At 65.2% G+C, this 227,354-nt stretch carries 209 protein-coding genes, 5 tRNA genes and 3 riboswitches (1 of these 217 running past the window's edge); of the genes, 109 read left to right on the plus strand and 105 right to left on the minus strand.

Translation table 11 applies throughout. The annotated features are described in order from the left end of the window. The 3 genes from ettA to ACXJ16_RS05985 form a co-directional block, all read left to right on the plus strand. Positions 1-361: the final stretch of an energy-dependent translational throttle protein EttA gene (ettA, locus tag ACXJ16_RS05975; protein ID WP_132468762.1), read on the plus strand. 1,319 nt of this gene lie to the left of the window's left edge; the window shows 361 of its 1,680 coding nt (coding positions 1,320-1,680); the start codon falls outside the window, past its left edge; it ends in the stop codon at positions 359-361. Between the two features lie 208 nt (positions 362-569). Further along, positions 570-1,583, plus strand: coding sequence for an RcnB family protein (locus ACXJ16_RS05980; RefSeq protein ID WP_463921595.1), 1,014 nt, complete (start codon positions 570-572; stop codon positions 1,581-1,583). Positions 1,584-1,706: 123 nt separating this feature from the next. Beyond that, the gene (locus ACXJ16_RS05985; RefSeq protein ID WP_324694881.1) at positions 1,707-2,372 is read left to right on the plus strand and encodes a 2OG-Fe(II) oxygenase; all 666 of its coding nucleotides are present in this window, start codon (positions 1,707-1,709) and stop codon (positions 2,370-2,372) included. A gap of 31 nt (positions 2,373-2,403) precedes the next feature. Here the strand turns inward: ACXJ16_RS05985 and ACXJ16_RS05990 are convergent, their stop codons facing one another. From ACXJ16_RS05990 to ACXJ16_RS06005, 4 genes are all read right to left on the minus strand, one after another. Continuing rightward, complete coding sequence (locus ACXJ16_RS05990) at positions 2,404-2,934, minus strand: DUF1003 domain-containing protein (RefSeq protein WP_324694879.1); 531 nt, start codon at positions 2,932-2,934, stop codon at positions 2,404-2,406. Between the two features lie 20 nt (positions 2,935-2,954). Beyond that, positions 2,955-4,559 (minus strand): lysine--tRNA ligase, encoded by a 1,605-nt coding sequence (locus tag ACXJ16_RS05995; RefSeq protein WP_324694877.1) that lies wholly within the window; start codon positions 4,557-4,559, stop codon positions 2,955-2,957. 177 nt (positions 4,560-4,736) lie between these two features. Continuing rightward, on the minus strand, positions 4,737-5,030 hold the full coding sequence (locus tag ACXJ16_RS06000) for a DUF2218 domain-containing protein (RefSeq protein ID WP_054441652.1): 294 nt from the start codon (positions 5,028-5,030) through the stop codon (positions 4,737-4,739). After that, positions 5,027-5,650 carry a PadR family transcriptional regulator gene (locus ACXJ16_RS06005; protein WP_082370566.1) on the minus strand — a complete coding sequence of 208 codons (624 nt, stop codon included), beginning with the start codon at positions 5,648-5,650 and terminating at the stop codon, positions 5,027-5,029. The genes ACXJ16_RS06000 and ACXJ16_RS06005 overlap by 4 nt, the downstream gene beginning before the upstream one ends. Before the next feature lie 326 nt (positions 5,651-5,976). Between ACXJ16_RS06005 and ACXJ16_RS06010 the strand changes: the two genes are divergently transcribed. After that, positions 5,977-8,697 carry an ATP-dependent DNA helicase gene (locus ACXJ16_RS06010; protein ID WP_324694873.1) on the plus strand — a complete coding sequence of 907 codons (2,721 nt, stop codon included), beginning with the start codon at positions 5,977-5,979 and terminating at the stop codon, positions 8,695-8,697. Positions 8,698-8,726: 29 nt separating this feature from the next. Further along, positions 8,727-9,272: a SixA phosphatase family protein gene (locus ACXJ16_RS06015; protein WP_454797098.1), complete on the plus strand. Its 546-nt coding sequence runs from the start codon at positions 8,727-8,729 to the stop codon at positions 9,270-9,272. 18 nt (positions 9,273-9,290) lie between these two features. Here ACXJ16_RS06015 and ACXJ16_RS06020 read toward each other — a convergent pair whose 3' ends face one another. The 5 genes from ACXJ16_RS06020 to rpmF all read right to left on the minus strand — a co-directional run bounded on the left by ACXJ16_RS06020 (position 9,291) and on the right by rpmF (position 12,403). Further along, positions 9,291-9,731, minus strand: coding sequence for a MerR family transcriptional regulator (locus ACXJ16_RS06020; RefSeq protein WP_185997505.1), 441 nt, complete (start codon positions 9,729-9,731; stop codon positions 9,291-9,293). 29 nt (positions 9,732-9,760) lie between these two features. Then, on the minus strand, positions 9,761-10,054 hold the full coding sequence (locus tag ACXJ16_RS06025; RefSeq protein ID WP_054441643.1) for an integration host factor subunit alpha: 294 nt from the start codon (positions 10,052-10,054) through the stop codon (positions 9,761-9,763). A 112-nt stretch (positions 10,055-10,166) separates the two neighbouring features. Beyond that, positions 10,167-11,135 carry a beta-ketoacyl-ACP synthase III gene (locus ACXJ16_RS06030; RefSeq protein WP_054441642.1) on the minus strand — a complete coding sequence of 323 codons (969 nt, stop codon included), beginning with the start codon at positions 11,133-11,135 and terminating at the stop codon, positions 10,167-10,169. Next, positions 11,135-12,196: a phosphate acyltransferase PlsX gene (gene plsX, locus ACXJ16_RS06035; protein ID WP_463921597.1), complete on the minus strand. Its 1,062-nt coding sequence runs from the start codon at positions 12,194-12,196 to the stop codon at positions 11,135-11,137. Before plsX ends, ACXJ16_RS06030 begins: the two co-directional genes overlap by 1 nt. 27 nt (positions 12,197-12,223) lie before the next feature. Continuing rightward, positions 12,224-12,403, minus strand: a complete 180-nt coding sequence (rpmF, locus tag ACXJ16_RS06040; RefSeq protein WP_082370565.1) for a 50S ribosomal protein L32 — start codon at positions 12,401-12,403, stop codon at positions 12,224-12,226. 161 nt (positions 12,404-12,564) lie between these two features. Here rpmF and ACXJ16_RS06045 point away from each other — a divergent pair, with 161 nt between their 5' ends. Continuing rightward, positions 12,565-12,957, plus strand: a complete 393-nt coding sequence (locus ACXJ16_RS06045) for an MAPEG family protein (RefSeq protein WP_185997507.1) — start codon at positions 12,565-12,567, stop codon at positions 12,955-12,957. 61 nt (positions 12,958-13,018) lie between these two features. On the opposite strand, the gene ACXJ16_RS06050 is transcribed toward ACXJ16_RS06045, so the two are convergent. Next, positions 13,019-13,699 carry an MBL fold metallo-hydrolase gene (locus tag ACXJ16_RS06050; protein ID WP_463921598.1) on the minus strand — a complete coding sequence of 227 codons (681 nt, stop codon included), beginning with the start codon at positions 13,697-13,699 and terminating at the stop codon, positions 13,019-13,021. 52 nt (positions 13,700-13,751) lie between these two features. Then, positions 13,752-14,414 (minus strand): LexA family transcriptional regulator, encoded by a 663-nt coding sequence (locus ACXJ16_RS06055; protein ID WP_324694860.1) that lies wholly within the window; start codon positions 14,412-14,414, stop codon positions 13,752-13,754. A gap of 84 nt (positions 14,415-14,498) precedes the next feature. Here ACXJ16_RS06055 and ACXJ16_RS06060 point away from each other — a divergent pair, with 84 nt between their 5' ends. Beyond that, positions 14,499-14,687: a hypothetical protein gene (locus ACXJ16_RS06060; protein ID WP_054441636.1), complete on the plus strand. Its 189-nt coding sequence runs from the start codon at positions 14,499-14,501 to the stop codon at positions 14,685-14,687. Next, entirely contained in the window at positions 14,677-15,069 is a 393-nt protein-coding gene (locus ACXJ16_RS06065) for a hypothetical protein (RefSeq protein WP_292636672.1), read from the plus strand. Before ACXJ16_RS06060 ends, ACXJ16_RS06065 begins: the two co-directional genes overlap by 11 nt. 58 nt (positions 15,070-15,127) lie before the next feature. Here ACXJ16_RS06065 and ACXJ16_RS06070 read toward each other — a convergent pair whose 3' ends face one another. The 6 genes from ACXJ16_RS06070 to ACXJ16_RS06095 all read right to left on the minus strand — a co-directional run bounded on the left by ACXJ16_RS06070 (position 15,128) and on the right by ACXJ16_RS06095 (position 22,900). Beyond that, positions 15,128-16,801 carry an acetolactate synthase large subunit gene (locus tag ACXJ16_RS06070; protein ID WP_324694858.1) on the minus strand — a complete coding sequence of 558 codons (1,674 nt, stop codon included), beginning with the start codon at positions 16,799-16,801 and terminating at the stop codon, positions 15,128-15,130. A 76-nt stretch (positions 16,802-16,877) separates the two neighbouring features. Beyond that, positions 16,878-17,816 carry a D-2-hydroxyacid dehydrogenase gene (locus ACXJ16_RS06075; RefSeq protein ID WP_463921599.1) on the minus strand — a complete coding sequence of 313 codons (939 nt, stop codon included), beginning with the start codon at positions 17,814-17,816 and terminating at the stop codon, positions 16,878-16,880. Between the two features lie 120 nt (positions 17,817-17,936). Beyond that, entirely contained in the window at positions 17,937-19,400 is a 1,464-nt protein-coding gene (gene cysS / locus ACXJ16_RS06080) for a cysteine--tRNA ligase (RefSeq protein ID WP_185997511.1), read from the minus strand. An 82-nt stretch (positions 19,401-19,482) separates the two neighbouring features. After that, positions 19,483-21,297, minus strand: coding sequence for a cobaltochelatase subunit CobT (gene cobT, locus ACXJ16_RS06085; protein WP_054441624.1), 1,815 nt, complete (start codon positions 21,295-21,297; stop codon positions 19,483-19,485). Between the two features lie 104 nt (positions 21,298-21,401). Next, a complete protein-coding gene (gene fsa / locus ACXJ16_RS06090) occupies positions 21,402-22,052 on the minus strand; it encodes a fructose-6-phosphate aldolase (protein WP_132468758.1) in 651 nt (216 codons plus the stop codon). Between the two features lie 119 nt (positions 22,053-22,171). Beyond that, the gene (locus ACXJ16_RS06095; RefSeq protein WP_463921764.1) at positions 22,172-22,900 is read right to left on the minus strand and encodes a DUF4197 family protein; all 729 of its coding nucleotides are present in this window, start codon (positions 22,898-22,900) and stop codon (positions 22,172-22,174) included. A 48-nt stretch (positions 22,901-22,948) separates the two neighbouring features. Here ACXJ16_RS06095 and ACXJ16_RS06100 point away from each other — a divergent pair, with 48 nt between their 5' ends. Further along, positions 22,949-25,114 (plus strand): primosomal protein N', encoded by a 2,166-nt coding sequence (locus ACXJ16_RS06100; RefSeq protein ID WP_054441623.1) that lies wholly within the window; start codon positions 22,949-22,951, stop codon positions 25,112-25,114. A 10-nt stretch (positions 25,115-25,124) separates the two neighbouring features. Here ACXJ16_RS06100 and ada read toward each other — a convergent pair whose 3' ends face one another. Further along, on the minus strand, positions 25,125-26,177 hold the full coding sequence (ada, locus tag ACXJ16_RS06105) for a bifunctional DNA-binding transcriptional regulator/O6-methylguanine-DNA methyltransferase Ada (protein WP_197283124.1): 1,053 nt from the start codon (positions 26,175-26,177) through the stop codon (positions 25,125-25,127). A 563-nt stretch (positions 26,178-26,740) separates the two neighbouring features. On the opposite strand from ada, the gene ACXJ16_RS06110 reads away from it, so the two are divergent. The 5 genes from ACXJ16_RS06110 to ACXJ16_RS06130 all read left to right on the plus strand — a co-directional run bounded on the left by ACXJ16_RS06110 (position 26,741) and on the right by ACXJ16_RS06130 (position 31,569). Then, a complete protein-coding gene (locus ACXJ16_RS06110) occupies positions 26,741-27,295 on the plus strand; it encodes a F0F1 ATP synthase subunit delta (protein WP_054441615.1) in 555 nt (184 codons plus the stop codon). Positions 27,296-27,308: 13 nt separating this feature from the next. Then, positions 27,309-28,838: a F0F1 ATP synthase subunit alpha gene (gene atpA, locus ACXJ16_RS06115; RefSeq protein ID WP_454797093.1), complete on the plus strand. Its 1,530-nt coding sequence runs from the start codon at positions 27,309-27,311 to the stop codon at positions 28,836-28,838. 103 nt (positions 28,839-28,941) lie between these two features. Beyond that, positions 28,942-29,823: a F0F1 ATP synthase subunit gamma gene (locus ACXJ16_RS06120; protein WP_185997515.1), complete on the plus strand. Its 882-nt coding sequence runs from the start codon at positions 28,942-28,944 to the stop codon at positions 29,821-29,823. 24 nt (positions 29,824-29,847) lie between these two features. Then, positions 29,848-31,305, plus strand: coding sequence for a F0F1 ATP synthase subunit beta (atpD, locus tag ACXJ16_RS06125; RefSeq protein ID WP_054441611.1), 1,458 nt, complete (start codon positions 29,848-29,850; stop codon positions 31,303-31,305). A gap of 6 nt (positions 31,306-31,311) precedes the next feature. Then, a complete protein-coding gene (locus ACXJ16_RS06130) occupies positions 31,312-31,569 on the plus strand; it encodes an ATP synthase F1 subunit epsilon (protein WP_054441608.1) in 258 nt (85 codons plus the stop codon). Positions 31,570-31,664: 95 nt separating this feature from the next. Here the strand turns inward: ACXJ16_RS06130 and ACXJ16_RS06135 are convergent, their stop codons facing one another. Then, entirely contained in the window at positions 31,665-32,975 is a 1,311-nt protein-coding gene (locus ACXJ16_RS06135; protein ID WP_463921600.1) for a sulfatase-like hydrolase/transferase, read from the minus strand. A gap of 73 nt (positions 32,976-33,048) precedes the next feature. After that, positions 33,049-33,342, minus strand: coding sequence for an HNH endonuclease (locus tag ACXJ16_RS06140; protein WP_463921601.1), 294 nt, complete (start codon positions 33,340-33,342; stop codon positions 33,049-33,051). A 141-nt stretch (positions 33,343-33,483) separates the two neighbouring features. Here ACXJ16_RS06140 and ACXJ16_RS06145 point away from each other — a divergent pair, with 141 nt between their 5' ends. Then, the gene (locus ACXJ16_RS06145) at positions 33,484-35,004 is read left to right on the plus strand and encodes a TadA family conjugal transfer-associated ATPase (protein WP_185997517.1); all 1,521 of its coding nucleotides are present in this window, start codon (positions 33,484-33,486) and stop codon (positions 35,002-35,004) included. A 397-nt stretch (positions 35,005-35,401) separates the two neighbouring features. Here the strand turns inward: ACXJ16_RS06145 and ACXJ16_RS06150 are convergent, their stop codons facing one another. Then, positions 35,402-35,608 carry a hypothetical protein gene (locus ACXJ16_RS06150; protein WP_054441604.1) on the minus strand — a complete coding sequence of 69 codons (207 nt, stop codon included), beginning with the start codon at positions 35,606-35,608 and terminating at the stop codon, positions 35,402-35,404. Positions 35,609-35,652: 44 nt separating this feature from the next. Here ACXJ16_RS06150 and ACXJ16_RS06155 point away from each other — a divergent pair, with 44 nt between their 5' ends. From ACXJ16_RS06155 to ACXJ16_RS06165, 3 genes are all read left to right on the plus strand, one after another. Continuing rightward, a complete protein-coding gene (locus ACXJ16_RS06155) occupies positions 35,653-36,606 on the plus strand; it encodes a DMT family transporter (protein ID WP_324694835.1) in 954 nt (317 codons plus the stop codon). 86 nt (positions 36,607-36,692) lie between these two features. Continuing rightward, the gene (locus ACXJ16_RS06160; RefSeq protein ID WP_054441740.1) at positions 36,693-36,827 is read left to right on the plus strand and encodes an entericidin A/B family lipoprotein; all 135 of its coding nucleotides are present in this window, start codon (positions 36,693-36,695) and stop codon (positions 36,825-36,827) included. Positions 36,828-36,926: 99 nt separating this feature from the next. Continuing rightward, positions 36,927-37,055: a hypothetical protein gene (locus ACXJ16_RS06165; protein ID WP_292636669.1), complete on the plus strand. Its 129-nt coding sequence runs from the start codon at positions 36,927-36,929 to the stop codon at positions 37,053-37,055. A 98-nt stretch (positions 37,056-37,153) separates the two neighbouring features. On the opposite strand, the gene ACXJ16_RS06170 is transcribed toward ACXJ16_RS06165, so the two are convergent. From ACXJ16_RS06170 to ACXJ16_RS06225, 12 genes are all read right to left on the minus strand, one after another. Further along, positions 37,154-37,642, minus strand: a complete 489-nt coding sequence (locus ACXJ16_RS06170) for a CcdC protein domain-containing protein (protein WP_463921604.1) — start codon at positions 37,640-37,642, stop codon at positions 37,154-37,156. Between the two features lie 31 nt (positions 37,643-37,673). Continuing rightward, a complete protein-coding gene (gcvPB, locus tag ACXJ16_RS06175) occupies positions 37,674-39,278 on the minus strand; it encodes an aminomethyl-transferring glycine dehydrogenase subunit GcvPB (protein ID WP_324694828.1) in 1,605 nt (534 codons plus the stop codon). Further along, positions 39,275-40,633 (minus strand): aminomethyl-transferring glycine dehydrogenase subunit GcvPA, encoded by a 1,359-nt coding sequence (gcvPA, locus tag ACXJ16_RS06180; protein ID WP_324694826.1) that lies wholly within the window; start codon positions 40,631-40,633, stop codon positions 39,275-39,277. The genes gcvPB and gcvPA overlap by 4 nt, the downstream gene beginning before the upstream one ends. A gap of 30 nt (positions 40,634-40,663) precedes the next feature. Beyond that, a complete protein-coding gene (gene gcvH / locus ACXJ16_RS06185; RefSeq protein ID WP_054441594.1) occupies positions 40,664-41,035 on the minus strand; it encodes a glycine cleavage system protein GcvH in 372 nt (123 codons plus the stop codon). A gap of 11 nt (positions 41,036-41,046) precedes the next feature. Beyond that, positions 41,047-42,180, minus strand: coding sequence for a glycine cleavage system aminomethyltransferase GcvT (gene gcvT / locus ACXJ16_RS06190; protein ID WP_292636667.1), 1,134 nt, complete (start codon positions 42,178-42,180; stop codon positions 41,047-41,049). Positions 42,181-42,214: 34 nt separating this feature from the next. Further along, positions 42,215-42,337: riboswitch (glycine riboswitch) on the minus strand. A gap of 1 nt (position 42,338) precedes the next feature. Then, positions 42,339-42,442, minus strand: a riboswitch (glycine riboswitch). A gap of 92 nt (positions 42,443-42,534) precedes the next feature. Beyond that, complete coding sequence (locus ACXJ16_RS06195; protein ID WP_324694822.1) at positions 42,535-43,227, minus strand: NAD(P)H-binding protein; 693 nt, start codon at positions 43,225-43,227, stop codon at positions 42,535-42,537. Beyond that, positions 43,220-44,380: a deoxyguanosinetriphosphate triphosphohydrolase gene (locus ACXJ16_RS06200; protein ID WP_324694820.1), complete on the minus strand. Its 1,161-nt coding sequence runs from the start codon at positions 44,378-44,380 to the stop codon at positions 43,220-43,222. The genes ACXJ16_RS06195 and ACXJ16_RS06200 overlap by 8 nt, the downstream gene beginning before the upstream one ends. Before the next feature lie 41 nt (positions 44,381-44,421). Further along, entirely contained in the window at positions 44,422-44,739 is a 318-nt protein-coding gene (locus ACXJ16_RS06205; RefSeq protein ID WP_324694818.1) for a hypothetical protein, read from the minus strand. Positions 44,740-44,763: 24 nt separating this feature from the next. Continuing rightward, positions 44,764-46,236, minus strand: coding sequence for an NAD(P)(+) transhydrogenase (Re/Si-specific) subunit beta (locus tag ACXJ16_RS06210; RefSeq protein ID WP_324694815.1), 1,473 nt, complete (start codon positions 46,234-46,236; stop codon positions 44,764-44,766). Further along, positions 46,236-46,553: an NAD(P) transhydrogenase subunit alpha part 2 gene (locus tag ACXJ16_RS06215; protein WP_054441587.1), complete on the minus strand. Its 318-nt coding sequence runs from the start codon at positions 46,551-46,553 to the stop codon at positions 46,236-46,238. The genes ACXJ16_RS06210 and ACXJ16_RS06215 overlap by 1 nt, the downstream gene beginning before the upstream one ends. A gap of 51 nt (positions 46,554-46,604) precedes the next feature. Next, a complete protein-coding gene (locus ACXJ16_RS06220; protein WP_132468754.1) occupies positions 46,605-47,738 on the minus strand; it encodes an NAD(P) transhydrogenase subunit alpha in 1,134 nt (377 codons plus the stop codon). Between the two features lie 2 nt (positions 47,739-47,740). Further along, complete coding sequence (locus tag ACXJ16_RS06225) at positions 47,741-47,866, minus strand: aa3-type cytochrome c oxidase subunit IV (RefSeq protein WP_082370561.1); 126 nt, start codon at positions 47,864-47,866, stop codon at positions 47,741-47,743. 247 nt (positions 47,867-48,113) lie between these two features. On the opposite strand from ACXJ16_RS06225, the gene ACXJ16_RS06230 reads away from it, so the two are divergent. Continuing rightward, on the plus strand, positions 48,114-49,538 hold the full coding sequence (locus ACXJ16_RS06230; protein ID WP_132468753.1) for a sigma-54-dependent transcriptional regulator: 1,425 nt from the start codon (positions 48,114-48,116) through the stop codon (positions 49,536-49,538). Positions 49,539-49,634: 96 nt separating this feature from the next. Here the strand turns inward: ACXJ16_RS06230 and ACXJ16_RS06235 are convergent, their stop codons facing one another. Continuing rightward, positions 49,635-50,006 (minus strand): hypothetical protein, encoded by a 372-nt coding sequence (locus tag ACXJ16_RS06235; protein ID WP_185997527.1) that lies wholly within the window; start codon positions 50,004-50,006, stop codon positions 49,635-49,637. Positions 50,007-50,339: 333 nt separating this feature from the next. Here ACXJ16_RS06235 and ACXJ16_RS06240 point away from each other — a divergent pair, with 333 nt between their 5' ends. Next, positions 50,340-51,083 (plus strand): SDR family NAD(P)-dependent oxidoreductase, encoded by a 744-nt coding sequence (locus tag ACXJ16_RS06240; protein WP_324694807.1) that lies wholly within the window; start codon positions 50,340-50,342, stop codon positions 51,081-51,083. A gap of 8 nt (positions 51,084-51,091) precedes the next feature. Here the strand turns inward: ACXJ16_RS06240 and folP are convergent, their stop codons facing one another. From folP to rnhB, 4 genes are all read right to left on the minus strand, one after another. After that, positions 51,092-52,216, minus strand: a complete 1,125-nt coding sequence (gene folP, locus ACXJ16_RS06245) for a dihydropteroate synthase (protein ID WP_324694805.1) — start codon at positions 52,214-52,216, stop codon at positions 51,092-51,094. A gap of 175 nt (positions 52,217-52,391) precedes the next feature. Further along, the gene (locus tag ACXJ16_RS06250) at positions 52,392-53,525 is read right to left on the minus strand and encodes a site-specific DNA-methyltransferase (protein WP_132468752.1); all 1,134 of its coding nucleotides are present in this window, start codon (positions 53,523-53,525) and stop codon (positions 52,392-52,394) included. Between the two features lie 351 nt (positions 53,526-53,876). Next, the gene (locus ACXJ16_RS06255) at positions 53,877-54,791 is read right to left on the minus strand and encodes an oxidoreductase (protein WP_463921609.1); all 915 of its coding nucleotides are present in this window, start codon (positions 54,789-54,791) and stop codon (positions 53,877-53,879) included. 13 nt (positions 54,792-54,804) lie between these two features. Then, positions 54,805-55,437, minus strand: coding sequence for a ribonuclease HII (gene rnhB / locus ACXJ16_RS06260; protein WP_054441577.1), 633 nt, complete (start codon positions 55,435-55,437; stop codon positions 54,805-54,807). On the opposite strand from rnhB, the gene ACXJ16_RS06265 reads away from it, so the two are divergent. The 7 genes from ACXJ16_RS06265 to ACXJ16_RS06295 all read left to right on the plus strand — a co-directional run bounded on the left by ACXJ16_RS06265 (position 55,436) and on the right by ACXJ16_RS06295 (position 60,915). Continuing rightward, the gene (locus ACXJ16_RS06265; protein ID WP_463921610.1) at positions 55,436-56,617 is read left to right on the plus strand and encodes a PQQ-dependent sugar dehydrogenase; all 1,182 of its coding nucleotides are present in this window, start codon (positions 55,436-55,438) and stop codon (positions 56,615-56,617) included. The two genes, rnhB and ACXJ16_RS06265, sit on opposite strands and share 2 nt — an antisense overlap. A 65-nt stretch (positions 56,618-56,682) precedes the next feature. Then, positions 56,683-57,201 carry a GNAT family N-acetyltransferase gene (locus tag ACXJ16_RS06270; protein WP_463921611.1) on the plus strand — a complete coding sequence of 173 codons (519 nt, stop codon included), beginning with the start codon at positions 56,683-56,685 and terminating at the stop codon, positions 57,199-57,201. Positions 57,202-57,276: 75 nt separating this feature from the next. After that, a complete protein-coding gene (locus tag ACXJ16_RS06275) occupies positions 57,277-57,822 on the plus strand; it encodes a DUF1285 domain-containing protein (RefSeq protein WP_463921612.1) in 546 nt (181 codons plus the stop codon). Beyond that, positions 57,819-58,412: a CoA pyrophosphatase gene (locus tag ACXJ16_RS06280; protein ID WP_054441571.1), complete on the plus strand. Its 594-nt coding sequence runs from the start codon at positions 57,819-57,821 to the stop codon at positions 58,410-58,412. The genes ACXJ16_RS06275 and ACXJ16_RS06280 overlap by 4 nt, the downstream gene beginning before the upstream one ends. Then, on the plus strand, positions 58,405-59,577 hold the full coding sequence (locus ACXJ16_RS06285) for a CCA tRNA nucleotidyltransferase (RefSeq protein WP_463921614.1): 1,173 nt from the start codon (positions 58,405-58,407) through the stop codon (positions 59,575-59,577). Before ACXJ16_RS06280 ends, ACXJ16_RS06285 begins: the two co-directional genes overlap by 8 nt. After that, on the plus strand, positions 59,574-60,215 hold the full coding sequence (locus ACXJ16_RS06290) for a retropepsin-like aspartic protease family protein (RefSeq protein WP_463921615.1): 642 nt from the start codon (positions 59,574-59,576) through the stop codon (positions 60,213-60,215). Before ACXJ16_RS06285 ends, ACXJ16_RS06290 begins: the two co-directional genes overlap by 4 nt. A gap of 43 nt (positions 60,216-60,258) precedes the next feature. Continuing rightward, the gene (locus ACXJ16_RS06295; RefSeq protein ID WP_324694794.1) at positions 60,259-60,915 is read left to right on the plus strand and encodes a retropepsin-like aspartic protease family protein; all 657 of its coding nucleotides are present in this window, start codon (positions 60,259-60,261) and stop codon (positions 60,913-60,915) included. A 54-nt stretch (positions 60,916-60,969) separates the two neighbouring features. Here the strand turns inward: ACXJ16_RS06295 and parC are convergent, their stop codons facing one another. Then, positions 60,970-63,264 carry a DNA topoisomerase IV subunit A gene (gene parC / locus ACXJ16_RS06300; protein ID WP_324694792.1) on the minus strand — a complete coding sequence of 765 codons (2,295 nt, stop codon included), beginning with the start codon at positions 63,262-63,264 and terminating at the stop codon, positions 60,970-60,972. A 118-nt stretch (positions 63,265-63,382) separates the two neighbouring features. On the opposite strand from parC, the gene ACXJ16_RS06305 reads away from it, so the two are divergent. Continuing rightward, positions 63,383-64,231, plus strand: coding sequence for a DUF4349 domain-containing protein (locus tag ACXJ16_RS06305; protein ID WP_324694790.1), 849 nt, complete (start codon positions 63,383-63,385; stop codon positions 64,229-64,231). A 41-nt stretch (positions 64,232-64,272) separates the two neighbouring features. On the opposite strand, the gene ACXJ16_RS06310 is transcribed toward ACXJ16_RS06305, so the two are convergent. The 3 genes from ACXJ16_RS06310 to ACXJ16_RS06320 are packed head-to-tail and all read right to left on the minus strand — an operon-like array spanning position 64,273 to position 66,726. Beyond that, positions 64,273-64,602 (minus strand): 2Fe-2S iron-sulfur cluster-binding protein, encoded by a 330-nt coding sequence (locus tag ACXJ16_RS06310; protein ID WP_369818345.1) that lies wholly within the window; start codon positions 64,600-64,602, stop codon positions 64,273-64,275. A gap of 4 nt (positions 64,603-64,606) precedes the next feature. Further along, positions 64,607-65,686, minus strand: coding sequence for a cysteine desulfurase family protein (locus ACXJ16_RS06315; protein ID WP_324694786.1), 1,080 nt, complete (start codon positions 65,684-65,686; stop codon positions 64,607-64,609). Further along, entirely contained in the window at positions 65,683-66,726 is a 1,044-nt protein-coding gene (locus tag ACXJ16_RS06320; RefSeq protein WP_324694784.1) for a cysteine desulfurase family protein, read from the minus strand. Before ACXJ16_RS06320 ends, ACXJ16_RS06315 begins: the two co-directional genes overlap by 4 nt. 128 nt (positions 66,727-66,854) lie before the next feature. Between ACXJ16_RS06320 and ACXJ16_RS06325 the strand changes: the two genes are divergently transcribed. Then, positions 66,855-67,511 (plus strand): alpha/beta hydrolase, encoded by a 657-nt coding sequence (locus ACXJ16_RS06325; RefSeq protein WP_054441549.1) that lies wholly within the window; start codon positions 66,855-66,857, stop codon positions 67,509-67,511. 51 nt (positions 67,512-67,562) lie between these two features. Here the strand turns inward: ACXJ16_RS06325 and ACXJ16_RS06330 are convergent, their stop codons facing one another. Beyond that, complete coding sequence (locus tag ACXJ16_RS06330) at positions 67,563-67,775, minus strand: hypothetical protein (RefSeq protein ID WP_324694781.1); 213 nt, start codon at positions 67,773-67,775, stop codon at positions 67,563-67,565. A gap of 77 nt (positions 67,776-67,852) precedes the next feature. On the opposite strand from ACXJ16_RS06330, the gene ACXJ16_RS06335 reads away from it, so the two are divergent. Continuing rightward, entirely contained in the window at positions 67,853-69,718 is a 1,866-nt protein-coding gene (locus ACXJ16_RS06335) for a DUF885 domain-containing protein (protein ID WP_324694779.1), read from the plus strand. A gap of 51 nt (positions 69,719-69,769) precedes the next feature. Here the strand turns inward: ACXJ16_RS06335 and ACXJ16_RS06340 are convergent, their stop codons facing one another. Further along, complete coding sequence (locus ACXJ16_RS06340) at positions 69,770-70,123, minus strand: hypothetical protein (RefSeq protein WP_185997543.1); 354 nt, start codon at positions 70,121-70,123, stop codon at positions 69,770-69,772. A gap of 132 nt (positions 70,124-70,255) precedes the next feature. After that, the gene (locus ACXJ16_RS06345) at positions 70,256-71,857 is read right to left on the minus strand and encodes a phosphoenolpyruvate carboxykinase (RefSeq protein ID WP_132468751.1); all 1,602 of its coding nucleotides are present in this window, start codon (positions 71,855-71,857) and stop codon (positions 70,256-70,258) included. A 257-nt stretch (positions 71,858-72,114) separates the two neighbouring features. On the opposite strand from ACXJ16_RS06345, the gene ACXJ16_RS06350 reads away from it, so the two are divergent. The 8 genes from ACXJ16_RS06350 to ACXJ16_RS06385 are packed head-to-tail and all read left to right on the plus strand — an operon-like array spanning position 72,115 to position 77,966. Next, a complete protein-coding gene (locus tag ACXJ16_RS06350) occupies positions 72,115-72,909 on the plus strand; it encodes a response regulator transcription factor (RefSeq protein ID WP_324694775.1) in 795 nt (264 codons plus the stop codon). After that, entirely contained in the window at positions 72,902-74,479 is a 1,578-nt protein-coding gene (locus ACXJ16_RS06355) for a sensor histidine kinase (RefSeq protein ID WP_324694773.1), read from the plus strand. Before ACXJ16_RS06350 ends, ACXJ16_RS06355 begins: the two co-directional genes overlap by 8 nt. A 2-nt stretch (positions 74,480-74,481) precedes the next feature. Next, the gene (locus ACXJ16_RS06360) at positions 74,482-74,916 is read left to right on the plus strand and encodes an HPr kinase/phosphorylase (protein WP_324694771.1); all 435 of its coding nucleotides are present in this window, start codon (positions 74,482-74,484) and stop codon (positions 74,914-74,916) included. Between the two features lie 56 nt (positions 74,917-74,972). Continuing rightward, positions 74,973-75,920, plus strand: coding sequence for an RNase adapter RapZ (gene rapZ, locus ACXJ16_RS06365; RefSeq protein WP_054441540.1), 948 nt, complete (start codon positions 74,973-74,975; stop codon positions 75,918-75,920). A gap of 55 nt (positions 75,921-75,975) precedes the next feature. Then, the gene (locus ACXJ16_RS06370; RefSeq protein WP_132263101.1) at positions 75,976-76,383 is read left to right on the plus strand and encodes a PTS sugar transporter subunit IIA; all 408 of its coding nucleotides are present in this window, start codon (positions 75,976-75,978) and stop codon (positions 76,381-76,383) included. Next, positions 76,380-76,658 (plus strand): HPr family phosphocarrier protein, encoded by a 279-nt coding sequence (locus tag ACXJ16_RS06375; RefSeq protein ID WP_324694768.1) that lies wholly within the window; start codon positions 76,380-76,382, stop codon positions 76,656-76,658. Before ACXJ16_RS06370 ends, ACXJ16_RS06375 begins: the two co-directional genes overlap by 4 nt. After that, a complete protein-coding gene (locus ACXJ16_RS06380; RefSeq protein ID WP_463921619.1) occupies positions 76,655-77,485 on the plus strand; it encodes a TrmH family RNA methyltransferase in 831 nt (276 codons plus the stop codon). The genes ACXJ16_RS06375 and ACXJ16_RS06380 overlap by 4 nt, the downstream gene beginning before the upstream one ends. A gap of 49 nt (positions 77,486-77,534) precedes the next feature. Continuing rightward, positions 77,535-77,966 (plus strand): META domain-containing protein, encoded by a 432-nt coding sequence (locus ACXJ16_RS06385; RefSeq protein WP_454797062.1) that lies wholly within the window; start codon positions 77,535-77,537, stop codon positions 77,964-77,966. Positions 77,967-77,969: 3 nt separating this feature from the next. On the opposite strand, the gene ACXJ16_RS06390 is transcribed toward ACXJ16_RS06385, so the two are convergent. The 3 genes from ACXJ16_RS06390 to recR all read right to left on the minus strand — a co-directional run bounded on the left by ACXJ16_RS06390 (position 77,970) and on the right by recR (position 80,860). Next, entirely contained in the window at positions 77,970-79,562 is a 1,593-nt protein-coding gene (locus tag ACXJ16_RS06390; RefSeq protein ID WP_454797061.1) for a DNA recombination protein RmuC, read from the minus strand. Positions 79,563-79,631: 69 nt separating this feature from the next. Then, positions 79,632-80,201 carry a peptide deformylase gene (gene def / locus ACXJ16_RS06395; protein ID WP_185997548.1) on the minus strand — a complete coding sequence of 190 codons (570 nt, stop codon included), beginning with the start codon at positions 80,199-80,201 and terminating at the stop codon, positions 79,632-79,634. A 62-nt stretch (positions 80,202-80,263) separates the two neighbouring features. After that, entirely contained in the window at positions 80,264-80,860 is a 597-nt protein-coding gene (gene recR / locus ACXJ16_RS06400) for a recombination mediator RecR (protein WP_185997549.1), read from the minus strand. Positions 80,861-80,962: 102 nt separating this feature from the next. Here recR and fmt point away from each other — a divergent pair, with 102 nt between their 5' ends. Continuing rightward, the gene (gene fmt, locus ACXJ16_RS06405) at positions 80,963-81,871 is read left to right on the plus strand and encodes a methionyl-tRNA formyltransferase (RefSeq protein WP_463921622.1); all 909 of its coding nucleotides are present in this window, start codon (positions 80,963-80,965) and stop codon (positions 81,869-81,871) included. A 27-nt stretch (positions 81,872-81,898) separates the two neighbouring features. Here fmt and ACXJ16_RS06410 read toward each other — a convergent pair whose 3' ends face one another. Then, positions 81,899-82,411, minus strand: a complete 513-nt coding sequence (locus ACXJ16_RS06410) for a cupin domain-containing protein (protein WP_463921623.1) — start codon at positions 82,409-82,411, stop codon at positions 81,899-81,901. A gap of 96 nt (positions 82,412-82,507) precedes the next feature. On the opposite strand from ACXJ16_RS06410, the gene truA reads away from it, so the two are divergent. Next, positions 82,508-83,254: a tRNA pseudouridine(38-40) synthase TruA gene (gene truA / locus ACXJ16_RS06415; protein ID WP_324694753.1), complete on the plus strand. Its 747-nt coding sequence runs from the start codon at positions 82,508-82,510 to the stop codon at positions 83,252-83,254. Positions 83,255-83,362: 108 nt separating this feature from the next. Here truA and cobS read toward each other — a convergent pair whose 3' ends face one another. Together cobS and ACXJ16_RS06425 are read right to left on the minus strand one after the other, a co-directional pair. After that, positions 83,363-84,367, minus strand: a complete 1,005-nt coding sequence (gene cobS, locus ACXJ16_RS06420; RefSeq protein WP_054441731.1) for a cobaltochelatase subunit CobS — start codon at positions 84,365-84,367, stop codon at positions 83,363-83,365. A 110-nt stretch (positions 84,368-84,477) separates the two neighbouring features. Beyond that, positions 84,478-85,206 carry a winged helix-turn-helix transcriptional regulator gene (locus ACXJ16_RS06425; protein ID WP_463921625.1) on the minus strand — a complete coding sequence of 243 codons (729 nt, stop codon included), beginning with the start codon at positions 85,204-85,206 and terminating at the stop codon, positions 84,478-84,480. 133 nt (positions 85,207-85,339) lie between these two features. Between ACXJ16_RS06425 and ACXJ16_RS06430 the strand changes: the two genes are divergently transcribed. The 7 genes from ACXJ16_RS06430 to ACXJ16_RS06460 all read left to right on the plus strand — a co-directional run bounded on the left by ACXJ16_RS06430 (position 85,340) and on the right by ACXJ16_RS06460 (position 89,546). Further along, entirely contained in the window at positions 85,340-86,014 is a 675-nt protein-coding gene (locus ACXJ16_RS06430) for a glutathione S-transferase family protein (protein WP_463921627.1), read from the plus strand. A gap of 2 nt (positions 86,015-86,016) precedes the next feature. Then, a complete protein-coding gene (locus tag ACXJ16_RS06435) occupies positions 86,017-86,403 on the plus strand; it encodes a DUF1428 domain-containing protein (protein ID WP_463921629.1) in 387 nt (128 codons plus the stop codon). Between the two features lie 2 nt (positions 86,404-86,405). Beyond that, positions 86,406-87,206, plus strand: a complete 801-nt coding sequence (locus tag ACXJ16_RS06440; RefSeq protein WP_463921630.1) for a VOC family protein — start codon at positions 86,406-86,408, stop codon at positions 87,204-87,206. An 85-nt stretch (positions 87,207-87,291) separates the two neighbouring features. After that, the gene (locus tag ACXJ16_RS06445) at positions 87,292-87,918 is read left to right on the plus strand and encodes a glutathione S-transferase family protein (RefSeq protein WP_324694740.1); all 627 of its coding nucleotides are present in this window, start codon (positions 87,292-87,294) and stop codon (positions 87,916-87,918) included. Next, complete coding sequence (locus ACXJ16_RS06450; RefSeq protein WP_324694738.1) at positions 87,915-88,415, plus strand: VOC family protein; 501 nt, start codon at positions 87,915-87,917, stop codon at positions 88,413-88,415. Before ACXJ16_RS06445 ends, ACXJ16_RS06450 begins: the two co-directional genes overlap by 4 nt. Beyond that, positions 88,412-89,077, plus strand: a complete 666-nt coding sequence (locus tag ACXJ16_RS06455; protein WP_463921632.1) for a glutathione S-transferase family protein — start codon at positions 88,412-88,414, stop codon at positions 89,075-89,077. The genes ACXJ16_RS06450 and ACXJ16_RS06455 overlap by 4 nt, the downstream gene beginning before the upstream one ends. Positions 89,078-89,087: 10 nt before the next feature. Then, on the plus strand, positions 89,088-89,546 hold the full coding sequence (locus ACXJ16_RS06460) for an SRPBCC family protein (RefSeq protein ID WP_324694735.1): 459 nt from the start codon (positions 89,088-89,090) through the stop codon (positions 89,544-89,546). Between the two features lie 44 nt (positions 89,547-89,590). Here ACXJ16_RS06460 and ACXJ16_RS06465 read toward each other — a convergent pair whose 3' ends face one another. After that, positions 89,591-90,184 (minus strand): DnaJ domain-containing protein, encoded by a 594-nt coding sequence (locus ACXJ16_RS06465; RefSeq protein WP_443477812.1) that lies wholly within the window; start codon positions 90,182-90,184, stop codon positions 89,591-89,593. 39 nt (positions 90,185-90,223) lie between these two features. On the opposite strand from ACXJ16_RS06465, the gene ACXJ16_RS06470 reads away from it, so the two are divergent. The 8 genes from ACXJ16_RS06470 to ACXJ16_RS06505 all read left to right on the plus strand — a co-directional run bounded on the left by ACXJ16_RS06470 (position 90,224) and on the right by ACXJ16_RS06505 (position 98,458). Further along, positions 90,224-90,496, plus strand: coding sequence for a BolA family protein (locus ACXJ16_RS06470; protein WP_185998801.1), 273 nt, complete (start codon positions 90,224-90,226; stop codon positions 90,494-90,496). A gap of 103 nt (positions 90,497-90,599) precedes the next feature. Then, positions 90,600-91,256, plus strand: a complete 657-nt coding sequence (hisG, locus tag ACXJ16_RS06475) for an ATP phosphoribosyltransferase (RefSeq protein ID WP_054441505.1) — start codon at positions 90,600-90,602, stop codon at positions 91,254-91,256. After that, positions 91,256-92,545 (plus strand): histidinol dehydrogenase, encoded by a 1,290-nt coding sequence (hisD, locus tag ACXJ16_RS06480; RefSeq protein WP_324694729.1) that lies wholly within the window; start codon positions 91,256-91,258, stop codon positions 92,543-92,545. Before hisG ends, hisD begins: the two co-directional genes overlap by 1 nt. Next, on the plus strand, positions 92,542-93,000 hold the full coding sequence (gene nusB, locus ACXJ16_RS06485; protein WP_054441504.1) for a transcription antitermination factor NusB: 459 nt from the start codon (positions 92,542-92,544) through the stop codon (positions 92,998-93,000). Before hisD ends, nusB begins: the two co-directional genes overlap by 4 nt. Before the next feature lie 82 nt (positions 93,001-93,082). Then, positions 93,083-94,042, plus strand: a complete 960-nt coding sequence (gene thiL, locus ACXJ16_RS06490) for a thiamine-phosphate kinase (protein WP_324694726.1) — start codon at positions 93,083-93,085, stop codon at positions 94,040-94,042. 145 nt (positions 94,043-94,187) lie between these two features. Then, positions 94,188-96,281, plus strand: coding sequence for a sodium-translocating pyrophosphatase (locus ACXJ16_RS06495; RefSeq protein ID WP_324694724.1), 2,094 nt, complete (start codon positions 94,188-94,190; stop codon positions 96,279-96,281). A gap of 210 nt (positions 96,282-96,491) precedes the next feature. After that, the gene (locus ACXJ16_RS06500) at positions 96,492-97,601 is read left to right on the plus strand and encodes a GNAT family N-acetyltransferase (protein ID WP_420719880.1); all 1,110 of its coding nucleotides are present in this window, start codon (positions 96,492-96,494) and stop codon (positions 97,599-97,601) included. Next, positions 97,598-98,458 (plus strand): JmjC domain-containing protein, encoded by an 861-nt coding sequence (locus tag ACXJ16_RS06505; protein ID WP_324694720.1) that lies wholly within the window; start codon positions 97,598-97,600, stop codon positions 98,456-98,458. The genes ACXJ16_RS06500 and ACXJ16_RS06505 overlap by 4 nt, the downstream gene beginning before the upstream one ends. Positions 98,459-98,495: 37 nt before the next feature. Here ACXJ16_RS06505 and ACXJ16_RS06510 read toward each other — a convergent pair whose 3' ends face one another. The 3 genes from ACXJ16_RS06510 to ACXJ16_RS06520 all read right to left on the minus strand — a co-directional run bounded on the left by ACXJ16_RS06510 (position 98,496) and on the right by ACXJ16_RS06520 (position 105,853). Further along, positions 98,496-101,297 (minus strand): M1 family metallopeptidase, encoded by a 2,802-nt coding sequence (locus ACXJ16_RS06510; protein WP_463921634.1) that lies wholly within the window; start codon positions 101,295-101,297, stop codon positions 98,496-98,498. A 40-nt stretch (positions 101,298-101,337) separates the two neighbouring features. Further along, complete coding sequence (gene uvrC / locus ACXJ16_RS06515; protein WP_054441501.1) at positions 101,338-103,281, minus strand: excinuclease ABC subunit UvrC; 1,944 nt, start codon at positions 103,279-103,281, stop codon at positions 101,338-101,340. A gap of 82 nt (positions 103,282-103,363) precedes the next feature. Then, complete coding sequence (locus ACXJ16_RS06520) at positions 103,364-105,853, minus strand: TonB-dependent receptor (RefSeq protein ID WP_463921636.1); 2,490 nt, start codon at positions 105,851-105,853, stop codon at positions 103,364-103,366. A 302-nt stretch (positions 105,854-106,155) separates the two neighbouring features. On the opposite strand from ACXJ16_RS06520, the gene infA reads away from it, so the two are divergent. From infA to ACXJ16_RS06590, 14 genes are all read left to right on the plus strand, one after another. After that, on the plus strand, positions 106,156-106,401 hold the full coding sequence (gene infA, locus ACXJ16_RS06525) for a translation initiation factor IF-1 (protein WP_054441495.1): 246 nt from the start codon (positions 106,156-106,158) through the stop codon (positions 106,399-106,401). A 25-nt stretch (positions 106,402-106,426) separates the two neighbouring features. After that, positions 106,427-107,029, plus strand: coding sequence for a Maf family protein (locus ACXJ16_RS06530; RefSeq protein WP_185998804.1), 603 nt, complete (start codon positions 106,427-106,429; stop codon positions 107,027-107,029). 20 nt (positions 107,030-107,049) lie between these two features. Beyond that, a complete protein-coding gene (locus ACXJ16_RS06535; protein ID WP_454797046.1) occupies positions 107,050-108,024 on the plus strand; it encodes a ribonuclease E/G in 975 nt (324 codons plus the stop codon). After that, positions 108,021-108,188 carry a DNA gyrase inhibitor YacG gene (locus ACXJ16_RS06540; RefSeq protein WP_082370555.1) on the plus strand — a complete coding sequence of 56 codons (168 nt, stop codon included), beginning with the start codon at positions 108,021-108,023 and terminating at the stop codon, positions 108,186-108,188. Before ACXJ16_RS06535 ends, ACXJ16_RS06540 begins: the two co-directional genes overlap by 4 nt. Positions 108,189-108,288: 100 nt before the next feature. Then, positions 108,289-108,364 (plus strand) — tRNA-Phe (locus tag ACXJ16_RS06545). Between the two features lie 257 nt (positions 108,365-108,621). After that, positions 108,622-108,966: a hypothetical protein gene (locus tag ACXJ16_RS06550; protein WP_054441491.1), complete on the plus strand. Its 345-nt coding sequence runs from the start codon at positions 108,622-108,624 to the stop codon at positions 108,964-108,966. After that, positions 108,966-109,700, plus strand: a complete 735-nt coding sequence (locus tag ACXJ16_RS06555; protein ID WP_054441489.1) for a cellulose synthase operon protein YhjQ/BcsQ — start codon at positions 108,966-108,968, stop codon at positions 109,698-109,700. Before ACXJ16_RS06550 ends, ACXJ16_RS06555 begins: the two co-directional genes overlap by 1 nt. Continuing rightward, complete coding sequence (gene bcsA / locus ACXJ16_RS06560) at positions 109,697-114,154, plus strand: UDP-forming cellulose synthase catalytic subunit (RefSeq protein ID WP_463921638.1); 4,458 nt, start codon at positions 109,697-109,699, stop codon at positions 114,152-114,154. Before ACXJ16_RS06555 ends, bcsA begins: the two co-directional genes overlap by 4 nt. After that, positions 114,151-117,621: a cellulose biosynthesis protein BcsC gene (locus tag ACXJ16_RS06565; RefSeq protein ID WP_463921640.1), complete on the plus strand. Its 3,471-nt coding sequence runs from the start codon at positions 114,151-114,153 to the stop codon at positions 117,619-117,621. The genes bcsA and ACXJ16_RS06565 overlap by 4 nt, the downstream gene beginning before the upstream one ends. Then, on the plus strand, positions 117,618-118,079 hold the full coding sequence (bcsD, locus tag ACXJ16_RS06570) for a cellulose biosynthesis protein BcsD (protein ID WP_463921642.1): 462 nt from the start codon (positions 117,618-117,620) through the stop codon (positions 118,077-118,079). The genes ACXJ16_RS06565 and bcsD overlap by 4 nt, the downstream gene beginning before the upstream one ends. Before the next feature lie 20 nt (positions 118,080-118,099). Next, on the plus strand, positions 118,100-119,122 hold the full coding sequence (locus tag ACXJ16_RS06575) for a family 8 glycosyl hydrolase (RefSeq protein ID WP_463921643.1): 1,023 nt from the start codon (positions 118,100-118,102) through the stop codon (positions 119,120-119,122). 144 nt (positions 119,123-119,266) lie between these two features. Continuing rightward, on the plus strand, positions 119,267-120,505 hold the full coding sequence (locus ACXJ16_RS06580; RefSeq protein WP_082370554.1) for an efflux RND transporter periplasmic adaptor subunit: 1,239 nt from the start codon (positions 119,267-119,269) through the stop codon (positions 120,503-120,505). 7 nt (positions 120,506-120,512) lie between these two features. Next, complete coding sequence (locus ACXJ16_RS06585; RefSeq protein WP_324694698.1) at positions 120,513-123,710, plus strand: efflux RND transporter permease subunit; 3,198 nt, start codon at positions 120,513-120,515, stop codon at positions 123,708-123,710. Then, a complete protein-coding gene (locus ACXJ16_RS06590) occupies positions 123,707-125,125 on the plus strand; it encodes an efflux transporter outer membrane subunit (protein ID WP_324694695.1) in 1,419 nt (472 codons plus the stop codon). The genes ACXJ16_RS06585 and ACXJ16_RS06590 overlap by 4 nt, the downstream gene beginning before the upstream one ends. 39 nt (positions 125,126-125,164) lie before the next feature. Here ACXJ16_RS06590 and ACXJ16_RS06595 read toward each other — a convergent pair whose 3' ends face one another. After that, positions 125,165-126,235 carry an NAD(P)H-dependent amine dehydrogenase family protein gene (locus tag ACXJ16_RS06595; protein WP_185997571.1) on the minus strand — a complete coding sequence of 357 codons (1,071 nt, stop codon included), beginning with the start codon at positions 126,233-126,235 and terminating at the stop codon, positions 125,165-125,167. A gap of 88 nt (positions 126,236-126,323) precedes the next feature. Further along, entirely contained in the window at positions 126,324-127,979 is a 1,656-nt protein-coding gene (locus ACXJ16_RS06600; protein WP_132468738.1) for an MFS transporter, read from the minus strand. 242 nt (positions 127,980-128,221) lie between these two features. Between ACXJ16_RS06600 and ACXJ16_RS06605 the strand changes: the two genes are divergently transcribed. Next, a complete protein-coding gene (locus ACXJ16_RS06605) occupies positions 128,222-129,475 on the plus strand; it encodes an acetyl-CoA C-acetyltransferase (protein ID WP_185997573.1) in 1,254 nt (417 codons plus the stop codon). 23 nt (positions 129,476-129,498) lie between these two features. After that, positions 129,499-129,987, plus strand: coding sequence for a MarR family winged helix-turn-helix transcriptional regulator (locus ACXJ16_RS06610; protein ID WP_054441481.1), 489 nt, complete (start codon positions 129,499-129,501; stop codon positions 129,985-129,987). 113 nt (positions 129,988-130,100) lie between these two features. Here ACXJ16_RS06610 and ACXJ16_RS06615 read toward each other — a convergent pair whose 3' ends face one another. Beyond that, positions 130,101-130,418, minus strand: coding sequence for a hypothetical protein (locus tag ACXJ16_RS06615; RefSeq protein WP_054441479.1), 318 nt, complete (start codon positions 130,416-130,418; stop codon positions 130,101-130,103). A gap of 356 nt (positions 130,419-130,774) precedes the next feature. Here ACXJ16_RS06615 and ACXJ16_RS06620 point away from each other — a divergent pair, with 356 nt between their 5' ends. Genes ACXJ16_RS06620 through ACXJ16_RS06640 form a run of 5 tightly spaced genes read left to right on the plus strand, consistent with a single transcriptional unit; the run spans position 130,775 to position 136,515 of the window. Next, positions 130,775-132,004, plus strand: a complete 1,230-nt coding sequence (locus ACXJ16_RS06620) for a CaiB/BaiF CoA transferase family protein (RefSeq protein ID WP_443477808.1) — start codon at positions 130,775-130,777, stop codon at positions 132,002-132,004. A gap of 48 nt (positions 132,005-132,052) precedes the next feature. Beyond that, on the plus strand, positions 132,053-132,343 hold the full coding sequence (locus ACXJ16_RS06625; RefSeq protein WP_054441477.1) for a hypothetical protein: 291 nt from the start codon (positions 132,053-132,055) through the stop codon (positions 132,341-132,343). 44 nt (positions 132,344-132,387) lie between these two features. Then, entirely contained in the window at positions 132,388-133,902 is a 1,515-nt protein-coding gene (locus tag ACXJ16_RS06630) for a class I adenylate-forming enzyme family protein (protein WP_324694683.1), read from the plus strand. Beyond that, positions 133,892-135,091 (plus strand): CoA transferase, encoded by a 1,200-nt coding sequence (locus tag ACXJ16_RS06635; protein WP_324694681.1) that lies wholly within the window; start codon positions 133,892-133,894, stop codon positions 135,089-135,091. Before ACXJ16_RS06630 ends, ACXJ16_RS06635 begins: the two co-directional genes overlap by 11 nt. After that, a complete protein-coding gene (locus ACXJ16_RS06640) occupies positions 135,085-136,515 on the plus strand; it encodes an amidohydrolase family protein (RefSeq protein WP_324694679.1) in 1,431 nt (476 codons plus the stop codon). The genes ACXJ16_RS06635 and ACXJ16_RS06640 overlap by 7 nt, the downstream gene beginning before the upstream one ends. Here the strand turns inward: ACXJ16_RS06640 and ACXJ16_RS06645 are convergent. Further along, the gene (locus ACXJ16_RS06645) at positions 136,438-137,208 is read right to left on the minus strand and encodes an enoyl-CoA hydratase/isomerase family protein (RefSeq protein ID WP_324694677.1); all 771 of its coding nucleotides are present in this window, start codon (positions 137,206-137,208) and stop codon (positions 136,438-136,440) included. The two genes, ACXJ16_RS06640 and ACXJ16_RS06645, sit on opposite strands and share 78 nt — an antisense overlap. Before the next feature lie 495 nt (positions 137,209-137,703). On the opposite strand from ACXJ16_RS06645, the gene ACXJ16_RS06650 reads away from it, so the two are divergent. Then, on the plus strand, positions 137,704-138,507 hold the full coding sequence (locus tag ACXJ16_RS06650; RefSeq protein WP_054441468.1) for a helix-turn-helix domain-containing protein: 804 nt from the start codon (positions 137,704-137,706) through the stop codon (positions 138,505-138,507). 99 nt (positions 138,508-138,606) lie between these two features. On the opposite strand, the gene ACXJ16_RS06655 is transcribed toward ACXJ16_RS06650, so the two are convergent. Next, entirely contained in the window at positions 138,607-139,941 is a 1,335-nt protein-coding gene (locus ACXJ16_RS06655) for an amidohydrolase family protein (RefSeq protein ID WP_324694674.1), read from the minus strand. Between the two features lie 239 nt (positions 139,942-140,180). Between ACXJ16_RS06655 and ACXJ16_RS06660 the strand changes: the two genes are divergently transcribed. Together ACXJ16_RS06660 and ACXJ16_RS06665 are read left to right on the plus strand one after the other, a co-directional pair. Next, complete coding sequence (locus ACXJ16_RS06660; RefSeq protein ID WP_324694672.1) at positions 140,181-142,391, plus strand: acyl-CoA dehydrogenase family protein; 2,211 nt, start codon at positions 140,181-140,183, stop codon at positions 142,389-142,391. A gap of 23 nt (positions 142,392-142,414) precedes the next feature. Then, positions 142,415-143,251 (plus strand): enoyl-CoA hydratase/isomerase family protein, encoded by an 837-nt coding sequence (locus ACXJ16_RS06665; RefSeq protein WP_324694670.1) that lies wholly within the window; start codon positions 142,415-142,417, stop codon positions 143,249-143,251. A gap of 96 nt (positions 143,252-143,347) precedes the next feature. Here ACXJ16_RS06665 and ACXJ16_RS06670 read toward each other — a convergent pair whose 3' ends face one another. The 11 genes from ACXJ16_RS06670 to cysD all read right to left on the minus strand — a co-directional run bounded on the left by ACXJ16_RS06670 (position 143,348) and on the right by cysD (position 154,859). Continuing rightward, complete coding sequence (locus ACXJ16_RS06670; RefSeq protein WP_231636192.1) at positions 143,348-144,088, minus strand: TetR/AcrR family transcriptional regulator; 741 nt, start codon at positions 144,086-144,088, stop codon at positions 143,348-143,350. Positions 144,089-144,161: 73 nt separating this feature from the next. Then, positions 144,162-145,646 (minus strand): aldehyde dehydrogenase family protein, encoded by a 1,485-nt coding sequence (locus ACXJ16_RS06675; RefSeq protein ID WP_463921647.1) that lies wholly within the window; start codon positions 145,644-145,646, stop codon positions 144,162-144,164. 47 nt (positions 145,647-145,693) lie between these two features. Then, a complete protein-coding gene (locus ACXJ16_RS06680) occupies positions 145,694-146,431 on the minus strand; it encodes an SDR family oxidoreductase (RefSeq protein WP_185997583.1) in 738 nt (245 codons plus the stop codon). A gap of 141 nt (positions 146,432-146,572) precedes the next feature. Continuing rightward, positions 146,573-147,019, minus strand: coding sequence for a MarR family winged helix-turn-helix transcriptional regulator (locus ACXJ16_RS06685; protein WP_054441723.1), 447 nt, complete (start codon positions 147,017-147,019; stop codon positions 146,573-146,575). Positions 147,020-147,105: 86 nt separating this feature from the next. Beyond that, entirely contained in the window at positions 147,106-147,534 is a 429-nt protein-coding gene (locus ACXJ16_RS06690) for a nuclear transport factor 2 family protein (protein WP_463921649.1), read from the minus strand. 16 nt (positions 147,535-147,550) lie between these two features. After that, a complete protein-coding gene (locus ACXJ16_RS06695; RefSeq protein WP_324694664.1) occupies positions 147,551-149,284 on the minus strand; it encodes a class I adenylate-forming enzyme family protein in 1,734 nt (577 codons plus the stop codon). A 75-nt stretch (positions 149,285-149,359) separates the two neighbouring features. After that, positions 149,360-150,343 (minus strand): acrylyl-CoA reductase (NADPH), encoded by a 984-nt coding sequence (acuI, locus tag ACXJ16_RS06700; RefSeq protein ID WP_054441459.1) that lies wholly within the window; start codon positions 150,341-150,343, stop codon positions 149,360-149,362. A gap of 151 nt (positions 150,344-150,494) precedes the next feature. After that, positions 150,495-151,160, minus strand: a complete 666-nt coding sequence (locus ACXJ16_RS06705; protein WP_054441457.1) for a TetR/AcrR family transcriptional regulator — start codon at positions 151,158-151,160, stop codon at positions 150,495-150,497. 74 nt (positions 151,161-151,234) lie between these two features. Beyond that, positions 151,235-151,975, minus strand: coding sequence for a 3'(2'),5'-bisphosphate nucleotidase CysQ (locus ACXJ16_RS06710; protein ID WP_132468733.1), 741 nt, complete (start codon positions 151,973-151,975; stop codon positions 151,235-151,237). After that, a complete protein-coding gene (gene cysN / locus ACXJ16_RS06715) occupies positions 151,975-153,933 on the minus strand; it encodes a sulfate adenylyltransferase subunit CysN (protein ID WP_054441454.1) in 1,959 nt (652 codons plus the stop codon). The genes ACXJ16_RS06710 and cysN overlap by 1 nt, the downstream gene beginning before the upstream one ends. Then, positions 153,933-154,859, minus strand: coding sequence for a sulfate adenylyltransferase subunit CysD (gene cysD, locus ACXJ16_RS06720; RefSeq protein ID WP_082370553.1), 927 nt, complete (start codon positions 154,857-154,859; stop codon positions 153,933-153,935). Before cysD ends, cysN begins: the two co-directional genes overlap by 1 nt. Positions 154,860-154,941: 82 nt before the next feature. On the opposite strand from cysD, the gene ACXJ16_RS06725 reads away from it, so the two are divergent. Beyond that, positions 154,942-156,039: a helix-turn-helix transcriptional regulator gene (locus tag ACXJ16_RS06725; RefSeq protein WP_463921650.1), complete on the plus strand. Its 1,098-nt coding sequence runs from the start codon at positions 154,942-154,944 to the stop codon at positions 156,037-156,039. Positions 156,040-156,170: 131 nt separating this feature from the next. On the opposite strand, the gene ACXJ16_RS06730 is transcribed toward ACXJ16_RS06725, so the two are convergent. From ACXJ16_RS06730 to ACXJ16_RS06740, 3 genes are read right to left on the minus strand one after another with little or no spacing between them, the layout of a single operon-like run. After that, positions 156,171-157,430, minus strand: coding sequence for an MBL fold metallo-hydrolase (locus ACXJ16_RS06730; protein WP_324694658.1), 1,260 nt, complete (start codon positions 157,428-157,430; stop codon positions 156,171-156,173). Position 157,431: 1 nt separating this feature from the next. Continuing rightward, positions 157,432-158,439, minus strand: coding sequence for a zinc-dependent alcohol dehydrogenase (locus tag ACXJ16_RS06735; protein WP_185997589.1), 1,008 nt, complete (start codon positions 158,437-158,439; stop codon positions 157,432-157,434). Positions 158,440-158,462: 23 nt separating this feature from the next. Next, the gene (locus ACXJ16_RS06740) at positions 158,463-159,254 is read right to left on the minus strand and encodes an SDR family NAD(P)-dependent oxidoreductase (RefSeq protein ID WP_443477805.1); all 792 of its coding nucleotides are present in this window, start codon (positions 159,252-159,254) and stop codon (positions 158,463-158,465) included. Positions 159,255-159,445: 191 nt separating this feature from the next. Here ACXJ16_RS06740 and ACXJ16_RS06745 point away from each other — a divergent pair, with 191 nt between their 5' ends. The 3 genes from ACXJ16_RS06745 (at position 159,446) to ACXJ16_RS06755 (ending at position 162,270) form a co-directional block, all read left to right on the plus strand. Beyond that, positions 159,446-160,342 carry a helix-turn-helix transcriptional regulator gene (locus ACXJ16_RS06745; RefSeq protein ID WP_185997590.1) on the plus strand — a complete coding sequence of 299 codons (897 nt, stop codon included), beginning with the start codon at positions 159,446-159,448 and terminating at the stop codon, positions 160,340-160,342. Between the two features lie 158 nt (positions 160,343-160,500). After that, the gene (locus tag ACXJ16_RS06750; RefSeq protein WP_463921651.1) at positions 160,501-161,682 is read left to right on the plus strand and encodes a sulfotransferase family protein; all 1,182 of its coding nucleotides are present in this window, start codon (positions 160,501-160,503) and stop codon (positions 161,680-161,682) included. Positions 161,683-161,796: 114 nt separating this feature from the next. Continuing rightward, positions 161,797-162,270, plus strand: coding sequence for a VOC family protein (locus tag ACXJ16_RS06755; protein WP_054441447.1), 474 nt, complete (start codon positions 161,797-161,799; stop codon positions 162,268-162,270). Between the two features lie 47 nt (positions 162,271-162,317). Here ACXJ16_RS06755 and cofH read toward each other — a convergent pair whose 3' ends face one another. From cofH to cofE, 3 genes are read right to left on the minus strand one after another with little or no spacing between them, the layout of a single operon-like run. Continuing rightward, positions 162,318-164,651 (minus strand): 5-amino-6-(D-ribitylamino)uracil--L-tyrosine 4-hydroxyphenyl transferase CofH, encoded by a 2,334-nt coding sequence (gene cofH, locus ACXJ16_RS06760; protein WP_463921652.1) that lies wholly within the window; start codon positions 164,649-164,651, stop codon positions 162,318-162,320. An 11-nt stretch (positions 164,652-164,662) separates the two neighbouring features. Then, the gene (gene cofD, locus ACXJ16_RS06765) at positions 164,663-165,607 is read right to left on the minus strand and encodes a 2-phospho-L-lactate transferase (RefSeq protein WP_463921654.1); all 945 of its coding nucleotides are present in this window, start codon (positions 165,605-165,607) and stop codon (positions 164,663-164,665) included. Beyond that, the gene (gene cofE, locus ACXJ16_RS06770) at positions 165,604-166,386 is read right to left on the minus strand and encodes a coenzyme F420-0:L-glutamate ligase (protein WP_463921656.1); all 783 of its coding nucleotides are present in this window, start codon (positions 166,384-166,386) and stop codon (positions 165,604-165,606) included. Before cofE ends, cofD begins: the two co-directional genes overlap by 4 nt. Before the next feature lie 82 nt (positions 166,387-166,468). Between cofE and npdG the strand changes: the two genes are divergently transcribed. Genes npdG through ACXJ16_RS06790 form a run of 4 tightly spaced genes read left to right on the plus strand, consistent with a single transcriptional unit; the run spans position 166,469 to position 169,599 of the window. Then, on the plus strand, positions 166,469-167,119 hold the full coding sequence (npdG, locus tag ACXJ16_RS06775) for an NADPH-dependent F420 reductase (protein ID WP_054441438.1): 651 nt from the start codon (positions 166,469-166,471) through the stop codon (positions 167,117-167,119). Then, positions 167,116-167,751 carry a 2-phospho-L-lactate guanylyltransferase gene (gene cofC / locus ACXJ16_RS06780; RefSeq protein WP_324694646.1) on the plus strand — a complete coding sequence of 212 codons (636 nt, stop codon included), beginning with the start codon at positions 167,116-167,118 and terminating at the stop codon, positions 167,749-167,751. The genes npdG and cofC overlap by 4 nt, the downstream gene beginning before the upstream one ends. A gap of 14 nt (positions 167,752-167,765) precedes the next feature. Beyond that, positions 167,766-168,623 (plus strand): SDR family NAD(P)-dependent oxidoreductase, encoded by an 858-nt coding sequence (locus tag ACXJ16_RS06785; RefSeq protein ID WP_324694644.1) that lies wholly within the window; start codon positions 167,766-167,768, stop codon positions 168,621-168,623. Between the two features lie 55 nt (positions 168,624-168,678). Beyond that, positions 168,679-169,599, plus strand: a complete 921-nt coding sequence (locus tag ACXJ16_RS06790) for a TIGR03619 family F420-dependent LLM class oxidoreductase (protein WP_324694642.1) — start codon at positions 168,679-168,681, stop codon at positions 169,597-169,599. A 68-nt stretch (positions 169,600-169,667) separates the two neighbouring features. Here ACXJ16_RS06790 and thiE read toward each other — a convergent pair whose 3' ends face one another. Together thiE and ACXJ16_RS06800 are read right to left on the minus strand one after the other, a co-directional pair. Next, positions 169,668-170,315, minus strand: coding sequence for a thiamine phosphate synthase (gene thiE / locus ACXJ16_RS06795; protein ID WP_324694640.1), 648 nt, complete (start codon positions 170,313-170,315; stop codon positions 169,668-169,670). Positions 170,316-170,333: 18 nt separating this feature from the next. Next, positions 170,334-170,882: a hypothetical protein gene (locus ACXJ16_RS06800; RefSeq protein WP_324694638.1), complete on the minus strand. Its 549-nt coding sequence runs from the start codon at positions 170,880-170,882 to the stop codon at positions 170,334-170,336. A gap of 144 nt (positions 170,883-171,026) precedes the next feature. Here ACXJ16_RS06800 and ACXJ16_RS06805 point away from each other — a divergent pair, with 144 nt between their 5' ends. After that, complete coding sequence (locus tag ACXJ16_RS06805) at positions 171,027-171,608, plus strand: hypothetical protein (RefSeq protein WP_324694636.1); 582 nt, start codon at positions 171,027-171,029, stop codon at positions 171,606-171,608. A 75-nt stretch (positions 171,609-171,683) separates the two neighbouring features. Here the strand turns inward: ACXJ16_RS06805 and ACXJ16_RS06810 are convergent, their stop codons facing one another. The 5 genes from ACXJ16_RS06810 to tkt form a co-directional block, all read right to left on the minus strand. Next, positions 171,684-172,595, minus strand: a complete 912-nt coding sequence (locus ACXJ16_RS06810; RefSeq protein WP_054441424.1) for a fructose bisphosphate aldolase — start codon at positions 172,593-172,595, stop codon at positions 171,684-171,686. 79 nt (positions 172,596-172,674) lie between these two features. Then, positions 172,675-173,781 carry an acyltransferase family protein gene (locus ACXJ16_RS06815; RefSeq protein ID WP_054441422.1) on the minus strand — a complete coding sequence of 369 codons (1,107 nt, stop codon included), beginning with the start codon at positions 173,779-173,781 and terminating at the stop codon, positions 172,675-172,677. Between the two features lie 32 nt (positions 173,782-173,813). Further along, positions 173,814-175,013, minus strand: a complete 1,200-nt coding sequence (locus tag ACXJ16_RS06820; RefSeq protein WP_324694633.1) for a phosphoglycerate kinase — start codon at positions 175,011-175,013, stop codon at positions 173,814-173,816. Positions 175,014-175,302: 289 nt separating this feature from the next. Further along, positions 175,303-176,310: a type I glyceraldehyde-3-phosphate dehydrogenase gene (gene gap, locus ACXJ16_RS06825; protein ID WP_324694631.1), complete on the minus strand. Its 1,008-nt coding sequence runs from the start codon at positions 176,308-176,310 to the stop codon at positions 175,303-175,305. 15 nt (positions 176,311-176,325) lie between these two features. Further along, the gene (tkt, locus tag ACXJ16_RS06830; RefSeq protein WP_054441415.1) at positions 176,326-178,314 is read right to left on the minus strand and encodes a transketolase; all 1,989 of its coding nucleotides are present in this window, start codon (positions 178,312-178,314) and stop codon (positions 176,326-176,328) included. Between the two features lie 232 nt (positions 178,315-178,546). On the opposite strand from tkt, the gene ACXJ16_RS06835 reads away from it, so the two are divergent. The 5 genes from ACXJ16_RS06835 (at position 178,547) to ACXJ16_RS06855 (ending at position 180,380) form a co-directional block, all read left to right on the plus strand. Beyond that, on the plus strand, positions 178,547-178,744 hold the full coding sequence (locus ACXJ16_RS06835) for a hypothetical protein (protein WP_324694628.1): 198 nt from the start codon (positions 178,547-178,549) through the stop codon (positions 178,742-178,744). A gap of 8 nt (positions 178,745-178,752) precedes the next feature. Next, entirely contained in the window at positions 178,753-179,091 is a 339-nt protein-coding gene (locus tag ACXJ16_RS06840) for a cell division protein ZapA (RefSeq protein ID WP_324694626.1), read from the plus strand. Positions 179,092-179,431: 340 nt separating this feature from the next. Further along, positions 179,432-180,046: a 5-formyltetrahydrofolate cyclo-ligase gene (locus ACXJ16_RS06845; protein WP_054435919.1), complete on the plus strand. Its 615-nt coding sequence runs from the start codon at positions 179,432-179,434 to the stop codon at positions 180,044-180,046. After that, entirely contained in the window at positions 179,947-180,264 is a 318-nt protein-coding gene (locus ACXJ16_RS06850) for a DUF2842 domain-containing protein (protein WP_463921657.1), read from the plus strand. The genes ACXJ16_RS06845 and ACXJ16_RS06850 overlap by 100 nt, the downstream gene beginning before the upstream one ends. Continuing rightward, on the plus strand, positions 180,207-180,380 hold the full coding sequence (locus ACXJ16_RS06855; protein WP_463921809.1) for a hypothetical protein: 174 nt from the start codon (positions 180,207-180,209) through the stop codon (positions 180,378-180,380). Before ACXJ16_RS06850 ends, ACXJ16_RS06855 begins: the two co-directional genes overlap by 58 nt. Here ACXJ16_RS06855 and ACXJ16_RS06860 read toward each other — a convergent pair. The 7 genes from ACXJ16_RS06860 to thyA all read right to left on the minus strand — a co-directional run bounded on the left by ACXJ16_RS06860 (position 180,369) and on the right by thyA (position 186,314). After that, positions 180,369-180,445 (minus strand) — tRNA-Asp (locus tag ACXJ16_RS06860). The genes ACXJ16_RS06855 and ACXJ16_RS06860 overlap by 12 nt on opposite strands. An 89-nt stretch (positions 180,446-180,534) precedes the next feature. Next, a tRNA-Asp gene (locus ACXJ16_RS06865) sits at positions 180,535-180,611 on the minus strand. Positions 180,612-180,877: 266 nt separating this feature from the next. Next, positions 180,878-181,474: a YdeI/OmpD-associated family protein gene (locus ACXJ16_RS06870; RefSeq protein WP_324694535.1), complete on the minus strand. Its 597-nt coding sequence runs from the start codon at positions 181,472-181,474 to the stop codon at positions 180,878-180,880. A 13-nt stretch (positions 181,475-181,487) separates the two neighbouring features. Then, a complete protein-coding gene (locus ACXJ16_RS06875; protein ID WP_443477802.1) occupies positions 181,488-182,834 on the minus strand; it encodes a dihydrolipoamide acetyltransferase family protein in 1,347 nt (448 codons plus the stop codon). Between the two features lie 4 nt (positions 182,835-182,838). Continuing rightward, a complete protein-coding gene (locus tag ACXJ16_RS06880; protein ID WP_185997610.1) occupies positions 182,839-183,891 on the minus strand; it encodes an alpha-ketoacid dehydrogenase subunit beta in 1,053 nt (350 codons plus the stop codon). Positions 183,892-183,896: 5 nt separating this feature from the next. Beyond that, on the minus strand, positions 183,897-185,195 hold the full coding sequence (locus tag ACXJ16_RS06885) for a thiamine pyrophosphate-dependent enzyme (protein WP_054435922.1): 1,299 nt from the start codon (positions 185,193-185,195) through the stop codon (positions 183,897-183,899). A gap of 153 nt (positions 185,196-185,348) precedes the next feature. Beyond that, a complete protein-coding gene (gene thyA / locus ACXJ16_RS06890) occupies positions 185,349-186,314 on the minus strand; it encodes a thymidylate synthase (RefSeq protein ID WP_454797020.1) in 966 nt (321 codons plus the stop codon). A gap of 144 nt (positions 186,315-186,458) precedes the next feature. Between thyA and ACXJ16_RS06895 the strand changes: the two genes are divergently transcribed. Further along, the gene (locus ACXJ16_RS06895) at positions 186,459-186,581 is read left to right on the plus strand and encodes a hypothetical protein (RefSeq protein ID WP_255351613.1); all 123 of its coding nucleotides are present in this window, start codon (positions 186,459-186,461) and stop codon (positions 186,579-186,581) included. 112 nt (positions 186,582-186,693) lie between these two features. Here the strand turns inward: ACXJ16_RS06895 and ACXJ16_RS06900 are convergent. Further along, positions 186,694-186,770, minus strand: a tRNA-Pro gene (locus ACXJ16_RS06900). 363 nt (positions 186,771-187,133) lie between these two features. Between ACXJ16_RS06900 and ACXJ16_RS06905 the strand changes: the two genes are divergently transcribed. Next, positions 187,134-187,751, plus strand: a complete 618-nt coding sequence (locus tag ACXJ16_RS06905) for a hypothetical protein (RefSeq protein ID WP_324698991.1) — start codon at positions 187,134-187,136, stop codon at positions 187,749-187,751. A gap of 185 nt (positions 187,752-187,936) precedes the next feature. Here ACXJ16_RS06905 and ACXJ16_RS06910 read toward each other — a convergent pair whose 3' ends face one another. Both ACXJ16_RS06910 and recG read right to left on the minus strand, forming a co-directional pair. Next, a complete protein-coding gene (locus ACXJ16_RS06910) occupies positions 187,937-188,677 on the minus strand; it encodes a DUF2059 domain-containing protein (protein WP_324698990.1) in 741 nt (246 codons plus the stop codon). A gap of 263 nt (positions 188,678-188,940) precedes the next feature. Further along, on the minus strand, positions 188,941-190,998 hold the full coding sequence (gene recG, locus ACXJ16_RS06915; RefSeq protein WP_324698989.1) for an ATP-dependent DNA helicase RecG: 2,058 nt from the start codon (positions 190,996-190,998) through the stop codon (positions 188,941-188,943). Positions 190,999-191,106: 108 nt separating this feature from the next. Here recG and ACXJ16_RS06920 point away from each other — a divergent pair, with 108 nt between their 5' ends. The 6 genes from ACXJ16_RS06920 (at position 191,107) to ACXJ16_RS06945 (ending at position 201,251) form a co-directional block, all read left to right on the plus strand. Beyond that, positions 191,107-191,529 (plus strand): host attachment protein, encoded by a 423-nt coding sequence (locus ACXJ16_RS06920; protein ID WP_185997616.1) that lies wholly within the window; start codon positions 191,107-191,109, stop codon positions 191,527-191,529. Positions 191,530-191,576: 47 nt separating this feature from the next. Continuing rightward, a complete protein-coding gene (locus tag ACXJ16_RS06925) occupies positions 191,577-191,858 on the plus strand; it encodes an FAD assembly factor SdhE (protein WP_054435866.1) in 282 nt (93 codons plus the stop codon). Positions 191,859-191,961: 103 nt separating this feature from the next. Then, a complete protein-coding gene (gene mfd / locus ACXJ16_RS06930; protein WP_463921659.1) occupies positions 191,962-195,462 on the plus strand; it encodes a transcription-repair coupling factor in 3,501 nt (1,166 codons plus the stop codon). Positions 195,463-195,585: 123 nt separating this feature from the next. Beyond that, complete coding sequence (locus ACXJ16_RS06935; RefSeq protein ID WP_054435845.1) at positions 195,586-197,151, plus strand: S10 family peptidase; 1,566 nt, start codon at positions 195,586-195,588, stop codon at positions 197,149-197,151. Positions 197,152-197,304: 153 nt separating this feature from the next. After that, a riboswitch (cobalamin riboswitch) is annotated at positions 197,305-197,549 on the plus strand. Positions 197,550-197,732: 183 nt separating this feature from the next. Next, positions 197,733-199,751: a TonB-dependent receptor plug domain-containing protein gene (locus ACXJ16_RS06940; RefSeq protein WP_463921660.1), complete on the plus strand. Its 2,019-nt coding sequence runs from the start codon at positions 197,733-197,735 to the stop codon at positions 199,749-199,751. Between the two features lie 3 nt (positions 199,752-199,754). Beyond that, entirely contained in the window at positions 199,755-201,251 is a 1,497-nt protein-coding gene (locus ACXJ16_RS06945; RefSeq protein ID WP_463921661.1) for a PepSY domain-containing protein, read from the plus strand. On the opposite strand, the gene ACXJ16_RS06950 is transcribed toward ACXJ16_RS06945, so the two are convergent. Further along, complete coding sequence (locus ACXJ16_RS06950; RefSeq protein ID WP_463921663.1) at positions 201,248-202,576, minus strand: EAL domain-containing protein; 1,329 nt, start codon at positions 202,574-202,576, stop codon at positions 201,248-201,250. The genes ACXJ16_RS06945 and ACXJ16_RS06950 overlap by 4 nt on opposite strands. A gap of 143 nt (positions 202,577-202,719) precedes the next feature. On the opposite strand from ACXJ16_RS06950, the gene ACXJ16_RS06955 reads away from it, so the two are divergent. The 3 genes from ACXJ16_RS06955 (at position 202,720) to ACXJ16_RS06965 (ending at position 205,174) form a co-directional block, all read left to right on the plus strand. After that, positions 202,720-203,499: an NAD kinase gene (locus ACXJ16_RS06955; protein ID WP_054435868.1), complete on the plus strand. Its 780-nt coding sequence runs from the start codon at positions 202,720-202,722 to the stop codon at positions 203,497-203,499. Positions 203,500-203,631: 132 nt separating this feature from the next. Beyond that, positions 203,632-203,706 (plus strand) — tRNA-Asn (locus ACXJ16_RS06960). A 217-nt stretch (positions 203,707-203,923) separates the two neighbouring features. Further along, positions 203,924-205,174: an ATP-binding protein gene (locus tag ACXJ16_RS06965; RefSeq protein ID WP_292636639.1), complete on the plus strand. Its 1,251-nt coding sequence runs from the start codon at positions 203,924-203,926 to the stop codon at positions 205,172-205,174. A gap of 141 nt (positions 205,175-205,315) precedes the next feature. Here the strand turns inward: ACXJ16_RS06965 and secA are convergent, their stop codons facing one another. Both secA and ACXJ16_RS06975 read right to left on the minus strand, forming a co-directional pair. Continuing rightward, positions 205,316-208,060: a preprotein translocase subunit SecA gene (secA, locus tag ACXJ16_RS06970; RefSeq protein ID WP_054435848.1), complete on the minus strand. Its 2,745-nt coding sequence runs from the start codon at positions 208,058-208,060 to the stop codon at positions 205,316-205,318. A gap of 104 nt (positions 208,061-208,164) precedes the next feature. Then, positions 208,165-208,443, minus strand: a complete 279-nt coding sequence (locus tag ACXJ16_RS06975) for a hypothetical protein (RefSeq protein WP_054435849.1) — start codon at positions 208,441-208,443, stop codon at positions 208,165-208,167. 151 nt (positions 208,444-208,594) lie between these two features. Here ACXJ16_RS06975 and ACXJ16_RS06980 point away from each other — a divergent pair, with 151 nt between their 5' ends. The 5 genes from ACXJ16_RS06980 to ACXJ16_RS07000 all read left to right on the plus strand — a co-directional run bounded on the left by ACXJ16_RS06980 (position 208,595) and on the right by ACXJ16_RS07000 (position 213,983). After that, positions 208,595-209,620, plus strand: coding sequence for an acyltransferase family protein (locus ACXJ16_RS06980; RefSeq protein ID WP_463921665.1), 1,026 nt, complete (start codon positions 208,595-208,597; stop codon positions 209,618-209,620). Between the two features lie 159 nt (positions 209,621-209,779). Then, complete coding sequence (argJ, locus tag ACXJ16_RS06985; RefSeq protein ID WP_324698983.1) at positions 209,780-211,006, plus strand: bifunctional glutamate N-acetyltransferase/amino-acid acetyltransferase ArgJ; 1,227 nt, start codon at positions 209,780-209,782, stop codon at positions 211,004-211,006. A gap of 2 nt (positions 211,007-211,008) precedes the next feature. Next, a complete protein-coding gene (locus ACXJ16_RS06990; RefSeq protein ID WP_054435852.1) occupies positions 211,009-211,632 on the plus strand; it encodes a glutathione S-transferase family protein in 624 nt (207 codons plus the stop codon). Positions 211,633-211,655: 23 nt separating this feature from the next. Further along, positions 211,656-212,468, plus strand: coding sequence for an inositol monophosphatase family protein (locus ACXJ16_RS06995; RefSeq protein WP_463921667.1), 813 nt, complete (start codon positions 211,656-211,658; stop codon positions 212,466-212,468). 636 nt (positions 212,469-213,104) lie between these two features. Continuing rightward, positions 213,105-213,983, plus strand: coding sequence for an OmpA family protein (locus ACXJ16_RS07000; RefSeq protein ID WP_054435854.1), 879 nt, complete (start codon positions 213,105-213,107; stop codon positions 213,981-213,983). A 176-nt stretch (positions 213,984-214,159) separates the two neighbouring features. On the opposite strand, the gene trxA is transcribed toward ACXJ16_RS07000, so the two are convergent. From trxA to ahcY, 8 genes are all read right to left on the minus strand, one after another. Further along, positions 214,160-214,480 carry a thioredoxin gene (gene trxA, locus ACXJ16_RS07005; protein ID WP_054435855.1) on the minus strand — a complete coding sequence of 107 codons (321 nt, stop codon included), beginning with the start codon at positions 214,478-214,480 and terminating at the stop codon, positions 214,160-214,162. Positions 214,481-214,561: 81 nt separating this feature from the next. Further along, positions 214,562-218,074: a double-strand break repair helicase AddA gene (gene addA, locus ACXJ16_RS07010; protein ID WP_463921668.1), complete on the minus strand. Its 3,513-nt coding sequence runs from the start codon at positions 218,072-218,074 to the stop codon at positions 214,562-214,564. Further along, positions 218,071-221,082 (minus strand): double-strand break repair protein AddB, encoded by a 3,012-nt coding sequence (gene addB / locus ACXJ16_RS07015; RefSeq protein WP_324698980.1) that lies wholly within the window; start codon positions 221,080-221,082, stop codon positions 218,071-218,073. The genes addA and addB overlap by 4 nt, the downstream gene beginning before the upstream one ends. Then, entirely contained in the window at positions 221,075-221,800 is a 726-nt protein-coding gene (locus ACXJ16_RS07020; RefSeq protein ID WP_324698979.1) for a nucleotidyltransferase family protein, read from the minus strand. Before ACXJ16_RS07020 ends, addB begins: the two co-directional genes overlap by 8 nt. Then, positions 221,797-222,795: an aminoglycoside phosphotransferase family protein gene (locus ACXJ16_RS07025; RefSeq protein ID WP_054435858.1), complete on the minus strand. Its 999-nt coding sequence runs from the start codon at positions 222,793-222,795 to the stop codon at positions 221,797-221,799. The genes ACXJ16_RS07020 and ACXJ16_RS07025 overlap by 4 nt, the downstream gene beginning before the upstream one ends. After that, positions 222,792-223,253, minus strand: a complete 462-nt coding sequence (gene tsaE / locus ACXJ16_RS07030) for a tRNA (adenosine(37)-N6)-threonylcarbamoyltransferase complex ATPase subunit type 1 TsaE (RefSeq protein ID WP_324698978.1) — start codon at positions 223,251-223,253, stop codon at positions 222,792-222,794. The genes ACXJ16_RS07025 and tsaE overlap by 4 nt, the downstream gene beginning before the upstream one ends. Continuing rightward, positions 223,250-225,604, minus strand: coding sequence for a sensor histidine kinase (locus ACXJ16_RS07035; RefSeq protein WP_324698977.1), 2,355 nt, complete (start codon positions 225,602-225,604; stop codon positions 223,250-223,252). Before ACXJ16_RS07035 ends, tsaE begins: the two co-directional genes overlap by 4 nt. Before the next feature lie 207 nt (positions 225,605-225,811). Then, positions 225,812-227,233 carry an adenosylhomocysteinase gene (gene ahcY, locus ACXJ16_RS07040; RefSeq protein WP_132469889.1) on the minus strand — a complete coding sequence of 474 codons (1,422 nt, stop codon included), beginning with the start codon at positions 227,231-227,233 and terminating at the stop codon, positions 225,812-225,814. Between the last annotated feature and the right edge of the window lie 121 nt (positions 227,234-227,354).

Below are 227,354 nucleotides of genomic sequence, written 5' to 3' on the forward strand. Positions count from 1 at the left end.
CGACCAGCAGAAGAACGTCGGCAAGCTCTCGGGCGGTGAACGCAACCGCGTCCACATGGCCAAGATGCTGAAGCTGGGCGGCAACGTCCTCCTGCTCGACGAACCGACCAACGACCTCGACGTCGAAACGCTCGGTGCGCTCGAGGAAGCAATCGAGAACTTCGCCGGTTGCGCCGTGGTCATCAGCCACGACCGCTTCTTCCTTGACCGTCTCGCCACGCACATCCTCGCGTTCGAGGGCGACAGCCACGTCGAATGGTTCGAAGGCAACTTCGAGGCCTATGAAGAAGACAAGCGCCGCCGCCTTGGCGACGCCGCGGATCGCCCGACCCGCCTCGCCTACAAGAAGCTGACGCGCTGATTTCGGCACTTCGCTGAACAGCTTCGGCGGAAGAACACGAGCCGTCGCTCCGGAAACTCCGGGGCGGCGGCTTGTTCATTTCGGTAGCACTGAAGATGAACAGAAGGCATTACCACGGTTCACCTCTGCGACAGCGCATCTCATATAGGAATACACTCAGGATGAACCGCCATCGCCCGGCGGCAAATCCGGTTTGGAGACCGGAAAAATGAAAAAGGAACATACTCTGAAGGCGAGCAGGCTTCTCTCTGCGGGCGCGATCGGCGCAATGGCGATTGCTGTAGCAGGTCTGGCCCTTCCCGCAGCCGCAATGGCGGAGCCCCGCCAGGATCGTGCGCCCCGGCAGGAGCGCAGCGGTGGAGAACGCCCCAGCGGAAACGGCGGCGCGTCTCGCCCCGCACCGCGCCCCGAAGCCCCGCGCCCGCAGATGCAGCAGGCCCGGCCCGACATGGCACGCCCGCAGGCGCCCGAGCGCCCTCAGGCCCAGTCCGCATGGCGCGGAAACGATCAGCGCCAGCAGCAGGCCCGGCCCGTCCCCCAGCAGCAAGGGGATCGCTCCTGGTCGAACGCCCGCCCTCCGCAGCAGGGTCAGCAGCGCCCCGATCAGCAGCCGAATTGGAAATCCGGCAACCGCTGGCAAGGAAACGGCACCCCTAGCGCCTGGCAAAGAGCCAAGGGCAATATTGACCGCGGCGATGCCGACCGCCGCGACAACGATCGGCGCTGGAACGCTGGCAATGGCCGTGATCGCCCCGATGGGCGCCCGGATGGCCGTCCGGGCACCCGTCCGGGGAACGACCGGCCGGACGATCGGCCCGCCTGGAATGGCAAGGACAATCGTCCCGACCGCAACGCATGGGGCAAGGATCGCCGGGACAACGATCGTCGTTGGTCCAATGGCGACAACCACCGCTGGGATCGCGATAACTGGCGCCGCGACAACCGTTACGACTGGCAGCGCTACCGCGACCGCAATCGCTCGGCCTATCATATCGGCGGTTACTATGCGCCCTATCGAGGCTATTCGTACCGCCGCCTGAGCATCGGCTTTACCCTGGGCTCGATGTTCTATGGCAGCAACTACTGGCTGGACGATCCGTGGTCCTACCGTTTGCCGCCGGTCTACGGCCCTTATCGCTGGGTCCGGTATTACGACGACGTACTGCTGGTAGATACCTATTCCGGCGAAGTGGTCGACGTGATCTACGACTTCTTCTGGTAGAATCCCTGATGCCCCCGGATCGCATGATCCGGGGGCGTTTTTCTTGAGCCCAGCAATTCAGCCACAACTTTGTGAATAGCAGCAATTGATTGGCCCCGCCGCGCGCGTAGTCTGCCTGCCTTCATGCAGAAAACCATCCATCCGGACAGCGAAACCCTGACGAGGATAGGCAGCAGCGTGCGCGGGCGATTGTCCGAGAGCCCGGCGATAAGGCGCGTTCCGGTGGAAGGGGCGGAAATCTACACGGCCGAGCAATTCCTCTCGCCGGTGCACTGCTCCCATCTCATCGGCCTGATAGACGCTGTCGCCTGCCCATCCCGCCTGGCCGAAGAAAAGGATTGGGAAGGCTACCGCACGAGTTTTTCGGGCGACATCGATCCGAACGACCTTATCGTCCGCGCACTCGACACAAAACTGAGCGAACTCACCGGGATCGATAGCGCCTGCGGCGAATCCGCGCAGGGTCAGCGCTACAATCGAGGCGAGTTCTACCACGAGCATTGGGACTGGTTCGACACGAGCGCGCCCTACTGGCCGCGCGAAAAGCGTAATGGCGGACAGCGAAGCTGGACGGCGATGATCTATCTCAACACCGTGGACGAAGGCGGGATGACGGACTTCGTCCACCTCGGCCTCAAGGTTCAACCGATCGCGGGAACGCTCCTGATCTGGAACAATGCCCTGCCTGACGGTACTCCCAACCCCCTGACCATGCATGCCGCGCGGCCCGTGGTGCGCGGCGTAAAGTATGTCGTCACGAAGTGGTTCCGCGCGCGTTACTGGTCCTGAACGCGATGGCACCGGGTCATGAGTTAAAGACCTAACACTCCTCGCCGTCTTCGGCCGAGCGGCGAGCCTCCAGATACTCCATGAGATGATCGAAACGCCGGTGCAGCCGGATGATCTCAAGCTGCGTGCGCAGATTGACCTCATAGTCGTGCCGCGCGGTGATCCGATCCTTGTCGGCCTGCCGGTTCTGACTCATCATGATGACAGGCGCCTGGATGGCGGCCAGCATCGAAAGCATCAGGTTCAGGAAAATGTAGGGGTAGGCGTCGAAGGGCTTGATTCCGATCGCCTGAAGGATCGTGCTGTTCAGCAGCATCCAGCCGAACAGCACCACGCCGAAAGCGATGATGAAGCCCCAGCTTCCGCCGACCGCCGCCACCCGGTCGGCCAGCCGGTCCGCGCGGGTTGCATGAAGCGCGGCCAGCTCATCGGCATTGGGGCCAACGATACTGCCGGTCGCAATGCGGTTGAGGACCTCCCGGTCCTCCCTGTCGAGATCATCGAACCGACGCCCGAGCAGCTCTTCGGCGAGTTCCTCGGGCGTCTTGGGGTTCTTGTGCATTCAGGCCCCGATCTTTCCGTTCAGCCAGCGGCCGAAAGGGCCTCCGCGATCAGTTTGCGCGTTTCAGGCACGCCGTAAAGGGCAATGAAGCTGCCCATGCGCGGCCCCTGCGAAGAACCGAGCAGCGTTTCGTAAAGCGCCTTGAACCAGTCACGCAGCGTCTCGAACTGATAGGTCTCGTTCTTGCCGATCTCGTAGACCACGTTCTGAAGCGCTTCTGCGGTCGCTTCCGAGCCGGCCTTCTCCAGTTCGGCGTCCAGCACCTTCAGCGCTTCGGCCTCGTTCGCAGTCGGCGCACGGCGCTTCAGGGTAGGTGCAATGAAGTCACGATTGGTGGCGAGCGCGGCGCGGACCATCTCCCCCAGTTCCGGGTGCGCCTCGGGCGTGGCATCGGCGACATAGTTACCGAGATAGGACCAGACCTGCTCTGCAGTCGCCTCCGCGCCGAGAACCCCGACGAGGTTGAGCAGCAACGAGAACGTCACCGGCACAGTGTCGCCAGCACCTTCATCTTCGCCGTTCGCGCGCAGCAGGTGCCACACGGGATTGCCGAGTTGCTTGTCGAGCGCCTGACCGGCGAGATTGCCGCGGAACTGCCAATACTCGTCGACAGCCTTGGGGATCACCCCGACATGAAGTTGCTTGGCGCTCTTGGGCTCACGGAACAGGTAGAAGCCCAGCGACTCCTCCGTGCCATAAGTCAGCCACTGCTCGATGGTGAGACCGTTGCCCTTCGACTTCGAAATCTTCTCGCCATTCTCGTCGAGGAACAGCTCGTAGATCAGCCCTTCCGGCTTACGACCGCCCAGAATCTGCACAATCTTGCCGGACTGGGTCACCGAGTCGGTCAAGTCCTTGCCGCACATCTCGTAATCGACGCCGAGCGCATACCAACGCATGGCCCAGTCGACCTTCCACTGGAGCTTGGCCTTTCCTCCGAATACGGACTGCTCGACGACGGTGCCATCCTCGTCCGTAAAACGGATCAGGCCGGTGGCGGAATCGAGCACTTCGACCGGGACCTGGAGCACAACACCACTGGTGGGCGAAACCGGCAGCACCGGCGAATAAGTCTTGCGGCGCTCCTCGCGCAGCGTCGGCAGCATGACATCGAGGATCGCCTGGTTGCACTCGAGCACGCGCGTCAGCGCTGCGTCGAACTCGCCGGAATTGTAGCGATCGCTGGCCGAGACGAACTCGTAATCGAAGCCGAAGCGATCGAGGAAGTCGCGCAGCATCGCGTTGTTGTAATGCGCGAAGCTTTCGTGCGTGCCGAATGGATCGGGTATGCGGCTGAGCGGCTTGCCGAGGTTGGCGGCAAGCACTTCCCCGTTCGGGATATTGTCGGGGACCTTGCGAAGGCCGTCCATGTCGTCCGAAAAGGCGACAAGACGGGTCGGCGCTCCGCCCGTCAGCGCTTCGTAGGCACGGCGGACGAGCGTAGTACGCAGGACTTCCTGGAAAGTGCCGATATGCGGAAGGCCCGACGGACCGTAGCCGGTCTCGAACAGCATCGGCGCATCGCCGGGTTTGCCGTTCGGATAACGCTTGAGGAGCTTCTGGGCCTCCTGGAAGGGCCAGGCCTTGGACACGCGTGCGGCTTCAATCAGGGCGTTTTCAGTCATGGCAGCGCTCTTTGGCGAAAAGCGCGCATTTCGCAAGCAAGAAGGCATGCGCCTCGCCTTCGAAAGTGCCCTCATCCCGAACCTGATCGAAGGCCGCTCTCAAAGAGACTCATCGCTCGCAGCGAAGCATCTCCAATCGTCGGCAATGGAAGATCAGGTCCGGGATAACGGGATAACTCAGGCTTCCTGCCACTGCCAGTCGTAAGCGAGCGGGGCCTCACGGAAAGCAAAGCGATCGATGTGGCGCGCGACCACGTCGGTCAGGCCCTCTACATCCTCGCGCTTCTCACCGGTAATGGTGATCGCGATACCGCCCTCGTCCGCAGCCATGACGGCCACGGCGGAAGGAAAGGTCACGGTTCCGGTATCACCATCCACTTCGGTCTGGAGCTTGTGGCTCCAGTGCTTGCAAAGCTGACGGACGTATTTGCCACCGCTTTCGGTCGCGACACGGGTAGCGATGCTGTTCATCCCTCGATCCTTTCGATCTTGCGAGTGGCCTCGTCGAGTGCATCTGCGATCTGCAGGATGACATCCCGATTGGCGCCATCTTTCGAGAGCCGGTCGAACATCGCGATTTTCAGCGCATGCATCGCCCGGCGCACCGGAGCGGGATCAACCTTCTCGCGCGCTTCGGCAAGAGCCGAAAGCCGTGCCTTCAATGCAACCGCCTTATCGGCATCCGCTTCTGCCTGGGCCTTGCCCTGCTCGGTTGCTTCATAGGACTTGCGGGAGGTTTCACCGCTAGCCGGCGCGATCAGCCCGGATTCCTCCATGTAAGTGAGCGCAGGGTAAACGACGCCCGGACTGGGCGCATAATCTCCACCCGACAGCCCTTCGATCTCGCGGATCAGGTCATAGCCATGGCGCGGCGTCTCGGCGATCAAGGCTAGCAGCAGGATCTGGAGTTCGGCCTGATCGAACAACCGTTTGCGGCGTCCGCCACCCGGACCCCCTCCAAATCCGCCGCCGAAACCACCGCCAAATCCGCCAAAGCCTTCGCCACGGCCGCCACGCCCGCGTCCCCGTCCGCCGGGAAATCCGCCGCCGAAACCTTCGCCAAAGCTGTCGCCATCGGGCCCTCGGCCCATTCCGAACCCGCCGCGGCCACGCATGCCGCGCGGTGCAAACTCGTCCGAAGAATAGTGCTCGCGGTGATGCCCGCGACGGCCGCAACGGCCCTCACCACGCTCGATGCCATGGCCATGATCGCGGCCCCTGCCGCGCTTGTGAGAATGCATATCTCTCATTTCGATTTCTTTCCAATTCATGATGGCCTCAAAATATATCTTAAAGGGAAATTCGCAAGAGCCTAAAATGTATCTTGATGTATTTTTTGTTCCGACACTGCGGTTTTCGACGATAGCCGGCTTCGCAAGGTTTCCCTTTTGTCCGCAGCTTGCCTAAGACGAGCGGCATGGCCGCCCTGCCCCTTCCCGCACTCCATGCCAGCCACGGCGGCTCGTGGCTTCGCGACGGATCCGGCAACACCCGGCCTGTCTCGAAGGGCGAATCGGTGATGGCGGCGGCAGACACGCCGCTGCTGATCCTCAACGCTCCCCTGGTCGCCACGCGACTGGGCTATCCCGACCTGTCCGGCCTCGACCTGCTCGAACTCTACGCCTTCGTGCATCCTGCGCGTTTCGTCGTGCCGACGCCCAAGGGTCTCGGCCAGGCGCTCGATCTCGAAATCCCGAAAGACGATGCCGACGTCCCGCGCCTGCTTCAGGAAGCCGCCGGCGCCCTGCTCGCCATTTGCGAAAGCCCGACCTGGCCCGAACGGGAAGGGGCATGGACGTCGCTACAATCGCTCGTCCGCATGCGCTGGCCATGGTCGAATCTGCTGGAATCGCGCATCGCTCGTCCCGAACGCGCCGAACGCTGGCTGTTCACGCGCCTGCCCGAATGGGAAGAAAGCCCCGAACTTCCACAACCCCGGCAGATTACGCTGGAAAAAGATGAAGTACTTCAACGCCTTGCGCGGCTGACGGGCAGCGGCGCGGAGCAGCGCCCCACCCAGCAGGCCTATGCCGCAGAAGCCGCGGCTGCATTTGCCCCGCGCCAATCCTCCGGACGCCCGCACGTCCTGCTCGCGCAGGCAGGTACCGGAATCGGCAAGACGCTCGGCTATCTGGCCCCCTCTTCGCTATGGAGCGAATTGTCCGGCGGCACCACTTGGGTTTCCACGTACACCAAGGCACTGCAACGCCAGCTCCGCAAGGAGAGCCGCCGCGCATGGCCGGAACGGCGCGCGGACGGCAGCCAGCCCGTCGTCGTTCGCAAGGGCCGTGAGAACTATCTCTGCCTGCTCAATCTCGAGGATGCCCTGCAGGGCGGCTTCGCCGGGCGCGCGGCAATCATGGCGCAACTCGTCGCGCGCTGGGCCGCCTATACACAGGACGGCGACATGATCGGCGGAGACCTGCCGGGCTGGCTCGGTACCCTGTTCCGTCAACGCGGCATCACAGCCCTCACCGACCGGCGCGGCGAATGCGTCTATGCCGGCTGCCCGCACTACCGGAAGTGCTTCATCGAGCGTGCCGCACGGGCCAGCGCCGGGGCCGACCTCGTGATCGGCAATCATGCACTCGTCATGATCAACGCCGCGCGCGGCCGCGACCACGCTGCCCGGCCGACCCGGATCGTCTTCGACGAAGGCCATCATGTCTTCGACGCCGCCGATTCCACTTTCGCCGCCGCGCTCACCGGCGCCGAGGCGATCGAACTTCGCCGCTGGGTAATCGGGCCGGAAAAAGCCTCGCGGGGACGACGGCGCGGCCTCTCCGCCCGGCTCGCCGATGTCGCCAGCTATGACGAAGCTGGCGCAAAGGCGATCAACGCCGCCCGCGCCGCGGCCGAAGCGCTTCCCGGCGATGGCTGGATGCAGCGCCTCACCGAAGGCGCGCCCTCCGGCCCGATCGAAGAACTGCTCGCTGCCGTGCGCGCAACCGTCTACGCCCGCGACGAGAGCGGCGGACAGGAAGCCGGCTACGGACTCGAAACCGAGGCGGCCGGACTGGACGGCGCCTTCGTCGAGATCGCGGAAGCCGCGCGCGAGGCCCTGGGCGAACTGCGTCAACCTCTCGTCCGTCTCGGCCTCAGGCTGGAAGCGCTGATGGAAGATGGGCCCGACTGGCTTGATGGTCCCGGCCGAGCGCGCATCGAAGGAGCCCGGCAATCGCTCGGCTGGCGTGTGGATATCCTTCTGGCCTGGGAAGCGATGCTCGGCAGACTCGCCGGCCCCGCCGATCCCGAATTCGTGGACTGGCTGGCACTCGATCGTTCGGAAGCGCGCGAATACGATGTCGGCATCCACCGTCATTGGCTCGATCCGATGAAGCCTTTCGCCAGCGTCGTTCTCGAACCGGCACACGGCGTCGTGATGACCTCGGCAACCCTGCGTGACGGCGAGAACTGGGATAAGGCCATCGCGCGCTCGGGCGTCCGTCATATCGAAGTTGCCCCGAAGCTTTCGGAACATCTCAGCCCCTTCGACTATGCTGCACAGGCCGAAGTCCTCATCGTCAACGATGTGCCTCGCGGCGATATTCCCGCGCTCGCCGGCGCATACGCGCGGCTGATCGAAGCGGCAGGTGGAGGCGCGCTCGGCCTGTTCACGGCCATTCGCCGTTTACGCGCCGTCCATGGCCGCATTGCCGACCGGCTCGCCCGCGCGGGCCTGCCTCTCTATGCGCAACACGTCGACCCCATCGACACCGGCACGCTGGTGGATATCTTCCGCGACGATCCGGCCGCATCCCTGCTTGGCACCGATGCCTTGCGCGACGGCGTGGACGTGCCGGGCGAATCGCTGCGACTGGTGGTGATGGAGCAAGTGCCCTGGCCGCGCCCCACCATCCTGCACCGTGCCCGGCGCGTTGCCGGCGGCGGCTCCGCCTATGATGACAGTCTGATCCGCGCAAAACTGGCGCAGGCTTTTGGACGCCTGATCCGCAGTCGCGGCGATCGCGGGCATTTCGTCGTCCTCTCCTCTGCCTTCCCCTCGCGATTGCTGAGCGCTTTCCCTGAAGGAACGCCGGTGCTTCGAATTTCGCTGGAGGAAGCCTTGCATCGCGTCGCCTGGAATGTTTCAGGAGAAAGCGAAAAGCAGAGCGATGCGGCCCGACCTTCCGTTTGACCCCGAACTAGTGTGAACCGAACTACTCGATGAAAACTCTCGGAATCTTCAGACATGCCAAGTCCGACTGGCACGACGCCCGCCTGCGGGATTTCGATCGCCCGCTCAACAAGCGCGGGCGAAAGGGCGCTGCCTTGATGGGACTGCACATCCGGGATCATGCGATAGGCTGGAAGCGCGTCCTCGCATCGCCTGCCGTCCGCGTCACGCAGACGATCGAACTCGCAGGCGAAGCTGCAGGCGAGATGCCGCCCATCACCTGGGACCGCCGCATCTACCTTGCAAGTTCGGCAACGCTGATAGACTTGCTGCGCGAACAGACGGGTGACCCGCGTTCGATCATGCTCGTTGGCCACAACCCCGGACTGGAAGATCTGATCTTCGACCTCGTGCCGGATGACGGCAGCAGTCCGATGCGCGATGTGGTCGAAGAAAAGTTTCCCACCGCTGCATATGCGGTGTTGGAACTGGACATCGATTCCTGGGGCCAGATCCGCGAAGGAATCGGGCGCCTCGCCCATCTGACCCGTCCCCGGGATCTAGACCCCGAACTGGGACCGGACATTCAATTCTGAATAGCGGGCAAGCCCGCCTCACACCTCGACGAGGGCCTGGGCCAATCGCTCGCGAATTTGCTGCAGCGCGTTTTCGAAAGCGTCGATAGCTTCTACAGGCTTCGGATTCGTGGAAGGGTCGACCCCGACCGAAATCGAGGCCGTGGCCAAGCCTGTGGCCGGCTGCTCTTCAAGCGCCATCCGGGCGCCGCGCAAGGTATAACCCTCACGATTGACCAGCCGGTCGATCGCCGCGATCAGCACGACATCCTCGCGCCGATAATAGCGACGATTGCCGCTACGCTTGATGGGTTGAAGCGACGGAAACTGCTCTTCCCAGTAGCGCAGGACATGTTGCCGGATGCCCAACGCCTTGGTCACCTCGCCGATCGTGCGCAGCGCATCAGGCGCCTTGCCATCGTCAAAGCCAAAAGGGTCGAATCCGGAACCGGTTTCGCCGCCCGCTTCACTTGCTGCCATGGCTAAAATCTCCGCATTCCTGGCCGCAATCAGCCAGTAATGCGGTCCTTCAGCATCTGGCTTGCCCGGAAAGTCATGACCCGGCGCGGCGTGATAGGCACTTCGACCCCGGTTTTCGGATTACGTCCGATCCGCTCGCCCTTATCGCGCAAGAGGAACGTTCCGAACCCGGAAATCTTAACGTTTTCGCCCTCGGCGAGGGCCTCCGACATGTGTTGCAATATCGCTTCGACCATCGCAAGCGACTCGGACCTGGACAGTCCGAGCTTCCTGTGGATGGCTTCAGCGATCTCCGCCCTCGTCAGTGTGTCCGTGGAACGCATCAGTCCCGCATCCCCTCCGTGCGACAAACCCCCACGAAGATAATATGAAAAAATGCGGGAAAAGCAATGCCGCACGCAGCAATTGCGGGCACTCCCCCATACCGGAGCAAATTCACATCCGGATCAGGCTGGCGCCCCAGGTGAAACCGCCGCCCATCGCCTCCAGAACGACCAGGTCGCCCTGGACAATTCGTCCGTCGCGAACCGCCTGATCCAGCGCCAACGGCACCGAAGCTGCCGAGGTATTGGCATGCTGCCCCACCGTCATGACGACCTTCTCACGTGGAAGATCAAGCTTCCTGGCAGTGGCTTCCAGAATGCGCGCATTGGCCTGATGGGGCACGAGCCAATCGATATCGTTTGAAGAAAGACCAGCTTCTTCAAGGACTTCGTTAAGGACCTCAGCCAGATTGACCACGGCATGGCGAAAGACCTCGCGGCCTTTCATGCGCAGCTTGCCGACCGTCCCCGTGGTTGATGGACCGCCGTCGACATAAAGGAGCTGGTTATGCGCACCGTCAGCATGAAGACGCGTGGCAAGAACGCCGCGCGGCGCATCACCGTCCTGCTCCTGCGCTTCGAGGATGATTGCTCCCGCACCATCTCCGAACAGGACACAAGTGGTGCGATCTTCCCAATCGAGGATGCGGCTGAACGTTTCCGAACCGATTACCAGCGCACGCTTGGCCATGCCGGAGCGCAACATCGAATCGGCAACGCCCACGGCGTAAAGGAATCCAGAGCACACCGCTGCCACGTCAAAAGCGATTCCGCCCCGGCAGCCAAGGTTACTTTGAACGATGGTAGCCGTTGCCGGAAAAGTCTGGTCGGGCGTTGCCGTGGCAAGCACGATCAGGTCGATCGAGGAGGCATCGATCCCGGCAGCCTCAATCGCCTTGCGTGCGGCATCCGTTGCCAGGCTCGACGTGGTCTCGTCGGGCGCGGCGATGTGCCGGTTGGAAATGCCGGTACGCTCGACGATCCACTCGTCGCTCGTATCAACCTGTTCGGCAAGTTCCGCGTTGCTGACCGAGCGGCGCGGCAGGGCGGAACCCGTACCGACCAGAACCGAACGAATCATCAGGCACTCTCTTCCTGGACACGCGACTTGCGCAGGGACGCTCCGCCCACGCGGGCAAGGTCGGCGGATATCCGCTCAGTCACGTTTTCCTCCAGGAGCCGCGCGGTAACCGCCACGGCATTTGCGACGCCTGCGGCGTTTGCGCCGCCATGGCTCTTCACGACAATACCGTTGAGGCCCAGGAAGACCGCGCCATTATGGTTATTGGGATCGAGATGGTGCTTGAGCAGCTCGGTAGCAGGCTTCGAGATCAGGAAACCGATCTTGGAACGGAGCGAACTGGTAAATCCGCGCCGCAGCAGGTCCGCCACGAATCGCGCCGTACCCTCGACCGCCTTCAGGGCAATGTTGCCCGAGAATCCGTCGGTTACGACGACATCCATCGAACCGCTGCCGAGCTTGTCTGCCTCGGTGAACCCGTCGAAAGACATCGACAGGTCGCCAGCCGCTTTCTTGAGGGTCGCCGCCGCTTCGCGCAGCATGTCAGTGCCCTTGGTTTCTTCCGAACCGATGTTCAGAAGACGCACGCGCGGCTGCTCGCGCCCCGTGGCGACGCGGGCATAGGCAGCGCCCATGATCGCGAACTGCACGAGGTTGCGGGCATCGCACTCGGCATTGGCGCCGAGATCGAGCATGACAAGATCGTTGTCCCCAAGCGTCGGCAGCAGGGCTGCAAGCGCCGGGCGATCGATTCCGGGCATGGTCCGCAAGGTCAGCTTGGAAATCGCCATCAGCGCGCCGGTGTTGCCGGCGCTGACGGCGGCTCCGGCGTCACCCGCCTTCACCGCCTCGATCGCGCGTCCCATCGAGGTGCCCTTGGCCCGGCGCAAGGCCTGACTGGGCTTATCCTCACCGCTGATAACGCCTTCGGTATGCAGAATCTCGGAAGAAGCCCTGAGATTCGGATGATTTTCGAGCGCGACCTTGATCCGCGGCTCATCACCGACCAGCAGGAACTTGAAACGATCATGACGACGGCGCGCGAGCGCAGCGCCCTCAATCATGACGCGCACGCCCTCGTCGCCGCCCATCGCATCGATCGCGATACGCGGCAGACTCATGGGCACTCTCCGGGAATCGTCGTAATCTTAGACTTCGACCGCGACGATTTCACGACCATTGTAGTGGCCGCAAGCGTTGCAGAGGTTGTGCGGGCGCTTCAGCTCACCGCAGTTGGGGCATTCGTGGAACGCTTCAACCTGCAGAGCATCGTGGCTGCGGCGCATGCCCCGGCGAGACGGGGACGTTTTTCTTTTAGGGACAGCCATTTCGGCACCTGTTCCTGGAATTGAATGTCAAAAAGGCCGCCGGAAACCGTGTTCGCGGACCGGCGGCTTGCGAAGGCGCGCCTATAACCGATTTCACACGAGTTGCAACCCGTTCCGCCCCGCCGCATGAACGCGAAATCGACAAAGAGGAAATTGCACCAATGATTCTGCAGACCACACTGTGCCTTGCGGCCGCCGCCGGTGTCATCACCTTCTGGCATATAGTGCGGATCGGACAATTGCGCATGCGCGAAAAGGTGCTCTTCGGCGACGGCGGTCACGAACGCCTGGGCCGCCGCATGCGCGCGCAGCTGAATTTCGTGGAAAGCACTCCCTTCCTGCTGATCCTCGTCGCCGCGATCGAGATGACGGGCAAGGCCGGCCCCTGGCTGGCGATCGCCGGCTCGATCTTCATGCTGGGCCGTGTGGCACACGCTCTTGGAATGGACATCGGCAAGCCCAACCTGCTGCGGGCAGGCGGCGTTATCATTACAGTGCTGACGCTGCTCGGGCTGTCGGTCATGGCGCTGCTGATCGCGCTGGGACGGTTCTGAGAATCAAAAAGGGGCGGCGCATCGACGCCGCCCCTCTCAAGAGTACCAAAGCCCGGCCGCTTCAGCCCGGAAGCCCCCGCTCCAGCGCAACATCCCCGACATAGGGATTCGTCCGCCGCTCATCCCCGAACGTGCTGATCGGGCCGTGACCGGGAACGAACGTGACATCGTCACCCAGCGGCCAGAGCTTCCGGGTTATCGAATCGACGAGATCCTCCAGATTGCCCCGCGGGAAGTCCCAGCGGCCAATTCCGCCTTGGAACAGCACGTCCCCCACCATGGCGAACTTGCTGGGCTCATGATGGAAGACGACATGGCCCGGCGTATGCCCCGGGCAATGGACGACATCGAGCTCAAGGTCTCCCACCGTTACCTTATCGCCATCCTCGAGCCATCGATTCGGCTCGAAAGTCTGCGCCTCCATGTTCCAGCGAGGGCCATCATCATTGAGCTGGGCGATCCAGAATCGGTCTTCTTCGTGCGGCCCCTCGATCGGCACGCCCATCTCCCTGGCGAAGATGCCGGCCATGCCGCAATGGTCCAGATGACCATGAGTCACGAGGATCTTTTCCAGAGTAACCCCCGTTTTCTCCAACGCCTGCCGCAGCTTGGGCAGGTCACCGCCGGGATCCACGAATGCGCCGCGCATGGTCTTCGTGCACCAGATCAGCGAACAATTCTGCTGAAGCGGGGTAACGGGAATGATGCCGACGCGCATCGGCTGCTCCTGAATATCGGTCATGCCTGCGGAAATGGCCGTAAGCCCCGGCCAATGCAACCGTCACCGACAGCCGCTAGATGCGCCCGCCCTTCCACACGACGCGGCCGATCACCTGGATATCCTCAAGCCCACATTCGAGCGGGCGATAGGCGGAATTGTCGCTCAACAAGGTGATACGTCCGCCTCGCCCCGCAGCCAGGCGCTTCACCAATACGGAATCATCCAGACGAACGACGTGGATACCGTCACGCAGCGGCCGCCAGTCACGGTCCACGAGAATCTCGTCTCCGTCACGCAAGGTCGGCTCCATCGAATCGCCGCTGACCGCGATTGCGGAAAGCATGTCCGGGCGCAGCCCCATCGATCGCAACCATCGGGACGAAAACCGAATCGCCCCGAATACATCCTCGCCATCCGGCAAAGCGCCGGGCCCGGCGGAGGCGCCCACTGAAAGGCGCGGAACTTCCACCCAATCCCCACCGGAGACATTTCCCGCGACTTCGGCGTATTTTTCTTTCGCTTTACCCAGCTCAGCCTCGTCCACCCCGAAGTACCGCGCCAGCAGGCCACGGTCCTCCTCCTCCAGTTTGCGAGGGCTGCCCTTCTTGATAAATTGCTGAAGATAGCTCTGATTTTTGCCGATCATGCGTGAAAGACTGGACAAGCTAGCACCGCGAGCCTCGGCCAGTTCAAGCAGACGGGAGCGGACTTCAGGGCTTTCCATAATGTAATCCATAACAAGAGGAAATTTCCTAGACAAGTAGGAAATAGATGGAACATAAAGAGAACGCAAGCCCATCGAACGGAGCCTCTCATCCCGATGCTTATTCGCCAGATCGAACGCTTCCTGCGCCTGACAGACATGGCCTGGACCAGATTCGGACGGCTCGCCGCCCATGATCCGCGATTTGTCGGCGATCTCCGCAATGGCCGTACGCCCCGCGCCGGAACGGCGGCGCGGATCGAACTATTCATGACGAACTACCTGGAGAGCACCCATGCACGTTAATCTCGCCCATGACCGCTCGATGCTGGCCTCGGCGCACGCATCCGCTCGGGAAGCCATGGGCGGCGCCGCACGCGGTCCCTGGCTTCCGCTGCTATCGGCAGTGCTGAAGCTGGCAGGGCCGGAAGTGGAATTCCTGCGCCATGCCGAGCGCCCCTGGAGCAGTGCCACATTCTCAGGCTCGCGCCACACCATCGCTCTGGCCTTTACCGGCGATGCCGCCATCACCGCTGGCGAGAACCTTATCGAAGCCCTGCCCGAACACGAATTCACCATTCCTCGACAACTCGTCGCCGATGCAGCGCTCGGTGAAGTCGCGCACGAAGCCGGGCCGCCTGCACGCATGACGGTGGAACTGGAACTGCTGCTGCTTGAGGATTTCTGAGATCGCCGAAAGGCTGAAATGAAAAAGGCAGGGGTAAAACCCTGCCTTTTTCATATTATCAAAGCGCTGCCGAAAGGTCCTTGATCTCGATATTGAGGATCCGGTCGTTTTCCGAATAATCGACCGGGCAATCTATCAGGTGGACACCGGGCGTATCCCGGCAATGAGCCAGCAATTCCTTGAGATGCGCGGCGCTTTCAACTCGGTAGCCGTTCGCGCCATAGCTTTCGGCATACTTCACGAAGTCCGGGTTGCCATAGGTCAGACCAAAGTCGGCAAAGCCCATGTTGGCCTGCTTCCAGCGGATCATTCCGAAAGCGTTGTCGTTCAGGATCAGAACGGTGAGATTGAGACCAAGCCGCACCGCCGTCTCCATCTCCTGGCTATTCATCATGAAGCCGCCATCGCCGCAGACGGCGAAAATCTTCCGATTCGGATAGACCATCGCGCTTGCCATGGCCGAAGGCAGCCCTGCCCCCATCGATGCAAGCGCGTTGTCCAGCAACACGGTGTTCGGCTTGCAGGCGCAATAACCACGAGCGAACCAGAGCTTGTAGACCCCGTTGTCGAGACAGACGATCGCATCATCAGGCAGTGCTTCACGCACCTGCTGAACGAGATGAGGCGGGAAGATCGGAAAGCGTTCGTCAGCCGCCAGTCGGTCGGTATGCTCGACCTCGGCCTTGCGATAGCCGAGCATGGCTTCGAAATTCCATCTGGCAGAGGGCGTGATCGCTTCCTTGATCTGCCACATGGCGTTGGCAATATCGCCGATCACCTCGACATGCGGGAAGTAGACGGGGTCAACCTCGGCGGTCTTGGTCGAGATGTGAATAACCACGCGGTCATCCCGCGTACCGTCATTATGCATGAAGAACGGCGGCTTCTCGATCACGTCATGGCCGATGTTGACGATGCAGTCGGCATCCTCGATCGCACGGTGAACGAAGTCCCCCGACGACAGCGCCGCGCAACCGAGGAAACGGGGATGGCGCTCGTCGATCACGCCCTTGCCGAGTTGGGTGGTCAGGAAGGGAATGCCGGTCTTCTCGACGAACTCACCCAGCATCTTGCTGGTCATCTTGCGGTTGGCGCCCGCTCCGATCACCAGCACCGGCCGTTTGGCCTTCTCCAGCGCTGCCACCGCCTGTGCGATCGATTTCACATCGGCGGTTGGCCGGCGCACCGTCGAGCGCAGGATGGGGCGCGAATCGGTGTACTCGTCGGCAATGTCTTCCGGCAGTTCGACATGGGTCGCGCCGGGCTTTTCCTCCTCGGCGATGCGGAATGCCTCACGCACGCGGCTCGGAATATTGTCCGAACTTGCCATCTGGTGCGCATACTTGGTGATCGGCTGCATCATCGAGACGACATCGAGGATCTGGAACCGACCCTGCTTGGACTTCTTGATCGGCTTCTGGCCCGTAATCATCAGCATCGGCATCCCGCCCAGCGTCGCATAGGCGGCAGCGGTGACGAAATTCGTTGCCCCCGGGCCGAGGGTCGAAAGGCACACCCCCGCCTTGCCGGTATGGCGGCCGTACGTCGCCGCCATGAAGCCCGCGCCCTGCTCGTGACGCGTGAGGATCAGTTTGATCTTCCGCGACCGTGAGAGCGAATCGAGGAAATCGAGGTTCTCCTCGCCCGGAACGCCGAAGATATATTCGACGCCTTCCGCCTCAAGACATTCGATGAATAGATCGGACGCCTTGCGCTTGTCGCTCTCTGCCATGTGCACCTTCCCTCAAACCGTTTGCACATGTCTCGGGAAATGTGGCGCACAATTCAATGGCGCTCATGCCGGCGCTTCAATAGCCGCTCGACAGATCGACCAGGTGTTCGAGCGGCTCACCGCGAACGAAGTGTTGAAGATTGCCGAGAAAACGCGCCGATCCGCGCTCGAACAATGCATCCTGCGCGCGGCCGGAGAGATGCATCGATATATGGATATTTGCACGCGACCACAGCGCATGGTCTGCGGGAAGCGGTTCAGGCTCGGTAACGTCGAGGAACGCTCCGCCCAGATGGCCCGAGTCGATGGAAGCAAGCAAGGCATCCTGCTCGATCACCGTTCCGCGCGCGAAATTGAGGAAGACGGCCCCCGGCTTCATCGCCGCAAACTCGGCCTCGCCGAACATGCGCAAGGTTTCCGGTGTGGAAGGGACCACGGCAATCACCCAGTCGAACCGGCCAAGCTCGGCCCGCCACGCGTCGGAGCCCAGCTCGCCCGCCCCCGGCCGGCGCCGGACCCCGGTGACTTCCGCCCCGAATACACGTAGCATCTCGCCGATACGGCCGCCGATCTCTCCCGATCCGACCACCAGCACCTTCGAGCCAAGCAGTTCGCGCTTGCCGGGCGGTTCCATCAGCCATTCATGCCGGTCCTGCGCCCTCACCACTTCGCGCCAACCCTTCGCCACCGTGAGCATGCCCATAAGGGCATATTCGGCGACGGACTGGGCATGAATTCCCGAACCATTGGTAAGCCGGATGCCGCGCGCGCTCAGAACCCGGAGCGGGAGCCAGTCCACGCCCGAAGAAAGAGCCGTGTACCAGGCCAACCTTTCGGCAGCCTCGATGAATTCCGCCGCGACAGCAGGCGCGACCGGATCGAGCCACGCCACTTGCGCCTGCGACGCAAGCTCCAGAAGCTGACTGTCGCTTTCGAACCAGAGCGGCTGCACGCCATCAGGCAGGCGGCCCTCCAGAAGCGGGCGCGACTGGGCGTTGATCACGGCGACGGTCATGGCGAACTCCGATAAATGGCCGATTAGAGGCCCTTATCGTTTGATCGGGACAGCCGGATGGAATGGCAAGCCCCCCAATGCGCCGGTTAACGCAAGTGCAGTCCCGCCCCGCTCACGCGCTCAGCCGAGCTTCCATTCCCAGCCGAGCGGATCGCCGTCCATCACCTCGACACCCTTCGCCGACAGTTCGTCGCGAAGGGCATCGGAACTCGCAAAGTCCTTCTCCGCGCGCGCCTGTTTACGGCGAGCGAGCACATCTTCGATTTCGGCTTCGGTGATTTCCGCAGCCTTTGGACGGATCCGCAAGTCGGCACGGCCCGTCCCGAACAGATCGAGCCCCAGCACCGAATCCATCGCTTCTATCGCCGCCCGCTTGGCTGAGGGGTCCACCTTCTTGGCGGCGAGCACATCTTCCAGCGCCGTCAACGCGACGGCGGTGTTGAGATCCTCGCCGATCGCCTTTTCGAACGTTTCGAGCATGGGCGCGAGCTTCGGGTGATTGGCGTCCCCTGCCTCCACCTCACCGAGGCGTTCGGCCACGATGATCATGCGCTTGAGGCGCACCAACGCGGCGGCAAGGCCTTCCCACGAGAATTCGAGCTCCGACCGGTAATGCGCCTGAAGGCACATCATGCGGTAGCCCAGCGGGTGGTAGCCCTTGTCGATCAGCAGTTGCAGCCGCAGGAACTCGCCCGAAGACTTGCTCATCTTGCCTGAACGCTCAACGAGGAAATTGTTGTGCATCCACACCCTGGCGCCCGAATTTGCGGGAACGTCGAGGCCGCAAGTATCATCGGGCTTGCAGCAGAACGCCTGGTTCTGCGCGATCTCGTTGGGGTGATGGATCTCGCGGTGATCGATCCCGCCGGTATGGATATCGAACGGGAATCCCAGCAAGTCGCCGGACATCACCGAGCATTCGAGGTGCCAGCCCGGCGCGCCCTTGCCCCAGGGAGAATCCCATTCCATCTGCCGCTTCTCGCCCTCGGGCGTCTTGCGCCAGATCGCGAAGTCGGCGGCGTTTCGCTTGCCCTCGACGGCCTCGATACGGCCCTCCCCCTCGTCGGTCACGGCACGCGCGAGGCGGCCGTAATCCGAGACCGTGGAAACGTCGAAATAGAGGCCGCTCTCCAGTTCATAGCAGTGCCTTGGCGCGATCTTTTCGGCAAATTCGATCATCTGCGGAACGTAATCTGTCGCGATGGACCACTTGGCGGGCTGACGGATGTTCAGCGCCTCGATGTCGGCCCAGTAGGCCTGCGTATAATGCGCTGCGATATCCCAGATGGACTGGGCCTGGGTCCGCGCCATCTTCTCCATCTTGTCCTCGCCCGCGTCGGCGTCGTCGGTGAGATGGCCGACATCGGTGATGTTGATGACGTGAGTGAGCCTGTAGCCCTTGTGGCTCAGGGTACGGCCGAGAATGTCTGCAAAGACATAGGCACGCATGTTGCCGATGTGGGGGTAGTTGTAGACCGTCGGCCCGCACGTATAGACCCGCGCCTCGCCTTCGTGGACGGGCTGGAACGGCTCCAGCTGGCGGGTCAGGCTGTTGAACAGCGTCAGGCTTTGCGTCTCGGTCATGACGCAGGGCAATTAGGCAGGAGCCGGGCGCAGTCAAGCCATCAGCGATGCGCCCGGCGGTTCCTCGGGCTTCTGGGAACGATCACTCTTCCTCGAATAGTCCCGCGAGCTGCTCTATCATCGTGCCGCCGAGTTGCTCGGCGTCCATGATCGTCACCGCGCGCCGGTAGTATCGCGTCACGTCGTGGCCGATGCCGATGGCGACGAGCTGGACCGGGCTCTTGGCCTCGATCCATTCGATCACCCGGCGCAAATGCGCCTCCAAATAGCCTGCGGAGTTCACTGAAAGCGTCGAATCGTCCACCGGAGCGCCATCGGAGATCACCATCATGATCCGCCGATCCTCAGGGCGGGCAAGCATGCGGTTGTGCGCCCAGAGCAGCGCCTCGCCGTCGATGTTTTCCTTGAGCAGGCCCTCGCGCATCATCAGGCCGAGGTTCTTGCGCGCACGGCGCCACGGCTCATCCGCCTTCTTGTAAATGATATGGCGCAGGTCGTTGAGGCGGCCCGGGTGCTGGGGACGGCCACTCGCAAGCCAGGACTCGCGGCTCTGCCCGCCCTTCCAGGCGCGGGTGGTGAAGCCGAGAATCTCGACCTTCACGCCGCAGCGCTCCAGCGTGCGTGCCATTACATCGGCACTGATCGCCGCGATCGAGATAGGCCGGCCGCGCATCGAGCCGGAATTGTCGAGCAGCAGGGTGACGACGGTATCCTTGAACTCCACGTCGCGCTCGATCTTGTAGGAGAGCGACTGGCCGGGCGAGACGACCACGCGGGCAAGCCGCGCGGCATCGAGCATGCCCTCTTCCTGATCGAAGTCCCACGAGCGGTTCTGCTGCGCCATGAGGCGGCGCTGGAGGCGGTTCGCAAGACGCGTGACAACGCCCTGCAGGCCCTTGAGCTGCGCGTCGAGATAGGCGCGCAGGCGCGTCAGTTCCTCATCGTCGCAAAGCTCGGAGGCGACGACCACCTCGTCGTAGGCTTCGGTGAAGACCTGGTAGTCGAAGCTGTCCGGGATATCGGTCCAGGGCCGGTTCGGCCGGACGGGCAACATGCCCTCCTCGCCTTCCTGGCCTTCCTCGCCGTCGTCCATGTCTTCCGAGTTATCGCCCTCGGCCTCGCTCTCGCCTTCGTCCTGACCGCCGGAAGGCTCGGCGGCCATTTCCGCAGGCTGCTGTTCCTGCCCGCTTTCGTCGCCGGTCTCGTCTTCCTCAGTCTCCTCGTCGCCGTCCATGTCCTCGGACTCTTCGGGCGGCTGCTCGATCTGCTCGGCCTGGGTCATCTCCAGATGCATCAACATGTCGAGCGAGAGCTTCTGGAAAGCCTTCTGGTTCTCGATCGAGTCGGCCAGAGCCTCGAAATCGTCGCCGGCCTTCGATTCGATCCAGCGGCGCACCATGTCCACGCCAAGTTGCGCCGCTTCCGGCACCGACTGGCCGGTGAGCCGCTCGCGCAGCAGGAGCGCCAGCGCTGTCGGGATCGGAACGCCGTCCGGGCTATCCGCGCGCGAAATCGGATCGCTGGCTATCCGCGCCTCCAGCGAAGCGTCGAGATTGGCCCGCATCCCTTCGTAACTGTTGGCGCCGAGCGCTTCGTAACGCACGGCCTCCACCGCATCGTAACAGGCCCGGGCCGAAGGATCGGACGGGGCGTTGCGCATGTGCAGCCGGTCGTTGTGATGGCGCAGCCGAAGCGCGAAGCTGTCGGCATAACCGCGCGCCTGCATGGCGGCGCCGCGCGGAATCGAGCGACCCGGCATGGGCACGCGGAAGGTCTGGCCGGTGGAACTGGGAGCGTCGGCAGTCCAGTTGACCTCGACTTCGGCATCGTGCGCGATGGCGCGCGAGGCGCCGGTCAGGGCCAGCTTGAAGCGATCGACGGGAGTATCTTCGGACATGGCACGCTCAATGGCGGCTTAGTCCGCCCGGTGCAAGCCGGGATGAAAGGGCATCGCTCCGAGTTCGCCCCGGAATGATGCCCTTCCTGTTCAGATCGGCAGGATCAGAGCGACTGGCCGGTCTTCGCCCAGTCGGCCATGAAGCCTTCGATGCCCTTGTCGGTGAGCACGTGCTTCACGAGGTTCTTGATGACTGCCGGCGGCATCGTCGCCACGTCAGCGCCGATGCGGGCGCATTCGAGAACGTGGACAGGGTGGCGGATCGAAGCAGCGAGGATTTCGGTGTCGAAGGCGTAGTTGTCATAGATCAGGCGGATGTCGCGGATCAGGTCCATGCCGTCGAAGCCATTGTCGTCATGACGGCCGACGAAAGGCGAGACGAAGCTGGCGCCGGCCTTGGCCGCGAGCAGAGCCTGGTTGGCCGAGAAGCAGAGGGTGACGTTCACGAGCGTGCCGTCGCTGGTCAGCTTCTTGCAGGTCTTGAGGCCGTCGATCGTCAGCGGCACCTTGATGCAGACGTTGTCTGCGATCTTGCGGAGGATTTCGGCCTCGCGCATCATGCCTTCATGGTCGAGCGCGACGACTTCGGCACTGACCGGTCCGTCGACCAGGCCGCAGATTTCCTTGGTGACTTCCAGGAAGTCGCGGCCGGACTTGGCGATCAGCGATGGGTTGGTGGTGACGCCGTCGAGCAGGCCGGTGGCGGCCAGATCGGCGATGTCGTTGGTGTCGGCGGTGTCGACGAAGAACTTCATGGCGCGGTTCCTGTGGATGCGGGGCTGCGACGGGCGAGTCTAACGCGCCCGTCGATTCTGGCGCTCCCTATAGGGATGCGCGGCGTTCTGCGCCACCCTGGCCCCGCTGCTCCGGCGAATCAGCCCTGCTTCAGCGCGCCGATCAGCGCTGCGTCATTGGTTTCCCCCGGATTTTGCCGGATAGCCGCTTCGGCTGCGCCGACTTCGTACCAGATGCCGTTATCTGCATCGAGCGCGAGAGCATGGGCGGCATCCTGGATCGTCACGCCCTTGAGCGCGGCGATCGCCTGGTTCAGCGTCGGATCCTGGGCTTCGCGCATGGCACGCTCGATCTCGGGGATCATGGCGTTGACGAGAGCCGGGCCCATGTTCCGGCGAAGGAACGTCGTCGCCGCGGTATTGCCTCCGCTGAGGATTTCGGCGGGTTCGCGGACGGGAATATCCTGAACGGCCTTGAGCGCCACCGGTCCGGCAGCGCGGGCGCCCGGCGCCGCGAAAAGATTGAGCTGATATTGCAGCTTGTCACGGAAGGCCTTCGACTTCAGCACCCCGCTGTTGGTGCGGCCGGGACGGCTGAACAGAAGCGGAAGCGGCAGGCGCGCAACCGGGCTGGTCCAGAAACCTTCCGGCTGGCCGAGCCAGGTGAATGCGCGCTCCGACGAATAGCGCATGAGGCGGCGCACCGGATCTGCGCCGGCGGAGCTGCTTCCACCAAGCGTCGAGCAGCCAGGCAGCATCAGCACGCCGGTGGCGAGCATACCGACCAGCACGCCCCTGCGGCTCCAGTCGGCAAGGCGCGAATTCTCGCCCTCGGACAGTCCGTTTTCCCCTGTTCCCCAGTTCACCATCATCAACTCCTTCACGCCCCGTGCAACCAGTGCCTATATGCAACCCACATGAAACGCGTCCGAATCCTCGTCTTCAACGCCGCGCTGGGCGTCCTCGACTACCGCGTCCCCGAAGGCATGGCGATAGAATTCGGCGCCGTGGTGATCGCGCCCCTCGGGCCAAGGCAGGTCCTAGGGATCGTCTGGGAGCCGGAACGCCTGAGCACGCAGGAAGTGCCTGAATCCAAACTGCGTCCACTCCTCGAAGTGCTTCCCGTACCCCCGCTTCCCGAACGACTGCGCCGATTGATCGAATGGACGGCGGATTACTACTGTGCCTCGCTCTCCTCGGTCGCGCGCATGGCACTCGGCAGCATGGCAGCGCTGCGCGGCGGAGGCACGACCACCGAATACCGCCTGACGGGGCATGAACCCGCCCGCCTGACCCCCCAGCGCGCCGCCGCTCTCGATGCCCTGCAGGGCGAGCAGGGCTCGATCAAGGAACTTGCGGAACTGGCATCCGTCTCCGAAGGCGTGCTGCGCGGGATGGTCGGCGCGGGATTGCTGGAGCCCGTCGTGGTCGATCTGGACCGCCCCTATCCGCGGGCCCTGCCCGAGTTCGCCGAACCGAAACTGTCTGACGGCCAACAGGCTGCGGCCGACATATTCGTAGAAGCCGTGCGCACGCACAAGTTCGCCCCCTTCCTGCTCGACGGCGTCACCGGCTCGGGCAAGACGGAAACCTATTTCGAGGCGGTGGCCGAAGCCCTGCGTCTCGGGCGACAGGTCCTGGTGCTGCTTCCCGAGATCGCTCTCACCGAAAATTTCCTCCGCCGCTTCGAACATCGTTTCGGTGTCCCTCCGCTGCTTTGGCATTCCTCGCTCAAGTCCAGCGAACGGCGGCGGGCTTGGCGTTCCATCGTCCTTGGTGACGCTCAGGTGGTCGTAGGGGCACGTTCTGCCCTGTTTCTACCCTATGCCCGACTGGGCCTCATCGTGGTGGATGAAGCGCACGAAGTCTCGTTCAAGCAGGATGACGGCGTGCGCTACAACGCACGCGACGTGGCGGTGATGCGCTCCAAGTTCGAGGGTATTCCGGTGGTTCTCGCCAGCGCCACGCCCGCCCTCGAATCGATGCAGCTTGCGGAAGCGGGGGTCTATCGCAAGGTCGACCTGCCGGCCCGTTTCGGCGGCGCGCAACTGCCCGATATCCAGATCCTCGACCTCCGGCAGGAAGCGCCGGAGCGCGGCAAATGGCTTGCTCCCCGCCTCGTCGAGGAGATGAAGAAGCGGCTGGCGAAGGGCGAACAGTCGCTGCTGTTCCTCAACCGCCGGGGCTATGCGCCGCTGACGCTTTGCCGCCACTGCGGTTATCGATTCCAATGCCCGAACTGCACGGCCTGGCTGGTGGAACACCGCTTCTCCGGGCGCCTAGCCTGCCATCACTGCGGCCACGAAGTGCCGGTTCCCGACGCCTGCCCCGAATGCGGCACGGGCGACTGCCTCGTCGCCTGCGGTCCCGGCGTCGAACGCATTGCCGACGAGGTAGCGGAAATCCTGCCCGAGGCACGGGTGGCGCTGGTCACGTCGGACACGATGAATACGGCCGAGGCCGTCGGTGAATTCGTCGCCAAGGCAGAGGGCAAGGCGATCGACGTGATCGTCGGAACGCAGCTTGTCACCAAGGGCTATCACTTCCCCGACCTTACGCTGGTGGGCGTGGTCGATGCCGATCTCGGCCTTGAAGGTGGCGACTTGCGCGCTGCCGAGCGGACGTATCAGCAAGTCGCTCAGGTGGCCGGTCGCGCGGGACGCGGCGACAAGCCGGGCGAGGTGCTGATCCAGACCCGCCATCCAGAAGCCTCCGTTATAGCCGCCCTTGCCGCCGGAGACCGAGACGCGTTCTACGCCGCGGAAACAGACGCCCGCCGAGACGCCGGCGCCCCGCCGTTCGGCCGCTGGGCAGCGATCATCGTGTCTTCCGAAGACCAGTCCGAAGCGCAGGCAGCCGCTCGCGCCATCGGCGGTACCGCGCCCAACCATCCCGACATGCTGGTGCTCGGCCCGGCTCCCGCGCCGCTTTCACTGCTGCGCGGACGTCACCGTTTCCGCCTGCTCATCAACGCCCGGCGATCCGCCGAATTGCAGAAGATGCTGCGCGAGTGGCTGGAGCCGCTTCAGTTCCCACGCAGCGTCAGGGTGAACATCGACATCGATCCATACTCGTTCGTATGAGCCCAGCGGTTCAGCCCCGTTCCCGCTTCAACAGTTCTCGCTTGATCGCCTCGCCATAGGCATAACCACCGATAGAACCATCTGCCCTTATGACGCGGTGACACGGGATGAGCACTGCAACCTTGTTCGCGCCATTGGCCGAACCTGCTGCACGCACCGCGCCCGGCTTTCCCACCGCCGCCGCGATCTGCGCGTAACTCCGGGTCTCACCGGCAGGAATACGTTGCAACTCGCGCCACACCGCCTCCTGAAATGCGGTCCCCTGCACGTCCAATGGTATCGCGCGAGACTGGCCCGGCTGCTCCACTGCCGCGACGACCTTTTCCAGCAGGCTCTCGAATTCGCTACCCCCCTCGACGAGCTGCGCATGGGGGAACCGCCCGGCCAATTCCTCGCCTCCTTCATCGAACGAGAGACGGCACACGCCTTTTCCGGTCGCGGCAACAAGCATCCGCCCCAGACTGGTCTGAACCACGGCCCAATGAATCGTCACGCCTCGCCCACCGTTTCGCCAGGCCGATGGGGTCATGCCCAATCTGCCCTCGCTGGCTTGATAGAACCGCGAACTCGCGCCGAACCCCGCCTCGTAGATCGCCTCGGTCACACTGGCGCCTCCACTCATGGCATCACCGGCACGCTCAACTCGGCGTACGCGCAGATATTCCGAGGGAGAAAGGCCGACGGAGCGCTTGAACACGCGCTGGAAATGGGTGGCACTGTATCCCACCGCTTCGGCCAGTTCCGAAAGACGCGGTGAGACTTCATCCGCATCCAATATCCGCAGCGCATGCGCAACGGCCTCCTCATCGCGCGACACGTCGTTGGGGCGGCAGCGCAGACAAGCCCTCAAGCCTGAACACTCCGCTTCGCCAACCTGCGCGAAGAACCGAACGTTCTCTCGCCGGGGATGCCGGGCCGAACAGGACGGCCGGCAATAGATACCCGTCGAAAGCACACCCGTAACGAAGCGCCCGTCGAAGCTGCGATCCCGTTCGAGCACCGCCTGCCATGCCCGCTCGTCCGTAATGCCTGCCTCAGTCACGCCGATGTCCTCGAACTTCATTGTTGGCCTCCATGACCCTCGATCCGCGCAGAGAAACATCCGCGCAAACCACGCAGCCACCGCGAGCGGGCGACGAAGCGCTCACCTTCCGGCACGTCCTCCGGAATATATATCGTGCAAGCGGTACGATAGGGATTAGCGTCATCGTGCCTCCCGCAATCGAGCGGCACCGGGCTCTCGATCAACCCGGCGTCGTCCCTTCTGACGCGGCAGCGATGAGCCGGTTGTCCATCGGCAGTCATACGCTGCGCTTCGTGTCTGGCCAATTCCGCGGGGTCCATCCCGAATAAGGGCTGGAATTGCAGCACAGGCAATTCGATGATTCGACAGGTCATGGGAAACTCCGCAGGATCGTTTGTCCCGACCTTGCCGCACCCGCGATCCTGTTACTTCCCGCCCCTTGCTTTTAAAGCGCTTTCCCAAGCATTGTCTCAATCGCGCCTGCGGCAGCTTGCATCGTAACACTATCGTCGCTATGCGCGCCCCGTCTGCGGGCCGGGGGGCACGTCATTGTCGTGCGCCCCAAAGTGCCCCAGCCCACCCGATGTAAGGATAGGACACGCGTGGAGAATTCCGGCGGCATCAAGGCCAGCTTGCAAGGACGCTACGCTTCGGCGCTGTTTGATCTTGCCAGCGAGAACGGCACCGTAACGACGGTCGAATCCGACCTCGAGAAGATCGGCCTGGCGATCAGCGAAAGCCGCGATCTCGCCGAGTTGATTCGCAACCCCGAAGTCAGCCGCAAGGCTGCCGGCAAGGCTATCGAAGCCGTCGCCGACGTGCTCGGCCTCGCACCTCTGACCAAGAACTTCGTGGGCGTGCTCGCGGCCAATCGCCGCCTCTCCGCCCTGCCCGAAATCATCCGCGCCTTCGTAGCGATCGCCGCCGCCCAGCGCGGCGAGGCGACCGCCGAAGTCAGTTCTGCCCACGCCCTGAACGACCAGCAGGTCGAGCAGCTGCGCCAGAAGCTGGAACTGCGCGAAGGCCGCAAGGTCAAGGTCCGGACCAACGTCGACCCAGACCTGCTTGGCGGTCTTGTGGTCACCATCGGGTCCAAGCGCATCGACAGCTCGATCCGCACCCGTCTCAATTCGCTCGCCCAGGCCATGAAGGGCTAAGAAAGGCAGAACAATGGATATCCGCGCAGCAGAAATCTCGAAGGTCATCAAGGACCAGATCGCCAGCTTCGGCACCGAAGCCCAGGTTTCCGAAGTCGGCTCGGTTCTGTCGGTCGGTGACGGCATCGCCCGCATCCACGGCCTCGACAAGGTCCAGGCCGGCGAAATGGTCGAATTCGCCAACGGCGTTCAGGGCATGGCGCTCAACCTCGAAGCCGACAACGTCGGCGTCGTGATCTTCGGCTCGGACGCCGAAATCAAGGAAGGCGACAGCGTCAAGCGCACCAACACCATCGTCGACGTTCCCGTCGGCAAGGGCCTGCTCGGCCGCGTGGTGGACGCTCTCGGCAACCCGATCGACGGCAAGGGCCCGATCGTCGCTGACAAGCGCGCCCGCGTGGAAGCCAAGGCTCCGGGCATCATCCCGCGCAAGTCGGTGCACGAACCCGTGCAGACCGGCCTGAAGGCGATCGACGCCCTCGTCCCCGTCGGCCGCGGCCAGCGCGAGCTGATCATCGGTGACCGCCAGACCGGCAAGACCGCCGTCGCCATCGACACCTTCATCAACCAGAAGGAAGCGAACAAGGGCGACGACGAGTCCAAGAAGCTCTACTGCATCTACGTTGCCGTCGGCCAGAAGCGCTCGACCGTCGCGCAGATCGTTCGCCAGCTCGAAGAAAACGGCGCGATGGAATACTCCATCGTGATCGCCGCAACCGCTTCGGAACCGGCTCCGCTTCAGTACCTCGCGCCCTACACCGGCGCCGCCATGGGCGAGTTCTTCCGCGACAACGGCATGCACGCCGTGATCGTGTATGACGACCTTTCCAAGCAGGCCGTCGCCTATCGCCAGATGTCGCTGCTGCTGCGCCGCCCGCCGGGCCGCGAAGCCTATCCCGGCGACGTGTTCTATCTCCACAGCCGCCTGCTTGAGCGCGCTGCGAAGATGAACGAGGAAAACGGTGCAGGCTCGCTCACCGCGCTGCCGATCATCGAAACCCAGGCTGGCGACGTTTCGGCCTACATTCCGACCAACGTGATCTCGATCACCGACGGCCAGATCTTCCTTGAAACCGGCCTGTTCTACCAGGGCATCCGTCCGGCCATCAACGTGGGTCTGTCGGTGTCGCGCGTCGGCGGTGCAGCCCAGACCAAGGCGATGAAGAAGGTTGCCGGCTCGATCAAGCTGGAACTGGCGCAGTACCGTGAAATGGCGGCCTTCGCGCAGTTCGGCTCGGACCTCGACGCTTCGACCCAGAAGCTCCTCAACCGCGGTGCGCGCCTGACCGAACTGCTCAAGCAGAAGCAGTTCTCGCCGCTTGCGTTCGAAGAGCAGACCGTGTCGATCTTCGCCGGCACCAACGGCTATCTCGACAGCCTGCCGGTTTCGAAGGTCACCGAGTACGAAGCCGAAATGCTCGACTTCATGCACGAGCAGCATGCCGACGTCCTCGCGCTGATCCGCACGACCAAGGACTTCGGCGACGAAGCGAAGAGCAAGACCAAGGCTGCGCTCGACGCCTTCGCCAAGCAGTTCGCGTAAGTACAACCGCCATCCCGGCGAAAGCCGGGACTGCCGGCAGGGTCGCATGACGCTGCCAGCGGTCCCGACCCATGGTCCAGGATGACGAAACGAGGAACAACGAGTGGCTTCGCTCAAGGAACTCAAGGGCCGCATCAACTCGGTCAAATCGACCCAGAAGATCACCAAGGCCAAGCAGATGGTCGCCGCGGCCAAGCTGCGCAAGGCGCAGGCCGCCGCGGAGTCCGCGCGTCCCTACGCCGCGCGTCTGGCCGAGGTGATGGGCTCGCTCGCGAGCAAGATCACGGTCAGCGAGAACAGCCCCCGGCTGCTCGCCGGCACCGGTAGCGACAAGGTGCACCTGCTCGTCGTCGCGAACTCGGACAAGGGCCTTTGCGGCGCGTTCAACTCGAACATCGTCAAGGCCGCCCGCGTCAAGGCAAAGGAACTGGAAGCCCAGGGCAAGACCGTCCTGTTCTATCTGGTGGGTCGCAAAGGCCGTGCGCCGCTGCGCCGCGAATTCCCGAAGCAGATCGCACACCTGTTCGATACCACGGACGTACGCGATCCCGGTTTCGACGAAGCCGAGCGCATCGCCAACGAACTGGTCGCCCTCTATGAGGCCGGCAAGTTCGACGTGGCGCACCTGTTCTACTCGAAGTTCCGCTCGGCGCTCGTTCAGGAACCGACCGACCAGCAGATCATCCCCGTTCCCGCTCCCAAGGCCGTCGTTGCGACCGCCGGCGCGGATGCGGTGACCGAGTATGAGCCGGAGGAGGAAGAGATCCTCGCCGCGCTGCTGCCGCGCTACCTGCGCACGCAGCTCTTCGGCGCCCTGCTGGAAAACGCCGCGTCGGAACAGGGCGCGTCGATGACGGCCATGGACAACGCGACGCGCAATGCGGGCGACCTGATCAAGAAGCTGACCATCCAGTACAACCGCAGCCGTCAGGCCGCGATCACGACTGAACTCGTTGAAATTATCGCGGGCGCGGAAGCGCTCTAAGACATCGCAGGCAAGGAAACCAAAATGGCCACCGCCCCCGTGCTAAACCAAACCGCCACCGGCAAGATCAGCCAGATCATTGGCGCCGTCGTCGACGTCACCTTCGAAGGTGAGCTGCCGGCAATTCTCTCCGCGCTGGAAACCAGCAACAACGGCCAGAAGCTGGTCCTTGAAGTTGCCCAGCACCTTGGCGAGAATACCGTCCGCACCATCGCCATGGACGGCACCGACGGCCTGACCCGCGGTCAGGACGTGATCAGCACCGGCGCCCAGATCTCGGTGCCGGTCGGCCCGAAGACCCTCGGCCGCATCATGAACGTCGTCGGCGATCCGATCGACGAGCGTGGCCCCGTCGGTTCGGACATGTTCGCCCCGATCCACGCCGAAGCCCCGCCGTTCGTCGACCAGTCGACCGAAGCGGCGATCCTGGTCACCGGCATCAAGGTCATCGACCTTCTCGCGCCTTACGCCAAGGGCGGCAAGATCGGCCTGTTCGGCGGCGCCGGCGTGGGCAAGACGGTTCTCATTCAGGAACTGATCAACAACATCGCCAAGGGCCACGGCGGCGTCTCGGTCTTCGCGGGCGTCGGTGAACGTACCCGTGAAGGTAACGACCTTTACCACGAGTTCCTCGACGCCGGCGTTATCGCCAAGGACGCCGAAGGCAACGCCACCTCGGAAGGTTCCAAGGTTGCGCTCGTGTTCGGCCAGATGAACGAGCCCCCGGGCGCCCGTGCCCGCGTCGCCCTCTCGGGCCTGACCATGGCCGAGTACTTCCGCGACCAGGAAGGCCAGGACGTCCTGTTCTTCGTCGACAACATCTTCCGCTTCACCCAGGCAGGCGCGGAAGTGTCGGCTCTGCTCGGCCGTATTCCTTCGGCAGTGGGCTATCAGCCGACCCTCGCCACCGACATGGGCCAGCTGCAAGAACGCATCACCTCGACCACCAAGGGTTCGATCACCTCGGTCCAGGCGATCTACGTCCCTGCGGACGACCTTACCGACCCGGCTCCGGCTGCATCGTTCGCTCACCTTGACGCGACGACCACGCTGAACCGCGCCATCTCGGAACTGGGTATCTACCCGGCCGTCGACCCGCTCGACTCGACCTCGCGCGTTCTTGAGCCCCGCGTCGTCGGCGCCGAGCACTACGAGACCGCCCGCAAGGTTCAGGAAACCCTGCAGAAGTACAAGTCGCTTCAGGACATCATCGCGATCCTGGGCATGGACGAGCTTTCGGAAGAAGATAAGCTCACCGTCGCCCGCGCCCGCAAGATCCAGAAGTTCCTTTCGCAGCCGTTCCACGTCGCGGAAGTCTTCACCGGCATCTCGGGCAAGTTCGTCCAGCTCGAAGACACCGTGAAGTCGTTCAAGGCCGTCGTCGAAGGCGAATACGATCACCTTCCCGAAGCAGCCTTCTACATGGTCGGCGGCATCGAGGAAGCGGTCGCCAAGGCCAAGAAGCTGGCCGAAGAGGCGTAATCAGTCATGGCACTGCACTTCGAACTCGTCACGCCGGCCAAGCTCGTCCGCTCGGAAGACGTCCACATGGTGGTCGTCCCCGGCACCGAAGGCGAGTTCGGCGTGCTGGAGGGTCATGCACCCTTCATGTCGACGATCGCCGATGGCGCGCTCAAGGTCTACAAGACCGAGAACGCCGCACCGGAAGAGATCCGCATCACCGGCGGTTTCGCCGAAGTGGGCGACAAGGGCCTGACCGTGCTCGCGGAGCACGTCGGGGTCTGATCTACCGTCCGGTTGGACGATACTGAAAGCGCCGGACCGCACATCGCGGTTCGGCGCTTTCGTCGTTTTACGGCCCTGCTTCGCCCTTTCGATTGTCAGGCAGGCCGGTTGCGAAGGACGATCCAGGGAACATTGTAACCGTCGAAGTCGAGCCGCTCGTTGCGGCGCATGAACGGCGGCATGTGGTCTCCGACGATGAGAAAATCAGTAGGAGGCAGCGCCGGGTCCATCGCCAGCGCCGAAATGGCTTCCGCGATGTCGTGATGCGCCTGAAACAGGCGGCACTGAAGCAGCGACGCATGAGCGAGCGGTGCCGCACCATCCTCGCAGCCGGCCAGCCCCGGTGTCGCCCCTGCAAGCACGGGAATGTGGGAATTGAGGGTCACCCAATAGATGAACTGCGGCCGACTTGCCGACTTGAGCCGCTGGCCGATCTGCGCCGCGATATCCACGTCGCAGGCGCCGGGCCACATCCCGCCACATTTGCGGGCACCGCCGCGAACCAGGTCCGGCGCGAATTCGGTTCGGGCGAACCCTGCTTGCGGCCACCACGCCCTCCTGTCGAAGAAGCCGCCCTCGAAGGCATGGATCGCGAGAGTGTCGTATCCGGCTTTTGAATAGCGACGGGGCAGGCAATCCGCATGAGCGAAATCGAACCCGTCGAAATTCGCGAATGCGCCGCAAAGCTCCCTTATCTCCCCATTGGTAGTCGAGCCGAAGTAGGCAACCTTGCCGCTTGCCACTTCGTACCTGCCACGCCACGCTGGCCGATCCCAGTCTGCAGCGAACAGCCGCTTCCCTTCCTCGAACGTCGGAATGCCGAGCGCTTCCACGACGATCACCACGATATGCCGTCTGGCCGGGCCGGGTTGAGCCACGCCGCCACTCTCGACACCGGATGCGAAAGGCGTCCCTTCCGGCGGCAGTCCTTTGTAGGTATTACTGGTGGCGACGGTCGCGACGGCATCGATCTGCATCATGCCGAGGATGGCACAGATCGCAAAAATCCAGTTTGACGGCCTGGCGAAATGCTGGACCCGTCCCGCCCCGCGAACTGCCAGTGCAAGGGTTGCGCAAAGAATGACGAGACCGGCAAGATATTCCGCCGACGCCAGCGGCTTGGCATTCTTCAGGAACTCCGAGGCGGCATCGATGCGCATCGCTTCGAGGTTGAACGAGTTCACGATATATTCGAACGTGATCCCGAGCCCGAGCACGGCCACCGCCATCCGGCGAAGCAGGAGCGAGCGCATCTGCGAGAAAGCGAGCGCGAGCAGGCCGGCAACGAAGATCGGACGCCCCATCGGCGGCCCGCCGATCGGCCACATCACGATCACGATGATGTTCGGCAGCAGCAGCCAGTAAAGGCACCAGCGCCAAGGCCATTGATGGGCCGGAATTCTCATTGCAATCTCGCTTTTCCGCCCCGTGCTCTTCTGACAGACTACCTAGGTTTCAATCGGTGAAACTTTGCTTAATTCAAGGTTGACGCTTCCGGGTCGGTGCGTGGAAATCGGCGGGCTTCCCCGCTATCCATCGCAGGAAGCGCGCGATGGCCGGGTCTCGTGAGAGGGCTGCGGGATCGGCCGGCAGGCGTGCAAGTTCGGCATTGCTGAAGGTCGCATGGATCGTGCGGTGGCATATCGGGTGGAGCGGCACGGTTTCTCGCCCGCCTCGGCTTCGCGGGATCGGATGATGCCACTCCGTCCTGCGGCCCAGCGGCCGTTGGCACAGCCAGCAAACCGAACCCTGCACCACGCCCGCCTGAGACATTTTGCTCCTTTCTCCACCCTTTGCACCGATGCGGCAACCTGCCGCCATTAGGAAGTTATCAAAGTTTCAACCTTAATCCTTCGCTTATCGCGGGACATCGCGCCGGACGAGAGCCGGGGCGTTGAAAGGGTTGACGAGACAATGACGGCATTCGGGCGGCGTAACGGCATCGGCGGCATGGGTCAGGGCGCCCGGCCGGCATTCGGCGTGGCCAAGCCGCTGAAAGGGGGCGCCGAGAAATCGCCGATGCCCGGCAACGTGCCGATGCCTGGCGGCGAACCGTTCCCGCCGGTACCGGGGATAGACGCCCCCTCGCCCGCGAATTCCCGCGATGACGCCATGTCTCGCCTGGCCGACCGCGCCAATGCGGTTCACGACAACCAGTCCGACCAGAACGGTTTCGAAGCCTCCATCCACAAGATCAAGGAGCAGGTGCTTCCCCGCCTGCTCGAACGCGTCGACCCCGAGGCGGCCGCCACGCTGACCAAGGATGAGCTGTCCGAGGAATTTCGCCCGATCATCATCGAGGTGCTGGCCGAGCTCAAGATCACCTTCAACCGCCGCGAGCAATTCGCGCTGGAGAAAGTGCTGATTGACGAACTGCTTGGCTTCGGCCCGCTGGAAGAGCTGCTGAACGACCCCGACGTGTCGGACATCATGGTCAACGGCCCGAACCAGACCTACATCGAGAAAAAGGGCAAGCTCCAGCTCGCGTCGACCAAGTTCCGCGACGAACAGCACTTGTTCCAGATCGCCCAGCGCATCGTCAATCAGGTCGGCCGCCGCGTCGACCAGACCACCCCGCTGGCCGACGCCCGCCTCAAGGACGGCAGCCGCGTCAACGTGATCGTGCCGCCGCTCAGCTTGCGCGGCACCGCGATCTCGATCCGCAAGTTCTCCGAGAAGCCGATCACCATCGACATGCTCAAGGACTTCGGGTCGATGAGCGAGAAGATGGCCACCGCCCTCAAGATCGCCGGCGCCTGCCGCATGAACATCGTCATCTCCGGCGGTACGGGTTCGGGCAAGACGACGATGCTGAACGCCCTGTCCAAGATGATCGACCCGGGCGAGCGCGTGCTGACCATCGAGGACGCCGCCGAACTTCGCCTGCAACAGCCCCACTGGCTGCCGCTGGAAACCCGCCCGCCGAACCTCGAAGGCCAGGGCGCTATCACCATCGGCGACCTTGTGAAGAACGCCCTGCGTATGCGGCCTGACCGCATCATCCTCGGCGAAATCCGCGGCGCCGAATGCTTCGACCTGCTCGCCGCGATGAACACCGGCCACGACGGTTCGATGTGCACGCTCCACGCCAACTCCCCGCGCGAATGCCTTGGCCGTATGGAAAACATGATCCTGATGGGCGACATCAAGATCCCCAAGGAAGCCATCAGCCGCCAGATCGCCGAGTCGGTGGACATCATCGTTCAGGTGAAGCGCCTGCGCGACGGTTCGCGCCGCACCACCAACATCACCGAAGTGATCGGCATGGAAGGCGATGTCATCGTCACGCAGGAACTCTTCAAGTTCGAGTATCTCGACGAGACCGACGACGGCAAGATCATCGGCGAATTCCGCCCATCGGGCCTGCGTCCCTATACGCTCGAGAAGGCCCGCCAGTTCGGCTTTGACCAGGCCTACCTCGAAGCCTGCCTCTGACATCTGGTTGATACCGGACCGGGTACGAAACCCGCCGCGCCGGATCGCCTTCGCTGCGGCCCGGCGGGCTGGCGGCACATCCGGGCCGGGCCGCGGCCGCAGCCGATAGGCAGTCTCGCGCGTCATCCCCACGCGGCGCGCGCGCAGCGGATTTCCGGCGCGCCCCGAGAACGCCGCCTGCCGCGCGGGCGTCCAGCCATCGGCACGGGATCGCGGCCGGACAGGCACTAAGGCCGGTACACGGACATGGCAGGCGCGGCGGCGGCGAGAAGGGGTGTTCTTGATCCCCGAACATAGGACAGCTTTGCCTGCAGTGGGAAAGCGCTCCCTTCGATGGGCTAAACATCGCGATGATCGCTTGCCCCGCGCGGCTACACGAGAGCGGGGCGCTTCCGTTCTACCCGGCGAACCAGTCCCGTCCGGCCACGCCGAGCAGCAGGACGGCCAGCATCAGCGCGAAGAAGAACACCGTGGTCCACGGCATGAAGCCCACGCGGTCGAGATCGCGGCGCTTCATCCGGCGGCGGTCGCCGATCCAGGCGATGACCGCGAACAGCGCGGCGACACCGCCCACGGCGGCCATGATCTTGTCGGAATCGTTCATGGAGCGCCCTTGCCTACTTCCGCGAGGAAGTTAAAGCCCGGCCGGTGAACGCCGCCCCATCCCGTCAGGATCGCCCCCTTCTCGCACTTGGCTTGCGGCTGATGGCGATGGTCATGCTCTCGACGATGTTCATGCTCGTCAAGCTGGCCGGTCGCCACGGCGTATCTGCAGCCGAGATGGTGTTCTGGCGGCAGGCCATGTCAGTGCCGCTCATCGCCGGGTGGCTGCTGGCGACCGGCCGGATCGGCCAGTTGAAGACCCGCCGGGTCTCCTCCCATGCCTTCAGGGCGACCTCGGGCACGCTCGGCCTCGTCTGCAACGTCACCGCCGCCATGCTGCTGCCATTGCCGGTGGGCACGACACTCGGCTTCACGGCGCCGCTCTTCGCCGTGCTCATCACCGCGATCGTCCTGCGCGACAAAGTGGGGCCATGGCGATGGCTGGCGGTCGTGCTCGGTTTCGCGGGAGTTCTCGTCATCACCCGCCCCGGTGGGGAAACCGGGGCGCTTCCTCTCGCAGGGTTGGCCGCCGGGCTCGGCGCCGGAGTGATCGTCGCCGTGGTCAGCTTCCAGATCCGCGACCTCGCACGGACAGAGGCACCCATCGCCTGCGTGTTCTGGTTCGCCTTCTTCGGTTCGCTTTTCGCAGCCGTGCTTCTGCCGTTCTACGGTCAGTCCCACGAGCCCCGCGTCTGGCTGCTGCTTGTGGCGGTGGGGCTGGCGGGCACCCTTGCCCAGCTCCTTATCACCGCAGCACTTCGCCATGGAGCGGTGGCCACCGTCGTGGTCATGGACTATACCGCGCTGATCTGGGCGACGGCCTATGGCTACACCATCTTCGGCGACCTGCCGCCTGCCTCCACCTGGCTCGGCGCGCCGCTCATCATCGCCGCCGGGCTCATCATCACCTGGCGCGAACACTATCTTTCGAAGCGAATTTCGCCGACCTCGTCGCTGGACGAAAGCGCGATCGAGGAAACCGTGCCTACCGCAAGGTGATCGGCGGGAACCGCACGCACGGCCACGAGTTGCGTCCTTCGATCCCGGCAGAAAACGCCGGGACCTCCAGGAAAAGGAAACCGACAATGGTCAAGAAACTCGTTCTCGCGCTTGTCGCCGGAGGCATCGTCTTCTCCGCAGCAGCCTGCAACACCGTGAAGGGCGCTGGCCAGGACATCGAATCGGTCGGCAAGGCCGGGGATGACGCCATCAACCGCTGACAAGACTGACTGCAGACCCCTTCCCCTCGCAATCCCGATGGATTAGCGCCGAAAAGCGGCGACCATTTCGCTCGCCGCTACAGGAAGGATTACGCAGTCATGATCAGGAAAGCGGTTCTGGCGCTGGCGGTATCGGGCCTCGTGCTCGGCGCGGCGGCCTGCAATACCGTGCGCGGCGTCGGACAGGATCTCGAATCTGCCGCGAATTCGGTGGATCGCGCAACCTGAAACGGCTGCGGCGCGAAATGGATGGTCCATTTCGCGCCGCAGCCTTCGGTTCTCTCGCGCCGTGAAGCAGGAGCCCTTGTTCTTATGCCTGCCCGCCCTCAGCTATCGGTGATGTGATCCGCCACCATCGAGCGCGCACGCTGCCACAGGATCAGGCGGCTCACTACCACCATGCCCAGCACGAAACCCAGCATGGCACCGGTCATGAGCAGAGCGTTGGCGGCATGAGGATCACCCTGAACGCCCATTCCGCCCGGCAGGATCAGCCGCCGCACGGCGAACACCGCGAGCACGAGCACTAGCGCCAGCGGTGATTGGCGCATCATGACGCGGGCCTCGTCGCCCTCCCCCTCGACATGAAGGCGCATGAGGCGCGAGCGCTGCATGCCGATGCCGCCGCCGACCGCAAAGCCGGCAAGCAGCGCCAGCCAGCCCAGAATGCTCGGCGGCATGCCGTAGAGCGCGAGGGATACCGCCGCCGAAACGATCAGCGGCGCGACCCAAAGGAGGGGAAGACGGAGCGGCCTCGCCTTTTCGAGGCTGCGGAAACGCCAGGCCATTACCCCGACGAAAATCAGCAACGGCAACCAGGCCGCAAACCCGCTCCCCCCCATATCGTCAACTTCCCCCGATCTCGCTGAGCGAGGGCGTTGCCGGCACACCCGGCTGGCCCTGCCATACGAGCACAGGCTTGCGCGCCGCGAGCGTTTCGTCAAGCCGGCGGCGCGGTGCGAAGTGCGGTGCGCTGTGCAGGCTCTGGTCGCCGTCCTTGGCGCGCTGGGCAAGACTGCGCAGCGAACCGATGAAGCGGTCGAGCCCGGCCTTGCTCTCGGTCTCGGTCGGCTCGACCAGCATCGCGCCCTTCACCACCAGCGGGAAGTAGACCGTCATCGGGTGGAAGCCCTCGTCGATCAGGCCCTTGGCGATGTCCAGCGTGGAGAAGCCCTCTGCCAGACCGGCGTCGCTGAACAGCGCCTCGTGCATGCACGGGCCGCTCTTGGCGAAAGGTGCCGGCAGCAGGTCCTCGCACGAACGCAGGACGTAGTTGGCGTTGAGCACCGCATCCTCGGCAACCTGGCGCAGACCGTCCGCGCCGTGGCTGAGGATATAGGTCAGCGCGCGGGTGAACATGCCCATCTGGCCGTGGAAGGCGACCATGCGGCCGAACGCCTGCGCATGGCCCTCGCCCGCGTTCTCCTCCTCGACGAGGTGGACACGGCCATCATCACCGCGCGTGACAAACGGCAGCGGCGCGAAAGGCGCCAGCGCTTCGGACAGCACCACCGGCCCTGCACCAGGTCCGCCGCCGCCGTGCGGGGTGGAGAAGGTCTTGTGCAGGTTGATGTGCATGGCATCGACGCCGAGGTCGCCGGGGCGCACCTTGCCGACGATGGCGTTGAAGTTCGCACCGTCGCAATAGACGTAGCCGCCCGCCGCATGAACAGCATCGCCGATCGCCTTCATCTCCGGCTCGAACAGGCCGCAGGTGTTGGGATTGGTAATCATCACGCCCGCGACGTTCGGTCCCAGCTTCGCCTTGAGCGCATCGAGATCGACGCGGCCTTCGGGGGTCGCCGGGATCGACTGGACCTTGAAGCCGGCGAACGCAGCGGTCGCCGGGTTGGTGCCATGGGCGCTCTCCGGCACCAGCACGACGTCGCGCTTCTCGCCCCGCGCATCGAGCGCGGCGCGGATGCAGAGCAGCCCGCAAAGCTCGCCGTGGGCACCGGCCTTCGGGCTCATCGCCACCGAGGCCATGCCGGTCAGCGTGATGAGCCAGTCCGCCAGTTGCTCGATAACCTCAAGCGCACCTTCGACCGACTTCTGCGGCTGGAGCGGATGGACATCGGAGAAGCCCGGCAGGCGGGCCATCTTCTCGTTGAGCCGCGGGTTGTGCTTCATCGTGCACGAACCGAGCGGGAACGGCCCGAGGTCGATGGCGTAGTTCTGGCGCGAGAGGCGCGTGTAGTGGCGCACCGTCTCCGGCTCGGTCAGGCCCGGCAGGGCGGGCGCGGCCTTGCGCAGAAACCGGGAAAGCCCCGCTGCCGGTGCACGGGCGGGCGTGTCGAGATCGACCCCGCACTTGCCTTCGGCGCCGAGTTCGAAGCTCAGTGCCTCCTCCAGCATCAGGCCATAATCGCCTGACGACGTTACGAATTTCTCACCGGAATCGCCCGTCTCACCCATGGACGGACGCCAGCCCGCTGCGTTTACCGCGCTCATGCCAGCACTCCTTCCAGTTCCTTGGCGAAGGTCTCGATATCCTCGTCCGTGACGGTTTCCGTCGCGGTGACGAGCAGGCCGTTATGCAGTTCGCTCGCCTCGGGGAACAGGCGCCCGAGCGACACGCCGCCCAGCACCTTGCGGTCCGCCAGTTCACGCACGACTTCGCGCGCATCGCGCGGCAGGACCAGCGTGACTTCGTTGAAATAGGCATCATTCAGCAGCGTCACGCCGGGAACAGCCGTGAGCCGTTCGACGAGCGCCTGGGTGCGATCGTGATTGACCGCAGCGAGCCGGGCCAGTCCATCACCGCCCAGAAGCGTGAGATGAATACTGAAAGCCAGCGCACAAAGCCCTGAATTCGTGCAGATATTGCTCGTGGCCTTTTCGCGGCGGATATGCTGCTCGCGGGTAGAGAGCGTCAGCACGAAGCCGCGCTTGCCCTCAGCGTCCACGGTCTGCCCGCAAAGACGGCCCGGCATCTGGCGCACGAACTTCTCGCGGCAGCCGAACAGGCCGAGGTAAGGCCCGCCGAACTGGAGACCCACGCCCAGCGACTGGCCCTCGCCCACGACGATATCCGCACCCAGCACGCCGGGCGCCTCGATCATGCCGAGCGCAACCGGCTCGGTGACGACGGCCACCAGGAGCGCCCCCTTGGCATGGGCTGCCTCGGCGATCGCAGCGAGATCGGGGATGCGCCCGAGGATGTCAGGGTACTGGACGACGACGCAGGAGGTCTTGTCGTCGATCGCCGCGATCACCGCCGCGTCGTCCGCCTCTGCCACCAGTTCGGGCGAGAGGGAGACGATATCGTCCTCGGTGAATTTCGCCATGGTGCGCACCACTTCGCCGTAATGCGGGTGCAGGCCGCCCGAGAGCACGGCGCGATCCTTGCGGGTGACGCGCGCGGCCATCAGGATCGCCTCCCAGCACGCGGTCGAACCGTCGTACATCGAGGCATTGGCGATGTCGGTGCCGAACAGGCGCGCCACCTGGGTCTGGAACTCGAACAGCACCTGAAGCGTGCCCTGCGCGATTTCCGGCTGGTAAGGCGTGTAGGCGGTGAGGAACTCGCCGCGCTGGATCAGGTGATCGACCGAGGCCGGAACATGGTGGCGATAGGCACCGGCGCCGAGGAAGAACGGGGCCGAACCGGCCGAGAGGTTCTTCGCCGCAAGCGCGGACATGTGCCGTTCGACGGCCATTTCACTGGCGCGGAGCGGCAGCCCCGCGATGGGGCCGGAAAGCCGGGCCTCGGCGGGCACGTCGACGAACAGGTCGTCCACCGTGTCGGCACCGATGACGCCGAGCATCTCGGCGCGATCGGCGGGGGTCAGGGGCAGGTAGCGCAAGCGGCGATACTCCGTATTTCTATATTTGGATCAGAGGCTTTCGACGTACTTCTGATACGCGGCCTCATCCATGAGCGCGTCGAGTTCCGAAGCGTCCGAGAGGGTGATGCGGAACAGCCAGCCGCCCACTTCGGCGTCGGTGTTGACCAGTTCCGGCTCATCGGTCAGCGCGGCGTTAGCTTCGGCAATCGTGCCCGAAACCGGGGTGTAGACGTCCGAGGCGGCCTTTACCGAATCCACCACGGCAACGGAATCGCCCTTGCCGAACGCAGCGCCAGCTTCGGGCAGCTCCACGAAGGTGATGTCGCCAAGCTGGCCCTGTGCGTAATCGGTGATGCCGACAGTGCCGAGGTCGCCCTCGACTTCAAGCCACTCGTGTTCCTGCGAGAAATAACGGGTCATGGGTAGTTTCCTCAGCGGTGATAGCGATTGGGGACGAAGGGCATGGCTGCGACCGTTGCGTCGAGCTTCTTGCCCCGGATTTCGATCGAAAGGGCCGTGCCGTCAGCGGCCACTGCCGCATCGACATAGGCCATGGCGACGGGATGCTGGAGCGAAGGCGAGAAACCGCCCGAAGTTACCACTCCAACCTCCTGTTCTCCATGGAAAACCTTGGCGCCTTCACGCGCCGCCTGCCGGCCTTCGAGCTTGAGGCCGATGCGCTTCTGCGCGGTGCCTTGCGCAAAGTCGCGCTGGACGCGCTCGGCACCGGGGAAGCCGCCTTCGAGGCGGCGGCGCTTGTTGATGCCGAAAGCGAGGCCGGCTTCGACCGGGCCGCGTTCCGGGTCCATGTCATGGCCATAGAGCGGCAGGCCGGCTTCGAGGCGCAGCGAATCGCGCGCACCAAGGCCGATCGGCTTCACTTCCGGCTCTCCGCACAGCAGCTCGGCGATCATCGCGGCGGATTCGCCGGGGATCGCGATCTCGAACCCGTCTTCGCCGGTGTAGCCCGAGCGGCTGATCCAGGCATCGACGCCGCCCAGCTTGAACGCGCCGCCCTTCATGAAGGTCAATGCGGAAACCCCGGGCACCAGACGCTCAAGCGCTTCCGCGGCCTTGGGGCCCTGGAGCGCCAGCAGGGCGCTGTCATCAAGGTGATTGAGAGTGACGTCGTCCGGTAGCAGTTCGCGCAGCGTGCCGATATCGTCCCACTTGGTCGCGCCGTTCACGACGAGGTAGAACCCGGTTTCCCAGCGCGTGACCATGAGGTCATCGAGGATGCCGCCGTTCTCGTCGAGCAGCAGCGAATAGCGCACCGAACCGGTCTTCAGGGTCGACAGATCGATGGGAAGCGCCGTTTCGAGCGCCGCTTCCACGCCTTCGCCGGAGATGTAGAGCTGGCCCATGTGGCTGACGTCGAACAGCCCGGCGCTCTCGCGGGTCCAGAGATGCTCGGCCATGATGCCCTCGTACTGAACGGGCATGATGTAACCGGCGAATTCGACCATGCGGCCGCCACGCTCACGGTGCCAGCCGTCAAGCGGCAGCAGCAGCGGCGCCGGGGGTGCTTCTTCCTGATCGGAATCGGAAATCGGATATTCGCTCAAGACATGACTCCGCACAGTTCGGTACACCATTTCAGGTGCCCCCTCTGTCACGGAAACCTGAGAGCTTCCCTCGACCCGCCCCTGAGGACAAACCCGAAGTTACACCGTCGGCGGCCTCTGCCCGATGAGGGCAGCGACACTTTCCAGAGTCTCGCTATCGACGCTGCGCGGTCCTTTTGCCTGAGAGATTCCGGGGCGGTTGCTCCTTCGGCGCCTGCTTCTTCGCAAATGCGAATCGGCAGGTCTCTCCCGCGCTGTCAGCGATATTTGGTCACTTGGTTGAGCGCCGCGCGCAAGTCAACGCAATCGCGCTGCACTGCATCACAATTTCCACCAGTAGTCGGAATAACCGGCTCAGGACTGCTGCCGACTCAGGATATCGGCCATGGAATCGTGCTCGTGGACGAACGTTCCGGGCGCCTGCTCACCGCTGAGCGCGAGGATGACTTGCGCCAGCCGCACTGCCGCGATCGAGCGGAACCGGCGCAGTCTTGCATGAAACACCAGCAGGTCCGCGATCGGCGCAACCACCTGCCCGGCTTTCTCCAGCGGCCGATCCTCTTCGCGCCGACCGCGCAGCAGGCCCGGTTGGAGGATATCCAGCCGCGCGAAACCGAGCTTGCCGAGCGCGGCCTCGACCTCGCCCTTGGTACGCAGATAGAGGTTGGAACTTTCGGCATCCGCGCCCACCGAGGAAACTAGGATCATGCGGTGGATACCGGCCCCGCGGGCGGCGGCGGCGGCTTCCAGCACGAGATCGTGGTCTACCGCGCGAAAGGCTTCGTCGCTACCGGCCGCCTTGCGCGTGGTGCCCAGTGCGCAGACGAACACGTCCGCATGGGCTGCGGCGATCAGCACCGGCCAGTTGGCGGTTTCTCCCACGAGGATTTCCAGCCGCGCGCCATCCGGTAGCGGCACCTCACGCCGGGCGACACCGATGATACGCACCTCAGGCCGCCGGACGCTCTCCTCGATGACCGCCGAGCCCACCAGTCCGCTGGCGCCGACGAGGCAGATCCGCCGCGCCGCCGAAATCGCATCAGACATTGCGCAGCCCTTCCGGGGTGCTGCCGTAGATCTGGGCATGGCACGAGATGGCATAGCGGTCAGTCATGCCCGCGATATAATCGGCGATGTGGCGGCTGCGGGCAGGTTCGTGGCGCGGCAGGCCGTCGATCCAGCTCTCCTCCATCAGCACCGGCTCCTGCGAGTAGGCAGAATAGAGCTCCGCCAGCAGCGCACGGGCGCGACGGGCGGTTTCAAGCTGCTCGGGATGATAGTAGAGCTTCTCGTACATGAAGCGCTTGAACTCGCGCTCCCCCTCCTCGACCTCGCTCGAAAACGCGACGAGTTGGCGGCCCGCGGCGCGCACCTCGTCCACGCTCTCGATGCCGACTAGCCGCTGCTGCGTTTCGGCCAGCAGATCGTTGACCATGAAGCCGATCTGGCTGCGGATCAGCTCGGCGAGTTGGCGATCGCGCGGCACGCCCGGATAGCGGCGCTCCACCTCGTTCCAGCGCGGCACGATAAAGGGGTGGGCCAACAGTTCGTCGAGATCGAGGAAGCCTGCGCGCAGCCCGTCGTCGATATCGTGGTTGTCATAGGCGATATCGTCCGACAGGGCCGCGACTTGCGCTTCGAGCGATGCGTAAGTGCCCAGTTCGAGGCCGTAGGCGCCATCCAGCTCGGCCAGCGCCCAGTTCGGTTCGGTGACCGGCCCGTTGTGCTTGGCAAGGCCTTCGAGCGTTTCCCAGGTCAGGTTCAGCCCGTCATGCTCGCAATAGGGGCTTTCGATCCGCATCAGCGTGCGCAGGCAATTGGCGTTGTGGTCGAACCCGCCCGCCTTGTGGAGCGCCGCGTCGAGCGCTTCCTCACCGGCATGGCCGAAGGGGGGATGGCCGATATCGTGGGCCAGCGCGAGCGCTTCGGTCAGGTCCTCGTCGAGACCGAGGATACGGGCGATCACGCGGGCGACTTGCGCCACTTCGAGGCTATGCGTCAGGCGCACCCGGTAGTGATCGCCGTCTGGCGCGATGAAGACCTGGGTCTTGTAGCGCAGGCGGCGGAACGCAATCGAATGCACGATCCGGTCCCGGTCGCGCTGGTAGGGGCTGCGCTGACCGCGCGGCAGGCCCGTGTCCATGGGAAACTCTCGGCCACGCGAACGGGCCGGATCGGAAGCGTAAGGTGCAAGGGTCAAGCTGAAATCTTTCCCGGAGCAGGCTTGCTCGCCCGTCCCCCTTACCGAGCAAGCCCGGTCTTGCACAAGGCCGCCGACGAAGTGGTCACGAGGATGACCTTGCGGTCATCGACCAGCTTCACCGCGCGGATCCAGGCGCCAATGGTGGGCTTGTCACCCTGAAGGTTCTGAAGCCGGACGAGCTGCGGCAGGCTGAGCCGCTTGACCATACGCCGGGTCATGCAGCTTGCCACCCGGTCCGACAGGCCTGCTTCCACCAGAGCGCCATGCAAGCGCCAGCCGGCGTAGAGATGCACACCGCCCACGAGTACGACGACGAGACCGACGAGCAGCAGGATTCGCTTGAGGATGCGCAGCATGGCGGGCCGTATAGAGCCCCTCGATCAGTCCGCCAGCGCTTTCACGATATCCTCTACCATCTTCTTCGCATCGGCGAGGAGCATCATGGTCTGGTCCATGTAGAACACCTCGTTGTCGACCCCGGCATAGCCCTGCCCGCCCATCGAGCGCTTGATGAAGAAGATCGTCTTGGCCTTCTCCACGTCGAACACCGGCATCCCGTAGATCGGCGATGCCTTGTCGGTCTTCGCGGCGGGGTTCACCACGTCGTTGGCACCGATGATGAAGGCCACGTCGCACTGGGCGAATTCGCCGTTGATGTCCTCCAGCTCGAACACTTCGTCATAAGGCACGTTCGCCTCGGCCAGCAGCACGTTCATGTGCCCCGGCATCCGGCCAGCCACCGGGTGGATCGCGTATTTCACGCCAACGCCGTGGGACTTGAGCTGGTCCGCCATCTCGCGAACGACGTGCTGGGCCTGCGCCACCGCCATGCCGTAGCCGGGAATGATGATGACGTTCTCCGCCTCCTTCATCAGGAAGGCAGCATCCTCGGCGGAACCGCGCTTCCAGGGGCGATCCGTTGCCGCTACGCTGCCGCCCGTGCCTGCCTCCGCGCCGAAGCCTCCGGCGATCACCGAGATGAAGCTGCGGTTCATCGCCTTGCACATGATGTAGCTGAGGATCGCGCCTGAAGAACCCACGAGCGCGCCGGTCACGATCATCGCGGTGTTGTGGAGCGTGAAACCCATCGCCGCCGCCGCCCAGCCCGAGTAGGAGTTGAGCATCGATACGACGACCGGCATGTCCGCACCGCCGATCGGGATGATCAGCAGGAAGCCGATGGCGAAGCTGAGCAGGACGATCGCCCAGAACAGCGCCGGCGTGTCCCGGTGGAACAGGGCGACGAGAACGGCGATACCCACCAGCGCCGCAAGATTGATGACGTGGCGGCCGGGCAGCAGGATCGGCGCGCCACCCATGTTGCCGTTGAGCTTGGCGAAGGCGATCACCGAACCGGAGAACGTCACCGCGCCGATGGCGACGCCGAGCCCCATCTCGATCCGGCTGGCTGCCAGGATATCGAGCCCGCCGGGTGCGAGAATGCCGAACGCCGCCGGGTTGTAATAGGCGGCGATCCCTACGAGCACGGCGGCAAGCCCGACCAGCGAGTGGAATGCAGCGACGAGCTGCGGCATCGCCGTCATCTGGATCTTGCGGGCGGTGGTGAGCCCGATCACCGCGCCGATGGCGATGGCGACAAGGATTTCACCCATGGACGCCAGATCGATATAGGAAGTGTCGTAACGGGGAAGGCCGGGCCCGGTTGCAAGGTCGATCCGCGGGACATGCGTTGCCAGCGTCGTCACCACGGCGATCGCCATGCCGATCATGCCATAGCGGTTGCCCCTGCGGCTCGTGGCCGGGGAAGACAGTCCGCGCAGCGCCAGGATAAAGCAGATGCCGGCGATGAGGTAAGCCACCGCCACCCACGGATTCACGGCATGAGGCTCCATCACTTCGCCTCCTTCGATATCGGCCTGCCCGCCGCCGGCTTGTCCTTTTTCCGGTACATCGCCAGCATCCGCGCGGTGACCGCGAAGCCTCCGAAGATATTGATGCTTGCCAGCACCACCGCCCCCAGCCCCAGCCATTTCGCCAGCGGCGAGCCCTGCGCCGCGCTGGCCACCAATGCGCCCACGACGATAACCGAGGAAATGGCGTTGGTAACGGCCATCAGCGGCGTGTGCAGGGCCGGTGTCACGGACCAGACGACGTAATAGCCCACGAAGCAGGCCAGCACGAAGATCGACAGGATCGAGATGAAGTCCATGAGCACCCTAACCTTTTCGGCGCCCTGCGAGGCGCCTCGTTCCGCGCCTTTTCAGCCGAGCAGCCGTTCGTGAACCACTTTCCCGCCTTGCGTCAGGCGGATGGCATTGCCGATTTCCTCGTCGAGAACCGGCTTGCCCAGTTCCTTGTCCCAGAAGGCCGAAACGAAGTTGAGCAGATTCCGCGCGAAGAGGGCGGAAGCATCTGCCGGCAGTTGCGCGGGGGTATTGGCGTAACCCACGATCCTGACGCCGTGCCGCTCCACCACCTGATCGGCCACGCAGCCTTCGACATTGCCGCCCTGCGGCGCCGCGAGGTCGAAGATCACGCTGCCGGGTTTCATGGTGGCGATCTGCGCGTCGGAGATCAGGCGCGGCGCCGTCCTGCCGGGAATCAGCGCGGTGGTGATGACGATATCCTGCTTCGCAAGGTGCCCGGAGACCAGTTCCGCCTGCGCAAGCTGGTATTCCTCGGTCATTTCCGTTGCGTAGCCGCCCGACCCCTCCCCCTCGATACCGCGCACGTTTTCCACGAAGATCGGCTTGGCGCCCAGCGAGAGGATCTGCTCCCGCGTGGCCGAGCGAACGTCGGTTGCGGAAACCTGCGCGCCAAGGCGGCGGGCGGTGGCGATGGCCTGAAGCCCGGCAACGCCCACCCCCATGATGAAGGCCTTGGCGGCGCTGACCGTGCCGGCCGCCGTCATCATCATCGGGAAGGCCCGGCCATAGAGGTTCGCGGCGACCAGCACGGCCTTGTAGCCGGCGAGGTTGGACTGCGAGGACAGGATATCCATCGACTGCGCGCGCGTGATGCGCGGCATGAACTCCATCGCCAGCGCTTCCAGCCCGGCGGCGGCATAGGCATCGATCCGGGGGCGCTGCCCCGATGGATCAAGCGCGCCGACCACCCATGCCCCCGGCTTCACGCCCGCCAGCAGCGCGGGATCGGGCCCCTGAACGCCGAAGACGATGTCCGCACCGGCCGCAGCCTGCTCCGCCGGGCCGAGTTCGGCCCCTGCGGCGACATAGTCTGCATCGGCAATGCTGGCGGCGAGGCCGGCCCCGGCCTCGACCGCCACTTGGGCGCCCAGCGCGGTGAGCTTCCGTACCGTTTCGGGCGTTGCCGAAACGCGCGTTTCGCCGGACGCCCGTTCCCGAAGAACGGCGATCCGCGTGCCTGCCGCCACGCTCAGGCGGAAATCAGGCTGACGACGAATGCCACGATAAGGATGACGATGCCCGTGCTCCAGGTAGCGGCCTTGACGAAGCCGTTGTAGGTCGCGGTGGCGGCCTTCATGTCGTTGCCTGAAGCCATGAACTGGTATCCCCTGTGATTATTGCCGTTTGATCCATTATGTTTAGACGTCGCATCGGCCGGGCTCAAGCCCGAACCCCGCCAAATCGGCCCGGAACGGCGGCAAATGCTTCGGTTAACGGCAGGGCGAACCAGAAATGCCTTCACGGTTTCTCTGCGACGAACCGAATTGAGCCTTAATTTCGTCTTTACTGGTTTGCCCTAATTCGGGACTGAGATACCTAGGAGGCGACACGGCGGGCGGAAAATGGCGGAACAAGAACAGCGCCTCTTCATGCTGATCGACGACGAACCCGCGCAAAGCCGCCTGATTTCGGCACTGGCGGCGCGCGAGGGCTGGCGCACGGTCATCGCACGCGATTCGGAAACTGCGATCGCCACGCTCGGCACGCGCCAGGGCATGCAGCTTTCGGCCATCATCCTCGACCAGTGGGTGCCCGGTGACGATGCCTGCGCCCTGATCGCCGAACTCAAGTCCCGCCGCCCGGCCCTGCCGATCCTGATGCTCACCGCTTCCACCTCTCCGCTGCTGGCGGTCGAAGCGATGCGCGCGGGCGCGACCGACTATCTGGTGAAGCCCGTTGCACCGGACCGGCTGATGCATGCGCTGCGAACCGCGACCACGCGCGAGGCGCCGAGCGACGAACTCGCCCCGCTGACCGAGAAGATGCCCTCCAATCCCGACTTCGAGTCGATGATCGGTGCCGCTCCCAACTTCCGCAAGGCGCTCGCCGTAGCCGCCAAGGCCGCGCGCGGGCACGGCCCCGTGCTGATCGAGGGCGAGACTGGCTCCGGCAAGGAAATGCTGATCCGGGCGATGCACGCCGCCAGCCCCCGCTCGAAGGCGCCGCTGCGGATAGTCAATATCGGCGGACTTCCGGCCAATTCCATCGAATCCGCCCTGTTCGGCCACGAAAAGGGCGCCTTTCCCGGCGCGTTCGACCGGCAGGTGGGCGCGCTCCAGCATTGCGACGGCGCCACGCTTGCGCTGGACGAGATAGATCGGCTGCCGCTCAGCGTGCAGGAACGGCTGCTGGAATCGATCCGCAAGAGCGACGTGCGCCCGATCGGCGCGCGCCACTCCTTCCGCATCGACGTGCGCCTGATCGCGGCCAGCAACCTGCCGCTTCAGGACCTGGTGACCGAAGGCCATTTCCTGCCGGAACTGCTTGAGGCGCTGTCTCCCACCAAGGTGAGCCTGCCGCCGCTGCGCGAACGCACCGGCGACATTGCCGCCCTCGCCCGGTTCTTCCTCGCGCGGATCGGTGAACAGCCGGGGCTGCGTGCGCTGGGCATCACCGATGGCGCGCTCTCGCTGCTGGCTGCTTACGACTGGCCGGGCAATGTCCGCCAGCTTCAGGCAGTCCTGTTTCGTGCCGCCGTCTTCTGCGACGGAGATGCGCTGACCTCGCAGGACTTCCCACAGCTTACGAACATTCTGGGCACAGGTTTATCCACAAGCCCCAGTAGCCCCATGCACGAAAGCTCCGGGGTGATGCTCTACACGGCCGACGGCAACCTGCGCCCGCTTGACGAGATCGAGGCCGACGTCATCCGGCTCGCCATCGGCCTCTATCGCGGACGGATGACCGAAGTGGCGCGGCGGCTGGGGATCGGCAGGTCCACCCTCTATCGCAAGCTCGGCGAACTCGGCATCGACAACGCCGCCTGAACGCGGCCGTGCCGGCAAACCGCTGACGGCTGCCGGCACGGTATTGATCGGTGAACGCTCCGACCTTGCGGCCAAAGCCCGTGGCTCAAGCACGGATCACAGATTCTCGAAATAGACGTGCGGCACGCGGTAGCCGCGCTTGCTCATGTACTTCACGTACTTCCCGCGTTCGCTGTGCAGTTCGGTCGCGTATTCCTCCCAGGCATCGCGGCGATCCTCGATGTCGGTGGAGTGGCGCAAATCGCTGGCGAGCTCCTTCTGGCTCTCGTTCACGTTGATGCGATAATCGTACCACTTGCTGTTCTGGACGCCGCCGATGGGATTCTGGAAGATCAGGGCCTCTTCCTGGCGGGCGACGGATTCCTCGTACATGATCGGCTGAACGGCGAAAGCGGCTACAGGAATGGCGACGGCCGGAACCGCAACGAGCGCCACGAGGCGATTACGAAGGTTCTTGGTCTGGTTCATGGGACTTCTCCCTTTCGCTTGGACGCAGGCACTATTGCCCGCGTTTGAAAGGGAAACGAACGCCGACGCAATTATAGTCCCGCGTCCGGGACGAAACGGGCCGTAGATGGGACATTTCGGTGAAGTCCCCCGCCATGCGTGCGCTGGTCGACACAGCGCCTGGCCGTGTTCATCGGGCAGCAATCGCAGGTTCATCGCCCGTCCATGTTTGTCGCGGGATTTGAAGCGGATAAGGCGCGTTCCGCGCTACCGGAAATGCGGAAAAGTCATCGCCGATCACGCGAACCGGCGCCGGGGCGGCTGCGTTGAACGGTCATCAAGGAGATGATCGCAATGCAGGATTTCAAGGACAAGGCCGGTATCGTGACAGGCGCCGCTTCGGGCATCGGCGCAGCAGTGGCGCGCGAACTCGTCGCTCAGGGCGGCCGCGTGGTGATCGCCGATTTCGACGAGGACGCCGCCCGCGCCCTTTCCGACGAACTGGGCGCGCAAAGCACCGCCGTATTCAGGCTGGACGTGGCGGACCCTGCCGCCAACGAAGCGCTCGTCGCCTTTACCCTGGGCAGCTTCGACCGGCTTGATTTTGCCGTGAACAATGCGGGTATCGGCGCGCCCGCTGCCAAGCTTGCCGACATTCCGCTGGATTCCTGGTCGCGCGTGATCGACGTCGATCTCAACAGCGTATTCTATGCCATGAAGTACCAGATCCCGGCGATGACGGCGCGCGGCGGCGCGATCGTGAACATGGCCTCCATCCTTGGCGCGGTGGGCTGGGCCGGATCGACCGCTTACGTGACCGCCAAGCACGCCCTGCTCGGCATGACCAAGGTTGCCGCGCTCGACTATGCCGACGCCGGAGTGCGGATCAACGCGGTCGGGCCGGGCTTCGTCTCCACGCCCGCGCTCGAAAAGAACATGACCGAGCAGGCCATCGCCGAACTGGCGGGCAAGCACGCGCTGGGACGGCTGGCTCGGCCCGAGGAAATCGCGGCGGTGACGGCGTTCCTCCTGTCCGACCGCGCCTCCTTCGTGACAGGCACCTACTATCCGGTGGACGGAGGATATCTGGCGGTCTGACCGCGCTTTCAGGGAAGCTGCGCGAAGTCGGTCAGGGCCGCATCGCGCAGCCCCCGCCAGACCCGCGCGGCCTGAACCGTCTCCGCCACGTCGTGGACGCGGATGACATGCGAGCCCGCCTCCATCGCCTTCAGCGCCAGCGTGACGGAACCGCCGAGCCGCTGGTGCGCGGGCGCCTCGTTCGAAAGCGCGCCGATCATGCGCTTGCGGCTGGCACCGACGAACAGCGGCTGGCCCAGCGCGTGGAACAGCGCGAGCCCGTTCATCAGCGCAAGGTTTTCGGCCAGCGTCTTGCCGAAACCCACGCCCGGATCGAGCAGGATGTTCTCGGGGGCGACGCCCGCGGCCACGGCCCGGTCACGGCAGGCGGCCAGCCAGTCGAACACGTCGAGCACGACATCGGCGTAGTCGCCGTTGGAATGCAGGTCCTCGCCGTCGCCGGGCGCGTGCATCAGCACCACCGGCACGCCCGAGGCCGCCGCCAGTTCCAGGCTGCGCGGATCGTAGCGCAGGGCGGACACGTCGTTGATGATATGCGCGCCGGCCTTCAGCGAAGCCTCCATGACGGCGGGTCTGCGCGTATCGACGCTGATCGCCGCTCCCATCGCGGCGAGCCGCTCGACCATCGGCACCACGCGCCTGATCTCATCGCCTTCCCAAACCGCACCGGAACCGGGGCGGGTGGATTCGCCGCCGATGTCCACCATTGCCGCCCCCATTTCCAGCATAGCGGCGGCATGGGCGGATGCCACTTGCGCATCGTCGAGGAAGGCTCCTCCATCCGAGAAGCTGTCAGGCGTCATGTTGAGGATACCGGCGATCTGCGGCTGTTCGAGCCGGATCGTGCGCACTCCGCCGCCCTTGAGCGGAAGTTGAAGCGGCGCATGGACCTTGCGCAAGTTGGCCCACTGGAGCTCGGCGCTGGCGCCGAGTTCGGCGGGAAGCCCCGCCAGCGCCGCGACAGCCTGCTCAGCCCCGAAGCGCGTGCGTGAGCGAACCCTGCTGTTCTCGCGCACGATCAGGGCGAACCGGCTCGCCCAGGCCATCGAACCGCCAAGGCGGATGGCCTCTCCCTCCTCGCTCTGGGGGCTGTCGGCAAAGGCGATCGGGCGGATGTAAACGGTGCGGGTCATGGTCGCCTCTTAGCCTGGGCGCGGGCGGCGCAGAACAGGTTTTGAGGAAGCCCCCATCACCTCTCGCTAATCGTTTATCCAAAACAAGCGCCCATATGGAGGAGCGCGCCGGAGGGCCGCAACGGCGCAGGCCTCTCCGGATACCCTGCCTTGCCGCCTAAGCAGCCTTATGGCCTCAAGGCTCGGTGGCGAGAATGTAGAGCTGGCGGATCGCGTCGATCGGCTTGACCTGGCCTTCATGTTCCAGATGCCAGAAGGTCCAGCCATTGCACGAGGGCGCGCCCTGGAGTTCCTTGCCGAGGCCGTGGATCGAACCGTTCAGCTTGTCACAGGCCAGCGATCCGTCGGCACGAACGATGGCTTCGAAGCGGCCCTTCTTGTCGGTGAGCCGGGTGCCGGGCTTGATCCAGCCGGTCTCGATCAGGGTGCCGAAGGCAACCTTAGGCGCGCTGCGCTTGGACTGCATGGTCTTGAGCGAGCGTTCGTCGAGCGGCAGCGCCATCTCGATGCGTTCGAGAGCGGCCTCGCGGTAATCGCTCTCACGCTCGCAGCCGATCCACTCGCGGCCGAGGCGCTTGGCGACGGCGCCGGTGGTGCCGGTGCCGAAGAACGGGTCAAGCACGACATCGCCCTCGTTGGTGGTGGCCAGCATCACGCGGTAGAGCAGCGCTTCGGGCTTCTGCGTCGGGTGAACCTTGCGTCCGCCCTTCTTCAGGCGCTCGGCGCCGTTGCAGATCGGCAGGACCCAGTCCGAACGCATCTGCAGTTCGTCGTTGAGGGTCTTCATCGCGCGGTAGTTGAAGGTATACTTCGACTTTTCGCCCATCGACGCCCAGATCAGCGTTTCATGCGCATTGGTGAAGCGGGTCCCCTTGAAGTTCGGCATCGGGTTGGCCTTGCGCCAGATGATGTCGTTGAGGATCCAGAACCCCATGTCCTGCATGATCGCGCCGAGGCGGAAGACGTTATGGTACGAACCGATCACCCACAGCGAACCGTCGGGCTTGAGCACGCGGCGCGCCTCGGTCAGCCAGTCACGCGTGAACTGGTCGTAGACGGCGAAGCTGGAAAACTTGTCCCAGTCGTTGGTGACGGCATCGACGTGGCTGCCGTCGGGGCGCGAAAGGTCGCCGCCGAGCTGGAGATTGTACGGCGGGTCCGCGAAGACCATGTCAACGCTGGCGTCGGGGATCGTGCGCATCGCTTCGATGCAGTCGCCCGGGATGATCTGGCCAAGCGGCAGAAGTTCCTTCGGCGTAGGCGCCGGCGCGGCTGCGCGGATCTTCTGCTTGACGAGTATCTGGCCCATGTTTGCTCCGGGAATTTGAACTGTGGATTGACGCCCTAGTGAGTCTTTCGAGACTCGCCGTCAACCCGCGACTCGTGGGATTCCCTTGTGATTCAGGTGTTCAGCAAACAGAACAAAACGAATCCGACACAAGATGTCGAGTCATGATCGATCCGCCAGACTCTAGATGTGGGGGTTGTGACTCCCCGGACTCACCGCGAAAAATTTGTCCCGGCGCAGGTTTTCGGGCGTCGGCGCGCAGATGCGGAGGAACGCGCCGGAGGCGGCCTGCGAACGACTGAATCTTGTTCGGCAGGCACTGCCGCGGACAGGTTCAATTTACCCCGCACCCGCCATTTAAAGACCGGCGTCTCAAAAACCGGCAAGGCCGCAATCGATGCCCGTCATCTGCACGCTGACTTCCCAGAGCCGTCGCGCAGCGGCGCCGTCGCGTGCGGAGGCATTGCGCTTCGCTACGCCCGAAGGACCGGACATTCCTCCAAACCGCCGGGGCCCGAAGTATTGACCCGCCCCGGCATCCGGGTCCGTCGCCGCCTGGAGCGTTGGCCAGGCGCCTTCCTCCGCCGTGTTGAGCACGATGCCCGCCACCGGGAACAGCAGCCGGAAGCCCAGCGAATGGCGCCCCAGTTCGGTCTCGGCGATGCCGGGATGGCAGGCCATTGCGCGCACCGGAGAACCGGCGACGCGTAACCTGCGGTCCAGTTCCAGGAGATGGAGAAGGTTCGCCAGCTTGCTGTCGCCATAACGCTGCCGCGCCTTGTAGCTGCGGTGTGCGTCGAGGTCGTCCCAGTCGATCCGCCCCCGCATGTGCGCGAGGCTGGCGGTAATCACCACGCGCGCGCCGGGCGCTTCCGACAATTTGGGAAGCAGCAGCCCGGTCAGCGCGAAAGGAGCAAGGTGGTTCACCCCGAACTGCAGTTCGTGCCCCTGCACCGTGCGTTCGAGCGGCGGCACCATGACGCCGGCATTGTTCACCAGCACATCGAGGCGCGGCTCGTCGCGTGCGACTTGCTCGGCACACTCGCGCACGCTGAACAGGTCGGCCTGGTCCAGCGGCACGAAGGCGAGATTGGCGCCGGGCAGTTCCATGCGGATGCGTTCCATCGCGTCCCGCGCCCTCTCCTCGCTGCGGCAGGCGAGCAGCACCCGGGCGCCGCGCGCCGCCAGAACCCGGGTGGTCTCGAAGCCGAGGCCGGTGTTGGCGCCGGTGACGAGGAAGCATTTGCCGGCCTGCCCCGGAACGTCGGCAGCGGTGAAGCCCGTCACGTCATCGATCCCATCATAAAGCCATCTCCAACTGCGCGACCGGCGCAAAGCTGCGGCGGTGATGCGGGGTAGGCCCGTGGCGGCGCAATGCCTCCAGGTGCTGTGCCGTACCGTAACCGGCGTTGCGCTCCCAGCCATAGTGGGGGTGCGCCAGCGCCAGTTCGCGCATCAGCCGGTCGCGGTGCTCCTTGGCGATGATAGACGCCGCCGAGATGCACGGCTCGATCGCGTCCCCGCCCACGATGGCGCGGGCCTGCCAGCGCCAGTCTGCAGTGCGGCCCGCCGGTGTCAGATTGCCGTCGATCAGCACCTCGTGCGGCTCCTCGTCCAGCCCGGCGCAAAGCGCGGAAACGGCGCGGGTCATCGCCAGCATGGTGGCCCCGAAGATGTTGAGACGGTCGATCTCATCGACCTCCACGACGCCCACGGCCCAACGGCAGCGGCGCTTGATCGTCGTTTCCAGCACCGCGCGGCGCTTGCCGGTGAGCTTCTTGGAATCGTCCAGTCCGGAAGGCCGGGGCTTGCACAGCACCACCGCGCCCGCCACAACCGGACCGGCCAGCGGCCCCCGCCCCGCCTCGTCCACACCGATGACAAGACGGCCGGCACCGGAACGACCACTACCAGACAGGGATTCAAACGACATGACCAAGCGGGTGATCTCCAGACCCTTCGTTGCGGCGGTATCGCCCGTCGCGCTCGTGCTGGCAAGCTGCGGCGCGGCGGCCACCGGGGAGAAGGCTTCGGCGGAAACATCCGCAGAACCCCCGTTCAAGGTCGAACAGGTCGCCGGTTTCGACGAGCCTTGGGCCATGGCCATCGACAGGGCAACGGGCGCGATGATCGTGACCGAGAAGAAGGGCACGATCAGGCTGCGCCTGGCGGATGGCACGCCGGGCACCGTCTCGGGCGCGCCGAAAGTCGCTTACGGCGGCCAGGGCGGCCTTGGCGACGTAGCCTTCGCCCCGGGGCAGAGCGGCCCTACCCTGAACGGCCGGGTGATCTACCTGAGCTGGGCCGAAGCCGGCGCCGGAGACACGCGGGGCGCCGTGGTCGGCCGGGGCACCCTCTCCTGCCCCCAGCCGGCGAGTTGCGCGATCGAAGGCCTCTCGGTGATCTGGCGGCAGGTGCCCAAGGTGAAGGGACAGGGCCACTATTCGCACCGCATCGCCTTCTCGCCGGATGGCAAGTACCTGTTCGTCAGTTCCGGCGAACGGCAGAAATTTACGCCCTCACAGGATCTCGACACCAATCTCGGAAAGATCGTCCGCCTCCTGCCCGATGGCACTCCCGCACCCGGCAATCCTTATGCGGGCAAGGGCGCGCCGACCGACCAGATCTGGTCCTACGGCCACCGCAACGTGCTGGGCCTGGCCTTCGACGGCGAGGGGCGGCTCTGGGATCTGGAGCACGGCCCGGCGGGCGGCGACGAACTCAATCTCGTGAAGCCGGGACAGAACTACGGCTGGCCGCTGGTGTCGGACGGCGATCACTATGACGGCAAGCCGATCCCGCGCCATGCCACCCGCCCTGATCTTGCCGCGCCCGCGATAAGCTGGAACCCCGTTATCGCGCCGGGCGACTTCATCTTCTACACCGGCGCCCTGTTCCCCGAGTGGAAGGACCAGGTCCTGATCGCCTCCTTCACCGTACCGGGACTGGTGCGCGTGCGGATCGACGGGGAAAAAGTCACCGAGGAAGCGCGCTACCCGCTCGACAACCGCATCCGCGAGATCGAACAAGGCCTGGACGGCACGATCTGGCTGCTCGAGGACGGCCCCGCCGATGCTTCCGGGCACCTGCTGAAGCTGACCCCGAAGTCCTGACCGGACTTTCGCCGGATTCCGAATTGAATCGACAAAAGCGCGTGCCGACCCTATCGGCCCGCGCCATGTCCCAGACTGCCACCCTTATTCCGCTCGACAATGTCGACCCCGTTCTCGTCGAGGCACTCCTCGATAGCGCGTTCGAGCCAGAGCGACACCAGCGCACCGCCTACAAGGTTCGCGAAGGCGTGGAATGGCTGCCGGGCCTGAGCTTCGCGGCGCTCGACGCCAATGAAATGCTCGTCGGCACGATCCAGTGCTGGCCGGTCGCGCTCAACGATCCGGAGGGCCGCGCCCATCCGATGATCATGGTCGGCCCGGTCGCCGTCATGCCCGGGCATCAGGGACAGGGCTTCGGCCAGGCGCTGATGTCGGCGGCGATGGCCGGTATCGACTCGCGCGCGCCGCTGCCGCAGGTCATGGTCGGCGATCCCGAGTACTACGGCCGCTTCTGGGGCTATACCAACGAATGGACACAGGGCTGGAACATGCCCGGCCCGTTCGAGCGGCATCGCCTGCTGGTCCGCTGCGACAATCCCGCGGTTCTGCCGCGCGAAGGCATGCTGGGGCCCTGGCTGCGATAATTCGCTCCGGCGCCGGGATACGATCCCGGCGCTCTGGACCTTGGCGTATCAGGCCCTATCTGGCATCGCAGACCGATGCCCTATGAACCGCCGCCAGAACTGAACGCGCTTTCGCTTGCCCAGGTGGCCGACCTGCTGGCCGCCCGCAAGCTTCCTCCCGTGGCCGACTGGTCCCCCCGGATCACCGGCGACAGCGAGATGACGATCCGCGCCGATGGCCGCTGGTTCCACCAGGGCGGCGAAATCCGGCGCCATGCCATGGTCCGCGCCTTCGCGTCGCTGATCCTGCGCGAAGCCGATGGCCGGCACTGGCTGGTCACTCCGGTCGAGAAGCTGTCGATCGAGGTGGAGGATGCCGCCTTCATCGCCGTGGACGTGCGGCAGGACGAAGGTTCGCTCGTGTTCCGCCTCAACACCGATGATCTCGTGATTGCCGGGCGCGAACATCCCATCCGCGTCGAGGGCGACCCGGAAACTCCCGCGATCTATCTTGGCGTGCGCAACGGCGCCGAAGCCCGCCTGAACCGCAGCACTTACGGGCAGCTCGTGGAGATCGCGCTGGCCGGGGGCGAGCTTGCGGTTTCCAGCCAGGGCGAGACTTTCGGGCTGGTTCCCTCATGAGCGCGCTCTTCGCCGATGTTTCGCGACGGTTCGAAGCCGGGCACGATACCATGCCTGACGAACTCTGGATCGATCCGCGCATTCACCAGATCGAGACGTTCAAGCCCGCCGCCGTGCTGATCGCGCTGACGGAGCGCCCGCGCCCGGGCATGCTGCTGCTTCACCGCCCTTCCACCATGCGCGCGCATCCGGGGCAGATCGCCTTCCCCGGCGGCCGGCTCGATCCGGGCGAAACCGCTGTCGAGGCGGCCCTGCGCGAAGCGGAGGAAGAACTCGGCATCCATCCGCGCGATGTGCAGGTGATCGGCACCAGCGATCTCTACCGCACCGGCAGCGGATACGAGATCACGCCGGTGATCGGCGTGGTTCCGCCCGATCTCGAAATCCGGCCCAACCCGGCCGAAGTCGCGCAATGGTTCGAGGCACCTGTCGAATTCGTGCTCGATCCGGCAAACCAGAAGACCCGGTGGATCGACTGGGAAGGCGGCCGCCACGCCTTCGTCGAGATCACCTGGCACGACCACCGCATCTGGGGCGTCACCGGCGCCATCCTTCACAATCTTGCCCGCAGGCTGAACTGGAATGACTGAGACACTGACCGCCGACTGGATGGCCCGCGAAGACCTCGCCGCGCTCGTTGCCGCGCTGGGCCATGAAAATGCCCGCTACGTGGGTGGCGCCGTGCGCGACACCCTGCTCGGCCAGCCGGTGAAGGACATCGACATGGCCACCGTCCTTCCGCCCGAGGAAACGATGCGCCGCCTGCAGGAAGCGGGCATCCGCCATGTCCCCACCGGCATCGATCATGGCACCGTCACCGCCGTCCTCCCCGGCGGCCCGGTGGAGATCACCACCTTGCGCCACGACGTCTCGACCGACGGCCGCCGCGCTACCGTGGCTTTCGCCACCGACTGGCGCGAGGATGCGGCCCGCCGCGATTTCACGATGAACGCGCTCTATGCCGATCCGGTGGGCGGAGAGCTGTTCGACTGGTTCGGCGGGCTTGAGGACCTCTCCGCCCGGCGCGTGCGCTTCATCGGCGATGCCCGTCAGCGCATCCGCGAGGATCACTTGCGCATCCTGCGCTACTTCCGCTTCCAGGCCCGGTTCGGAACCACCCCGGCAGACGAGGAAGCCGAAAGCGCCTGCTCCGAACTCGCGCCCACGCTCAAGGGTCTCTCGCGCGAGCGTGTGGGCATGGAAATGATGAACCTGCTCGGCCTGCCCGACCCGGCGCCGACCGTGCAGCGCATGGCGGAACTGGGCGTGCTGGAAGTGATCCTGCCAGAGGCCGACACCGCGGCCCTCGCCGCGCTCATCGCCGCCGAACGGGCGCAGGCTGCCGGGCCCGATCCGGTCCGTCGCCTTGCCGCGCTGCTGCCCGCGCAAGTGCCGCTGGCCGAACAGGTCGCCTCGCGCTTCCGTCTTTCCGGCGCCCAGAAGAAGCGCCTCGCGGTCGCCGCCGCGCGAAACGGAGCCCCCGGCGAGCCGCGCGCCCTTGCCTATCGCCTCGGCTTGGACGGCGCGCTTGACCGGCTGTTGATCGCCGGCGCCGATTGCACCGCCTTGACGGGCTGGAACGTGCCGCAGTTTCCACTGAAAGGCGGCCAGATCGTCGCCCGCGGCGTGGGCGCCGGGCCCGAAGTCGCTCGCGTTCTGCGGCAGGTGGAAGAGCGCTGGGTGGCGGAAGGCTTCCCCGGCGAAGCGCGGATTTCAGAACTGCTCGACGCGGAACTCGCCGGGCAAGCTTCTTGAACCTGGATGAACTCGGCGGGCTGCTTTACCGGCAGCCGCTGCTGGCGCTGACGATCGGCGCCATCCTCGTGGCCGTGCTGGCCGGGATGCTGGCGGCCCGCCGTCCCCGGCTCGGCCATGCCTTGCGCAATCTCTCCCACTTCGGCCTGATCGCCGCGCTCCTGCTGACGGTGGTGCAAGTGGCCCTGCACAATACGCGCTCGGAAGCGGCGCTCTGGCTGGACGAGCCCCAGCCGCCCTCGATCGAAGGCAGCGAAACCATCGTGCCGCTTCGAGCGGACGGTCATTACTGGATACAGGCCCGGCTCCAGGGCGAGCCGGTGGATTTCCTGGTCGATACCGGGGCGACCTATACCGGCATCTCGAAATCGGTCGCCGCGCGCGCAGGGATCGAACCCGATGCCAGTGACCGGGGCGTGATGCTCGATACGGCCAATGGCACCATCGTCGCGCGTATGGCGACGGCCGGCTCACTGGATTTCGGGTCGATCTCCGCCCGCGACCTGCCCGTCGCCATCGGCCCCGACGACGAAGTGGAAACCAACGTCATCGGCATGAACCTGCTGTCCCGGCTGGCCAGTTGGCGGGTCGAGGGAGACCGGCTGATCCTCGTTCCCCGCAATGGGCGGGGAACGTGATTCCGTCAGCGTTCCGACAGCATGTTCATGGCATGATCGGGTAATGGATTTTCCCGGACTCCTGACTTTCCTTGCCGGCCAGCCCTTGCTGGCACTGGCGCTGGCGGCGATTTTCGTCTCGGTGCTGGGCGGTCTGCTGCGCGGCGCGTTGCCGCTGCTTGGCGGATTCCTTCGCGGCGTGGGCAACCTCGGCGTCGTGGCCGCCCTGCTGCTGACCGTGGCGCAGGCGACCCGGCTCACCAGCGGCACCGACTTTACGCTTCCCGGCATCGAACTGCCCGAGCTCGGCCTTTCGCGCCAGAGCGTGAGCGGCGGCGAAACGCGCGTGCCGATGGCGCGTGATGGTCACTTCTGGGTCAAGGCCACGATCAACGGCGTGAAGGGCGATTTTCTCGTCGATACCGGCGCCACGCTCACCGCGATCTCGCCTAGAGTGGCGAATAGTGCCGAAGTCCGCCCGCAGACCATGCGGCAGGACATCGCGATGCGCACCGCGAACGGCACGGTCGCGGCCCGGCTCGGCACGGTCGATGAGCTGCGCTTCGGCAGCGTCGTCGCGCGTCAGCTTGACGTGGTGGTCGCGCCGGGGCTGGAGGACCAGAACGTCATCGGCATGAACCTGCTTTCGCGGCTGGCGAGCTGGCGCGTCGAGGGGCGCACGCTGATCCTCGTGCCGCATCACCCGCAACCGGCAACCTGATTTTCGTACGGATCGGGGCGCCGTCCCGGAACGGAACCGGGACGGCGCGCGAACTCAGCCCTGGAACTTGTTGTCGCGCGGGAAGCCGACCGGCGGCAGCCGGCCCGCCGCGCCGCGCGCGACCTTCCACATCACCGTGTCCTTCTCGGTCCGCGTGCGGCCGCTTTCGCCGCCCATGGTCCAGGAAAGGCCGTCCTCCAGCTTCAGCGTGGTGATGTCCGACATGCCGCCGTCACGGTAACGCTGGAGCGTCACGCCCTGCCCCTTTGCCATGACCGGCAGTTCTTCGAGACTGAAGATCACCAGCTTGCGATTGTCGCCCACGACCGCGACGTGATCGTGCTCGGCCGGGATTTCCCGAACGACGACCAGCTGCACGCCCAGTTTGGTGGACATGACCGCACGGCCCTTGCGGGTTTCAGCCAGAAGTTCGTCGGTTTCCGCCGCGAAGCCGCGCCCGATATTGGAGGCCAGCAACAACTGCGCCTTGGGCCTGTATGGCAGGGCCGCAACGATATGCGCCTCGGTGTCGATGTCGATCATCGTGCGGATCGGCTCGCCAAAGCCGCGCGCGCCGGGCAGCTTGTCGGCACCGAGCGTGTAGAAGCGCCCGTTGTCCACCGCGAGCAGGATCTTGTCGGTCGTCTGCGCGTGGAAGGCATAGGCCGGGCCGTCGCCTTCCTTGAACTTGAAATCGCCGTCCAGGGCGACATGCCCCCTGGCGGCGCGTATCCAGCCCTTGGCCGAGAGGATCACCGTGACCGGCTCCTTCTCGATCATCGCGTCCATGCTGAACTCGACCGTTGGCGTGGCCTGCGCGATCGTGGTGCGGCGACGGCCAAGCTCGGTATTCTCGGCATAGTCCTTGCGCAAGTTGGCAAGGTCGCGCTTGAGCCGGGTCCGTTGGCGCGCCGGGCTTTCGAGCAGCTTGTTGAGCTCTTCCTGCTCCCGAAGCAGTTCCTCGTGCTCCTTGCGAAGCTCCATTTCCTCAAGCTTGCGCAAGGACCGCAGGCGCATGTTGAGGATGGCTTCGGCCTGACGGTCGGTCAGCTCGAACTCGGCCATCATCACCGGCTTGGGCTCGTCCTCGGTACGGATGATCTCGATAATCCGGTCAAGGTTGAGATAGGCGATGATGTAGCCGGCAACCAGTTCCAGCCGCGAGGCGATCTTTTCCAGCCGGTGCCGGGTACGGCGCAGCAGGATGTCGATCTGGCTGTAGACCCATTCCGACAGCAGCAGCTTGAGCCCCAGCACACCCGGCGTGCGGTGCGAATCCAGCACGTTGAGGTTGAGCGAGAATCGGCTTTCGAGGTCGGTCAGCCGGTAGAGGCTTTCCTTCAGCAGTTCCGGATCGACATTGCGGCTCTTGGGCACGAAGACGATGCGGATCTGCTCGTCGCTCTCGTCGCGAATGTCTTCGAGGATCGGCAGCTTGCGGTCGGCGATGAGCTGGGCGACCTGCTCGATCAGCTTGCCCTTGGCCAGCATGTAGGGGATTTCGGAAATGACGAGCTGCCACTGGCCGCTGCCCAGTTTCTCGACCCCGGTTTCCTCCCAGTTGCCCGCCTCGTCCTTTCCGCAGGAAAAGCGGCCGCGCACGCGGAAGGCGCCCTTGCCGGTGGCATAGGCGTGGCTGATCGCCTCCGGGCTGTCCACCACGAGGCCGCCGGTGGCAAAGTCCGGGCCGTGGAAGACCTGCATGAGCTGGTCATGCTCGGCATGGGGATTGTCGATCAGCATCAAGGTCGCGTCGATGATCTCCGCGACGTTGTGGCTGGGGATCGAGGTTGCCATGCCCACGGCGATGCCGGTGGCGCCGTTCGCCAGCAGGTTCGGGAACAGGCCGGGGAATATCTCCGGCTCGCTTTCCTCGCCGTTGTAGGTGGGAACGAAGTCGACAGTGCCTTCGTCCAGCCCGGCCATCAGGTGGATCGCCGTGCGCGTCAGGCGCGCTTCGGTGTAGCGGTAGGCCGCCGCGTTATCGCCGTCGATATTGCCGAAGTTGCCCTGCCCCTGCACCAGCGGATAGCGCAGCGAGAAGTCCTGCGCGAGGCGGACCATCGCGTCGTAGACCGAGGCATCGCCATGCGGGTGATACTTACCGATCACGTCGCCAACAACGCGCGCGGACTTCTTGTAGGCATTGCCCGGATCAAGCTTGAGCTGCCGCATCGCCCAGAGCAGACGGCGATGCACGGGCTTCAGTCCATCTCGCAAGTCCGGCAGCGAACGGGCCGTGATCGTGGACAGGGCATAGACAAGATAGCGCTCTGAGAGCGCAGCATCGAAAGGCGCATCGACGATGGCGTCGAAAGGATCTGAGTCTTCGTCGGTCGTGGTCACCATGGCACGGACCCTAGCAGCGCCCTTCCCAGTGCCAAAGTCGCTTTTCAGCGTTTTCCATAAGCTTGCCGCTCGGATAGCGCCTGCCTTCGAATCAGCGCGTCATCAAAAGGGGGAAACGATGCGCAAGACATTCATGGCCTTGGCTTTACTGGCGCTTGCCGGTTGCGGAGGCGAGTCTCCTCGCGACCTTCGAAAAGTCACCACTTCCGACAGCAAGGAAGAAGTCGCTGCAGGGAGCAGCGATCCCATTGCCGTGAGCGCACCGAATGCGCCGAAGATCGCCTATGTCTACGAATACGGCTACCGCCTGAGCGCTGCCGCCATCCCGCAAGTCCAGCGCAAACAGGCCGATCTCTGCGAAAAGCAAGGCCCGCAGGTCTGCCAGATCCTCGACATGAAGCAGAGCGGCGCCGAGGGCGACTATGCCTCGGGTTCCCTCTCGCTCGCCGTCGCGGCCCCTCGCGCCCGCTCATTCGGAACCGAACTCGGCAAAATCGCCGGCGCCGCGGAAGGCGAAGAGGTTTCAAGCGGGATTTCGGGTGAGGATCTCTCGAAGCAGATCGTCGATACCGAGGCCCGCCTGCGCGCCCGCACCGTGCTGCGTGACCGGCTGATGGAAGTGCTGGCCAGCCGCAAGGGCACCGTCGCCGAACTGGTCGAAGCGGAACGCGGAGTCGCCAAGGTCAATGAAGAGATCGACGAAGCGAAAAGCTGGCTCGCGGAAATGCAAGGCCGCGTCGATTACAGCCGGATAAACATATCCTACGAAGCCGGAACACCGTCGAGCGGCGGTTTCATGGGACCGATCCGAGGCGCTCTCGGCAATGTGGGGACCGTACTGGGCGCGGTCATCGGCTTCCTCATCCTCGCCGCAGCCGTCATCGTGCCGCTGGGTTTGGTCGGACTGGGCATCCGCTATGGAATGAGCCTGTATCGCCGCCGCACGCAACCGGGCGAGGAAGCCTGAACAGGCCGAAGTCGTCATCCCGGACTGTTCCGGGGTGACGATCAGCCGATCTGCATGTCCCGTGAAACGCCCGGAATCCTGACCTCCAAACCGTCCAGCGCCTGAGTCAGTTCGATCTGGCAGGACAGGCGGCTGGTCCGCGCAACTCCGGCGGCGAGGTCGAGCATGTCTTCCTCGTCCATCGAGGCCGGTTCCAGCCTGTCGAACCAGTCGGGCGCGACGATCACGTGGCAGGTCGAGCAGGCCATCTGCCCCTCGCACGTTCCTTCGAGCGGCATACCGGCAGCTTGCGCCACACGCAGCAGAACGTCTCCCGTCTCGGCCTCGGCCAGAACGAGTTTTCCTTCCGCGGTCAAAAACCTCACGTTCAGCAACTCAGACTCCCTGCGCCGCTGCTGCGGCTTCTATTCGTATGCAGGCATCCTTCAGCTCCCCAAGGTCACTATATCGCCCGAATCCCAGACGGATAGAGGCTTTGGCGCCGGAATCGGAAAGTCCGAGCGCCTTGAGCACGTGGCTGGGCCGTCCCGAGCCGCTGGCACAGGCGGAACCGGCGGAAAACGCCACGTTCCTGAGGTCGGACATCAGCCGCGCCACATCGAGCCCCGGCAAGCGCAAGTTGAGATTTCCGCGCCAGCGATCTGTGGACGAGCCGTTGAGGGTCCAGCGCGCCAGCACTGCGCGCGCGGCATCCCACAACGCCTCGACACGCGCGGCGTCCTCTTCCATCCGCGCTGCCGCGAGCGATGCGGCCACGCCGAACCCGGCGCAAAGCGCGGGACTGAGCGTGCCCGAACGCAGGCCCTGCTCCTGCCCGCCGCCGTGCATCATCGGCGCCAGCTCAAGCCCGTCACGCACCCAGAGCGCCCCGATCCCCTTCGGCCCATAGAGCTTGTGGGCCGAGATCGCGATCAGGTCCGCGCCGACAGGCGCCGCGATCTTGCCCGCCCCCTGGACGGCATCGCAAAGGAACAGCGCGCCTGCGGCATGGACGGCTCGGGCAAGAGCTTCGACCGGCTGGATCGTGCCGATCTCGTTGTTGACCTGCATGACGGCGACAAGGCCCGTCCCTTCCGCGATCTTCGTGGCCGGATCGACCAGCCCCTCCGCGTTCACCGGCAGGATGGAAACCGCCGGATCGAGCGCCCGCGCCGTGTCGAGCACGGCGGCATGTTCGATGGCGGAAACCGCAAGGCTCCGCGCCCTGCTCCCCGCCATGGCGAGATTGATCGCCTCGGTCGCACCGGAAGTGAAGATCACCCGCCCGCCCGGCGGCAGCAAGGCGGCAACCTGATCGCGTGCCACTTCAACGATGGCGGCAGCGGCCCGGCCCGGCCGGTGCGGGCTATGGGGGTTGGCGAAGCCCACCGCTTCCGGCCCGCCCAGCCATGGCAGCATGGCCTCGCGCGCTTCGGGAGCCAGCGGCGTCGTCGCCTGATAGTCGAGATAGATCATGCCGCGCGCCGGCTTCCGGCAATCGCGCGCCAGGCATCAAGGAAGCGCGCGATATCGGCCTCGCAAGTCTCGCGGCCGATCGACACCCGGATCACTTCCGTCGGATGCGGATAGTTCATCGCCTCCAGAACGTGACTGGTCCTGAGCGATCCAGAGGAACAGGCGCTTCCCGCAGAGACGGCGATGCCCATGGCGTCGAACCGGATGAGCTGCGCGGCGGAAGACAGCCCCGGCATCCGGTAACCGCCGATTGTCGGGCTTCGTTCGGCTTCGCCGCCGACCACTTCACCCCCGGCCGCCAGGATTTCCGTCTCGAGCAGGGCGCGAAGCCTGCGGGCCTCGACCATCCATTCGCTGCCGGCCTCCAGCGCGGCGACCATTGCCAGTGCGCCGGGGAGGTTCTCGGTTCCCGCACGGTAGCCGCGCTCCTGACCACCGCTCGGTTCGAGCAAGGCCCAGTCGCGCACCAGCAGCGCGCCGGTGCCGATGGGGCCGCCGAACTTGTGCGCCGCCAGGGCGATGAGGTCGGCGGGTGGCAACGAGAGCTTCCCCGCGCCTTGCGCACAGTCGGCAAGCAGCACGCCGCCGGCGGCTTTCACCGCCTCTGCGACTTCGGCCAGCGGCTGGATCACGCCCGTTTCGGAATTGACCTGCTGCACCGCGACCAGCCCCTCCAGCGCCGCACCCGCCGGATCGACTAGGCCCGAGGAGTCCACGGCAAGCCTTGCTGCCGCCGCGCCATGACGCAGCACCGCCTCATGCTCGATCGGAGAAACCGCAGAAAGCACGCGTTTCGACCCGCGAATGGCAATGGCGAGAGCCTCGCTCGCACCCGAAGTGAAAATCAGTTCACCCTGCCACCCGAGCAGCCCTTTCATCCGGGCGCGCGCGTCTTCGAGCGCGGCACGCGCTGCGCGGCCCTGCCGGTGAGGGCTCGAAGGATTGGCCCAGAAAGCCGCACCTTCCAGCCATGCATTGCGCGCCTGGGGCAGGAGCGGCGTGGTCGCCGCGTGGTCGAGATAGATCTGTTGAGCTGACATCGCTTGAAAAGTTGTTTTCGGAGCCAAGGTTTCTATATAGCGAACTTCCCTTTTTCCACTCCCGCGATGGCTGGCGAGAATTTCGCCGCCGTTTCGCGGGAGTTTCAACAGGTCAGGTTCGCAGACACATGCCCGCAGTCATCTTCCCCGGACCCGAAGGTCGCCTTGAAGGCCGTTTCCAGCCGGCACCGCGTCCGCGCGCGCCCGTGGCGATGATCCTCCACCCGCACCCCCAGGCCGGCGGGACGATGAACGACCGCATCACCCAGCACCTCTACAAGACGTTCGTGGCGCGCGGCTTCGCCACCCTGCGCTTCAATTTCCGCGGCGTCGGCCGCAGCCAGGGCAGCTTCGACAATGGCGTGGGCGAACTGTCCGACGCCGCCGCCGCGCTAGACTGGGTGCAGTCGATCCATCCCGAAGCCTCGACCACCTGGATCGCGGGCTACTCGTTCGGTGCGCTGATCGGCATGCAGCTGCTGATGCGCCGCCCGGAAATCCGCGGCTTCATCTCGGTAGCCCCGCCGGCGAACATGTACGACTTCTCGTTCCTGGCGCCCTGCCCCGCATCGGGCATCATCGTGCAGGGCGCGGCAGACACGGTGGTTACGCCGGGCGCCGTGCAGAAGCTGGTCGACAAGCTGCGCACGCAGAAGCACATCACCATCCATCACGACGAAATCCCGCGCGCCAACCACTTCTTCGAAAACGAAGTGCCGGATCTCATGCGCTCGGTAGACAACTACCTCGACATGCGCCTCGCGCCGGACTGCCCGATCAAGTAACGCCCCGAACCTGATCCAGGGCGTTTCGAACGGATGAGCGGCGCCGGAGATTTACTCCGGCGCCGTTTTCGCATCTCCCGCGCGCGCCAGCGTATCGCCGTTGGAATTGGGCAGGGTCCAGATCGCCACGTTGACGGTGAGCACGCCCGCCAGCACCAGCATCAATCCGGCCTGCTTGCGATTGCCGCCGCGTCGGTAGAGCGCCAGCGCGCCCAGCAGGAGCGCGATGATGGCCGGGATCATGAGTGAGAGTGCAATATCCATGGCTTTTTCTTAGCGCAGACGTTTGCCGCAATCGAGCGGGTTTGACTTGAAGACATCGCCTCGCCAGTTTCGCCGCCATGCAAGACACCCAGACCAAGGCCGCATCCCTCTCGCGGCGCACCACCCTCCAGTTCCTTGCCGCCGGCACCGCCAGCATCGCCCTGCCCGGCGTAGCACAGGCCGCGGCAGGCGCTGCTTCCGGAAACCCTGCCCAGCAGAAAGCCGCCGCACTGCTCGATTCGGCCGCGTGGAGACTGCTCGACCACAACCCCGAAGGGGCGACCGGACTGGGCATCGACGTGGGCGCCCATGCCGCCCTGCGTGCCAAGGCCGAAGACCGCTCGTTCGCGGGCAAGGCCGCGCTCGCCAGGACCCTGCGCGAAGATCTCGCCCGCGTGGAAGCGGTGCCGACCGCGGGCCTGGACCATGCCACGCAGACCAGCCTCGCCGTGGTGCGCAGCGCCTACCGCACCTCGCTGGACGGGTTTGCGCAGCCCTACGGCGATGTCGCGGTGGGCGGCTGGCGCAATACGCCCTACGTCGTGATCCAGAACGTCGGCGCCTATCTCGACACGCCCAAGTTCCTCGACGCCGACCATCCGGTGAAGAACGGCGCCGATGCCGAGGCCTATCTCGCCCGTCTTGCCAAGTTCGACGACCAGCTCGACGGCGAACTGGAACGCATCCGCAAGGCCACGGACCAGGGCCTCGTCCCGCCCGATTTCCTGCTCGACCGCGCGATCGCGCAGATGACCAGCACGATCGAGGACGCCCGCAACAACGGCGGCGGCCTCGTCGCTTCGCTCGTGGGCCGCACCGCCTCGATCCCCGGAGACTGGGACCGCCGCGCCAAGGCCATCGTGTCCGCCGAAGTCGTGCCCGCGCTCGAACGCCAGCTTGCCGAACTCAAGCGCCAGCGCGGTCTGGCCAAGAGCGATCCCGGAATGCGCGAACGCCCGCACGGCGCCGAGTTCTACGCCTGGGCCCTGCGCGCCAGCACGACCACGCCTGTCCCCGCCGAGGAAATCCACCAGCGCGGGATCGAGGAACTGGCCGCGCTCCATGGCCGCATGGACCCCATCCTCCAGAAGCTCGGCTATACCACCGGCACTGTTGGCGAACGGATGACCGCGCTCGGCACCGACAAGCGCTTCATGTTCGCCGAAGGCGACCCCGGCCGCACCGAGATCATGGCCTTCATCCGCCATCGGATCGACTGGATCCGCGCCCAGATGCCGCGCGCCTTCCGCGATCCGGTGAAGGGGAACGTCGAGGTTCGCCGCCTGCCGCTGGCCGAGGAGCCCGGCGCGCCGACCGCATATGGCGGCGCCGGATCGATCGACGGTTCGGTTCCGGGCAAGATGTGGATCAACTTGCGCACCACCGACCTGCACCGCAAGTACGACCTGCCGACCCTGGTCCACCATGAAGCGATCCCCGGTCACGTCTGGCAGGGCGAATATGCCAACCGCCTGCCGCTGATCCGCTCGATCCTGGCCTTCAACGCCTATTCCGAAGGCTGGGCGCTTTACGGCGAGCAGCTTGCGGACGAACTCGGCGCCTATGCCGACGATCCCGTCGGCCAGCTCGGCTACCTCCAGTCGATCGCTTTCCGGGCCTGCCGCATGGTCGTGGACACCGGCCTCCACGCCAAGGGCTGGAGCCGCGAACAGGCGGTGCGCTTCTTCATGGAGAAGAACGGCAACAAGCGCGAGGAAGTGGTCAACGAAGTGGACCGCTACTGCTCATGGCCGGGCCAGGCCTGCGGCTACAAGATGGGTCATTCCGAGATCAACCGCCAGCGCAGCCGCGCACAGGCGGCGCTTGGCGCACGCTACGACCTGCGAGACTTCGACCAGGCCGTGGTCGATGGCGGCAACGTCCCGCTCGACGTGCTGGCGAAGAACATCGACAGCTACATCGCCACCGGCAAGGCGAACTGACCGAAGCTGAAATGTCGTCCCGGGACAGTCCCGGGACGACGATAGACCGGCTTACTTCTTGCCGAAGAAGCCCTTCGCAAGGTCGGTCAGGTCATCCATGACGCTGCCGTCGCCGTCCTTGTCGAGAAAAGCGGTGAACTTCGCGGGATCGCTGCCCACCAGACTGGCGAACTGGCTGAGCGAGCCTTCGCCGCCGATCGCCGCGATCACCTGCTGGATCGTGCCGACACCAAGCCCGGTCTTTTCCGCCGCGAGTTGTGCGGTGTCGCCCTCCTGCTGATGCGCGAGGCCCAGCGCGGCGATCGCCTGCTCCGCCTGCGCGGGCTCAAGGCCGAGCTTGGAGGCGAGGTTAGCCACATCCGGATGGTCGCTGACTTGTCCAAGGATACCGTCGAAAAGTCCCATGGTCGTATCTCCTAGAGAGGGGGATGGCGAGGATGCACGGTCCTGATGACAAAACAAGGGCCCCGGAACCGAAGTTCCGAGGCCCTGTACTTAATTCGAGCCGAACAGCGCCTGTAAAGGCGCCATCGCCGCTCAGGCCGCGACCGGTGCCGCCTTGCGGACGCCTTCGTCGACATGCGCTTCGAACTGCGCGAAATTGTCGATGAACTGCTTCACCAGGGTCTGTGCGGTCTTGTCATACTCACTGCCGTCAACCCAGGCGCCGCGCGGGTCGAGCAGCTTGGTGTCGACGCCGGGAACCGCAACCGGAACCTCGAAGCCGAAGTTCGGATCTTCCTTGAACTCGGCATCGTTGAGGCTGCCGTCGAGCGCGGCGTTGAGCAGCGCGCGGGTCGCCTTGATCGGCATGCGCTTGATGCCTTCCATCGTGGCCTTGCCGCCCGACCAACCGGTGTTGACCAGCCAGCACTTCACGCCGCCCTTGGCGATACGCTCCTTGAGGAGGTTGCCGTAGACCGAGGGATGACGCGGCATGAACGGCGCGCCAAAGCAGGTCGAGAAAGTCGCTTCGGGTTCGGTCACGCCGATCTCGGTGCCCGCGACGCGCGCAGTGTAGCCCGAGAGGAAGTGATACATCGCCTGATCGGGTGTGAGACGCGCGATCGGAGGAAGCACGCCGTAAGCGTCGGCCGTGAGGAAGATGATGTTCTTCGGAACCGGGCCGAGGTTCTTTTCCGAGCAGTTCGGAATGAAGTCGATCGGGTAGGAACCGCGGCTGTTCTCGGCAAGCGAGTTGTCGTCGAGGTCGATCTGGCGGGTGTCGGGATCGATCACCACGTTTTCGAGCACGGTGCCGAAACGCTTCGTGGTCGCGAAGATTTCCGGTTCGGCCTCGGCCGAAAGGCGGATCATCTTGGCGTAGCAGCCGCCCTCGAAGTTGAACACGGCGGTGTCCGACCAGCCATGCTCGTCGTCACCGATGAGCGTGCGCGAGGCATCTGCCGAAAGCGTGGTCTTGCCGGTGCCGGAAAGGCCGAAGAACACGGCGGTGTCACCCTCGGGGCCGATGTTGGCCGAGCAGTGCATCGGCATCACACCCTTGACCGGCAGCAGGTAGTTGAGGATGCCGAAGACCGACTTCTTCATTTCGCCGGCATAGGCGGTGCCGCCGATCAGGATCAGCTTCTCGGTGAAGTTCACCGCGATCACCGTTTCCGAGCGCGAACCGTGCCGTTCGGGATCGGCGCGGAAACTCGGCAGGTCGATGATGGTATATTCGGGCTCGAAGCTTTCCAGTTCGGTTTCGGTCGGACGGACCAGAAGCGTGCGGATGAACAGGTTGTGCCAGGCGAACTCGTTGATGACGCGCACGTTGACGCGGTGTTCCGGCTGCGAACCGCCAAACAGGTCGGCAACGTAGAGCTGGTCCTTGTCGGCCACGGCAGCGAGGAAATCTTCTTTCAGCGCGGCGAAGTGTTCAGGCGTCATCGGCACGTTGGTCTTGCCCCACCAGACCGTATTTTCGGTCTCGGCGTCCTTGACGATGAACTTGTCCTTGGCCGAACGCCCGGTGTGCTTACCGGTCGCGACGACGAACGGCCCGTCGGCGGCGAGCACGCCCTCGCCGTTCTTGACCGCCTGCTCGACCAGTGGCGCGGTGCCCAGGTTCGCGAGCACATTGGCGCGTGTTTCTATGCCTTGACTGGCGAGCGAATACTTAAGGGTAGCGGTCAATGTCATCTCCTCCAATAAAGGCGCGACCGACCGAAACCGGACACGCCCCGACATTTGCGCAAGAATCGGGCTGCGAATAATCGCCACCCCCTTTTCCGTCAAATTTCCGCAAAGATAAACCAACCGAGGGGGGTAGAACGGCAACACTTCGACCATTCCGGGGCAATTTCGAGACGAGTCGCAAAGCCGTGGACGGAACGTGCCCCAATCGCTAGTCACGGCGTTCGATTGCAATGGAAGGAACACAGGGCAATCCCATGGTCGAACCGTCGGCAAACCCCCAGCATTCGCCCTGCCAATCCGCCGGCGCTCCTGACGAGACGCCGCCCCCAGCGCCCGTCCGCCAGCAGTCGATCGCCCTCGTGGACGACGATCGTAACATCCTCACCACCGTGTCGATCGGGCTCCAGGCCGAAGGCTTCGCCACCCGGCTCTATACCGACGGCGAAACCGCGCTGAAGGCCCTGCTGGACAATCCGCCGGACCTTGCGATCTTCGATATCAAGATGCCCCGAATGGACGGGCTTCATCTGCTCCAGGCGCTGCGCGAACAGTCGCGCCTGCCGGTCATCTTCCTGACCTCCAAGGACGAGGAACCGGACGAGGCACTGGGCCTTGCGATGGGGGCGGACGACTATATCACCAAGCCCTTCAGCCAGCGCCTGCTGGTGGCGCGCATCCGGGCGATCCTGCGGCGCAGCGAACTGGTTCGCGGCACGAGCGAGGAGACGGTGGCGGAGAACCTGCCCGAACCCGTCATCCGCGGCCGTCTGCGCCTCGATCCGGCGCGCCATCAGGTGACATGGGACGCAGAGCCCGTCTCCCTCACCGTTACAGAGTTCCTCATCCTCGAAGCGCTCGCCCTGCGGCCCGGCGTGGTCAAGAGCCGCAACCAGCTCATGGACGCCGCCTACAGCGAGGACGTCTACGTCGACGACCGCACGATCGACAGCCACATCAAGCGCCTGCGCCGCAAGTTCCGCGCGGTGGACCCGGAATTTTCGGCGATCGACACCCTCTATGGCGCGGGCTATTCCTTCGCCGATGGCTGAACGTACACCGGGACGGCGCAAGGGATCTCTGGCGGTCCGGCTCGGGATGCCGTGGCGCGTCTCGCTGACCGCGCGCATCCTTGCCGTGAATGTGATCGCGCTGGCCCTGCTCGCGGGGAGCCTGTTCTACATCGACAGCTATCGGCGCGAACTGCTGGACGAGCGCTTCCGCCTCGCCCGTTCGGAAGCGGAAGTCGTGGCCATCGCCCTTGCCGGTGAAAACGCCGGCCGCCGGCGCGACCTGATCACGCGGATCGGCTCGGGGCAGGCATTGCGGCTGAGGCTGTTCAGCAACGACGGCGCCCTCGAAGCCGACAGCTTCACCCTTGCCCGCCCCTCCTACACCCTGATCGATCCCGCCACCGAACCGTGGTTCCAGGATGCCGCCCGCGCGCTCGACCGGGGCATGGACTGGGTGCTCGGCTCGCCGCCCGTCGCCGACTATCACGACGCCCCGCGCGCCGGCGCCTCGGCCTGGCCGGAAGTGGCCGCCGCGCTCGCCAGCGGCGAAACCGAGGTCTCGCACAAGGCCGCGCCGGACCGCACCCCCGTCATCATCGCCGCAACCCCTGTGGGCAATCGCGGCGAGGCGCTGCTCGTCACCCGCAACGCGCGCGACATTACCGAGAACGTGCGCATGGCGCGCCAGACGCTTGCCATCATCGTCGGCGGCGCGCTTACCGTCTCGATCCTGCTCTCGCTGTTCCTTGCCCGCACCATCGTCGAGCCGCTGCGCAAGCTGGTTCGCGCTGCCGTGCGCGTTCGTCTCGGCCGCGATCGCAGCGTAGTCGTCCCCCGCCTGCCGGACCGGCGCGACGAGATCGGCCTGCTCGCCCGCGCCATCTCCGACATGAGCGGCGCCTTGCGCCAGCGCATCGACGCGGTGGAAAGCTTCGCCGCCGATGTCGCGCACGAACTCAAGAACCCGTTGACGAGCCTGCGCAGCGCCCTCGAAAGCCTCGACCGGGTCGACGAACCGGCCCTTCGCCGCCAGCTCATCGGCATCGCCAAGGACGACGTGCGCCGGATCGACTTCCTGGTCACCGAGATCGCCGATGCGAGCCGGATCGACGCGCAGCTCAGCCGCACGACCTTCGAACCCGTGGACATGCTGCGGCTGGTCCGCGCGCTCGTGGCCGAACGCGAGCAGCGCGGGGTCAACGGATCGAGCATAATCAAGGTCGTGCGCGAAGCTGACGGCGACCTGCTGGTGGCGGGCGATGCCTCGCGGCTGGAGCGAGTATTGCAGAACCTGCTCGACAATGCCGTCTCGTTCTCACCCGAGGGAACGCCGATCGAGATCGCCGTCGGCCGCACCGAAGGCCGCCTCACGATCGCCGTCACCGATCACGGCCCCGGCATCCCCGAGGCGGCGCGGGAACGGATATTCGAGCGGTTCCACTCGCTGCGCCCCTCCGGCGAGGAGTTTGGCAAGCACTCGGGGCTCGGACTGGCCATCGCCCGCACCATAGTCGAGGCCCACTACGGCAAACTGCGCGCGACCGACCGCACCGATGGCGCACAGGGCGCCCGGTTGCTCATCTCGCTTCCCGCCTGGCAGAGCGCCTGACCTTGGCCGACGCCGTCCGCATTGCCAGGCAGTCCACCTGCGTCGCCATCGGCGGGCGCGCGGTGCTGATCGAGGGGCCTTCCGGAACCGGAAAATCGAGCCTCGCCCTACGCCTGATAGACCGCGGCGGCGAACTGATCGGCGATGACAGCGTACTGCTCGAAGCGCGGAACGGCCGGCTCTTCGCACAGCCCCATCCGAACACGCGCGGCCTGATGGAAGTGCGCAATCTCGGCGTGCTTCCCTTCGCTTGCCGCGATGAAGCGCCCGTCGCGCTCTTCCTCTCGCTCGACCGCGAGGCACCGCGATTCGTCGATTCGCCCGGCCGGATCACACTCCTCGGCGTCGATCTGCCGTACTTGCGGCTCCGGCCGGATGGCGATTCGCTCCCCCTCAAGACCGAACTCGCGCTGTTGCATTATGGTCTCACAGAGTGACCGACCGGCACGTCTCCCCCTTCCCTTTCCCCGGTTCCGAGCGCAAACAGCCCCCGATGCAAGACGACTCCCCCCAGGCTCCCCCCGCGCGTCCCCACAAGCAGAAAGTCCTGCTCGTCACCGGCATGCTCGGTGCCGGCAAGACGACCGTGCTCCGCGTACTCGAGGACCTCGGGTGGGAAATCATCGACAATTTCCCGGTCCGCCTTCTCGAGCGCATGATCGAGGGCAAGCCTTCGGACGATCCCTCCCCGCTGGCCATCGGCTTTGACTGCCGCACCCGCGGCTTCAATCCTGACCGCGTGATCGCCCAGGTCAAGGCGCTGGGCGAGCGTCACGACCTCGAGGTCACCACCCTGTTCCTCGACTGTTCGAGCAAGGAACTGGAGCGCCGCTTCAACGAGACCCGCCGACGCCACGCGCTGGCGGCCGATGCCCCGGTGGACAGCGGCATTCGCGCCGAGCGCGAACTGCTCTCCCCGCTGCGACGCTGGGCCGACATCCTGGTGGAAACCACCGAGTTCACGTCTAACGACCTGCAACGCACGATTCGCGAACGCTTCGCCGCCGATGAGCCCGAGGATCTCACGATCACCGTGTCCAGTTTCGGGTTCTCGCGCGGGATGCCACCGCTTGCAGATTTCGTCTTCGATATGCGTTTCGTCGAAAATCCCCATTGGGATTCCGAGCTACGCCCGATGACCGGGCAGGATGCGCCGGTCGGAGACTATATACGCAAGGACCCGGCCTTCGATGAGGCATTTGCGCGGATTCGCGACCTGTTGCTGCTGCTGCTTCCCCGCTACCGCGCGCAGGGAAAGGCCTATGTTCACATAGCCTTTGGATGTACCGGAGGGCGACACCGCTCCGTTTTTACCGCCGAACAAATGGCTGCGGCCTTGCACGATGCGGGATTTTCGCCCACATTGTTGCATCGCAACCTGGGCTCGCGGGCTGCTGATCTTCTCGAGGGGGGTAATTCTCGAAGGGGGGCAGTGGCGTGAAAGAACATTATATAACCCGGTCGCATTCGCAGGAAATTCGGAGCCTAATCCCAGCATGATCGGTATGATCCTGGTCACTCACGGCAATCTCGCCGAGGAATTCGTACACGCGATGGAACACGTCGTCGGGGACCAGTCGGCGGTGGCAACCGTCTGCATCGGTCCGAACGACGACATGGAGCGCCGCCGCAGCGAGATTGCCGAGGCAATTACTGCAGTGGACAGCGGCGAAGGTGTCATCATCCTCACCGACCTGTTCGGCGGCACTCCGTCGAACCTCGCGATTTCGCTGATGCAGGCCGGCAAGGTCGAAGTGATCGCCGGGATCAACCTTCCCATGCTGATCCGCCTAGCCAAGGCCCGCGCCTGCATGTCCGTGCGCGATGCCGCCGCGGCCGCGCGCGACGCCGGACGCAACTACATCACCATCGCCAGCGAATATCTGGGACAAGACGCCGCATGATCGACTGCCGTGAAACGGTGCTGATCGTGAACAAGCGCGGTCTCCACGCCCGCGCCAGCGCCAAGTTCGTCAACCACGTCGCCGAGCTTCCGGAAACCGTGCTGGTCAAGGTCGGCAAGGACGGAACCGAGGCTGCGGGGAACTCCATCCTCGGCCTGATGATGCTGGGCGCCGCCAAGGGCGATTCGATCGAGATCGCCTGCTCCGGCGATGGCGCGCCCGAAGCGCTCGCGGTTCTCGCCACACTCGTTCGCGACGGTTTCGGCGAAGAATGACGCCGTCCGACCGCGTGGCCTTTCGCCGCACAATTACCGGCTTCTCGAACCCGCTGGTCAAGTTCCTGCGCTCCCTGCGCGAGAAGAAGCACCGCAAGCGGGAAGAGCGTTTCCTCGCCGAAGGTCTGCGCCTGCTGACCGACGCGCGCGAATGCGGCATAGTGCCGGAAATGCTGGTCATGGCCATCGGCCGCGATCCCCATCCCCTGCTTGACGCGCTGGAAAACGCCGTGGCCGCCGCCGGGGGTGAAATCGTCGAAATGGACGTCGAAATCCTCGCCAAGGTCACGGGCAAGGACAATCCCCAGGCCGTCGCCGGGGTCTTCGCCGAATTTGACACGCGCATCGCCAATCTCGACCGCGCCTCGGCGCCGATCTGGCTGGTTGCGCAGGCGCTGCGCGATCCCGGCAATCTCGGCACGATGCTCCGCACCGGAGACGCCGTGGGCGCCGGCGGGCTGATCCTGCTTGACGACTGCGCGGACCCTTTCTCCGTGGAAGCGGTGCGGGCCAGCATGGGCGCCATCTTCACGCAGAAGATCGCCATTGCACGCTGGGACGAATTCCAGGACTGGCTTCGCTCCGGCGAAGGTCAGCTCGTGGCGGCCTCGCTGCGCGATCCTACCGACTATCGCCAGGCCCCTTATTCGGCGCCCTGCTTCCTGATGGTCGGCAACGAATCGCAAGGCCTGCCGCAGGCCTACGAGGAAGCTTGCGACTTGCGCGTCACCATCCCGATGCGCGGCAGGGCAGACAGCCTGAACGCTGCCGTGGCTGGTGCCGTGCTGGCTTATGAGGCGCTGGCCCATCTTGAGGGCGGCAACTGATAGCTGCGTTCATCCGGGCATCATCCCGGATGTGTAGAGTGGCGCCATCATGCGTGCCGTTCTTCTTGCTTTCTGCCTTTTATCGCCGCTCACAGCTTGCTCGATCCAGGGCGAGGATTCCCCGCTCGCCCGCACGAGCTGGCGCTTCGCACTGATCGACGGACAGCGGCCCGAATCCAACGATGCGCGGCTGACCTTCGAAGGCAGCAAGGTGGGTGTGCTGGTAGGCTGCAACCGCATGGACGGGCCCTGGCGCATCGACGAGGAACGCCTGATCGCAGGCCCCCTCACCCTGACCGAGATGACCTGCACCATTCCGGCATGGGATCAGGAAAAGGCGGTCAACGCCCTCCTTGTCGCCACCCCTCGCTTCGCCATCGACGGCAATCACATGATCCTGCAATCGAGCGGCCACACCGCCGAACTCGTCCGAGAAGGCGGACCAGTCGAGCGCCCCGCCCGCAGCGCGAACGGACGCTGACGTCTACTGGGCCGCTTCCGGCAGGGACTTGGCCTCGGCGATCGCCTCGATCTCCTCCGCCACCGTTTCGGCACCGTAGCGCGGGGTCGATTCGATCTGCTGGACCTCATCGATCTCACGCTTGCCGATCTCGATATGCTTGTCGCGCAGGCGGCGGCCGGAACTGAGCACGTTACGCTCGAAGCTGCCGACGAACTTGTTGTAATTGTTGACTGCCGATTCCAGGCCGGCACCCACGCGCTTCATGTGATCCGCGGCCACGGCCAGGCGATCGTAAAGCTCCCCGCCCATCCGACCGATCTCGCGCGCCTCGCGCGCGAGGCCATCCTGACGCCAGACTTGCGCCACGGTGCGGGCGATCGCGACAAGATTCGTCGGCGTCGCCAGCAGCACCTTGTTGCGGAAAGCGAAGTCCCACAGTTCCGGGTCCTGTTCCAGCGCGGCGGCAACGAAATGCTCGCCCGGCACGAACATCACCACATAGTCCGGCGCATCCTCGAACTGGCTCTGGTAGCTCTTGGCGCCCAGCGTCTGGACATGGTTGCGCATCGAGGCGACATGCTGACGTAGAGCGGCGTCGCGAGCCACCTCGTCCTGGGCCTCGAAGGCTTCCTGATAGGCGTTGAGCGAAACCTTCGCGTCGATCACCAGCCGCTTCTGGCCGGGAATGTTGACGATCGCGTCCGGCCGCAGGCGGCCTTCGTCGGTATCGATGGAATGCTCGGTGACGAAATCGGTGTGTTCGGAAAGCCCGCACTGTTCCAGCACGTTGCGAAGCTGCTGTTCGCCCCAGCGCCCACGCGCCTTTGGTGCATTGCGCAACGAATTGCCGAGCCGCTGCGCTTCCTCGCGCACCTTTTCCTGCCCTTCGCGCATCGACTGGATCAGTCCGGTGAGCTGCCCGAACGAATCGACCCGCTTGGCCTCCAGTGCGGCGACCTGCTCCTCATAGCTCTTGAGCCGCTCGCCCACCGGGGCCAGCATGGTGCGGATGCGCTCGGCATTGGCCTTTTCGCTTTCCTCGAACCGCGCGCCCGCTCGGCGCAGGAAAGCGTCCTGGGCACCGGCCAGCACTTTGGCGCCGGCATTTTCGAATTCCTTACGAAGCGCTTCCTGCGCTTCGAGCAGAAGACGCTTCTGTTCGTCGAAATTCGCGGATTTTTCACGCAGGGTCGCCAGTTCCGAGGCAAGCTCACGCTGTTCGCGGCGCAAGGAATCCACCAGCCCGGCATGTTCGCCGCGCGTCCGTTCGAGAACCTGGGTGAGTTCGCCGCGCGTGCGATCAAGAACCTGCACATGCTCGAACCGGAGCCGCTCGACCGTTTCGCCATGGTCCTTGCGCAGGACCTCCAGCACCGCGCCATGTTCGGTGCGGGTACGTTCAAGCGCGGCGGCCAGATCATCGGCACGGCTGGCGCGTTCGGTGGCGCCAGCCAGATCGCGAATGGCAGCCCGGAAACGTTCATCGAGATCGCGCGCCTCGCGGTCGCGCGTCTCGTGCCGCATGCGCCATTCGGCGGCGGGCCGGGAGCCGAAGAACCAGCCGGCCCCGAGACCGACGACGAGTGCGAGAATGGCGGCGACAGCAATTTCCATTCCGGAAGCCTATCCGGAACGTTTAGAGAACGCCAGCCCTTCTCGCAGCTTTTCCACCGAAGCGGGGAATCAGGCGGCCTTGCGCAGCTTGTCCAGCTTCTTGAGCGCCATCTGGCGCTTCAGGCGCGAAAGGTGGTCGATGAAGAGAATGCCTTCGAGATGGTCCATCTCGTGCTGGAGGCAAGTGGCCATCAGGCCGTCCATGTCTTCTTCGTGCACCGTGCCGTCGAGGTCCTGCCAACGCGCGCGGATGCGCGAGGGGCGCTCCACGTCGGCATAGATCTCGGGGACCGAGAGGCAGCCTTCCTGATAGACCGTGTGCTCTTCCGAAGGATCGAGGATTTCCGGATTGATGAAGATCCGGGGCTCGTTCTTCGTCGGCTGGTGCGTGTGGTGATGATCGCCGTGAGCGGTGCACACTTCGGGCTCCGCATCCTCGTCGTCCGGCTGAAGGTCGATCACGAGAACGCGCAGCGGCACGCCGACCTGGATGGCGGCAAGACCGATGCCCGGCGCATCATACATGGTCTCGAACATGTCCTCGACGAGCGTCTTGAGCTCGTCGTCGAACTTTTCGACGGGGACCGAAACCTGCTTGAGACGCGGATCGGGAACTTCGAGGATTTCACGGATAGCCATGGGCCGCAGATAATCGCGGACGGCCATTTTCGCAAGATGGGCACTGCGATCACAGTGATCGGCTAACTTACCGGTCGCCGGGCACGGATCGCCTGTGCAAGCGTTCCCTCGTCCAGATAGTCAAGCTCGCCGCCCACCGGGAGGCCATGCGCGAGCTGGGTGATGCGGACCGGAAGTCCCTCCAGACGCTCGGCAATGTAGTGCGCGGTGGTCTGGCCTTCGAGTGTGGCGTTCATGGCCAGGACGACCTCGTCGACCCCGCCTGCCTCCACGCGCTGGAGAAGGCGATCGATACTCAGGTCTTCGGGGCGAACGCCGTCCAGCGCCGAAAGACGACCGCCCAGGACATGATAGCGCCCGTTGAACAGCCGCGCACGATCGAGTGCCCAGAGGTCCGCCACTTCCTCGACCACGCAGAGCGAAGCCGCATCGCGGCGCGAATCGGCGCAGATACCGCAGGGATTCGTCGTGTCGATATTGCCGCAAATCCCGCACTCGACGAGCGCTTCCCTTACGGCAGCCAGAGCATCGACGAGTTGCAGAAGCGAGGTCTCGCGCCGCTTGATGAGCCACAGCACCGCCCGGCGTGCGGAGCGCGGACCAAGGCCGGGAAGGCGCGACAGCGCGGCGGTAAGCGTCTCGATCTCTTGCGATGCCATGGCCAATTCCCTAACCGCTCGGGAACTGCTTGTCGAAGCCCCATGCGCCACTTGCGCACGAAATGCCCTTCGACGGGCCCAGAGTGAGCGGAGTAACCGGTTTTGCGCATCGTCTTCATGGGAACGCCCGAATTTGCGGTGCCCGCGCTCGTCGCGCTGGTCGAGGCGGGGCACGAGGTCGTGGCCGCCTATAGCCAGCCGCCACGCCCCGGCGGGCGCCGAGGGAAGGAACTGACCCCCTCCCCTGTCCACAAGGAATCCGAAGCACGCGGGATCGAGGTGCGGGCGCCCGTTTCGCTCAGGAGCGCGGAGGAGCAGGAGAAATTCGCCGCGCTCGGCGCAGATATCGCCCTCGTCGCCGCCTATGGCCTGCTGCTGCCGCAGGCCGTGCTTGATGCGCCGCGGCTGGGCTGCCTCAACATCCACGCCTCGATCCTGCCCCGCTGGCGCGGCGCGGCGCCGATCCAGCGGGCGATCCTCGCAGGCGATCCCACCACCGGCGTCACCATCATGCAAATGGAGGCCGGCCTCGACACCGGACCGATGCTGGCAACGCTGCGCACCACGATCGACCGCAAGACCGCCGGAGACCTGACCGCCGAACTGGCCGAAAAGGGTGCTCAGCTCATGGTCGGCACCTTGCGCGATCTTGCCGTTCACCGCGCCGTCACCCAGCCCGAGGACGGAGTGACTTACGCCCGCAAGATCGACAAGGCCGAAGCCCGGATCGACTTCACCCAGTCCGCCGTGCAAGCCGAACGGCAGGTGCGCGCCTTCATGCCCGCGCCCGGCGCGTTCTTCGAACTGGACGGGGAACGGTACAAGGTGCTGGCGGCCGATCTGGCCGAAGGTTCGGGCGAGCCCGGCACCGCGCTTGACGACGCCCTCACTGTCGCCTGCGCAGAGGGCGCGATCCGCGTGACTCGGATTCAGCGAGCGGGCAAGCCGCCGATGGCGACGGCAGACCTGCTGCGCGGGCGGCCGATCCCCGCGGGCACGCATCTGGGCTGATTGCCGAACCCGCCCGCTCCCCGCAGGTCACGGCATGCGGCGGACGGGCGGCGGCTCGCACGCCCAGCGGTCCTGCGCCTCGCGGACACGCTGCGCGGCCCTGAACCAGCCTTCCGGAGACTTGTCGCGCACGCGGATGTCGAAGGTGTCGGCAGCGCGAAATTCGAGGACCTCGGCGCCTTCCGGTCCGGCAACATAGGCATAGGGCACCTCGCTCCCCACGAAGAAGCCATCGCCCGACACCAGCGTTTCCGTGCCGAGTTCCACGCTTCCGGCCACGATGTAGTACAGGCAGTCGCAATCGTGGCTATGGAGCGGAAGCGCGAAGCCGCTCTTCAACCGGAGCCGCGCCAGGCTCATGCCCGGGCGGCGGTAAGGCACGTCGACACGCTCGCCGGTTTCCGGACCGGCCCCGGCGAACAGCGGCAACGCGGCGATCATGTTCGGGGCCTCACCCGCAAGCGTCATGCAGCCGCACTCATCCAGCGAGGGCGCTTCCCGGCCCCGGAATATCTCGAAACGTGAAGCCTGTTCGGCCATTTGCGCTCTCCTAAACTGCAAAGGTCGAGGATGCGCCGCGCGCCGCCTCGCGCCAAGCCGTTTGCAGAGCGCGCGCAGTCCTGTATCGGCGGCGCGATGACCCGCTTTGCCCTCACTCTCGAATTCGACGGCGCCCCCTACATGGGCCTTCAACGCCAGGCGCATGGCCCCTCGGTACAACAGAGCGTCGAGGAAGCGGCTTTCGCCCTCACCGGGGAAACCACGAGCATGCACGCCGCCGGCCGCACCGATGCGGGCGTCCACGCGCTGGGCATGAGAGCGCATATCGACATCGACAAGCCGTTCACGCCCTTCCAGTTCATGGAGGGGATGAACGCGCGGCTTCGCCCTCATCCCATCGCGGTCGTCGCCTGCGAGATCGTGCCGGACGACTGGCACGCCCGGTTCGCCTGCATCGGCCGCGCCTATATCTACCGCATCGCCAACCGCCGCGCGCCGCTCACGCTGGAGCGCGGCAAGGCATGGCAGGTGGCCAAGCCGCTTGATGAAGCGGCCATGCACCGCGCCGCGCAGATGCTGGTCGGACTGCACGACTTCACGACATTCCGCTCGGCCCATTGCCAGTCGCAAAGCCCGCTCAAGACCCTCGACCGACTGGACGTGCGGCGCGAAGGCGAAATGGTGCTGATCGAGGCGGAGGCGCGCAGCTTCCTGCATCACCAGGTGCGCTCGATGGTCGGTTGCCTCGCCCTGGTGGGAATGGGCCGCTGGAGGGAGCACCAGATCGCCGAGGCGCTGGAAGCGCGCGACCGACAGGCGCTGGGCCTCAATTCGCCGCCGGACGGGCTCTACTTCGTGAAGGCGATCTACCCCGAGGGCTGATCGCCTTCGCCTGTCACCCACGCTTCGCCGGCTGCGATCACGGCCCTGCGGTGGACAAAAAAAGGGAGGCCGCAGCCTCCCTTTTCCTGTTCGTGATGACGGTAAGTCTCAGGCCTTGCCGACCACGCTCTCGGGCAGGTCGTTGCCGAACACGCGCTGGTAGTATTCGGCCACCATCACGCGCTCGGTCTCGTCGCATTTGTTGAGGAACGAGAGGCGGAAGGCGAAGCCCACGTCGTTGAAAATTGCCGAGTTCTGGGCCCAGGTGATGACCGTGCGCGGGCTCATCACCGTGGAAATGTCGCCGTTCATGAAGCCCTGGCGCGTGAAGTCCGCAACCTTGACCATGTTCGCGACGACCTTGGCATCGACCTGCGGCACCTTCTTGGTGACGATGTCGGTCTCGACCGGTTCCGGGAGGTAATTGAGCCCGACCACCAGGTTCCAGCGATCCATCTGGCCCTGGTTGATCTGCTGGGTGCCGTGATAGAGGCCGGAGGTATCCCCCAGACCGACCGTGTTGGCGGTGGCGAAGAGGCGGAAATTCCTGTCCGGGCGGATCACGCGGTTCTGGTCAAGCAGGGTCAGCTTGCCTTCGGTTTCCAGGATGCGCTGGATCACGAACATCACGTCCGGGCGGCCGGCGTCGTATTCGTCGAACACCAGCGCCACCGGGTGCTGGAGCGCCCAGGGCAGCAGGCCTTCGCGGAATTCAGTGACCTGGAGACCGTCGCGCAGCACGATGGCATCGCGGCCGATCAGGTCGATACGGCTGATATGCGCATCGAGGTTGATGCGGATGCACGGCCACTTGAGACGGGCCGCCACCTGTTCGATGTGAGTCGACTTGCCGGTACCATGGTAGCCCTGCACCATGACGCGGCGGTTGTAGGCAAAGCCGGCCAGGATTGCGAGCGTAGTGTCCGGGTCGAAGACGTAAGTCTCGTCAAGGTCGGGAACGCGCTCGTCGGCGACGGAGAAGGCAGGTACCTTCCAGTCGATATCGACTCCGAAGGTCTCGCGCACGTCGAGTTCGATGTCGGGAGCAGCCAGCACGGTGGCGTCTCGTGACTCGGGGCGGTTCTCGGCTTTCATGGTCTCGGTCTCAGTCATCGTTGCACTCGCGTAGACAAGCGAGCGCTGCACCGCAACAGGCTTTGAGCCATATCGGGAAATGCGGTCCGCCGGGCGGCCGGCCATGCCGACGGGCCCGGCTGCGAAAGTCAGCTCCCCGCCACGTTCCCCGGCGCAAGCTTCGCCGGCAGGGAGAAAAGATCGATGAACCTGCGGGCAAGGCCTGCGTCCCCCTGAACCGAGAGCCGCCCGCCCGCCTCCTCCACCGTGCGCTTGCCGTAGAACACCGGCAGGAAATCCGTGGCGGTTTCCGCGCAGAAGCGCAGATCCGTCGCGCCGATTTCCTCACCGGCGGGCACGATGTGCAGTTCCCCCCGCTCCAGCCGGCCAAGGAAGCATTGCCCCCCGACGTCGAAAGCCACGGCGATTTCGAGGTCGCCGATCCGCTCGGGCACGATCATCGTGCGCAAGGAGAGCATGAAGGCCACCGGCGTCAGCGGCAGGAACGGATCGTGCGATGGCGAGCGCACCGCCCAGCGCCCAAGTTCCTGCATGACCGCTTCCAGCCCCAACCCCCATTCGGTCAGGGCGTAGACCTGCACGGAGGCAGGCGGCGGAAGCACCGCACGGCGCACGATGCCCGAGGCTTCGAGGCTGCCCAGCCGTTCGGTCAACACCTTGGCGCTCAGGCCGGGCAGCGCGCCGCGCAGCCCGTTGAAGCGGCGCGGACCAAGCATCATTTCACGCACGATCGGCAGGGTCCAGCGCTCTCCCACAAGCTCCATCGCGAAAGCCGCCCCGCAGGCGTCGCGGTACCAGCGCCCGTGAGATCCGGCATGAGCGCCCTGCCCTTCCGAACCATCGTCCGGGGCTTTCATCCTGCCTCCCGAACGCTTCGCCCGCCCCTTGGTTTCGTTTTTTAACTCCATGGTTGCTTTTTGTAACCTGAAAGATCAGGCTCCGGCAATAACGAATCGCGCCGAGCAGGCGCATCGACATCGGAGAGTGACGATGCCCCGGAACGAGTCCGCCTCGACCGTCATTACCGCCTATGCCGACGTTCCCCAGCCCGTTCGGGGACAGGTCCGCGATTTGCGCATCCGCTGGGCGCTGGAGGAGATCGGGCGGGATTACCGGATCGACCTGCTCGACGTGTTCAGCCCGCGCCCGGCCAGCTACCGCGAATGGCAGCCCTTCGGCCAGGTTCCCGCCTTCGACGACGGCGAGCAGCGCCTGTTCGAAAGCGGCGCGATCCTGCTCTACCTCGGCGAACAGGACGAGCGGTTGCTTCCGGCAGACCCGGCCACGCGCTGGCAGGCGATCGCCTGGCTGTTCGCGGGGCTCAACAGCATTGAACCGTTCGTCGCGCAGATCGGCATGCTCGACATATTCCAGTCAGGAAAGGCATGGGCCGCAGAAGCCCGTCCAAGCGCGCTGAAGCTCGTGAAATCGCGTCTCTCCAGCACCGAGAAAGCGCTGGGAGAGCGGGAATGGCTGGCCGGCGCCTTCTCGCTCGCGGACATCGTCCTCGTTACGGTGCTGCGCATTCTCGACCACACGGACATCCTCGAAAGCTTCCCCGTGCTCGCCGCCTACAAGGCGCGCGGAGAAAGCCGTCCGGCGTTCCGCCGGGCCCTCTCGGAACAACTCGAAAGCTACGCCTCTCCCGCCACTTCCGGAGAATAGCCATGCCTTACATAGATGGTTTCGTGATTGCCGTCCCCCTTGCCAACAAGGACCGGTTCATCGCCCATGCACGGGAATTCGATGATTATTTCATCGAATACGGGGCAACGCGGGTGGTCGAATGCTGGGGTGACGATCTCCAGCACGGCAAGCAGACCGACTTCTTCCGCGCGGTGGATGCCAGGGAGGACGAAACGGTCTGCTTCAGCTGGATCGAGTGGCCCGACAAGGCCACGCGGGACCGGCAGATGGGCCTGCTGATGGAACTCATGAAGAACGATCCGCGCTTCGATCCCGCCACCAACCCGCCGCCTTTCGACGGCGCGCGAATGATATATGGCGGGTTCGATTCCGTCGTCGAACTGCCTCAGGCCGAAACGGGAGAATGACGATGGCCAATCCAGTCGGAAGCTTCATCTGGTACGAACTGCTCTCCAGCGACCTCGACGGGGCTGCGGCCTTCTACCGCGCGGTCGTGGGCTGGACCATCGCCGATCACGCCAGCCCGGAAGCGGGCGGCCTGGACTATCGCATGATCGTGCGGGACGATGGCGGTATGGCGGGCGGCGCCATGCAGATCACCGAGGATATGGCCGAAAGCGGCGCGCGGCCGATCTGGCTGCCCTACTTCCATGTCGAGGATGTCGACGCGGTGGTGGAGACGATCGCCTCGGAAGGCGGCAAGATCCAGATGCCCGCCACCGACCTGCCCGTGGGCCGCATCGCCATGGTTGCCGACCCGCAGGGCGTGCCGATCTACCTGATGAACCCTGTCCCGCCCGCCGATCAGCCCGATGCAGCGAGCGACGTGTTCTCCGTCACCGAAAACCAGCGGGTTCGGTGGAACGAACTGGCCAGCCCCGACCAGGCCGCCTCCATGGCGTTCTACGGCAGGCACTTCGGATTCACCTTCGACGAGAAGATGTCGATGGGCGAGATGGGAGACTACTGCTTCATCGGCCACCACGGGCAAACGCTCGGCGCGATCATGCAGCGCCAGGAGGAAAGCCAGCCCTCGGTCTGGCTGTTCTACTTCGGCGTCCCTTCGATCGAGGCGGCGAAAGCGGCGATCGAGGCGAACGGCGGCACCGTGCTGATGGGCCCGCACGAGGTGCCCGGCGGCGAGTGGATCGTCGTCGCGATCGATCCGCAAGGCGCAGGCTTCGGCCTCGTCGGCCCTAAAGGTGACTAAGGCACGACCGGAACTGCAAGGCCATTGACGACAGCCCCGTGTTCCGCAATTGTTCCAACCTCGCACGACGCGACGGAGAAGGACCATGGCCGATTATACCTTCTATACCAACCCGATGTCGCGTGGGCAGATCGCCCGCTGGGCACTTCATGAGGCGGGCGCCGATTACCGGCAGGTCCTGATCGACTGGAAAGACAAGCCGGCCAGTTTCCTCGCGGTCAATCCGATGGGCAAGGTGCCCACGATCGTCCACCACGCCGATGGCGGCGACCGTGTCGTGACCGAAGCCGCCGCGATCTGCCTCTACCTCGCCGAGATGCATCCCGAAGCCGGACTGCTGCCCAATGACGGGGAAATGGCGGACTACTATCGCTGGACGTTCTTCGCGTCCGGCCCGGTCGAACAGGCGATCACCTCGCGCCACCTCAAGTGCGAGCCGACGCCCGAACAGGAGCCGATGGTCGGCTGGGGCAACTTCGAGCGGACGATGAATGCCCTCGAAAGCCATTTCGACCAGGCAGACTATGTGTGCGGCTCCCGCTTCACCATGGCCGACGTCTACGTCGGCAGCGCGGTGGACTGGGGGCTGACTTTCGGCACGATGCCGCCGCGCCGCGCCTTCGTCGCCTATGCCGAGCGTTTCCAGGCACGCGAGGCCTACAAGGCAGCCAAAGCGGTGGACAACACGCTGATCGGGGAGATGAAGAAATGACCGCCACGGATCGCGCGAAGAACCGCGTCTGCCTCTGGTACGAAGGCGATGCCGAAGAGGCCGCGAACTTCTATGCCTCGATCTTTCCCGACACCCGGGTCACCGACCTGACTCGCTCCCCGGCGGACTATCCCGACGGCAAGGCGGGAGACGTCATCACGGTCGAATTCTCGGTCATGGGCATAGAATGCATCGGCCTCAACGGCGGCCCGGCGTTCAAGCATAGCGAAGCTTTCTCGTTCCAGGTGGAAACCGGGGACCAGGAAGAGACCGACCGCTACTGGAACGCCATCGTGGGTAACGGCGGCGCGGAAAGCATGTGCGGCTGGTGCAAGGACAAGTGGGGGCTTTCCTGGCAGATCACACCCCGGGTGCTGGGACGGGCGCTGGGCAATCCCGACCGGGCGGCCGCCAAGCGGGCGATGGAAGCGATGATGACGATGCGCAAGATCGATGTCGCCGCGATCGAGGCCGCCCTTGCAGGAAGCACCGCATGACGCCTGAGCCTGTTCTCGAACTCTTCGGCCATCCCTTTTCGTCCTACACGTGGAAGGCGCTGATCGCGCTTTACGCCCATGACTTGCCCTTCGTTCTGCAAGTGGTCGATGCCGAGCACCCGGAACATGCCGAAGTCGTGCAGATGGCAGGACCGCTGGGCAAGTTCCCGGTGCTGCGCGATGGCGAGAACCTGCTGTTCGAAGCCACCACGATCATCGAATATATTGATCGGCACCATGCTGCCCCGGGCACGCTCCTGCCCGAAGATCCGGACGCGGCAACGGCGATCCGCATGCTGGACCGGGTCTTCGACAACTACGTGATGAACGTCATGCAGATCGTGGTGAACGAGTATATCCGCGATCCGGAGAATCCCGACCTGACCCGCTGCGCCGAAGCCCGCGCGCAACTGGACCGGGTCTATGCCTGGCTGGAAGGCTGGCTCCAGTTCTATCCGCCGATGGAGCATGTCACCCTGATCGAATGCGCCGCGGCGCCCGCCCTGTTCTATGCGGATTGGGTCCACCCGATACCCGAGGACAGGCCGCGCCTTCGTGCCTGGCGCGCGCATCTGCTCTCGCTGCCCGCCGTCGCCCGCTGCGTCGACGAGGCACGGCCGTTCCGCGCCTATTTCCCGCTCGGCGCACCTGATAGAGACTGAGGAGAACCCCGTGAGCGAGACTGGTAACGAACTGTCGATCACCCGCTACATCGATGCTCCCATCACGCAGGTATGGGACGTCATGGCCAACCGGCAGGAGGAATGGTGGTGCCCCCGTCCCTGGCGGGTCGAAGTCGAGGAGCAGGACCGCCGCCCCGGCGGAATCTGCCGGATGACGATGTACGGGCCTGACGGGGAAACCGCACCGCAGGACGGGATATACCTCGCATACGAGGAAGGCCGCCGCTTCGTTACCACCGATGCCGTCACGGGAGACTTCCAGCCATCCGGGCCGTTCATGATCGGTATCTGGGAACTGGAACCGGAAGGCAGCGGCACGCGCTATACCGCCCGCGCACGGCACTGGCGCGAGGAAGACCGCAAGATGCACGAGGACATGGGCTTCACGGACGGCTGGTCCGCCTGCGCCGAACAACTCGCCAAAATCTGCGAAAGGGAAAAGGCCTGAACCGAAGCGGGTGGCGGAACCGTCACCCCGCTCCGCCAGTAGGCCTACCCCTCCAACGCCGCCGATTTACGCAGGAGCTGATAAGCCTCCACCACCCCCTGCAAACGCGCGGCACGGCTATGGTCTCCGCCGTTGTGATCGGGGTGATACTGGCGCAGCAGCCGCGTGTAGCGCAGCCGCAGCGTCTTGCTGTCGATATCGCCATCGAGCCCCAGCACGCCGAGCGCGCGTCGCTCTTCCGGGTTGAAGCGGGCGTTCTCGGGCTTCATCTCGGACTGGCGCTGCCGCATGTGCGCCTTGGCGCGGCCGCTGATCGCTTCCAGCGGATCGGCAAAGTCGGCCCAGCGCGGCGTACCGTCCACGCCGGCATCCGGCCGGAACGCACGGCTCTGCGCTTCCCAGCCATGCAGCGGCGACTGCGCGCGGAAAATTTCCTCCGCGCTCATGCCGTCGAAATAGTCGTACCCCGAATTGAATTCGCGAACGTGATCGAGACAGAACCAGCGATAGTCGCCCGGCCCGTCAAAACCGGGCAAGCGCATGCCCGGCGCACGGAATTCGCCCGCCTCTTCACACCCCGGCCAGTTGCACGCGCGTCCACCGGATTCGACTCTGCCATGAAATCTAGAATGTCTCACCGGCTTCCAGATGGGATAACGAGCGCGTAAATGGAAGACATGACCGGACCGATCGCACAGGAAATGCGGCAGCTTCTCGAAGCCGCCTTCACCCCCACCCGCCTTGATGTCGTCAACGATTCCGCCAGCCACGCCGGTCACACCGGCGATGACGGCACCGGCGAATCGCACTTCACCATAGAAATCGAAAGTCCCGCTTTCGCAGGCGTTTCGCGCCTTCAGCGCCAGCGCCTCGTCAATGCGGCACTCGGCGACATTCCGGGAAACCGGGTCCACGCCGTCGCCATCAAGGCCAGCGCCCCCGGCGAATAGAGCGCGCCGTTGCAGCCTTGCGCCGGGGGGCAACCTGAAGGCCGAACATAGCGCCGTCATCCCCGGTTGCCCTTTGCGCAATGGCAGCCTAAATGCGCGCACCATGCCGACAAGCCTGACATTCGCCGTGCCCAAGGGCCGAATCCTCGACGAAGCGCTGCCTCTGATGGCGCGTGCCGGCGTGGTGCCCGAGGCGGAATTCCACGACAAGAAGTCCCGCGCGCTCTCTTTTGCGTGCGAGAACAGCGAGATGCGCCTGATCCGCGTGCGCGCATTCGATGTGGCGACGTTCGTGGCGCATGGCGCGGCGCAAGTCGGCATCGTCGGCTCCGACGTGGTGGAAGAGTTCGCCTACCCCGACCTCTATGCCCCGGTGGACCTCGATATCGGGCACTGCCGGCTCTCGGTGGCCGAACGTGAAGGCGAAGTCGGCGGGGCGCTGCCTTCGCACTTGCGCGTCGCCAGCAAGTATCCGAACCTGACCCGCCGCCATTACGAGAAGCTGGGCGTACAGGCCGAAGTCGTGAAGCTGAACGGCGCGATGGAACTCGCCCCTTCGCTCGGCCTCTCCAGCCGCATCGTCGACCTGGTGTCCACCGGCCGCACGCTGAAGGAAAACGGTCTTGTCGAAACCAGCCGCATCCTCGACATTTCCGCGCGCCTGATCGTCAACCGTGCCGCGCTCAAGACCGACGACCGCGTGGCCGCGCTCGTCGAAGCCTTCCGTGCGCTGGTAGCCGAACAGAAGGCCGCCGCCTGATGCTGCGCCTTTCCAGCAAGGACGCGGACTTCGCGGAAGCCTTCCGGCGCGTCGTTTCCGACCGCCGGGAGAGCGCCGTCGATGTCGCCCGCGACGTGGCCGAAATCCTGGCGCAAGTGCGCGAACGCGGTGACGCGGCGCTGGCCGACTATACCGCGCGCTTCGACGGGCACGACCTCGACCGGAGCGGCTGGCGGATCGATGCGGAAACCTGCCGCGCCGCATTCGAAGCCCTCGCCCCGGAACTGCGCGCGGCGCTCGAACTCGCCGCAACCCGCATTCGCGCCTATCACGCCGCCCAGCTGCCGGAAAACCGCGACTATACCGACGAAGCCGGCGTCCGCCTCGGCGCGGTCTGGCGCGCGGTCGATGCCGCCGGGCTTTACGTGCCGGGCGGCCGCGCGGCCTACCCCTCCTCGATGCTGATGAACGCGATCCCCGCCAAGGTCGCAGGCGTGGAGCGTCTCGTCGTCGTCACGCCTACGCCCAAGGGCGAAGTCAACGCGCTCGTCCTTGCCGCCGCGCACCTTGCTGGCGTGGATGAAGTGTGGCGCGTGGGTGGTGCCCATGCCGTCGGCGCGCTGGCCTACGGCACCGATCGGATCGCCGCGGTCGACGTCGTCACCGGTCCCGGCAATGCCTGGGTGGCCGAGGCCAAGCGCCAGCTCTACGGCGTCGTCGGCATCGACATGGTCGCCGGACCGAGCGAAATCCTCGTCATCGCCGACGCCAGGAACGAACCCCGCCGGATTGCCGCCGACCTGCTGAGCCAGGCCGAGCACGACCCGACCTCGCAGTCGATCCTCATCACCGACGATGCGGCTTATGCCGACGCTGTTGCCGAAGCGGTGGAACTGGAGCTGTCCACCCTCGCCACCGAAGCAACCGCTCGCCAGTCGTGGAACGACTACGGCGTGATCGTCGTTGTCGAGAGCCTCGACGAGGCCCCGGCCCTTGCCGATGCGCTCGCCGCCGAGCACGTCGAGATCGCCACCGACGATCCGGAGAGCCTGTTCCGCAAGATCCGCCATGCCGGATCGGTGTTCCTTGGCCGCATGACCCCCGAAGCGGTGGGCGACTATGTCGCCGGCCCCAACCACGTGCTGCCCACCGGGCGTCGCGCGCGGTTCGCCTCGGGCCTGTCGGTCCTCGATTTCATGAAGCGCACCAGCTTCATCCAGCTCGACCAGGCGGCGCTGGAGGCCATCGGCCCCGCCGCCGTTGCCCTTGCCGATGCCGAAGGGCTTCCCGCGCACGCGCGCTCCATTTCCGTGAGACTTTCCCAATGAGCAATTCCAAGCAAGCCGGCTCGAAGCAAGCCAGGGCCGCCGCCCGCCTCGCCGCCGTCCAGGCGCTGTACCAGTTCGACATGGAGGGCACCCTGCTGCCCACCCTGCTTGACGAATTCCACCGCCACCGTCTCGGCATGACGATCGACGAAGAAGAATACGCCAAGGCCGAAGTCGCCTTCTTCGACGACGTGGTGAAGGGTGTGATCTCTCGCCGTGACGAGATCGATGAACTGCTCTCGGGCAAGCTCGCCGAAGGCTGGGCGCTGCCCCGCCTCGACAAGACCATGCTGCAGATTCTGCGCGCGGGAACCTACGAGCTTCTCGCCCGCGCCGACGTGCCGACCGGCGCTGCCATCAGCGAGTATCTCGACGTGGCTCACGCCTTCTTCGATGCGCGCGAAGCCAAGTTCGTGAACGGCGTGCTCGACGCCGTCGCCAAGGTCGTCCGCTGATCCTGGATGCCGCGTTTCCGCGCAGCATGAGCGTTCACTCGTGATCTCGACAATGGGCCCGCCACGGCCCATTGTCTCCGGCGTGACCCGTGAATTCGCCTTTATAGACGCCTTGCGCGCGATTGCCGTGGACCCGGCTGCGCGCGGCCTTGCCGACGATGCCGCCGTTCTGGAAATCGGCGACGAGCGGCTGGTGCTGACCATGGATACCCTGGTCGAATCCGTCCACTTCCTGCCCGGCGACCCGCCCGAGGACGTGGCCTGGAAACTCGTCGCCGTGAACGCTTCGGACCTTGCCGCAAAAGGCGCGGCCCCGCTCGGCTGCCTCAAGTCGCACGCGCTTGGCGAAGACGACTGGGACCGTGCCTTCCTTGCGGGACTGGAGCGTGCCTGCCGCCATTTCGCGATGCCGCTCCTGGGGGGCGATACCGTGCGAATGCCGGCTGGTTCCGCACGCAGTTTCTCGCTGACCGCGCTCGGTCTGGGGCCGACCGAATGCCTCGTGCCCTCCCGCAGCGGCGCGCAGGCGGGCGATCTCGTGTGGGTGAGCGGCACGCTCGGCGATTCCGGGCTGGGCCTCGACCTGCTGTCCTCGGGCCGCGATGTGCAGAGCACCGATGCCGCATGGCTTGCCGATCGCTACCGCCGCCCCATGCCGGAGCCGGCGCTGGGAGTGGCGCTTGCCCCCCTGGTGACGGCGATGATGGACGTCTCGGACGGACTGCTTGTCGATGCGCGCCGGATGGCAGTGGCCAGCGCGGTTGCCATCACCCTCTCCGCGGACGAGGTTCCGCTTTCCCCCGCGCTCGTCTCCACGGCCGGTGACGGGCTCGACCAGCGCATCGCCGCGATGACGGCGGGGGACGACTATGTCCTGCTGTTCACCGCCCCTGCCGTGAACAGCGCCTACATACGCGCCGCCGCCGCCTCGGCAGGCTCGCACGTACATCTGATCGGGACGGTGGACGAAGGGGAAGGCGTTGCGCTGGAATGGAACGGCGCGCCCACGCCATTGCCGGAGCGACTGGGCTACCAGCATTGAAGCGGGCCGAACCTGATCCAGGATGGCGCAATTCCGTAAATTCCGCCGCCATCAACGCGCTTGCCACTAATCCCGCTTCCCTATAGCCATAGTCGGATCGAGCGGGAAAACCCGTCGTTACATCGTTGGGAAAAGGGGGCGTTTTGTGAATCCAGTCACGATCGCAATTGTCCTGGGGCTTCTGGCCATTCTCTATGGCTTCGTCACCAGCCGCCAAGTGCTCGGCTCGCCAGCCGGCAACGAAAAGATGCAGGAAATCGCAGCCGCCATTCAGGAAGGCGCCCAAGCCTACCTGAAGCGCCAGTATTCGACGATCGCGGTAGTCGGCCTCGTCGTCGCCATCATCATCGCCATTACGCTCGGTACGGTTTCCGCCATCGGCTTCGTCGTCGGCGCGATCCTGTCCGGCGTCGCCGGCTTCATCGGCATGAACATATCGGTCCGCTCGAACGTGCGCACCGCCGCCGCCGCGCAGACCGGCCTGCAACAAGGGCTCACGCTGGCCTTCCGCGCGGGCGCCATCACCGGCATGCTGGTGGCTGGCCTCGCCTTGCTGGCGATCGCGGTGTTCTACTGGTACCTGACCGGGCCCGGCGGACATACGGTTGGCGGCGAAGACCGCACCGTGGTCCAGGGCCTCACCGCCCTCGCCTTCGGCGCTTCGCTGATCTCGATCTTCGCGCGTCTCGGCGGCGGCATCTTCACCAAGGCGGCCGACGTCGGCGCCGACCTCGTCGGCAAGGTCGAGGCCGGCATTCCCGAGGATGACCCCCGCAACCCCGCCGTCATCGCCGACAATGTGGGAGACAACGTAGGCGACTGTGCCGGCATGGCCGCAGACCTGTTCGAGACTTACGTCGTCACCGTCGGCGCCACCATGGTGCTGACCGCCCTGCTCATGAAGGGCATAGACAACTTTTCCGGCCTCATGGCGCTGCCACTGCTGATCGGCGGCGTCTGCATCGTCACCTCGATCATCGGCACCTATTTCGTCCGGCTCGGTTCCTCGCAGAACATCATGGGCGCCATGTACAAGGGCTTCCTGGTCACGGCGGTACTCTCGGTCCCGGCGATCTGGTGGGCGATCGGATATGCTCTGGGAGACATCAACGCCCTCATCGGCGAAAGCGATTTCTCCGGCCGCACGTTGTTCTACTGTTCGCTGGTGGGGCTGGTCATCACCGGGCTCATCATCTGGATCACAGAATACTACACCGGCACCGGCTACCGCCCGGTGCGCTCTATCGCCAAGGCCTCGGAAACCGGCCACGGCACCAACGTGATCCAGGGCCTCGCCATCAGTCTTGAGGCGACCGCGCTGCCGACGCTGGTGATCGTCACCGGCATCATCGTCGCCTACCAGCTCGCTGGCCTCATCGGCATCGCCTATGCCGCTACCGCCATGCTGGCGCTTGCGGGAATGGTCGTTGCGCTCGATGCCTATGGCCCGGTCACCGACAATGCCGGCGGCATTGCCGAAATGGCGGGCCTCGACGACGCCGTGCGCGAGAAGACCGACGCACTCGACGCCGTGGGCAACACCACCAAGGCCGTCACCAAGGGCTATGCCATCGGCTCGGCCGGCCTTGCCGCGCTGGTGCTCTTTGCCGCCTATACCAATGATCTGCGGGAGTTCTTCCCGGACCTCAACGTCGATTTCAGCCTGGAGAATCCCTACGTCATCGTCGGGCTGCTGCTCGGCGCGCTCCTGCCCTACCTGTTCGGGGCCATGGGCATGACCGCGGTGGGCCGCGCGGCGGGCGACGTGGTGGTGGACGTGCGCGAACAGTTCAAGGCCAACCCCGGCATCATGACCTACGAATCCAAGCCCGACTATGCACGGACCGTGGACCTCGTGACCAAGGCGGCGATCAAGGAAATGATCGTGCCTTCACTGCTGCCGGTACTGGCGCCGATCGTGGTCTACTTCGTGATCTCCGCGGTCGCGGGCACGGAAAACGGCTTCGCGGCACTGGGCGCCCTGCTTCTGGGCGTCATCGTCGGCGGGCTGTTCGTGGCCCTCTCGATGACATCGGGCGGCGGCGCCTGGGACAATGCCAAGAAGTACATCGAGGACGGCCACCACGGCGGCAAGGGTTCCGAAGCCCACAAGGCCGCGGTGACGGGCGATACGGTCGGCGATCCCTACAAGGATACGGCCGGTCCTGCGGTCAATCCGATGATCAAGATCACGAATATCGTCGCCCTGCTGCTGCTCGCCGCACTGGCGGGAGGCTGAACCCGGAACGCTGAACGATGGCCTCGGGCAATGGCCCCGCGCGGAGCGATCCGCCGGGATCGTTTTCCCCGGGGCCATCGTTAGCAATTCCTTGATGCCGCCACGCTAGGACGGATCAGCAGCGATCCATTCAGGCTGATGCATTCGACCATGTTTCACCGGCAGGCAACTTCGGTTCGGAAGGACACCGCTTTGGCGGCTCCTGCCCCCATGCCGCCGGAAAGCACGCTGTCCTGCCTGCCCTGGCGCGCGCTGGAAGACCAGATCGCGGCGTGGGACCGGCTGGCACTGCGCGCCAGCGAACCTAACCCCTTCTTCGAGAGCTGGTATCTCCTGCCCTCGCTTCGGCACCTTCCCGACACCGGTAAGGTCATGGTCCTGCTGTTCGAGCAGGCAGGCGAACTTGCCGGCCTCCTGCCCGTGGTAAGCGCGCCGCGCTATTACCGGTGGCCCGTGCCCAATCTCGCAAGCTGGCTTCATGAAAACTGCTTCTGCGGCGTCCCGCTGATCGCGTGCGGTGCCGAGCGGGACTTCTGGCGCGCGGTGCTGGACTGGGCGGACGACCGTGCGGGACAGGCACTGTTCCTGCATCTACGCGCGATGCCCGTGGATGGACCGATCCATGCCGCCCTTTCCGCGACAATTTCCGGGGAGGCGCGCCAGACCGAAATCGTCCTGCGCGAAGACCGTGCCCTGCTCGCTTCGGACCTTTCGGCCGATGCCTATCTGGAAGCCTCGCTCTCCTCCAAGAAGCGCAAGGAGCTGCGCCGCCAGGCGTCTCGCCTCGCCGAACAGGGCGCCGTGGCGGCCGAGCGCCGCTCCGACACGGAAGGACTGCCCGAATGGTGCGAGAGGTTCCTCGCGCTCGAAGCCTCGGGCTGGAAAGGCAAAGCCGGTTCCGCCCTGGCCAATCATGCGGGTACGGCAGCCCTGTTTCGCGAAAGCCTGGAAGGCGCGGCGGCACGCGGGCGCCTCGAACGCCTCTCGCTCACCTTGGGCGGTCGCCCCATCGCCATGCTCGCCAGCTTCCTGACCCCGCCGGGCGCATACTCCTTCAAGACCGCTTTCGACGAGCGCTATTCCCGCTTTTCGCCCGGCGTCCTGCTCCAGCGCGAGAACCTCGACATCCTTGAACGCGGCGATATCGAGTGGAGCGACAGTTGCGCCGCTGCCGATCATCCGATGATCGACCACCTGTGGCGCGAACGGCGCACGATGGCGCGGCTTTCCATCGCCATCGGCGGCCCACTGCGCCGCCGCCTGTTTCGCAGCTTCGTCCGCGCCGAACTCGTACGCAATCCGGCGGGAGGGGGGCGATGAACGTGGTCTCGCGGATCGCTTCCTCGCCGGTTTTCTCCGAAAGCACCCGCGAACGTTTTGCGGCGAACTACCCGGAAACGGCCCACAAGCTGACTCATGCGCTCGGCGACCACCCTCTCATGGCGCTCGAAGCGCTGGCCTGCCTTGCGGAATCGCTTCCGCCTGCTTCGGTCGAGTACAATTTCGGCAATCAGCCCCTCGGCGTCGATGGCAAACCTGCCGCCACCGGCATTCCCATCGGCCGCACCATCCGCGAGATCGAGACCACCAACTCCTGGGCCGTCATCAAGAACATCGAGCAGGAGCCTGCCTACGCGCAGCTGCTCGAAGACCTGCTGGGCGAACTGCGCCCCCTGATCGAGGCGAGGACCGGCAGGATGATGAAGCTTCAGGCCTTCGCCTTCATCACTTCGGCGGGCGGCGTCACACCCTACCACTTCGACCCCGAGCACAATATCCTGCTGCAGGTGCGCGGCACCAAGGTCATGACCCAGTTCCCCGCAGGCGATCCCCGCTTTGCGCCGGACGAAGTGCACGAGACCTATCACACCGGCGGCGGCCGCGAACTCAAATGGCATGACGACCTGCTATGCGGCGGCACGGAATTCGCGCTTTCACCGGGCGATGCGGTCTACGTGCCGGTCATGGCGCCGCATTTCGTGCGCAACGGCAGCACTCCGTCGGTTTCGCTGTCGATTACCTGGCGCTCGGAATGGAGCTTCGCCGAGGCGGACGCGCGGGCTTTAAACGGGTGGCTGCGCGGATTGGGGCTGTCACCGCACCGGACGAAGCGCTGGCCTGCGCGCAATCGGGTCAAGGCCTTCACCTGGCGCGTGCTTCGCAGGTTTAAGAAATAGGGGGAAGGCAGGGGAGCATAGCCCCCCCTGCCCCTTTTTACCTGGCCTTCTTGACCCAGGCTGCAACCTCAACCCGCTGCCGCGGACGGTTGGCCAGACGCTCCTTCAGCCCGGTCAGCGCCTGCACCACGGGCTTCCCCTCATCGGCCGGAAGCGTGGCGGCATAGGCCTCGATCTTGCCGACCATCTCCGGGTTCGTGGTGGACCCGACAATGCGCGCGAAGAAGCGGGCGCGGCCGGAATGTTCGATCAGCCCGTCAACCACCGCCTGATGTTCGCGGACGAAATCGAAGGTCATCTCGGGATGTGCGCGGCCGACCGTGGTGATGATCTGCGAGGCGCTTGTGGCATCCGGCGTGCCGGAAATGGCGAGCGCAAGGGCGTCCCTGGCGATGGCCTCATCCGGCGCCATGCCGAGGTCTGTGTAGTAGAGCTGGCGTTCGACGAAGCTTGTGGCCCGGGCCACCTGCTGGCGCAGCAGGTCCCAGTCGGCCCGGGTCGCGTTGCTTGCGGCGACGCCGAGCCAGGTTCCCTTGAGCGGACCGTCCAGCGACTTGGGATCGGCGGCAAGGCCCTGAAGACGGCGGCGCGCCTCGGCCACGACGCGCTTGTCGCCGATGGAACCGAGCGTGTCGATCAACTGCGCACGCAGCTTGGTATCGGTCAGCGGCTCGTTCGCGACCGGATCGAAGCCCAGCTGGTCGAGACGCGGGGCCCAGGTCTTCGAGATGCGCGCGGCGAGCTTGTCCTTCACCCTGGCATCGTCAAGCAAGCCGTAGACACTCTCCCACTGGCCGACGACCTTGCCCGCCAGCGTCGCATCGGCGGTTCCGGGCACCGAGGCCAGCAGCCGCAGGCCCGCCGACATGTCCTGATACCCGGCCAGCGACAGCGAGAGATTGTCACGCAGCAACCCGTACTGATCGATCGGCGCAAGCGAGCCGAACGAGGAGACCAGAGCATCGAGCGCCTTGCCGTTGTAGAGTGTGCGGTAATAGCCGAGCTGGCCCGCGTTCACGAGCACGGCATCGCAGCTGTCAACGGTCAGGCTCTCGGTCCGGCCGCTCATCAGATGGCGCGTCGGCTCGCCGTTACCGGCGCGGATCAGCAGCGGCATCGGCCAGGTCGGCTTCTCGCCGCCGTTTGTCGAGGAGGCACGCGCCGAAGGATCGAGCGAGAAGGCATCCTGCGTCAGGTCGAGACGGGTCTTGCCGCCAGCGCAAGCCGAGACGTTCACGCGCAGCAGCGGCACCCCGGGCGTGTGGGTGAAGGCCTCGGCGATGAGGTCCACGTCCTTGCCGCCGGCCGATTCCATCGCACCCCAGAGGTCCCGGCTGCTGGTGTTCGAATAGGCGTGATTGCGCATGTAGGTCTGCATGCCCGCACGCCAGGTATCGGCGCCGACATAGTCTTCCAGCATCGAAATGACCGCCTGACCCTTCTGGTAGGTGATCGAATCGAAGGCCTGTTCCATCTCGGAAACGGTGCGAACCTTCTGCACAACCGGGTGCGTGGTCGGCAGCGCGTCGAGCGCCATGGCGCCTTCGCGGCCGTCGATGCCGTTCAGCTTCCAGTTCCACTCGGGGTTGAAGTGGTCGGTGACCTTGTCGGCCATCCAGCTCGCAAAGCCCTCGTTCAGCCAGATGTCGTCCCACCAGGCCATCGTCACGAGATCGCCGAACCACTGGTGCGCGGTTTCGTGCGCCTGCACACTGTAGATGCTCTGCTTGCCGGAGGGGCTGGTCACGGCGGGGTCGAGCAGCAGGATGCGCTCGAAAGTCATGATCGCGCCCCAGTTCTCCATCGCGCCGAAGAACTGCGACGAGCCGGGCGCTGCGATGTTGTCGAGCTTGGGCAGCGGGAACTTCACGCCGAAGTAATCGTCGAACCACGGCAGGATCTGGGCGAGGCCGTCACGGGCATAGTCCGCCTTCGCGCCGCTGCCGGTGGGCGAGACGATGCCCACTTCCAGGCCGTCCGCCGCCTTCATAGCGCTGCGCTCGAAGTCGCCCATGGCGAAGAACAGCAGGTAGGAGCTCATCTTCGGCGTCGTCGCGAACGTCACGCGCTTGAGTCCTCCGGAGAGTGCTTCCTGGCCCTTCACCGGCATGTTGCTGATCGCCATGCGATCTGCGGGGACGACCGCGGAAAGGTCGAACGTCGCCTTGTAGCTGGGTTCGTCGAAGCTGGGCACGAACCGGCGGGCTTCAGGCGCCTCGAACTGGGTGAAGATGCCGCGCACGTCCTTGCCGGTGCGCTTGTCGGGATAGTCGAGCGCGAAGAGGCCGGAAGGCTGGGTGCCGATCTTGCCCGCATACGTCACGTCGAGGCGGTACTTGCCCGGCGCGATGGCCTTGCCCGCAGCGAAGCGCAGGGTCTGAGCCTTGTCGTCGGCACTGGTCTGGAGCGCGATCTGCATGCCGTTCTCGGCGACCAGCTTCGCGGCGGAGACGGTGAGGCCGTTACCGTGCAGGGTCAGCGCATCGCTGGCGGTGAAGACGGTGAGATCGATCGAGACCGTGCCGGTGAACGTCAGCTTCTCGGCATCGGGAGTGACCTCGATGCGGTAGTGGCTGGGCCGGGCGCTGCGCGGCAGGTCGCTTGGCACGGTGTCGGCCAGCGGCACCGGCGCGCCCGAAGCGGCGGGCGGTACGGCTGCGGCGAAAGCGTGCGTGGAAACGGCGAAAGCAATCACGGCGCCGGCCGTGGCAAGGTTACGCAGGGAAGAACGCATGAGAGGCTGAAGCTCCGGGAAATCGGCTTTGATGCTGATGCGCAGGTCCACCCCGCGCGCAAGCGAATGCGCGCGTCCTAGCGCGAAGTGTCGCGTAGCGGCCATGTCGTTCGTCGATGGGAGTCGGCCGTTCGTATGGAAGCGGTCAGCCGTTCGGATGGTAGAAATCGTAGATCGTCTGCGCGACCGCCGCGCTGACGCCGGGCGCGCGCTGGAGATCGGCAAGGCTGGCGGCACGCACTTTCCCGGCCGTGCCGAAGTGCAGCAGCAAGGCGCGCTTGCGGGCCGGGCCGATGCCGGGAATCTCGTCAAGCGGGCTGGCGGTGATCGCCCGGCTGCGCTTCGCCCGGTGCGCCCCGATGACGAAGCGGTGGACCTCATCGCGCAGACGCTGGAGATGGAACAGCAGCGGCGAATTGACCGGCAGCATCTTCTCGCGCCCGTCGGGGAAATGGAACACCTCGCGCCCCTCGCGCCCGTGGTTCGGCCCCTTGGCGATGGCGATGAGGTTTACGTCCTCGATGCCGAGTTCTTCCAGCGCGTCCTTCACCGCGCTCATCTGGCCTTTGCCGCCGTCGATCAGCACGAGGTCCGGCCAGGTGCCGCTCTCACGCTCGGGGTCTTCTTCCTGCACGCGGCCGAAGCGACGGGTCATGACCTCGCGCATCATCGCGAAATCGTCGTTCGACTGCGCCTCGCGGATATTGAACTTGCGGTACTGGCTGGTGAGGAAGCCCTCCGGCCCCGCCACTACCATCGCGCCGACAGCCTTGCTGCCCTGTATGTGCGAGTTGTCGTAGACTTCCACGCGCTGCGGCAGGTCCGGCAGTTCGAGGAATTCCGCCATCTCGCGCCAGATCTTCGCCTGGGAACCGCGCTCGGCCATGCGGCGGTCAAGCGCTTCCACGGCATTGCGCATCGCCTGTTCGATCAGGCGCCGCCGATTTCCGCGCTGGGGCACCGAAATCTCGACCTTGCCGCCCGCCAGTTCTCGGAACGCCTCGGCCATGAGTTCGGCCTCGGGCAATTCCCGGTCGACCAGGATCGTGCGCGAAGGCGGCACTTCCTCGTAGAACTGGGCAAGGAAGCTCTGGAACACCTCCTCTTCCGACAGCCCTTCGGTATGGGTCGGGAAGAAGGCGCGGTGGCCCCAGTTCTGGCCGCCGCGAATGAAGAAGGCCTGCACGCCGACTTGCCCGTTCTTGCAGGCCATCGCGAAGATATCGGCGCTGTCCATGCCCTCGGCATTGATCGCCTGGCTGCCCTGGATGAAGGTTGCCGCGCGCAGACGGTCTCGCAGCATCGCCGCGCGTTCGAAGTCCAGCGATTCCGCGGCTTCGGCCATCTGGCTCTCGATCTTCTTCTGCACCGCGCTCGATTTGCCGCCAAGGAAGTCCTTGGCCTCCTTCACGAGTTCGCCGTAGCCTGCCTCATCGATACGCCCCACGCAGGGGGCCGAGCAGCGCTTGATCTGGTAGAGCAGGCAGGGCCGGTCGCGCCGCGAGAAGAAGCTGTCGGTGCAGGAGCGCAGCAGGAACAGCTTCTGAAGCGCGTTGATCGTGGTGTTGACCGAACCGGCGCTGGCGAAGGGGCCGTAGTAATTGCCCTTCATCTTGCGCGCGCCCCGGTGCTTCATGATGCGCGGAAAGTCGTGATCGGCGCGCAGCAGGATGAAGGGGAACGACTTGTCGTCCCGCAGCAGCACGTTGTAGGCCGGGCGAAAGCGCTTGATCAGCTGCGCTTCGAGCAGCAGCGCCTCCGCCTCGGAATTGGTGGTGACGATGGTCATCGAACGCGTCTGGCTGACCATGCGCTGGAGCCGTCCGGGAAGGCGCTCCCACTGGGTATAGTTGGCCACCCGGTTCCTCAGCACCCGCGCCTTGCCCACGTAGAGCACGTCGCCGCGGGCATCCTGCATGCGGTAGACGCCGGGCTTGGCCGGGAGGGTCCGCACCGTCTCTCGGATGACCTCCACGCCGGCTTGCAGATCGGGCTGGTCCGAACCGCGCAGCGTGTCGCGCGCCCGCTCCTCGTTGAAGCGTTCGGTGCCATTGGGGTGTTCGGGAGTACCGGCAGGTGTTCGCGCCATGAGCGCCAGATAGAGATTGAAGCGCCGAAGGGGAAGCGGTCTCCTCCCCTCTTCCCGGATCAGGTCCGGGAAGAGGGGACGATCAGAACATCTTGCGGAAATCTATGCCGAGCACCCGGCCCTGCGGCTCGCGGTAGGCAGCCTGATAGGCGATAGGCACCAGGCCGTTCTGATCGGTGACCTTCTGCCGCGAATCGAGCAGGTTGTCCGCCGTCAGCGAAAGCCGCGCGCCCTTGAGGAAGGGCATCTTCGCCACGAGGGCCTCGTTCCTGCCGAGATCGGCGAACAGGCGCAGGTTCACGTCGAAAGTGCTGCCGAACCGCAAGTCGGAACTGGTCGGCGCGCCGCTGCCGTTGACATGCGTGGGCGCTTCCCATTCGGCCTTGAGGCGCAGGCCGTAGCCGTTCTTGAACAGACCGCCCTCGGCCTCGATCGCATGGCGCGGAACGCCGCCGGCCGTCAGCGCCTCGCCATTGAGCTGGTCGAGCGTCTCCACCCCGTCCGCGATCGTCACGCGGTCCGTGAAGCGCCAGGTATGATAGACGGAGATGTTCCAGCGACCGCCCTTCCCGCCGGGGCCTCCGGGCCCCATCATCGGCGGCCCGCCACGACCGCCCGGCGCCCCGCCGGGACGCGCACCGCCGCCGGAAGGAGGTACGCCCGGACCGCCCGGACCGCCCTGCCCGTTCTGGCTACCGAGATTGCCCGAGAGATTCAGCCCCCAGCGGATACGCGAACTGGTTTCCTCGTCGAACGTCACCGCGCGCCGGTCGACATAGGTCAGGTTGCCTGCCTCGTCACGCTGGACACGGCCCGGGAACGCCGCCTCCACGGCCGGCGTGAGCATCGGGAAAGCTTCGCTGACGTTCGAGGAGCGATTGTGGAAATACTCGACGAGCAGGTTCGAGCGCTCCATGAAGGGCAGCTCCCACGTCGCCGACATCTTGATGTCGCGCTGCTTTTCCTTGACGAGATCCTGGTTGCCGCCGGTCAGCACCGTCACCAGCGCGGTGGTGTTCCGCGTGAAATCGTAGACCGAGACATTGTAGGTGAGCACGTTCGGGGCGCCGAGCAATGCCAGCGTCGGCGCGGCCTCGTCGACGAGGTAGCTCGCCTGGAAGGTCAGCTTGCCGGTCGGCGACCAGGTGAGACCGGCGCTCCAGTCAGTGAGAGTGCCGAAGTCGGAAAGATGGTCAAGCCCGGCGCTGACATTCAGCGCAAGATCGCCGATCCCGCCCAGAAAATCGCCCTGGCTGGTGAGCGGAATCGCCAGGTTGACGCCTGCCGAAACGTCCCCGCGCGTGAGCTTGCTGCCGGTGCCGTTGATCGCCGTCGTCTCGCTCCGGACCTGGCTGAAGTCATACCCGCCCTTGAAGGTGAGGTTCGCATCCCCCGCCGGCATGCTGAAAGGCGTGCCGGAAAGCGTCGCGAGAGAGGACAGCCCGGTCGTGCGACTGCGCGCGACATCCACGCCGGCGCCCGGCACGAAGGGCAAGGCACCTGCCACGTCGAGACTGCCGGCCTCTGCCGCATCCTGCAATCCGGTCAGGTCCCGGCGCCGGTCGGTGCGGGTCTCGGCATCCGTATAACTGCCGTCGCCGGTGATGTTGAACATCCACTGGCCGATCATGGCATTGTAGCCGAGCCCCGCCTCGAAAATGTCCGTCACCACCCGCGACGTCAGCGGATCGGGCAAGACCCTGATCTCGCTGCTGCCGGAAGGCGACGTCAGCGTCACGGTATCCAGACCCGACAGCGAGGTGGTGACCGAGTGCGTGAATGTGCCGTTGGCCGTGATCGACCCGGCAAGGCCCTGTTCGCCAAGGCTCTGGGTCATCGTGCCGTTCGCCACGAATTCGCTGTCTGCCGCCGCGAGGCTGCGGTAGCGCGCCGGATCGGGATCGCCCGCCACGGTGGGCCGCGACGAATCCTCCTGCCGCACGTTCCGCTCGCGTTCGGTGAGCAACGAGGTATCGGTGTACTTGGCGTTGAAGTTGTACCGGCGCGGGCCGGCGATCTTCACGATGCCGCTTTCCAGTTCGTAATTGTCATAGCCGCCGCGCGTCGGGCGATTGTATTCGCCGGCAACGGTCGTGGCGGAGAACTGGTCCTTGAGGATCATGTTCACGACGCGCTGGTTCGCCGGATAGCCGAAGCGCAGCGCCACTTCCTCGGGTAGCACTTCCATCTTGCGAATGGCTTCGGGCGGGATGTTGCGCATCTCGCGGAAACTGGTGATGCGCTGGCCGTTGACGAGGATCACCGGCGTGCCCGAACCGCGTCCACGCCCGCTGCCGGTCTGCGGCGAGATCGCGGCGATCAGGTCGCCGATCGAATCCGCCCCGTAAGCGGCGATGTCGTTCTCGTCGAAAGTGGCGATGGGCTGGTTGGGAACGTCGAGTTGCCCACGGATGCGCGGCGCGACGACGACGATGTCCCCGGTGCTGACCTCCAGCGGGTCTTCGTCCTTGTCTTCATCCTGAACCGCTGGCGCATCCTGTGCCGCCACGGGTACCGCCGCGCCGCTGCCAGCCAGCCCGGCTTCCAGCCCGGCGGCCGCACTCACGGTCACCGGATTGGAAATCGTCTGCCCCATGGCAAGGGCCGGCAGGCATACGCCCGCAGCCAAAGGGATGAGATGCACGCACCGCAAGTCTACTCTCCGCCAAGAAATGAACTCCCCCGTCCCCACGGCGCTGATGCCGCGAGTGCGAAATGGCTTCAAGGCGCTGCGGGGTAACATTTTGTCGCAAGAACACCGGCATTCGTCGCAATGGGAGTTTGCAGGCGTGCCGCAGGCGAGGCTTCCATTTTTGGCGCGTCGTGGGTATGCCGCGCGCGATGTTGCAGCAAGCTTACGGGTAATGATCGCCAATGGCGAAAGAAGAACTCCTCGAAATGCGCGGCCGGGTCGTAGAACTCCTGCCTAATGCGATGTTCCGCGTGGAGCTGGAAAACGGCCACGAAGTCCTTGGCCACACCGCCGGAAAAATGCGCAAGAACCGCATCCGCGTGCTGGTCGGTGACGAAGTTCTCGTCGAGCTCACCCCCTACGACCTTACCAAGGGTCGCATCACCTACCGTTTCATGCCAGGTCGCGGTGGCCCCGGTCAGTACTGAAACCGTGTCCCCGCCGGGTGACCCCATCGCTTCGCAGGACGCTTGCCCCGCCCCGCGAGACCTTCGACTCATTCTTGCCTCGGCCAGCCCGCGCCGCCGCGAATTGATCGGCCGGCTCGGCATCGTGCCTCACGCCGTCATGGCCGCCGATATCGACGAGACCGCCCACGCGCGGGAGATTCCCCGCGAATATGCCCGCCGCATGGCGCGTGAAAAGGCGCTCGCGGTGAATGCTGGAGACGCCCACGTCCTTGCCGGAGACACCGTGGTTGCCTGCGGCCGCCGCATCCTGCCAAAGGCCGAGGACGAGACAACCGCGCGCGCCTGTCTGGCGCTGCTGTCCGGCCGCCGCCACCGCGTGCTCTCCGCAATCGCGCTGAAGTCTCCCGAAGGCTTGCTGCGCGAACGGCTGTCCGAAACGATCGTGCACTTCAAGTCGCTCGCCGCCGAAGAGATAGACAGCTACATCGCCGGCGGTGAATGGGACGGCAAGGCGGGCGGCTATGCCATCCAGGGCAGTGCAGAGGGTCTCATCACCTCGATCTCCGGCAGCCATTCCGGCGTGGTCGGCCTCCCCCTCTACGAGACCCGCGCCCTCCTCAGGGCGGCGGGCTTCGCCCTTGCCTGAGATTTCCGCCGAAATGCCCGATGCCTGAGTGGCTGGTCGAGGACGGGATCGGCGAAAGCCGCGCGATCCTCGTTGATGGCGGCGAAGTGCTATCGGCCCGCTTGCAGTGGTACGGAAGCCTCGTCGCCGGGGAAGTGGCGGACGCCGTGCTCATCGCCCGCGCGAAAGGGGCGACGCGCGGAACCCTGCGCTTCCCCTCGGGCGAGGAAGCGCTGGTCGATGGACTGCCCGCCCAGGCCAGCGAAGGTGCCCCGGTGCGCGCGATCGTCACCCGTGCCGCCATGGCCGAATCCGGCCGCCTCAAACGGGCCCAGGCGAAAATCACCGATCTCGCGCCCCGCCCTGCCCCCACGCTCGCCGATTCGCTTCGCGGAACCGGCTTTCCCGTGCGCAAGCTCAGGCAGTTCCCGGATGACCCCTGGCCCGAACTGGCGGGCGAGGCGCTCGACGGCGAACTGACTTTCGATGGCGGGGCGATTCTCGTGATCCCGACCCCGGCGATGACGCTGATCGACATCGACGGGGCCCTAGCCCCCCGCGCGCTCGCGCTGGCGGCGGTCCCCGCAATCGCCCGCGCCGTGAGCCAGTTCGACCTGGGTGGATCGATCGGCATCGATTTCCCCTCGCTGGAGCGCAAGGACGACCGCCGCGCCGTGGACGCGGCGCTGGCGCAGGCGCTGGACCATTGGCCGCACCAGTCCACGGCGATGAACGGCTTCGGTTTCGTCCAGCTTGTCGCACGGCTGGAACGCCCCTCGATTCTCCACCGGCTGCGCCACGATCGCGCAGGCGCCTGCGCAAGGCTCCTGCTGCGGCAGGCGGAGCGCGTGCAGGAACCCGGCACGCTGCTGCTCACCGCCCACCCCCGCGTGCGTGCGCAAGTCCCTGCGAAATGGGAAGCCGAGCTTGCCCGACGCACCGGGCGCACCCTGCGCTGGCATGAGGATACCGGCCTTGCGCTGACGGGCGGATTCGCGCAGGCGGTCTCGTCATGACCCTGAGCAATCGCAAATGCCCGATCTGCGGCAAGCCGCGCGTGGCTGAACACACCCCCTTCTGTTCGAAGCGCTGCCGCGACCGCGACCTTCTCCAGTGGCTTGAGGACGGTTACGCCCTGCCCGGACCGGCCGCACCGCAAAACTATCCACAGGACGATTGAAATCATCTCGTCATTTTAGGGTTGCCAAGCAGATCGCGCTTCGCCATAGGCCCGCCACCGACAACGAGACGGTCGCTTCGGCGGCCACTCTAGCAGAGATGCCCGGGTAGCTCAGTTGGTAGAGCACATGACTGAAAATCATGGTGTCGGCGGTTCGATCCCGTCCCCGGGCACCACTCTTCGAAAGAAGGGTGGTGCCTTTTTCTTTGCCCCGCTCCCTTGCGAATCCCTCCGGAAAGACGTGCCTGGATAAGTGGGAGGATAACGCCTTGCTGCGTTACCTTGTGAACACGCCGGGCAGTATCTCTGCGAAAAAACCGCCCGAAGCCGCGAAAAATCCGCAAAAACGGGGTTTTTCAGCAGGGTCCTGTACGTATAAACACGATATTAACCATTAGTTGTCAGTTCTCTCCGGGCAACAACGGGGATTGCCATGCGCATTGATGCCAGGAACCTGCTGGACCGACTGGGCCGCAACGAGTTCGCCTACAAGGAATTCGAGGATCGTTTTACCGACCTTGAACTCTGGCCCATTCTCGAAGCGCTGCTGCGTGATCCGCGCCTTCAGACGCTCGACCAGACGGTGCCCGAAACGCCCGCGGTCGAAACCGCCGAGGCCGGGATCGAGCTGGCCGCCGAGCCGCTCAAGAATCTTTTCAGCCGCTACGAACAGACCGCTTCACCATCGATTGCAAAAGCAGTTGTTGAAGAACCCGTTCGCGATGTACGAGCAATGCTGCGCCATCTGTCGGACCTTGGCGCCCGGGGGGAAATCTGATGCCGATGATCGTCTGCCACGGTCCCAAGGGGGGCGCCGGGAACACTTTCGTGGCCGCGCACCTGGCGATGGGCCTTTCCGCCCAGGGTGCCGAAGTCACGGTGCTGACGCTGGCCCCGCGCGATTCGATGCCGCTGCACTTCGGCCTCTCGCCCGCAACCTCTCTGCCCGCCCTCACCGCGCCGGCTGACGAAGCCGTTCTCGTCGGCGGGATCAACCTGCGCAGCTGGCGCCGGGCTTCCGAAGACCTGGACTTCGTGCCGATGCTGGGCGATCTCGGATATCTCCAGCCCGGCAAGGACCGCGTACTGGTGGTGGACGTGCCCTCGGGCGATACCCGCGTGGCGCGCCGGCTGATCGAACATGCCTGCGCCCATGTCTGCACGATCAATGCCCAGCCCGATACGCTGGCGATGCTGCCGCAGGTCTTCGGTGAAGCCGGCGTCGAAGGTCTTGCCCGCACCGCCTTCGTCATCAACGCCCTCGACGAGACGCGCCGCCTCGGCCGCCACGGCGCGGCGTTCATCCGCGAACTGGCCGGACCGCGGCTGATCGGCCGCATCCGCCTCGACGAAGCGGTGCCGGAAGCCATGGCCATGCTGCAGCCGCTGAGCCGTTATGCCCCCGCCAGCGTCGCGCTCACCGATGCCCAGCAGATCGCCGAAGCCGTGACGCCCTCGCTCGAATCGACTTCGCGCGCATGGATCGCCCCTGCCGAGAGCCGCGCCGCATGATCCAGAAGCTCGTTTCGCACCGCGCCATACCTTACCTTGCGATCCTGCCGATCGCGCTGATCGCCGCCATGGTGATCGGCGTACCGCTCGACAACAACGCGCAATGGGTGTTCGCGGGCGTCACGATCTTCGGGACCCTGATCCTCAAGCGCTGGCCCGGCCGCAAGGGCTCGCTGGCGCTCGGCCTGCTCGCGGTGCTGATGTCCACGCGTTACATGTTCTGGCGCACGACGCAGACGCTGGCCTTCGGCACCTTGCCCGAATTCCTGTTCGGCACCGGGCTCTACCTCGCCGAACTCTACGCCTGGGTGATCCTGATCCTCGGCTTCATCCAGACGAGCTGGCCGCTTGACCGGCCGGTCATCGAACCGAAGGGCGAACCCGGGACCTGGCCCACGGTCGACATCTACATTCCGACCTACAACGAAAGCCTCGACATCGTGCGCAACACGGTGTTCGCGGCGATGGATCTCGACTATCCGGTCGATCGTTATCGCATCTTCATCCTCGACGATGGAAAGCGCGCGGAATTCCGCGCTTTCGCCAAGGAAGCGGGATGCGGCTACCTCACCCGCGACAACAACCTGCACGCCAAGGCGGGCAACCTCAACGCGGCCATGAAGAAGACCGACGGCGAACTGATCGCCATCTTCGACTGCGACCACGTTCCCACCCGCGCCTTCCTCCAGCTCACCGTCGGCTGGTTCCAGACCGACCCGCGCCTCGCGCTGCTGCAGACGCCGCACCACATGTATTCGCCCGATCCGGTGCAGCGTAACCTCGCCTCCACCATGGGCGACATGCCCGGCGAGGGCGACCTGTTCTACGGCCCGGTGCAGGGCGGCAACGACTTGTGGAACGCCACCTTCTTCTGCGGTTCCTGCGCGATCATCCGCCGCGAGGCGCTGGAGGAAACCAACGGTTTCGCGGGCGAAACCGTTACCGAGGACGCCCATACCGCGCTCAAGCTCCAGCGCACCGGATGGAACACCGCCTATATCAGCGCGCGCCTGTCCGCCGGGCTTGCCACCGAGCGCCTCGTCCTTCACGTCGGCCAGCGCATCCGCTGGGCGCGCGGCATGACGCAGATCCTGCGCATCGACTGCCCCCTGCTCGGCCGCGGCCTGACCTGGCAGCAGCGCCTCTGCTACCTGAACGCCATGCTGCACTTCCAGTACCCGCTGCCGCGCATCGCCTTCCTGACCAGTCCGCTCGCCTATCTGATCTTCGGCCAGAACATCATCCAGGCCTCGGCCTCGCTCATCTTCGCTTATGCGATGCCGCACCTGTTCTGCTCCTCCGTGGCGAACGAGCGCACGCAAGGCGGCGATCGCCGGCCGTTCTGGGGCGAAGTCTACGAAACCATTCTCGCCTTCCATCTCGTCAAGCCGACGCTGATGACCTGGATCCAGCCGCGCAAGGGCAAGTTCAACGTGACCGACAAGGGCTCCCTGCTGGACAAGACCTATTTCGACTGGGCGATCGTGCGGCCGCACCTGATCTGCATCGGCCTGCTCGTGGGCGGCATCCTGCTGGCCGTCGTGAAATGGGCGTTCTTCCCTTACATGTTCAACATCCAGACCGATACGCTGGTGCTGAACTGCGCCTGGGCGACCTTCAGCCTCATCATCCTGCTGGCCGCCGTATCGGTGGCGCGCGAAACCCGGCAGGCCCGCCAGGACATCCGCATCCCGGTTCCCCTGCCGGTGACCGCCTATCTCGATTCCGGTCACGTCCTTTCGGCCACCACGATCGACATCTCGATGGGCGGCGCTGCCCTTGCGCTGCCGGCAGAGCTTCCCGTTCGCGACGTGAATGTCAGCCATATCACTCTGGCGATGGGCGACGAAGTGCTGTCGATCCCGGTGGAGACCGTGCGTTCCAATGGCAGCAATGCTTACGTTCGCTTCGAAAAGCTGGACATGCTGGCCGGACGCCACCTCGTGCGCGCGGTCATGGGCCGCGCAGACGCCTGGCAGCCCACCGGCCCTCATGCCCAGGTCAGCGGCCTGCGATCTCTGGCTGACATCATCCTTGTCGACATGGTAACGATCAAGCGCATGTTGCGTCTCAATTTTTCCGAACGTCGGGCCATGGCCGCGATCGCCGCCCGCACCCCTGCCGCGCCAGCCGAAAAGCCAGCGAAGAAGGAAGCGAAGAACCGTTCGCTCGTCCCGCTCGCCAAGGCCGCGGCAGTGGCAGGCGCGCTGGCGCTCGGCGTGGCGACGATCGTGCTGGGCAGCAGGGAAGTCCACGCGGCTCCCGTCGCCAATGCCGCAGTCACAGCCGCTCCCGCGTCCGGCGCGGATGCCGTTGACGCCCCCCGGGGCGGCATCGGCGAACGCCTTACGCTCAAGGACATGCGAATCACCCGTCCGATTCGCCTGCTCGGCACGCAGGGTGAAATCGGCATCCCCTTCGGCATGCGTCAGGACCGCATCGTCACCTCGGCGGTCCTGACCCTGCAGATGGCCTGGTCGCCGATGATGCTCGACGACATGACTCACCTCGTGGTGATCGTGAACGGGGAAGTCGTGCAGACCCTGCCGCTCACCCGCGCCGATTCCGGTGGTCAGGTACTGCGCATTCCGGTCAACGCGGCGCTTCTGCTGCCAGGCGACAACCAGCTGAACCTGCGCCTCGTCGGCCATTATGCCCGGGACTGCGAAGATCCGTTCAACTCGGTGCTCTGGGCCAATATCAGCAACACCCGCTCGTGGCTCGATCTCGAGTACCAGCCGCTGACGTTCCAGCCGGACCTGTCGCGCCTGCCGCTGCCCTTCTTCGACAAGGGCCAGAACGTGCCGCTGCGCATGCCCTTCGTATTCGCCGGGCAGCCGCACAAGGGTGAACTGGAAGCGGCGGCGGCAACCGCCTCGTGGCTCGGTTCGCTGGCCTCCTATCGCGGGTTCTCGTTCAAGCCGGTCTTCGGCGCGCTGCCCAGGGGCAATGCCGTGGTCTTCCTCAAGGCCGGCCAGTCTATCCCCGGCCTCGACATCGCCGCCCCCACCGGCCCCACCGCGATGGCCTTGCGCAACCCCGCCGATCCCAACGGAACCCTGCTGGTCCTCACCGGCCGCAACGACGCCGACCTGCGCGTGGCAGCAGGCGCCGTGGCGCTCGGACGCGGCGTGTTCGGCGGCCAGCGCATGTCCTTCGACGGCGTGCGTATCCCCGCCTGGCCGCGCTACGGCGCCCTGCGCTGGATTTCGACGGACAAGCCGGTGCAACTCGGCAAGATCATGCCCGCCTATGCGCTTCAGGGCATGGGCTTTCGCCCCGGCGCGCTGAGCGCCAGCTTCCGTGTCGCGCCCGACCTGTTCTTCTGGCCCCGCGAAGGCGGCCGCCTGAACCTGGGCTATCGCTATCCGGTGGCCCAGTGGCTGGACCAGCGGGCCTCGCGCCTCGATGTCTCGCTGAACGGCCAGTACCTCAAGACGCTGCCGCTCAGCTCCACCTGGTGGGGCAACCTGTTCGGTTCTTCCGGCGCGAAGAACCAGGATTCCACCGCCACGGTCGTGCTGCCGCGCTATAACCTGTTCGGCCAGAACGAGCTGACGCTCGACTACAACCTGATCATCGCCGACAAGAAGAAGTGCACCGGCACCCTTCCCGAGAACGTGCGCACCTCGATCGACCCCACCAGCACGATCGACCTGACCTCGGCCTATCACGCCATCATGATGCCCGACCTTGCGACATTCGCTGGCGCCGGCTTCCCGTTCACGGCGGCACCGGACCTTGCCGAGACGACCGTCCTGATGGCGGCGAACCCGTCGTCCGCCTCGGTCGAGGCCTTCCTGAACCTGATGGGCCGCTTCGGCGATTCCACCGGCGTTCCGGTCACCGGCATCACCGTGACATCCTCGGTCGATCCGGGCGATCTGCAGGACCAGGACGTGCTCGTGGTCGGCGGCGTCGAACTCGCCTCTGCCGGCTCTCTCTTCGAGAAGTCGCCGGTGCGCTACGTGAACGGCCACCTCGAAGTCACCGAACGTTCGCCGCTCCAGTATGCCACCTCGTTCTTCGGCGGCACCGAGCACGACGATCCGATGGCCGCCGCGCCGCTGGTCTACAACGCACGCGGGTTCTCCGGCATCGTCAGCTTCCGTTCGCCGTTCTCCTCGGACCGCACCGTCGTTGCCCTGATGGCCGACAATGCCGCTGCCCTGCCCGCGCTCGTGGACGGCATGTCGGACGTGAAGATCAACGCCGCCATCCAGGGCGACCTCGCGGTCACCAAGGGCGACGGGATGACAAGCTTCGCCATCGGCGACCGCTACTGGGTCGGCTCACTGCCGGTCTGGATGAAGCTGGCCTACTGGTTCAGCCAGCGTCCGATGCTGATGGGCCTGTTCTCGCTCCTGCTCGCGGCGATCCTCGCCGGTCCGACCTACCTGTACTTCCGTCGCCAGGCGCAGCGCCGCCTCGGCAACCAGGACGAAACCGCATGACTTCCGCGATGACGACCCGCCTGCGCCTCGTCGCGCTCGCCCTGCTCTTGTCCACGGCGACGACGGGTATCTCCCATGCACAGGCGGCGGGCGTCGATGCGCTGCTGCAGCAGGCGAAGTACTGGCGCTCGAAGGGCCGCGAAGACCTTGCCCAGCAGGCCCTGCGCCGCGCCAAGGCGCTTGATCCCGGCAGTGCGGCGGTGTCTCAGGCGATGAACGCCGCCCCTGCCCCGGCGCCTAGGCCGGCTCCCAAGCCTGCGGCCAGAACCGCCACGGCAACAAAGCCCGCGCCCGTGCGCTCCCAGGCTCCCGCACAGAGCCAGCCCGCGCGGGTCGCGGCCGCACCGGCGCGCAGTGCTCCGGCGCCCACCACTTCCGCAAATCGCGCCGGTCAGGCCCGCGTCGCCGGTTTCGACGCGCTGGAAGACGGCAACCTTGCGTCCGCCGCCAACCAGTTCCAGCGCGCCCTGTCCGTCAATTCGCGCGATCCCGACGCGCTGGGCGGCCTCGGACTCGTTCGCCTGCGCGAAAGCCAGTTCGCCGAGGCCGCAAACCTGCTCGAACAGGCATCGCGCTACGGCAAGGCAAGCCAGTGGGCCGAAGGGCTTTCCTCCGCCCGCTTCTTCGCCGGCATGGCCGATGCCCGCAACTTCGTGGCCCAGGGCCGTCTTGCCGATGCGCAATCCGTCGCCGAGGGACTGATCCGCTCGGGCTACAAGGAACCGGCACCCGCTCTCGAACTGCTGGCGGACGTTTACGAGAAGCAGGGCCGCTACGCCGATGCCGCCGACCTCTACCGGCAGGCCAGCCAGGGCGGCGGCTCGGACGACAGGCGTCTCCAGATGCGCGCCGCCCGCGGCCGCGCACTTGCCGCTGCCGCAAACGGCGATGACATGGGCGCCACCCGCGAATTCCAGAACGGCCTCGTGCTCGACCCGGAAGATCCGTGGATCCGCTACGAATTCGCCGAATTCCAGATCAAGCGCGGCCGCATTCCCGAAGCGGAATCGCTGCTCCGCTCGCTGGTCAACAAGGGGCAGCCGGACGCGCTTTACGCCGCGGCCCTCATCAATGCCGACCTCGGCCGCTCGACCGAGGCCGCCCGCCTGATCGACATGATCCCCGAAACGCAGCGCACCGCGCCGATGCGCAGCTTCGCGATCGGCGTGAAAACAGACAGCGCGATCGCCCGTGCCAAGGCGATGGCCGGGCAGGGCCAGCAGGCACAGGCGCTCGCCTCGCTGCGCCAGCTTGGAGCGATGAACGCCGTCCCGGTCGGCAAGCAGGCAGCGATCGCCAATGCGCTCTACGATCTGGGCGATGCGCAAGGCGCAGCCTCGGTCGCGGAAAACGCGATGCAAGGGCAGGTCTCCGGCATCGACGATTACGAGGGGCTCATCGGCGTGCTCGCCCGTGTCGGCCGTGACGATCTGGCGCAGCAGGCCCTGCAACGCGCCAGCACGCTGGCCGGCAGCTCGGCCGAAGGCCAGCAGGCCTATGGCCAGATGAACGCCGCGCTGCTGGTCAGCCAGGCCGACCGTTCGCGTCAGGCCGGCCGCTTCGCCGAAGCATTCGATGTCCTGCAAAGCGCCTACAGCGCCGCGCCGGACAACATGGAAGTCCTCGCCGGGCTCGCCCGCCTTTACCAGAGCGGCCAGATGCCCGCCCGCGCCGCGCAGACCTGGCAGCTCGTCCTGGCCCGCAAGCCGGGCGACAAGGAAGCGCTGCTGGGCCTCGCCGACACGGCGCAGGCGGCCGGTGACGGCGATCTTTCGCGCCGCGCCCAGAACGACGTGCTCCGCGCCTTCCCGCAGGACTACCAGGTTCGCCTCTCGCTCGCCAATGTCGAGCGGGCACGCGGGAACGACCGCGCCGCCATGAGCATGCTCAAGGACGCGCGCAATCTCTATGCCCGCAGTCAGGGCGGAACCTCGATCGACGGCCTGGCCGGCGGCAATCCGTTCGCGGCGATGACCCCGGCCGGCGGTTCCAATCCCTTCCGGGACAGGGCGCCGATCGCACCCCAGCAGGTCAATCCCTTCGCTCTCGGCGGCGGCACCCGCCTTCCCGCGGCCCAGACCAGCTACGGCGCTGCCGGAGCGCCTGCCGCTTACGGCGCACCTGCTGCCTACGGCGCTTCAACCGGTTACGCCGCCGCTCCAAGCTATGGCAGCGCGCCAGGCTACGGCAGCACGGCGAACTACGGCAGCGCTGCCATGGCCGCGCCCTCGGCGCCATACCCCGTCACCGGCGGTTACGGCGATGCCGGGATGGACGCGCCCACCACGACCTATTCCGCCGATCCGGTCATGGCGCAGATCCAGTCCCAGATCGCCTCGCTGGCGCAGGATTCCGGCCCCCGCGTCGATGTGGAGACCGGTTATCGCCAGCGTTCGGGTGAAAAGGGCCTGAGCCAGCTCGATGAGATCAAGGGTTCGGCCCGTTTCTCCACCGACGCACCCGGCGGCCGCTTCTACGCCAAGGCGGAAGCCTCCGTCATCGATGCCGGAACCCCCAACCGCTCGGGACAGGCCCGTTTCGGCCGGAACGCCACGATCGAGGCCCAGGCCATTGTCGACGAAGTGCCCTCGGTCTTCCCGACGACCGAAACGCAGAATGCCTCCGGCGTGGCCTTTTCGGCCGGTTACGAGAGCGACAGCGTCCAGGTCGAGGGCGGTACCACGCCGGTCGGCATGGGCAAGACCAAGCCGACCTTCCGCGCGGCGGTCTCCCCGAAAGTCGGCGAGGCGCTTCGCCTGACCGCCTTTGCAGAGCACAAGCCGGTGACGGACAGCATCGTCTCCTACGCCGGCACCCGCGATCCGGTTACGGGCGAGCGCTGGGGTCAGGTCATGCGCACGGCAGGCGGCGCGGGCATGTCCTACGACCATGAGGGCAGCGGTGTTTACGCAGAGGGCCGCTATTACCGCTTCCGCGGCACCAATGTCGCCCGCAACGACGGTTTCGAGGCGAATGTCGGTGGCTATCTGCGCGCCTATCGCGGCCAGCACTCGGCGCTCACCGTCGGCCTCAACGTGAATTACCAGGGCTACGACAAGAGCCAGAACTACTTCACGTTCGGACACGGCGGCTATTTCAGCCCGCAGACCTTCATCAGCGTCGGCTTCCCGGTGAACTACACCATGGAAGACGACCGGATCGACCTGCGAGCCTCGTTCACGCCCGGTTTCCAGAGCTACAGCCAGGATCAGACGGCGCTCTACCCGCTCGATCCCACGCTTCAGGCCCAGCTTGACGCGCTCAAGGCCGAAAACAACGACGTGCGTTCGTATTATGACAGCATCAGCAAGACCGGCTTCGCGCTGTCGAGCGATGTCTCGCTGTACTACAAGATCAGTCCGACGACCCGCATCGGCGGCGAGGCGAGTTACAATACCTTCGGATCTTATGACGAGTTCCGGAGCTTATTGGGCGTGAGACAGAATTTCGGGAGCACCGGCCGATGAAATTGCAGGCATTTCCCTCGCCCAAGCAGGAGGGCGAACAGATCGGCGCCGGCGGCCTCGCGCTGTTCGCCGCGATGGCTGCGGCCGAAGTGTGCGAAGGCGCGCCCACCGCTCAGGCACGCGGGTTCTTCGCCGCGATCGGCAAGCGCATGGCCGTGCTCGAACCGCTCGAAGGCGTCAGCGACGCAGCCGTGCTCTGCGCCCGCATCAACGGCTTCTGGCAGGATCTCGGCTGGGGCGAGGTCGAACTCGCCGTGGGGGACGATGCGATCGTGGTCCATCATCGCAACCTGCCCAAATCGATCACCCCCGATCCGCAAGGCCATTGGGGCACGATGATGCTCGGACTGCTCGAAGGCGCCTACGACGGATGGTTCCGGGTCCTGGGCAGCGGCCCCGCCCTGCACACGACGGCCCGCTGGCAGGGTGAAGTCGTCGAACTCCGGCACGGCCGCTGAACGGTAGGGAACCGCACGTCATGAGCATTCTCGGCTCCGGCCACGCGATCGACCGCCGCAACTTCACTCTGGGGCTCATGCTGGCGATGACGGCTGCCTGCAACACCGATGCGCAAAGCCGCTCTCCGGCCCACGATGCGAACTGGCGCAGCTATCGCGACATGTACATGAGGCCGGAAGGCCGGATCGTGGATACCGGCAACAACGGCGTCAGCCACAGCGAAGGCCAGAGCTACGGCCTCCTGCTCGCCTACAAGGCCGGCGACGCCGAAGCCTTCGAGAAGATCGCGAGCTGGACCCAGGCCTACCTCTCGCGCACCGACGTGGCGCTCCATGCCTGGCGCTACGATCCCAATTCGCCCAACCCCGTGGCGGACCAGAACAACGCCACCGATGGCGACCTGGTGATCGCCTGGGCGCTCGGCATGGCCGGACAGCGCTGGAACCGCGGCGACTACAGCACCCGCGCCGCGCAGATTCGTACCGCCGTCCGCAGCCGCTGCGTGATCGAGCGCCACAACCGCCGCCTGCTGCTGCCGGGCCTGCAAGGTTTCGTGAACGGCACCGAAGTGACGCTCAACCCGTCCTACTTCGTCTGGCCCGCGCTCGACGCTTTCGCCAAGCTCGATGGACAGTCCGTCTGGGGGCCGGTGATTACCGACAGTGAGGCGATCACCCGCCTCTCCCGCTTCGGAACCCATCGCCTGCCGTCCGACTGGATCGTCGTCAGCGCGCCCGATCAGGTCGCCCCCGCCCGGGACAAGCCGCCGCGCTTCGGCTACGATGCGATCCGGGTGCCGCTCTATGCCGCGCTGGGCGGCAGGCAGGCGCTGGTGCCCGATATCGCGGCATACTGGCGCGCGTGCCTGGCGGCGAACAAGCCGATCCCGGCGTGGGTGGACGTGGTCACCGGGGAAGAGGCGAACTACGCGCTCTCGGCCGGCGGAGCAGCGGTAGCCGGGCGGCTGCTTGGCACGGCGCAGCCTTCGCAACTCGTGAACGACTACTTCGCCGCCTCGCTGCAAATGCTGGCGCGCTACTGACCGTTGCCGGGCGTTCTCCGGTGGAGGGCGTTTGACGTATAGGACAGGCAGATTTCGTCCCAAATCTTCGTTTTTAGTCGCAAATTGTCGCACTTGCGAAAACCCGGCTTGCGGGCGGCAACAATTGGCTGAATAGCAGCGCCGATGCGATTTCAGACGGTGCGCGACTTGAAAATCACGAGTTCTTCCCTTGCGGCAGGCCCCCTGCTGCGTCAGACCGGTCTGGTTCTGGCATCCGTTGTCTTTCTCGCTGCCTGTTCGGGCGGAGAGAAGAAGGACGACAAGCGCCCGGCCGCGCAAGTCGGCTATATCGTGGCCCAGCCTTCCGCCGTGCCGCTCGCCGTCACGCTCAGCGGTCGCACCGTCGCTTTCGAAACCAGCGAAGTCCGCCCACAGGTCACCGGGGTCATCGTCAAGCGCCTCTTTACCGAGGGGAGCATGGTGCGCGCGGGACAGCCGCTCTACCAGATCGACCCGAGCCTCTACCGCGCCGCCGTGAACCAGGCTCAGGCGGACCTTTCCAGCGCCCGCGCCACCGCCGAAGCCGCTTCGGCCAAGGCCAACCGGTACAAGCCGCTTGCCGACATGGAAGCGGTTGCCCGGCAGGACTATATCGACGCGCTCGCCACCGCACGCTCGGCCAGGGCCTCGATCGCGCAGAACGCCGCCACGCTCGATACGGCGAGGATCAACTTGCGCTTCACCACCGTGCCCGCGCCGATCAGCGGCCGCATCGGTCGCTCGCTCTCGACCGTGGGCGCGCTTGCCAGCGCCAGCCAGACCGATCCGCTGGCGGTGATCCAGCGCATGGACCCGATCTACGTGGACATGCAGCAATCCGCCGCGGACATCACGGCCCTGCGCCGCAAGCTCGCCGCGGGCGGGGTCAATCCCGGCAGCACCCAGGTTCACCTGAAGTTCGACGACGGCACGCAATATGCCTCGGCGGGCACCGTCCAGTTCTCCGAAGTCACCGTGGACCAGGACACCGGCACCGTAACCCTGCGCGCCAGCTTCCCCAACCCGGACGGTCTGCTGCTGCCGGGCATGTTCGTTTCGGCCGTGTTCGATCAGGCGACCGATCCCAGCGCCTACCTGGTGCCGCAGAACGCTGTCCAGCGGGACTTCGACGGTTCGGCCTATGTCATGGTCGTAGGCGCGGACAACAAGGCCGCACGCCGCAAGGTCAGCGCCGATCGCACGCAAGGCACGAACACCGTCGTGACGTCCGGCCTCCAGAAGGGCGACAAGGTCATCGTCCAGGGCCTGAACGGACTGAAGCAGGGTGCCGATATCCAGCCGGTAGCGGCGTCGAGCCCACAGAAGGTCGTCCCCTCGTCAGGCAAGGCCGGCGAAGGCCAGTCTTCCGGCAAGGGTCGCTGAGCCTCCCATGTCACGCATTTTCATCGACCGGCCGATCTTCGCCTGGGTTCTCGCCATCATCGTCATGCTGGCGGGTCTTGGCGCGCTGGCCTTCCTGCCGAACGAGCAGTACCCGGACATCGCGCCCACGCAGGTCAATATCCGCGCCACCTACAACGGCGCCTCGGCCGAGACGATCGAGAACAGCGTAACCCAGATCATCGAGCAGCAACTGACCGGGATCGACGGCCTGCTCTACTTCAGTTCGCAATCCTCCAACCGCGGTCAGGCGACGATCAGCGCCGTCTTCGCCAAGGGCACCGACCCGGACATTGCGCAGGTCCAGGTGCAGAACAAGGTGCAGTCCGCGCTGTCCCGCCTCCCGCAGGCGGTGCAGAGCCAGGGCGTCACGGTCACCAAGTCCAACCCCGACCAGCTCCTGCTCGTTGCCGTCTATGACGAGACCGACGGCCGTTCGAACCAGGACGTTTCTGACTACCTCACCTCGAACATCCAGGACCCGCTCTCGCGCATCGAAGGCGTGGGCGACGTCAACGTGTTCGGCGCGCCGCACGCGATGCGCATCTGGCTCGATCCCACCAAGCTCGCCGCCGTCGGGCTCATGCCCAGCGACGTGACTTCGGCGATCACCGCGCAGAACACCGAAGTCGCCGCCGGCGAGATCGGCGGCCTGCCCGCGCCGCAGGATCAGGCAATCGACGCCATCGTCACCGCCGGTTCGCGCCTGCAGACGGCCGAGCAGTTCCGCAACATCGTGCTCAAGACCAATAGCGACGGTTCGGCGGTAACCATCGGCGATGTCGCCCGCGTGGAAATCGGCGCCGAGAACTACAGCTCGATCAGCCGGATCAACGGCCACCCCGGCGCCGGCATCTCGATCTCGCTTTCGCCCGGCGCCGACGCGCTGGCGACCGCCGAACTGGTGAAGGCGGCCATGAGCGAGCTGGCGCAGGGCATGCCGGACGGCCTCGGCTATACTTACGGCAACGATTCCACCTCGTTCATCAAGCTCTCGGTCGCCGAAGTCGAGAAGGCGCTGTTCGAAGCGATCGTGCTCGTCGTCATCGTGATGTTCGTGTTCCTGCAGAGCTGGCGCGCCACGCTGATCCCCGCGATCGCGGTTCCGGTCGTCCTCCTCGGCACCTTCGCGGTGTTCTATGTCGCGGGATTCTCGATCAACACGCTGACCCTGTTCGGGCTCGTGCTCGCGATCGGGCTTCTGGTCGATGACGCAATTGTCGTCGTCGAGAACGTCGAGCGACTGCTCGAGGAAAATCCGGGGATGTCGCCGCGCGAGGCAACCATCAAGTCGATGGAGGAAATCCAGGTCGCACTGGTCGCCATCGCCCTCGTGCTGTCGGCGGTATTCCTGCCCATGGCGTTCTTCGGCGGATCGACCGGCGTGATCTACCGCCAGTTCTCGCTGACGATCGTGGTCGCCATGGTGCTTTCCGTGCTCGTTGCGCTGATCCTGAGCCCGGCTCTGACCGCCACGCTGCTCAAGGCGAAGTCGCACGAGGAAGCCGGCCCCAACTGGATCGAGCGTAACCTGCCCTGGCTGGCAAGGCTGTGGGAACGCTTCCACACCGGCTTCGACCGCGGCTTCGAGCGCATGACCAATGCCTATGCGCACCGGGTGGAGCGCGTCGTCGAGCACAAGTGGCGCTGGCTTGCCCTGTTCCTGATCGCCTGCGTCGCCACTTTCATGCTGTTCCAGCGCCTGCCCACCGGCTTCCTGCCTAACGAGGACCAGGGCACGATCATGGTCCAGTGGCGCCTTCCCGCCGGCTCGCCGCGCACGCGCACGGAAGAAGTCCAGCGACAGGTCGAGAACTATTTCAAGACTTATGAGAAGGCCAATGTCGCCAGCATGTTCACGCTCTCGGGAGGCGGACAGGGTGCGGCGGGGCAGAACACCGGCCAGGCCTTCGTCACGCTGGTCGACTGGGAGGAGCGGCCCGGTTCCAAGAACACGGCCGATGCCATCGTCCAGCGGGCCAACGGCGCATTCCGCAACTTGCGCGACGCGCAGGTCTTCACGCTGGTTCCGGGCGCGATCCGCGGGCTGGGGTCGTCCTCCGGCTTCACCATGGAATTCCAGAACCGCAGCGGCATGAGCCGCACCGAATTCCAGAAGGCGCGTGACGAACTTCTCGCCAAGGCGACCGCGGACGATCGCCTGACGAACGTGCGCCTGAGCGATCTTCCCGACGTTGCAACGCTGAAGATCAACTCCAACACCCGCGCGCTCACGACTTACGGCCTCACCGCCGCCAATGCCAACTCCACGCTGCAGACGGCGTGGGGCGGCACTTACGTCAACGACTTCATCGACAAGGGCCGCGTGAAGCGCGTCTACGTTCAGGGCGACGCCCAGTTCCGCTCGCGCCCGGAAGACCTTTCCAACTGGTTCGTGCGCGGCACGAGCGGCCAGATGGTACCCTTCTCAGCTTTCTCGACGATCAGCTGGTCCACCGCGCCCAGCACGTCCTCGCGCTTCAACGGTCTCCAGGCCTATGAATTCTCGGGCAGCCCCTCGGCAGGCGTGAGTTCCGGCACCGCGATGGACGTGATGGAGGAACTCGCCAGCCAGGTGCCCGGCACCGCCGTGGCCTGGGCCGGTTCCTCCTATCAGGAGCGGCTGTCCTCGGGCCAGGCACCGCTGCTCTACGCGCTTTCGCTGCTGGTGGTGTTCCTGTGCCTTGCCGCGCTTTACGAAAGCTGGTCGATCCCGATCGCGGTCATCCTCGTCATTCCGCTCGGCCTGCTGGGCGCGATCCTCGCGGTGACGCTGCGCGGGCTCGAGAACGACGTCTATCTCCAGATCGGCCTGCTGACGACGATGGGCCTCGCCGCGAAGAACGCCATCCTGATGATCGAATTCGCCGAACAGGCCGAACGTCAGGGCAAGCGCGTGATCGAAGCCGCGCTCGAAGCCGCGCGCATCCGCCTGCGTCCGATCCTGATGACGAGCTTCGCGTTCATCTTCGGCGTGGTTCCGCTGGCCGTCGCAAGCGGTGCCGGCGCCAACAGCCGCATCGCCATCGGCACCGCCGTGGTCGGCGGGATGCTGACCGCCACGCTGCTTGCCATCTTCTTCATCCCGCTGTTCTTCGTCCTCGTGCGCCGCGGCGTGCGCGACGGCATTGCCGCCGTCCGCCAGCACCTCCAGCAGCGCCGCGAACGCAAGGGAGACACTGCATGAACCGCCGACTTCGCGCCCTGAAGCTGGCGGCTTGCGCCCTGCCCGCCATGGCCCTCGGCGCCTGTTCGATGGCGCCGAAATACGTGGCGCCAACCCCGCCGGTCCCGGTTTCGTGGCCTGTGGGCGATGCCTATCTCTCGCAGAGCGAGGCCGCGCTGCCGCTGGTTTCCTATTCGGAAATCTTCCGCGACCGCCGCCTGCAGTCGCTCGTCGAACAGGCGCTGATCAACAACCGCGACTTGCGCGTCGCCGCCGCGAACGTTGCCGCCGCCCGTGCTCAGGTTCGCGTCACCCGCGCCAACCAGTTCCCGGCGATCGGGCTGTCAGGTTCCGCAGCCCGCACCGAGGCAGGCGGCGGTTCCTCGGGCGACGGTTCGAACTATTCCCTGCAAGGCGGCATTTCTAGCTTCGAGCTGGACCTGTTCGGCAAGCTCGCCAATGCCACGCAGGCCCAGCGCGACACGGCCCTGTCCACCGAAGCCGCGGCCCGCACCGTCCGCCTTGGCCTTGTTGCCGACCTCGCACAGGCCTGGGCCAACTATGCCGCCGACCGTGACCTGCTCCAGATCGCGCAGGCCACCGCGGCCAATGCCGAACGCGGCGTCGCGCTCACCGGTGCCCGCCTCAAGGGCGGCGTCGCCCCGCGCACGGACCTGCGGCAGGCGGAACAGGTGCTCGAAACCGCGCGCGGCGATGTCGCCTCGCAGACGACCGCCCTCGCGCAGGACGTGAACGCGATCCGCCTGCTCGTCGGCGCCGATTTCGACGAGAGCCTGCTTCCCGGCAACATCGGCGAAGTGAACCAGTCGCTGGCGGTCCTCCCCGCCGGCACCAGTTCGCAAGTTCTCCTGCGCCGCCCCGACGTGGTGGAAGCCGAATACTCGCTGCGCGCCGCCAATGCCGATATCGGCGTGGCCCGTGCCGAGCTGTTCCCCTCGATCTCGCTGACCGGCCTGCTCGGCTTCGCCAGCGACGCCCTGTCATCGCTGTTCGACAAGGGTGCCTTCGCCGCCACCGGCACGGCATCCGCCACCTGGTCGATCTTCAACGCCGGCGGCCGGACCGCCAACGTCGAAGTCGCCAAGGCGCAGCGCGACGCGGCACTGGCAACTTACGAAAAGGCCATCCAGACGGCGTTCAGCGAAGTGGCCGATGCGCTGGCCGATCAAGGCACGCTGGCCGAGCGTGTACGCGCAGCCTCCAGCTACACCGAAGCCGCCGCCGATACCGCGCGACTGACCGAGGCCACCTACAGGCAGGGCATCGCCAGTTCGCTCGACAACCTCGATGCGCAGCGCAGCCTCTATACCGCACGGCAGCAGGAAATCGCGGTGCGACTGGCGTTCGCAAGCAACCGGATCACGCTCTACCGCGTGCTCGGCGGGGATCAGGCCACCCCGGCTCAGGACCGATAGGAACGGCAGGCAGGGGTTCGCCCTGCCCGTCGATTCCGTCTAGCTGTAGATCGGCAATATCTGCGGCAGGTCCGCGGTTGTCCGTATCCCCGCAGGGGCCGCGCAAACCGCCGGGATGGCGTTCACCGGCCGGTGTGCGGTCAGCCCCGGCGTATAGGCCGCATAGTCCTCCTCGGAGACCGGGAAGGTGATGTCGACCTTGACCGGCGTGTCGCCCTCGGTCGTGATCCTCCAGCCGGATTCCCGCAAGTCCCAAGCATCGTCGATATCGGTGGTCACGTACCAGTTGGCCCGGAACCGCATGACCGGACGCCCCCCGCTCTTGCAGGTGATGGTCGTGCGCATGGCGCCCACCGTGCCCGCCGGTACGGTCCCGGCCGCGATCGTCAGGTCCTGCCGCGTGGGCGAGAGTTCGCCGACCGCCTCGATCTCGTCGACTTCCAGCCCCACAGCATCGGCGATCTGCGAGAGGGAGCTGCCGAAATCGCCCTTGAGGTGCTCGGCCCGCCGCTGGTCGAAGGGGGCCATCGGGGCGGCGAAACCCATGACCTGGAACAGCATTTCCGGCGAATTGCGGCTCGACACGTCGGCATATTCGTCGATCGTGAGAAGCCCGTGCGAACGCTGGAGCGACATCAGCGGAATGGCCAGTGCCTCCGTCACGAAGCCGGGGCTGGAGCCGGTGCTGTAGATCGAGGCATTGCCCGCCTCGCAGGCCGCTTCAACCCGCGCCCGCAGTTCCGGATCCATCCGGGCGGGATTGTGGAAGTCTCCGCGCGTGGTGACGACGTTCTTTCCCGAAGCCAGCAACGCACAGATATCGTCCCAGTCCGTGCCCTGCTGCATGTAGAGCACGCAGTCCGCATCCAGCGCCACGAGTTCGTCGCGCGAATGCGTCGCCCTGATGCCGGTCGGCGGCAATCCGCACAGTTCGCCCGCATCCTTGCCAACTTTGCCGGGAGAGCTGACCCAGAGGCCGACGAGTTCCATGCGCGGATGTTCGATCACGGTTCGCATCGCGCGGCTGCCCACGTTGCCCGTCGCCCACTGGATCACCCGCCAGGTCTTGTCGTGCTCCACCCCGGCCTGTCCGGCCCCGACCTGCGCCATCGATCTTCTCCCGTTATCTTGTCCCGCGAGCAGGCCAGCGCCCCGTCCGCTCCGCAATCCCCGGATGGGAACAAGGCATGCCCCCCGTTCAGGGCGCCATCCAGCTCACCGTATCCTGCCGGGGGTCCAGCGAATCCGCCTTCCAGCGCACGGATCCGAACGGCCTTTCAAGACGTCTGCGGACACGGCTGGCATCGTGGGCGCGATGGTAGGAATCCGCTTCGGCCTGGATTTCGGAATCGGCCTGGGTGAAGCGGTCGCGCAGTCGCAGGTAATCGCCCCAGGTCGGGCAGTGATAGCGTTCGGTCCAGAGCGCCGGATTCGCGATGTCGCGCGCCAGCGACCAGTCGAACCCGCCGTTGCGTTTGCGCATCGACTGCATCTTCATCATGACCGCGTAGAAATCGCGCGCGCGCTCCGGATCGACGTCGTACTCTACCTCGATCACGACCGGCCCGGAACGCATGGTCAGCGCCATGCCCACGGCGGGCTCGTGGCCAAGCGGCACTTCCGAGATGTCCGCTTCCTGGTCCCTGCCGATCGGCAGGATCAGGCCCAGCAGCGCCGTGGCGCCCACCGCGATCCCCGAGGCGATCAGGGCGAAGGCCACGTCATGCGCGGCCGCCACCATCCCCCAGGCCCAGGCGCCAAGCCCGATCCCGGCGGTGATCGCGGAGGAAAACAACGAAAGTGCCCGCGCGGTCACCCAGCGCGGTGCGGAAAGCTGCACGGTCACGTTGAGCATGGCGATGGTCAGGATGTTGCACGCCCCCACGATCAGGAACGCCCCGCAGGTCAGCACGATCTCGTTGCTGAACCCGATGGTGACAAGCGCAAGGCCCGTGCCGACCGCAAATATCCGCACCGCCAGTTCGGTGGAGATCGTCTCCCGGATCTTGCTGACGAACAGCGCGCCCGCCACCGCCCCAACGCCTTGCGCGCCGAGCAGGATGCCGAACGTGGAAGCGTCGCCGCGCAGCAGGTCACGCGCGATCAGCGGGGCCAGCGCCGAAGCGGTCGCGGTGCTGAGACCGAACACCAGCACGCGCACCAGCGCCGTGCGGATCGCGGGGGCATGAAGCGCATAGCGCGCGCCGCCGACGATGGCCCTGTCCATCCGCTCTGGCGGCAGGCGCGAAGGAACGTGCTTTCGCCGCCACAGGAAGAAGGCGACGAGCAGCGGCAGGTAGAGCAGCGAGGTCATGCCGAACACGGCCTTCGCCCCGTAGAGCACGACGATCAGCCCGCCGAGAGCCGGTCCGAAACTGCGCGCGACGTTATAGCTGATCGTGCCCAGCGCCACCGCCGCCGGGAGATGCTGGCGAGAGACCTGTTCGGGGATCGATGCCTGCCAGGACGGGGAATAGAGCGCCACTCCTCCGCCTATCAGCGCACAGAACGCCAGCAGCAGCCACGGCGTGACAAGGCCGAGGAAGGCGATCACCGCCAGCACCGCGGCGCAGAGGGCACTGAAGGTCAGGCCGGTCATGGCAATGCGGCGACGGTCGAACATGTCGGCGATGGCACCGGCCGGAAGCGTCACCAGCACCAGCGGCAGCATCATCGCCGACTGCACCAGCGCCACCATGCTCGGCGAATTGCTGAGCCGCGTCATCTCCCACGCCGCGCCGACGCCGAGGAACAGCTGCCCGAAATTCGAGAACAGGCTGGCGGTCCAGATCCGCCGGAACGTCGGTTCGCGCAAGGGTGCGAATGCCCCGCCGGAATTCTCGTCGCCCTCCATGCCCTCCCTTTCATATTGCCATCTGCTGCGATCTTGTCGCGGCTGCGGCGATCGTCAAGCAGGCGCGCGCAATAGACCTGCGGATTGACCCCGGCCCCGCCGCCGCGATATACTTTCACGTGAAAGCAATCGCCAAGGCGATAGGAAACGGACCTCCAATTGCAATTCCCCGAAGGCACCAGCATGACCGCCGGCAAAAGGCGCCGCGCGCGCCGAGACCGGGAATTCGAGGAGACGAGACCGTGACCGAAGCCTATATCATCGACGCCGTGCGTACGCCCCGAGGCATCGGCAAGATGGGCAAGGGCGCCCTTTCGCAGATGCATCCCGAGCATCTTTCCGCCACGGTCCTCGCCGCGCTCAAGGACCGCAACGGGTTCGATACCGCCGATGTCGACGACGTGATCTGGGGCGTGTCGGCAGCGATCGGCCTTCAGGGCGGCGACATCGGCCGCATGGCCGCGCTCGACGCCGGATACGATTTCCGGGCTGGCGGCGTCACGCTCAACCGCTTCTGCGGTTCCAGCATCACCGCCACCAACCTCGCCTCGGCGATGATCATGTCCGGCATGTCCGACCTGATGGTGGCAGGCGGGATGGACATGCTGTCCTACGCCAACGCACACGGCATGAAGATGCGCGAAGCCGGCGTCGGCAGCGCAGGCATGGGCGCCGGCAATCCCCGTCTCCAGGCCAAGCACCCGCAGACCAACCAGGGCATCGCGGCCGATGCGATCGCCGCCATGGAAGGCATCAGCCGCGCGGAACTCGAAGCCTTCGGCGTCGAAAGCCAGCGCCGCGCCGCCGCCGCGATCGCGGAAGGCCGTTTCGACAAGTCCACGATCGTCGTGAAGGACGATGAGGGCAACATCATCCTCGACCATGAGGAATACCCCCGCCCCGACACGACGGCCGAAGGCCTTGCCCAGCTCAAGCCCGCCTTCGAGATGTTCTACAACATGCCCTCGGCACCCGGCGGCAAGACCTATGTCGAACTGATAAATCAGGTCTATCCCGACCTCGAGGTCAAGCCGATCCACCACGTCGGCATCTCCTCCGGCGTTGTCGACGGTGCTTCGGCGATCCTTCTCGCCTCGAAGGACTATGCGCAAAAGCATGGCCTGAAGCCGCGTGCCCGCATCGTCGCCATGGCGGAAATCGGCGATTGTCCGACCCTGATGCTCAACGGCCCGGTACCGGCTGCGAAAAAGGTTCTCGCCAAGGCAGGTCTCACCAAGGACCAGATCGACGTATGGGAAGTGAACGAGGCTTTCGCCGTCGTCGTCGAGAAACTGATCCGCGACCTTGACCTTGACCGTGCGAAGGTCAATCCGAACGGCGGCTCGATCGCGCTCGGCCATCCCATCGCGGGAACCGGCGCAATCCTCATCGGCACCGCGCTCGACGAGCTCGAACGCACCGGTGGGCGCTACGGCCTCATCACCATGTGTGCGGCCGGCGGCATGGCGCCGGCCATCATCATCGAACGCGTCTGAAAGCGTCAGGCAAGGAGCATTGAGTGGCAACCGAGGCGGAAGAAAAGTTGACCGGCAAACTGGGCGAGGCCCTGAACGACCGCGACATCAGCACGCGGCGGCAGGTGGGGCTGCGCATGACGGTGATCTCCCGCCTCCAGCGCAACAATTTCGATCGCAAGGTGACGACGCTGAACGTCACCCGCTCGCAATGGGCGATGATCGCGGTGGTTTCGCGCTATCCCGGCTCCACCCAGCGGACCATCGCGGAATACCTGGAGATGTCGGAAGCCTCGGCCGGGCGCCTGATCGACCGGCTCTGCGCCGAAGGACTGCTGGAACGCCGGGACCGCGTGGACGACCGCCGCGCGCGCGCGGTGTACCTCACCGATGAAGCCCGCCCCTTGCTCGACCAGCTCGGCGAGATCGCGAACGAAAGCGAGGAACGCATGTTCCACGGATTTTCCGACGCCGAGGTGGAGCAACTGCGCGACTATATGAACCGCATCTACGACAACGTCAGCCGGGGATGAAAACAGGGGCGCTTCCGCCCCTTTCTCTCATCCCGGATACGATACGAAAAAGGGCGGCACCGGGGTGCCGCCCTTTTTCTGTTTGAAGGCCCGAAAGGCCTGCTTCGCGAAGCTTACTTCGCCGAAGCAATGTCCTTCTTGGAGAGCGAGGTCGTGAGCTTGCCGTCAACGTTGGCGAGGCTCGAAGCCGGAACGGTCACGAGGCGGCCGTTGAGGATCACCTGCGGATTGCCGTCGGCAGCAACGCGGTAGATCGGGGCCAGGCGATAGCCGTTGGCGGCATAGAGCATCTTGCCGGCGGTCAGGTCGACCGGAGCGGCAGCTTCCTCGGTGACGGCGCGGACCGACTGGGTGGTCTCCGCGAAAGCAGCCGGAACGATGGCGAAAGAGGCAACCGAGGCAGCAGCGGCAAGGGCAACGAACTTCTTCATGAGGTATCTCCGGAATTCTGTCGTTCTGTTGAGGTCCTCTCAACTTACTAACCTAGGTTAGGAGTTGCTGTACAAAGAGTCAATTGCGTTTTGCGCATGCGGCAGAGGATTTTTCGCAACCATCGCTCCGGCGCGGAATGCGGGGTGCAGGCATGCTTCGCAGTGCAGCATGAGGTCATCGCACCGGCGTACCGAGGCGGCGGCGCGCGGCATGATCGTGGGCACGATGGCGCGCGGGTTGCCAGTCTCCGGCTTTGCGCTCAAATCGGAACCAGCCTCGGCGGGGCGCGGTTTCCTGCCTTACGAGACCGAAAATACAGATCAGATCACAAGAGAAAAACGGGGACAGGCAGCAGATGTCGACAAAGGTCATGCAGGGGGTTCGCGTCCTCGAAGTAGCGCAGTTCACCTTCACGCCGGCTGCCGGCGCGATCCTCGCCGACTGGGGCGCGGACGTCATCAAGATCGAACATCCGGTGCGCGGCGACACCCAGCGCGGTTTTCTCAACATGGGCGGCGTGCAGCTCGATCCCCTTCGCCACACGCTGTTCGAACACCCCAATCGCGGCAAGCGCAGCGTCGGCATCGACCTTTCCACCACGGAAGGTCAGGAACTGCTCTACGAACTCGCCAAACAGTGCGACGTGTTCCTCACCAACTACCTGCCGCAAGTGCGCCAGAAGAACCGCTTCGACATCGAGCACATCCGCGCGGCCAACCCGAAGATCATCTACGCGCGCGGCAGCGCCTGGGGCGACAAGGGCCCCGAACGCGAAAAGGGCGGTTTTGACGGCACGGCCTTCTGGTCGCGCAGCGGCATTGCCGACTGCATGACGCCGCCCGAATTGCCCGGCCCGCTTTCGCAAGGCATGCCTGCCTTCGGCGATTCCATCGGCGGCATGTTCATTGCCGGCGGCATTTCCGCCGCCCTGTTCCACCGGGAGAAGACGGGCGAAGCTGCGGAACTGGACGTCTCTCTGATGAGCACCGCGGCATGGGCCTCGGGCGCCAACATCGCGCAGGCCGTCGAAACCGGCGTCATCACCAGGAACTCGATGCCCAGCTCCGGCGGCAGCGCCAAGAATCCCTTCATGGGCAACTTCTGGACCTCCGACGGACGCACGATCAACTTGTGCATGGTCAGCCCGACCGGCCTGATCCGCGATACCTTCGAACACATCGGCCGCCCCGAAGCGGCAGATGACCCCCGCTTCCAGGATGTGCTCAGCCTGATCGAGAATTCGAAGGCCGCCAGCGAGATCCTCATCGAAGCTTTCGCCAGCAAGCCCTTCGCCTACTGGCGTGAACATCTCAAGACGCTGAAGGGCCAGTGGGCGCCGATCCTCAACCTGCTCGAACTCGCAGGCGACGAACAGGCGCTCGCCAATGACCTGCTGGTCGAAGTCGAGGCTGCTGACGGCGGCGAGCCGCTCAAGCTGGTGCGCGGCCCGGTGCAGTGGAACGGCGAGGCGCTGGAGACGACGCGTTCTCCGCAGGCCTCCGAACATACCGAAATCGTGCTCATGGAAATGGGCGTGGAGTGGGACAAGATCGAGGAGCTCAAGGCCAGAGGCGCGATCGCCTGATCGCCCCTCGCCCCGCCTCCAAGCATACAAAGACAAGGAACTGCGACAATGAAGCCTGGAACCCGTCTGAAAAGCGCCGCCTGCGACACCGAGGTCATGGTGATCCGCTGCGCCGACGGTACGATCGAATGCGGCGGCGCCCCGATGGGCGAGGCAAAGCCTGCCGAACCCGCCCCGCTCGCCGCCGATTTCTCCGCCGGCACCCTGATGGGCAAGCGCTACGTCGACAGTGACGGCAAGTACGAACTGCTCTGCGTGAAGCCCGGCAAGGGATCGCTCTCGGTCGATGGCGTGGCCCTGGTCGTCAAGGACGCCAAGCCGCTGCCGGCCTCCGACTGACCCCGGCCAGCCTCCCGCAAGCGCTTCAAGGCACGAACGACCAGATGAACATCGCTCTCCTTCTCGAAATGGCGGCAGAAGCCGCGCCCGACCGCGTCGGCCTCGTCTGCGAGGGCAAGCGCTGGACTTATGGCGACCTGCTCGCCGCGGCCAGGGGCGCCTTCGAACTGATCCGGCAAAGCGAGGCCGAATACGTCGCCCTGCTCGACGAAAGCAGCGAAGCGGCGGTGATCGCGGTGTTCGGCGCAGCCCTCGCGGGCGTGCCCTATTGCCCCCTCAACTACCGCCTGCCCGACGCCGACCTCGCCGCCCTGCTCGGCCGCATCTCCCCCGCGCTCGTCATCGGCGATGAAGAGCGCATCACCCGCATCGGCGGCGACCAGCAGCACATCGTGCTGTCACGCGAAGAGTTCGCGCTCAAGGCGCAGGAAACCGTTCCTGCCGACGATGCACGCGAATACGATCCCGGCGCCGACGAAGCGGGAAGCGGCGTGGCGATCCAGCTCTTCACCAGCGGTACGACGGCGGCGCCCAAGGCGGCGATCCTGCGCCACTCCAACCTGCTGGGCTACATCCTGGGGACCATCGAGTTCGGCTCCGCGGACGAAGCGGATGCCGCACTGGTCGTGGTGCCGCCTTACCATATCGCGGGCATCTCCGCCCTGCTCTCGTCGATCTATGCGCTGCGCACGATCGTCATGCTCCCCGCCTTCTCGCCCGAAGGCTGGCTGGAACTGGTCGCCGGCGAACGCGTCTCCAATGCCTTCGTCGTGCCGACCATGCTCTCGCGCATCATCGAGGCCATGGAGCGCGCGGAAAAATCCGACGTATCCAGCCTGCGCGCAGTCGCCTATGGCGGTGGCAAGATGCCCATCGAAGTCATCCGCAAGGCTCTGGACCTGTTCCCCACGGCGGGCTTCACCAATGCCTATGGCCTTACCGAGACCAGTTCGACCGTCGCCCTGCTCGGCCCGGAAGACCATCGGGAAGCGCTGGCTTCGCAGGATCCGAAAGTTCGCGCCCGGCTGACCTCGCTCGGCAAGCCTATCCCGACGGTGGAGATCGAGATCCGGGGTGAAAGCGGCGAAGTTCTTCCCGCCGGCGAACCGGGCGAGATCTACGTGCGCGGCGAACAGGTTTCGGGCGAGTACAAGGAAAAGAGTGCGCTCGATGCGCAGGGCTGGTTCCCCACCCGCGACGCCGGCTACATGGACGAGGACGGCTACCTGTTCCTCTCCGGCCGCGCGGACGACGTGATCGTGCGCGGCGGCGAGAACATGTCGCCCGGCGAAATCGAGGACGTGCTGCTGACGCATCCCGCCGTTGCGGATGCCTGCGCCTGCGCGATCCCCTCGATCGAATGGGGCGAGACTGTGGGCGTCGCCATCGTCACCCGCGATGGTCATACGGCGCCGGCCGAAGCGGAAATCAAGGACCTCGTCCGGGCCCGCCTGCGATCCTCGCGCGTGCCGGAGAAGATCGTGTTCGTCGCCGAGCTGCCCTATAACGAGATGGGCAAACTCCTGCGCCGCAAGGTGAAGGAAGTCCTTGCCGACTGACGCCGAAGCCGAAGGCCCCGCGATCCCACTGGCGCGATGGGCCGACCGGCAATTGGCGGCGCTTGCCCGCGATCATGGCCTGCCCCGTCTCGGCGGCGCTACGCTGCTTGGCGAACGGGGCGCCAACGGCGGCTATCGCATTTCCGGCAAGGTATCGGCGGGTCTGGGCGGCAGCCGCCTGCTGCCCACGCGCGACGGTGGCTGGTTCGCGCTCACCCTGATCCGCGAAATCGACCGTGAACTGCTGCCCGCGCTGTTCGGCAATGCCGACCTGGCAGTAGAGGACAGCGATGCGATCGCCGCAAACGTGGCGCGGCATGATTGCGCAGATCTTGTCGAACGAGGCCGGTTACTGGGCCTGCCGGTCGCCAGCGCGGACGAGGTTCCTGCCTCCGCCCCGATCGAGGTTCTCGAACTCGGGCCGCACCGCAGCCGCGCTGCCGGGCATCGTCCGCTGGTGGTCGATCTCTCCGCCATCTGGGCCGGGCCGCTCGCCGGACATCTGCTCTGGCAGGCAGGGATGGAAGTGGTGAAAGTCGAAAGCCGCACCCGCCCCGACCTCATCCGGCGTGACGATCCGGCCACCTTCGATCTCATCAACCAGGGCAAGGCAAGCGTACTCGTCGATTTTGGCTGCAGCGCCGAAAAGGCCCGGCTGATCGACCTGATCCGCCGCGCCGATATCGTGATCGAAAGCGCCCGGCCGCGCGCGCTCCTGCAACTCGGTATCGATGCGAATGCGCTCGTGCGCGAAGTGCCGGGGCTGGTCTGGCTCTCCGTCACCGGCCACGGAGCGCGGGGGGAGCCTGCGAACTGGGTCGGCATCGGCAACGACTGCGGGGTGGCCGGCGGCCTCGCGCGCGCCATGGCCGAAGTCACCGGGGAAATCGGGTATGTCGGCGATGCCATTGCCGATCCCCTCACCGGGGTGACTGCCGCGCGTGAAGCCATGCGCGCACTGGAGGAAGGACAGGCGCGTCGCATCGGCCTGTCGATGAGCGCGATCGTCGCCATGGCCCTTGCGGAAGAACGGGCGCACGATCCCGCGATGCTCGAATCCGAACTCCACGGCTGGGGAACCGGTATCGGACGCCCGTTTCCGGCATGCCCGCGAAGGCCTTTGACCGCCCCGGTCCATTCCCTCGGTGCCGATACCGCAAGGATCCTGCGCGAGACGGTGCAATGCTGATCCGCGATGCCGAAATCCAAGGCGAAGGCCGCGCCGACCTGCGGATCGACGGCCACCTCGTCACCGCCATCGGAACGCTGGAGCCGCGCGCCGGCGAACCTGTCATCAAGGCTCATGGCGGCGCACTGCTGCCGGGCCTCCACGATCACCACATCCACCTTGCGGCATTGGCGGTGCGGGATGCATCGGTGCCTTGCGGCCCGCCCGAAATCACGGATATCGGGGGGCTTTCCGCCGCACTTTCGCAGCCCGGAAAAGGCTGGCTGCGCGGTATCAATTTTTGCGAGAGCATAGTCGGCGGCACCCTTCCGGATGCGCGGATGCTTGACCGGATGGTCCCTGACCGTCCCGTCCGGCTGCAACATCGCACCGGACGGATGTGGTTCCTCAACAGCGCCGCGCTTGCCGAACTGCTGGACCGCGCCGCTCCGCCTCCGGGGCTTGAGCGAGAGCATGGCCGCTTTACCGGCCGGCTGTTCGATGAGGACCGCTGGCTACAGGATACGCTGGGAAGCACCCCGCCCGATTTCGCGGCCGTCAGCGCCCGGCTTGCGGCATTCGGCGTGACCGGGCTCACCGACATGTCTCCCGGCAACGATCCCGGGATGGCGCGGCATTTCGGCCAAGAGGTCGCCGCCGGGAAACTCAAGCAGAACACCGTGCTTGCCGGAGCGCTCTCGCTGGCGGGCGCTGCGCAGGAAGGGTGGCGGCTGGGACCGGCCAAGCTTCATCTCCACGAATCCGCGCTTCCCGATTTCGACGAAACCTGCCGCTGGATTTCGCAGGCCCATGCCCAGGGACGAGCGGTCGCCGTTCACTGCGTGACGGAAGTGGAACTCGTCTTCACGCTCGCACTTCTGGAGGCGAGCGGCAGTCTTGACGGCGACCGTGTGGAACATGCCTCGATCGTTTCTCCCGATCTCGCGGCAAGCATGGCGGACCTCGGGCTTCATGCCTGCGTTCAGCCGCAATTCGTCCATGAGCGCGGCGATCGTTATCTTGCGCAAGTCGAGCCGCGGCACCACCCGGACCTCTATCGCCTGCGCAGCCTGCGCGATGCGGGAATTGTCCTCGCCGGAGGAAGCGACGGACCTTACGGCAGCGTCGATCCATGGGCCGCGATGAAGGCCGCCGTGCGCCGCCTCACCCGTTCCGGGACGCCCTTCACCCCTGACGAGGCGCTGACCGCCGAGCAGGCACTGGCGCTCTATCTGGCCGATCCGCTGGATCTTTCCCGCCGCCGCCGCATTGCCGTTGGCGAACCGGCCGATCTCTGCCTGCTCGCACGCCCCTGGCATGAAGCGCGAGAGCGGCTGGACAGCCATGATGTGCGGATCACCGTGGCTTCAGGACGGGTCATCCACCAGCGCGTCGACCAGCCCCCAGTCGAGCGCTTCGCCCGCACTGAGACGGCGACCGCTTAGCACCATCAGCAAAGTCCGCTGGCGCCCGATACGGCGGCTCAGGGAAACGCATCCGCCCGCTCCCGGCAGGATGCCCATCGCCAGTTCCGGCAGCTGAAACCAGGAACGGCGCGTGGCGACGATGCGTGCGGCGAAAGCGGCCAGTTCCAGCCCGGCCCCCACGCAGGCGCCGTCGATAAGGACTTCCATCCGATTTCTGCAATGCACCGCCTCCCGCGCCGGCAGCGTCATGCTGCGGATCGCGTGAGCCATGGCGGGATCGGTGGTCGTTCCGAATTCCGAAAGTTCCGCGCCGAGACTGAACGCCTTGCCCACGGCGCGCAGGACCACTTTCGCGATCGTGGAATCGGCATTGGCGAGGGCAAATGCCTCGTGAAGAGCATCCCGCATCGTTCGGTCGATGGCATTGCCGGCCTCGGCACGATCCAGCGTGACCGTCAGCACATCGTCATCGCGCGACAGTTGCACCCCGCCTTCGCGAGGAACGACTTCGGCGCGAGGTCTACGGGAAATCCACAGCCGATGCGCGTCACTTCCCTGCAGCGCCGCGTAAGCGAGCGATTCGGCCGCCAGCGCATCCTCGTCCGGCAAGTGCGGCACAAGGCGCAGCAACTGCGTGACGATTCGGGCGGCAAGCGGTTGCGCGGCGATTGATCGCACGATCGCCCCGGCATCGAAACGCGGTTCAATCAAAGTGTCGAGTCGCGCAGCCAGGGCATGATCCCGCGAACCGATGCCAATCACCGGCACAGACGGGAGTCTCACGCCTGAAACATCATCCGTTTCCGAGCCAAGATCGACAAAGACGAACGGACGGTCCCGCACATCCCCGACCATAGACAAGTCACTGATTGGAATGGATATATCTTGAGACATCATGCGAGAAATTCAGCATTTCCACGGCTCGTTGGGCTTCGGTCATGCATGGACCCGGCGCCGGACTATGGCCAGCCCGCCGCACAAAAATTACGCCTGAACGCAGAGTTTCGTCCAAAAATGCGCAGATTTCCAAGGTTCCCGCATTTCCCGTGCGAGTGATCCTCCATCGCGTGTGCGAAGCCTATTGAAGCATCACCAGCTTGATGATAACCAAGCTTAGCAAAAAACGAGTCAGGCTCAGTTTTATAGAGACCGACTCGCGGAGAGAAGTGAGTTCACAGCAACCACACCTGAGGGAGGAGAGACCTCATGCCTGGAAAGACGACGTCATCGAACAAGGCGAAGATCGCCCGCCGCGTCATCGAAGTGCTCGAATATTTCGACGATGCCCACCGCGAAGCTACCGTCATGGATATCGTGCGGCGCTACAACCGCCCGCAATCGAGCACTTCCGAATTGCTTTCTAGCCTTGTCGAACTGGGACTTCTTCACAAGGACCCCTATTCGCGCGCTTACAGCCTCACGCCCCGCGCCGCGCTGATCGGCACTTCGGGACAGCCCGAACTCGTGCGTGACGGCCGCATCGTTCGCCTGATGGACCGACTGGTGGCACAGACCGGCCTCTCGGTCGCCCTCACCTCGATGGTCGGCCTTGACGCCCAGATCGTCAACTGGCGCCATGGTCCGCGCGCACTTGCCGCAACCCGCGAACTGGCGGGCGGCCTCAAGGAACCGCTGGCACGCAACGCCGCCGGCATGCTCATGCTTTCGACGATCACCCGCCAGCGCTGCGAAGGCATGGTGCGCCGTCTCAACGCCGAAGCGGACGAACAGTCCAAGTTCCAGTTCTCCGACATGATGGCCCGCATCGATGCCTGCCGCGATCCGCGCTACCTGTTCGGCGTTGCCGGCTTCGGCAGCGGCGCGGAAGCCCTTTCCGGGCTGGTCCCGCGTCAACCCGAAGGGCACCCGCTGGTCATCAGCCTGATCTACGGCAAGGACGACAGGGTGAACCCGGAGGCCCTGCTGCAATCGCTGAGCGATGCCATGCGCCACTGCCTGCCCGATCCCGCTGTCGCCGCCGAACCGGAACAGCTTCCGCACGCCGCATGATGCGCGCCTGATCGGGTCGCACCATCAGAACCGAAGGCCCCGCAAGTTCGCTTGCGGGGCCTTTTTCTCATGCCGATTGCAATGCCTGCCCTGCGGGCTTCAGGCCTTCTGCATCCTTGCACTGCGGCCCGTATCCTCGTGGCGCATGAACATCTTCATGATGTCGCCCGAGGTGACGGGGCGGGTCTCGTCCGCATCGACAGGACGCTCGCCCGCGGAAGACTTCGGACGGGTATCGACACCGGCCGCCTTCGCCCTTTCGCGCAGCGCGCCCACGGTCAGTTCCTCACGCGTGAAGTGTTCGAAGGGATCGAAACGGAACCAGCGCATGGCGTTTCCATGCGTGATCTTGTCGATCTGCGTCTCGGTCAGGTGGTTGATCGAGGGCCACAGGTTTTCCGGCACTTCCGGCCAAAGCGTATCGGAATGCGGATAATCGCATTCGTAGGCGATATTGTCCTCGCCGATGAAGCGGATGTTCTGGAGACCGAATGCATCGTCGATAAAGCAGTTCAGGAAGTGACGCCGGAACATCTCGCTCGGCTTCATCTTCTGGAACCGGGAATTGGTCCAGGCCTTGTGCCGCCAGTTCGAGAAATCCGCGCGTTCGGTGAAGTAGGGCACCCAGCCGATCGAGCCCTCCGAAAGGGCAATTCGCAAGTCCGGATATTCGTGCAGCGCCTCAAGCTGGAGCCAGTCGGACGCGGCATAGGCGATCGACATCGGCATGGTGGAAATCCACGCCTCGATCGGCGTTTCCATCGAGGCATGCGGTGCCGGATTTCCGCCGCCGATATGGAGGCAGATCGTCATGTCGAGATCGTTGATCGCCTTGTAGAACGGATCCCAATAGGCATTGTGGATGCTCGGCAAGCCCTGGCAGGTCGGGTTTTCGCTGATCGAGACGGTATGGCAGCCCTTGTCGGACACCCGCTTCATTTCGGTCAGGGTCGCATCCATGTCCCAGGTCGGCAGGATCGCACAGGGGATGAAACGCCCCGGATAGGCGCCGCACCACTCGTCGATATGCCAATCGTTGTAGGCACTCATGTGCACCCTGGCGAGATCGCGGTCCGCCACCCGGTGAAGGCGCCCGCCGGCAAAGTCGAACACGCTGCCGAAATTGAGCGATGCGGCAACGCCGTTGACGTCCATGTCCTTCACGCGCTCATGCACGTCATAGCAACCGGCGCGCAGCTGATCGAGCGAGGTCGGCTCCATGCCGTATTCCTCGAACGGGCGGCCGACCACGGCATTGAGCCCCACGGACGGGAATTTCTGCCCCTGATAGACCCAGAGATCCTTGCCATTCTCATCCTGGACCAGCTTCGGAGCGCTTTCCAGCGCGGCACCCGACAGGTGGTTGCGAAACATGTCCGGCGGCTCGCTGATGTGATCGTCAACGCTGATCAGCACCATGTCGTTCATCTGCATTTCAGCACTCCCGTCCTGATTGCCGGACCGGATCGGTTCCGGCGGGCGCATCTTCACGGCGCCTTGAGCATGGAGCGTATGCTTCCCCCTTCCCACCGGCCAGCGTGATCGCAGCGCGTCCGGATGAGGCCGCCAGCTATCGCGCGTGCGATTGCATAGCCGCACCGATTGAATGCAGCCGCGAGGTATGATGAGGACCGGGAAACACCAAAAACGAAAAGCCCCGGGGAAAGCCTGAAATGAACTTCGACCTCACCGACGAACAGGGCATGATGCGCGAAACCTTCGCGCGCTTCCTCGACGAGAACTCCAGCGCCGCCCATGTGCGCAAGGCACAGGAAACGCACGGCTTCGACGCCGCGATGTGGGCCGGCCTCGCCGAACTCGGCGCGTTCGCCATGCGCGTTCCCGAAGAAGCGGACGGCATGGGCCTTGGCCTGTTCGATGCCGGCCTGCTGATGGAAGAAGCCGGTCGCACGCTCGCCTCCGGCCCGCTCGCGGAAGCCCTGGTGGCAACCCGCCTGCTCGGCCTGCTGGGCGGCCAAGATGATTTGCTTGCAAGCGCAGTCGGCGGCGAAACGGTCGTGACCATCGCCATGCAGGACATCGCGCAGTTCCCCAGGCAATGGGTCGCGGGGGGTCTCGTTGCCGGCGCGGTGATTGCCCGCAAGGGGGACGACGTCGTTCTCGTCACAGTGCCCGACGAAGCACGGATCGCCGAACCCAGTCTCGCTTCCACGGCGATCGCCGAACTCGACCTTTCGGCTCTGCCCGCAGCGGTGCTGGGCAGCGGCAAGGACGCCCTGGCGCTCTTCGCCGCCGGCCTTGAGGAATGGAAACTGCTGATGGCGCTGGCACTGTCAGGCCTCAGCCGCGCCGCGCTGACGATGGCTGCGGAATATGCGGGAGAACGCAAGGCGTTCGGCGTGTTCATCGGCACCTTCCAGGCGCTGTCTCACCCGATGGCCGATCTCATCTGCGAGATCGATTCCGCCAAGTTCCTGGCGTGGAAGGCCATGCGCTCGATCGCCGACGGCGAAGCCGCAGCCGGCGCGCAGATATCGCTGGCCGCATGGTATGCGGCAGGCGCGGCCGGGCGCACCGTGCGTCATGCCGTACAGACCTTCGGCGGCATCGGCCTCACCACCGAACACGACGTCCACCTCTACAACTTGCGCGCCAAGGCCTGGCCGCTCGTTGCGGGCGACCCCGAGGACTGGCTGGCCGAAGCCGGGCGCCGTCTCTACGCCGGCGAAGCGGCCAGCCTGCCCGACGTGGGCGATGTGCCGGTCGAATTCGACCTGGGCGAGGATGCCCGCGCAATCCAGCAGGAAATCCGCGAATTCTTCGCCAAGAACGTCACCGATGAACAGCGCGAGAAGTTCCACTTCTCATGGGAAGGCCACAATCCCGTCATCCACAAGCAGTTGGTGGAGGCCAACCTCGCCTACCTGCAACTGCCCAAGGATATCGGCGGGCGCGGCCTCAGCCCTTATGCGGTTACCGCCGCGCGCGATGCCTTCGAGGAAGAGCATTGGAACAATCCGGTCGCCAATGTCGCGCAGATGGTGGCGCTCATCATGTACCGCTTCGGCACCGACGAACTGAAGCGCGACGTGCTGTCCAAGGTCATGGCCGGCGAGGCGATCTGCTCGCTCGGCTATTCGGAGCCCGGCTGCGGATCGGACGTGTTCGCCGCGCAGTGCAAGGCGACCCAGCTTGACGACGGTTCCTGGCGGATCGACGGCACCAAGATGTGGACCAGCGGCGCCAACCTCACCGACTATGTCCTGATGCTCTGCCGCACCGATCCCGATGCGCCCAAGCACAAGGGCCTGACGATGTTCATCGTGCCGCTGAAGGCTGAGGGTGTCACCGTTCAGGGTGTCCACACCTTCATGGACGAACGCACCAACATCACCTTCTACGACAACGTCCGCATTCCCGACACCTGGCGCCTGGGCGGCATCAATGCCGGCGGCCGGACCATGGCGGCCAGCCTCGAACTCGAACACGGCGGCGGTTTCGCCAAAGTGCAACGGGCGATGCTCGAAAACGCCGTCGAACTCTGCAAGGAAATTCCCGTGGCCGGCGGCGGCAAGCTGATCGAGACCGCCAAGGCGCAGAGCAGGCTGGCACGCACTTACGCGAATGTGCTGGCCTCGGAACTGATCGCCTACCGCGCGAACTGGACGCAGGTGCACGGCAAGGGCAACGGCGCTTATGGCCCGATGGCGAAGATGTTCTCGTCCGAACTGTTCATCACCGACTCGCGCGACCTGCTCGACCTGACGGCGCCCTATTCGCTGTCCAAGCGCAAGGGGGCCGCCAATGCGCTCAACCTCGCCTATCGCCACGCGCACGGGACGACCATTTACGGCGGCACCAGCCAGGTGCACCGTTCCATGATCGCGGAAAAAGGCCTCGGCCTGCCGCGCTCGCGTAACTAAGGCGCGGAACCGAAGGACATACGATGACCGAAGAAGCACCGCACCTTCTGACCGAGGAACAGGACGGAATCCTGATCGCCACGCTCAACCGGCCCGACAAGCTCAACGCCATCAGCCGGCAGATGATGGATCTCCTCACCGAGGCGGTCCTGCACTTTCGCGAGACGCCCGAACTCAAGGTGATGCTGATCCGCTCGGCAGGCCGGTATTTCAGTTCCGGCGCGGACCTGCGCGGCGGCAACCAGAACATCGTCTCACCCGTCTCCACCGGCGGCAGCGCGCGCGGCATTCGCGAGAACCACCGGCTCAATCTCAACAACATGCAGCAGTTGTGGGATGAGATCGAGCATATCGAAAAGCCCTTCGTTGTCGCGCATCATGCCATGTGCGTCGGCGGCGGACTGGAGATGAGCCTCTCGTGCGACTTCCGCCTCGCCGCGAAAAGCGCCGCCTATGCCTTCCCCGAAGGCCTGTTCGGCGTACTTCCGGCGTCCGGCGGGGTCTCGCGCCTGACACGCATCTGCGGGCCGCATTGGGCGCGCTGGCTCATCATGGCGAACAAGCCCGCCCCGGCGGACATGGCCCTGACCATGGGCCTCGTGCATCAGGTCTATGAGGACGAGACGTTCGAGGACGACGTCATGGACTTCTGCCGCCATCTTGCCAAACAGAACCCGGAACAGATGGGCGCGGCGAAAGTCGCGATCGAGCTTTGCGCCGAAGTGGGGCGCGATTCTGCCCGCCATGTCGAACGCATGGCCAACAGTGCTCTCATGCTCAACCCGGACTACATCCGCGGGATGGAGCGGTATCTCAAGGGCGTTGGCGGCAAGGGTGCCGGCAGCAGCGGCAAGGGCTGAACTCCAGCCCTGATCCGGAGAATGCAGGCAGGGCGGGAGAGCGATCTCCCGCCCTGCTTGCATTCGCAACCGTAAATCGCGAAAACAGCCTGCTTCTCAGCCTTCGGCCCTCGCCCGCTCCCGCGTATCGCGGATCGCCAGTTCGATGAGCCGCGCATTGATTTCGAGCAGGCTCTCTTCCCGCCTCCCCGGCAAGGTGCCGAGCACGCGGTGGAGTCTTCTGTCCGTGGCCAGGGTGATCGAACGTTCGATACCCGTCATCAGCGTGGTCGCCATCAGAACCGCTGTGTCTCCCAGCACGCCGCGAGGGTCCATCTGCGCCACCATCAGCCCGATCAGCGGCCGCGTCGAATTGACGCGCTGGTGCATGATGCGGATGTCGAACTGGTCCGCCATCGAGTTGCGCAAGTGGAGCAGCCCCGTGTGGCGCGACCAGAAATCGTGGTAGGACCGCACGAACGTCATGGACGCCGGTCCCAGTTCGTCGTCCGCCCAATACGGCCGCACCAACGCGAAGTAGTCTTCCTGCGCCGTCCCCATCACCGGTTCGAGCACCGCCAGCAGCAGTTCGGTCAGGTCCGTAAAGTAGTTGTAGAGCGAGGTCATGCCGAGCCCCACCGCGCGCGCCACCGCACCCAGCGTGACCGGCTCGTCGGAGTTCTCGACCAGTTCAATCGTCGCTGCGAGAATGCGTTCGCGCGTGATCCGGCCTTTCCGGCCGAGCTTCTGACCGTGGAGGTTGTGGCTCACCGCGGCGCTGGCATCGGTCACCGCGGCGGCGAGCCGGGGCGGCAGGGCGATGATGCCCTGCTCCTGCCCGCCTTCCGAAACCGGCACTGCCGGCTCCGGTCCGGACTCTTCCGAAAGAGGTCCCACCGAAGCCGGGCCTATGACACCGGGTTTCGCGACGTCAGGCCGCCTGGACCTGGCCGACCGGCCAGGCGAGGATCTTGACGTCGGTGAACTCCTCAATGCCTTCGACACCCCATTCGCGACCCATTCCGCTGGCCTTGTAACCGCCGAAGGGAATATCGCCGGCAATGCACATGCCGTTGTTGATGCTCATCGAGCCCGTGCGTACGCGCTTGGCGATACCGATCGCCCGATTGAGATCGCCCGAGCTTACACCGCCGGATAGGCCATAGGAGCTCTGGTTGGCAATGCGCACCGCGTCATCGTCGTCCTCATAGGGGATCACCACCAGCACCGGACCGAAGATCTCTTCCTGGGCGATGCGCATGTCATTGGTGACGTCGACGAAGCAAGTGGGCTCCACGAAGTAGCCGCCGCCCTTGTCCGGACGGATATTGCCTCCCGCGAGCAAGGTTGCGCCTTCCTCCTGGCCGAGATCGATATAGCTCTTCACCCGCTCCATCTGGCGGCGGGAGATGACAGGGCCCATGATGTGCGCCGGATTGGCGATATCGCCCCAGTTGTCGCCGAAGTTGCCGTAGGCTCCCTTGAGGATCGCCTTGGCCTCTTCGTAGCGGCTGCGCGGAACCAGCAGGCGCGACTGCACGGCGCATCCCTGCCCGGCATGGAACACCAGCATCGCCATGCCCACTTCCATCGCGAAGTTCGGAGCATCGTCCAGCACGATCTTGGCCGACTTGCCGCCCAGTTCGAGGAACACGCGCTTCAGCGTGGGCGCGCCCTGCTCCATGATGCGCTTGCCGACGCCGGTGGAGCCGGTGAACGAGATCAGGTCGACGCGCGGATCGGTGACGAGCATTTCACCCGCCAGCGCCGGATCGGCGCCGAACACCACGTTGATGACACCATCGGGGAAGCCGGCTTCCTTCGCGAGTTCCCCGAAGATCGCGCCCATGCCCGGCGTGTCCGGCGCGGGCTTGAGGATCACCGTGCAGCCCGCCAGCAGCGCGGCCACCATCTTGCCGATGTTGACATAGAGCGGAACGTTCCAGGGCGTGATCGCACCGACCACGCCGATCGCTTCACGCACGCCGACGCGCTTGTGAACCATGCCGAAGGCGGACTTCTCGCCGTAGTCCTTTTCCCATTCGAGATTGTCGAACACGGCCATGTAATCGTCCCAGCCGTCCATCGCCATGCCGACATGGGCGCGGCTGACTGCACCCTGCGCCGCGCCGGCTTCGTTGATCGCCAGTTCGGCAAGACGCGGACGAGCAGCCTCGAACAGGTCGCGGTACTTCTTCACCAGCGCCACGCGCTTCTCGATGTTGGTCGACCAGTCGCTCTCGTCGAAGGCGCGGCGCGCGGCGGCGATCGCGGCATTCACGTCGTCGGCCGTGGCGTCGGCCGCCTTGCCCACCGGCTCACCGGTCCATGGGCTGACGACGTCGAACGTCCCGCCATTGCTGGCGCCGCGCAGTTGGCCGTCGATAAAGAGCTTGGCTTCGGGAAGAATGGTCATCGTCTGATCCTTGGCGGAAATAGGGTCTTGCAGAAGCTGGGCGTCGTTCATGGGTGTCTCGCTCCGACCGACACGTGGGTCACGCGCACGTCGGCCGGCAGGTCGATCACCGAGCGGAACACGCCGGTCACGTTCTCGGTATTCGAGATCGGGCGGGCGCGCAGGTCGATGCCGTTGGCCGCGCATCCCTGGTGGAAGCGCATGGCCGCATCGGGGTTCCATCCGGGCGCGGTCTTGCCGGCCTCGTACATAGGCCCGGCGCGCACCGTGGTGACGCGGATGCCGGCGGGTTCCAGTTCCTCGACCAGGGCCTCGGTAAAGCGTTCGAGCGCCGCCTTCGTGCACTGGTAGAGCGAGAGCATCACGAACGGCACGGCGATGGATTCGCTGCCCACGTTGATGATCTGGCCACCCTTTTCCAGCATCGGAATGGCCGCGCGGCAGCAATAGATCGGGCCGTTGAGATTGGTGGCGATGATACCGTCGATCTGGGCGTCGGTCGCCTCGGCCACCGTGAACGGTTCATAGATCGCGGCATTGTTGATCAGCACATCGATCCGGGGGTGCTTTTCGGCAATGGCGGCAAAAGCCTTGCGCACGGAATCGGCGGAGGCGACATCGCATTCCACCGCCATGGCAGTGCCCCCGATTTCGTCTGCCAGTTCCTTCACCTTGGACAGCGTGCGGCCCAGCAGGATCACGGTTTCCCCTTCACCGGCGAAACGCCTTGCCAATGCGCGGCCAAGCCCCGCACCGGCGCCAGTGATCACGATCGTCTTACCCACGCATCCTCCCAGATTACGGCTTTCGAGTGCCGATCCTTGCCGGCACGATTTCCTGAACACTAACCCTTGCGCAAGCCGCCGCCTATCGCGGCCACGATGGTTCGACGGGAGCGTCCCGGCGATGCCTTCGCGCTGCCCGGTTCACCCTTGGCCGGAGGCGTCCGACGCGCGGTTGCGCGTCAGGTTCAAGCGCATCTTTTCCAGCATTTCGAGCATACGCTCCTTGTCCCCTTCGGGCAGTCCCTCCAGCGCCAGATCGGCGGTTTCCTCCGCCAACGGCTGGAGCTGTTCCAGCAGTTCGCAGCCGCGCGCAGTGAGATAGAGCCGCCAGGCCCGCCGGTCCGCCGGATCCGCCCGGCGTTCCACCAGGCCGCCATCCTGCATGCGATCGATCATGCGCCCGGCCGTGATCGGCTCGACTTCGAGAATTTCGGCAAGGCCGCCCTGGTTGATGCCTTCCATGCGGTGCAACACGCTGAGCACCTGCCACTGCGGACGGGTGACTCCTATCGCCCTCGCCCGCTCATCGAAAGAACGGCGCATCAAGCGCGCCACTTGCGAAAGGACGGTGCCGATCCTGCGTTCCATCGGCAGCAAACTAGTAGGCGTGCTTAGTATTGGCGAGCGAATTCATGCAGGCCTGCAATCGACCGCCCCGGCGCTACATCCTGCCGCTACACCCCCGGCGACGCGGCCATGTCCACGATCAGACGCGAAAGCGTTTGCCGGGCAATCTTCCAGCCGTCCGGGGTTCGCACGCAGGTCTCGTGATAATGGCCATAGCCCGTCAGGGCAAAGTCGCCCTTGATGACACGGTCCTGCATGGCCCAGACGACTTGCGCGATATCACCGTCGATCGTGATTTCGGGCGAGTGAATCTGGTGTGCCGTCTTTGCATCGGATAGCGACTGGCGCACCATACTCACGAAACGGTCCCGCCCTTCCTCGACGGTGCCGCCGGCCGGCCTCGTATCGATTACGCAGTCCTCTGTGAAAAGGCTTGCCCAGCCGTCCCAGTCCTTGGTGTCGAGCAGGCGGCAGTACAAGGCCTTGAGATTGCAGATTGCCAGCCAGTCGGCGAAATCGGGTGCCTGCGTTGCCATCGTGTCTTTCTCCGGTTCAGCCCAGCGCGCCTTCGGCCTCAAGTCGTTCGGCGGCGAGCTTGCGCAAGTCGGCCGTCTTGATTTTCGCGCTGCCGGTTGTCTTGAGATCGCTCTCGGCAACGAACAGGATGCGGCGCGGCACCTTGTAGCTGGCGAGCTTTTCCTTCGCGAAATCGCGGATCGAGGCACCTTCGGGGTTGGTCCCTTCCACCGGAACGATGCAGGTGACGACAAGCTCGCCCAGCAGTTCGTCCGGCACGCCGACCGTCTGCGACACCTTCACTTGCGGATGGGCGCGGATAACCTCGTCGATCTCCAGCGGGGAGACGTTGGCGCCCCCGGTCTTGATGATGTCGTTGAGGCGGCCTTCCCAGAACAGGCGGCCCTGCGCATCGATGTAGCCGCCGTCGGCCGTGCGCAGGAAGCCTTCGCCGTCAAGCGTCTCGTCGAGCGGCACGCCGAGATAGCCCAGCATCAGCGTGGGGCCCTTCACGGCGATCTCGCCGCGCTCGCCAAGCGGCATCGTCACCCCTGTGAGCGGATCGACGACCTTGATCGTGGAGCCCGCAGTCGGCAGTCCATGGGACTTGCCCGCCACTTCTTCCGGTGTGCCCGAAGGGAAGACGGAGATCAGGGTGAACGTCTCGGTATTGCCGAAAGCCTGCGCCGGCTCGCGCCACCGGGTGTTGATCGTGGGGTGCTGCGCACAAGGTGTAGCAGCGTCGATGTAGTGCATCGCCGAAAGATCGACGCTCTCGTAGTTCGGCGCGGCGATGAGCTGGGCCCACTGATGCGGCCAGGCGAGCATCATCGTGGCCCGTTCCGCTTCCATCAGGGTCAGCGCTTCCGCCGCATCGAACCAGCGCTGGAGCACCAGCGACCCGCCCGATCCGAGCGTTCCGCCGAGCGCCATCGAGAAATTGCCCGACCAGAAGAAGCCGTTGGCCGACCATGTGCGCGGCGGCTCGGTAACGGCGTACCACTGCGGCCAGCGCCAAAGCTGCAGGCAGACCCCGCGATGGGCGGAAAGGATGCCCTTGGCCTTGCCGGTGGACCCGGACGAGAAGAACAGCACTCCGGGATCGCTGGGCTGAACGGAGGCGGCAGCCGCATCGACAAGCGCGGGATCGATTGCATCGCCGCGGGCAAGGAACGTGCTCCAGCCCTCGATCGCACCGAGCCCCTCATCGCTGTCGATCACCGCGAGATGACGCAGGAACGGGAACCTTGTCGAAGCCACTTCGCCGGGCGCGGCCGAGCCGATCTGCGGTTCGAGATCGACGAGGATTTGCGCGAAGTCCTTCTTGAGGACGCGGCGTTCGAGCAGCAGGACCGAGCATCCGCCCATCTGCAGCACGGTTTCGAGTTCGGCCGGGGTGAAGAACGTGCTCACCGTCATGGCGACGCCGCCCGCAAGGGCCGTCCCGAACACGCCTGAAAGGAATTCCAGCCGGTTCGTTGCCAGTACGCCGACGCGCGTTCCCTTGCCGACGCCGCAAGCCATGAGCGCGCGGGCCACTTCCATCGATCGTGCCCAGAGATCGTCGTAAGTCCAGCGTTCCACCCGGTCTTCCAGATGGATGACCGCCGCTTCCGCCGGACCATGGCGTGCGGTCACTTCGCGAACGAAACCCCCGAGCGTGAGCGGGCCGATGCCCTGTTCGTCCTCGAGCGCGATCCCGCGCGCGATGGACAAGCCTTCCGTGACCTCGACCATGCCGTCCTCGTCGTATCCTGCGGAAAGGCGCATCGTGCCCCCTTCCTTCTCCCATGAAGGTCGGAACGGCGGCCGGTTCCCTCAAACCGGCCGCCGTTCCGGGCTGCGTCAGGCGTTCACGTCGACGATGTAACGGCCCTTGACCTCACCGGACATGAACTTCTTCGCAGCCTCGATGGCGTCGCCCAGGGCAATGGTCTGCCCGATGGTTTCGAGCGCGGAAGGGTCGAGATCCTTGGCGAGGCGATCCCATGCCTTGAGGCGCTTGGCCTTGGGCGCCATCACGCTGTCGATCCCCAGCAGCGCAACGCCGCGCAGGATGAAGGGCATGACGGTAGCCGGCAGGTCGAAGCCCTGCGCCAGGCCGCAAGCGGCAACCGCGCCGCCGTACTTCGTCTGCGCGCAGGCATTGGCCAGCGTGTGGCTGCCGGCAGTGTCGATCACACCGGCCCAGCGCTCGCGCTGGAGCGGCTTGCCCTTTTCGGCGAGTTCCGCACGGTCGATGATCGTTTCGGCGCCGAGTGCCTTGAGATAGTCGGCCTCTGCCGCCTTGCCGGTCAGCGCTGCAACCGAGAAGCCGAGCTTCTTGAGGATGGCGATGGCAACCGAGCCCACGCCGCCGGTGGCGCCGGTGACAAGCACTTCGCCCTGATCCGGCGTCACGCCCCAGTCCACCAATGCATCCACGCAAAGCGCAGCGGTATAGCCGGCCGTACCGATCGCCATGGCCTGCGCCGGCGTGAATGCCGAAGGCAGCGGAACCAGCCAGTCGCCCTTCAGGCGGGCCTTCTGCGCGAGGCCGCCCCAGTGCCCTTCGCCAACGCCCCAGCCGTTGAGCACGACGGTGTCACCGGCCTTCCAATCGGCGTGGCTGCTATCGGATACGGTGCCGACCAGATCGATGCCCGGCACCATCGGGAACTTGCGCACGACAGGCGAAGCGCCGGTGACGGCAAGGCCGTCCTTGAAGTTGAGCGTCGAGAATGCAACGTCGATCGTCACGTCACCTTCGGGCAGCGAAGCTTCGTCGAGCTGCTGCAGAGTGACGGTCTGGCCCTCATCGTTCTTGTCGATCACGATAGCGGAAAACATGGCAAACTCCCTGTCAGTCCGGGCGGCCATGCATGGCGGCCCCTGCGACGTTTCAGGTCCAAGCTGAAAGGGAAAATGCCGCCCTGCGTCAATGCCGCCAGGGCACGGCATCGCCTTGGCGAAGTCACATCACGGGCAGGGTATCATGGTCTCACGAACCGGCCGACACCCCTTGCGCGGCCAGCAGATCGGCAACCTTGGGAAAGGCTCGCGAACGCATCGCGCCATACATCGAAAGTCGCAGAATTTCGCGGGAATAGCGACGTGAAAGCTCGCGCCGTTCGGCTTCCCCGCCCGCACTCGAGCGCGCCAGGATCGGCCAGAAGAACACACCCGCCAGATTAACCACCGAGAAGACCTCGAAATCGATTCCCGGCTCGGCAAGATCGGTGGCGGCGAAACGGCCCAGCGAGCCGCAATACTCACGCCAGAACGGGTCCTGGCTCGGGTCCGGCGAGGCGAGCACCTGCTGAAGCCAGACGCGGCAGATATCCGGGTTATCCATCGCGAAATCGGCCAGTCGATCCGTAAGCGCCACGGGATCGACTTCCTCCACCCGCCGTTCACCGATCGTTTCAGGATCACCGAAAACGGCGCGGAACAGCTTGTCAGACACCCATTGAATGGTCGCCTCGACCAGTTTCTCGCGCGTTTCGAAATGCTGGTATGCCGTCCCGCGGTTGACCGCTGCAAGATGGGCCACGGCAGAGAGACTGACGCCCTCGGGCCCGTCCTTGGCCAGCAGGTTTGCCGCGGCGTCGAGAATAGCCCCGCGCGTGGCGACCGGGTCGCGCGTCCTTCGTACTCTCGCCTCCATGCTCACCCCTTCTGCTGTTGAACGGGCGAGCATAGCGGCGACACTACTAAACGACAATGTTGATCAGCTTGTCCTCAGAGGAAGTCCTTGACCTTCTCCAGCACCAGCGCCGCGTGTTCCTTGCGGCAGATCAGCAGGTCCGGCATATAGACGTCCTCCTGATTGTAGACCAGCGGGCTGCCGTCGATGCGCGAGACATGCAGGCCCCAGCCCCGTGCAACGGCCGCCGGCGCGCAGCTATCCCATTCGTACTGACCGCCGGAGTGCAGATAGATATCCGCCTCCCCGCGCAGGATCGCCATGGCCTTGGCTCCGGCCGAGCCCATCGGCACCAGTTCGGCGCCGATGGCTTCGGCCACGCCGGTCGCTTCCCTGGCGGGACGCGTGCGGCTGACGACCATGCGGAGCACTTCCGGCGCCGCAGGGATCTCGCCCGGCTGATCCGAACGCAGCACCACCCCTGCGCCCGGCAGCGCCACCGCGCCCAGCACCGGCACGCCGTCCACCGCCATGCCGACATGAACCGCCCAGTCGGCGCGCTCCTCGCCATATTCGCGGGTGCCGTCGACCGGATCGACGATCCACACCCGCTCCTTGCTCAGGCGTTCGGCATTGTCCTTCTCCTCTTCGGAGAGCAGCCCGTCCTCGGGCCGCTGCTCGCGAAGGGCGTGGCAGAGGAACTGGTTGGCGGTCTGGTCCCCCGCCTTGCCCAGTGACTTGCCTTCGAACAGGCCGGAAGCCCGCACGTCGAGCAGGATCTTCCCCGCCACTTGCGCCAGATGCGCGGCGAGATCGCCGTCGTTGGCCACCGTCATCAGGCGTCTCCCAGCAGGGTGTCGACGATCAGGTTGGCCGCATCTTCCGGCGAGATCGCCGTGGTGTCGATGCGGATTTCCGGATTACGCGGCGCCTCGTAGGGGCTGTCGATGCCGGTGAAGTTCTTCAGCTCGCCCGAACGCGCCTTCTTGTAGAGACCCTTGACGTCGCGCGCCTCGGCCACCTTCAGCGGCGTGTCGATGAACACTTCGAAGAACTCGCCTTCCGGCAGCATTGCCCGCACCATCTCGCGATCCGCCTGGAACGGCGAAATGAAGGCGGTGATGACGATCAGGCCCGCGTCGGTCATCAACTTCGAGACTTCGCCCACGCGGCGGATATTCTCGATGCGGTCAGCCTCGGTGAAGCCCAGGTCCTTGTTCAGGCCATGGCGCACGTTATCGCCATCGAGCAGGAAGGTGTGCCGGTTCATCCGGTGCAGCTTCTTCTCGACGAGGTTGGCGATGGTCGACTTGCCGGAGCCCGAAAGGCCGGTGAACCACAGCACTGCCGGGCGCTGGTTCTTCAGGCCCGCATGCTGCTTGCGGTCGATGTCCACGGCCTGCCAGTGCACGTTCTGCGAACGGCGCAGCGAGAAGTGGATCATGCCCGCCGCCACCGTGGCGTTGGTCATCTTGTCGATCAGGATGAAGCCGCCCAGCGTGCGGTTGTCGGCATAGGCCTCGAACACCAGCTGCTTGTCGGTGGTCAGTTCCGCCACGCCGATCGAGTTCAGCTCCAGCGTCTTGGCCGCCAGCTTCTCCATCGTGTTGACGTTGACTTCGTACTTCGGCTCCTGAACCGTTGCCGAGACCATCTGCGTGCCGAGCTTGAGCCAGTAGGCACGCCCCGGAACCATGGCCTCGTCCGCCATCCACACGAAAGTCGCCTCGAACTGGTCGGCGCTCTGCGGGGGATTGTCGGCTATGGAGATCACCGATCCGCGCGAACAGTCGATCTCGTCCGCGAAGCAGACGGTGACGGACTGACCGGCCACCGCTTCGTCGAGATCGCCGTCATAAGTGACGACGCGGGTGACCGAGCTGGTCTTGCCCGAGGGCAGGACGCGGATCTTGTCGCCCGGCTTGACCGAACCCGTGGCGATCAGGCCAGAGAATCCGCGGAAGTCGAGGTTGGGACGGTTCACCCACTGCACCGGCAGGCGCAGCGGCTTGTCGGCATCGACCGAGGACAGCACTTCGACGGTTTCGAGATGCTCGACCAGCGGAATGCCCGCATACTGCGGCGCCTTGTACCACGGGGTCTTGTCCGACAGCGTGGTGATGTTGTCGCCCTTGAAGCCCGAGATCGGCAGCGCGGTGAAGCTCTCGATCCCGATCGACTGCGCGAACTCGGTATAGTCCGCCAGGATCTTGTCGAAGACTTCCTGGCTGTAGTCCACGAGGTCCATCTTGTTGACCGCAAGGACGATGTTCTTGATGCCGATCAGGTGGCACAGGTACGAGTGGCGGCGCGTCTGCACCAGCACGCCCTTGCGCGCATCGATCAGGATCACCGCAAGGTCAGCGGTGGAAGCGCCGGTGACCATGTTGCGGGTGTACTGTTCGTGGCCCGGGCAGTCGGCAACGATGAACTTGCGCTTCTCGGTGTTGAAGAAGCGATAGGCCACGTCGATGGTGATGCCCTGCTCACGCTCTGCGGCAAGACCGTCGACCAGCAGCGCGAAATCGATCTCCTGCCCCTGCGTGCCCACCTTCTTGGAATCCGACTGGAGCGCGTCCAGCTGATCCTCGAAGATCATCTTCGAATCGTAGAGCAGGCGCCCGATCAAGGTGGACTTGCCGTCATCGACGCTGCCGCACGTGATGAAGCGGAGCATCGTCTTGTGCTCGTGCTGGACGAGGTAAGCGTCGATATCGTCCGCAATCAGCTGGTCCGTGACGTAGACGGCTTCCTTGGTGGCGTTCTGCACCGTTTCAGTGTCGCTCTGTCCCATCAGAAGTACCCCTGCTGCTTCTTGACTTCCATGCCGGCACCGCCGGCGTCCTTGTCGATGGCGCGGCCCTGCCGCTCCGAGGTGGTGGTGAGGAGCGTTTCCTGGATCACTTCGGGAAGCGTCTTCGCCTCGCTCTCCACCGCGCCGGTCAGCGGATAGCAGCCGAGCGTGCGGAAGCGGATCGAGCGTTCGACCGGAACCTCGCCGGGCTGGAGTGGGAAGCGCTCGTCATCGACCATCAGCAGCATCCCGTCACGCTCCACCGTGGGGCGCTTGTCCGCGAAGTAGAGCGGCACGATCGGGATATCGTTGAGGTGGATGTACTGCCAGATGTCCAGCTCGGTCCAGTTGGAGATCGGGAAAACGCGGATCGATTCACCCCGCGCCTTGCGGGCATTGTAGAGGTTCCACAGTTCCGGGCGCTGGTTCTTCGGGTCCCAGCCGTGCGAGGACGTGCGGAACGAGAAGATGCGCTCCTTGGCGCGGCTCTTCTCCTCGTCGCGGCGGGCACCGCCGAAGGCCGCGTCGAAGCCGTACTTGTCGAGCGCCTGCTTCAGACCTTCCGTCTTCCACATGTCGGTGTGGAGCGCGCCGTGGTCGAAGGGATTGATGCCCTTCTCGGCCGCTTCGGGGTTCTGGTAGACCAGCAGTTCCATACCGCTTTCACGCGCCATCTTGTCGCGCAGCTCGTACATCGCCTTGAACTTCCAGGTCGTGTCGACGTGGAGCAGCGGGAACGGCGGCGGCGAGGGATAGAAGGCCTTGCGAGCAAGGTGCAGCATGACGGCGCTATCCTTGCCCACCGAATAAAGCATCACCGGCTTTTCAGCCTCGGCGACGACTTCGCGGATGATGTGGATGCTCTCGGCTTCGAGACGCTCCAGATGCGTGAGTGTTTTCATCAGGTCTTCCTCTGCCCTGGGCATGTGCCCTGTTGGCTGGGTTTCAAACTGTCCCGATTCCGAATCGCAGGGATGACATTCGCGCGAACCTCCCATATGGGAGGGCATGGCCCTTACCAGCAACGACGAGACCGATCTCCTGATCCCGCTCTTTCAGGGAAATGCCGAAAATCCGCGCTTTTCGACATTTCTGGAAAGAGTGCGCCGGCGCACCCAAGCCGATTACGTCAGCCTGATCCTTCGCATGGGCGATGGTCCGCACGCCGCAATCGTCGACAGCTACGCCGGAATCGACTTGCGCAAACGCGCCCGCGAATCGCAGTTGCAGGGCCCGTTCGATCTCGACCGCTACCTCTATGACAGCCTGAGGCCGGGCCGGGTCTATTCGATAGGCGAAATGATCGATCACGACCCGGCAGCACGGGCCGATCGCAACCGGCGCATGGCCAAACTGGGCATCGGCGACGAACGGGTGGTGCGGATCGCCGGCGGAGAACACTATAGCGCCTGGCTGCTGATGGCCCGCGCGCGCGATTGCTCCGCAGCCGACGGCGCACTGCTTTCCAACCTCGCGCCTTATGTGGCGATCGCCGTGGAGAATCTCGTTTCCATGGACCGTGACCGGCTCGCGGCCCGGATCAACGCCATGGGGCTGGAGCGAACCGGAAAGGGCTGGATGCTGCTCGATGCGGAAGCGCGCGTACTGGCGGCCGATCCGGCGCTTACCGAATTCTGGCAGCGGCATTGCGGCGCCGTGTTGCGCCCCGGCGAGCGTGTGCTCGGGCTCGACCTTGCCGCCGAACGCAGGCTCGCGGCAGCGGCAACCGAGATGGCGCATGATCGCTTATTGCAGGCGCGGCCGCTGCTGCTGCGGGAAAAGCCGCATGTCGAAGCGCTGCTGATGCCGGCCGAAAATACCGAGGCACTCGCGGCTCCCGCGCTGGTGGCGCTCTGCACCCTGCCCCAACCGCACTCGGAGCATGGCGCCGAACGGCTGGCCGAGATTTTCGACCTGCCCCGACGCGAAGCGGAACTGGCGATGGCGCTGGCGGACGGCCACTCCATCGCCGAAGCGGCGGAGCGGATGAATCTGACGCTTGAAACCGCGCGCAACTATTCCAAGCGGCTCTACGCCAAGCTGGGCGTGCGCGGGCAAGCGGAACTGGTGCGGCTGGTCTATGAGAGCAGCGCAGTGATGGGGTGAGGCCTGTCAGGTATCTTGAGGCGAAGGTCTCAAGTGCCCCACATTCATCGTCATTGCGAGCGTAGCGAAGCAATCCAGGGCCGCCTCGCGCCGCTCTGAGGAGAAACAGCGCCCCTGAAACTCCCGCCCGATCAATCGCCGAGCCTGGCCTCCATTGCCGCGATCTCCGAACGCAGCCACATCGTTTCGGACAGGTTCTTGCCGCCAGAAGCCGCCAGCAGCGCCTCATGCGCCGCCTTGCGCACAGTAAGCACCCCCGCATTGTCCGGCTCGGCACTGAGGGCTATGTCGGTCAGGTGCACGGCTTCCAGCGGAGCGCCCGCATCCAGCTTCGCCTGCGCCCGTTCGGCCAGCCTGGCCGCGCCGCCAGCAAGTTCGACCAGATCGGCATCGACGCTGGACCGCGGCACGCCGTAGAGAGCGGTGGTGCCGTCCTCATAGTGCAGCCAGCCCGAATACTCGCGCCAGATCGACTTGACCGCCCAGGCGGCCTTGCCGTGGAATTCGCCGATCTCCAACCCCTCTGGCCAGGCGAATTCGCGCATCAGGGTGTGCACGTCCTTACCCGACTTCATGCCTTCCAGCGTGTAGTCGCGAACATGGCTGACTGCGGCGTGCAACTTGTCGAGATCGGCGCGGATGCGCTCGGCCCCGCGAATGGCCTCGCCGTGCCCGGTGACGATGATCTCGGCACCGAGGTCGCGGATCGTCTCCAGCGACTTCAGGTAATTACGCACCAGACGCGGCTTGTCTCCGCGCAGGGTGTTCAGGAACGGCATCGAGAGCCAGACCGGCCCGAAGACATTGCCGGTGAAGGCGATCTTCTCCTTGGGCATCCAGACCGTGAGCGAGTCGATCGTCTCCCCCTCGGGCGTGGAGATCAGCTCGAACGTCCGCCCGCCAAGGTCGATGGTCAGACGGCGGTCGACCAGAATATCGGGCACCACATCCGGCGCCGGCTTGGGCGAACCGCCGCGCTTGAGCGTCGACCCCCAGAGCTTGCCGCTCCTCGGTCCGAAAAAGGGCTGAAGGCGCATCATGTCCGAGAGCGCTTCGTTGAAGCCCGGCCCGCCAACGACTTGCGTACCCTCTTCCAGAAATTCCGGCACGCCGCCGAAGTGATCGGCATGGCTCTGGGTAAGGATGATGAAGGCCAGCGGGCCGGTGCGCGGCGGGGTCAACAGGCGCTTGGTGCGCTCTGCATTGTCCATGAAGCCGGTGTTGATCAGGACATCGCCCTCGGCGGTCGTCACGAGATAGGCATTCGAGATGTCGTTCGCCTGGAACACGAAATCGGTGATCGCGATGGCTTCGGCCTGCTCGTCGCCCGAGCGGACGAGCCCTGCCAGCTTCGGCCCGGCGTCCTTCACACTGTCAGCACTTGGGCTCATCTCAAGACTCCTCGATGCCGATCATGACTTTGGCGGACTGCGGTGTCGCCGCGATTTCCAGGCCTTTCATGATCTCGCTGAATGGCAGCTTGTGGCTGATCATCGCCGCGATCTTGTCCTTCAGGCGCGGCATGGCAGCGATCACCTCGGGCATTTCCGTGGGATAGCCGACCGCCGTGGTGATCGTCATCTCGCTGGTCAGCATGCGGCCGACCGGGAACTCTATGGGCCGCATATAGGCGGCCGTGATAACCAGCTTGGCATGAAGCTTGGCCATCATGATGACTTCGGTGAGGATGTTGGGCGCGCCCGCCGCGTCGATGAAGGCGTCAGTGCCCACGCCCACCCGGCCATAGCTCGGCACTTCACCGTGAAGCCGTGCCAGTTCCGCGCGCAGATCGACCTTGCTGGGATCGAGCGCCGCCTGCACGCCCAGTGCCCGGGCGCGTTCCAGCCGTTCCTCGGACAGATCCAGCGCCACCACGTCGGTCACGCCGCGATCGATCAGCCAGAGCAACATGCCAAGGCCGATCGGCCCACAGCCGAACACCACGACCTTGTCGCCGGGCTTCACGTCGGCACGGTTGACCCCGTGCATGGCGACGGCCAGCGGCTCGCACATCGCGGCCACGTCATACGAGATGCCCTCGGGGATCGGCAGGATCGAATCGCCAAGCCGCGCCTCTCGCACCAGCAGTTCCTGCGTGAAGGCGCCTTCCGGGCCGCCCGAGCCGATGTTGCTGGGCGTCATCATCGGATTGACGATCACCGGATCGCCCACCGCAATTCCCGCGACGTCGGCGCCGACCTCGATCACGTCACCCGCGCCTTCATGGCCGAGCGCAGTCTCCACGCCGGGCGGAATTCCGCCCATCTTGATGTAGGACAGGTCCGATCCGCAGATACCGACCGACTTCATCCTGACGACCACGTCCTTCGGCCCGGCTGCCGGACGTTCGTAAGCATCGACGCGTACATCGCCGACCCCGTGAATCTTGAGCAGTTCCATCGCCTGTCTCCTCTCCCGGTCGCTCAGGGGCGAACCATGTAGCCGCCGTCGATCGTGACCGTCTCGCCGGTCATGAACGAGCTGGCGTCAGAGCAAAGGTAGGCCCCGATGCCCTCGAAGTCCGCCGGATAACCGGTGCGCTTCATCGGGATCGTCGGGGCGAAGTGCGCGGCAACTGCATCGGCCCGCGCGCCCTCGCCCATCATCGGGGTGATGACGAGCCCCGGAGCGACCACGTTGGCGCGGATGCCGAGCGGCGCCAGTTCGATGGCAAGGCACCGCACCGCAGCGGCGATCGCCGCCTTGGACGAGGCGTATTCCATCTTGCCCGGCAGCCCCTGGAACAGCGACAGCGAACCGCAGGCGACAAGACTGCCGCCGCTCTGATCACCCGCTTCCACCCGCTCCTTCATCAGCCGCGCGCCTTCGCGCAGGGTGAAGAAGGCGCCATGCAGCGCGGTCTTCTGGAATTCGTGCCAATGCTCCGTCGGCATCTCGAACGTGGAATTGTAACGCGGCGAAGCGCCCGAATTGGCGAAGACGCAGTCGACCCGGCCGAAATCCGCCATGACCTGCTGGTAGCCGGCGATAATGTTCGCCTCTTCCGAAACGTCCACCTGATAGGCGATCACCCTGCCCGCGCCCGCCGCTTCCAGTTCGGCCTTGGCTTTGGCGCTCTTTTCCGCATTGCGCGCCCAGATCGCGAGATCGCCGCCCATTTTCGCGACGCCCATGGCAAAGCCGAAACCGATGCCGCCGTTGCCGCCGGTCACCACCGTCACTTTACCCGTGCAGTCGAAAAGGCCCTTGGCCATCATTCTCTCCTCGATCCCGTTGTCATTACGCGGGCTTTGTCCGCCCGCGCTTTCGTTGGCGCGATGTTTCCCGTGCACGGCTTGTCCCGCAACCCCGCCAGGAATAGAATTCGGGCCTTATCTTGGCATCAGGGACATAATTCAGGCCCGCCTTTCACAAGAGGCCCGAAGCCCCTGGGGAGAACGATGCGATGCAAGCGAGCGAGGCAGCCCACCTGCCTACCATGATCGTCGACGCCGAACTGTCGGCACCGGGCATCTGCGCACAGATCGTGCGTTTCGACATTCCCGAGCCGACCGACACACGCCACGCCCTGGGCGAAGGCTATCACGTCAACATGTGCCTCACCCCGCGCCCCCTTGAATCGCGTGGCGGATACCGCGAACGCTGGGGCCCGCACCGTTTCGAGCGACTGGGTGACATCTTCGCGATCCCACCGGGCGAATCGCTCTACATTCGCGGCGGACGCGGCAGGCAGGCCTCGCTGGTCTGCACGATAGACGCCGCCATGGTCCACGAGTTCATCGGACAGACGCTGAACTGGGACGATGCGCATCTCGCCGCCGCGCTCGACATCGCCAGTGCGCAAGTGCGGGCGCTGCTGTTCCGCATCACCGCCGAAGTGCGCCACCCCGGCCTCGCTTCGCGCCGGATGCTCGAACTGCTGGGCGGAGAACTGTCCATCGAACTCGGTCGCTACGGCCTCGAAGTCTCGGAGCGCCCGATGACCGGGGGGCTTTCCGGCTGGCGGCTGAGGCTGATCGAGGAACGGCTGGCCGGAGACCTCGCCGCCCCTTCGCTTCAGGAGTTGGCAGACCTCTGTTCGCTGTCGGTGCGCCAACTCACGCGCGGCTTCCGGGTGAGCCGTGCCTGTTCGATCGGCGACTATATCGAGCAGCGCCGGATGGAAGCCGCCAAGCGCATGTTGATGGACGGCGACAGCGTGAAGACAGTCGCCTTCGCCATGGGTTTCTCCTCTCCTTCGAGCTTCACTTTCGCCTTCCGGCGCGCCGTCGGCGCCAGTCCCAGCACCTTCCGCCAGCGGCAAGGCCGTGCGCTGGGATCGATGCACTCCGTTGCCGCATAACGCTCCTGTCCCCATGGACGGGTCTTGACCGGGATTCGATATAACGGCTCGATCTGACGCGTCTGCCGCATTGCCAATGGGCCCTGCGCACAGGCTAACTCGTGCCCATGAGGTCGCCGCAGCGGCCCACTCAAAGACACGGGAAAGAGGATCACGAAATGACCGAGCAACTCACGGCGGACAAGCTCGTCGGCGACGCTCTCGTCGAACAGGCGATGAAGGACACCGGCATCCGGGACTTCGACAACGACACCTGGCACGAAGGCTTCGACGTCTTCGTGAACGACTTCAACGCCGGGATCGCGCGCGGGCAGTACACAGAGGGAGGCATCGCGCGCGGGACCGCCGACACGCTCCACTATCTGCGCGGCCGTCTGAAGATTTCGGACTACCTGCGTCAGAACCCCGAACTTCTCAGCCGCCCGGTCGAGCGGCCGGTCTTCGTAATGGGCGTGCCCCGCACCGGCACCACGCTGCTTTCGAACCTGCTGGCTGCCGATCCTGCGCGCCGTTCGCCGCTGACCTGGGAAATTGACGATCCGGTGCCGCCGGTCGCCTCGGCCGACCTGCTGACCACCGACCCACGCGCACAGGCGCGTCTGGCGCAGGAAAAGGCTATGCTCGAAGCCAATCCGGCCATGGGCAAGTACTATCGCGGCTCGGCCGTCTATCCGAACGAGTGCGTGTTCTTCATGGCGCACGACTTCAAGACGCTGATGATCGATTCCAAGGGCAAGCTGCCGGAATACAAGGAGTTCATCTTCTCCTGCGACATGACCAGCGCTTACGAATACCACAAGAAGTTCCTGCAAGTGCTTCAGCAGAACGCGGGCGGCGTGTGGAACGTGAAGAAGCCCAGCCACGCGCTGTGGCTGGAGACGATCTTCAAGGTCTATCCCGATGCCCGGGTCCTTTGGGCGCATCGCGATCCCTTCACTGCCACGGGCTCGCTCTGCTCGGTCATCTCGCTCAGCCACATGGCGCACATGGGCAAGCCGGACACCGCGTGGCTCAAGGAAAACTACACCTGGCAGGCCGCCGAGCACGCCAACCGCATCATGGATTTCCGCGACAAGCACGGCGAGGACAAGGTGATCGACGTCCACTACGCCGACATGACCGCCGATCCGATCGGCACGATGAAGAAAGTCTACCAGCAGCTTGGCGACGAATGGACCGCCGAGGCCGAGGCCGGCATCCAGCAGTGGGTGAACGAAAACCCGCAGGACAAGTTCGGCAAGCACGAATACAAGCTCGCACAGTACGGCATAGAGAAGGCGGAGCTTGAGCCGCTCTTCGAACGCTACCTTTCCCGCTATGACGTTGCGCGCGAAGGCTGAGAAAGCACACGCCGCTCCTGTCACCCGTCACCCCCCGCTAACGCGCATCCAGCGCCCGCGGGGATGACGGGCAAATTACCGCTTCGCCGGCGGCAAGCCGGCAGGGAGAGATCGATGTTCGAAGGCCGTCATTATCAAAACGCCTATGTCTGCGACAATCTGGAAGCCGCGATCGACCTGTTCCGTGGCCGGGGGCTTACCCGCGAGCCGATGATTATCCCGGTCGACCAGCAAGTGCTGACCCCGCACGGGCTCAAGCGCCAGAAGGGGCGCATCTGCTTCGTCTGGGTCGACGAACTCCAGATCGAACTCATCGAAAATGAGATCGACGAGGCAGGCATCTACGCCAATTGCCTGTCGAACGGCGGCCCCTTGCGCTTTCACCACATCTGCTTTGGCGTGGACAACTGGGCGGACTTCCGCACGCGCGTGGATGCGCAGGCGCTTCCGCTGGCGATGGAACGCCAACCGAACGACGATCCCAATGGGTTGAAGTTCCTGTACCTCGATGCGCGCAAGGTGGTTGGGCACTACATCGAATATACCTGGATGCCCGATGCCATGTGGCAGCAGATCAAGGCCATGTGAAACGCGGTCGGGGGGCGCCGGCCGGCGCTCCCGGATCCTCCCGTTCTTCAGGCCAATTCCAGCGGAACCTCGCCGTAGAGCGTCGTGCGCTGCCTCAACCGCCGGCCCACGCTTTCGGCAGCCTGGCGCAATTCCTCGATCGTCACGCCCTGTCCGTGCGCTGCGCCTGCCGCGCGGCTGATGCTTTCGTCCATGAGCACCCCGCCGAGGTCGTTGGCCCCCGCTGCAAGCACGGCGGCGGCACCGTCCATCCCGAGCTTCACCCAAGAGCACTGGATCGAGTTGATCGCACCGTTGAGCGCAAGCCGCGCCACGGCATGCATCATCACCGCCTCGCGCCAGGTCGGCCCCTTGCGGCATTGCCCGCGTCGATAGAACGGCGCCTCCATATGCACGAGCGGCAGCGGCACGAACTCGGTAATTCCGCCCGTATCGAGCTGGAGATTGCGCAAGGCCAGCAAGTGACGCGCCCAGTGCCCGGTGCCTTCAAGGTGGCCGAACATCACCGTCGAGGTCGTGGGCAGACCCACGCGGTGAGCACTGCCGACCACGTCTAGCCATTCCTGCGTCGTCAGCTTGCCGGGGCAGATCTGCTCGCGAATATCGTCGCACAGGATTTCCGCCGCCGTGCCGGGCAGAGAGCCCAGCCCCGCATCCTTGAGCATGGCGAGGTAATCCCCGACCGGCATGCCCAGCGTCCGTGCGCCCTGGCTCACCTCAAGCGGTGAAAAGGCGTGAACGTGCAGATCGGGGCAAGCCTCCTTCACGGCGCGCACGATCGAAAGGTAGGTATCTCCGGTGTAGCTGGGGTGGATGCCGCCCTGGAGGCACACCTCGGTCGCCCCGCGTGCAACGGCTTCGCGGGCACGCCCGGCGATCTCGCCGAGATCGAGGTTATAGGGCTTGTCGCGGAACCCGGCCTTGCTGCTGGTTTTCGAAAACGCGCAGAACGAACAGGTGTGCGTGCAGATATTCGTATAGTTGATGTTGCGGTTGACGACATAGGTTACCGTCTCGCCGCTGACTTCGGCCCGCAAGGCATCCGCGGCGTCGACCACCGCCTGCGCCGCAGCGCCCCGCGTTGCGAAAAGTGCCACGATATCGTCCTCGCCCAGCGTCGCCCCGCTGGCCGCCCGCTCAAGGATACGATGGAGGGACGCGGCCACCGGACCTTCGTGCTGGCGCCCCAGCGGCGCGTGGACATTGCCCGGCGCATGCTGACCTGCAAGGCCGGGGCTCCACGCGCTGTCACGCGCCAGCCCTTCGGCATCGGCATGACGCAGAATGGCTGGACGGATCGCCGGGTCGATCCATGAACGGTCTTCGGTCGTGATGTAACGCGGATAGATCGTCAGCCGCTCGACCAGCGGCAGCCCCTTGCCCGCGCAGATCGCGCGCAGCCGCTCGACTTCAGGCCAGGGCGCTTCCGGGTTCACATGATCGAGCGTGACAGGGGAGATACCGCCCCAGTCGTCGATACCTGCATCGATGAGTTCGACCAGTCGCTCGTCGTTGAGATTGGGCGGCGCCTGAACCGATACCTCGTCAGGCAGGATAAGGCGCGTGGCGGCGACTACGCGCAGGAAATCGTTTTCGGTGGCTTCTGGCGCCTCCGCCATCTTCGTACCGGGTTTCGGGCAGAAGTTCTGGACGATCACTTCCTGCAGATGCCCATGCTCGCAGTGCAGGTCTCGCAGTGCGAAAAGGCTGTCGAGCCGCTCTTCGGCGGTCTCGCCGATTCCGATCAAGACGCCGCTGGTCATCGGCACCCTCGCCTCCCCGGCGGCCGCCAGCGAGGCGAGGCGAAGCGCCGGCACCTTGTCCGGCGAGCCGTGGTGACACATGCCCTTTTCCAGCAACCGCTCGGAGATGCTTTCCAGCATAAGCCCTGCCGACGCAGCGACCGGGCGCAGCATCGCGTAATCCTGCTGCTCCAACACCCCCGCATTGACGTGCGGCAGAAGCCCGGTTTCCCCGAGCACCAGTTCGGCGCAGTGCCGCACATAGTCGACGGTGCGGGCAAACCCGCGTTCGGCCAGCCATTCGCGCGCGGCGGCGTAGCGGCGTTCGGGGGCATCACCCAGCGTGAACAAAGCCTCACGGCAACCCGAAGCGGCACCGGCGCGGGCGATCGCCAGCACTTCGTCAGGCGTCAGGTAAGGCGCTTCAAGCCGCGAGGGCGTGGTCGCGAAAGTGCAGTAGTGGCAGACGTCCGCGCAGAGGCGCGTCAGGGGGATGAACACCTTGGGCGAATACGTCATCCGTGCCGGCCCGCGCGCATCGCGCCGCGCTCTTGCCCGCGCGGTGACCTCTTCCAGCGGTGCGGCCAGCAGCCACGCCTTCAGTTCATCCGCTGACGATTGGGCGGTTTCATCCTGCATCTGCTCACCCTTCAGGCACCTGCGAGGGCAAGCACCTCCTGCGCGAGCCTTGTCCTGTCGGCGGCTTCGCGCATCATTGTCTTCGTCACGGTGACCTGAAGCCCCCGCGCCTGCAAACCAGAGACATCGGCCTCATCGGCATGGTCGATCAAGAGGTGGTCGAGAAGATCGCCGTAGTGATCAGCGATGGCCGCATTGCCAACTGCCCGCCCCATCCCGGCCAGCAACTTCGCCAGCGGCCCTTTCACGGCTGCACCGCCTACCAGCGGCGAGACTGCGATCAGCGGCACGCGCCGTGCCGCAACCGCTTCGCGAATACCGTCAACGGCAAGGATCGGATCGACGCTGAGGTACGGATTCGAGGGACAAATCACGATTGCCGCCAGGTCCTCACGGCCCAGCGCCGCGGCGAGACCGGGCGAAGGCAACGCGCCCGGCACACCCTCGAAACGGATCGCGGAGACAGCCGGGCCACATTGCTCGCCGACGAACCACCGCTGGAAGTCCGTCCATCCCGCCACCGTGCGAACCTGGGTGCGCACCGGCCCGTCGCTCATCGGAACGATCGCATGGGCGATGCCCAGTTCGCCGGCAAGCCGCGCAGTCACGTCTGAAAGGCTTTCACCCGCGCGCAAACGCCAGCTCCGCGTCAGATGCATCGCGAGGTCGCGATCGCCGAGATTGAACCAGTCCTCCTCGCCCATGGCGCGCAGCATGGCCATGGCCTGCCACGTCTCATCCTTGACGCCCCATCCGCGCTGGATGTCGTTGAGACCGGCAAGCGCATAGATGACGGAATCGATGTCGGGGCAGATGGTCAGGCCCAGGTGTTCGAAATCGTCGCCCGTGTTCACGGCGATGGTGAGGTCGGACGGATCCATGACCGCAGCCAGGCCAGCCGCCAGCTTGGCCCCGCCGACACCGCCGGAAAGCGCAAGGACATGACGCCCGCTCATCGGAACATGTCCTGCTCCATGGGTCTCAGCCCGCTAGCCGCGCCCGGCCCGTCCTCGGCCGTCACCCAGCGCGCGCCGCCGCGAACAAGGGCGACAGGCGTGCCTTCGTCACCCTCGCCGATGGCCAGCCCAGCCATCGCGGCGAGCGAATCCGCAATACCGATCACCGTTGCCTGCAAGGTTCGTCCATAAAGGTCCGTGGCCCGCCCCCGCCGGTCTTCCAGCACGGCTATCCCGGCGCAGCCGATCGCCGTGCCCAGCGTTCCGATCCGCCAGGCGCGGCCCATCGAATCCGCGATCACCACGCCGATCCTGACGCCATTCTCTGCCTGCAATGCGCTGCGCAAGGCTCGTGCGGAGCCATCGGGGTCCATTGGCCAGAGCAGAACCCGGCCGGCGTCTCCCCCTTCCACGTTTGATGCGTCGATGCCTGCATTGGCAAGGACATGCCCGGTGCGATGGCAAGCGATCACGGCCGCGGGGTTGCTTCGCAGGATGTGCGAACTCTCGTCCAGAATGGCCTGCATCATCGGCGCATCGCGGCCGGTATCGCGTGCAAGGCGCTCGGCCTCGGCACCGGGTGCAATGCGCGACAGATCGCGCGTGCGGCCCTCCGCCTTGGAGACGATCTTCTGGGCCACCACGCAGATATCGCCGTCACGGAACCCGTCGCCGGAAGCGGCCATGGCAGAGCAAATCGCTTGCGCTACCGACATTCCGGCGGCGAACATGGGCATTCCGGCCAGCGGTCGCACGGTCAGTTCTGGAATTCTGTTCATTGGCCCTCCCGAACGCCTGTCTACGTCCGCAGCGCCGCAAACCACAATCATGACGAACAAGAATTCGCGGGAGAGATAATCAATGGCAGCGATCGCAGTGATCGGCGGAACCGGCGCTCTCGGCAAGGGCATTGCCCGCAGGCTGGTCCAGGCCGGTCACGAAGTGACCATCGGTTCACGCACGGCAGACAAGGCACAGGTGACGGCCGGGGAACTGGGTGCCGCCGGCCACGCTGAAAATGTCGAGGCCGCGCGCGGCAAGGACGTAGTGATCGTGGCCGTTCCCCATGCCTCGCAGGGCGACACCCTGCGCCAGATCCGCGACGCGGTCGGCAATGCCGTGGTTGTCGACACGACCGTGCCGCTGGTCCCGCCCAAGGTCATGCGCGTACAGCTTCCCGCAGAAGGCAGCGCCGCCATGCAGGCGCGCGAACACCTCGGGCCGGATGCGAGGCTGGTCACGGCGTTCCACAATGTGTCGGCCCATCATCTCGACAGCGACCACGCTATCGATTGTGATGTGCTGGTCTTCAGCGATGACGTGGAGGCGCGCAACACCGTGGTCGGCCTGTGCCCCGGAATGGGCATTCGGGGCCTCTCCGGCGGGGCGCTGGCCAACTCGGCGGCGGCAGAGGCTCTGACCTCGATCCTCATTTACATGAACAAGACCTACAAGGCAGACGGGGCGGGCATACGCTTCACGAACCTTGCCCAGGCTCCGCTGGTCCCGTGAGCTGCTGGGCGCTCATCCCGGTCAAGGCGCCGGGCCTCGGCAAGACGAGGCTGGCCCGGGCACTTGCTCCGGATGAGCGCGAAGCCCTCGTCTGCGCGATGTTCCGCCATGTCCTGGCAACCGCACGCGCCTGCGCGGCAATCGACCGGATCTGCATATTGGGGCCGTCCCGTCCCGGTCTTGGCAAGGGCCTTGTAAGGTTGCCTGACTCCGGATCCGACCTGAACCGGGCGCTGGGATCGGCGCTTGGTGCGATCGCCACGACCGGCCCGGACCGCGTCGTGGTGCTTCCCGCAGATCTTCCCTGCCTGACGACCGCTGACATCGACCGGCTCGCGAGCCTGCCCGCAGGTGTAGTCGGCGTGGCGCCCGATCGGCATGGTACGGGGACCAACGCTCTCTCGCTGACGTTGCCCGAAACCATATGGTTTCCTTTCTCCTTCGGTGAAGAAAGCTACTCAAGGCACTGCGATGAAACGAAAAAACTTGGACTGACCGTGGAGACGATCCTCTCCGGCGGGCTGGAAAAAGATATAGACGAGCCCGCCGATCTGCCAGATGCTGAACATCTGTTGAGCGCCGTATCCTTATTGCGGCAGCCCATCGCCAAAGGCCGAAGACGGCTGGCATAAGCGGGAGAACGGGTGTGGACGCCGGCATCATCGACCTTACGGGACAAGTTGTGTTTGTTACCGGCGGCGGAGGCGGGATCGGCAGGTCGATCGCACTGAACATGGCGGACATGGGCGCCGATGTCGCCTTGATCGAGGCGGTGCCTGAACGCTGCGAACAACTCACCGATATGATCGAGGCGCGCGGCCGCAAGGCGCTGTGCATCCCCGGAAACGTGATGGACGTGGAGGCCCTGCAACACGCCATTGCCGCCGCTGCCGAGAAGTTCGGGCGCCTCGATGTGCTGGTGAACAACGCAGGCGGCGTAACGCGCCGGGGCTTTCTCAATCTCGCCGAGAAGAACTGGCGGCGCCACATCGATCTCAACCTTGTTTCCAACCTCGCCGCCACGCAGGCTGCACTGCCAGTCATGATTGCGGGCGAGCGGGGTGGTTCCATCATCAACGTCACCAGTATCGAGGCGGCCCGCGCAGCACCGGGCTACGCGGTCTATGCCGCCTGCAAGGCCGGCGTGAACAACCTGACGCGCACGCTGGCACTGGAATTCGCCGAACACGGCATCCGGGTGAACGCCATAGCGCCCGATTACACGGTAACACCCGGTACGCGCGGACAGTTCACCGGCCCCGTAGATGAAGCCATCTGGCCCAGGCCCAGCGCGGAACAGGAAGACGTGATCCGCCGCCGCATCCCGCTCGGCCGTGCCGGGATCGACGAAGAGTGCGGCCGCGTGGCGGTGTTCCTCGCCTCACAGATGGCAAGCTACGTCACCGGCACGATCATTCCGGTGGACGGCGGAACCTGGGCCTCGGGAGGCTGGGTGCGCAACCGCGACGATACCTGGGTTCTTCCCCCCGAACCGAATCCCTGAAACTCATCGCCTGAAATCCACTGCGAGAAATCCAACGATTGAAAGAACTTCCGGCATGACCTTCACATTAAGCACCAGCCTTCCGTTCGACCATATCGATCGCCCGGAGGAATTCGGCACCCTTGACGCGCTCCAGGAAATCGCCCGCACCGTCGAAGCGGCGGGCTTCTACGCCGGCACCGTCACCGATCACCCGGCGCCCTCAGCGCGCTGGCTCGATGCCGGAGGGCACTATGCGCAGGACCCGTTCGTCCTGCTCTCGATGCTGGGTGCCTCGACGACGAAACTGCGCCTCCAGACCAACATCCTGGTCCTGCCCTATCGCAATCCGTTTCTCACCGCCCGGGCCGTGTCATCGCTTGACCACTTCACGAATGGGCGCGTGATCCTTGGCCTCGGCGCGGGCTACATGAAGGCTGAGTACAAGGCGCTCGGCGTGGATTTCGATACCCGCAACGACCTCATGGACGAATATATCAATGCGATGAAATTGGCCTGGACCGGCGAGGATTTCACGTTCGAGGGCACCGGCTATACCGCGCTCGGCAACCGCATGTTGCCCACGCCTGCACAGACACCGCACCCGCCCCTGCTGGTCGGCGGCAACTCGAAGCGGGCCCTGCGCCGCGCGGTCGAACTGGGTGACGCCTGGCACCCGTTCTTCGTACCCAAGAGCGTTACCGACACTGCGCGCACCGCCAATCTCGAAGGAGACGACGATATCCTCGCCGCGATCGGATACATGGCGGATCACTGCGGAAAAGTCGGCCGTGCCGAGCCCCCCAAAGTCATCGCCTCATCGACTTACGCTGTGAAGGATGGTTGGAGCGCACAGGAAGCGCTCGATCACTATGCCAACCTCAAGTCGCTCGGAGTCCATGGCTCCGGTGCGACGATCCACGCCGAAACACGCGCCCAATATTGCGACATCGCACTGAAGTTCGGCGAGGAAGTTATTGCGAAGATTGATTTTTAATTAAATCGCCGCCAGCACGCTTCCACCAGCACTGTTAAGGGCAGGGAACCGGCCCCTGCCCTGATCCCTCAGCCTTCGGCTTTCATCGCCGCAGCCATGGCTTCGTGAAAAGCCTTTACTGCCGCCACTTCGTCTCCGTTCCAGACCGCGCCCGAAACCGCGAGGAAGTCAGCGCCTGCCTTCACCAGCGGCCCGCAGTTCTCCGGCGTGATCCCGCCGATCGCCACACAGGGAATTTCGAAGATTCCCTGCCACCATTCGAGCAGATCGAGCCCAGCAGTATGCTTCACCTGCTTGGTAGTGGTCGGGAAGAATGCTCCGAACGCCACGTAATCCGCGCCTTCTTCGCCAGCATCCATCGCGAGGTGGCGGCTGTCATGGCAGGTCACGCCGATCTGCGCATCGCGGCCAAGCGCATTGCGCGCCTCTTCCACTGTCCCGTCTTCCTGACCGATATGCACGCCGTCGGCTCCAAGCCGCTTGGCGAGGCTGATCGAATCGTTGACGATGAAGGCGACCTCCCGCTCTGCGCAAATCTTCTGCAGGGGCTCTGCAAGACGCGCAGCCTCGTGCTGGTCCACGTCCTTGACCCGGAACTGGAACGCCGCGACAGGCGCGGCATCGAGTGCGCGGGCAAGCCGTTCGGGGAACGTGCCGCCCACGTCCAGCGGCGAGATCAGGTAAAGCTGTGTCGGTTCGCGTTCGATGTCTTCCATATGCGCGCACCTAGCCTTTCATGGGGCCGAGGAAAAGAGTTCCTCTTCAAAGCGCGCGTCGTCGCGTTCGCGGTTCACCCTACCCAGCGCTCCTGCCGCGAACAGGAGGATAGTCAACCTCATCACCGCGTGCAGGGCGTCGGCCGCAGTATCGGTATTCCAGCCCGGCGCGGTCGAAGCCAGGTACATCGCCTTGGCAGCCGCGACGCTGACGCCCCCGGCCATGATCGCCACCAGAACCCGCGAGGGCCGCCAGAGGAGAAGCAACGGCAGCAGGAAACCGGCGAGAACATCGACCAGCATGGCCGCAGGCAGCGCATCCGCCTCCATCAGGAGCCAGGCCGTTTCGCCCAGGAGCAGCGCCATTGCCCGTCGCAACATGGGATCGTATCGGGGACGCAGCCACGCGATCAGCAAGGTCGCCACCAACGCACAAAAGATGGGCGGCACCACCAGCCTGATAACGGCAGGCGGCAACAGGGATGGTGCGACGAACACCACCACTATGCAAGCGAGCCAGATCTTGATCGGCCCGTTGATAGCAGACCAATATTGGGAGAATTTCATTGCCGTCCCGTCTATCGGCATAAACACTAACGCTCCCGCGCCTCCGCGAAAAGCGCATTCGTTCGGGAGAGGTTCAGCCCGCGCCGCTAGTCTCGCCTGCGGCAAATTATGAACCGGACATCCGTTCACGCCAAGGGGAGGAACATGAAACGACCCGCCCGGACACTCGCCCTTGTGCTGCTCCTGGCGGCCACCGGGATCGCCGGATGCCGCATCATTCCGGAGGGTTCGGCGCCGCCATCCGTTACGCCCGCGCCAGCTTCGCCTTATGCACCCCCTGCCGAAAGCCCGGATCAACCGCCCTTCTATACGCCGCAGGACACGGCGCCGGGTGACCTTGTCCCGAGTGGGCCTGCCCCAAGCGGCCCGTCATCCCCCTCTCCGGAACCCTCACCTCCACCGGCTTCCTATAGCGGCCCTCCGCTTGCCTATACACGTATCGGCGAGACGATTCATGTCGATGGGCCCAGGGTGACGCCGCTGGCCTTGCTGGAAGACAGTCGCTGCGCGGTAGGCACCCAGTGCGTCTGGGCCGGCCGTCTGCGCGTTCGTGTTCGCATCGATCTCGGCTCCGGTCCTCGCGAAGTGGAGATGACCCTTGGTCAGCCGATCCAGATCGCGGATGGACAACTGGAGCTTCTCGACGCGCTCCCCGCCCCTGTTGCCGGAACCCGGCCAGCGCCCTTCGCCTACCAGTTCGGGTTCCGTTTCATGGGCGGACTTTGAGAGAAGAACGCGTCAACGAGAAAGGGCGGCACCTTTCGGCACCGCCCTTCCCTTCAAGCGAAATCCGCGACGGGATCAGGCAGCCGCCGCTGCGTCCACCTTCTGGGTCGAGCCCTTGAAGATCTCGTCGATGGCATCGGCCAGCGCAGCATCGAACTCTGCATCGCTCATCTGCGAGCGCAGGTCTTCAAGCAGCGCACGGCTGAAGCTGGCGATGATGCCCTTGTTCTTCGCCAGTTCGGCGCAGGCTTCGGGACGCTTGTAGCCACCCGACAGGGCAACGACGCGCAGCACCTTGGGGTGCGAGACGAGCGGATCGAAAGTACCCGGAACGATCGGCAGCGAGAGCTTGAGCATGACGCGCACGCCATCCGGCAACGCATCGAGGTTCTTGAGAATCTCGGCAAGGAGCAGCGTGTCACACTCGGCGCGGGTCTCGCTCTTGATGTTCACTTCGGGCTCGATGATCGGCATCATGCCGTGCGAGAGCACCTGCTGACCGATCTCGAACTGCTGCTTCACTACGGCAGCGATACCCTCGGCATTGGCCGACTGGATCACCGAACGTTCCTTGGTGCCGTAGACGCCCAGTGCCTTTGAACGCGCGAGCAGCGCGTCCAGCGTCGGCATCGGCTTCATCAGCTGCACGCCGTTGGCTTCGTCTTCAAGGCCCTTGTCGATCTTGATGAAAGGCACCACGCCCTTGGCGATCAGGGCCTGCGGAGTGGGCACGCCGGTGACTTCACCATCCATGGTCCGCTCGAAAAGGATCGCGCCGATCACCTTGTCTCCGGTGAATGCAGGCGAAGCGATGATGCGCGCGCGCATCTGGTGGATCAGGCCGAACATCTCTTCCTCGGAAGACCATGCGCCTTCCTCGATGCCGTATCCCGCAAGGGCCTTCGGGGTTGAACCGCCGCTCTGGTCGAGCGCGGCGATAAAACCGTTCCCGCCGGCCATTTTGGCCGTCATCTCTGAAAATTCCATGGTTTCTCCTCCTAAGTTGTATCAGCAACCTGAAACGGGCTTATTCTCCGGAGCTCCGTTTCGCAACTGCGGCAAAAGGCTATCCATCGGCCGGATGATCCGTTCCAACGAAGACGCGCGCTTGCCGCCGCCGGCGCAATATATCGGACAGCAGAGTGCGTGCCGGCACGTCGATCCAGCGAACGCAGAACCAGGCGACGGCCAGGCAGGCACCGAGAAACACGAAGGCCATCAGCACTTCGTTGTAGTGCAGATCATCCTTGAAATAGCGCATCGGCTCGATCAACGCCCAGTGCACGGCATAGAGCGCGAAGGATACCTCTCCCACGAACCAGGCCGCAGGTGCCAGCTTTCGCGAGGGTTCCACGCGCGATCCGAACCAGACAAGCAGCGGTGAGACCAGCAGCGTGCAGGCCAGATCGTAATGGGTTACGGCGATCCACCGGGGGTCGGCCAGCAGCATGACCGCAATCGCGGCGAGGCAGGCGATGCCCCCCAAAGTCGCCGGGCGGTGTGCAGGTTGGCGCAGCCGGGCGATGAGCATACCGGCACAGAACGAGTAGAGCGTCCGCGCCAGTGCTACCGACCATTCGCTCCAGATCGCGCCGATATTGCCCGAGCCGTTCTCAAGAACCGCCGGGGCGAACCACCATGCCGAGGCCAGACAGACGACCAGCAGCAGAAGCCGCGGAAGGCGGAAGAGCACGACGATCATCACCAGATTGGCGATGAGCTCATAGAACAGTGACCATGCCGGGACATTGAGCGGAAACAGCGTGCCTGTCAGCGGCGATGGCAGCATCAGAGCGTTCAACGCCGTGCTGATGGCGATCGTCGGCAGGCTAAGCGAGGTATCGCCGCCGGTATGATGCCGCACGAGGCCGACCGTGGTCGTCAGCAGCACACCGACGAGGAACAGCGGATAGAGACGCACGAGGCGCTTCGCCATGAAAGCGCCGGTACCCATGCCGCCCTGCCAACGAGACAGGTAGCTCGTGCAGAGCACGAAGCCGGACAGTGCGAAGAAGAAATCCACCGCAACATACCCGTGCGGCGCCTGGGAAATGTTGAAATGAAACAGCGCGACGGCAAGCGCGGCGATCCCGCGCATGCCGTCAAGCGTTACATATCTGCCGTGCCAGGGCAGTTGCCGTTCGGGACGAGCGGCAGGCATCGATCTGTTCATGCTTGCCGCCCCTCCCCCAGCAGATCGGCGGCTCAGGCCGAAAGTGCGGCCACGCCGGGAAGTTCCTTGCCTTCCATCCATTCGAGGAAGGCACCGCCTGCCGTCGAAATGTACGAAAAATCGTCCGCCACGCCTGCGTGATGCAGTGCCGCGACAGTATCGCCGCCGCCCGCGACCGAAACCAGCGAACCTTCGCGGGTCAGCGCAGCCGCAGTTCTGGCCAGAGCCACGGTAGCGGCATCGAACGGAACCGTCTCGAATGCGCCGAGCGGGCCGTTCCATACGAGCGTGCGGCAGGTCTTGAGCACGTCCCCCAGCGCCTCCACCGCGAGCGGGCCAACGTCGAGAATCATCTCGTCAGCAGCCACTTCGTGGACATTGCAGGTGCGCAGGCTGGGCGGATTGGCGGCGAATTCCTTCGAGACCACCACTTCGTAAGGCAGATGGACAGTGCAGCCCGACTTGTCGGCCACGTCGAGGATCTCGGTCGCAGTACCGGTCAGGTCATGTTCGCAAAGCGACTTGCCCACGTCCACGCCCTTGGCGGCGAGGAAGGTATTGGCCATGCCGCCACCGATGATCAGGTGATCGACCTGCGTGACGAGGTGCTTGAGCACGTCGAGCTTCGAGGAAACCTTGGCGCCGCCGACCACGGCCGCAACCGGCTTTTCCGGGCTGCCCAGCGCCTTGTCGAGCGCTTCCAGTTCGGCCTGCATCGAGCGGCCCGCATAGGCAGGAAGGACGTGGGCAAGGCCCTCCGTCGTCGCATGGGCGCGGTGCGCTGCGGAAAAGGCATCGTTCACGTAGAAGTCCGCGTTCTCGGCAATCGCCTTGACGAGTTCAGGGTCGTTCTTCTCCTCGCCCTTCCAGAAACGGGTATTCTCGAGAATGGCAATGTCGCCGGCGCGCAGGATGCCGACGGTCTGCTTGACCACGTCACCGGCGATCTCGGGGACGAACATCACTTCCTTGCCGAGCACCTTCTCGACCGCGCCGACCACCATCGACAGCGACATGCTGGGCACGCGGTCGCCCTTGGGGCGGCCGAAGTGAGCGAGCAGGAGAACCTTGGCGCCCTTTTCGGCAAGTTCCAGCACTGTCGGCACAGCGGCGCGAATGCGGGTATCATCGGTGACGACGCCGTCGTTCATCGGCAGGTTGAGGTCGACGCGCACGAGCGCAACTTTCCCCGTCACGTCACCAAGGTCATCAAGGGTCTTGAAAGCGCTCATTGCTCGATCCTTATCTCGACGGCGGCGATAGCGCCGTCCTGCGGGCCCGCGCCGGGCCCGCCGCTCGAAGGCACGGCGTACAGGTCCGCGCCGGTTCAGTTTCCCGGTTCAGGACCGGGAGCATTCCTCGATGTTCCGGCCCGCGAGACGGGCTCCGGACGCACCGCGCCGCGAAAGTCCGGTATGGACTCCCGCGGCGACAGTCGGGCGACGGACCGCCGTTTCACCGGCGCATACAGGCTCCTCCTCCCGCACGCTGCCGACGAGACGGCCCGTCTCCATCAGGTCCTCAGAGCAGGCCCGCCATCACGCCGGCCGTGTCGACCATGCGGTTGGAGAAGCCCCACTCGTTATCGTACCACGACAGGACGCGGACCAGCTTGCCTTCGAGAACCGAAGTCTCAAGGCTGTCGATGGTCGACGAATGCGCATCGTGGTTGAAGTCGATCGAAACCAGCGGTTCCTCGGTGTAACCAAGCACGCCCTTGAGCTCGCCCTCGGCCGCTTCCTTGAGCAGCGCGTTGACTTCCTCGGTGGTCGTGTCGCGCTTCGGCACGAAGGTCAGGTCGACGACCGAGACGTTCGGGGTCGGCACGCGGATCGACGAACCGTCGAGCTTGCCCTTGAGGTCCGGAAGAACGAGGCCCACGGCAACGGCAGCGCCGGTGCTGGTCGGGATCATGTTCATCGCGGCGGCGCGGGCGCGGCGCGGGTCGCTGTGGATCTGGTCGAGGATCTTCTGGTCGTTGGTGTACGAGTGGATCGTGGTCATCAGACCGCGCTCGATACCGATCTTCTCATGCAGAACCTTGGCGAAAGGTGCCAGGCAGTTGGTGGTGCACGATGCGTTCGAGACGACGACGTGCTCGGCGGTCAGTTCCTTGTGGTTCACGCCGTAAACGACGGTGAGGTCCACGCCCTTGGCGGGGGCCGAAACCAGAACGCGCTTAGCGCCGGCGTCGATGTGCTTGGAGGCCGCTTCCTTGTTGGTGAAGAAACCGGTGCATTCCAGGACGATCTCGATGCCCTGCGCGGCGTGCGGCAGGTTGGCCGGATCGCGCTCGGCAGTGACGTGGATACGCTTGCCGTTTACGATCAGGTCAGTGCCGTCGACTTCCACAGTGCCTTCGAAAGTACCGTGGACGCTGTCACGCTTGAACAGGAGGGCATTGGCCTTGGCGTCGGCAAGGTCGTTGATCGAAACCAGTTCGAGGTCGTGGTCCGTGCGCTCGAGAATGGCGCGCGCGACGTTGCGCCCGATACGTCCGAAACCGTTGATCGCAACCTTGGTCGCCATGTGCAATTCTCCTGTTTACACGCTGAGTTTATTGAGAATCTTCGGAACGATCGCATCGACGGTGAAGCCGAAGCGAGCGAAGAGGTCCTTGGCCGGAGCCGAGGCGCCGAAGCGGTCCAGACCGATATTCAGGCCGCCGTTGCGGCTCTGCGCGGTATAGCGCTCCCAGCCCATGGTGACGCCGGCCTCGATCGAGACCTTCAGGATCGACGGATCGTTCGGCAGAACCTCGTGCTGGTAGGCTTCGTCCTGAGCGGCGAAGAGCTCCATGCACGGCATCGAGACCACGTCGGCGCCGATTCCCTGCGATTCCAGCTCGGCCTTCACCTTCACCGCCAGTTCGACTTCCGAACCGGTGGCGATGAGGATGACCTTGCGGTCGCCCTCGGCATGGCGGAGCGTGTAGGCGCCGCGTGCCGAGAGCATGTCGCCCGTCTTGCGCAACTGCGGCAGGTTCTGGCGGGTAAGCGCCAGCACCGAAGGGGTGTCCTGCGATTCCAGCGCGATATTCCAGCATTCCGCCGTCTCGATGACGTCCGCGGGACGGAACACGTAAAGGTTCGGGATCATGCGCATGGACATCACATGCTCGACCGGCTGGTGGGTCGGGCCGTCTTCGCCAAGGCCGATCGAATCGTGGGTCAGCACGTAGATCGCGCGGGTCTGCTGCAGCGCCGAGAGGCGGATCGCATTGCGGCAGTAGTCCGAGAAGATCAGGAAGGTGCCGCCATAGGGGATCACGCCGCCATGCAGCGCCATGCCGTTCAAGGCCGCGGCCATGCCGAATTCACGGATGCCATAGTAGACGTAGCGGCCGCCGTAGTTGTCCGGCGTGAACGGTTCCTGGCACTTGGCCTTGGTGTTGTTCGAACCGGTAAGGTCGGCAGAACCGCCGATCATCTCGGGGATCGCCGGGGCCAGCACATTCAGCCAGTTTTCCGAAGCCTTGCGGGTGGCCACGGTGGAATCGCCTTCCAGCCATTCGGCCAGCTTGGCACGGATCGCGTCGGTCTCCGGCAGTTCGCCGGCCATGCGGCGTGTGAACTCGTCAGCCTTGTCGGAAGCGGCAAGGCGGCCGAACCAGTCGGCATGAGCCGTGGCACCGGCCTGACCCAGCGAGCGCCAGTCGGCCAGGATTTCCGCCGGAACCTCGAAGGGAGCCGAGGTCCAGCCCAGGTATTCGCGGGCAGCGGCCACTTCGGCCTCGCCCAGCGCAGCGCCGTGAACGTCGTGGCCGCCCTGCTTGTTGGGGGCCCCCTTGCCGATCACGGTCTTGCAGGCGACCAGCGTAGGCTTGTCCGAAGCGGCAGCCTCGGCCAGCGCGCGCTCAATGTCGGCGAAGTCATGACCGTCGCACTCGAACACGTCCCAGCCCGAAGCGCGGTAGCGCGCCGGGATGTCTTCGCTGGTCGACAGCGAGGTGTCGCCGTCGATGGTGATCTTGTTGTCGTCCCACAGCACCTTCAGGCGGCCCAGCTTGAGCGTGCCGGCAAGACCGATGGCTTCGTGGTTGATGCCTTCCATGAGGCAGCCGTCACCGGCGATGACCCAGGTCTTGTGATCGACCAGATCGTCGCCGAAGGTGGCGTTGAGCTGACGCTCCGCCATCGCCATGCCGACCGCCATGGCCAGACCCTGGCCGAGCGGGCCGGTGGTGCATTCGACGCCTTCGATCAGGAAGTTTTCCGGGTGACCGGCGCAGACCGAGCCCAGCTGACGGAAGCCACGGATGTCGTCCATCGTCGGGCTGGCATAGCCGGTCAGGTGGAGCAGCGAGTAGATCAGCATCGATCCGTGACCGGCCGACAGCACGAAGCGGTCGCGGTCGGCCCACTTGGGCGCGGCGGGATCGAACTTGAGGAACTTGGCGAAAAGGACGGTCGCGACATCGGCCATGCCCATGGGCATGCCGGGGTGGCCACTGTTGGCCGCCTGGACCGCGTCCATCGACAGCGCGCGGATGGCATTGGCCATCGGCGCGAGACGGTCAGCAGCAAGGGTCATCGTGAGGCTCCGGAAACGGAAAATGGGACGATTCGAACTTGCCGACCCCCTTTAGGGCGAGGCCGTCTCCCGTCAAGTTCGCCTAACGTCCATTTAGGCCTCCCGTACATGGGGGCTTGTACATATGTGTGCCAATCACATGGTGGCACAATCGCCTCGGTTGATCGAAAGGATTGTGAACAAGGGCCGCCAATTGATTGCGTTTTGGCTTTTTCACTGTAGCCACTCGCCCATGAACGAAGCGACCAGCAAGGCGACGAACGAAGCAGCGGCCCAGACGGCGATCGATCGGATCGAAGCCGCACTTTCGCGGCTGGAACGTGTGGTATCGCAAACCCGCGCCCTGCAGGACCGTCATGGCAGGCTTCGCGGCACCGTGGAGGAAGCGCTCGGCGAGATCGACGCGCTCCTCGCGCAGCGCCGGTCCTGATAGCAGCCATGGCAAACATCACCCTTACGATCGGCGGGCGCGAATTCATGCTCGCCTGCGCAGACGGCGAGGAAGCTCACGTCACGAAGCTTGCGGCGATGATCGACGAGAAGCTCGGTCATGCCGGCGTCGTGGGACAGACCGAACCCCGCATGCTGCTGTTTGCCTCACTGATGCTGGCAGACGAACTGCACGAACTTCGCCAACGCCCCCCGGTCCAGGCACCCCCTCCCCCGGCTCCCGCCGAGCCCGCGTTTCCGCCCGCCTTCGCGGAAAAACTCGCAAAGATTGCCGATCATGTCGAAAATCTCGCGCAGCGCCTTGAGGATGGCTCGCCGAACGCCTAACTAAGGGGGGACGGGATCTGCCCGGCACGTGCCGTTCGAACATCCCTGAGGCTATAAGCAATCCATTGGGGGCTGTCCCTGCCCGGACCGTGGTCCGACGCATATGGTCCCCACCTGACGTCGAGGCGTCAGAGGATTTCTAGGAAACGACCCATGGTGGACCCGTCACCCACTTCATCAGCATAGAGGACATCGCCCATCCTCGACCTTCCGATGGGCACTGACCTCACCGGGGGCTCTTGTTGTTCCCGCAGCCCCTGACGCGCCGGCATTCATTGCCGGATTTCCGACATGCCGCGAGAGACCTTCGGTGGTATTGTTGCGGCCCGATCATCCAGAAATGGGACTCACGGTGGATTCGTCGCCTCCTCTCTCCCCTACGAGCAAGAAAATCGCGCTGCGCAAATCGCACCGGGCTGCCCGCGCGGAGCATGTCGCCTCGCTGCCCCAGGGCATGCGCGCGCTCGTGCTGAACCGCCCGCCCGCACCGGTCGCGGAAATGATACCGGAGGGGCTGACCATCGGCCTCTACGCACCGGTTGGCGATGAGGCACCGGCCTTCGGCTGGGCGCGGTGGCTTTCCGAACATGGGCGGAATATCGCACTCCCCTGGTTCGCCGCCCGCGAAAGCGCGATGGAATTTCGCGAATGGGCAAACCCCTTTGACGAGGAACAACTCACCCTGGGGCCCTGGGGGGCACTGCAGCCGCTCGCCAGCGCCAAGGCCGTGGTTCCGGCCATCCTCGTAGTGCCCCTGCTCGCCTTCACGGCGCAGGGTCATCGGCTCGGCCAGGGCGGCGGCCATTATGATCGCTGGCTCGATGCCAATCCCGACGTTCCCGCCATCGGCCTTGCATGGGACTGCCAACTGGCCGAAACCCTACCGGTGGAAGCGCACGACCGGATACTGGATGCCGTGGTAACGCCGACGCGGATCTACGAAGGGGAAATCTGACCTTGCGCGAAACACCGACCTGGCGGATCCCGTTCGGCGTATTGGGGCTGCTGCTTGTCCTGTGCGCCTACGGGCTGCTGATAGCACGCTACGTCGCCCCACTCATGTCGGATTGGCATGTCCTGCTCCAGACCCCCATCTACCTCTTCATGGGGGTAGTATGGATCATGCCCTTGCGGCGATTCCTGATCTGGATGGAGACAGGGCGCTGGGGATGATTCCCCGGCGCTTTCATTTTTTCCGCATATCGCAGGCAAAAGAAAAGGCCGGGATTTCTCCCGGCCTTTTTCATGATATTGCTTTCCTCTTCCAGTCAAGGAAGTGGCGCGAGTGACGGGGCTCGAACCCGCGACCTCCGGCGTGACAGGCCGGCACTCTAACCAACTGAGCTACACCCGCGCAGCAATATATGTGAGGTTTTCAGACTACCTCAAGTCGCTGGATTACCAGCATTTTCCCCTGCCTGTCACAGACAGGGAATTCCCAAGTGGCGCGAGTGACGGGGCTCGAACCCGCGACCTCCGGCGTGACAGGCCGGCACTCTAACCAACTGAGCTACACCCGCGTTCTTGCGGTCGCGTCCGCTTGGGAGGCCGCCCTCTATGTCAGCACCGGGTGGCTGTCAACGCACTATTCCAGCCCAAGAGAGATTTTTACGACCACGCCGCGACTAGCCTGTGGACAGTTTTGCCGATGGCACGATTCAGTCGATGTTTTTGCGATTTTCACCTCTCGAAAACACCTCACGGGTGGGCCGGCCGAAGGAAAACACGCGAAAAAAATTTTGAAACCAGGGCCGATCCACCGCCCTGCCGCGTCCCGCGCAAGACGTCAGGCGTTCCTGCGGGGCTTCTCGTACTTCCAGTTGCGTGTCTTTCCCTCGGCGATCCACTCGGACGCCTGTACCATGCGCTTGTCCCGCGTGGCGGCAGTCTTCGCTTCGGTGATCCATTCAAGATAGTCGCGGCGCTGGGAGGATGTGAACCGGCCGAAGGCATCCTGCGCCTCAGGCGTTGCGGCCAGCAGGGCCGCAAAATCATCCGGCATCGGTATTTCGGGACGAGGCTTGCGTGTGCCGTCGATCCGGAGTGCGGTACCCTTCTCCAGCACCCGGTCCAGAGCCGCCTGAAGATTCGCGGTCAGCACGGCTTCGTCCGGCAGGTCGGCGATCCCTGTGATTCGCCCGAACTGGCCCATGGCGTCGCCTTGCCGGCCATCGCCATGAATCACGAACGTGCAATGCGCCTTGAACGCCGCCATCCCGGCCACGTTCTTCCCGCTCACCGTGAAGTGCGGCATTCCCCACTTGATCGCCTCCTCCGCCCCGGGAAGCGCGCGGTGGGCCAACGCCCGCAGATGTTCGAGGATAGGGCGGGCAAAGTCCGCGGCTCCCTCGATATAGTCATCGACGCGCGGATCCCTGCCCATTCCCTTTCTCCCGTTACCCCGCAAGAATGAGCGCGGGAGCCTCGATCAGCTTCTTGAGGTCCTGCGCGAAGCTGGCAGCATCCCAGCCATCTACCACGCGGTGATCGCAGGACATCGAGATATTCATGATCTTGCGCTTCTCGATGCGCTCCACGCCATCCGCACCCTTCACGAACATCGGTCGCTCGACGATGCGGTTCGGCCCGATGATCGCCACTTCGGGACGGTTGATGACCGGCGTGGTCGCCACCCCGCCCATCGGCCCGAGCGAGGTCACGGTGATCGTCGATCCCGAAAGCTCGGACGACCTGGCCGAACCGTCCCGCGCAGCCTGTGCCAGACGCCCGATCTCGGTGGCCAGTTGCCACAAGTTGCGGCCCTGCGCATCGCGGATCACCGGAACCATCAGCCCCGCCGGGGTCTGCGCCGCCATGCCCAGATGCACCGAGCCGTAGCGCGTCACCACGCCAGCCTCGTCATCATAATGCGCATTGAGCATCGGATACTTGGGCAGCAGCTTGCAGATCGCGGTGATGAGGAACGGCAGCATCGTCAGCTTCGGCCGGTCGCCCCGCCCTGCGTTAAGCTGCGCGCGGGTTTCCTCCAGTGCCGTGACGTCGAATTCCTCGACATAGGCGAAGTGGGGTATCTGGCGCTTCGACGCAGCCATATTCTCGGCGATGCGGCGGCGCAGGCCGATCACGCGCACCTGCTCGTCCTGCCCCTTGCGCCCGGCGGGCTGGAACCCGCCGGAAGCATTGTAGGACAGGAAGGCGTCGAGATCCGAATGACGCAGGCGGCCATCTTCGGCCGGGCGCACTTCACCCAGATCGATGCCGAGATCGGCTGCACGCTTTCGCACGGCCGGGCTGGCCATGACCTTGGCGTGGGGGGCAGTCGGTTTTGGCGTGGGCGTGGGTGCGCGGGATTCGACGGGCTCAGCCTGAGCGGGGGCCGGCTTTGGCGTGAGAGCTGTGGGGGCGGGGACAGGCTTCGCCTCCGGTGCCACCGCGCTTTCCACGCGCGCCACATCGCCAGCATCGGGCGTTTCCGCCTCGATCCGCTGCTCGACCACTTCGGCCTTCGGCGCAGGTGCACGGTCGACTTCGTTGCCAGCGCCCTCAACCTCGATCACCACCAGCGGCGAGCCGATAGCGATCACGTCGCCCGCTTCGCCCGCGACCTCCACGACCACGCCCGAAACCGGGCTCTCCATCTCGACCGTGGCCTTGTCGGTCATCATGTCGGCCAGGCGGCCGTCTTCCTCGACCGTATCGCCGACCTTGACGTGCCAGGCGACGATCTCGGCCTCTGCGATGCCTTCGCCGATGTCCGGCAGGCGGAATGTGAAACGACCCATCGGATCAATCCTTCATGAGCCGATCGACCGCCTCGCCAATGCGGACGGGACCGGGGAAATAGGCCCACTCGAGGCTGTGCGGATAAGGCGTGTCGAAACCGGTCACGCGCTCCACCGGGGCTTCGAGATGATAGAAGCAGCGCTCCTGCACGAGCGTGACGAGCTCGGCGCCGAAACCGGAAGTGCGGGTCGCCTCGTGTATCACCAGGCATTTCCCCGTCTTCTCCACCGACTTTTCCACAGTATCGATGTCCAGCGGGACGAGGCTGCGCAAGTCGATGATTTCAGCGTCGACACCCTTCTCGGCCAGCACCGCCTCGGCAACGTGGACCATGGTGCCGTACGTCACGACCGTCAGCGCGGCACCTTCGCGCACCACACGCGCCTTGCCGAGCGGAATGCGGTAGTAACCCTCCGGAACCTGGCTACCCGGCAACCCCTTCCAGGGCCGCGAGGGTCGGTCGTAATAACCGTCGAACGGGCCGTTATAAATGCGCTTGGGCTCGAAGAAGATGACGGGATCGTTGTCCTCGATCGCCGCGATCAGCAGGCCCTTGGCATCGTGAGGCGTCGCCGGGATCACAGTCTTGAGACCGGCGACATGGGTAAACAAGGCCTCCGGGCTCTGGCTGTGGGTCTGGCCGCCGAAGATGCCGCCACCGAAGGGCGAACGCACCGTGATCGGCGCCACGAACTCGCCCGCCGAACGATAGCGCAGGCGCGCCGCTTCCGAGACGAGCTGGTCGAGGCCGGGATAGATATAGTCCGCGAACTGGATTTCCGGCACCGGGCGCAGGCCATAGGCCGCCATGCCCACGGCGGCGCCGATGATGCCGCACTCGTTGATCGGCGTGTCGAACACGCGGTTCTTGCCGAACTTCTTCTGAAGGCCCGCCGTCGCGCGGAACACGCCGCCGAAGTAGCCGACATCCTCGCCCATGATGACGACATCAGGATCGCGCGCCATCATGATGTCGAGCGCATCGTTGATCGCCTCGATCATGTTCATCGGACGGCTTGGCGCGTCGTGGAGGCTGACGGGGTTTTCCTCGATCATGGTCCTCACTCCTTCCACTCCGGCCATTTGGTCTGTCGCTCTCGGATCGCCTGTTCGGCCTGTTCCTGGAGATGCCAGGGCAGTTCCTCGAACACGTCCTCGAACATCGTATGGAACGGGTGATGAAGCCCATGCCCGAGGATGCCGTTCTTCTCGGCCTCCTTGGTGGCGACCTTGACCTGTTCGGCCAATTCACGGTCCATCGCCTCGTGCTGCTCCTCGGACCATTCGCCCAGCGCGATCAGGTGCTTCTTGAGCCGCGTGATCGGATCGCCGAGCGGCCAGTCCTCGGCCTCGCGCGCGGACCGATAGGCGCTGGGATCGTCCGAGGTGGAGTGACCTTCGGCGCGGTAGGTGAAGTGCTCGATCAGGGTCGGGCCCTTGTTGGCGCGGGCACGGTTCGCCGCCCATTCCATCGCCGCATAGACCGCCAGGATGTCGTTACCGTCGACACGCAGCCCGGCAATGCCGTAACCCGCCGCACGCGCTGCAAAAGTCGTGCGCTCGGCCCCGGCAAAGCCGGAGAAGCTGGAGATCGCCCACTGGTTGTTGACCACATTGAGCACGACCGGCGCGTTGTAGACCGCCGCGAAGGTCATCGCCGCGTGGAAATCGCCCTCGGCGCTGGAGCCTTCTCCCACAAAACTGGTGGCGATGCGGGTATCGCCCTTGATCGCGCTCGCCATCGCCCAGCCCACCGCCTGCGGGAACTGGGTGGCGAGATTGCCGGAAATCGAGAAGAATCCGTAGTCCTTGGCCGAATACATGATCGGCAACTGCCGCCCCTTCAGCGGGTCGGCGCGGTTCGAGTAGATCTGGTTGACCATCTCCACCAGCGGATAGCCGCGGGCGATCAGGATGCCCTGCTGGCGGTAGCTGGGGAACACCATGTCGTCCGCCGCAAGGGCGTGGGCACAGGCGATGGAGATAGCCTCCTCGCCGGTGGACTTCATGTAGAAGCTGGTCTTCCCCTGGCGCTGGCCGCGATACATGCGATCGTCGAAGGCGCGGGTGAGCGCCATCGTTGCCAGCATCCGGCGCAAGGTCTCGGGATCGAGGCCGGGATTCCACGGGCCGACGGCGCGATCGTCGTCACCGAGGACGCGGATCATGTCCAGCGTGAAAGGCCAGGTTTCCCGCGCCTCACAGGCCTCATCCGGCCGGGCCAGAAGGCCCGGTTCGGGGATTTCCAGGTGGGTGTAGTCGACCGTATCGCCGGGCCGATATCTCGGCTCGGGGACATAGAGATCGAGTGGCGGCAGATTACCGCGTGACTTGCCTGTACGAACCGGGCCTTCGGCCATTCTGGTTATCCTCTCCCGCCTTTCCGGGCCGTGAGAAGCCGAACCGCGCAAGGAAAAGGGACGAACCTGGCGCGTTTCAAAATTCCACGGTCAGGTCATAATATTTCAACCATCGGCAATGTCAATCCACACAGAAAGGCACCAGAACGACACCTAAACGGCCACAGGAGCGGCAATATGCGCTTGCGGCGCGTAGCCTTCGACCACGAAATCCTCGATCCGGTAATCGAAGATCGAATCGGGCTTTCGCGCGATATCGAGACGCGCTTCGCCTGCCGGCTGCCGCGCCAGTTGCTCTTCGACCAGCGCGGCGTGGTTGAGGTAGAGATGGACATCACCACCCATCCAAACTGCCTCGCCCGGCTCAAGGTTGCATTGCTGTGCGAACATCCGCGTCAGCAGCGCCAACGACCACATGTTGAAAGCAAAGCCGAGTCCGAGATCGCAGCTCCGCTGATAGAGCGCGCAGGACAGCCGGCCGTCGGCGACGTGGAACTGATAGCTCTTGTGGCACGGCGGCAGCGCCATCGAATCGAGTTCGGCCACGTTCCAGCCCTCGATGATGTGGCGGCGGCTGCCCGGATTGTTCCTGAGGCTCTCGATCACTTGCGCGACCTGGTTCACGCCTTCCGCGCGCTTGCGATAGAGGCCGCCCTCCGCCGCTTCGTAGACCGGCCAGTCCACCCACTGCTTGCCGTAGACCGGCCCGAGATCGCCCCACTCCTGCGCAAATCCGGCATCTTCCACGATCCGGCGGGAAAAATCGGCGCGGGAAATTTCCAGTCCGGTTTCGCGGCGATAGCGGTCCAGCGGCCAGTCGGTCCAGATTTCCACGCCTTGCGCGCAAAGCGGGCGAATATTGGTTTCCCCGGTCAGGAACCAGAGCAGCTCGCGCGTCGCCGTCTTCCAGTAGACCCGCTTGGTGGTGAGCAGCGGCATCGCGCCGCCAGAAAGATCGAATCGGATCGTCGCACCGAACACCGAGCGCGTGCCGATGCCGGTACGGTCCACCCGTTCGTCGCCCTCGTCCCAGATGCGGCGCATGAGGTCGAGATATTGCCACTCCCAGTGGCGGGCGGTGGTGGAGGCGGCGGAATCGGCAATGAGCGTTTCGGTCATGGCCCGAAACCTAGACCATCGCGCCCGCGAAGGAAAAGGGCGGCCACCCAACCACCCAGCAAAAGCGTGACAATCTTTTAAGCACGGACGGCCGCCGCCGTTAGCTAATGCTCTGCGCAAATGGGGTTTTACAGGGGGCTGTAAATGAACTGGCTGATTTCCGCCGCGCACTGGCTGCGCAAGCATGTTTCCGTGCCCGCCCGCTGCGCGCAATGCCCGCCGGGCGACATGTGCGAGGATTGCCTGGGCTTCTGGCAGGTGCGCTGAAAAAGGAAGCTTCGGTCGCTCCGCCGTTGCTCGTCCAGCGGCGGAACCATGGCATCGACGGAAACATGACCCAGACAGCAAAAAGCCCGGCGTAAAACGCCGGGCTTTTCGTTGGTCGGGGAAAGAGGATTCGAACCTCCGGCCCCTGCCTCCCGAAGACAGTGCTCTACCAGGCTGAGCTATTCCCCGACCGGGAGGGCGTTCCGAAGACCGCCCTGGGCAGGAGCGCGCCTATATAGGGCGACTCCGGGGGTGGCAAGAGGCCTTTCGGTTTTTTGTTGCCCCCGGCCCGACCACGCACCCCACCTCCCTCCCGGACGCCCCGGAAATCCTGACAATTTCCAGAGAAAACAAAGTTTTCCACAGGCCGAATTTCCGGTTTGAACCGGCATGCACCCCTCTTTGCAAAGCACATCGTGAACTGCGCCAGGCGCGGAAAACCGCCGGTCCACCCCTGCGAATCCGATCCTACCCCTTTCGGCCAGCACCCTTGCCCCGCCTCCCGCGCTCCGGCAAAACCTTCGCAGGGATGCGCCATGTAAGGGAATGCCGATGCGCCCTGCCTCTCTTCCTCGCCTTCTTTTCCTGCTTTCGGCCCCCACGCTGGCCGCCCTGCCCGGCATCGCCGCCGCATCGCGTCCGGCACCGGACACTCACCGGGCCACCGGCGCAGATAGTGCCGCAAGCCTGACGCCGATCACGCTCGCCCCCGGCGTCAACCCCATGCCCGACATTGCCGGAACCGATCAGGACGGTTCGATCGCGCAGCTCTGGCGGCAGAACAACAAGATCCGCGGCCAGCACGTCTTTCTCGTCAAGGTGGGAGATGCGTCAGCCACGCTCGAGGGGCGCGAATCCATCATCGATGCGCCCGACGTGGGAGACGACATGATCCGCTCTGTCCGTTTCGCTCGTGGCAACCACGAGGGCCGGACGACGCTTTACATGCTGATCGCCAGCCGCGACGTGGAGAAATCGCCCTACAAGGCTGCAACCACGCATATCCAGTCGTTCGCGCTGGTCAGGAACCACGAAGGCTTCGCGTTCACCCCTGTGCTCGCCTTCGTTCCCGCCGCGAAGTACTGCCATGCCGATGCCGCCCTGCTGGCGGAGCTGAACTTCCCACTCTCGCCCACTTACGCCGGCCGCGTCACGCCTACGGGATGCTAGGCGAAGGACGAATTCAAGGATCTGCAGCGGCGGCGGCTATCTGGAAAATTTGTCTGAAACCCGCCATTCCGGGCACGCCCATTGTTGCCATTTAGCGATACGCTTAATGGTGCTGAAAAACGGACATTCCACGCTTCTAATTGGCCAGATACTGTTCATTGCAATTTACGCGATAAAATTACCGACTATCTATGGCCCGCGATGTACGCTGCAGCTTTATCGGTCATGGACACCCTTATGGCTGACTGAATTTTTGGTGTATAATCGTTCAACCATTGCGCCATCGTTTTATCCAATTCTGGATTGAAAAAATTTAGCTTCTTGTACACGCCAGATGTTGAAAATTTTTGAAGCGCTTGGTCTACTGAAGGAGGGACCTTCGTTTGAGCGAGCGCGTTGCCCAAACGTGAAAAATCTCTTTCTGTAAGTTCTCCCTCACCAGCCTTTGCTTTCATATCATTCGTTCCTACCGGATCTCGCGGATCCCGAGTGATAGCAAGTGCTGCTGCGGCTGCTTGCTTTGCTGTGGGGCTACTATAAAATGCGATGAGTTCACGTAGTTCCGAAACTGTAAACGATCGCGCGAAGAGATCACGCTGGCGGCTTGCCAAGTCTTGACAGGCGTTATCGATTAAAGGCTCTACGGCTGCCATGCCCGCAGCTTTCATAGCGCCCGAAAGGCCGGGATAGGCTATTTCTGCGGCTGGTAAGTTAGGATCCCTCGCAAGGCCCTGATCGATAGAAGTTTCTGCACTATGGCGCGCATTCTGTCGCATCACATCCGGCGGCGAAACCACCGCGACAAGATTTGCCGCTAAGCTTTGCACTACGCTGGAATACGGCGCTTCGTTCGCAGCCGCCTCGACAACGCCTGAATTGCTCATTGTTACAAGCAGCGTGCCGGTAGCAATAGCTATGACGCGCATAGTTCTTCCGTACATATCGTCACCCCCTTGAAGCCTGTCATCTACACATTTTCATGATCTCGGCAAGAATAGGCGGCAGCTGCGACCCCAGGACAATCTCGACGGCCACTCCATCAGAGGAGCAGCGAAATGCAATGAGAAGCAGAGAAAACGGGTTGTGCTGAATTTACTATAGATCGCCTCCAAACCTGCCATTCCGCAAACCACCCCTTTTCCGCCGCTAATAAGTGTCTACCCCATAGCGGAAGTCGATTCATGCCGGATCACCCACCGCGCAGAAGCTGCACGCCCCAGTCGCGCTCGAACAGGTAGAGCAGCAGCCGTGCCGCCTCTCCGCGCGGTCCGGCGAGGCCGCCGTCGCGCTCGATCAGCAGGCGCGCATCGTCGTGAGCGAGCGGCAGCAGCTTGGTGATCTGTTCGAGGCTGGCGATGCGGAAAGGCGTGTCGCCCGATTGGCGGGTGCCGAGCAGTTCGCCGCCGCCGCGCAGTTCCAGATCTTCCTCGGCCAGCCGGAAACCGTCCTGCGTCTCGCGCATGAGGGCGAGGCGCTGGCGCGCGGTTTCGCTGAGTTGCTGGCCGCGCAGCAGCAGGCAGGTCGATTTCTCGCTGCCGCGCCCCACCCGGCCGCGCAACTGGTGAAGCTGGGCAAGGCCGAAGCGCTCGGCCTGCTCGATCACCATGAGCGTGGCATTGGGCACGTCCACACCGACCTCGATCACCGTCGTCGCCACCAGCACCGCCGCCTCACCGCTGGCGAAACGCTCCATGCCGGCGTCCTTGACCTCGGGCTTGAGCTGGCCGTGGACAAGTGCGACGCGGTCTCCGAAGCGTTCCTTCAGCGCCGCGTAGCGTGCCTCGGCCGCGGCGAGGTCGTCGTTCTCGCTTTCGCTGACCATCGGGCAGACCCAGTAGGCCTGCTGCCCGGTCTCGATATGGCGGGCGATGGCGCCGGCCACATCGTCCATGCGCTCGACCGAGACGACGCGGGTATCGATCGCCTGCCTGCCGGGCGGGAGTTCATCAAGCTTGGACACTTCCATCTCGCCGTACTGGGCCAGAGTCAGCGTGCGGGGGATCGGCGTGGCGGTCATCGCCAGGGTATGCGGCGTGCGCCGCCCCTTCCGCGCGAGCATGAGACGCTGGCCGACGCCGAAGCGATGCTGCTCGTCGATCACCACCAGCGCGAGATTGCGGTAGGAGACCGTATCCTGGAAGATCGCATGGGTGCCCACGACGACATCGATGGCGCCGCTCACCAGCCCCATCAGGATCGCCTCGCGGGCCTTGCCCTTGTCACGCCCGGTCAGCAGCGCGATCTCTACCCCGGTTCCCGCGAGCATCCGCGCCAGAGTCTCGTAATGCTGGCGGGCGAGAATCTCGGTCGGTGCCAGCAGCGCCGCCTGCGCGCCGGCTTCCACCGCGATCAGCATGGCATTGAGCGCCACCACCGTCTTGCCCGCGCCGACATCGCCCTGAAGCAGGCGCAGCATCGGCGCGTTCTGGCCGACGTCGCCCTCGATCTCGTCGATGGAACGCTTCTGCGCGCCGGTCAGCGCGAAAGGCAGCTTCAGTTTCGCCCGCAGCGAACCGTCGCCCTTCAGCGGCGTGCCCGATTGCTTGCGGTTGCTCTCGCGCACCAGCATCAGCGCCAGCGCGTTGGCGAGCAGTTCGTCATAAGCCAGCCGGTCCCGCGCCTGGGCATGGACGCCGCGGTGCACCTCGCGGACGGCCTCGTGCCAGACCGGCCACTTCATGCGGTCCACCAGGCTGGCCTCGGTCCATTCGGGCAGTTCCGGCAGGGCCTTGAACGCCTGCTGCACGAGCCCGGCGACGCGCCCCTGCGTCAGCCCTTCGGAAAGCGGGTAGATCGCCTCGCAAAGCTGGCCGACCGGGGCGGCGCTGTCCTCTGAGACATGCTCGGGATGGACCATCTGGAGCATCTGCCCGTACTGGTCGAGCCGCCCGGCCACCCAGCGGGTCTCGCCGATCGGAAGCTGCTTGCGGGCGGTGAAGGACGAGCGACCGAAATAAGTGAGCGTGCAGACGTTCCCGGCGGCATCCTCGGCCAGCACGCGAAACGGGCCGCGCCCGGCCGGCGCGCGGTGATCGCGCACGGTGAGTTGGACGATCACGTTCTCGCCCACGCTCGCCTCGTCCAGATCGGTGATCGCGCGGCGCTCCACGAAGCGGTCGGGCAAGTGGTAGATCAGGTCGCGGATACGGGTAAGCCCGAGTTTTTCCAGCGGACGCTTGAGCTTGGGGCCCACGCCATCAAGGGAATCAGTCTCGGTGAACAGGCAATTCAGTGCTTCGGGCCGCATGAGCAGCCTCTTAGCGCGAGAACGGCTCGTTTCGCCAGACCGGCGGGGAACGGATTTGCGGACAGCCACGTTGCCTTGGGTGTTCCCACCCCAGCATAGGAGAAATGCATGCTTCTTCCGCACGGAACCGTGTTCGCGATCGTCGATGGTGAAAACTTCGAGCTCTATCGCAACTCGGGACGCGAAGCCGCACCAAGGCTCACTTCGCTGGAGACGCCCGATCTGGAGGCGACCAACTTCAGCGCCGGTTTCCGCCGGCATGATGCGCAAAAGCGCCATCAGGCCCGCACCGGCGACGGCAGCAACGATGCCCTGGACGAAAGCGCCCATGCCGCCGCGGTGGCGGGCTGGCTCAACCAGCAGGTGCTGGAGCGCGAGATCGATCAACTGGTGATCGTTGCCGACCCGCGCTCGCTGGGCGAGATGCGGCGGCATTATCACAAGGAGCTGAAGGGCGCCCTCCTCACCGAAGTGCCCAAGACGATGACCGGGCGTCCGGGTGACGAGATCATCAAGGTGTTCCAGAGGTAGGCACCCAAAACTTGCTCATGACCGCGCCGTATCGTAACGGCGCGGTCATGACCGAACTCACATCCCAGGGGCAGGCCCGGCTGGCCCGCCTCAAGTTCCGCGCCTGGCATCGCGGCACGCGCGAGGCCGACTACATGATCGGCTGCTACTTCGACCGCTTCCACGCCGAATGGTCCGAAGCCGAGATCACCCTCTTCGAAACGATGATCGAGGAAGAGGATGTCGACATCATGGCATGGGCGCTCGGCACGCAGAGCATTCCCGAAGAATATCGCGGCCCGCTGCTCGACCGCATGATGAAGCTCGATTACGTCGAGATTCCGCGCTGATGCTGCGATTCCCCGACACGTTCGGGACTCTGCATGGGCGGAGAATGAAGCACACTCCCGAACCCGCTCAGCCCGAGCCTGTCGAAGGCCCCGCACGACAAGCATGATCGACCTCAATCGCATTCTCGCGGCGACCACGCCCCTTACGCTCTCGTCGGTAACGCGGGGTGCCCAGCCGCTGGTCATGGCCGACATAGCCCGGGCGGCGGACGCTTCCGCGAAAGCCGGCCGCGCGGTCTTCATTGCCGACAATGAAAGCGCCATGCGCGCCGTGGCGGATGCCGCCCAGTTCTTCGCGCCGGAACTGGATGTGGTCGAATTTCCCGCGTGGGACTGCCTTCCCTACGACCGCGCCAGCCCTGCCCTTTCGGTCAGCGCCCGCCGTCTGGCCGCGCTGCACCGGCTCCAGCTGAAGCGCACCGGCCCGCAGCTGCTGGTCACCACGGCCAATGCCGTGCTCCAGCGCGTGCTGACGCCGTTCCGCATCCGCGAATCGGTGCGGTTGCTGAAGCCGGGCCTCGATATCGGCCACGAAAGCCTGATCGCGCTGCTGCGCCGCCAGGGCTACCAGCGCAGCGACACCGCGATCGACGCGGGCGAATTCGCGGTGCGCGGGTCGATCTTCGATATCGTGCCTTCGGGGCTGAATTCCGAAAACGGTTCGGGCGGCCTGCGGCTGGATTTCTTCGGGGACGAGCTGGAAACGCTGCGCCTGTTCGACACCGGCACCCAGCGTTCCACCGGATCGGTGCCCGAACACCTGCTGCTCCCGGCAAGCGAGGCGCTGGTCGACGATGACAGCGTCAAGCGCTTCCGCAGCCGCTACCGTGAGATGTTCGGCGCCAATGCCACGGCGGACCCGCTCTATCAGGCGGTCAGCGACGGCCGCCGCCTTGCGGGCATGGAACACTGGCTGCCATTGTTCGAGGACCGGCTGGTCACGCTGTTCGATCACCTTTCGGACGACGACCTGCTGGTGATCGACAGTCCCGCGCTCGGCGCCGCGGACGAGCGTTTCACCGACATCGCGGACTATCACAAGGCCCGTCTCGAAACCTCGGGCCAGAAGGCGGGATCGTACCGCCCGCTGGCAACCGACGCGCTCTATCTCTCGCGCGAGGAATTCGAACAGGCGGTATCCGCCTTCCCGGTCCACCGCGCCGATCCTTTCGCGCAGCCGGAAAGCGCCAAGGTCATCGATTTCGGTTTCGGCAATGCCCGCGACTTCACGCCCGAGCGTGCGCGCGGCGACAATGCCTATGAAGCGGCGTCCAGGCATCTCCATGCCGTGGCGAAATTCGGCCGCAAGGCGATCCTCGCCGCCTATTCCACCGGCAGCCGCGCGCGTCTCGTCTCGATCCTTGGCGAGGCACAGGGCCCGGAACCCAAGCTGGCGGATACCTGGCAGGAAGCGCTCGGCCTTGCCGTGCAGGGCCGCAGCGCCGCGCTGGTGCTACCGCTGGAAACCGGCTTCTCGAGCGATGCCGTCGAAGTCGTCACCGAGCAGGACATTCTCGGCGACCGTCTCGTGCGCCGCAAGAAGAAGCGCAAGGATTCCGACGCCTTCCTTGCCGAACTGGCGGCGCTGACGCCCGGCGACCTGATCGTCCACATGGACCACGGCATCGGCCGCTACGAAGGTCTCCAGTCGATCCCGGTCGGCAAGTCTCCCCATGACTGCGTGATGCTGACATATGCGGGCGGCGACAAGCTCTACATCCCGGTCGAGAATCTCGACGTGCTCTCGCGCTACGGCAGCGAGAGCGAAGGTGTCGCGCTGGACAAGCTGGGCGGCGAAGCCTGGCAGAAGCGCCGCGCAAGACTCAAGGAACGCATCCGCGAGATCGCGGGCGAACTGATGAAGACCGCCGCCGAGCGCGCCTTGCGCGTCGCTCCAGCGCTGCTGCCCGAAAAGTCCTCCTACGACCAGTTCGTGGACCGCTTCCCCTGGCAGGAAACCGAGGACCAGGAACACGCCATCGACGACGTGCTGGGCGATCTGGCCGAGGGCAAGCCGATGGACCGCCTGGTCTGCGGCGATGTCGGCTTCGGCAAGACCGAGGTGGCCCTGCGCGCGGCCTTCGTGGCCGCCATGGCGGGACAACAGGTTGCCGTGGTCGCGCCGACCACCCTGCTCGCGCGCCAGCACTATTCCGGTTTCGCCGAACGCTTCGCGGGCTTCCCGCTCGAAGTCGGCCGCCTTTCGCGCCTCGTGCCCGAAAAGGAAGCCAAGGCAACCCGCGACGGGCTGACCGCAGGGACCATGGACGTGGTCTGCGGCACCCATGCGATCCTCTCGAAATCGGTGAACTTCAAGCGCCTCGGCCTTGTCATCGTCGACGAGGAGCAGCGTTTCGGCGTCAATCACAAGGAGCGCCTCAAGCAGCTGCGCGCAGACGTTCACGTCCTCACCCTCACCGCCACGCCGATCCCGCGCACGCTGCAGATGGCGATGTCGGGCCTGCGCGAACTCTCGACCATCCAGACCCCGCCGGTGGACCGCCTCGCGGTGCGGACCTACGTGATGGAATGGGACGACATGGTGATGCGCGAAGCCCTGCTGCGCGAACACCATCGCGGCGGCCAGAGCTTCATCGTCGTGCCGCGCATCACCGACATGGCCGAAGTCGAGGAATGGCTGGCCAAGCACGTCCCCGAGGTAAAGGCCATATCCGCCCACGGCCAGATGAGCGCCGGCGAGGTGGAAGAGCGCATGAGCGCCTTCTACGAAGGCAAGTACGAAGTCCTGCTGTCGACCACCATCGTCGAAAGCGGGATCGACATTCCGCGTGCCAACACCATCATCATCCACCGCGCCGACCGCTTCGGCCTGGCCCAGCTCTACCAGCTGCGCGGCCGGGTGGGCCGGTCCAAGCTGCGCGCCTACGCCTATCTCACCACGCCCGCAGGCCGCGCGCTCTCGGAAGTGGCGGAGAAGCGCCTCAAGGTGCTGAGCGACCTCGATTCGCTGGGCGCGGGCTTCCAGCTTGCCAGCCACGATCTCGACATTCGCGGCGCGGGCAACCTGCTGGGCGACGAACAGTCCGGCCATATCCGCGAAGTCGGCTTCGAACTCTACCAGTCGATGCTGGAGGACGCGATCCTTGCCGCCCGCGCGGGCGGCGTGGGGCTGGAGAAGGACACTTCGGGGCTGTCTCCGCAGATCACGGTCGAAGCGCCGATCATGATCCCGGAGGAATACGTTCCCGACCTTGCGGTGCGCATGGCGCTCTATCGCCGCCTCAACGATGCCGAGGGCAAGGACGAGATCGAATCGCTCTCGGCCGAGATGATCGACCGTTTCGGCCCGCTACCCTCCGCCACGTCGAACCTCGTGAAGCTCATCCAGATCAAGCGGCAGGCGATCGAGGCGCATATCGCCAAGATCGACGTCGGCCCGCGCGGCACGCTGGTCAGCTTCCACAACGACAGCTTCCCCAACCCGATGGGCCTCATCGCCTATGCCGAGCGCCTTCAGGGAACGGTGAAGCTGCGGCCGGACAACAAGCTGGTGGTGCAGCGCGCATGGGGCGATCCCAAGTCCCGCCTCAACGGGCTGCTGCAACTGACGAAGGGCCTCGCCTCCATCGCGCGCAAGGCCTGAGCCTCAGGCGCCCGGTATACGATTTTCGGGAAAACCGGCGTTTTCCCTGCGGCGAAGCCTTGCCCGCGTGAGGCGAGCCGTTAGGAAAAGCAGCTCGGTTCGCGAAAAAACAAAGGAATTTCGATGAGGCTTCCCTCGCCCCTGGCCCCCGCAACCCTCGCTTTCGCTTCGCTGATCGCGCTGGCCCAGCCGGCGCTGGCCCAGAAGTCCGACGCTCCCGACGCTGCCAAGCAGCACGCCGAGAAGACCGCCGAAGCGGTGGCCGCGAACTGGGCCAGCGCCCCGGTCGAAGAAGTGACGAAGACCAGCAAGGGCACCGCCCGGGTCGACGGCAAGGCGATCGCCTATACCGCCACCGCTGGCACCCTCACCATCCGCGACGCGCAGGGCAAGCCCACCGCGAGCGTGTTCTACACCGCCTATACCGCGCCGGGCAAAAACCGCCCCGTCACCTTCTTCTACAACGGCGGCCCCGGCTCGGCGAGCCTCTGGCTGCGCATGGGCAGCTTCGCGCCCGACCATGTGCGCACCGGCAACCCCGAAGCCGTCCGCCCCGCGCCCTTCGACGTCGGCCCCAATCCCGACAGCCTGATCGGCAGCACCGACATGGTCTTCCTCGACGCGGTGGGCGCCGGCTATTCGCGCGCCCTGGGCGATGCCAAGCCTGCCGATTTCTACGGTGTGGACCAGGACGTGGATGCCTTCGCCAAGGCGATCATCCGCTACACCACCAAGAACGCGCGCTGGGGCAGCCCCAAGTACATCTTCGGCGAAAGCTACGGCACGACCCGCTCGGGCGCGCTGGCCTACCAGCTTGAGGATCGCGGCATGGCGCTGAACGGCGTGGTGCTACTTTCGTCGATCATGAACTACGGCATCCGCCAGAGCGGCTTCGACAATATCTACGTCGGCTACCTGCCCACCTATGCCGCCGTCGCCTGGTATCACGGCCGCGTGGCGGATCGTCCGGCGACCGTGGACGAGTTCGTCGAACAGTCCCGCCAGTTCGCCAACGGCGCCTATGCCGCCGCGCTCGCCAAGGGCCAGGACATCACCCCGGAAGAGGAAGACGCCGTAGCCCGCCAGCTCAGCCGCTTCACCGGCCTTTCGGTGGACTATGTGAAGCAGGCGAACCTGCGCGTCGATCTCGGCCGTTTCCGCAAGGAACTGCTGCGCGGCGGGCGCGAGACGGTGGGTCGCTTCGACGGCCGCTACAAGGGTCTCGATGCCGATGCGGCCGGTGAAAGCCCCGAGTACGACCCTTCGGACACCGCGATCAGCGGCCTCTATGTCGGCAGCTTCCTTGACCAGCTGACCACCACGCTCGGCTACAAGACCGATCTCGACTACCGCCTGAGCGCGCGCGAGGGCGGCCCGGTGGACTGGGACTGGACGCATGAGCCGCCCGCCGGACGCAAACAGAACGTCGCCGACGTGACCGCAGACCTCAGCACCGCGATGCGCATCAACCCGCACCTGCGCGTGCTTTCGCTCAACGGCTACTACGACATGGCAACGCCGTTCTTCTCGACCGAGCGCGACCTCAAGCACATGATGCTGGCGCCGGCGCTGCGCCAGAACCTGCAGTTCAAGTACTATCCGGCAGGCCACATGGTCTATCTGAACCCCGAGGCGCTGCACCAGATGCGCCTCGACATGGAGCGCTACTACGCCGAGGGCGCGCGCTGACATCCTCTTGCGGGGCGGCGACGATCCGCCGCCCCGCTCTCCCCCCGATTTCCCTCCATCCCGAACGCCGCGGCGGTGACTGGCGCATGGAGGATTGCCCCCGCCCGCATCGCCCGCTACCAGCGCTTCCGCCCGGATTCGTCTGACGAGCCGGGCGAATGATCGCGTCGGTGCCTCGAAAGAGGCTTAATAGGGAACGCGGTGAGAGGGCTTTGCCGCCTTCGAATCCGAGGCTGTCCCTGCAACTGTAAGCGGCGAGCGCGATGTACATCACGCGGCGGGCAAGGCGCCCATGCCGCAGCCACTGGGCCGGACGCTAAATCCTGCGAGGCCTGGGAAGGCCGTGCATCAAGCGATGACCCGTGAGCCAGGAGACCTGCCGGCGTCCGGTCGCTCTTGCTTTGGTCCAGGGGATGGCCGGGGCACGGTGATTTCTCCGTCTGAGCGACGAACGAGCGGCAGGGGCCGCACGGTGCGCTGAACGGTCGCCTTTCCATGGGCGCCCGGCCGGTCGGTGCGCCGGCCGTTCGCAAACGGCAGTCCCCTGCTTCGGATCGCTGGCGCCCGGCAGGGGAATGAAGATGAATTTCGCAAAGGTTTCGCACGCGGCGCTTGCCGCGGCGCTGGCGCTCGCCTGGAGCACGCCGGTTTTCGCCGGGGAACGCGCCGACGGCGACGGCGAGGACGGCGCCATCGTCGTCACCGGCCAGAGCCTTGAGGAAACGCTGCCGCAGGAACTTTCCCGCTACGGCAACGACATGGCCGTCGTGGAGGGCAGGCAGATTCGCGACAGCGGCGCAGTGGACGTGGTGAAAGCGCTCGATTCGGTGCCCGGCCTCTACATTCGCGGCCGCAACGGGCCGTTCACTTACGTCGATGTCTCGCTGCAGGGTTCGCGCACGCAGGACGTGCTCTGGACGATGGACGGCATCCGGCTGAACAACCGGCTCTACGGCAGTACCTCGCCCAACGACACCCTGCCCGCCAGCATGATCGAGCGGATCGAGGTGCTGCGCGGCGGCGAGAGCCTGTTCTACGGCACCCAGGCCTCGGCCGGGATCATCAACGTGGTGACGCGCGGCTTCACGGACGACTTCAACGGGCAGGTCAACGCCTCGGTCGATTCGTGGGGCGGCACCAGCTTCGACGGCTACCTGCGCGGCGCGGCGGGCGGGCATCGGTTCGTGGCCTATGCCTCGCGCAACCGCTCCGAGGGATACATGCCCTACAGCGCCTACCAGCCCAGCCTTACCGATCGCCGGCTCGGCTACGACTTGTGGTCCGCAGGCCTCAAGTACCAGTACGACCTCGCCCCCGATCTCGCGCTCAATCTCCAGTACCAACACACCGAGGCGAAGCTCGACAACCTTTCGCCCACCCGCATCCGCGAGAGCCGGAACGACCGCAACGAGGAGATCGCCAGCGCCCGGCTGGACTATACCGGCAGCGACACCGTGCAGTTCTTCCTCAAGGGCTATTTCCACGACTGGAAGACCGCCTACATCCAGATCCGCAACTCGCTTCCCGATCACGATCCGCAAGTGATCTACCCGGCAGGCACGTTCTGGGGCTACCGCGACTGGGGCGGTAGCGCGGTGGTCAAGCTGCATCCGCACCGGGGTTTGGAGTACCTGCTGGGCTACGACTTCCAGAACTTCTCCGGCCGGGACGACGTGCTGCTGATCGCGCCGACCAGCGAACAGGTCCACGCCGCCATCGCGCAGATCCGCACGACCGACGAGATATCCTCGAAGGGCCGGATCGCCGCCGGGCTGCGGCATAACCGCACGGACGGCGCAAGGAAGACGATCTGGAACGTCTCGGGCCGCTACGATTTTGCCGAAGCGCTTTATGTGGAGGCGAATGGCGGCACCTCGTTCGTCCTGCCCGACGCCTCCCAGCTCTACGGCAACGACCCCTGCTGCGAAACCGGCAACCCGAACCTCAAGCCCGAGCACAGCGTGAATCTCAACGCATCGCTGGGCGGCGCGGCGACCCTGCCGGGTGTCCGCTTCGGCTGGAAGGCGACCTACTTCAACCGCAGCATCACCGACCTCATCGATTCGACTTACGACGATCCGGCCTATCCCAACGGCACCTACATCAACGTGCGCGACAAGGTCCGTTCGCAAGGGGCCGAAGCGGAAGTGACGGCGCAGCTGGAAAGCGGCTGGAGCCTCGCGGCAAGCTACACTCATGCCCGCGTCCGCAATGAGGGCAGTTCGGTCCAGCGGGACCGCAATCCCGCGCAATATGCCAAGGGAACGCTGGCCTATTCCCCGGAAGACCGGCCATTCGGCGCCAACCTGGCGGTCAACTGGATCGGCGATGTCTGGTCCACCGCATCGGGCTTCGGGCGGATGAACTACGGCAACTACGTACTCGTCGATCTCGGCGGCCACTTCTACGTCGACGGCGAGGCGCGCCGGAATCGCTTCGGCGTCAATGTCGAGAACCTGTTCGACAAGGCCTATGCCACGCGCGGCTATGCCTCCGCCGTCACCGATGCCGGCGCGCTTGACGGGAGCAACAGCCGCTTCCTCTACTTCAACCGGGGCGTGCCGCGCACGCTGCGGGTGAGCTACGGGCTGAGCTTCTAGGCCATGCCCCGCGCTGTCCTGATCGCGCATCGCTGGCTCGGCGTCTTCGTCGGCCTGCTGATGACGCTGTGGTGCCTGTCCGGCTTCGTGATGATCTACGTCGATTATCCGAGGCTCGAACCCGGAGCGCAGGTGCGGGGGCTCGCGCCCCTGCGCCTGCCGGCGCAGGCCGCCTTGGGAGCGGTGGATATTCCCGCAGACATCCCGATAACTTCGGCGCGCGTGGAAATGCGCGCCGGTCGCCCGGTCCTGCGCGTGGTTCCGGCCGCATCGGCGGATCGCCCGATCCCGCAGATGAGAACCACGCCCGCCGCCTTCGACCTGGAAACCGGCCGCCCGCTCGGGCCGCCTTCGCCTGCCGAATTGCGCCGGATCGCCGCCGACTTCGCGAAAGGCCACGGGATCGCCTCGTCCGCCCAGCCCCTGACCGAAACCGGGATGGACCAGTGGACCGTCCAGACCTATCGCCGCAACGCCCCGCTCTACCGCGCCGATTATGGCGATCCGGCCGGAACCGAAATCTACATCTCTGGCACATCGGGCGAAGTGGTGCAGCGGACCACGCGGTTCCAGCGGTTCTGGGGCTGGCTGGGCGCGGTGCCGCACTGGCTCTATCCCACGATCCTGCGGCAGGACGGCGCCTTGTGGAGCCAGGTCGTGATATGGACCTCGCTGGCCGGATGCTTTCTCACCATGACCGGCATCTGGGCCGGTATCGTGCGCGTGCGGCGGCGGCGAGACGGCACGATCGGATCGCCCTACAAGGGCCTGTGGTGGTGGCACCACGTGTTCGGGCTGTTCTTCGGCCTGCTGACGCTGACATGGGCGGCGAGCGGACTGCTATCCATGAACCCATGGGGCCTGCTCGACAGCATGGGCGGCTTCGCAGAGCGCCAGCGCCTTGCCGGCACGCCGCGCTGGAGCGAGATGCGCGGCGCCCTTTCCGCCGCCGCCAAGGTCTCGGAACAACGGGCCGGTACCGCGGTGCGGATCGAGACCGCGCCGCTCGGCGGGCGCATGTTCCTTCTCGCGGTGAACGCCGATGGCGAGACCCGCCGCTTCGACGCGAAGGGAACTGCCGCGCCCCTGCGCGAGCAGGAACTGCGCGCGGCGCTGGCGGGCACGCCGCAGCTCGGCTCGCTGGACCTGCTGGATGAGGAGGACGCCTACTATTACGGCCGCAAGTCCCCCGCCCGCCTGCCGGTCTGGCGCGCGGTGCTGAAGGACGGCGAACAGACGCGGCTCTACATCGATGCCGCCTCCGGCCAGTTGCTGCGCGCTTTCGATCGCAACGGGCGCAGCTACCGCTGGCTCCAGGACGGCTTGCACAGCCTGGACTTCCCGGTGCTGCGCAAGCGTCCCTGGTGGGATCTCGTGGTGCTTCCCCTGCTGGCCGCCGTCACTCTCGTCTGCGCGACGGGGACGTGGATGGCATGGAACAAGGTCCTTCGTGACTGGCGCCGCTGGCGCCGGCGCAGACGCCCCGCCGGATCTCGCTAGGCTTCCACCCGGGCGAGCTTGGCGAACATCGCCGTCGACATCGGCTGCGCGCGCAGGAACCCCTGATAATAGGCGCAATGCTCACGGGCGACGACCTTGCGCTGGGCCTCTTCCTCGATACCCTCGGCGATCACTTCGAGGTCCAGCGCCTTCGCCATGGCGACGATGGCGCGCAGCACCGCCACGTCGCGCTTGTCGGTGGTGATGCCGTCGATCATCGCGCGGTCCAGCTTGAGATAGTGGATCGGCAAGACCTTGAGATAGCGGAAATTGCAGAAACCGGCGCCGAAATCGTCAAGCGCGATGCGGATACCCTGCGAGGAGAATTCCGCCATCATCTGCGCCGTCTGGGTAACGTCGGCGATCAGGGACTGTTCGGTGATCTCCAGCGTCAGCCGCCGGGGGGGGAAACCGCTTTCGCGGATCAGGTCCAGCATCTGGCGAACGTAGGTGCCGAAGGCGAGGTCGGCCGGGGTGACATTGATCGAGAGGCGCAGGTTCCCCGGCCAGCCCCCTGCCGCCGCCAGAGCCTTGGCCGCGATATGGCGCGAAAGCGGTCCGATATGGTCCGCCCGCTCGGCAATGGCGAAGAGCGCGCCGGCACCGATGCGGCCGAGTTGGGGGTGATTCCAGCGGGCCAGCGCTTCGGCCCCGGTCAACGAATCGTCGATGAGGCTGAACTGGGGCTGGAACAGGATCTCGATCTCGTCCCGGTCGATCGCGCCGAGCAGGTCCGCTTCGAGCTGCGCCGCCGAACGCCCCGGCGGCGTCACTTCACCATCAGCCCAGCCCAGCCGCGTGGCGGTCTGGTCCTGCGCATCGTGAAGCGCGTGGCCAAGCCGGTCGAGCATCGAATCGACGCTTTCCTCCGTAAGCGCGCGGATCAGGGCGATACGGGGCGAGAGGCGCAGCACGCCGGTCGGCAGCGCGATCGGCCGGGCGATGGCATCGGCAAGCTGGTCCGCCACCAGTTGCCAGCGTTCCCGGCTGCACGCCTCGTTGGCGACGAGCACGAAGGAACCGCCGCCCGCCCGCGCCAGCAGCCACGGGCCGTCCAGTTCCTCGCCCGCGAAATGGGCCACGCGGTTGGCCACTTCCTCAAGCGCGCCGTCACCGGCCGTTTCGCCATAGGCCATGTTGATGGCGTCGAGCCGGCGCAGGGCCAGCAGCATGGCGTGGACGTGAGCATGTTGCGGCGCGCTTTCGGCATCGGCGCGCCATGCGTTGATCCGTTCGCGCACGGCATCGAGCCCGGGAATTCCGGTCAGCCTGTCCTCGAGCCTGCGGGCATGGCGCTGCGGCCGCCCCTTGCGTCTTTCAACCATCGCCCCCGCTATAGCCAAAGCCCTTGCCAAACGATGCAAAATTCGAAAGGTCCGCAGCGTGAAAAACCGCATGAAAATGGGACAGGTGCCCGCAATCCGGGCCTTGACCGATCCCGCCGGACGAAATGTTGCTGGGGAATTCGATGGCTGACGAACCGAAACTGGCGCTTATCGTGTCGGACAGCGCCAAGGCCCAACTCGGGTCCGCGCAACTTCGCCGCTCGCACCCCTGGGTTGATCCGGTGGAGGCGGACATTCTCGTCGTCGTCGGCGGAGACGGCTTTCTTCTCCACGTCCTGCACGAAATGCTCGACCGCGACGTGATAAAGCCGGTCTACGGCATGAACCTGGGCACGGTCGGCTTCCTCATGAACGGCCCGCATGACGGCGTGGCCATCGCCGAGCGCATCGCCGAAGCTCACGAGGTTCCGGTGCGCCCGCTGCAGATGCATGCCACCAGCCACGATGGCCGCGAATTCGTCTACTACGCGATCAACGAGGTCTCGCTGCTGCGCGAAACCCGCCAGACCGCCAAACTGGAAGTGACGATCAACGGCAAGGTCCGCATGGAGGAACTCGTGGGCGACGGTGTACTGGTGGCCACGCCCGTGGGATCGACCGCCTACAACCTTTCCGCCAACGGCCCGATCCTGCCGCTGGGATCGCGCATGCTGGCCCTCACCCCGCTCAGCCCGTTCCGGCCGCGCCGCTGGAAGGGCGCCATCCTGCCCGAAAGCGCCGAAGTGGAATTCCGCATCCGGGAACCCGGCAAGCGCCCGGTCGCCGCCGTGGCCGACCAGAAGGAAGTGCGCGACGTGCGGACCGTGCGCATCGTCGCCAATCCCGAGAAGGAACTCACCCTGCTGTTCGACCCCGGCTTCACGCTGGAGGAACGCATCTTCGCGGAGCAGTTCCAGGTCTGAGGAATTGCCCGAATGGGGCGCCTGCCCTGTGGAAAAGTTTTCTCGACATTTTCCGCACAGAGCGCTTGCCAACCCGGAGGACCCCTTTTATAGGCGCACTCCTGCCCGGCGGTGGAAACACTGACAGGCTGCTCCCCGATAGCTCAGCGGTAGAGCATTCGACTGTTAATCGAATGGCCGTAGGTTCGAATCCTACTCGGGGAGCCACTTTCTTCTCCTTCCACGGAAGGCATGAAGAAATGGCTCGGCGCAAGGCGCGCGTATCAAAACGTTTCCCACACATCACTCCGCATTGACGAACGGCCTCTCCGGTGAGAGCGCTGATTTCGGGCGTCGCCGCAGATCGCGTATAAGAATCGGGCGCTCTGCGAGAGGAATGGTGTTGCCCCGAATCAGTTTTCCGCGTCTTGCGGTTCTAGCCGCCGTGGTTTTCCTGTCGCTGGGCGTGGTCCAACTCGTGGGCAGCCTGCTGCTCTACCAGGCCATCGACCGCCAGACCCTGCGCGCAGACCATGCCCGCCGAATCGCCGAACTCATCGTCGTCAGCGATCGCATCCACGCGCTTCACCCCGATCTTGCCGCACCGATCATGACCACCGGCCACCTCAAGGCCGAATTCGCCCCCGCACCCGCCGTTTCCGTCACGACGGATTCGGACACGCTGGAGCGAATCGCCGGGCAAGTCATCGAATGGGAACCCTCGCTCGCCGCGCGGCAACTCCATCTCGCCACTTCCGACGCTCACGGCGGCAAACGCGATCTCGTCGGCTCGATCCGCCTCGCCGACGGCAAGTGGCTGAACTTCCGCTCGCGCGACATCACGTCCATGTGGCCGATCGCCCTGCGCGCCAGCGTGCTGATGCTCTGCACCGCGCTGGCCTGCATCGCCATCGGCCTCGTCGCGCTGCGGCTGCTCACCAACCCGCTCCGCCGCCTGACCCAGGCCGCCGATGCCATCGGCCACGGCCAGCGCGTGGAAATCCGAGAGAGCGGCCCCGAAGACCTGCGCGACCTCGCCCATTCGATGAACATGATGCAGGAGCGCATCGCGCGCCTGCTGGAAGACCAGGCCCGCTCCTTCGAAGCGATCAGCCACGACCTTCGCACGCCCCTTTCCCGCCAGCAGATCGCCACGGACCTGATCGAGGACCGCGAGATCGCCGACATCATGCAGTCCAGCATCGACGAGATGGAAGGCCTGCTCGCCTCGCTCCAGGGCTACCTGCGCGCGCAGCACCTCTCCTCGGAACCGGAACCTGTGGACCTGGACCAGCTCGCCGCCGCCGCCATCGCCCCTTACGAGGATCGCGCCAGGCTGACTCCGGCAGGCGGCGCCACGGTGGAGACGTTCCCGGAACCGCTCTCGCTGGCGGTCGGCGCACTGGTCGAGAATGCGATCCGCTTCGGCGGCCGCGCAGACCTCACCGTCCGCCACGAAGATCGCGGCTGGATCATCGAGGTGGAGGATGCCGGACCCGGCATTCCGCCCGGCCATTTCGAGGATGTGCTCACCCCGTTCTTCCGGCTCGACGAGGCGCGCACGCGCGATACGCCGGGCTTCGGGCTGGGCATTCCCACCGCGCACCGGCTGATGATGCGGTTCGGCGGCCAGCTTTCCTTCGCGACATCGCCCTGCGGCGGCCTCATCGCGCGGATCCGGGTGCCGGTGGCCTAGGCGGCGAGGCAGGTCGCGAGGATTCCTGTAGGCGGAAACGATAACGGCCCGGCATCGAGCGATGCCGGGCCGTTATCGTTTCATCGTCACAGGTCAGGTCCGAAACGGCGACAGATTCGCCGCGCCGGCCCCTTCACCGCCTCAGGCGAGCGCGCCGTGGCAGTGCTTGTACTTCTGCCCCGAACCGCAGGGGCACGGCGCATTGCGGCTGATCGGCAGATCGGCATAGGGGTTCTCCCCGGTGCCACCGGCCCCCACGCCGACACCGGCCTGCGGGCTGCCCGCCAGCGAACCGAACAGTTCTGGCATGAAGGCCGAACCGTCGCCGTCGTTCGAATTGTCGAGACCGGTCAGCGGGTCGATGTGGCCGGTCAGGAAGTCCGGCAGTTCGGGCAGCGCGGCCGGTTCCGGGATGCGCAGTTCGCTGACCGACAGGATGCGCGTCACGTCTTCGCGAATCTGGTCGAGCATGCGCTCGAACAGGCTGAAGGCCTCGGTCTTGTACTCGTTGATCGGGGTCTTCTGGGCATAGGCCCGCAGGAACACGACCTGACGCAGCGCGTCGAGGGTGGAAAGGTGCTCCTTCCAGTAGTGGTCAAGACGGTCGAGCAGGATCGACTTCTCGACCTGGCGCCAGATCGCCGGATCGTCCTGCAGCATCTTCGCGTTCATGTGCTCGGCAGCCATGGCGGCCACGCGCTCTTCGACCAGCTCGGGATCGACGCCGCTTTCCTCGATCCAGTCCTCGATCGGCACTTCTATGCCCAGAACGTCGAGCGACTTGGCCTTGAGTGCCTCGACGTTCCAGTGCTCGGGATAGGAGCCGGCCGGGCAGGCATCGGCGACGATGGCGTTGACCGTGTCGTTGCGCATGTCGACGACGACTTCGTCCACCGTCTCGGCATCCATGATGTCCGCGCGCTGTTCGTAGATGACCTTGCGCTGGTCGTTCATCACGTCATCGTATTCGACGACCTGCTTGCGGACCTCGTAGTTGCGCGCCTCGACCTTCTTCTGCGCGGTCTCGATGGCCTTGGACAGCCACTTGGAACCGATCGCCTCGCCATCGGCAAGGTTGCTGTTCATCATCTTGGCGAAGAGCGTGTCCGGGCCGAAGATGCGCAGGAGGTCGTCCTCCAGGCAGAGGTAGAACTTCGAAAGGCCGGGGTCGCCCTGACGGCCCGAACGGCCGCGCAGCTGGTTGTCGATGCGGCGGCTTTCGTGGCGCTCGGTGCCGATCACGCAGAGGCCGCCGGCTTCGAGCACGAGGCGCTTCTGCTCGGCGACTTCCATCTTGATGCGGGCGATGGCCTCGTTGCGCTCCGGCCCCTCGGGCATGTCGCGCAGCTCGTCCTCGACGCGGAACTCGACGTTACCGCCAAGCTGGATGTCGGTGCCGCGACCGGCCATGTTGGTGGCGATCGTCACGGCGCCAAGCGAACCGGCCTGCGCAACGATATGCGCTTCCATCTCGTGGAAACGCGCGTTCAGCACCGAGTGCTTGACGCCTTCCTTGTTGAGGAAGTCCGATAGCAGCTCCGACTTCTCGATCGACACGGTGCCGACGAGGACGGGCTGGCCGGTCTCGTAGCGCTCGCGGATGAGCTTGGCGATGGCGCCGAACTTGTCGTGGGTGTTCTTGTAGAACTCGTCTTCCTCGTCCACGCGCTGCACCGGCACGTTGGTGGGGATGGTGACGACGTTCATCTTGTAGATGTCGTAGAATTCCGGCGCCTCGGTGGCGGCCGTGCCGGTCATGCCCGAAAGCTTGGGGTACATGCGGAAGTAGTTCTGGAAGGTGATCGAGGCGAGCGTCTGGTTCTCGGGCTCGATGCGGACGCCTTCCTTGGCTTCCACCGCCTGGTGCAGGCCGTTCGACCAGCGGCGGCCGTCCATCATGCGGCCGGTGAACTCATCGATGATGACGACCTTGCCGTCTTTGACGATGTAATCGATGTCGCGCTTGAACATGACCACGCCCTTGAGGCTCTGGTCGAGGTGGTGGACCACCTGCGTGTTCTCGACGTCGTAGAGGTTCGAGCCGACGAGCAGGCCGGCGGCTTCGAGCATGCGCTCGGCCTTCTCGACACCGTCCTCGGTCAGGCTGATGCTCTTGGTCTTCTCGTCGGTCTCGTAGTCCTCGGGAACGAACTGCTTAACGACCGCGTCGACCTGGATGTAGAGCTCCGACTTGTCGTCGGTCGGGCCGGAAATGATGAGCGGGGTGCGGGCCTCGTCGATCAGGATCGAGTCGACCTCGTCGACGATCGCGAAGTTGAAGGGGCGCTGCACCATCTGGCTGCGCTCATGCTTCATGTTGTCACGCAGGTAATCGAAGCCGAACTCGTTGTTGGTGCCGTAAGTGATGTCGGCGCCATAGGCTTCGCGGCGTTCGTATTCGTTGAGGTTCGGCACGATCACGCCGATCGTCAGGCCGAGGAAATTGTGCAGCTTGCCCATCTGCTCCGCGTCGCGGCGGGCGAGGTAGTCGTTGACGGTGACGATGTGCACGCCCTTGCCCTCAAGCGCGTTGAGGTAGGTGGCGGTGGTCGCCACCAGGGTCTTGCCCTCGCCCGTGCGCATTTCGGCGATCTCGCCGCGATGGAGCACGATGCCGCCGATCATCTGCACGTCGAAGTGGCGCATGCCGAACACGCGCTTCGAGGCTTCGCGCACGGTGGCGAAGGCTTCCGGCATGATCTGGTCAAGCGTGCTGCCATTGGCCAGCAGTTCGCGGAACTTGACGGTCTGGCCGGCCAGTTCCTCGTCGCTATAGGCTTCCAGCACGGGCTCGAAGGCGTTGATCTGGCCCACGACCTTATCGAGCGACTTGACGTAACGGTCGTTGGACGAACCGAAAATGGACTTGGCGATGGCGCCGAACATGGCGGGAATCCCTGTTTTCGTGAAGGCTTATGTCGGATGAACGCACCCGCATGACGCGCGGGCACGTGAAAAGGTTTTCGCGAGGTTGCGAATGCCCGGCGCGCTTATTCGCGCGCGCGGTCTATCCCGGTGAGCACCGTGGGCACCGCCGGCGATTCCGGCACCGCGACAAGCGGCGGCGCATGGCGGCGGGTATTGCGCAGGCCCGGTTCGGGAAGCTGAGCAAGGGCGACCGGCGCGCGCGGTGCCTTGGCGGCAACGGCGGCTTCGATCAGCACGACCTGCAGGCTGGCAACCTGCGACGCGCGCGCGTCGGCAGGGCCGATCTGCGCGGCGAGGCCCGTCAACAGGGCCAGCAGGGTCAGGAGCAGGCGGTTTGCCATGGCGGATCAGATAGGGGGCGCAGGATGAATAGTCCACAACCCATCGCGCATCGCCGGATTTAGCGCACAGCCCGCGGCGTAAAGCCCAAAACGCCGCCTTAACGATTGGCGCGCTATTCCGCAGTTGCAGGTCCATCACGAAGCGAGCGCAGTGAAAACCGATCCGGGCGAAAGACTCTTGCTGCTTGACGGACTGCGCGGATTCGCAGCGATCGGCGTGCTCGTCTTCCACGCCCGGCTTTCCGCCCCCTTCCCCGCCTTTACGCGCGGCTACCTTTTCGTGGACCTGTTCTTCCTGCTTTCCGGCTTCGTGCTGACGCTGGCATTCGAACCCCGGTTCGGCGCGGAAATCGATGCGGTCACGTTTCTGCGCCGGCGCTTCCGCCGTTTTCTGCCGATGGTGGCGGCCGGAGCGATTCCCGGCGCTTTCGCCCTGTTCGGCGCGACCGGCAACGGCGGCCTCGCGCTTGCGGCCTTCGTGCTATCCCTCGCCATGGTCCCGATGCTGACCGGCGGGATGACGTTCCCCGCCAATACGCCGCAATGGTCGCTGTTCGCCGAACTGGCTCTCAACCTGCTTCACGGCATGAAGCTTCATCGCCTGACCGACGCGAAGCTTGCGCTTCTGGCGCTGGCCTGCCTGGCCGGGCTGGTCATGCTGATGGCCCGCGCGGGTGACGGCGACCTCGGCGGGGACCTGCGCCAGTTGCCGGCCGGATTGCTGCGAGGGGGATGGTCCTACCTGCTGGGCATCGTCATGGCGCGGCGGTGGCGCGCCCGCAGGCCCGCAAGCGCCGCCGACTGGCGAATCGCGTTGCTCATGCCGATCGCCGTCGTGGCGCTCCTGCCGCTTGTTCCAATGCCGGTCTGGATCGCCGACGCGCTTGTGATTTCGCTCGGGTTTCCGCCGCTGTTCTGGATTGCGGCGACCGCCATACCACCGCGCATCGCCGAGCGGCCGCTCGCCCTGCTCGGCAGTCTGTCCTTCCCGCTCTATGCCGTTCATTTCCCGATCCTCATGCTGGCCAGCCAACTCGGCGGCGGCGAGCGAGGACGGCTTTTCGGGATTTTTCCGGCTCTGCTGGCGGCCGCCATCCTTGCCTTTTCATCCGCAAGACGCCGCAGGACGGCACCCGATCCTCACGCTAGCGCCAGGGACGAAACGCGCTTCGCCTAGAGCGAAAGCGCCACCTGCCCGGGAAACTCGCTCTCCATTGCCGCGCCCCCGGCGTCACGGGCCGGATCGAACCGCGCGCCGCGTCACTGCCGGGCAGATCGCCTCAAACCATTGTTCCGACGCTTGACCTGTCACACCCACGCGCTAGTCGCTTTGCCCATGGCCTATCCCACTTCACCGCTCGCCTCGCCCTTCCCCGCCATGTCGCCGATCGCCGGCGTCACGCCGCACGTCGTGCGCGCCGGGTACAAGGACTGGGGCCGATGCGACCTGACTTATGTGGAGCTGGAAGAAGGCACCGCGGTTGCGGGCGTGTTCACCCGGAACCTGTGCTGTTCCAGCGAAGTCGAACTGGGCCGTGACAACGTGAAGCAGGGTTTCGCCCGCGCGCTGGTGGTCAATGCAGGCAACTCCAACGCCTTCACCGGCTACCGCGGGCGTGAGGCGGTGGAGCAGATCATGGACCAGGTCGCAGCGCACATCGGCTGCCCGCGCGAACAGGTCTTCGTCTCCTCGACCGGCGTGATCGGCGTGCCTCTGCCCAAGGACAAGGCGCGCGAAGGCGTGGAGAAAGCCCTCACCGCCGAGCCCTGCTCTTGGGAGGACGTTGCCAACACCATCTCCACCACCGATACCTTCGCCAAGGGCGCGACGGCCACGGCGATGATTGGCCAGACCAAGGTGACCCTCGCCGCCGTCATCAAGGGATCGGGCATGATCGCGCCGGACATGGCGACGATGCTCGGCTACATCTTTACCGATGCCGCCGTGGAGCCTGCCTTCCTGCAGGAATGCCTCTCCGCCGCGAACTTCCGCACGTTCTCGTGCATCACCGTCGATTCGGACACCTCCACCAGCGACACCGTGCTCGCCTTCGCCACCGGCAAGGCCGGCAACGCGCCGATCTCGTCGATCGCCTCGCCCGGCGCCCATGCCTTTGCCGCCGCGATCCATGACGTCTGCCGCCAGCTCGCGCACCTCGTCGTGCGTGATGGCGAAGGCGCGCAGAAGTTCATCGAGGTCGCCGTTACCGGCGCCGTATCCGACGAAAGCGCGCGCAAGGTCGGCATGGCCATCGCCAACTCGCCGCTGGTGAAGACCGCCATCGCCGGGGAAGACGCCAATTGGGGCCGCGTCGTCATGGCCGTGGGCAAGGCAGGCGAACCGGCGGACCGCGACAAGCTCTCCATCGGCTTCGGCGGCACCTGGGCCGCGCGTGAGGGCCTGCCGCTCGCCGACTATGACGAAGCGCCCGTCGCCGCGCACCTCAAGGGGCAGGACGTCACTATCGAGGTCGACCTCGGCCTTGGCGAAGGCGCCGCCACCGTGTGGACCTGCGACCTGACGCACGGCTACATCTCGATCAACGCCGACTATCGGAGCTGACGATGGCCGGGCCGCAATTCACCATCTGGGGGCGCCTCAACTCCCACAACGTCAAGAAAGTCGCCTGGTTCGCCGAGGAACTGGGCCTGAACTACGTGCGCCACGATATCGGCGGTTCGTTCGGCTATACCGAGGAGTACCTCGCCAAGAACCCGAACCGGCTGGTGCCGATGATCGAGGACGGCAAGCTCGTCCTCTGGGAATCGAACGCGATCCTGCGCTACATGGCGGCCGAATACGGCGGCGATCGCTGGTTCCAGCCCGATCCCATCGACCGCGCGCTGGCCGACCGCTGGATGGACTGGCAGATCACCTATGCCGACGCCCAGCGCCTGCCCTTCCTTTCGATGGCCCGCACCCCGCAGGACCAGTGGGACATGCCCGCTATCGAGCGTGACGTGAAAACCTGCGCCGCGCACCTTGTCGTGCTGGAACGCTACTTGTCCGAAAAGCCCTGGCTTTCCGGCGGGGAGTTCGGCCTGGGCGATATTCCCATGGGGGTATACGCCTATACCTGGTTCTCGCTCCCGTTCGAGAAGCCCGAGTTTCCCGCGCTGGCCGAATGGTACGCCCGCATTCGTGAGCGCAAGGGCTATGCCCGGCAGGTCATGATCCCGCTCACCTGATCCTCCGTCAAAAGGCCTCCTGCATGATCACCTCCACGCTCAACATCGCGGTCGAAACGATCATGCGCGAAGTCTCTCGCGATGTGATCCTGCCGCACTACCAATCGCTGTCGAGCGAACAGATCGTGAGCAAGGCGGTGAACGACGTCGTCACCGTGGCCGACCGTGAGAGCGAGGCGATCCTGACCGAGCGCCTTACCGCCCTCCTCCCCGAGGCTTCGGTCGTGGGCGAGGAAGCGACGTTCGCTGACGAGAACGAACTGCTCAAGCTCAAGGACCGGCTCTGCTGGATCGTCGACCCGCTGGACGGCACCAACAATTTCGCCGCGGGCAAGGCCCCGTTCGGCATGCTGATCGCGCTGGCGGACCAGGGCGAGACGCTGGGCGGCTGGATACTGGACTGCCTGACCGGCCGCTTCTGCCGCGCCTCGGCGGGCGGCGGCGCCTGGGTAGACGGCGAGCGCCTCACTGCCCGCGCCACGGGCGAAACGCCGCCCGTCGCCGCGATCTCGCTGATCTTCACCGAGGAATCGCGCCGCGAACGCCTGCGCACCGAAGTCGCCCCGCATTACCGCATGGTAGACATTCCCCGCTGCGCCGCAGAGCAATACCCTCGCCTCGCCCTTGGCCAGAACGACGTCGCGGTGTTCGAGCGCACCCTGCCCTGGGACCATGCGGCGGGCGCGCTGTTCCTGAACGAGGCGGGCGGGAAATGCGCCCGCCCGGACGGCTCCGCTTACCGGGTGGACGAAATCGGCCGCAAGGGCCTGATCGGAGCGGCCTCGCCCGCCCTGTTCGAAGCTCTGGCCAACCGTCTCTCCGCATTGGAAGACTGAAGCTTTTCAGCGGCCTGCCAGCCGAAAGCGGGCGGTGGAGAACGCTTTACCGTGCCCGCACGATTGACCTCGGATCGGCTCTGCCGGGAGATCGGCAGGAATGCCGCTCAATCCCCTGCGAGCCCTATTCCGGCTACCCGACACCTCACACCACCGCCGCGCAAACGGCCCGCCTTGCACGCGGGCCGCTTCGTCGATCCGGCGGGAACAATTCAGGAAATTGCTCCAGGCTTTAAATTCAACGCTTTAAGAACTCATGCGAGATAATTTCCATTTAAATCAATACTCTCCAACCAAGACCACGCCAAACAGAGTTCATCACGACAATACATCGGGACAGATAGGCCATAGATCGCGCCTTGCGATGGATCACCGCCCTCCTATCCATCAACTCACCGCACAGGAAACTCGAATTACCGGCACGGCACTGCCGGCGCAAAACATGTTCATGCAGCGGAAAGGTGAACCTGAACACGCAGGCTTTCCATGAAGTTCAAGTGCGGCAAATCTGCCGCATGCCATTGAAACGAGATGGAGGGGGTTCCGACGGTGGCCAGGCTTTTTCGAAGCGGCTGCGGTCGGACGAAAGCTGCGATCACGCAGGCCTGACAGGTCGAGTTTTAAGGAGTCGCCGCAATGAGTGTCATTACCAAAAGCCCCAAAGTCCTCCTGCTGGCCGCAATGCTGACCGGCACCGCTTCCGCCAGCCTGGCCGCGCAGTCGCAGGAACCGCCCGAAGCCGACGTTTCCGCCAGCTACAGCGCCCCCGCGCCGGAAGCTGCCGAGATGACCGAAGGGCCTGACGTCGAAGGCATCATTTCCGCGCGCAGCGGCGACCGGATGCAGGTTACCGCCGCCGATGGCACCAACACCGTGATCGCCGTGAACGACGCCACCCGCATCAGCGCCAGCAAGGGCCTGTTCGGGCTCGGTCGCAACAAGCTGGTCGCCAGTTCGCTGCTGAACGGCCTGCCGGTTTCCGTAAAGACGATGCAATCCGGCGGCGGCCTCGTGGCCAGCCAGATCAAGCTGCAGAACAAGGATCTCAAGACCGCGTCGATGATCCACAACGGCACGGACCAGCGCTTTGCCGAACAGACCGCTGCCACCGAAGCGCTGCGCGGCCGCATGGGCGACATCGACCAGTACAACGTCAAGGGCACGACGAACGTGAACTTCGACACCGGCAAGGCGGCACTGTCCCCCCAGGCCAAGAACGACCTCTGCGCCGCGGCCTCGGCCGCCGAGGGCATGGACAACGCCCTGCTGCTCGTGGTCGGCTACACCGATTCCACCGGGAGCCCCGATTTCAACCAGACGCTCAGCGAAAAGCGCGCCGGCAGCGTCGTCAACTATCTCCAGCAGGCCTGCCACTGGAAGCCCTACCGCATGCTGACGCCCACCGGCATGTCCGAGGCCGACCCGCTGGCGGACAATACGACCCCGCAGGGCAAGGCGCAGAACCGCCGCGTTGCAGTGAACATCCTCGTCAGCAAGGGCCTCGACGGCCTGTAAGGCCGCCTGCCGCGCCGACGGGGCACCTGCCCAAGACGCACGAAAAAGCCCCTTCCGCCGCAAGGTGGAAGGGGCTTTTTTGTTCCTGCCGGAAAAGCGGCCTTGCCGGACTGGCCGGTTCAGGCCCCCGGTTCAGGCCCCCGGTTCAGGCCCCCGGTTCAAGGCCGATGCGAACCTCAGAGTTCGCCTTCGATCCAGCCCTTCAGCGCGCTCTTGGGAGCAGCGCCAAGCTTCTGGGCGACCGGCTTGCCGTCCTTGAACAGCACCATCAACGGGATCGACTTCACGCCGATCTCGGCGGGGATGCCGGTGTTGGCCATGATGTCCATCTTGGCGATGGTCACCTTCTCGGACAGCTCGTCGCTGATCTCTTCCAGAGCCGGGCCGATCATCTTGCAGGGACCGCACCAGTCGGCCCAGAAATCGACGAGCACCGGCTTGTCGGACTTCAGAACGTCGTCTTCGAAGCTGGCGTCGGTAACAGCGATGGTCGCCATGAATTGAAACTCCTCGGGTATCTCGGTTGAACGCAATCTAGGGACGAATTGTCTCGAGGCAACGCCTGCCCCGGCATAGCTTTACTGGGCCGGGGAAAAGTCCGGCTTGTGAACAGCCAGCACTTCGGCGGGAACCTCGATCAGGCGCGGCACCGTGGTGTAGAGCAGCGCCACTTCCACGGCGCGGCCGGGAAACGCCACTTCCAGCGCGGCGGCATAGGCCCCCATCTGGCGCAAGACGCCGCGCGGCACCTGCTCCAGCCGCTCTGGCGGGCGGCGCGCGGTCTTGTAATCCACAAGGCGGATACGCTCAGGCTCGACCACGAGACGGTCGATCGTGCCCGCCACCACCTGCCCGCCGACTACGGCCGCCACCGGCACCTCGGCAAGGCTGGCCGGGCCGAACAGTTCCGCCCAGTCCGGGTTTGCAAGCACCGCCATCGCGCTCGCCAGCATGGCCTCGCGCGTGTCTTCCGGCAGGTCGGCAGCATTGCGGGCCAGCCATTGCCAACCCGATTCCTCGCGCATGCCCGCTTCCACTTGCGGCAGGCGTTCAAGCAACTTGTGAACCAGCGTGCCGCGCCGCAAGGCATCGCGCCCGGCACCCGGCGGGAACGGCGGATCGGGCGCATCGTCCTCACCCAGCGAGGACGGCGCCAGCGGGCGCGGCGGGCGCGGTTCGGCGGGCGGGGCCCGTTCCAGCCAACGCGGCAGCGGTTCGCGGAGCGGCAGTTCCACCGAACGGACTTCGGCGGGCAGCGGCGCAGGCGGCGGGCCATGTTCGCACCGCGTGCCCCAGATCGGATCCTCGACTTCGGCCTCAGCCGGGAACAGCGCGCGCAAGTTCGCGTACCAGCTCTTTTCGGCAGGACCATCCCTGTCGCGCCGACCGAGCGCACCGCCGATGAACAACGCTTCCTCGGCGCGGGTCATGGCGACGTAGAGCAGGCGCCAGTGCTCCTGCTCGTCCCCCTCGCGATTGGCGGCGATCTGCGCGGCGATGCGGCCGACCTTCTCTTCCTTCGAGAGCGGAGGCAGCGGCACCTTGCGGCGTTCATCGCGCGGATCGGACAGATCGAAGCCCCGGTCGCGCGCCGCTTCCGGGTTGCCGGTGGCGTCCGCCAGGATCACGATGGGTGCCTGCAGCCCCTTCGAGCCATGCACCGTCATCACCCGGACCAGACCGGAGGCCGCATCCGCCTCGCGCTTCAGCTCGCCGTCGCCCGCGTCGAACCAGGCGAGGAAGCCCGCAAGGCTGGGCGTATCCGTGGCAACGTAGGCCTGCGCGGCGTTGACCAGTTCGTCGATCGGGTCATTGGCCTCGCTGCCGAGCCGTGCGACCAGCTTGCGCCGCCCCTGCCAGGGGCCGACCAGCAGCCAGTGCAGCAGCGCCAGTGGCGGTTCGTAATCCGCCAGCGCCAGCAGTGCTCCCAGTTGCTGGAGAACCGCCGCGATCTCGGGCCCGGATTGCGCCCGCAGATGCTCCCACAGGCGGCGGTTCCTGTCCCGGTAGCCATGTTGCAGCAACTGGGCCTGGCTCCAGCCGATGAGCGGTGAAACCAGCAGCGCGGCAAGGTTGAGATCGTCGAGCGGCTGCACCGCGAAGCGCAGCGCGGCGATCAGGTCCTTCACCGCCAGCGGCGCGCCCAGACGCAGACGGTCGACGCCCGCCACCGGCACGCCCGCCGCATGAAGCCGCGCAACGATCAGCCCGGCAAGCTCCTTGCGCTGGCGCACCAGCACCATAATGTCGCCCGCACCCGCACGGCGAGGACTACCCTTGTTCAGCGTGAAGCCCGGGCCGGATGGATCGAGCCATTCCCGTACCTGCTGCGCGATGCGCTCGGCCATCTGGCGGTCCGGTCGCGAAAGCCAGTTGGGCTGCTGCCCGTCGTTGTCGTCGTCTTCGAGAGGCTCGTCATCGTCTTCGCCGATCTGCTCGGAGACAGGCTTCCACAAGGCGACGTAGCCCGGCCTTTCCTGCCCGACATGCCGCCCGGCCGGACGGTCGAGCCCGAAGCTGGCATGGCCGATGCCGGAGATGGCCTGATCCACGAAATCGAGGACGTGCTGCGCGGTGCGGAAGCTGCGGTCCAGCCCCAGTTCCATGAGCGGCCGCGCGGCTATACCGCTGCGCAACATATCCGCATTGTCGGCCGCCTCACGCATCTTGCCGCGCACCCGGTCCGCGGCCCGGCGGAAGTTCTCGGGGCTGGTGCCCTGAAAACGGAAGATCGCCTGCTTGTAATCGCCCACGACGAAGAGCGTGCGCATGAGGTTCTGGGGATGGCCTTCGCGCTGCCCCTCGCCTGCCCAGAACTCCTCCGCCATGGCGAAGACGATATCCCACTGCGCGGCATTGGTGTCCTGCGCCTCGTCAACCAGGATATGGTCGAACCGGCGATCCAGTTTGTAGCGGATCCAGTCGGCAGAGGCCTGTCCGCGCAACAGATCGGCGGCACGGCGGATCTGGTCGTCGAAATCGATCAGCCCTTCGCGCTGCTTGGCCTCGTCCCAGGCGAGCGCGAAGGCACGGCCGAGCCGCAGCGCGGGCACCAGCCTCTCGGCAAGGCCCAGCAGCGCCTTGGTCTCGCGGATTCGCGCAACGCTCTCGCCTACGCGCACGGCATAGCCTTCGTAATCCGGATCGCGCTTGGACAAGTGGTTGAGGCTGCGAACGCCATCGTCCTTGGTGAACAGCGCGGCGTGGAGATCGTCGATCCCCTCCGCCCGCTTCGCCGGGCTCCAGGTGAGCCACGGAACCAGGACGTCGGTTGCCTTGTGCGCGGTGGCGGTGTTCCATTCGGCCAGAACCTCGCAGCATTTGCGCAGCGAGCGGACGTCGAAAGCATCGTCGCTGCACATTTCGGCGAGCAATTCGTCACCCGCTTCGTCAGGCAGGTCAAGCAGGCGCAGGACGTGGCTGCGGATATCGCCGGCCTGCCACGATCCCGGTCCGAACCAGGCCTCACGTGCGCCTGCACAGCGGAGCAGGAAATCGACCACCGAGTCCGGCCCGTGACGCAGCGAAAGCTGCGCGATGGCACCCAGCAGCCCCGGCCCGTCGAAAGGATCGTTCTCAGCCGAAACGAGCAGATCGGCAAGCACCTGCCGGGCCAGCAACGCCCGTTCGCGGTCTTCCATCGGCCGCGTGCCGGGCACAAGCTGCGCTTCAAGCGGGAACGTCGCCAGCAGCCACTGCGAGAAGGCGTGGATCGTGTCGATCCGCAGGCCCCCGCCCGGACTGTCGAGCACGGCGGTGAACAGGGTGCGTGCACGCGCTCTCGTGTCGGGATCGGTCGGCGCGCCGATCGCGTCCAGCCGCTGGAACAGCAGGGTGTCCTCAAGCCGCACCCATTCCGCCAGCGTGCCGTTGATGCGCGCGGCCATTTCGGTGGCGCCCGCCTTGGTGAACGTAAGGCACAATACCTGCGAAGGCTCGACGTTCTCCTGCAACAACAGCCGCAGCACGCGCGAGGAAAGCACCTGGGTCTTGCCGGTGCCGGCCGAAGCCGAAAGCCACACGGTATCGCGCGGGTTCACCGCCAGCATCTGGTTGCCGTGCAGCGGATGGACGGCGGCGGGACCGCTCATGCCTCATCCTCCCCGCCCGCGCGTTCCCGGCCGCCGAGCGAGGTGATCCATTCGTCGAGACGCATCAACTGATCGTAATCCGCATAAGAGCCGAGTTCGGGATTGAGGCGCGCGGTGAAGGGTTCGTTCCCGAGAATCCAGCGGTCGAGCGCATCGTTCAGGTAGCGCTCGGTCTCGGGCAGGAAATCGTCCGGTTCGATGCCCGAGCGCCGCTTGCCGACCTTGAGCGGCGTGGTGTCGTAACCGATCCGCCCCTTGTCCTTGGCCATCGACCAATATTCGAAGCCGCTGGCCTCGCCCGCGATCTCACGGCCCTGCATGTCCTTGAATCCGCCGCCTTGTGCGATCAGCGCGATCAGGCCGAGCTGCAGCGCAAAGCCTTCCTCCACCCGGCGCGCCGTGGGCGGCGATCCGGTCTTGTAATCCACCACCGCCAGCGAGCCATCGGCCAGCCGGTCGATACGGTCGGCGCGGCCATGGATGCGAATGTCGCGGTGGCGCATGTCGCCCCATGCCTCGCTGGCTATCACCTTGCGGCCCGCGGTCTTGTGTTCGAGCACCAGATCCCGGAAGGTATCGAGCGCAGCGGAAAGGCGCGGCCACCACAGGGCGCGCATCAGCGGGTGCGCGTTCTTCTCGGTCAGCACGGCCTGTGCGATCGCGTGAAGCCCGTCCACCGGTTCGCCCGCCTTGTGCCAGTCCTCCAGAATCTTGTGCGCGACTTCCCCCTTCCACGCCGCGCTCGGCTCGGCATCGAGCGCGTCGAGCTTGCGCAGGCGCAGCACGGCATTGGCGTAGAATTCGTAAGGGTCTCCGCGCAGCCGGTCGAGCCCGGTCACGGCCAGATCGACACGGCGCTGTTCGGCCGAAGGCATCGGCTGCGGGCGCGGATGCGGCGGCACCGGTACGGCATCGTCAAGCATACGGGCCAGACGCAGGGCCTCGCTCTCGACATGGCGGTCGCCCTGTTCGCCAAGCAGCGCCTTCACGCGCAGCACGAAGCGCGAGGGGATCACCGGCCCGCCCGCATCGCGCAAGGCCCAGCTCAGCACCACTTCGGGCGCCCCCAATGCCGCTGCAAGATCGTGCGCGGCCAGCCCGATGCGGAAGTCCGCTCCGGGAACGCCAAGCGCGCGCAGCACGGCAGGCGGCAGCAGCGCGTCCTGCGAGGGCGAAGCCGGCCAGACACCTTCGACGAGACCGCCGCAGATGACGAGATCGGCGCGGCTCATCCGCGCTTCCAGCAAGCCGTAGATCGACACGCGCGGATGCCCGCCCCAGGGCGGACGCACTGCAGCACGGTCCATCACGTCGCGCAGCATGGCATGAAGTTCGCGCGGGTCGAACAGCGTGCCTGCGGAACCCGCCGCCGCGCGCAGTTCCTCGACCATGGCGCTCAGCGCGCGGCCATCGGCGCCGGCCCAGATCGCCTCGCCGCACAGTGTCTCGGCAGCATCCACCAGCTTGCCAAGGAGGAATTCGAGCGGCTCGGCCTCACCCAGAGCGAAGAGCGGCGCGAGCACGGCTTCGACTTCGGCCCACCACTCGCCAAGCTTTTCCTGCTCCGCCAGTTCGGCGAGAGGGGCAAGACCCGCGCCGGGACGCGGCCCCCGCAAGGCAAGATCGAGCTTGCGGGCACTTTCCAGCCAGCGCGGACGCCCTTCGCCGCCGCCAGCCAGCGGATGCACCAGAAGCGCCATGAGCGGCACCGGCGCCGCCTGTTCGGCCAGAACTTCAGCCAGCAACAGCATGAGCCGTCCTGCGGCTGTCTGGGCGAGCGGACGTCCCGCCGTATCGTCCGCGGTGATGCCCCAGCGTTCAAGATGGGCGACGACCCTCCCGGCAAGGCCGCGATCCGGGGTAATGAGCGCCACGCGCCGTTCCGGCACTTCCAGCGCCTCGCGCACCATCACGGCAATGGCCTGCGCTTCCTGCTCGGGATGCGTGCTTTCCATCAGCCGCACCCCTGCCAGGCGACGTTTTTCGGCGGGAAGGCTGACCCAGGCCGCCGAAGCGCGCGGCGGCAGGAACAGGTTCGATATCACCGTGCTGCGCTCGGCCGGAGAGGCGCCGTAGCCGGAGCGATGCCAGGCCGCGACCTCGTCCCGCGCGATCCCCATGCGGTTGAGCAGGAGCTTGAGGTGGTACTGCGGATGCGTGACCGCATCGGCCCGGCCGAACGGAGGATCGTCCGGTTGTTCGGGCTTGCCTGCCGTGCCGAGTTCGTCCCAGACTTCCGGCGGAAGCGCCAGATCGAAGTCCGGCAGGACGACGCTGCCGCCCGGCAGCTCGCTCACCACGCGCAGCATTCTTGCCAGCGACGGCGAAGCGCTGGTCACGCCGGCGGCGACGACAGGATATGCGGGCGGTGTAGCCTCCCATTCGCGGGCGGCGTGTTCGAACAGCAGGTTGCGGCGTTCAGGCGCGTCGATCTCGCCGCGTTCCGCCAGTTCCGCGATCCAGTATTGCTGCACTTTCAGGAAGGTGCGCGTATTGTCGGTCCAGTGACCGGCAAGATCGCCGACGATGCCGATCACGCGCTCGCTGATGAGGTCGATCGGCGCGATGCCCTCTACCAGCAGCCTGTCCATGGTGCGGCCCAGTTCCCAGGCACGGCGCAGCAGGGCGGCCCCCTTTCCGGCCTCGTCTCCCTCAACCTCGCGCAAGTAGTGGGCAAGCCGCAGCCAGCGGCGCGTCGGATCGGCAGCAGGCGCGATTTCGGCCGCGCCGAGCGGATCGAGCAGTGGGCCCAGCGTTTCGTCGAGATCGAGATCGCCCACCACGACCATGCGCGGCAACAGCATCCCCGGCCGATCCGTCGTGCCCGAATGGCGGACGAACGCCTCGGTAACAGTGCGGATCGCACGGCGGCTCGGCAGCAGCAAGGTCAGCCGCGCGAGGCCCAGTTCACCTTCGGAATAGCGCGGCACCAGCCCCGCGACCAGGGCGTCGGCGAAACCACGGTGCGCAGCAATGGAATAGATTTTCGGGCCGTGCCGCTCAGGCACGGGGCAGCCATTCCTCGGTCGGCCTGATCGCGGAAGGTTCGCCCACCTCGAACCAGAGGCCGGTATGCGAGATACCGTAGAGGCGGCCCTCCTCGATCGCGCGGCTCCACAGCAGGTTGGTCGAGAACGGGCCTTCGGGCGCATCGCGCAACAGGCGCTTCGACACGATCTGGATGCCGGAATAGATGAACGGCGCGACATGGCCGCGCTTGCGGCGCGTCACCCGGCCCACGGGATCGAGATGGAAGTCCCCGTCGCCCCGATAATTCATCGCGCGCGGATGCGGCACCATGAGCAGCAACGCGTCCATCCTTCCGGCATCCCAAGCCAGCGAAAGCTCGTGGAACACGTCCACCGGCCCGTCGAGCCAGATGTTGTCGCTGTTGAGACAGAAGAAAGTCTCGGGCAGCAGCGCCTCGGCCTTGACCATGCCGCCGCCGGTTTCGAGCAGGCAGTCACGCTCGTCCGAGACCGTGATCGCGGGGCCCTTGCGCCGCACCTTGAGATGGCCTTCCAGCGCGTCGGCAAGGTAGTGGACGTTGACCACCGCCTTTTCGATGCCCGCCGCATCGAGCTTGTCCAGCGCGTGGTCGATCAGCGACTTGCCAGCGACGCGAACCAGCGGCTTGGGCTGGGTCGCGGTAAGCGGGCGCATGCGCTTGCCGAGACCGGCGGAAAGCACCATCGCCGTGTCGCTGGCGAGCTTCACCTCGTTCATGCAGCGTAGCTCCCGCCATTGGCCTGGCGCAGATGCGCCGGGATGTTTGCATCGAACCAGCGCGCCACCGGTTCCAGCGCCGGATGGGCGAGGTCGCGTTCGAGCATGGCCCAGACGCGCGGGATGAGATCGAGATAACGCGGCTTGCCGTCACGCCGCCAGAGACGCACGAAGATACCGATGATCTTGGTGTTCCGCTGCGCGCCGAGGCGGGCGTAATCGGCAAGGAAGGTCTCGGGATCGACGCCGGTGAGCTGGAGATAATGGTCGAACATCTCGGCCTCCAGTTCGGGCGAGACATCGCGGCGCGCATCCTGGAGCAGCGAGACGAGATCGTAGGCCGGGTGGCCGATCAGCGCGTCCTGGAAATCGAGCAGCCCCTGCTTTTCCAGGGCGCCGAGCAGCATGATGTTCTCTGCGTGGTAGTCTCGCAGCACGGTCACGCCGGGGCGCTGGCGGGGGAGCAGTTCGCCCATAACCGCTTCCCATGCGGCAACGAAACCGGCGGAATCGACGTAGAGGTTCTGCGCGGTGCAGTACCAGTCCACGAACAGCCGTACCTCGCGCTGGTACTCGCTCATCGAATAGTCGAGGAACGGTCCCGGCGGCAGTTCGCGAAGCTGCGCCAGAACATCGACCGCGCCCTTGTAGACGGCGGTTTCGTCGTCCGGCCACTGGTCGAGATAATCGCGCATCCGTGCGTGGCCGAAATCCTCGATCAGCACGAGGCCGCGGTCCGCCCAGTCGGCAAGGATGCGGGGGGCCCGCAGCCCGTTGGCATCGAGCCAGCGCGCGGCACGCAGGAAAGGCGTGGGATCCTCGTTGGGCGGCGGGGCATCCATCAGCATCGCCGTCTGCCCGTCCGCGCGCGTCACGCGGAAGTAGCGCCGGAACGATGCGTCCCCGGCAAGCGGTTCTACGGCGGCGCCAGCCCACCCCGCCTGGGCGAGGAAGGGTGCGAGGTCGGCGGGAAGGTCTGCGAGGTTCGTGCTCATTTCGGCTCCCGCCCTAGCCAATCAGCCCCCGGCTCGACAATGGCGATCCGCCCCTCATCCGCAACTTCCAGCGCGATTGAAAGGCAGCCCGGCTCATGTGAGAAGCCTCCGGCATGATCCGGCCATTCGGCGAGCAGCGCAGCGCCCTGCCGATAGTCGTCAAGGCCGATCTCGTCGGCCTCGGAAGGATGGGACAGGCGGTAGAAGTCGGCATGGACCAGGGGCAGGCGCACGCCCGATTGTCCGGGAGGGGCCGGATCATAGACCTCGACGATGGCAAAACTCGGCGAGGGCACTTCACCCTCATGCCCCAGTGCGGCGATGATTGCGCGCGCGAGCGTGGTCTTCCCGGCGCCGAGGCCGCCGGTCAGCGCCACCACGTCATCAGGGCGAAGCTGTTCGGCGATGGCGCGGCCGAAACGCTCCATCGCGGCGAGGTCGGGCAATGCGATCTTCACGGAAGCTCCACCAGGGCGCTGGTCCCCTTGCCCGGTTCGGAAACGAGGCGCAGCGCGCCGCCATGCGCTTCCACCAATTGACGCGCAAGCGGCAGGCCCAGACCCTGGCTGCGCTCCACCGACTTGCCGTCGGCACTCGTCTTCATGCCGTCAAGCGCAAGGGCGACGCTGCGGGTATCCATGCCCTCGCCCTGGTCCTGCACCAGAATCTGGAGCCACTCCCCGTCGCCCGATTTGCGGCGGCCGAGTTGCACGAGCACGCGCTGCCCCCGGCGCGAGGCGGCAATGGCATTGTCCACGAGATGCCCGACCGCGCGAGCAAGTCGCTTGCGATCACCGGAAATCGGCCGCAGCAATCCGCTGGCCTGAAGATCCAGTACCAGCCCCGCCTTCTGGAGCCGCGAGGCGCGCTCCTCCACCACGGAGCGGATGAAGGGCATGGGGTCGATTTCCTCTTTCTTGAGCGGAAGCAGCCCGGCCTCACCCTGCGACAGGTCCAGCAGGCTGTCGATGTGATCGCCAAGCTGTTCCACCGAAGTCAGGATCGCGCCGACATATTCGCGCCCGCTGTCGGAAAGGTCGCCGCCGACGCCCGCCTCCAGCAGTTCGGCAAAACCGCCGATCGATGTCAGCGGCGTGCGCAATTCGTAGCTCATCTTGGCAAGGAAACGGGTCTTTATCGTGTCCGCCTCGATCAGCGCGGCATTGCTTTCGCGAAGCGCGGCCTCGGCCTTCTGGGAATCGGTAATGTCGAGCACGGCGAGCAGCCCGTTACCGTCGGGCAGCGGCACGCCCGCGAATTCCAGCATGCGGCCATCGGCAAGCGCGATGCGGCCGCCCTTCTGCGCGCGGTCCAGCGTCGCGGTGCGCACCACGCCGCCGACCGTCTCCGCCTCCGCCGGGCGCTTGAGGCGCGGCGCGATCTTCTTGAGCAGATCCTGCATGTGCGGGTGCGTGTCTAGGAAATCGCTGTCCAGCCCCCAGTCGGCGGCGAAGCGGCGATTCCAGATTTGCATCCGCCCGTCCGGCGCGAACACCGCGATCGATTCGAACAGACTGTCGAACGTGGCGGTGCGCGTCCGCAGCAGGGTGTCGCGCACGGCGGAAAGACGCAGTTGCTCGGTGCGATCCTCAGCGATCAGCATGAGCCCGCCGTCCGGCACCGGCTGGGCAACGATGCGCAGATGAGTGCCATCCGCCAGGGTCCAGGCCTCCTCGCTCGCATCCCCAGAGGCGAACCAGGCGGCCTTCTCCCGCCGCCAGGCGGGGAAATCGCGCGCTTCGGGCACGCGCCCGGCATCGCGCGCGGCATCGAGCAGACGCTCAAACGCGGGCAAATCCTGCATGGTGTGTGCCGAAAGCTTGAACAGGCGCTGGAACGGCTGGTTGGCAAAAGTCAGCCGCTTCTTGGCGTCGAACTGGGCGACACCGGCAGAAAGCTGGTCAAGCAGGCCGCGCTGCGCCTCGCGGAACGCGCGGAACGAGCGCGACATTTCCTCAAGGTCTTCGATATCCACGGCATAGCCCGCCACCCCGTCTTCGCCGAGCGGCAGGTCGCTGACGCGCATGGCGCGGCGCTGGCCGTTGATCGTGGTGGAGACGATGCGCTGGATCGGCGCACCCTTTTCGGCAGCGACGCGGGCGACCTGCGCGGGGGTGAGCCCGTCGACGTTCTCGATCAGCTCGGTGCCGCTGGCGACCACGCCTTGCGCACTGTCCCCGCCCACGGCGGCGACATAAGCGGAGTTGACCAGTTGCAGCTCGCCATCCGGGCGGCGGAACCACATCGGCATCGGCGCAGCCTCGATCAGGGAGACCAGCGCAGTGAAGTCCCCCCTCGCCCGTGAGGCTTCGTCACGCAATCGGGTAAGTTCGGTCTCGCTGTCGGAAAAATCGAAGACCCAGACCAGCGCCGCGCCGCCCGGCGAGACCTGCGGATCAGCGAGATGGCCGCGCAGCGCCAGCGAACGGGTGGACCCGCGCGGCGTAAGGACCATGCGGAAAGGTGCGGCGGTCTTCTGGGTGCGGCGAACCGCTTCTGTCAGTTCCTCCAGCTTTTCCGCCGGAAGGCCGCGTTCGCCGGTATCGAGTTCGGAAAGGAACTGTGGCACGCCGTCCAGTCCGAGCCACTGCGCCAGGCGCGGGCTGGCCTCGATCCTGCCGTCGGAACGGACGAGCAGCGGCAGGGCGGGCGATTCCTCGACCATGCGGCCGAGCCGGCGCGCGGAACGAAGCTGGTTCTCGGCCCGCTTCTGCCGGCTGCGCGCGGAGAGCACGGCCCAGGCCGCCGCCAGCATCCAGACAGCGAGCAGAAGACCGATCAGGAGGGGTACGAGGCGATCCTGGTCCATTCACCAACGGCTATGATGCGGGGACGCGTTAAACACAATGGGGAGACCACCATTGTCGGTGCGCTCGTCACATCCGTGACGAACTTGCGGCACCGGCCCGCTCCCTCACCCGACCTCCCATCAAGGGTTCACTCGTGGAAGGTCAGGTGAGGGAGCGGGCCGGTGCCGCATCGGGAATGCCCGAATGGGCATTCCCGACCAAGCAAATCAGTAGCGGTAGTGGTCCGGCTTGAACGGCCCTGCTTCAGGCACGCCGATATAGTCGGCCTGCTTCTTCGAAAGCTTGGTGAGCTTCACGCCCAGCTTTTCGAGGTGCAGCGCGGCAACCTTTTCGTCGAGGTGCTTGGGCAGCACGTAGACGCGGTTCTCGTACTCGTCGTTCTTGGCGAAGAGTTCGATCTGCGCGAGCGTCTGATTGGTGAAGCTCGACGACATGACGAAGCTGGGGTGGCCGGTGGCGCAGCCCAGGTTCACCAGGCGGCCCTTGGCGAGCACGATGATCTGCTTGCCGTCCGGGAAGGTCACGAGGTCGGTTCCGGCCTTCACTTCCTTCCACTCGTAGTTGTCGAGCGCCGAGATCTGGATCTCGCTGTCGAAGTGGCCGATGTTGCAGACGATCGCCTTGTCGCGCATGGCTTCCATGTGCTCGCCGGTGATGACGGCTTCGTTGCCGGTGGCGGTGACGAAGATGTCGCAGCGCTTCACCGCGTCTTCCATGGTGACGACTTCATAGCCTTCCATGGCGGCCTGCAGGGCGCAGATCGGGTCGATCTCGGTGACCATCACGCGGGCGCCGCCGTTGCGCAGCGAAGCGGCCGAACCCTTGCCGACATCGCCGAAGCCGGCAACGCAGGCGACCTTGCCGGCCAGCATCACGTCGGTGGCGCGGCGGATCGCGTCAACCAGCGATTCCTTGCAGCCATAGAGGTTGTCGAACTTCGACTTGGTGACCGAATCGTTCACGTTGATCGCGGGGAACGGCAGCTTGCCGTCCTTGGCGAGGTGGTAGAGGCGGTGGACGCCGGTGGTGGTTTCTTCCGAAACGCCCTTGATCGCGTTGACCGAGCGCGAGAGGTAGCCCGGCTTGGCCTTGAGGAAGGCATTCAGCGCACGGACGAACTCGATTTCCTCGGCGTTCGAGGGCTCGAACAGCGGCTCACCGGCTTCGACGCGGGCGCCCCAGAGCGCGAACATCGTGGCGTCGCCGCCGTCGTCGAGGATCAGGTTGGCGGTGAGGTTGGGATCTTCGTCGGTCGACCAGTCGAAGATCTTGCCCACGTAGTCCCAGTAGTCGGCCAGCGATTCACCCTTGATCGCATAGACCGGGATGCCGGCGGCGGCGATGGCGGCAGCGGCGTGATCCTGGGTCGAGAAGATGTTGCAGGTGGCCCAGCGCACTTCGGCCCCGAGCGCGACCAGCGTCTCGATCAGCACGGCGGTCTGGATCGTCATGTGCAGCGAGCCGGTGATGCGCGCGCCCTTAAGCGGCTGCGACGCGCCGAATTCCTCGCGCAGCGCCATCAGGCCCGGCATTTCGGTTTCGGCGATGGCGATCTCGGTACGGCCGAAATCGGCCAGCGAGATATCGGTAATGGCGTAGTCCTGGGCGGCGGTCTGGGCAGTGGCCACGGGAAGCTCCTGATGCTCTGGATATTGCAAGTTGCAGGGAGACGCCGGGCCGGGCCGCAGGCCCAGGCCCGGCGTCTCGAATGCAACGTCCCTACCCGGTCAGCATTCGCGACGCAAATAT

This window comes from Novosphingobium sp. TK71 (assembly GCF_055361505.1).

Excerpts from the sequence above, each read along its gene's own strand:
- ACXJ16_RS06935 (WP_054435845.1), top strand. The coding sequence starts at position 195,586 with ATGAGGCTTCCCTCGCCCCTGGCCCCCGCAACCCTCGCTTTCGCTTCG.
- ACXJ16_RS06410 (WP_463921623.1), bottom strand. The coding sequence starts at position 82,411 with ATGGCCGAACAGGCTTCACGTTTCGAGATATTCCGGGGCCGGGAAGCG.
- ACXJ16_RS06615 (WP_054441479.1), bottom strand. The coding sequence starts at position 130,418 with ATGAAGAAGTTCGTTGCCCTTGCCGCTGCTGCCTCGGTTGCCTCTTTC.
- ACXJ16_RS06565 (WP_463921640.1), top strand. The coding sequence starts at position 114,151 with ATGACTTCCGCGATGACGACCCGCCTGCGCCTCGTCGCGCTCGCCCTG.
- ACXJ16_RS06800 (WP_324694638.1), bottom strand. The coding sequence starts at position 170,882 with ATGAAATTCTCCCAATATTGGTCTGCTATCAACGGGCCGATCAAGATC.
- ACXJ16_RS06895 (WP_255351613.1), top strand. The coding sequence starts at position 186,459 with ATGAACTGGCTGATTTCCGCCGCGCACTGGCTGCGCAAGCATGTTTCC.
- thyA (WP_454797020.1), bottom strand. The coding sequence starts at position 186,314 with ATGACCGAAACGCTCATTGCCGATTCCGCCGCCTCCACCACCGCCCGC.
- mfd (WP_463921659.1), top strand. The coding sequence starts at position 191,962 with ATGATCGACCTCAATCGCATTCTCGCGGCGACCACGCCCCTTACGCTC.
- cysN (WP_054441454.1), bottom strand. The coding sequence starts at position 153,933 with ATGGGACAGAGCGACACTGAAACGGTGCAGAACGCCACCAAGGAAGCC.
- ACXJ16_RS06315 (WP_324694786.1), bottom strand. The coding sequence starts at position 65,686 with ATGATCTATCTCGACTATCAGGCGACGACGCCGCTGGCTCCCGAAGCG.
- ACXJ16_RS06510 (WP_463921634.1), bottom strand. The coding sequence starts at position 101,297 with ATGGCCGCTACGCGACACTTCGCGCTAGGACGCGCGCATTCGCTTGCG.
- ACXJ16_RS06020 (WP_185997505.1), bottom strand. The coding sequence starts at position 9,731 with ATGGCAGCAAGTGAAGCGGGCGGCGAAACCGGTTCCGGATTCGACCCT.
- ACXJ16_RS06015 (WP_454797098.1), top strand. The coding sequence starts at position 8,727 with ATGAAAACTCTCGGAATCTTCAGACATGCCAAGTCCGACTGGCACGAC.
- rapZ (WP_054441540.1), top strand. The coding sequence starts at position 74,973 with ATGCAAGACGACTCCCCCCAGGCTCCCCCCGCGCGTCCCCACAAGCAG.
- ACXJ16_RS06575 (WP_463921643.1), top strand. The coding sequence starts at position 118,100 with ATGAGCATTCTCGGCTCCGGCCACGCGATCGACCGCCGCAACTTCACT.
- hisD (WP_324694729.1), top strand. The coding sequence starts at position 91,256 with ATGCTGCGCCTTTCCAGCAAGGACGCGGACTTCGCGGAAGCCTTCCGG.
- ACXJ16_RS06925 (WP_054435866.1), top strand. The coding sequence starts at position 191,577 with ATGACCGAACTCACATCCCAGGGGCAGGCCCGGCTGGCCCGCCTCAAG.
- ACXJ16_RS06815 (WP_054441422.1), bottom strand. The coding sequence starts at position 173,781 with ATGAACAGATCGATGCCTGCCGCTCGTCCCGAACGGCAACTGCCCTGG.
- ACXJ16_RS06370 (WP_132263101.1), top strand. The coding sequence starts at position 75,976 with ATGATCGGTATGATCCTGGTCACTCACGGCAATCTCGCCGAGGAATTC.
- ACXJ16_RS06870 (WP_324694535.1), bottom strand. The coding sequence starts at position 181,474 with ATGGGCAGGGATCCGCGCGTCGATGACTATATCGAGGGAGCCGCGGAC.
- cobS (WP_054441731.1), bottom strand. The coding sequence starts at position 84,367 with ATGACTGAGACCGAGACCATGAAAGCCGAGAACCGCCCCGAGTCACGA.
- ACXJ16_RS06640 (WP_324694679.1), top strand. The coding sequence starts at position 135,085 with ATGCTGATCCGCGATGCCGAAATCCAAGGCGAAGGCCGCGCCGACCTG.
- ACXJ16_RS06655 (WP_324694674.1), bottom strand. The coding sequence starts at position 139,941 with ATGCAGATGAACGACATGGTGCTGATCAGCGTTGACGATCACATCAGC.
- argJ (WP_324698983.1), top strand. The coding sequence starts at position 209,780 with ATGGCCTATCCCACTTCACCGCTCGCCTCGCCCTTCCCCGCCATGTCG.
- ACXJ16_RS06070 (WP_324694858.1), bottom strand. The coding sequence starts at position 16,801 with ATGGCAGAGAGCGACAAGCGCAAGGCGTCCGATCTATTCATCGAATGT.
- ACXJ16_RS06210 (WP_324694815.1), bottom strand. The coding sequence starts at position 46,236 with ATGGAGCCTCATGCCGTGAATCCGTGGGTGGCGGTGGCTTACCTCATC.
- ACXJ16_RS06425 (WP_463921625.1), bottom strand. The coding sequence starts at position 85,206 with ATGAAAGCCCCGGACGATGGTTCGGAAGGGCAGGGCGCTCATGCCGGA.
- thiE (WP_324694640.1), bottom strand. The coding sequence starts at position 170,315 with ATGGAAGACATCGAACGCGAACCGACACAGCTTTACCTGATCTCGCCG.
- ACXJ16_RS06705 (WP_054441457.1), bottom strand. The coding sequence starts at position 151,160 with ATGGAGGCGAGAGTACGAAGGACGCGCGACCCGGTCGCCACGCGCGGG.
- ACXJ16_RS06810 (WP_054441424.1), bottom strand. The coding sequence starts at position 172,595 with ATGGAATTTTCAGAGATGACGGCCAAAATGGCCGGCGGGAACGGTTTT.
- ACXJ16_RS06595 (WP_185997571.1), bottom strand. The coding sequence starts at position 126,235 with ATGGCGCAGGTCGGGGCCGGACAGGCCGGGGTGGAGCACGACAAGACC.
- ACXJ16_RS06685 (WP_054441723.1), bottom strand. The coding sequence starts at position 147,019 with ATGGAACGCAGGATCGGCACCGTCCTTTCGCAAGTGGCGCGCTTGATG.
- atpA (WP_454797093.1), top strand. The coding sequence starts at position 27,309 with ATGGATATCCGCGCAGCAGAAATCTCGAAGGTCATCAAGGACCAGATC.
- ACXJ16_RS06060 (WP_054441636.1), top strand. The coding sequence starts at position 14,499 with ATGCTTATTCGCCAGATCGAACGCTTCCTGCGCCTGACAGACATGGCC.
- ACXJ16_RS06235 (WP_185997527.1), bottom strand. The coding sequence starts at position 50,006 with ATGAACCAGACCAAGAACCTTCGTAATCGCCTCGTGGCGCTCGTTGCG.
- ACXJ16_RS06275 (WP_463921612.1), top strand. The coding sequence starts at position 57,277 with ATGCCCTATGAACCGCCGCCAGAACTGAACGCGCTTTCGCTTGCCCAG.
- ACXJ16_RS06205 (WP_324694818.1), bottom strand. The coding sequence starts at position 44,739 with ATGCTGCGCATCCTCAAGCGAATCCTGCTGCTCGTCGGTCTCGTCGTC.
- gcvPB (WP_324694828.1), bottom strand. The coding sequence starts at position 39,278 with ATGAGCGCGGTAAACGCAGCGGGCTGGCGTCCGTCCATGGGTGAGACG.
- ACXJ16_RS06025 (WP_054441643.1), bottom strand. The coding sequence starts at position 10,054 with ATGCGTTCCACGGACACACTGACGAGGGCGGAGATCGCTGAAGCCATC.
- atpD (WP_054441611.1), top strand. The coding sequence starts at position 29,848 with ATGGCCACCGCCCCCGTGCTAAACCAAACCGCCACCGGCAAGATCAGC.
- ada (WP_197283124.1), bottom strand. The coding sequence starts at position 26,177 with ATGAAGTTCGAGGACATCGGCGTGACTGAGGCAGGCATTACGGACGAG.
- ACXJ16_RS05980 (WP_463921595.1), top strand. The coding sequence starts at position 570 with ATGAAAAAGGAACATACTCTGAAGGCGAGCAGGCTTCTCTCTGCGGGC.
- ACXJ16_RS06130 (WP_054441608.1), top strand. The coding sequence starts at position 31,312 with ATGGCACTGCACTTCGAACTCGTCACGCCGGCCAAGCTCGTCCGCTCG.
- ACXJ16_RS06665 (WP_324694670.1), top strand. The coding sequence starts at position 142,415 with ATGACCGAAGAAGCACCGCACCTTCTGACCGAGGAACAGGACGGAATC.
- ACXJ16_RS06745 (WP_185997590.1), top strand. The coding sequence starts at position 159,446 with ATGCAAGCGAGCGAGGCAGCCCACCTGCCTACCATGATCGTCGACGCC.
- cofH (WP_463921652.1), bottom strand. The coding sequence starts at position 164,651 with ATGCAGGATGAAACCGCCCAATCGTCAGCGGATGAACTGAAGGCGTGG.
- ACXJ16_RS07020 (WP_324698979.1), bottom strand. The coding sequence starts at position 221,800 with ATGAACGAGGTGAAGCTCGCCAGCGACACGGCGATGGTGCTTTCCGCC.
- ACXJ16_RS06910 (WP_324698990.1), bottom strand. The coding sequence starts at position 188,677 with ATGCGCGTCATAGCTATTGCTACCGGCACGCTGCTTGTAACAATGAGC.
- ACXJ16_RS06590 (WP_324694695.1), top strand. The coding sequence starts at position 123,707 with ATGAACCGCCGACTTCGCGCCCTGAAGCTGGCGGCTTGCGCCCTGCCC.
- ACXJ16_RS06065 (WP_292636672.1), top strand. The coding sequence starts at position 14,677 with ATGCACGTTAATCTCGCCCATGACCGCTCGATGCTGGCCTCGGCGCAC.
- def (WP_185997548.1), bottom strand. The coding sequence starts at position 80,201 with ATGGCTATCCGTGAAATCCTCGAAGTTCCCGATCCGCGTCTCAAGCAG.
- ACXJ16_RS06735 (WP_185997589.1), bottom strand. The coding sequence starts at position 158,439 with ATGGAACTGCTCAAGATTCACGGGGTCGGCGATGTACGCGTCGATGCT.
- tkt (WP_054441415.1), bottom strand. The coding sequence starts at position 178,314 with ATGACCCTTGCTGCTGACCGTCTCGCGCCGATGGCCAATGCCATCCGC.
- ACXJ16_RS06000 (WP_054441652.1), bottom strand. The coding sequence starts at position 5,030 with ATGAACAGCATCGCTACCCGTGTCGCGACCGAAAGCGGTGGCAAATAC.
- ACXJ16_RS06945 (WP_463921661.1), top strand. The coding sequence starts at position 199,755 with ATGCCCCGCGCTGTCCTGATCGCGCATCGCTGGCTCGGCGTCTTCGTC.
- ACXJ16_RS06820 (WP_324694633.1), bottom strand. The coding sequence starts at position 175,013 with ATGAGCGCTTTCAAGACCCTTGATGACCTTGGTGACGTGACGGGGAAA.
- ACXJ16_RS06995 (WP_463921667.1), top strand. The coding sequence starts at position 211,656 with ATGATCACCTCCACGCTCAACATCGCGGTCGAAACGATCATGCGCGAA.
- ACXJ16_RS06050 (WP_463921598.1), bottom strand. The coding sequence starts at position 13,699 with ATGACCGATATTCAGGAGCAGCCGATGCGCGTCGGCATCATTCCCGTT.
- ACXJ16_RS06580 (WP_082370554.1), top strand. The coding sequence starts at position 119,267 with ATGCGATTTCAGACGGTGCGCGACTTGAAAATCACGAGTTCTTCCCTT.
- ACXJ16_RS06055 (WP_324694860.1), bottom strand. The coding sequence starts at position 14,414 with ATGGATTACATTATGGAAAGCCCTGAAGTCCGCTCCCGTCTGCTTGAA.
- ACXJ16_RS06330 (WP_324694781.1), bottom strand. The coding sequence starts at position 67,775 with ATGGATATTGCACTCTCACTCATGATCCCGGCCATCATCGCGCTCCTG.
- ACXJ16_RS05990 (WP_324694879.1), bottom strand. The coding sequence starts at position 2,934 with ATGCACAAGAACCCCAAGACGCCCGAGGAACTCGCCGAAGAGCTGCTC.
- ACXJ16_RS06095 (WP_463921764.1), bottom strand. The coding sequence starts at position 22,900 with ATGGTGAACTGGGGAACAGGGGAAAACGGACTGTCCGAGGGCGAGAAT.
- cysS (WP_185997511.1), bottom strand. The coding sequence starts at position 19,400 with ATGACCGAGACGCAAAGCCTGACGCTGTTCAACAGCCTGACCCGCCAG.
- ACXJ16_RS06385 (WP_454797062.1), top strand. The coding sequence starts at position 77,535 with ATGCGTGCCGTTCTTCTTGCTTTCTGCCTTTTATCGCCGCTCACAGCT.
- ACXJ16_RS06905 (WP_324698991.1), top strand. The coding sequence starts at position 187,134 with ATGCGCCCTGCCTCTCTTCCTCGCCTTCTTTTCCTGCTTTCGGCCCCC.
- ACXJ16_RS06355 (WP_324694773.1), top strand. The coding sequence starts at position 72,902 with ATGGCTGAACGTACACCGGGACGGCGCAAGGGATCTCTGGCGGTCCGG.
- ACXJ16_RS06850 (WP_463921657.1), top strand. The coding sequence starts at position 179,947 with ATGGGACTGCCAACTGGCCGAAACCCTACCGGTGGAAGCGCACGACCG.
- addA (WP_463921668.1), bottom strand. The coding sequence starts at position 218,074 with ATGAGCGGTCCCGCCGCCGTCCATCCGCTGCACGGCAACCAGATGCTG.
- ACXJ16_RS06230 (WP_132468753.1), top strand. The coding sequence starts at position 48,114 with ATGGCGGAACAAGAACAGCGCCTCTTCATGCTGATCGACGACGAACCC.
- ACXJ16_RS06140 (WP_463921601.1), bottom strand. The coding sequence starts at position 33,342 with ATGTCTCAGGCGGGCGTGGTGCAGGGTTCGGTTTGCTGGCTGTGCCAA.
- ACXJ16_RS06535 (WP_454797046.1), top strand. The coding sequence starts at position 107,050 with ATGCCTGAGTGGCTGGTCGAGGACGGGATCGGCGAAAGCCGCGCGATC.
- ACXJ16_RS06880 (WP_185997610.1), bottom strand. The coding sequence starts at position 183,891 with ATGATCGAGGAAAACCCCGTCAGCCTCCACGACGCGCCAAGCCGTCCG.
- ACXJ16_RS06730 (WP_324694658.1), bottom strand. The coding sequence starts at position 157,430 with ATGAGCCCAAGTGCTGACAGTGTGAAGGACGCCGGGCCGAAGCTGGCA.
- nusB (WP_054441504.1), top strand. The coding sequence starts at position 92,542 with ATGAGCAATTCCAAGCAAGCCGGCTCGAAGCAAGCCAGGGCCGCCGCC.
- ACXJ16_RS06100 (WP_054441623.1), top strand. The coding sequence starts at position 22,949 with ATGAAACGCGTCCGAATCCTCGTCTTCAACGCCGCGCTGGGCGTCCTC.
- ACXJ16_RS06430 (WP_463921627.1), top strand. The coding sequence starts at position 85,340 with ATGCCCCGGAACGAGTCCGCCTCGACCGTCATTACCGCCTATGCCGAC.
- recR (WP_185997549.1), bottom strand. The coding sequence starts at position 80,860 with ATGGCATCGCAAGAGATCGAGACGCTTACCGCCGCGCTGTCGCGCCTT.
- ACXJ16_RS06305 (WP_324694790.1), top strand. The coding sequence starts at position 63,383 with ATGCGCAAGACATTCATGGCCTTGGCTTTACTGGCGCTTGCCGGTTGC.
- trxA (WP_054435855.1), bottom strand. The coding sequence starts at position 214,480 with ATGGCGACCATCGCTGTTACCGACGCCAGCTTCGAAGACGACGTTCTG.
- bcsA (WP_463921638.1), top strand. The coding sequence starts at position 109,697 with ATGATCCAGAAGCTCGTTTCGCACCGCGCCATACCTTACCTTGCGATC.
- ACXJ16_RS06695 (WP_324694664.1), bottom strand. The coding sequence starts at position 149,284 with ATGCGCCTTTCCGCAGGATACGACGAGGACGGCATGGTCGAGGTCACG.
- ACXJ16_RS06845 (WP_054435919.1), top strand. The coding sequence starts at position 179,432 with ATGGGACTCACGGTGGATTCGTCGCCTCCTCTCTCCCCTACGAGCAAG.
- ACXJ16_RS06690 (WP_463921649.1), bottom strand. The coding sequence starts at position 147,534 with ATGGCAACGCAGGCACCCGATTTCGCCGACTGGCTGGCAATCTGCAAT.
- gcvH (WP_054441594.1), bottom strand. The coding sequence starts at position 41,035 with ATGACCCGTTATTTCTCGCAGGAACACGAGTGGCTTGAAGTCGAGGGC.
- ACXJ16_RS05995 (WP_324694877.1), bottom strand. The coding sequence starts at position 4,559 with ATGACTGAAAACGCCCTGATTGAAGCCGCACGCGTGTCCAAGGCCTGG.
- ACXJ16_RS06790 (WP_324694642.1), top strand. The coding sequence starts at position 168,679 with ATGACCTTCACATTAAGCACCAGCCTTCCGTTCGACCATATCGATCGC.
- ACXJ16_RS06855 (WP_463921809.1), top strand. The coding sequence starts at position 180,207 with ATGGATCATGCCCTTGCGGCGATTCCTGATCTGGATGGAGACAGGGCG.
- ACXJ16_RS06320 (WP_324694784.1), bottom strand. The coding sequence starts at position 66,726 with ATGTCAGCTCAACAGATCTATCTCGACCACGCGGCGACCACGCCGCTC.
- folP (WP_324694805.1), bottom strand. The coding sequence starts at position 52,216 with ATGACCCGCACCGTTTACATCCGCCCGATCGCCTTTGCCGACAGCCCC.
- parC (WP_324694792.1), bottom strand. The coding sequence starts at position 63,264 with ATGGTGACCACGACCGACGAAGACTCAGATCCTTTCGACGCCATCGTC.
- ACXJ16_RS06885 (WP_054435922.1), bottom strand. The coding sequence starts at position 185,195 with ATGGCCGAAGGCCCGGTTCGTACAGGCAAGTCACGCGGTAATCTGCCG.
- ACXJ16_RS06135 (WP_463921600.1), bottom strand. The coding sequence starts at position 32,975 with ATGAGAATTCCGGCCCATCAATGGCCTTGGCGCTGGTGCCTTTACTGG.
- ACXJ16_RS06750 (WP_463921651.1), top strand. The coding sequence starts at position 160,501 with ATGACCGAGCAACTCACGGCGGACAAGCTCGTCGGCGACGCTCTCGTC.
- uvrC (WP_054441501.1), bottom strand. The coding sequence starts at position 103,281 with ATGGCGCGAACACCTGCCGGTACTCCCGAACACCCCAATGGCACCGAA.
- ACXJ16_RS06840 (WP_324694626.1), top strand. The coding sequence starts at position 178,753 with ATGGCAAACATCACCCTTACGATCGGCGGGCGCGAATTCATGCTCGCC.
- ACXJ16_RS06045 (WP_185997507.1), top strand. The coding sequence starts at position 12,565 with ATGATTCTGCAGACCACACTGTGCCTTGCGGCCGCCGCCGGTGTCATC.
- recG (WP_324698989.1), bottom strand. The coding sequence starts at position 190,998 with ATGCGGCCCGAAGCACTGAATTGCCTGTTCACCGAGACTGATTCCCTT.
- ACXJ16_RS06150 (WP_054441604.1), bottom strand. The coding sequence starts at position 35,608 with ATGAACGATTCCGACAAGATCATGGCCGCCGTGGGCGGTGTCGCCGCG.
- cobT (WP_054441624.1), bottom strand. The coding sequence starts at position 21,297 with ATGTCCGAAGATACTCCCGTCGATCGCTTCAAGCTGGCCCTGACCGGC.
- ACXJ16_RS06675 (WP_463921647.1), bottom strand. The coding sequence starts at position 145,646 with ATGACCATTCTTCCCGAAGCCAAGCTCTTTATCGACGGCCAACTGCGC.
- npdG (WP_054441438.1), top strand. The coding sequence starts at position 166,469 with ATGGCAGCGATCGCAGTGATCGGCGGAACCGGCGCTCTCGGCAAGGGC.
- gap (WP_324694631.1), bottom strand. The coding sequence starts at position 176,310 with ATGGCGACCAAGGTTGCGATCAACGGTTTCGGACGTATCGGGCGCAAC.
- ACXJ16_RS06225 (WP_082370561.1), bottom strand. The coding sequence starts at position 47,866 with ATGGCTTCAGGCAACGACATGAAGGCCGCCACCGCGACCTACAACGGC.
- ACXJ16_RS06270 (WP_463921611.1), top strand. The coding sequence starts at position 56,683 with ATGTCCCAGACTGCCACCCTTATTCCGCTCGACAATGTCGACCCCGTT.
- ACXJ16_RS06005 (WP_082370566.1), bottom strand. The coding sequence starts at position 5,650 with ATGGGCCGAGGGCCCGATGGCGACAGCTTTGGCGAAGGTTTCGGCGGC.
- ACXJ16_RS06195 (WP_324694822.1), bottom strand. The coding sequence starts at position 43,227 with ATGTCTGATGCGATTTCGGCGGCGCGGCGGATCTGCCTCGTCGGCGCC.
- ACXJ16_RS06875 (WP_443477802.1), bottom strand. The coding sequence starts at position 182,834 with ATGGGTCGTTTCACATTCCGCCTGCCGGACATCGGCGAAGGCATCGCA.
- ACXJ16_RS06265 (WP_463921610.1), top strand. The coding sequence starts at position 55,436 with ATGACCAAGCGGGTGATCTCCAGACCCTTCGTTGCGGCGGTATCGCCC.
- ACXJ16_RS06450 (WP_324694738.1), top strand. The coding sequence starts at position 87,915 with ATGACCGCCACGGATCGCGCGAAGAACCGCGTCTGCCTCTGGTACGAA.
- acuI (WP_054441459.1), bottom strand. The coding sequence starts at position 150,343 with ATGTTTTCCGCTATCGTGATCGACAAGAACGATGAGGGCCAGACCGTC.
- ACXJ16_RS05985 (WP_324694881.1), top strand. The coding sequence starts at position 1,707 with ATGCAGAAAACCATCCATCCGGACAGCGAAACCCTGACGAGGATAGGC.
- ACXJ16_RS06835 (WP_324694628.1), top strand. The coding sequence starts at position 178,547 with ATGAACGAAGCGACCAGCAAGGCGACGAACGAAGCAGCGGCCCAGACG.
- ACXJ16_RS06540 (WP_082370555.1), top strand. The coding sequence starts at position 108,021 with ATGACCCTGAGCAATCGCAAATGCCCGATCTGCGGCAAGCCGCGCGTG.
- ACXJ16_RS06375 (WP_324694768.1), top strand. The coding sequence starts at position 76,380 with ATGATCGACTGCCGTGAAACGGTGCTGATCGTGAACAAGCGCGGTCTC.
- ACXJ16_RS06710 (WP_132468733.1), bottom strand. The coding sequence starts at position 151,975 with ATGACGGTGGCCAACGACGGCGATCTCGCCGCGCATCTGGCGCAAGTG.
- ACXJ16_RS06010 (WP_324694873.1), top strand. The coding sequence starts at position 5,977 with ATGGCCGCCCTGCCCCTTCCCGCACTCCATGCCAGCCACGGCGGCTCG.
- cofE (WP_463921656.1), bottom strand. The coding sequence starts at position 166,386 with ATGAACAGAATTCCAGAACTGACCGTGCGACCGCTGGCCGGAATGCCC.
- plsX (WP_463921597.1), bottom strand. The coding sequence starts at position 12,196 with ATGAGTCTGCCGCGTATCGCGATCGATGCGATGGGCGGCGACGAGGGC.
- ACXJ16_RS06455 (WP_463921632.1), top strand. The coding sequence starts at position 88,412 with ATGACGCCTGAGCCTGTTCTCGAACTCTTCGGCCATCCCTTTTCGTCC.
- ACXJ16_RS06975 (WP_054435849.1), bottom strand. The coding sequence starts at position 208,443 with ATGGCAAACCGCCTGCTCCTGACCCTGCTGGCCCTGTTGACGGGCCTC.
- secA (WP_054435848.1), bottom strand. The coding sequence starts at position 208,060 with ATGTTCGGCGCCATCGCCAAGTCCATTTTCGGTTCGTCCAACGACCGT.
- bcsD (WP_463921642.1), top strand. The coding sequence starts at position 117,618 with ATGAAATTGCAGGCATTTCCCTCGCCCAAGCAGGAGGGCGAACAGATC.
- ACXJ16_RS06470 (WP_185998801.1), top strand. The coding sequence starts at position 90,224 with ATGACCGGACCGATCGCACAGGAAATGCGGCAGCTTCTCGAAGCCGCC.
- ACXJ16_RS06660 (WP_324694672.1), top strand. The coding sequence starts at position 140,181 with ATGAACTTCGACCTCACCGACGAACAGGGCATGATGCGCGAAACCTTC.
- ACXJ16_RS06380 (WP_463921619.1), top strand. The coding sequence starts at position 76,655 with ATGACGCCGTCCGACCGCGTGGCCTTTCGCCGCACAATTACCGGCTTC.
- ACXJ16_RS06145 (WP_185997517.1), top strand. The coding sequence starts at position 33,484 with ATGACGGCATTCGGGCGGCGTAACGGCATCGGCGGCATGGGTCAGGGC.
- ACXJ16_RS06740 (WP_443477805.1), bottom strand. The coding sequence starts at position 159,254 with ATGGCCAAGGGCCTTTTCGACTGCACGGGTAAAGTGACGGTGGTGACC.
- ACXJ16_RS06940 (WP_463921660.1), top strand. The coding sequence starts at position 197,733 with ATGAATTTCGCAAAGGTTTCGCACGCGGCGCTTGCCGCGGCGCTGGCG.
- ACXJ16_RS06585 (WP_324694698.1), top strand. The coding sequence starts at position 120,513 with ATGTCACGCATTTTCATCGACCGGCCGATCTTCGCCTGGGTTCTCGCC.
- truA (WP_324694753.1), top strand. The coding sequence starts at position 82,508 with ATGACCCGCTTTGCCCTCACTCTCGAATTCGACGGCGCCCCCTACATG.
- ACXJ16_RS06505 (WP_324694720.1), top strand. The coding sequence starts at position 97,598 with ATGAACGTGGTCTCGCGGATCGCTTCCTCGCCGGTTTTCTCCGAAAGC.
- ACXJ16_RS06445 (WP_324694740.1), top strand. The coding sequence starts at position 87,292 with ATGGCCGATTATACCTTCTATACCAACCCGATGTCGCGTGGGCAGATC.
- ACXJ16_RS06555 (WP_054441489.1), top strand. The coding sequence starts at position 108,966 with ATGCCGATGATCGTCTGCCACGGTCCCAAGGGGGGCGCCGGGAACACT.
- ACXJ16_RS06295 (WP_324694794.1), top strand. The coding sequence starts at position 60,259 with ATGGATTTTCCCGGACTCCTGACTTTCCTTGCCGGCCAGCCCTTGCTG.
- ACXJ16_RS06350 (WP_324694775.1), top strand. The coding sequence starts at position 72,115 with ATGGTCGAACCGTCGGCAAACCCCCAGCATTCGCCCTGCCAATCCGCC.
- ACXJ16_RS06340 (WP_185997543.1), bottom strand. The coding sequence starts at position 70,123 with ATGGGACTTTTCGACGGTATCCTTGGACAAGTCAGCGACCATCCGGAT.
- ACXJ16_RS07000 (WP_054435854.1), top strand. The coding sequence starts at position 213,105 with ATGAGTGTCATTACCAAAAGCCCCAAAGTCCTCCTGCTGGCCGCAATG.
- ACXJ16_RS06920 (WP_185997616.1), top strand. The coding sequence starts at position 191,107 with ATGCTTCTTCCGCACGGAACCGTGTTCGCGATCGTCGATGGTGAAAAC.
- ACXJ16_RS06600 (WP_132468738.1), bottom strand. The coding sequence starts at position 127,979 with ATGGAGGGCGACGAGAATTCCGGCGGGGCATTCGCACCCTTGCGCGAA.
- ACXJ16_RS06250 (WP_132468752.1), bottom strand. The coding sequence starts at position 53,525 with ATGGGCCAGATACTCGTCAAGCAGAAGATCCGCGCAGCCGCGCCGGCG.
- ACXJ16_RS06215 (WP_054441587.1), bottom strand. The coding sequence starts at position 46,553 with ATGGACTTCATCTCGATCCTGTCGATCTTCGTGCTGGCCTGCTTCGTG.
- ACXJ16_RS06620 (WP_443477808.1), top strand. The coding sequence starts at position 130,775 with ATGTCGACAAAGGTCATGCAGGGGGTTCGCGTCCTCGAAGTAGCGCAG.
- ACXJ16_RS06950 (WP_463921663.1), bottom strand. The coding sequence starts at position 202,576 with ATGGTTGAAAGACGCAAGGGGCGGCCGCAGCGCCATGCCCGCAGGCTC.
- ACXJ16_RS06240 (WP_324694807.1), top strand. The coding sequence starts at position 50,340 with ATGCAGGATTTCAAGGACAAGGCCGGTATCGTGACAGGCGCCGCTTCG.
- ACXJ16_RS06630 (WP_324694683.1), top strand. The coding sequence starts at position 132,388 with ATGAACATCGCTCTCCTTCTCGAAATGGCGGCAGAAGCCGCGCCCGAC.
- ACXJ16_RS06805 (WP_324694636.1), top strand. The coding sequence starts at position 171,027 with ATGAAACGACCCGCCCGGACACTCGCCCTTGTGCTGCTCCTGGCGGCC.
- rpmF (WP_082370565.1), bottom strand. The coding sequence starts at position 12,403 with ATGGCTGTCCCTAAAAGAAAAACGTCCCCGTCTCGCCGGGGCATGCGC.
- ACXJ16_RS06500 (WP_420719880.1), top strand. The coding sequence starts at position 96,492 with ATGCCGCCGGAAAGCACGCTGTCCTGCCTGCCCTGGCGCGCGCTGGAA.
- ACXJ16_RS06280 (WP_054441571.1), top strand. The coding sequence starts at position 57,819 with ATGAGCGCGCTCTTCGCCGATGTTTCGCGACGGTTCGAAGCCGGGCAC.
- cysD (WP_082370553.1), bottom strand. The coding sequence starts at position 154,859 with ATGCCCAGGGCAGAGGAAGACCTGATGAAAACACTCACGCATCTGGAG.
- ACXJ16_RS07035 (WP_324698977.1), bottom strand. The coding sequence starts at position 225,604 with ATGGACCAGGATCGCCTCGTACCCCTCCTGATCGGTCTTCTGCTCGCT.
- ACXJ16_RS06550 (WP_054441491.1), top strand. The coding sequence starts at position 108,622 with ATGCGCATTGATGCCAGGAACCTGCTGGACCGACTGGGCCGCAACGAG.
- ACXJ16_RS06990 (WP_054435852.1), top strand. The coding sequence starts at position 211,009 with ATGGCCGGGCCGCAATTCACCATCTGGGGGCGCCTCAACTCCCACAAC.
- hisG (WP_054441505.1), top strand. The coding sequence starts at position 90,600 with ATGCCGACAAGCCTGACATTCGCCGTGCCCAAGGGCCGAATCCTCGAC.
- ACXJ16_RS06285 (WP_463921614.1), top strand. The coding sequence starts at position 58,405 with ATGACTGAGACACTGACCGCCGACTGGATGGCCCGCGAAGACCTCGCC.
- fsa (WP_132468758.1), bottom strand. The coding sequence starts at position 22,052 with ATGAAGTTCTTCGTCGACACCGCCGACACCAACGACATCGCCGATCTG.
- ACXJ16_RS06625 (WP_054441477.1), top strand. The coding sequence starts at position 132,053 with ATGAAGCCTGGAACCCGTCTGAAAAGCGCCGCCTGCGACACCGAGGTC.
- ACXJ16_RS06755 (WP_054441447.1), top strand. The coding sequence starts at position 161,797 with ATGTTCGAAGGCCGTCATTATCAAAACGCCTATGTCTGCGACAATCTG.
- ACXJ16_RS06390 (WP_454797061.1), bottom strand. The coding sequence starts at position 79,562 with ATGGAAATTGCTGTCGCCGCCATTCTCGCACTCGTCGTCGGTCTCGGG.
- ACXJ16_RS06440 (WP_463921630.1), top strand. The coding sequence starts at position 86,406 with ATGGCCAATCCAGTCGGAAGCTTCATCTGGTACGAACTGCTCTCCAGC.
- ACXJ16_RS06165 (WP_292636669.1), top strand. The coding sequence starts at position 36,927 with ATGATCAGGAAAGCGGTTCTGGCGCTGGCGGTATCGGGCCTCGTGCTC.
- ACXJ16_RS06075 (WP_463921599.1), bottom strand. The coding sequence starts at position 17,816 with ATGACCGTCGCCGTGATCAACGCCCAGTCGCGCCCGCTTCTGGAGGGC.
- ACXJ16_RS07025 (WP_054435858.1), bottom strand. The coding sequence starts at position 222,795 with ATGAGCACGAACCTCGCAGACCTTCCCGCCGACCTCGCACCCTTCCTC.
- ACXJ16_RS06335 (WP_324694779.1), top strand. The coding sequence starts at position 67,853 with ATGCAAGACACCCAGACCAAGGCCGCATCCCTCTCGCGGCGCACCACC.
- ACXJ16_RS06030 (WP_054441642.1), bottom strand. The coding sequence starts at position 11,135 with ATGATTCGTTCGGTTCTGGTCGGTACGGGTTCCGCCCTGCCGCGCCGC.
- ACXJ16_RS06435 (WP_463921629.1), top strand. The coding sequence starts at position 86,017 with ATGCCTTACATAGATGGTTTCGTGATTGCCGTCCCCCTTGCCAACAAG.
- cofD (WP_463921654.1), bottom strand. The coding sequence starts at position 165,607 with ATGAGCGGGCGTCATGTCCTTGCGCTTTCCGGCGGTGTCGGCGGGGCC.
- ACXJ16_RS06160 (WP_054441740.1), top strand. The coding sequence starts at position 36,693 with ATGGTCAAGAAACTCGTTCTCGCGCTTGTCGCCGGAGGCATCGTCTTC.
- infA (WP_054441495.1), top strand. The coding sequence starts at position 106,156 with ATGGCGAAAGAAGAACTCCTCGAAATGCGCGGCCGGGTCGTAGAACTC.
- ACXJ16_RS06955 (WP_054435868.1), top strand. The coding sequence starts at position 202,720 with ATGGCTGACGAACCGAAACTGGCGCTTATCGTGTCGGACAGCGCCAAG.
- rnhB (WP_054441577.1), bottom strand. The coding sequence starts at position 55,437 with ATGTCGTTTGAATCCCTGTCTGGTAGTGGTCGTTCCGGTGCCGGCCGT.
- ACXJ16_RS06325 (WP_054441549.1), top strand. The coding sequence starts at position 66,855 with ATGCCCGCAGTCATCTTCCCCGGACCCGAAGGTCGCCTTGAAGGCCGT.
- ACXJ16_RS06650 (WP_054441468.1), top strand. The coding sequence starts at position 137,704 with ATGCCTGGAAAGACGACGTCATCGAACAAGGCGAAGATCGCCCGCCGC.
- ACXJ16_RS06725 (WP_463921650.1), top strand. The coding sequence starts at position 154,942 with ATGGCCCTTACCAGCAACGACGAGACCGATCTCCTGATCCCGCTCTTT.